Here is a 230,686-nt window from a genome sequence, read left to right as displayed (position 1 = left end):
ATCACAGCGCGTCCGCCGTCGGCATCGTGATGGCGCTGCAATTCGGGCCACAACTATTATTGATGCCGTGGACCGGCTTTGCCGCCGATCACTTCAACCAGCGCAAACTGCTGATGGCGACCCAGGCGACGATGGGCGCGCTCGCACTCATCCTCGGCATCCTCACCGTCACCGGGCTGGTGCAGCTCTGGCACGTCTACACCTTCGCGTTCCTGTTCGGCTGCGCGGCGGCGCTCGATGCCCCGGTGCGACAGACCTTCGTCGCCGAACTGGTCAGCGATACCAATCTGTCGAATGCGATCGCGCTGAACTCGACCTCGTTCAACGCCGCCCGCATGATCGGCCCGGCCGTCGCCGGCCTCATCATTGCCTCCGTCGGCACCGGCTGGGCGTTCCTGTTCAACGGCGCATCGTTCCTGGCGGTGCTGACCTCGCTGACCCTGCTGCGCACCTCCGAGCGGCGCCCGAACGCGCGCGCCCATCGCACCAAGGGCAGCGTGATGCAGGGCTTCCACTATGTCTGGTCGCGGCCCGATCTCAGGGCGACGCTGATCATGCTGTTCCTGATCGGGACCTTCGGACTGAACTTTCCGATCTTCATTTCCACCATGGCGGTTGGCGTGTTCCACACCGACGCGCGCGGCTTCGGCCTGCTGTCGTCGATAATGGCGCTCGGAACGATGTCGGGCGCGCTGCTGGCCGCGAGCCGCGAGGAGCCGCGCTTCGGCTCGCTGATGCTGGGCGCCGCGATCTTCGGACTGGGCTGCACGCTCGCCGCATTGGCGCCGAGCTATTGGCTGTTCGCCGCGGCGCTGGTCGTGATCGGCGTCGCCGCGCTGACCGTCACCAACACCTCGAACGCGCTGATGCAGCTCTCGACCGAGCCGGCGATGCGCGGACGGGTGATGGCGCTGCGGCTCGGCGTTGCGCTCGGCGGCACGCCGATCGGCGCGCCGATCGTCGGCTGGGTCGCCGATCACCTCGGCCCGCGCTGGGCACTCGGCGTCGGCGCCGCGGCCGGCTTTGCCGCAGCGATCGTGGCGATCGGCATGCTGTCCCGATCGGACGGCGAAGCCGAGCGCCGCAGCCAGGAGGCGCGAAGGAGCGAGGTCAACCTGCCGCAGCAGCGTTGAGCATGGCGCCACCGACCGGCGCTGCTACCCTGTGTTTGAGCACGTGTCCTTCACGCGAACCGAAAACGCTAGTAGGCGTAGGACGTCTTGCCCGGCTGCACGGTCAGCCGAAAGGCGACGTCGGTCGAACCATCCATCAGCTCGATGATGTGGTCGCACACCAGGCAGCGAAACTCACCCGCGGCGCCGCCTTTCGACGTCAGTTCGATCCGGCGATAGCCGGCCTGGCAATGGGGGCACGTCACGTCAGATTTTCGCATCGAATCAGCAAGCCGTTGCGCTCTTGAGCTTCCCACACGCCCATCATCGGAATGTGACGCCCGTCTAACCGGCGTGCTGGTCGACCAGACTACCTGGAATTTGTGCTGTGCTTTCAGCGCGCAAAGTTCCCGACGATGGCCGGAACGACGACGCGCCCAAGCCGGGCAACACGGCTGCGGACCAAAAAACGAGCGAGCGCTCTCTCAGAAAATTTCATCATCCCCCTTTTCCGGGCGCCATTTCGTGGGCTAGGAATTACGCAAGGGCATAAAGCCCCAGCCCGGACCAGCAACAAAATGAAATGGTCCGGGAGCATAGCTAGGGAGGCAACGTGGGTCTCGCGCGTCAGCGACCGGGGACGGCGAATGCGTTCGCGATGGACGTGCTTTGCGCGCGCATCCTCGAACGTCATCGGGATTCCATCCGGGTCCAGAAAACCCATCTTGCCGTTCCGAATCTCACGCGCATCATCGGCGCCACGCTCATGCTTTCCAACAAGCACGGCTTTCACGCCACCACGCTGCGCCAGCTCGCGGAAGCCTCGGGCCTCAGCATGGGCGGCCTTTATACGTATTTCGATAGCAAGCCGACGCTGCTGTCGATGATCCTCGGCGAGGTCGCCGAAACGGTGGCGGAGGTCCTCAACTCGCCGCCCGCCGACGTGAAGCAGGATGCGCGCAAGCATCTGCACTGGATTATCGCGACCCATGTCCGCATGAGCGAGGCGATGCAGCCCTGGTTCGTGTTCTGCTTCATGGAAGCGAAGTCGTTTCCGCCGGCGGAGCGCCAGCGCGCCATCGAGATGGAGGTGATGACCGAGAAGATCATCGCCGGCGTCCTCAAGCAGGGCGTCGCCAGCGGCGTCTTCACGATCGATCAGGTCACGCTGACGGCATCGCTGATCAAGCCGCTGCTGCAGGACTGGTACGTCAAGCGCGCCAAGTACCGCAGACGTGGCACCTCGATCGAGGCCTACATCAACACCGTCGGCGCATTCGTCGACGCTGCGGTCGCAGCCAGGACGCGGCCCGGCCGTGTCGCGACCGGCTCCCGCACCAGATCCAGGCAGACGGCGCACCTATAGACGCAAGGAAGGACGAGGCAATGAAGCGATTGCGGTTCAATCAACAGGAGATCGTCTTCGCCGTCTTTGCCGTGCTGTTCCTGGCGTTCTCGATCTTCCTGCGCGGCTTCCTGACGCCGGAGAACATGCTGACGCTGCTGCAGAACGTCGCGGTGCTCGGCATCCTCGGGCTTGCGATGGCGATCGTCGTGATCGGGCGCGGCATCGACATCTCGCTGATCGCAGCGCTCGCGGTGCCGCCGGGGCTCGTGCTGCAGATGGTGCAGAACGGCCACTCGCTGCCGACCGCGCTGGTGACGGCCGTGCTGCTCACGATCGCGTTCGGCCTGGTCAATGGCTGGCTGATCGCCTATGCCGAGGTCCCTTCGCTGTTTGCGACGCTGGCGACCGGCCTGCTGCTCGCCGGCCTCGGGCAGGCCGCGCTGTTTCAGCTCGACGTCGTGCAGTGGAGCGACGGCATGAAGGGCTTCGAGCGGCTCGGACAAGGCACCATCCTCGGCATTCCCACCTCGATCGTGATGTTCGCGATCGCCTGCGTCGTGGTCGCGTTCCTGCTGCGCCAGACGCGCTGGGGCGCCTATATCTACGCGATCGGCGATAATCCCTACGCCGCCCGCGTCACCGGCATCCCCTCGCGCCCGATCATCGTGCTGCAATACGTCGTCGCGGCGCTGATCGGCTGCTTCGCGGGCCTCGTGATGGCGGCATCGGTCAACTCGATGCCGACCCGCATCTTCAATTCGACCCTGATCTACGACGTCATCCTCGTCGTCGTGCTCGGCGGCATCGGCCTGTCGGGCGGCCGCGGCGGCGTGCTCAACGTCATCATCGGCACGCTGCTGATCGGCACCATGCTGAACGGCATGACCATCATGGACATTTCCTACGCCGGACAAAATCTCGTCAAGGGTGTCGTCCTGCTGCTCGCCGTCATCACGGATTCATTCCTGAATCCGCGCAACGAAGAAACGGCACAGCAGGGCGACATCTGAACCAAGCCACAAGAACATTCAATCACGACCAAGGAGGAAGCAATGAAATACGCTGTCAGCACTGCAAAGGTGATCGCCGCGGCGCTTGGGCTTGCCGCCATCGCCGCCCCGGCTCTGGCCCAGCAGGGCCTGGACGAGCCGTTCCAGAAGCCGTTCAGGGAAGCTCTCGCCGGCAAGACGGTGGCCTACGTTCCGGTCGCCATGAACTTCGACCTCACCGAAGGCTGGTACGCCGGCATGAAGAAGGAGCTCGAGCCCTTCGGCGTGAAGTTCGAGATCCGCGATCCCAACTGGAACACCAATGCCGGCGCGCAGGCAGTGACCTCGCTGATCTCGGAGAAGCCCGCCGTGATGGTGATCCACAATCCGGACGTGCAGACCTACGCCAAGTTGCTGCAGCGCGCCGAGAACGAAGGCATCTACGTCATCCAGATCAACATGGGATCGGCCTATCGCTCGTCGGCCTTTGTCGGCGCCAACTGGATCGAGATCGGCGAGCGCGACACCGAAGCCGTGGTGAAGGCCTGCCAGGGCAAGTCGAACAAGATCGCCATCGTGCAGGGCGCGCTCTCGGCGGCCGCCAGCGCCTACACGCTCAAGGGCGTCGAGAACGTGCTTGCCAAGCATCCGGAGATCAAGGTGGTCTCGAGCCAGGCGGCCGACTGGGATGCCGCGAAGGCCAAGGCGATCACCCAGACGGTGCTGAAGCAGAATCCTGATCTTTGCGGCATCGTCGGCTTCTGGGACGGCATGGACATCGGCACCGCCGCTGCGGTGAAGGAAGCCGGCCTGACCGGCAAGGTGTTCGTCGCGACCTCTGGCGGCGGCGAGCGCAAGGGCGCCTGCGAGCTGGTGAAGTCCGGCGCGTTCGATCTCAACATGAGCTACGACGTGCCCACCCAGGCCGCGCAGATGGCCGGCACGATCAAATGGCTGCTGTCGTCGGGCGCCAAGGCCGGCTCGATCAAGGGGTCGGAATACACGACGCTGATTCCGATCACCAAAGAGAACGCGGACAGCCAGACCGCGTGCTGGAATCTCAGTGACCTGAAAAAATAGTCGAACCATTCCCGCTCGACGTCCCGGGCGATCTCACCCGGGACGTCGATCTTCCCAAATCGAACGCCTTGCTGGAATGCCGATGCGCGACACCCTGACGAGCCTGCGTTACCGCTACTGGCCGGATCATCTCCTCGGCGAGATCCTGTCGAAGCGTTGGACCGAGACCGCAATACCGGTGATCCTGCTTTTGATCGTCGGCTTCGCGCTCAGCCGCTCCATCGATCACTTCCTGTCGCCGTCGAGCCTTGCCGACACCGCCCGGCAGGCCGGCGAAATCGGCTTCATCGGCCTCGGCATGGCGCTGGTCGTCATCGTCGGCGGCATCGATCTGTCGGTCGGCTCGATCTTCGCGCTGACGGATTTCTGCGCGCTCTATCTGCTCGACGTGCTGAACTGGCCGGTGCCCGCGGCGGTCGTCGCCACCCTCGTCTGCGGTGCACTGCTCGGCGCCGTCAATGGCGTCCTGATCGGCTACTTAAGGCTGCGCGCCTTCATCACCACGCTGATCACCCTGATCATCTACCGCTCGGCGTTCGATCTGCTGATCCAACGCTACTCCAATTCGATCGCCGCGGCCTTCCCCGACATCCCGTCCTGGAATTTCATCGGCGGTGGCGACGTGTTCGGCATTCCGAGCGTCGCAATCGTCTACATCGCGATCGCCATCTTCGGCCATATCTTCATGACCCGGCTGCGCCCGGGCTGGCACATCACCGCGATCGGCGGCTCGCGCCGTTCCGCCTACAATTCCGGCATTCCGGTCCGCCGCACCATCGCGCTCTGCTATGTCGCAAGCGGCGTGCTGACAAGCATCGCCGCGCTGTTCTTCGCGGCCCGGCTCGGCACCGTCGGCGGCGATATCGGCGTCGGCCTCGAGGTGATCGTGCTGACCGCGACCGTGCTCGGCGGCATCACGCTCGGCGGCGGCAAGGGCTCGGTCGCAAAATCGCTGGTCGGCGTGCTGATCGTGCTCCTGATCACCAACGGCCTGACCACGCTCAATGCGCGCGGCGGCATCAACCGCATGGCGCTGGCGGGCATTCTGCTGGTTGCGGCGATGGTCGACATCCGCTGGCAGAAGAACCGCACCCGCATCATCAGCAAGGTCTATGTCGCGCCGACCTATCATGCGCTGCCGCCGCCGCCGGCCACCGAGATCGGCCAGGGCGGCCCGTTCGAGCAGAACGACAAGCTGCGCGACGTCGAACTGATCGGTCTCGGCCGCATCGAGGCGCCGGAGGACGTGATCCTCGATCGCAACAACAATCTCTATGCCGGCTCGCGCCATGGCGACATCATCCGCTTCTTTGCACCCGACTATCAGCGGATGGAGGTGTTCGCCCATATCGGCGGCCAGCCGCTCGGCATGGCATTCGACCGGCAGGACAATCTCTATGTCTGCATCGGCGGCATGGGCCTTTACCGCATCACGCCCGACGGCACCGTGGAGAAGGCGACCGACGAGACCAACCGCAGCATGCATTCGGTCAACGACGACAGCCGCCTGCGGCTGGCCGACGACCTCGACATCACCGATGACGGTCTGATCTTCTTCTCCGAAGCGACCGTGCGCTACGAGATGGACGAATGGCCGATCGACGGCCTCGAGGCGCGCGGCAACGGCCGCATCATCTGCTACGACACCAAGACCGGCGCCACGCATACGGCACTGCGCGGCCTCAAATTCCCCAACGGCATCTGCGTCGCCAGCGACGGCCAGTCGATCCTGTTCGCCGAGACCTTCGGCTGCTCGATCAAGCGGCTGTGGTTCGCGGGGCCGAAGAAGGGCCAGGTCGAGGTAGTGATGGACAATCTGCCGGGCTATCCCGACAACATCAATCTCGCCTCCGACGGCAATTACTGGCTGGCGCTGGTCGGCATGCGCAGCCCCTCGCTCGACCTTGCCTGGAAGATGCCGGGCTTCCGCCGCCGCATGGCCAAGCGCGTCCCGGTCGACGAATGGCTGTTCCCGAACATCAACACCGGCTGCGTCGTCAAGTTCAACGAGCAGGGCAGGATCCTCGAATCGTTCTGGGACCTGCGCGGCGAGAACCACCCGATGATCACCTCGATGCGTGAGCATCGCGGTTATCTCTATCTCGGCGGCATCATGAACAACCGGATCGGCCGCTACAAGCTGGAGAACGCGGACCCGAACTTCGTGCAGTATGACAAGCGCTGGGGGAAGCTGTCGTGATCGCGGCCGTCAGGGAATTCGCCAACCGCTTTCTCGGCCGTGGCGAGGCCACCATCACCGTGCCGTCGTTCGACGGCGCGCTCAAGCCGAATCAAAAACTGGAGGCGGCGACGACCTTGCTGGAATGCGAGGCGCTAGAGGATCTCGCAACCGACGGCCGCAACCTCTATGTCGCCGACGGCCGGCGCCTGCTGCGCCTCGACGGCGGCGGAGCGGCCGAGCTCCGCAGCTTCGAGCAGCCGATCTCGGCGCTCTGCGCGCTCACCGGCGGCGGCATCGCGGTCGCACTCGGCGGCCGCGAGGTGCGGCTCTATACCGATCCCTCGTCGGGCGAGCCGAGCGTGACGTTCAGCGACGCCGTCTTCAACTCGATCAACGCGCTGACGCAGGCCGGCGACGGGACCCTGATCGCAACCGACGGCTCGGTGACCTGCGGCATCGATGATTGGGCGCGCGACCTGATGGAGCTCAACCGGAGCGGCCGCGTGTTCCGGCTCGACCCCAGGACCAGATCGGCGCAGCCGCTGGCCTCGAAGCTCGGCTACGCCTTCGGCGCCTGCGCACGCGGCGACGGCGTGCTGGTCAGCGAGAGCTGGCGGCATCGCCTCGTCCTCGTCTCGAACGGACGGCCGCTGCAGGTCGTGCTCGGCCATTTGCCCGTCTATCCGTCGCGGCTGTCGAAGGCCGCGGGCGGCGGCTATTGGCTCACCGCATTCACCGCACGCACCCAGCTGATCGAGTTCGTGCTGCGCGAGCCGGCCTACCGGCGCCGCATGATGGCCGAGATCGACCCGGCCTATTGGGTGACGCCGCGGCTGCGCTCGGGGTTCTCGTTCAAGGAACCGATGCAGGGCGCCCACATCAAGACGATGGGCGTCATCAAGCCGTGGGCGCCGCCGCGCTCCTATGGCCTCGTCATCCGGCTGAGCGAGGACGGCAAGCCGCTGTATTCGCTGCACAGCCGGGTCGACGGCGTCAATCACGGCGTCGTCGCCGCGCTCGAGCTGGGCGGCGATCTTGTGCTGATCGCCAAGGGACCGGGCCGCGTGCTGAAACTGCCCCTCGCCGGGCTCGCCGAGGAGACAGGCTCATGAGCGACACCGTGTTGTCCCTGCGCAAGGCCACCAAGCTCTACGCCGGCGTGCCCGCCATCGAGGGCGTCGATTTCGATCTGCGCCGCGGCGAGATTCACGCGCTGGTCGGCGAGAACGGCGCCGGCAAGTCGACGCTGACCAAGGTGATGGCCGGCGTCGTGACATTGACCTCGGGCGGCATGAGTGTCGATGGCGCGGAGGTCGCGCCGCGGACGCCGCTGGAGGCGCGCAATCTCGGCATCGCCATGGTGTTCCAGGAGAACAGCCTGGTGCCGACCATGACCGTCGCGCAAAACCTGTTCCTCGGGCAGGAGAAATTCTACAACCGGCTGCGCGGCATCTACATCGCCGCCCAGCAGTTCCTGCAATCGCTGAATTTCGACGTGACGCCGACCGCCACCGTGAGCGGGCTCGGCGCCGCCAAGAAGCAGATGGTGGAGATCGCGCGCGCGGTTCTGCACAAGGCCAAGGTCATCATCTTCGACGAGCCGACCGCGTCGCTGACGCCGGAAGAGAAGAAATATTTCTTCGACCTGGTCCGTGACCTCAAGAAGCGCGGCGTCTCGATCATCTTCATCTCGCACGCGCTGGAAGAGGCGCTACTGCTCGCCGACCGCATCACCGTGCTGCGCGACGGCAAGCATGTCATCACCGACGACACGGCGAAATTCGATCGCGCGGCGATCGTGCAGGCGATGGTCGGCCGCGATCTCTCCAACACGCTGTATGGCGCGCGGAAGACCAGCGTCCGGCCGGCCGGTGCGCGCGTGCTCACGGTGCAGAACCTCAAGATGGCGCCGATGGTGAAGAACAATTCGCTGTCGGTGTTTGGCGGGCAGATCACCGGCGTGTTCGGCCTGGTCGGCGCGGGCCGCACCGAGACCTTCAAGATCGTCTCCGGCGTGTTGAAGCGCGACTTCTTCCACGGCGGCGAAATCATGCTGCACGACAAGCCGGTGCGCTACCGGGTTCCGGCGCCGGCGGTCAAGGCCGGCATCGCCTATGTGACCGAGGATCGCAAGGTCGAGGGCTTCTTCGAAACCGCCTCGATCGCCCGCAACATCTATCTCGGCCTGCTTTCGAAGTTTCCCGGGGGCCGCATGATGTTGTCGCGGCGCGAGACCAATTCGGTCGGCAAGACCTGGACTCAGCGCCTCAAGGTTCGCGCCATCGGCGACGAGGCCAAGGTGGTCGAGCTGTCAGGCGGCAACCAGCAGAAGGTGGTGATCGCCAAATCGCTGGTGCAGGAGCCCGAGCTGATCATCTTCGACGAACCGACCCGCGGCGTCGACGTCGGCGCCATCGTCGAGATCCACGAGCTGATCAACCAGCTCGCCGACGAAGGCAAGGCGGTGGTGGTGATCTCGTCCTATCTGCCCGAGATCATGGCGCTATCCGACCGCATCCTGGTCTCGCGCCAGGGCAAGGTGGTCGAGGAATTCTCCGCGCTCGAAGCCACCGAGGAGAAGATCATGTACGCGGCGATTCATTGATGCCCTGAAACGCGATGCGATTTTGGTTGAAGCGTCAGGTGCGGCGCGGGAAGCCGCCTGCTGCGATCCTGGTCGAACGCTACTTCGGTCCGACGGTTCCGGTCACCTTCAGTCTCGCCGATCTCACCCAACCCGAGACGTCGTTGCCCGTCCCCGGATTGAGATACATCACCGACGACCAGCCATCCCTGGTTTGCGCATACGCGATCAGTGCGTCATTCGGAATGACGAACACGCCGCGGATCGGACAGTGCAGATTCGGTGCGGAGTAGAATTGCAGCCGTCCCGTGCCCGTCACCACATTGGCCAGCGGCGGCGACAGCATCGGGACGCGGCTGGTGCCGGTCTGCGGCTCCTTGCAGTTCGACGGCGTCATCGCGTGCACGGTCGCTCCCGGAGCCCCCAGGATCAGCGCACAGCAGACCATGCAGACGACAACGAACCTGTCCGACATCACTGACCCTCCTGACGTCGCCGGTTGCGGCAACCGGCGAAGGGATTGATTCAGTTCGTGCCCGCGATGATGACGAGATTGTTCAGGACAGGCGTGGAGCAGAACGCGACGACGAGAGCGATGTTGTAAACGTTGTTGCTCCGCCAAAGCAGCCACGTGACCACGAACGTCAAGCCAAGCTTGGGCACCAGCCACCAGACACCGAACCATGTCTGCGCCAGATGCATGAACGGGTTCAACTCACCCAATCCGAGAGTCAGGATCACATTCGTCGACTCAAGGTCGGCGTAACCCAGCAGCAGCGCGAGGAGCACCAAAAGACCCTTAACCCAATTCATTCCGAGACTCCCGATGCCAGTAATGCCGAAGATGCCGGATTGGCCAGATCACACTATTGATGATGTCCACGCGCTCGGCAGGCACGAGGCCCGTTGCAGGATATTCGTCCGGCTTCGGTATCCAGGCCGTGCCGAACAGAATGTCGAGAAATGGAAAGCAGGCAGCGAAATTTTTGTCCCTGTGCTCGGGAAGGACCGAATGATGGATCCGGTGCCATTGCGGATTGTTGATCCATGTCACATACCGACCGAGCGGAATGCGGACGTTGAGATGGGCACACGCATCGGGCATGAAGAAGATAAATCCCACCGCGATCACCATGTCCGGCGGGATGCGGAACAGGATCGCCATGATCGGAAGAAAGGCGTCGGACAACACCCGCTCCAGCCAGAAATGCCGGCCGCCGGTAATGAACGTGACGCCGTTCGCGCTGTGATGGAACGAGTGCATCGCCCATAGAAAGGGGATCGCATGTTGGAGGCGATGATACGTGTACTTGTAGAGATCGAATGCGACCACGATGATCGCGAGTGACACGTACCACCAGTAACCGTCGGTCGGCAGCTTGATCCAACCGAGACCGGTATAGCTCGCAATCTTGCCCGCGGTGATCGCCGCGATCGGAGCGAGCATGGACGACAACCCGAGGCTCACGATCACCGCGAGCCAATCATCACGAAACTCGGCGTAGGGAACGTCCGCAATCGGCCATCTTTTTTCCAGGATGCGGCTGGTGTAGACGATGCCCAGAAACACGGCCGCATAAAATACGGCGTTTGCGATGTCACTCTGCATGAGGGATGACTCGCCGGTTCAAAAGGACAGACAATAAGAATAAAAACATTTCTGTGCCTATAGGCTAAAAAAGCTTATTTTTTCTCAACGCTCCGGCGGGGGCAAGCAGGGTTTTTACGGGGCGGCCCTCGTCTTCGGCTCGATTCTGGCCCGCGCGGGCGCATTTTTCCGGGCCGGTCTCCGATCCGGTGCGGCGATAGCCCGCTGAAGCGAACCCCGCGCCCGCCCGCAGGACATTGTGCGCACCGTGAAGGCGCGTGGTGCATCCCTGAGGGGCTATACAGAGCAACCCATCGACACCAGCACAGCAGCGGGCAAGCGCTTCCTGGACATGCTCGGTGTGTTCACCGAGTTCGAGACCAACCTCCGCAAAGAGCGGCAGCTTGAGAGTATCGCGGAGGCCAAGGCACGCGGGGTCTACCAAGACCACAAAGCGTCCATCGACACCGCCAAAGTGAAGGCGCTTAAGGCTGAAGGCATGGGAGCGTCCGCTATCGCGAAGGCGCTCAAGATTGGCCGCGCGTCGGTTTACCGGGCTCTTGAGGATTGAGGAGGGAAGCCAATGACACCCACAGCGCCCTCCAACTGTGACCACGGGCTGTGTGAGTGCAGTGGAACGCAATCGATCCAGAAGTGTCTGGGGATGCTCTACTGAAGACGAGCACGCATCAGCTGCCCGAACCAATGGGAGCTTGCGTGAATGGCGCGCCGTGGCCGATGAAGATGGGCACTACGTGTTCGCCGTGGCGCTATGATGCAACGGTTCAATTTTGCCGACCGCCTTGCGACAGGACGGAAAGGAGGTGCCCATGCCGAAAACGATCGCGGTATTGGGCTCTGCCCTCTTCTTTGCGGTTGCGCCCAGCTCGGCGGCGGGGCTCGTTCCCTGGTGGATTACGCGTTGGGAGTTTCGGCCGCCCTTCTTCGATCTCGACGCGACGCGCGCCGTCGGGATCCTGTTGATCGCCGCCGGTCTACCCAGGCTTGTCGACTCGTTTGCACGCTTTGCGCTGCAAGGATTGGGCACACCGGCGCCGGTCGCACTGACGCAGAACCTCGTGGTGACGGGTCTCTATCGCTATGTGCGCAATCCTATTTACGTTGCCCTTGTCGCCGTCATTCTGGGCCAAGCGGTCTTGTTCGGCGACCAGCGCCTTGGGTACGGTGTTGGTGTGGCTCGCCTTCCACGCGTTTGTCGTGGGGTACGAGGAGCCGGCGCTCGTTCGTATGTTCGGAACGGAGTACGAGGATTTCCGGGCCAATGTCCCGCGCTGGATTCCGCGGCTCACGGCCTGGCGAGCCGCACGACGCCGGAATCATTCGTGACGCGGGCGCCACCGCGGGAAGGGCGTGGTACCGCGCCCTGTCGTAAAATGGCGCGCCCGGAACGATTCGAACGTCCGACCCTCAGATTCGTAGTCTGATGCTCTATCCAGCTGAGCTACGGGCGCATTTTCGCGGGTGGGCTTGAGCCCGCATGGTCCCGGGAGGCCCGGAACGTCGCGAAAGAGCGCTCTAGCTACAGGCTCCGGGTCCGGTTGGCAAGGTCTGGAAACGCCAATTTCGGCCGCAGTTTTGGCCGCCCCGGAATACCGGAACGGCCTCAGGCCCTCGCCCGCTCGCTGCGGACCGACAGCAGTTCCACCGGACGATCCGGGATCGAAATCCGGAAGGTGGCGCCGATCGTGCCCTCGACCAGGTGGATGTGGCCGCCGTGGGCCCGGATCAGCTCGGCGGCAATGGCAAGGCCGAGTCCGCTGCCGCCGGGGCGGCCGGAGGTCTGGAATGCCTCGAACAGATGCTCGCGCGCCTTGGTCGGGACGCCCGGACCGGTGTCGGAGACCTCGATGATCGCAACCGTCCCCTCGCGGCGGCCGGTGATGCGGATCTGCTGCGCGCCGCCGTCACCTGCGGGCCGGGTTTCCAGCGCCTGCGCCGCGTTGCGCACCAGATTGAGCAGCACGCGGAACAGCTGGTCCGGGTCGGCGTCGATGGTCAGGCCGCGCTCGATCGCGCTGATCCAGGTGATCGAGACATCGGTGGCAAGCCCGGCCGACTCCCGCACCTCGGCAACCGCGGGCTCCACCATGATCACGCGGCGATCAGGCGCCGCCTCCTGCGCGCGGCCATAAGACAGTGTCGACTGGCAGAAGGCGATGGCGCGCTCCAGCGAACGCAACAATTTCGGCGCAAAGCGTTGCACCCGCGGATCGGGCACGCTGGCGAGCTGGTCCGACAGCAATTGCGAGGACGCCAGCAGATTGCGCAAATCATGGTTGATCTTGGAGACGGCGAGCCCGAGCGCGGCAAGCCGGCTCTTCTGATGCAGCATCGAGACGAGGTCGCGCTGCATGTCGGACAGCTCGCGCTCGGCAACGCCGATCTCGTCGCCGCGCTGGCTCGGCACGATGATTCGCGCCGAACTCTCCGGATTCTCATGGAAGCCGACCAGGCTCGCGGTCAGCCGCCGCATCGGGCGCACGAACAAATAATGCAACGCCAGATAGACCAGACCGGCGGTCAGGCCGGCGATCAACAATGCAACGACCAAAACGTTGCGCGAGAAGCGGTACATCGCCTGCCGCAGCGGCTTCTCGTCGATCACGACCTCGATGAATTGCGCCTGGCCCGGCGCGGGTCCGACCACGCGGATGGTCTGGTCACCGTGCTCCAGCATGATCTCGAAGGCATCGACGATCGCCGACCATACCGTCATGGTCCGCATGTCGACGTCATGGTCGATCGCCGCCGGCAAATCGGCGCTGGCGAGCAGCCGGCGCTGCTGTCCCAATTTGATGGCGACGGCACGGGCGCCGATGCTGGTCAGGATCTGTCGCGCCAGCGAATCCGGCACCAGGCCGGACGGGGCGGCATCGAGCACCAGCGCCGCGGTATTGGCGGCGGCCAGGCGGTCATTGAGCCGGTTCATCCGGAAGTTGGCGATGGCCGGGACGTAGATCAGGAGCCCGGCGATCATCACCAGGGGAATCGTCAGCAGCAAAAGCTTGCCCGACAGCCCGAGCCGGGGGGACGGCTTGGGCCGCTGCTTCTGCGCGGTCGCCTGATCGTCAGTTAGAGCCACAAGATAAGGCCTTGTTTGGCTTAGGGGTCGGAAGATGGGGCCCGGCCCCCAAGCCGGTCAAATTACGGATCGCTAATGTGGGCGGTTCCCCGAACGCCCCAAAGCGTCTCCATACCGTCAAATACCCCGCGAAATCAGATATATTCGCCCCAATTACGACGTTTCGAAGAACCCTTTTTGCGACGGCCTGTGACATTGACGAAAACAGGGCGCTCCCTTATAAGCCGCGCCAACTGTCCGCGATGGCCCGGTTCTTGACCCGGGGGCGGCTCTTTGGGGCCGTCAACGGCTCGTTTGGGCCCGCCAGCATCACCGGACTCCATCTCAATACAACGGCAAATTGCCCGGTCAGCGGAGAATTACCCGTGAAGCGGACTTATCAACCCAGCAAACTGGTGCGCAAGCGCCGTCACGGCTTCCGCGCCCGTCTCGCCACGGCCGGCGGCCGCAAGGTCCTCGCTGCGCGCCGCGCGCGTGGCCGCAAGCGCCTGAGCGCCTGAGCCCGGACGTCTCCTCTCCGGAGATACCCATTATGGATCGGCTGAGGCAGCGGGCGGATTTCCTCGCCGTTGCCAATGGCGCACGGGCGAACACCACAGCTTTTGTGCTGCAGGGCCGCCGCCGCGACGATCAGGGCCCGATCCGCGTCGGCTATACCGTCACCAAGAAGAACGGCACCGCGACCGAGCGCAACCGCATCCGCCGCCGGCTTCGCGAAGTGATGAGACAGGTCGACGCCGTATTCATGCGGCCGCACCATGATTATGTGCTAGTGGGCCGTCGTGACGCGCTGACCCGCGACTTTGCGACCATGCTTGACGACCTGCGGTCGGCGCTGCGCCGCCTCGACCGGCCTGCGCCCAACACGGGTAATAACAAGACGGGTACCAACAAGGCGGGTAACAAGAGCGCGCCCAATCCGAATGGAATGACGAGACCCTAAGAGATGTCCGACAACCGCAACACGATCCTTGCCGTCATTCTGTCCGGCCTCGTCCTGATCGCCTGGCAATATTTCTACAATGTGCCGCAGATGGAGAAGCAGCGCGAGGCGCAGCGCCAGGCGGAGTTGCAGAAGCCGGCGCCGCAGGCGACTCCGGGTGCTGCTCCCGGCACCGCTCCGGGTACCTCGGCGACTCCCTCTCCGGCTCCCGGCGCGCCTGCTGCTGACGCTCCGGTCGCGAGCCGCGAGACGGTGCTTGCCTCCGGCCCGCGCATCAAGATCGAGACCCCGCGCGTCACCGGCAGCATCGCGCTGAAGGGCGCCCGGATCGACGACCTGGCGCTGGTTCAGTTCCGCGAGACGGTCGATCCCAAATCGCCGGCTGTCGTGCTGCTTTCCCCGTCGGGCACGGCCGAGCCTTATTACGCCGAGTTCCTGTGGCTGACCGCCAACGGCTCATCGGTGAAGACGCCGAACGCCGAAACCGTCTGGCAGCAGGAGGGATCGAACACCCTGTCGCCGGGCACCCCGGTGATTCTGAAATACGAGAACGGCCAGGGCCTGACCTTCCGCCGCACCATCTCGATCGACGATCGCTACCTCTTCAGCATCAAGGACGAGGTCATCAATCAAGGCAGCGCGCCGGTGACGCTGTATCCGTTCGGTCTGATCTCGCGCGGCGGCAAGCCGCCGGTCTCCGGCTACGCGATTCTGCATGAAGGCCCGATCGGCTATCTCGGCGAACACGGCCTGCAGGAATTCAGCTACAAGAACATCGACGAGGCCAAGACCTCAACCGGCGGAAATTCGCGCGGCATCGTGTTCACGAAGGTCACCGACGGCTGGCTCGGCATCACCGACAAATACTGGGCCACGGCACTGCTGCCGGAGACCACCGCAACGCTCGAAAGCGCCCGCTTCACCACCGGCGACAAGCGCTACCAGACCGACTACATGCTCGGCGCGCAGACCATTCCGATCGGCGGCACCGGCGTTGCCAACGGGCGGCTGTTCGCCGGCGCGAAGGAGGCCGCCACGGTCGGCCTCAACTTCCCGCTGGTCGGCTTCGGCGGCTACAACAAGCAGCTCGGCCTCAACCATTTCGATCTCCTGATCGACTGGGGCCATTTCTACTTCATCACCAAGCCGATGTTCCTGGCGCTCGACTGGTTCTATCGCCTGGTCGGCAATTTCGGCATCGCGATCCTCTTGGTGACCGTGATCGTGAAGCTGTTGTTCTTCCCGCTCGCCAACAAGTCCTACGCCTCGATGGCGAAGATGAAGTCGGTGCAGCCGCAGCTGCAGGCGCTGAAGGAACGTTATCCTGATGACCGCGTGAAGCAGCAGCAGGAGATGATGGAGATCTACAAGAAGGAGAAGATCAACCCGATCGCGGGCTGTCTTCCCGTCGCCTTGCAGATCCCGGTGTTCTTCTCGCTCTACAAGGTGCTGTTCATCACCATCGAAATGCGGCACGCGCCGTTCTTCGGCTGGATCAAGGACCTCTCGGCGCCTGATCCGACCAATCTGTTCACGCTGTTCGGCCTCATTCCGTTCGATCCGATCGCGCTGCTCGGACCGCATTTCGGCGCCTATCTGGTGATGGGTATCTGGCCGATCATCATGGGCATCACGATGTGGGTCCAGATGAAGCTCAATCCGGCGCCGCCGGATCCGACCCAGAAGATGATCTTCGACTGGATGCCGCTGATCTTCACCTTCATGCTGGCCGGCTTCCCGGCGGGTCTCGTGATCTACTGGGCCTGGAACAACCTGCTGTCGGTGCTGCAGCAGAGCTACATCATGCGGCGCAACGGCGTGAAGGTGGAGCTGTTCGACAATCTGAAGTCGACGTTTCAAAAAAAAAGCGTGACGACTGAGACAAAGAAGGCGACGTAGCTTCCAGCAACGGCGCTTCGTCACCACGTCATGCCCGGCCTTGTGCCGGGCATCGACATATTGGAGGACGGCCAGAACCGAGGCTCTGGACGTTGACCTGGATGGCCGGGTCGTCCTACGCCAAGGACCCGCCTTGGGCCTTTGTCTGGCCGCGACGAGATGGAATCCTTCGCATGAGCACCGAACCCGATGCGGCGCTAATTGAGCAAGGCCGGAAACTGTTCGCCGGCGACTGGCGCTTCATCTGGGCCTCGCCCTCGATCGAGACGCTGCCGCCGATGGCCGGCCTCGAGGTCGCCTTTGCCGGCCGCTCCAATGTCGGCAAGTCGAGCCTGATCAACGCGCTGACCGGCCGCAGCAACCTGGCTCGCACCTCGCACACGCCCGGGCGCACCCAGGAGCTGATCTTCTTCGAGGGGCCGGAGAAGGCGGGCTTCCGCCTGGTCGACATGCCCGGCTACGGCTACGCCTCGGCACCCAAGACCAAAGTGGCGTCGTGGACGGCGCTGATCCACAAATTCCTGCTCGGGCGCGCGACACTGGCGCGGGTCTACGTGCTGATCGACGCGCGCCACGGCATCAAGGACGTCGATCTCGACGTGCTGAAGACGCTGGACAAGTCCGCGGTGAGCTATCAGGTCGTGCTGACCAAGGCCGATCAGGTGAAGGCCGGCGAACTCAAGACCGTCATCGCCGACACGTCAGCAACGCTCGCAAAACATCCCGCCGCCTTCCCCGAAGTGCTGGTGACCTCGTCGCGCACCGGCGACGGCATGCCGGAGCTGCGTGCCGCCATGGTGCGCCTGATCGAGGAACGGCGCCGATGAGCGGCGCATCCCGCTTCCTGATCGGCCTTGCCGCCATCATGGGCGCTTGCGGCGTGGTGCTGGCGGCGGCCGCAGCCCATCTGCCTGACGCCACGCGGCTGGCGGCGGCATCCTCGATGCTGCTGTTCCATGCACCCGCCGTAGTCGCGACCATCGCGGTCGCGGATCGCGCGATCATCCATGCGAAGCTCGCAGTCGTGGCGGCGGCCGGCTTCGTCATCGCGGCGTCATTGTTCGCGGGCGACCTCGTGCTGCGCCAATATGCCGGCCATGGATTGTTTCCGATGGCTGCGCCGACCGGCGGAACGCTCTTGATCCTGAGCTGGCTGGTACTGGCGGTCGCGGCGGTGTGGCCGAAGCGGTGATGACCGCCATACTTCCTTCTCCCCTTGTGGGAGAAGGTGGCGCGGATGCAATCCGCGCCGGATGAGGGGTCTCTATCCGCGGAGACAGACCCTCACCCGGCTTCGATGCCGTCGCATCGAAGCCACCCTCTCCCACAAGGGGAGAGGGTCAAGACCGCTTTGCGCCCTGCCCGCCAATCAGATAGAACCGCGCCACCCCTCCGCTGACGACGAGACCAGCCCCATGACCGACCAGCACATCAGCCCGCTCGATCAGGCCCGCATCCTGTCCGAGGCGCTGCCGCACATGCAGGAATATGACGAGGAAACCATCGTCATCAAATATGGCGGCCATGCCATGGGCGCCGAGGACACCGCGAAGGCGTTCGCGCGCGACATCGTGCTGCTCGAGCAGACCGCGATCAATCCGGTGGTCGTGCATGGCGGTGGGCCGCAGATCGCGACCATGCTGAAGCGCCTCGGCATCCAGTCGGAATTCGCCGCGGGCCTGCGCATCACCGACGCCGCGACCATCGAGATCGTCGAGATGGTACTGGCGGGCTCGGTCAACAAGCAGATCGTCGGCTACATCAACGAGGCGGGCGGCAAGGCCGTAGGCCTCTCCGGCAAGGACGGCAATATGGTGAAGGCGTCGAAGACGACGCGCACCATGGTCGATCCGGATTCCAACATCGAGAAGGCCATCGATCTCGGCTTCGTCGGCGATCCCGAAAAGGTCGACCTCACGCTGCTCAATCAGCTGATCGGCTATGAGCTGATCCCGGTGCTGGCGCCGCTCGCGACCTCGCAGGACGGCCAGACCCTGAACATCAACGCCGACACCTTCGCCGGCGCGATCGCGGGCGCGCTGAAGGCCAAGCGCCTGCTGCTGCTGACCGACGTGCCGGGCGTGCTCGACAAGTCCAAGAAGCTGATTCCGGACCTGTCGATCAAGGAAGCCCGCAAGCTGATCGCCGACGGCACGATTTCCGGCGGCATGATCCCGAAGGTCGAGACCTGCATCTACGCGCTCGAACAGGGCGTGCAGGGCGTCGTGATCATCGACGGCAAGACGCAGCACGCGGTGCTGCTCGAGCTCTTCACCAACCAGGGCACCGGCACGCTGATCCACAAGTAATGGCAGACGCGGGACACACGGCGAGGATCCCTCGCCGGTCGCCGGCGGCGCGGCTCGCGATGGCGATGCCGGCCGCGCTGGTGTCGTTCCTGTTCTCGTCGGCGCCGGCGCATGCCGACCTCAAGCTCTGCAACCGCATGAGCTATGTGATCGAGGCCGCGATCGGCATCGACGACAAGGCCGCGACCGCGACACGCGGCTGGTTCCTCATCGATCCCGCGACCTGCCGGGTCGTGGTGCAGGGCGCGCTCACCGCCGACCGCGTGCTGCTCAATGCGCGGGCGCTCGGCGTCTACGGCGCCTCGCCGATCCCGCAGAACGGCACCGACACGCTCTGCGTGGCGCAGGACAATTTCGTGATCGCCGCCGCGCGACAATGCCGTTCCGGCCAGATGCCCGCGCAATTCACCCAGATCACGCCGACCAAGACCGACGACGGCCATCTGGTCGCCTATCTCGCCGAAGACAGCGAATATGACGACGAGCAGGCGCGCCTCGCCGGCATCCAGCGCCTCTTGGTGATCGCGGGCTACGATGCCGCGCCGATCGACGGCGTCGACGGGCCGAAGACCCAGAGTGCGCTGGCGGCATTCCTCAGGAGTCGCGGGCTCGCCAGCGACATCGTGCAGTCGCCGAATTTCTTCGCCACCATGATCGATGCCGTGCAGAAGCCGTCGCCATCGGGGCTGACCTGGTGCAACGACACGCCGCACAAGGTGATGGCCGCGGTTGCAACCGACGACGGCAAGGTGGTGACCAGCCGCGGCTGGTATCGCATCGACCCCGGCAAGTGCCTGCATCCGGACGTGTCAGGCACGCCGAAGCAGATCTATTCGTTTGCTGAAGCGGTCGACAACGACAACCGGGCCATCCGCATCAGGGACAAGCCGCTGAACTGGGGCGGCGGGGTCCAGCTCTGCACCCGCGAAAGCAAGTTCGAGATCAACGAACAGGGCGACTGCAGCACCCGCGGCCTCGCCGCACTCGGCTTCACCACCGTCGACATGACCAGCGGCGGCAAGACGCTGCGCTTTGCGATGCCGTGATGAAGATAATGAGGCCGCAAACATCGATGTCGTCCTGGCGAAGGCCAGGACCCATTACCACAAGACTGCGTTTGGCGAAGAACGACGAGCACCGTGCCACATTGATAGATTCCGCAGTATGGGTCCTGGCTTTCGCCAGGACGACGGCGGAGGGCGGAACGACGTTCACGCTGACAAGTGGAGAGCCACAATGAATACTCCCCGCAGCTTCAGCCATGTCGAGACCTGGGTGTTCGACCTCGACAACACGCTGTACCCGCATCACGTCAACCTGTGGCAGCAGGTCGATGCGCGGATCGGCGAGTTCGTCAGCAACTGGCTGAAGATCTCTCCCGAGGAAGCACGGCGGCTGCAGAAGGACTACTACCTGCGCTACGGCACCACGATGCGCGGTATGATGACCGAGCACGGCGTGCAGGCCGACGACTATCTCGCTTATGTGCACAAGATCGACCACTCGCCGCTGCAGCCGAATCCGGCGATGGGAGCCGCGATCGCAAAACTGCCGGGGCGCAAGCTGATCCTGACCAACGGCTCGGTCGACCATGTCGATGCGGTGCTGGGCCGGCTCGGCATCGGCAACCATTTCGACGGCGTGTTCGACATCATCGCCGCCGATCTCGAGCCGAAGCCGGCACCGCAGACCTACCAGAAGTTCCTCAGGCTCCACGACGTCGATCCGGCGAGGGCTGCGATGTTCGAGGACCTCGCGCGCAACCTCGTGGTGCCGCATGAGCTCGGCATGACCACCGTGCTGGTCGTGCCCGACGGCAGCCAGGAGGTGGTGCGCGAGACCTGGGAGCTCGAAGGCCGCGACGCCGACCATGTCGACCAAGTCACGGACGATCTCACCGGCTTCCTGCAGCAGCTGAAGCCGTAGCCTCTCAACAGGTGTCGTCCCGGCGAAGGCCGGGACGACGGAGACGACGGAGACGACGGAAGAGAGACCACTCGGCGACGGAGGAGTTTGCCTTGACTCCGCGGCCCCAAATTCCGAAAAAGCCCCGCAAAATCCCGTCATAATCCCCGATACGCCAAGGATTGTCCCGATGTCGCTGTCCGCCCTCGAAACCACCGTCAACACCGCGTTCGACGCCCGCGAAGGCATTTCGACCTCGACCAAGGGCGAGGTCCGCGAGGCGGTCGACCACGCGCTGGAGCTGCTCGACAAGGGCGAGGCCCGTGTCGCCGAGCGCGAGACGAGCGGCAAGTGGAAGGTCAATCAGTGGCTGAAGAAGGCCGTGCTGCTGTCGTTCCGCCTCAACGACATGGGTCAGATCGCGGGTGGCCCGGGCAAGGCATCGTGGTGGGACAAGGTGCCGTCGAAGTTCGAGGGCTGGGGCGAGAACCGTTTCCGCGACGCCGGCTTCCGCGCCGTGCCGGGCGCGATTGTGCGCCGCTCGGCCTTCATCGCCCGCAACGTCGTGCTGATGCCCTCCTTCGTCAATCTCGGCGCCTATGTCGATGAAGCCACCATGATCGACACCTGGTCGACGGTCGGCTCCTGCGCCCAGATCGGCAAGCGCGTGCACATCTCCGGCGGCGTCGGCATCGGCGGTGTGCTCGAGCCGCTGCAGGCCGAGCCCGTGATCGTCGAGGACGACTGCTTCATCGGCGCGCGCTCGGAGGTCGCCGAGGGCGTGATCGTGCGCAAGGGCGCGGTGCTGTCGATGGGCGTGTTCCTCGGCGCCTCGACCAAGATCGTCGACCGCGAGACCGGCGAAATCTTCGTCGGCGAGGTCCCGGAATATGCCGTCGTGGTGCCCGGCACCCTGCCGGCCAAGCCGCTGAAGAACGGCCAGCCGGGACCTGCCACCGCCTGCGCCGTGATCGTCAAGCGCGTCGACGAGCGCACCCGCGCCAAGACCAGCATCAACGAGCTGCTGCGGGATTGATCGCTTTTCCGCCGCGAGATCAGTCCATCACCGTCACCCTGAGGAGCCTGCGAAGCAGGCGTCTCGAAGGGTCGACGGCCACCAGCGGGGCCGTGCATCCTTCGAGGCTCGCCCAGCGGCGCAATTGCGCCGCAAGGCTCGCACCTCAGGACGACGGGTCTGGACTGATCGAACCAATTTCGATCCGACGCCGACATATCTCCGGGCTGCGAAGAATTGCCGCAGCCCGGAGCTTATTTTCATGGACTGGGCCAACTACCTGTTCGGCTTCAAGGGCCGCGTCAACCGGGCCAAATTCTGGCTCGCAGGGCTGATCATCGTCTGCTGGATGATGTTCCTAGCTTTACTCGCGGTCTCGGCCGGCCTCGGCGGCAAGAACGGGTTCAGCTTCAATGTCGACGACATCTTCCGGGCCTTCGACCCCGACAGCTACAAATCGCTGAGCTGGGCCGGATTGCCGGCATTGCTGGTCAAGGCCTGCGGAACGTTCTTGTTCGTTTGGGTCTATGTCGCTGTCTCGATCAAGCGACTGCACGACCGCGACAAGAGCGGCTGGTGGATGGTCCCGTTCTTCGCGATCCCGGGTCTCATGAGCCAGTTCTCGGACCGGCTCTCCGATGAATCCTATTGGGTGACGGCCGCGGGCCTGATCGTCTTCGTGCTTTATGTCTGGGGCTTCGTCGAGCTCGCCTTTCTGCGCGGCACCAGCTACCCCAATCGCTACGGCCCCAATCCGCTTGGGAAAACCCATGTGCGGCAAGGCCGCGACAGCGGGTCGCGCTCCGCGCGCGGCTGGGATCAGCAGAGCGAGCTCGATATCGTGCCGCACAAAGCTGGTCCACCCGCCGTGTGACGTGTTAAGCGAGGCGCATGAGTGATGCCGTCTCGATTACCCGCGATCTCGTTCGCTGCCCCTCCGTCACCCCGGCCGACGCCGGCGCGCTTGGCGTTCTCGAAAACCTGCTGAAAGCCGCAGGCTTCGAAGTCCACCGCGTGACCTTCTCCGAGCCCGGCACCGCCGATATCGACAACCTCTATGCGCGCATCGGCACCTCGGCGCCGCATATCACCTTCGCTGGCCACACCGACGTGGTGCCGCCCGGCGATGAAGCCGCGTGGACGCTCGGCGCGTTCTCCGGCGAGGTCAAGGACGGTTATCTCTATGGCCGCGGCGCCGTCGACATGAAGGGCGGTATCGCCTGCAGCGTCGCCGCAGTGCTGCAATATCTGCAGGACCACGGCGGCAAGCCACAAGAGAATGGCAACGGCTCGATCTCCTTCCTGATCACCGGCGATGAGGAAGACGTCTCGATCAACGGCACCGTCAAGCTGCTAAAATGGTGCGCCGAGCGCGGCGAGAAATTCGATCATTGCGTGCTCGGCGAGCCTTCGAATGTCGAAGTGCTCGGCGACATGATCAAGATCGGCCGGCGCGGCTCGCAGTCCGGCATGCTGGTCGTCGACGGCGTGCAGGGCCACGTCGCCTATCCGCACCGTGCCTCCAACCCGGTGCCGGATATCTCGCGGCTGATCGTGGCGCTGAGCGACGAGCCGCTCGATCACGGCAGCGCGCAGTTCCAGGCCAGCAACCTCGAATTCACCACCGTCGATGTCGGCAACACCGCGAGCAACGTGATCCCCGGCCAGGCACGGGCGAAGTTCAACATCCGCTACAACGACAACCACACCCAGGAGAGCCTGCGGCAGATCGTCGATGAGCGGCTGGCGAAAGCCTGCGGCAATCGGATCCGCGCCCATATCGATTGGCAACCGTCGAACTCGAACGTGTTCGTCACCCAGCCCGGCCCGTTCACCGACCTTGCGGTCGCCGCAATCGAGGAGGTCACCGGCCGCAGGCCAGAGCTGTCGACCTCCGGCGGCACCTCGGACGCCCGCTTCATCTCGAGCTATTGCCCGGTGATCGAGTTCGGCCTGGTCGGTCAGACCATGCACCAGGTCGACGAGCGCACGCCGGTGGCTGATCTGGAGAAGCTGACGCGGATCTATCGGGGCGTGTTGGAGCGGTATTTCGGGTAGGCCAGCCGCGCGGCTGGACAAAAACATCGAAAACGACCCCATGCACAGTAGGGATTGGGGCCACTAGTATCCACTCGCACCAGATACAGTCTGTAGGATGGGTAGAGCGCAGCGAAACCCATTACCTCGAATCGCGGCGGACATGATGGGTTTCGCCTCGCTCTACCCATCCTACAAGATCATTCACACCGCCTAGTAATCCACCCGCATCAGGTAGAGCCCGTCCGGCGGCGCCACGGGGCCGCAGGCGGCGCGGTTGCGGGCAGCGAGCGCACCGGCAAGATCGTCGGCGCTCCAGCGACCCTCGCCGACCCAGACCAGCGAGCCCACCATCGAACGCACCTGGCTGTGCAGGAACGAGCGCGCCGACGTCACGATGTTGACGGCGGCGCCGTCACGGGTGACATCGAGCTGATCGAGCGTCTTCTCCGGCGATTTGGCCTGGCACTCGGTGTCGCGGAAGGTGGTGAAGTCGTGCTTGCCGAGCAGGCGCTGCGCGGCGGCGTGCATCGCGTCAGCATCGAGCGCGCGCGGCACGCGCCATACGCGGCCGATGTCGAGCGCGAGATTCGCGCGCGTGTTGGTGATGCGATAGAGATAGTGCCGCCTGGTCGCGGAGAACCGCGCCTCGAAATCGTCGGGCACGATGTCAGCCGCGAGCACGCCGATCGGATTGGGCCGCAGATGCGCATTCAGCCCGTCGCGAAAGCGGCCGGGCGGAAAATGCTTGGCGATGTCGCAATGCGCGACCTGGCCGCGCGCATGCACTCCGGCATCGGTACGCCCTGCGCCATGGACGCGCACGTCCTCGCCGCAGATCGCCTTGACCGCCGCCTCCAGCGCGCCCTGCACGGTCGGCGCGGTGTCCTGGATCTGCCAGCCGGAGAACGGCGTGCCGTCATATTCGATGGTGAGCTTGTAGCGGGGCATCAGCCGAGCCGCGCAGGCGGCTTCAACGGCGTGCCGCGCAAGAAATCCGCTGCCTTCATCGGCGCCCTGCCGGCGCGCTGCAGTTCGAGGATCCGGATCGCGCCGTCGCCGCAGGCGATCGCGAAATTGTCGTCGAGCACATCGCCCGGTGCGCCCGAGCCTTTCGCCAGCTCGCAGCGCAGGATCTTCAGCCGCACCGGCTCGCCTTCGCCGGCAAGCTCGCACCAGGCGCCGGGAAACGGCGAGAGCCCGTGAATGTGCCGCAGCACCATATGCGCCGGCTGTGTCCAGTCGATCCGCGCCTCGGCCTTCTCGATCTTGGCCGCATAGGTGACGCCGTCCTCGCTCTGCTTCGTCAGTTGCAAGCCGCCGCGCCCGAGCGCCGCCATCGCGCGCACCATCAGGTCGGCACCGAGCGGCGCCAGCGCGTCGTGCAGATCGGATGCCGTCATGCTGTCCGATATCGGCAACCGCTCGGCCATCGCGACGTCCCCGGTGTCGAGGCCGACATCCATCTTCATCACCATCACGCCGCTCGCGGCATCGCCAGCCATGATGGCGCGGTTGATCGGCGCGGCGCCGCGCCAGCGCGGCAGCAGCGAGGCATGCAGGTTGAAGCAGCCGAGCTTCGGCGCGTCGAGAATGGCTTGCGGCAGGATCATGCCATAGGCGACGACGACGGCGGCATCCGCGTCATGCGCGCGAAACTCCTCGAGCGCTTCCGAGGTCTTGAGGGTCTTCGGCGTCAGCACGGGAATGCCGAGGCGGCGCGCCTCCTGCTCGACCGGCGTCGGCTGCAATTGCAGGCCGCGCCGCCCGCCCGGCTTCGGCCCGCGGGTGTAGACCGCCACGACCTCATGGCCATGGGCTACGAGCTCCAGCAGCGTCGGCACCGCGAAATCGGGCGTGCCCATGAAGATCAGGCGGAGAGGCATTAGACAGGCTCGGTAGCAGTTGGAGTGCTTAAGCGCGAAGCGCGTCTTCGCACAAGAAGCCCCGGGCATCCACGTTTTCGGCGACAGCGAAGCAAGACGTGGATGGCCGGGTCAAGCCCGGCCATGACGCGTCCGGGAAAGCGACCGCGCCTACTCCGCCGCGCGCTTGGCGGCCTTCTCGAATTTCTTGAACACGCGGTCGCGCTTCAGTTTCGACAGATAATCCACGAACAGCACGCCGTTGAGATGATCGATTTCGTGCTGGATGCAGGTGGCGTAGAGCCCTTCCGCATCCTCCTCATGCACCGTGCCGTCGAGATCGGTGAATCGCACGCGCACCCGCGCCGGCCGCTCGACCTCCTCGTAATATTCGGGGATCGACAGGCAGCCCTCTTCGTACACCGACAGTTCTTCCGAACGCGCAATGATCTCCGGATTGATGAAGACGCGCGGCTTCGCCGTGGTCTCGCCGTTCTCGTCGCGCTTGGCGAGATCCATGGTGATCAGCCGCAGCGGCTGCGCGACCTGAATCGCCGCGAGCCCAATGCCGGGCGCGTCATACATGGTCTCGAGCATGTCGTCGGCCAGCTTGCGGATCTCCGGCGTCACCTTCTCGATCGGTTTCGACACCAGCCGCAACTGCTTGTCCGGCAGGATGATAATTTCTCTTAATGCCATGGCGGCGATTTAAGCTGCTGACTTCATGGGGTCAATGCGCTCAGGAACCCGTTAGGACAACCTTAACCACGTTTCTTCACCCCGCATTAACCCGGAAAATCAGGAATGCATTTGCCTTAAACGTTCCCTCTTCGTTCGCACCTGGCCGCGAATCGGCTACAACTGCCGGCATGAACGAGATTCTCCTCACGATTGGCGACCTTCCCGTCCGTGTCTCCGACGCCTTGATCGGCCTTGGGGCGCTGGCGCTGATCCTGCTGTTCGCCATTGCGGTGGTGATCGCACGCGCCAGCCGGCGCGGCGCGGAACTCGCAATGGCCCAGGCCATCCGCGCCGACGAACTGGAGGAGCGCCTCGCCGACATGCTGCGGGCCCAGAGCGAATCCTCCGGGCGGGTCGATGCCAAGGTTGATACTATGGCGCAGGCGCTGGCCGGCCGCCAGGCCGAGATGGCCCGCGCCGTCAACGAGCGGCTCGATTCGGTGACCCACCGGGTCGGCCAGTCGATGGAGCAATCGACCCGCAACACGATGGATTCGCTGCGCGTGCTGCACGAGCGGCTCGGCATCATCGACCACGCCCACAAGAACCTCAACGAGCTCACCACCCAGGTGACGACGCTGCGCGACGTGCTCGCCAACAAGCAATCGCGCGGCGCCTTCGGCCAGGCGCGGATGGAGGCGATCGTCCAGGACGGCATGCCGAAGGGCTCGTTCGAGTTCCAGTACACGCTGACGTCGGGCAAGCGGCCGGACTGCGTGGTGTTTCTGCCCGACCAGCGCCCGCTCTGCATCGACGCGAAATTCCCGCTCGAGGCCATGACCGCGCTGCACGATGCGCGCAGCGACGAGGAGCGCAAATTCGCCAGCCAGCGGCTGCGCGCCGACGTGCTGAAGCATGTCAGCGACATCGCGGAGAAGTACCTGATCCCTGGCGAGACCCAGGACACCGCGCTGATGTTCGTGCCGTCGGAATCGGTCTATGCCGAGATCCATGACGGCTTCGACGACGTGATCCAGAAGGCCTATCGCGCGCGCGTCGTGCTGGTATCGCCCTCGCTCTTGATGCTGGCGATCCAGGTGATGCAGCAGATCCTGAAGGACGCCCGCATCCGCGACGCCGCCGACCAGATCCGCAACGAGGTGATGCATCTCGGCGACGACCTCGGCCGCCTGCGCGATCGCGTGCTCAAGCTGCAGACCCATTTCGGCCAGGTGAACGAGGACGTCAGGCAGATCCTGATCTCCGCCGACAAGATCGAGAAACGCGCCGGCCGGATCGAGGAACTCGACTTCAGCAAGTCCGAGACCCCGATCGAGGTCCCCCGCTTCGTCAAGCCCGCCCCCGACCTGTTCCCCGCCCCCCGCAAGCTGCAGGCAGGGGAGTAGCCACCTCGCCCCGCTTGCGGGGAGAGGTCGAAATTCGCGCATCGCGCGAATTTCGGGTGAGGGGGAGCTTCCGCACATTGCACCCGTCATAATTCGCTGAGAAAGCCCCTCACCCCAACCCTCTCCCCGCGAAAGAGCGGGGAGAGGGAGCCAAGGCAGCTGCGGTCGAATCTGCTAACAGAGGGACATGACCGCGCCCGAAGTGACCGCGACCCAATCGGAAAAGAATCCCCCCGCCGCCACCTCCTGGCGCGACAGTTTTGCGGTGTATCTGCAGCCGCGGGTGCTGATCGTGCTGCTGCTGGGCTTCTCCTCGGGGCTGCCGCTGGCACTGTCGGGCTCGACGCTGCAGGTCTGGATGAAGGAGGCCGGGGTCGATCTCGGCACCATCGGGCTGCTGGCGCTGATCGGCACGCCCTACACGCTGAAATTCCTCTGGGCGCCGCTGGTCGACGCGCTGCATGTTCCGCTGTTCACGCAGATGTTCGGCCGCCGCCGCGGCTGGTTGCTGTTCTCGCAGCTGCTGCTGATCGCGGCGATCCTGGTGCTGGCGATGGCCGATCCGGCGCGATCGCCGTGGTTCGCGGCCTTCGCCGCGCTGCTGGTCGCAACCGCATCGTCGACGCAGGACATCGTGGTCGATGCCTTCCGCGTCGAAAGCCTGCCTGAAAGCGAGCAGGCCGCCGGCATGGCGTCCTATGTCGCGGCGTACCGCGTCGGCATGCTGGTCTCGACCGCAGGCGCGCTGTTCATCGTCAGCGGCTTCGAGTCCGCTGGCCTCGTGCGCCTGTCGGCCTGGATGTGGGGCTACGTGGTGATGGCCGCGCTGGTCGTGATCGGCATCGTCACCGCGCTTGCGGCGACCGAGCCGACGCAATCGAAGGGCGCGGAGGCGGCGACGCATGCGCAGAACCCGGCCGAACGCGTGCTACATGCCGCGCTCGGCGCGTTCTCCGAGTTCCTCAGCCGCAAGGACGCCTTCGCGGCGCTCGCCTTTGTGGTGCTGTTCAAGTTCACCGACGCGTTTTCAGGCACCATGACCGCGCCGTTCGTGATCGACATCGGCTTTTCCAAGGTCGATTACGCGGCGATCGTGAAAGGTGTCGGCCTTGCCGCGACCCTGATCGGCGGCTTTGCCGGCGGCTTCGTGGCGCGGCGCTATTCGCTCGCGACCAGCCTCTGGATCGGCGGCGTGCTGCAGGCGGTCGCCAATCTCTCATTCTCCTGGCTCGCCCATGTCGGCGTCGATCAATGGGCGCTCGCGCTTGCGATCACCGCGGAGAATTTCACCAGCGCGATCGGCACCGTGATCTTCGTCGCCTATTTGTCGGCGCTGTGCCGCAATCCGCTGCACACCGCGACCCAGTACGCGCTGCTCACGGCGCTCGCCGCGGTCGGCCGCACCTATCTGTCGTCAGGCGCCGGTTATGTCGCCAAGGCCGTCGGCTGGCAGATGTTCTTCGTGATCTGCGTGCTGGTCGCGATCCCGAGCCTGATCCTGCTCGCCTGGCTGCAGAGGCGCGGGCATTTCGACGAGCTGGGGCCGGTCAGGGTCTAGCTCCCCTGTCATCACCCGTCAGTGATCTGTCCGGGCTAAACACTTGACCGGGTGATCCAGTATTCCAGAGGCGTTCGTGATTCGGTGGAGAAGCTGCGGCGTACTGGATCGCCCGGTCGAGCCGGGCGATGACACCGAAATTGGGGTGGCTACTTCGCCACTACGCTCCACTTGGTGACGATGGCTTCGCTCATCTCGCCGGCATCCTTGGCGCAGGCGACTTCGTCGACCTTCACCGAGATTTCCTTGCCGGAGAGGCTTTTGAGCTGCGCGGCCTGGGCGTCGTTGGTCGGAATCAGCTGGAAGGTTTCCGGCCCGGTCTCGAGATTGCACAGACCGTTCGGCGGCGGCAGCCGGCGCGGCTCGCTGGTGATCTGGTAGGTCGCGACGCGCTTGCCGCGGTTCTTGGCGTCACGCACCTTCATGACGCCGAGCTCTCCCGACAGCACGTCGCCGGCGTGGATCATCTTGCCGGGCTTCTGCGGGGCGTCGGCCTGCTGCGCGAGCGCGCAAGGCGCGGCGAACGTTGCCGTCAGAAGCGCAAAGCCCAAACGTACGCCGAACAAGCGTACGCCGAATCGGTGTGCCGTCATTGTCAGTGGTTCCGTATCTTGATTCGTCAGAGCGTGAATGACCGTCCCCGAATCGGCATCCACCTTACCATTTTGTTTCGGTGCGATCTTTTCGGATTGTGACCGATCGCTTGGCGCCTGACGCGCGCTCGGCGCCAGCATCGCGCGCTAGAACAGCGTCCGCTGCCGCATCGCTGCAGATAGCGTACCTTCATCGAGGTAATCAAGCTCTCCGCCGACCGGCACGCCATGCGCCAGCCGCGTCACCCGCACATTGGCCTCCGACAACAGGTCGGTGATGTAGTGCGCGGTGGTCTGGCCATCGACGGTCGCATTGAGCGCCAAAATGATCTCGCTGACCTCGGGCGCATGCGCACGCGCCACCAGCTGATCGATGGTGAGATCCTGTGGACCGACGCCGTCGAGCGGCGACAGCGTCGCGCCGAGCACGTGATAGCGGCCATTGGTCGCATTGGCGCGTTCCAGCGCCCAGAGGTCGGCGACGTCCGCGACCACGACGATGATCGAGGGATCGCGGCGCGGATCCGTGCACACGGTGCAGGGGTTTTGTGTATCGATGTTTCCGCAGGTCTTGCAGACCTGGATCTTGTCGATCGCGACCTGCAGCGCCGCGGTCAGCGGCGTCATCAGGGCTTCGCGCTTCTTGATCAGATGCAGCGCCGCGCGCCGCGCCGAACGGGGCCCGAGCCCGGGCAGCCGCGCCAGCAACTGGATCAGGCGTTCAATCTCGGGGCCGGCAACGCTTGCAGCCATTTAAGTCGGACCAAATCCCGGCGGCAGGCCGAGCCCGCCGGTGAGCGCCATCATCTTCTCCTGCATCGCGGTCTCGGCCTTGCGGCGTGCATCGCCATGCGCGGTGACCAGGAGATCCTCGAGCACCTCGCGTTCCTCCGGCTTCATCAGCGACGGATCGATCTTGATGCCCTTCACTTCCATCTTGGCGGTCATGCGCACCGTGACCAGGCCGCCGCCGGAGATGCCTTCGACCTCGACATTGCCGAGCTGTTCCTGCATCTCCTGCATCTTGGATTGCAGCTGCGCTGCCTGCTTCATCATGCCGAGAAAATCAGCCATGCGTGCGTCCCTATAGCCAAATATCAATCGTCGTCGCTGTCGGAAGTTTCAATCGGGTCTTCGCCTGACGCATCCGAAACCGGAACCTCGGCGGCAAGGCGGCGAACCTCGACCACCTTGGTGCCGGGGAAGCGCGCCAGCACCTCCTGCACGCGCGGATCGGCCTCGGCGGCGCGCTGGTGCTCGCTGCGCGCCAGTTCGTTCTGCGAGCGCACCGTGGGCTGGCCGGCCTCGTTGGAGATGATCACGGTCCAGCGCCGCCCGGTCCATAGTTCGAGCTTGCGCGACAGATCGGTGACCAGCGCGCGCTGCGCCTTCGGCTCGAGGGCGATCTCGAGTTGGCCGTCCTCGATGCGCACCAGCCGCACATCGGCTTCCAGCGCACTCTTCATCATGATGTCGCGCTTCTCGCCGGCGAGCGCGATCAGTTGCGGAAAGCTTGATATCCGCAGCGCCGGCGCGGCATCGGCGACCGGCGCTGCCATCTGCGGACGCGCGGCGAGATCGCCGCGCGGCGCGGCCTGCGGCGTGCGCACCGGCGCCGACGGCATGGCCGACATCGCCGAGCTCGGTGCGCCGCGTGACGGTGACGACGCGGCGGAACCCGACGTCGCGGGCGCCGCGCCGCCGCCATTCTGCTCGATCATCCGGATCACCTCGTCCGGCGTCGGCAGATCGGCGACATAGGCGATCCGCACCAGCACCATCTCGGCCGCGGCGGCCGGGCGCGTCGCGGTCTGCACCTCGGCGATGCCCTTGAGCAGCATCTGCCACATCCGCGACAGCACCCGCATCGACAGCTTGGCGGCGAACTCGCGCGCCCGCACCCGCTCGGTCTCGCCGAACGCAACATTGTCGGCCGTCCCCGGCACGAACTTCACGCGGGTGACGAAATTGACGAACTCGGCAAGGTCAGACAGCACCACGACCGGATCGGCGCCGACGTCATATTGCGCGCGGAATTCGGCGAAGGCGGCGGCGATATCGCCGCGCGCCAGCTGTTCGAACAGATCGATCACGCGGGTGCGGTCGGCGAGGCCGAGCATCTGCCTGACCGCGTCGGCCTTCACGTCGCCCGCGGCATGCGCGATCGCCTGGTCGAACAGCGACAGCGAATCGCGCACCGATCCCTCGGCCGCCCGCGCGATGATGCCGAGCGCCTCGGGCTCGACCTCGACACCTTCCTTGGCCGCGATGTTGCCGAGATGCTTCATCAGCACGTCGGCTTCGACGCGGCGCAGGTCGAAGCGCTGGCAGCGCGACAGCACCGTGATCGGAACCTTGCGGATTTCGGTGGTGGCGAACACGAACTTGGCGTGCTCCGGCGGCTCCTCCAGCGTCTTCAGGAAGGCGTTGAAGGCCGCCGTCGACAGCATGTGGACTTCGTCGATGATGTAGACCTTGTAGCGTGCGCTGGCCGGCGCGTAGCGCACGCTGTCATTGATCTGGCGGACATCGTCGACGCCGGTGTGGGAGGCGGCGTCCATCTCCAGCACGTCCATGTGCCGGCTTTCCATGATCGCCTGGCAGTGCATGCCGAGGTCCGGCATGTGGATGGTCGGCCCCTGCACCGAGCCGTCCGGCTTGGCGTAGTTCAAGGCGCGGGCGAGGATGCGCGCGGTGGTGGTCTTGCCGACCCCGCGGACGCCGGTGAGGATCCAGGCCTGCGGAATTCGCCCGGTCTCGAACGCGTTCGAGACGGTGCGCACCATGGCCTCCTGGCCGATCAAATCCTCGAAGCTGGAGGGGCGGTATTTGCGGGCAAGAACGCGGTAGGGTTTTGCGGCGTCCGGCGCGCCGCCGAGATCGAAACCGCCGTCAAGGGTGCCTTTGCCTGCGCCGTCGGACGGATGGGAGGGGTCGCCAGCGTCATTCATGCATCGATCCGCAACTTGGGAATTGTCTCTTCAGCCGGCGTGCGGATAGGAGCCAAAATCGAGCGCCGGGCGCGGAGACCGCCATTCCAGCGCGATTCGCTCGGAAAAACAGGTAGGAGACTGACGAGCGACCCGATCCGGACCTCGTTAGGGCTGCTTCCTTCCGGACCTGACCCGGTTGGCGAGTGGCTCGTCCACCGCCAATCTCCCGATCCCTATTTGGGGCCAAAACCGCCGGAAAGCAAGCGGCCTGACCCGGCTTTGTAAGGCTGGCTTTGCGGGGCTTGTCTGGGAACACGGAAAGGCATTATTTGCCCCCCATGCCCGCCTCCAATTGGTCGCTGCATTCGCAGCTCAAGAAAGACACCATCGACATCGGCGACCTGCCGCTGTGCAAGGTGCTCGTCATCAAGGATGCGCATTATCCGTGGCTGCTGCTGGTGCCGCGGCGCGACGGCGCGGTCGAGATCATCGACCTCGACGAGGTCGCGCAAGCGCAGCTGATGACGGAAATCACCCGCGTCTCGCGGGCCCTGAAAGAGGTCACCAAGTGCGACAAGCTGAATGTCGCCGCGCTCGGCAACCTCGTCCCGCAGCTGCACGTCCACATCATCGCGCGCCGCACCAGCGACGCTGCATGGCCGCGTCCCGTTTGGGGCGTGATGCCGCCGCTGGCGCATGACGCCGAGGAAGTGCAGAATTTCATCAGCGCGCTTCGCCGCAAGATCTGGTTGGGTTGAACATTCAATGTCTGCATTCGATTCATTTCCGCTCGGCCAGCCGGCCTTCGTCACCCACGTGCTGGACCGCGCCGCGCATCTGCGCACCAACGACGAGAAGCTGTTCGCGCTGGAAGGCCACCGCGAGGCTAGAGCCTATGTGATCTATCGCGACTCGCTGGTCGTGAAGCAGGAGGACGGCGGCGCCCGCGCGCTGCTGTCGCTGGAGGAAGCCCGCAGCTACGGCGCCAATCCCGGCACGATCTTCCTGGGGCTGCGCAACGCCGCGCCGATCTTCGGCATGGGGATCGCGCCGCAGGCGGCCGAGAAGCTGGTCGGACGCGCCGACGTCGCGATCACCGAATTGCGCGGCATGGCGATGCAGGGCGTGGTGCCGCCCGAGCAGCTCTCGGCCATCGCGATGGCGAAATCGATGGTGACCTGGCATCAGCGCCACGGCTTCTGTCCGAACTGCGGCACCCGCACGGCGATGAAGGACGGCGGCTGGAAGCGCGAATGCCCGAGCTGCAAGGCCGAGCACTTTCCGCGCACCGACCCGGTGGTGATCATGCTGGTCACGTATGGCGATAAGGTGCTGTTGGGACGGCAGAAGCAGTTCATGCCCGGCATGTATTCCTGCCTCGCCGGGTTCGTGGAAGCCGCGGAGACCATCGAGGACGCCGTGCGGCGCGAGATTTTCGAGGAGTCCGGCATCCGCTGCACCGACGTCAATTACTACATGACGCAGCCCTGGCCCTATCCGTCATCGCTGATGATCGGCTGCACCGCGCGCGCGACCAACGAGGACATCGTGGTCGACCGCACCGAGCTGGAAGATGCGCGCTGGTTCGACCATGCCGAGGCGTCGCTGATGCTGAAGCGCCAGCATCCCGAAGGGCTCGCCGGCCCGCATCCGTTCGCGATTGCCCATCATCTGCTCGGCCGCTGGGTGCATCACCAGAACCCGTTGGACAAATAGCGGGAACCGGACATCGTTCTGCCGATTAAAGCTGGACACAGTTCTGGCAGTAACGGAACCATTGCGACGGATCCCCGCATGAATTTTCAGAACGGCGCCCCGAAAGTCCCGCCCCGCATCCTCTGCATCGGCCTGCCGGTGCGCGACCTGACCTTTCGCGTCAGCGTTCCGGCGCGCGGCTCCAAGGAGAACGCGACGCATTTCGACGAGATCTGCGGCGGCAATGCGCTGAACGCCGCCATCGGCATCGTCCGCTTGGGCGGGCGCGCTTCGATCTGCGGACCGATGGGCGATTCGCAGGAGACCTCGAGCCGCTACATCTTCGACAAGCTCGCCCAGGAAGGCATCGAGACCAATCATCTGATCCACATGCCGAACCTCGTCACCCCGATCTCGGCGATCATGATCGACGACAGCGGCGAACGCACCATCGTCACCTTCCGCGATCCGGAGCTCTGGAAGGTCAAGCTGCCACCGACCGAACTCTTGCTGGAGGATTGCGCGGCGATCCTGACCGAGAGCCGCTGCGCGCCGTTCTGCACCGAGCTTTGCGCCGAGGCGGTCAAGCGCGGTATCCCCGTGGTGGTCGACGTCGACCGCGCGATGTCGATGCGGGAGGGGCTGCTCACCGCCTCCTCCCACCTGGTGTTCTCCAGCGAGCCGCTGCAGGAGACCGCCGACGTCACCGACGACGGCCAGGCGCTGCACAAGCTCGCCAAGCTCACCCCCTCCTTCCTGGCCGGCACCCGCGGGCCGATGGGCACGATCTGGCTCAACGAGAACGGCGAGTTCGAGGAAACCCCGGCCTTCCCGGTCCATACCGTCGACACGCTCGGGGCCGGCGACGTCTTCCACGGGGCCTTCGCCCTCGCCATCACCGAGAAACAGCCGCTACGGGACGCGCTCCGCTTCGCCTCGGCCGCTGCAGCGCTGAAATGCACCCGCTTCGGGGGTGCTTATGCCGCACCGCAACGTACTGAAGTTGAAGAGTTTTTGGGTCAGCACGCCGACGCCAAGCCGGCCTGAGCCGCCACGAATCGCTTGATTTGGAAGATTCTTCTCTATATGAGGGATATTGAACCTCCATATGGAACTTTCTTCTATGACCGATGTCGCCATTCAGCTTCATGACAACAGCCGCCGCCTCGATGCGATCGATCGCAAGATTCTAACCGTGCTGCAGGAGGATGCGTCGCTCTCCGTCGCCGAGATCGGCGACCGGGTCGGCCTGTCGTCGACGCCGTGCTGGAAGCGCATCCAGCGGCTGGAGGCCGACGGCGTGATCCTGCGCCGCGTGGCGCTGGTCGACCAGAACAAGATCGGCCTCGGGATTTCGGTGTTCGTCTCGGTCGAGAGCGCCGACCATTCGGAAGCCTGGCTACGCAAATTCGCCGACGCCGTCAGCGCCATGCCCGAGGTGATGGAGTTCTACCGGATGGCCGGCGACGTCGACTACATGCTGCGCGTCGTGGTCGCGGACATGCAGGCCTACGACGTCTTCTACAAGAAGCTGATCAGTGCCGTGCCGCTGAAGAACGTCACCTCGCGCTTCGCGATGGAGAAGATCAAGTCGGTGACGGCGCTGCCGGTGCCCGCGGCGTAAGCGCCGCCGCACAACCCCACACGAGACGTCGATACGCTCCCAGGTAGTTCGCCTGTTCGGCATTTACCTGAAGTTAGCGCCGGCAGCGGTATCCTGCTGCGATGGAGCCGGGGGAGATCATCCCAGCGAGACGACGGCCTGCCTGGCTGGGCGCGGCCGCATTGCTGATCGCGAGCTGGATCGCGGTCGCAAAGGTGCGTGCGGGCAGCGACGTGGTGGCCGTGGCCTTTCCGCCATGGTGGCGCGCCGAGCGCGCGCTGCTGGCCGCCGCAGCCGCCAATGCGTCGATCGTTCGGATGACCGCGATCCCGGCCCTGCTGGTGGTGCGGCCTGACCGCAATGGCGGGCTGGGCCGGCTGTACGAGGCCGGCGCCTTGCTGACCATGGATCCGCAGGCGATCGCCGGCTGCTTCGGGGCGGATGACGATCTGGGGGTTGGGGATGACCTTCGAAGGCGATGAAATGGCCGCCCTGCGCGAGACGGCGAGCAAGATCCTGCTCGTTGTGCTGTGGCTGCACGTTCCGATCGCGATCATCGTCGGCATCACGCTGCACACTGACTGGCTGATGCCGGCCGGCTTCATGGTCGCGATGGCGCTGGCCGCGACGGTGGCGTGGCGCGTCTCGGGGAACGGCGTTTCAACCCGCCTGATCGTTGCCGTGGCCCTGATGGCCGGCGTGTCGATGCTGGTCTACCAGTTTGCCGGCCACCGCTGGCAGGTCGACATGCACATGTATTTCTTCGCCGCGCTGGCGTGCCTCGTCGCCTATTGCGACTATCGGCCGATCGTCGCCGGCACTTTGGCGGTTGCCCTGCACCACCTGACGCTGAATTTCATCCTGCCGGCCGCGATCTATCCCGGCGGCGCCGATTTCGGTCGCGTCGTTCTCCACGCCGTGATCCTGCTGATCGAGGCCGGCGTGCTGATCTGGCTCGCGCACACGCTTGCCGAATTGTTCAGGACGTCGGCGCTGAAGGCGGCGGAGGCCGAGGCCGCCGGTGCCGCCGAGGCGCGCGCCAACGCCGAGCGCATCGAGGCCGAACGCGCCAAGCACGATCGCGATGCCGCGCGGCGCGAGCTCGCCGCCGGCTTCGAGCGCAAGATCGGCGAGGTCGTCGAGGCCGTCGCGGTGGCGGCCGGCGCGATGCAGGACCTGTCGGCAACGATGAACGGCAGCAACGCGGAAACCATCCGCCAGGCCACCGCCGCCGCCTCCGCATCGACGCTGGCCTCGAGCAATGTGGAAACCGTCGCGTCCGCGACCGAGGAGCTGACGGCCTCGATCAACAACATCGCCGAGCAGGTGACGCGCTCGGCGCGGATCGCCGCCAAGGCCGCCGACGAGGCACGCCGCACCAACAGCGTCGTCGAAGGCCTTGCCGCCGGCACACAGAAGATCGGCGAGGTGGTGACGTTGATCCAGAGCATCGCCAGCCAGACCAATCTGCTCGCCCTGAACGCAACCATCGAAGCGGCGCGCGCCGGCGAGCATGGCCGCGGTTTCGCCGTGGTCGCAAGCGAGGTCAAGGCACTGGCCAACCAGACCGCCAGGGCGACCGAGGAGATCTCGGCCCAGATCCAGGATATCCAGAGCGCGACCGGCGCGGCCGTCAGCGCGATCGGGACCATCGGGTCCACGATCGCGGAGATCGACCACGTCTCCGGCGAGATCGCGGCCGCCGTCGATCAGCAGGGCGCGGCGACCCGCGAGATTTCCAGCAATTTGCAGCAGGCCGCCGATCGCACACGGGACGTCAACAAGGGCATCCTCAACGTCAACCGCGCCTCCGAACAGGCCGGCAGCGCGACCGCACAACTGCTCGATGCGGCCAACGGCCTGTCGTCTCAATCGGAGTGGCTGAAGACCGAGCTGGACCGCTTCCTGGCCTCGCTGCGGGCGGCGTGAAGCTGCGGACACCGACCATCGCACGCGGGCTTGACCCGCGTGCCCATCGATTTTCAAGAAAGCTTTTTCGAGATGGATTGCCGGGTCAAGCCCGGCAATGACGACCCAGGAGCACCCAGCTCAAATCTTCTGATTATACTCGCCGACCTCGGGATGCGTGCGCAGCACGGCATCCATCGCCTCGAACATGTCGTGCATGCGCCGCTCGCTGACCGGGCTTTCCACCACGACCACGAGCTCCGGCTTGTTCGAGGACGCGCGCACCAGGCCCCAACTGCCGTCCTCGACCGTGACGCGCACGCCATTGACGGTGACGAGGTCGCGGATGTTCTGGCCCGCGACCTTCCCGCCGTGCTGCTGCAACGCCTCGAAGTGCTTCACGACAGCGTCGACGACGCCGTACTTCGCCTCGTCGGCGCAATGCGGCGACATGGTCGGCGACGACCAGGTCTTCGGCAGCGCGTTCTTCAGGTCGGCCATCGACTTGCCGGGGGCGCGGTCGAGCATCTCGCAGATCGCGATCGCCGACACCAGGCCGTCGTCATAGCCGCGGCCGAACGGCTTGTTGAAGAAGAAGTGGCCCGACTTCTCGAAGCCGGCGAGCGCGCCCAGCTCATTGGTGCGCCGCTTCATGTAGGAATGGCCGGTCTTCCAGTAGACCGTCTTCGCGCCCTGCTTCCGCAAGACGGGATCGGTCACGAACAGCCCGGTCGACTTCACGTCGACGACGAACTGCGCGTTGGCGTTGATCGCCGACATGTCGCGCGCCAGCATGACGCCGACCTTGTCGGCAAAGATCTCCTCGCCGGTGTTGTCGACCACGCCGCAGCGGTCGCCGTCGCCGTCGAAGCCGAGGCCGACATCGGCCTTGTGCGCCAGCACCGCATCGCGGATCGCGTGCAGCATCTCCATGTCTTCGGGGTTCGGATTGTATTTCGGGAAGGTGTGATCGAGCTCGGTGTCGAGCGGGATCACATCGCAACCGATCGCCTCCAGCACCTGCGGCGCGAACGCGCCCGCGGTGCCGTTGCCGCAGGCCGCGACGACCTTCAGCCTGCGCTTCAGCTTCGGCCGGCTGGTGAGGTCGGCGATGTAGCGCGCCGGATAATTCTCGTGGAATTGATAGGAGCCGCCGGCCGTGTTGTTGAATTCGGCGTTGAGCACGATTGCCTTCAGCCGCGACATCTCGTCAGGACCGAAGGTGAGCGGACGGTTGGCGCCCATCTTGACGCCGGTCCAGCCATTGTCGTTGTGCGAGGCGGTGACCATGGCGACGCAGGGCACGTCGAGATCGAACTGCGCGAAATAGGCCATCGGCGTCACCGCGAGCCCGATGTCATGCACCTTGCACCCCGCCGCCATCAGCCCCGAGATCAGCGCGTATTTGATCGAGGCGGAATAGCCGCGGAAATCGTGACCGGTGACGATCTCCTGGCGGACGCCGAGCTCCGCGATCAGCGCGCCGAGCCCCATGCCCAGCGCCTGCACGCCCATCAGGTTGATTTCCTTGTTGAACAGCCAGCGCGCGTCGTACTCGCGAAACCCGGTCGGCTTCACCATCGGCTCGGATTCGAAGGCATAGGTGTTCGGAACCAGCGCGGATTTCGACTTGGGAAACATGGTTCGGCCTTATGGTCGTATGCAGAAAAACATCGTCGCAGCCTTTAGCGAATGCGCGGGCCGGGCGAAAGCAGAGACTGGGGCTGGTGGCTAATAATTGCGCCAGATTTGGCGTCGGCCAATACTTGCACGCCGGCGCAATACGCCGCGCTGTTGCGCCCTACGCGCTGCTTGACCGCTAATCGCTCCGACCCAGCAGCGCGCCGAAATCGGCCACCGCAGCGAGCCGAACTGGCTGACGGCCAAGGCCGCCCCCGCCGACAGGCGGGCGTCCGGCGAAGACGATTTGCAAGCCGAACCGGAAGCGACGCTTCCGCGCCATTGCGCAAGCCATCCTTCAAGCACTTGGCTTCAAACATCTAAAGCCAACCCAGCACTCTCCGCGAGGCGCGCCGCACGCGCTCGCCCGCAGATGCCCGCAATATCCGTAGGTGATGATCAATGCCTGATTACTTTCTGGTGCCGGTGGACCATCAGCCGGATTTCGATGACTACTCGCTCGTTCCCGTTGACCACGACCCGTTCGCCGCGGATGGCGTAACTCAACAGGCGCAGATTCAGCAGCCGCCGACACCGACTCAACCAGCGCAACCCCAGCCGCAGCAGCCCGCGACAGCAGCCGGTCAGCCCGGCGTCAACGGGCCGGCGACTGGCAACAGCCCCAGCGGATCGGGTGGCGTCGCTGGCATCAAGCGCTTTGGCGGCGCCGAAGGTGGCGACTTTCCGAGCCGCAATGCGGGGATCGGTTTCGAGAGCGCGGAGCGCGCATGGGACGCTGCCCGTAAGGAAATGATAGACCTTGGTGCCCAATATTACCCGGAAGAGACCAAGAGCAGGGGTTTTATCCCGGAACTGGGCGTGGAAATTCATAAGCGCGGCGGACTATATTACTACGATCAGATAGCGCGCGGATTCCAAGACGGAGCGCTGGGCGGTGGTGTGGGGTTTGGCGACAGCGGTGCGGTGGCACGTCGGCACATGCACTGGGATGATCAGCACGAGATTGATGGAGATCTAGACAATGCGAAGGCTTATTCGCAGAAAACTCCGGATTATCGAGCGTGGGTTGGATCTTGGGATGGGAGCTATCTGTATTGGCTTCACGGCAAGCCAACGGGGTCGAGAATGCCTGATTGGAATCGATACAAATATTGAGTCATGCCGATGAAAATGTTCGTGCTCGCCGGAGCCTTATGCCTTCTGCTCGCCAATTCAACGGTATGCAAGGCAAACTCGGGCCCCTGGTGTAAGCCGGTGTCGTGACTTTGACTTTCAAAAATCAACAAGGCGGGGATCTTGCGAAGATCGAACTTCGCACCCTCAAGGCAGTTTGCGACCGAAACCTGGAAAAGAAGGGGTTTGGGGTAGGCTTGGAACGGTCGATGCGCATTGAACACAATGGGCAATGGATTGATGTGCCGAAAGAGTGTCTATCCGTTTTTCCTTTTGGGGAAGATGAGGTGTCGCTATCGGGTGACGATGCCGGCCTAGGCATAGCTATTACCGGGAAACCGACGGAGAGAGGCGAGCGTTGAAAAGTCTCGATATTCAGACACGGTGATGAAGTCTTTTGCGTTCAGGTCGTGCGCTGCCCGAATGTCGACGACCCGCCCGGCTATATCAGAGAGTGCAGTAGGGATTTACAGTGAGCACGGCGGGAGATCGGCGCGACGCTCTGCGAAAGCGCCTCAGGTCTGACGTTGCCCGCGAACGTCTGGCGCAAATGCCGCGCCGTCGCGAAGATCGACTCGACTACGCTCTCATTCCCAAAATGTGAACAAGCAGCGCACTGAATTCCCTCGCGGCGACTTGTGTGTCCGCCTTCCTCAGTTTCGGCGGAATTTCTGCCGTTCTGAGGAGACGATGCGCATCACGGAGGAAGACATCCAGCGGAAGACTTGGATTTGATGCCAATCGGCCTTACTGCTCCAGCAACAATTTGCCGTTGGCATATTCGAAGCGCTTCAGCTTCGACAGGAAGGACAGGCCGAGCAGGTTTTCCGACAGCGCCTCGTCGGGCAGCACCAGGGCATCGACGTCGCGCACGGTGAGGCCGCCGATCTCGATCATGGCGATGCGGGCGCGCGCGGCCTTGATGGTGCCGTTGGCAGTGGTGACGCGCGAGGTGTAATCGCCCGGCACCGGACGCAGGCCGAAGCGTGCCGCGGACGTTTCGTTCAGGGCGACCACCGAGGCGCCGGTGTCGACCATGAAGTTGATGCGCTGGCCGTCGATCCGGCCGTCGGTCGCGAAGTGACCGCGAGGATCGGGCGCAATACTGAGCGTGCGGGCGCTGGCCTGCGCCACCGTGACGGCTGGGGCCATGGTCTGCTTTGTGGTGGTCGCGGCGGCGGGCGACATCTTGCTGGCCATCTGAGCCATGAAGGTGCCCAGCCCGATCAGGATGGCCGCGAAAATCATCAGGTTACGCATGACACCATACTCGGAAAACCGAACACGCAATTTCACCACGCCGCCCGCCCCGCCGCGAGCGAGGGCGGCGGCACGAGCCTGCCATTTTGGCGAAAAGGATGAGCGAAGGGTTAATGCGAGCCCCAAGGGGCGGCCGAATGACGTCGGTCGCCCGCGAGGGCCGCAATTTCCGGCCCTCAGGCCGTCTCTCAGGCCGTCCTGGCGACCGGGCTCGGCATCGCAACGCGCAGCGCGTAATAGACCGCGCCCGCGATCCCGACACCGAAGAACCAGCCATAGACCGCCCACCACGCCGGCAGGATCGAGGTGAAGTTCGGCAGCACCGACGAGAACAGCGCGCCGATGCCGGCGGCGATCAGCGCGCTGACGTTCCAGCCGTTCTGGAAGCGATATTCGCCGTTCTCCTGATACAGCGCCGGCACGTTCACACGGCCTTTGGCGATCAGGTAATAGTCGACCATCATGACGCCGAAGATCGGTCCCATCGTCGCGCCGATCAGCCCGACGAACGAGGCGGCGCTGCCCTCCCAGGGCGCGAACGGATACAGCGCCAGCGCGATCAGCGCCGCGATGTAGCCGCCCTTTTTGAAGTCGATATGCCGCGGAAACACGTTCGAGAAATCGAACGCCGGCGAGACGAAATTGGCGACGACGTTGATGCCGAGCGTCGCCACCGCGAAGGTGGCCGCCGCGAGCAGCGCCAGGAACCAGCTGTCGAACTTCGCCGAAATCTGGTCGGGATGCAGCAGCACCTCGTGATAGACGTTGAACGCCGCGATCGTGGTGACGCCGGCGACCAGCGAGAACAGGATCAGATTGACGGGCAGGCCCCAGATATTGCCCTTGCGCAGCGCGGCTGCATCCGGCGCATAGCGCGAGAAGTCGCAGAAGTTGAGATAAAGCGCGGCGAAATAGGTGATCCAGGTCGCGGCGACGGCGCACAGCGCCGGGAACGAGCCGGGCACGCCGGGTACGCCAGCCTCCTTGGTCTTCTCCAGCAGCACGTCCTGCGGGATCGGCGCGGTGAGCGAGATGCCGCCGGCCGCGATGCACAGATAGATCGCAAGGATCAGCATCATCAACCACACCGCAGGTCCCGCCCAGTCCTGGAAGCGCCGCACCGTTTCCATGCCGCGCTGGATGATCAGGAGCTGCAAAGCCCAGATCACGACGAAGCAGATCACCTCGAGCGTGGAATGGCCGAGCATATGGCTGGACTGGTGGAACGCCTTGAAGCTGTCGATGCGCGTCAGCAGCGCGACGATCGCGCCCGAGGCCGCCGCGGTCTGCGCCCCGTACCAGAAGCAGGCGACGACGGCGCGGACCAGCGCCGGAATGTTGGCGCCCCAGACCCCGAACGAGGCGCGCGCCAGCACCGGATAGGGCACGCCGGTCCTCACGCCGGCATTGCCGATCAGGCTCATCAGCACGAAGATCACCAGCGACCCGACGCCGATCGCGAGGATGAAATTGACGAAGCTGCCGCAGAGCAGGAACAGGCTGGCGGCGAGATAATAGCCCCACAGGCTATGCACGTCCGAGGTCCAGACGTTGAAGATGCTGAAGGCGCCCCAGTTGCGTTCCTTGGCCGGCGCCAGGTCTTCGTTGTACAGCGACGGCGATGCGTTCTTGATCTCCACGGTGACCTCCCCAAACTGCGAGCCCGTGATCCCATCCCAGCGTGCAAATCTAACCACCGTTTGCGGACGCTCGCCAGCGTTACGTCCCGGATGGTGCGGGTCTATGCCCGTCATTGCGAGCGAAGCGAAGCAATCCATCGTGCGGCATGCGCGGAACGATGGATTGCTTCGTCGCTATCGCTCCTCGCAATGACGGCGATGCATGAGATTCGCGACCCGTCACGTGCCGCGCGGTTTCACGCGCCTGGTCGGCATCGCGCTGGCGGGATCTTCCGGCCAGGGATGGCGCGGATAGCGGCCGCGCAGGTCGGAACGCACCGCAGCGTAACTGCCGCGCCAGAAGCCGGGCAGATCGCGCGTCACCTGCACCGGCCGCTGTGCCGGCGACAGCAGTTCCAGCACCAGCGGCACCGCGCCCTTGGCGATCGAGGGATGGGTGTTGAGCCCGAACAGCTCCTGCAGCCGCACCGCGATGGTCGGGCCCTGCTCGGCCTCGTAATCGATCGCGAGCTGCGTTCCGGTCGGCGCCTCGAAATGCGTCGGCGCCTCGCGATCGAGCCGCGCGCGCAATTCCCACGGCAGCAACGCCATCAGCGCGTCCGACAGGTCGCCGGCGGACAGGTCCTTCAGCGCGGTCTTGTCGTAGAGCGCCGGCACCAGCCAGTCGTCGGCACGCGCGGCGAGCGCGGTGTCGGACAGATCGGGCCAGCTCTCGTCCTCGGCCTTGCGCAGGAACATGACACGGTCGCGCCATTGCTTGGAGTGCTTCGACCACGGCAACCGGTCGAGCCCGGCCGCGATGAGCCCGTCGGCGAAGACGCGCGCGGTCTCGGCCGAGGGCGACAGCGACATCGGTGCTTCCGACAGCGTGATCGCGTGCAGCGAACGCCGGCGCCGCGCGCGCAGCGCCATCGCGCCGCGGTCGAACGTCACCTCTTCCACGTTCTCGATCTGGTCGGCGAAACGCTGCTCGATCTCCTCCTGGGTGATCGGCGCCGCCAGCAGGATGCGGCCGCTCGCGGCCGTGCCGGTCAGTTCGGCGACCGCGATATAAGGCAGCCGCGCCAGCGCCGCGGTCTGCTCGACGGCGGCGCCGCGGCCGTTGGCCAGCACGAAGCTGCCATTGCCGCGGTTCCGGGCGACCCGATCCGGGAATGCGAAGGCCAGCATGACGCCGGTGGAGAGATCCTTCGCTTCGCCGACAGCCGACTTCACCTGCGCGGCCCAGCGCGCCGCCATGCTGCGAGCGCTCGATGCGCGCTGCGAACGGTCGCGGCGGAACTGGTCGAGCCTGACGTCGAGATCGACACTGTCGCCGCCGAGCCCGCGCTCGGTCAGAACCGCGGCGATCTCGGCCGCCTCCTCGCCCATACCGAAGCGGGCGGAATCCACGATCATGCGCGCCAGCCGCGGCGGCAGCGCCAGCGCGCGCAGGCTCTGCCCTTCCTCTGTAATGCGGCCATCACCGTCGAGCGCCCCGAGCTCCGACAGCAGCGATCTGGCTTCCTTCAGCGCCGGTCCCGGCGGTGGATCGAGGAAGGCAAGGCCCGCGGGATCGCTGACGCCCCATTGCGCGAGGTCGAGCACCAGCGAGGACAGATCGGCGGAGAGGATTTCGGGCGCGGTGTAGGCCGGCAGCGACGCGGTCTGCGGCTCGTCCCAGAGCCGGTAGCAGACGCCGGGCTCGATGCGGCCGGCGCGGCCGCGCCGCTGATCGACCGCGGCGCGCGACGCCCGCACGGTCTCGAGCCGCGTCAATGCAATGTCTGGCTCGTAGCGCGGCACCCGCGCAAGGCCAGAGTCCACCACAATGCGGACGCCCTCGATGGTCAGCGAGGTCTCGGCGATCGAGGTCGCCAGCACCACCTTGCGGGTGCCCTTCGGCGCCGGCGCGATGGCGCGATCCTGCACGCTGGCATCGAGCGCGCCGAACAGCGGCACGATCTCGACAGAGGCGTCGTGCACACGCTCAGTGAGGAAGGTCTGGGTGCGGCGGATCTCGGCGGCGCCCGGCAGGAAGGCGAGCACCGAGCCGGCATCGGCGCGCAGCGCGGTCGCGATCGTCTCGGCCATCTGCCGCTCCAGCGGCGCGTCGACCTTGCGGCCGACGTAACGGGTCTCGACCGGAAAGGCGCGCCCCTCGCTTTCGACCACCGGCGCGTCGCCGAGCAGTTTTCCGACGCGTGCACCGTCGAGCGTTGCCGACATCACGAGGATCCGCAGGTCCTCGCGCAGGCCGGTCTGCGCGTCGCGCGCCAGCGCCAGCCCGAGATCGGCATCGAGCGAGCGCTCGTGGAATTCGTCGAACAGCACCGCGGCGACGCCGTTGAGCTCGGGATCGTCGAGGATCTGGCGCGAGAAGATGCCTTCGGTGACGACCTCGATCCGCGTCGCGCGCGACACCTTCGAGCCGAAGCGCACGCGATAGCCGACGGTCTCGCCGGCACGCTCGCCGAGCGTCTTCGCCATCCGCTCCGCGCTGGCGCGCGCGGCGATGCGGCGCGGCTCCAGCACGATGATCTTCTTGCCCCTCGCCCAGGGTGCATCGAGCAACGCCAACGGCACGCGCGTGGTCTTGCCGGCACCCGGCGGCGCCACCAGCACCGCGGCGTTGTGGCCCTCGAGCGTGCGATCGAGCTCATCGAGCACGGCGTCGATCGGCAGCGGACTATCGAATTGGCGCGGCAAGGACTTTTCATCATCGCAGCGGCGCTCGGGCCGGTGCGTCCCATGGTTAACAAACGGTCTCTTCTCTTGGATTCCTCGGCCTCTTAGACCATTCGCCGGCTACGGGAAACCCGCGGAAAGGTCCGGTTTGGTGGCACACCATTTGTATCAATAAAGGAGAAAGCAACCGATCGGGCCGATGATAGGCCCGATCACGCCGGAACGAGACAAAGATGACCACGAACGGCACAGCCGCTGCGACAGATCGTTCCGGCCCGCGCGCGAGCGGACGCGTCGACTGGGTCGACTATGCCAAGGGCATCTGCATCATCATGGTCGTGATGATGCATTCGGTGCTGGGGGTCGAGAAGGCCGCCGACCAGACCGGCTTCATGCACTACGTCGTGATGTTCGCGAAGCCGTTCCGGATGCCGGACTTCTTCCTGATCTCGGGCCTGTTCCTGTCGGTCGTGATCGATCGCGACTGGCGCACCTATCTCGACCGCAAGGTGATGCACTTCGCCTATTTCTACGTGCTCTGGGTGACGATCCAGTTCGGCTTCAAGGCGCCGTCGCTGGCCGCCGAGACCGGTTGGCCCCAGGTTGGATTGCAATACCTCGAATCCTTCATCGAGCCGTTCGGCACGCTGTGGTTCATCTATCTGCTGCCGATCTTCTTCGTCGTCACCAAGCTCGCGCGCAACGTCCACCCGCTCGTGATCTGGCTGATCGCAGCAGCGCTGGAGACCGCGCATGTCGCGACCGGCTGGACCGTGATCGACGAGTTCTGCTCCCGCTTCGTCTACTTCTACACCGGCTATGTCCTCGCCGATTACGTGTTCGCGCTCTCGGACCGCGCGCGGGCACGGCCTGCGCTTGCCCTGCTCGGGCTTGGGCTCTGGGCGCTGATCAATGGCGGCCTGGTTGCGCTCGTGGTGAGCGAATGGCCGGTCGTCTCGCTGGCACTCGGCTTTGCCGGCGCCTGCGCGATCATCGTGACCGGCACGCTGCTGGCGCGCGCGCACTGGCTTGGCTTCCTGCGCTTCTGCGGCGAGCATTCGATCGTGATCTATCTCGCCTTCTTCCTGCCGATGGCGGCGTCACGCACCCTTCTGCTGCGCTTCGGCGTCATCCACGACATCGGCCTGATCTCGCTGATCGTGACCTCGGTCGGCGTCGCCGGCTCGCTCGTGATCTGGCGGCTAGCGCTGGCGGCGCGGGCCAATTTCCTGTTCGAACGGCCCGATGCGTTCTGGATTGCCCCGAAAAAGGCGGCGCCCTCGCTGCAGGCGGCCGAATAAGCCCCGACAGTGCCAGAAGTCATAACAGCCGGATTCGTTCCGACGGCGGGAATCCGGCCGTTCGAATTTTCCTCGCATTGAAATTATTGGCTTTTTGGTCCCGAATGTTTCGTCGTCGGGCCGGCGACGAAACAATTCTCCCGTTCACGAAACCATTTTCCGCTTTTCGCGCAGACATCCGGAAACGGGCCGTAACTAACAATTCTCCCAACGAACCGCCGCCCAACGGCGAACTGGGAGCCTGTCATGCCGAACGTCATCGCCATCAACTCTGCAGCCACGAAGCATATCGACGCTGCTCGCGCGACCTCGGATGAAACGCTGCTCGCGCGTATCGCCAAGAATAACCGCACCTCGATGCACACGCTCTATTCCCGTCATAACGTCCGGGTTTACCGCTTCGTGCTCCGCATGGTGCGCGACACCACGATGGCCGAGGACCTGGTGAGCCAGGTGTTCCTGGACGTCTGGCGCACCGCGGCCCAATTCGAGGGCCGCTCGCAGGTCTCGACCTGGCTGCTCTCGATCGCCCGCTTCAAGGCGCTGACCGCGCTACGCCAGCGCAAGCATGAGGACATCGACCAGGACGACGTGCTGGAGATCGCCGACGGCGCCGACACGCCGGAAACCTCGCTCGATCGCGCCACCACCAGCGAGATCCTCCGCGCCTGCGTGGCCAAGCTGTCGCCGGCTCACCGCGAGATCATCAATCTGGTCTACTACCATGAGAAGTCGGTCGAGGAGGCCGGGCAGATCATCGGGATCCCGCAGAGCACGGTGAAGACCCGCATGTTCTATGCCCGCAAGCAGCTCGCCGACCTCCTGCGGGGTGCCGGCGTGGATAGCGTCGCCGCATAAAAGACTGCAAATTCAATACCTTAAATGGAAATCACGCGACCCGGGCAATTGTCCACGAAGCCGAAAAATTCAGGCGACGAAACAATTGAAACAATCGACGACATCACCCGGAAAAACGCGACCTCTATACCTATATCCAACGACGCAACCCCAACCCCAATCCACTGAACCGATTTCGATACCTCTTCGTTCTAACCTCCCAAGTAGCCTCCAACGACCCGGCCGGGATGCCCCCCAGCCGGGTCGCTCTGTATTTGACGCGACGTCGTGAAGCCGAGTGCACCTCGCCTCACACAGACGTGACGCGGCCCGCGACCGGCCCGCCGTAACGGCCAAACCGTCCTCGCGAAGAACATCAGGCGTACCCGGCACGGCCCTCTGGCGCGCCGGGACTCTGATGGACGGATGACGATGCTCAGCCTTGCCCTTGCCCTGCTTGCCGGTGTCGCCACCGTCGCCGCCCCTTGCACCCTGCCGATGCTGCCGATCCTGCTTGGGATATCGATAGGCCAGACCGGCAAGGCGCGGCCCGCGATGATCGCGCTCGGCTTCGTGATGTCATTCTCTGCGGTGGCATTGCTGCTGAGCGCGATCACGCGCGCCTTCGATTTCGATCCGAACGTGCTGCGGACCGGCGCGCCGTGCTGCTCGCGGGCTTCGGCCTCCTGATGATCTGGCCGGCGCCGTTCGAATGGCTGTCGATCCGGCTCACCGGCGCTACCAAAGCGTTTTCGAGCGAAGTGGATACCGGTTCGCGTCAAGAAAGCGCGTCTAAACAACGGGGCAGCCTCGGTCATGCCGCGCCGTCGCAAAGCCTGTTCGGCGGCTTCGTGCTCGGCTCTACGCTCGGCCTGGTGTGGACGCCGTGCGCCGGCCCCGTGCTCGGCTCGATCCTGACCATCGTCGCGACCTCGAAGGACACCGCGTGGGCGAGCCTGCAGCTCGTCACCTACGCGATCGGCGCCGCGATCCCGATGCTTGCGATTGCCTATGGCGGACAGGCCGTCACCACGCGCGTGCGCAGCATGGCGCGGATCGCGCCGCGCCTGCAGCAGGGCTTCGGCGTCGTGATCGTCGCATTCGCCGCGCTGTCCTACCTGCAATACGACACGCTGATCGTGGCGTGGCTGACCCAGTTCTATCCCAACGGCCAGATCGGCCTGTAAGCCCAAAGGAGATATCGATGTCCCTGCGCTTGATTGCCGTATCCGCTCTGGTTACGGGCCTTGGCCTCGGCGGCGCCGTCATTCCCGGCCTCTGCACCGAGTCAGACGCGCCGGCACAGCCGGTGCCGCGGGCGATCGCCATGACAACCGGACAGAGCCAGACCGCGCCCGAATTCGTCGGCATCAGCAACTGGTTCAATTCGCAGCCGCTCAGGCTCGCCGACCTGCGCGGCAAGGTCGTGCTGGTGGATTTCTGGACCTATGGCTGCGTCAACTGCGTCAACACGCTGCCGCACGTCACCCAGCTCTATTCGAAGTACCGGGATCGCGGCCTCGTCGTGATCGGTGTCCACACGCCGGAATTCCCGTTCGAGCATTCGGCCTCCAACGTGCAGGCGGCGCTGAAGCGGCACGGCATCCTCTATCCGGTGGCGCAGGACAACAATTCGCAGACCTGGAACGCCTACCGCAACCAGTATTGGCCGGCGCAATACGTGATCGACCAGAACGGCAAGATCGTGTTCCAGCACGCCGGCGAGGGACAGTACGACGAGATCGACCGCACCGTCGCGCGGCTGCTCAACGCCAACAGCTAAAGCCTGATGAAATCAGGTTGAGCTGGAACGGCGTCGAAAGCTCACCTCTCCCCGACGGGGAGAGGTGAACCGGGACCGCACCAAGCCGATCAAGCCAAAACTCAACCCGCTCCAGTCGGACAATCCGCCCTCTTTGTCGTCACAGCCGACGTGGTAAGGTCCACGCCAGGTCGACGACGGATGGTGCGTAATGTTCGAAGGCTGGGATGCGGTCGTACTCGCCCGCGCGCAATTCGCTTTCACGATGTCGTTCCACATCGTGTTTCCCGCATTCTCGATCGGGCTTGCGAGCTATCTCGCGGTGCTGGAAGCGCTGTGGCTTGCCACCAGGCGCGAGGTCTACATCAACCTGTTCAATTACTGGCTGAAGATCTTCGCGGTCGCGTTCGGCATGGGCGTGGTCTCGGGCATCGTGATGTCCTACCAGTTCGGCACCAACTGGTCGTCCTTTGCCGACAAGACCGGGCCGGTGATCGGCCCGATGATGGCCTATGAGGTGCTGACCGCATTCTTCCTGGAAGCCGGCTTCCTCGGCGTGATGCTGTTCGGGCTCGAACGCGTCGGCCCCAGGCTGCACTTCGTGGCGACGCTGATGGTCGCGATCGGCACGCTGATCTCGGCATTCTGGATTCTGTCGGCCAATTCCTGGATGCAGACACCGACCGGCCACGCCGTCAACGCCGATGGCCAGTTCGTCGCCGCCGACTGGCTCAAGGTGATCTTCAATCCGTCGTTCCCCTATCGCCTCGTGCACATGGTGCTGGCGGCGTACCTCACCACCTCGCTCGTGGTCGGCGCGGTCGGTGCCTGGCATCTGCTCCGCGACCAGCATCTGGCGGGAGCGCGCGTGATGTTCTCGATGGCGATGTGGATGGCGACGCTGGTGGCGCCGATCCAGATCCTCGCCGGCGACCAGCACGGCCTCAACACGCTGGAGCACCAGCCCGCCAAGGTGATGGCGATGGAAGGCCATTACCAGAGCCACAAGGACGGCGCGCCGCTGATCCTGTTCGGCTGGCCCGACCAGCGTGATGCGAAGGTGAAGTATGCGATCGAGGTGCCGAAACTGTCGTCGCTGATCCTGAAGCATTCGCTCGACGCGCCGCTGGCCGGCCTCGACACCGTGCCGCGCGAGAACTGGCCGCCGGTGCCAATCACCTTCTGGTCGTTCCGCATCATGGTCGGCCTCGGCTTCCTGATCATGGGGCTCGGCCTGCTCAGCCTTTTGATGCGCTGGCGGGGGATGATGTACCAGTCGTCGCTGCTGCATCGCTTCGCCGTGCTGATGGGCCCCGCCGGCTTCATCGCGGTGCTCGCGGGCTGGATCACCACGGAGACCGGGCGGCAACCGTTCACGGTCTACGGGCTGCTGCGGACCGCCGATTCGGCGTCGCCGCTGGCGGCGCCCGCGGTGGGCTCGTCGCTGATCGCCTTCATCATCGTCTATTTCGCCGTGTTCACCGCGGGCGTGATCTACATCCTGCGGCTGATGGCGCAGCCGCCGCATCCCGGCGAGCAAGGCCCGACGAAGGATCTTCCGGCCCGCGCGGCCGGCATCACGCCGGCGGCGGGCGCAGCCGTGGAGGGCGCGCGATGATCGATCTCGCCACGATCTGGGCCTTCATCATCGCCTTTGCCGTGTTCGTCTATGTCGTGATGGACGGCTTCGATCTCGGCCTCGGCATCCTGTTCCCACTGTTTCCGCAAAAGACCGACCGCGACGTCATCATGAACACGGTGGCGCCGGTGTGGGACGGCAACGAGACCTGGCTGGTGCTCGGCGGCGGCGGCATGATGGCGGCGTTTCCGCTGGCCTATGCGGTGCTGATGCCGGCGCTCTACACGCCGATGATCGCGATGCTGCTCGGCCTCGTGTTCCGCGGCGTCGCCTTCGAATTCCGCTGGCGGACCCAGAAGGCGCGCAACAAATGGGATATCGCTTTCGCCGGCGGCTCGCTGCTTGCGACACTGGCGCAGGGGATCGCGCTCGGCGCCATCCTGCAGGGCATCCATGTCGAGGGCCGCCAATACGCCGGCGGCTGGTGGGATTGGCTGACGCCGTTCAGCGTCCTGACCGGCGTCGCGCTGGTGATCGGCTACGCGCTGCTCGGCGCGACCTGGCTGGTGATGAAGACCGAGGGCGAGTTGCGCGACCGCGCCTATCATCTGAGCTGGATGTTGTTGGTCGCGATGCTGGGCGCAATCGGCGCCGTCAGCATCGCGACGCCGTTCCTCAGCGTGCAGTACACCCAGCGCTGGTTCGCCTGGCCCAACATCATCCTCACCGCGCCGGTGCCGATCGCGGTCGCCGCCGTCACCGCGCTGCTGCTGCGCGCGCTGAGCAACAAGAACGACCACCAGCCGTTCTTCCTGACGCTCGGGCTGTTCGCGCTGTCCTATGCCGGACTCGGCATCAGCATGTATCCGTACATCGTGCCGCAGAGCATCACGATCTGGCAGGCGGCGGCACCGACCAACAGCCAGGTCTTCATGCTGGTCGGCGTCTCGATCCTGGTGCCGCTGATCCTCGGCTACACCGCCTGGGCCTATTGGGTGTTCCGCGGCAAGGTGCGCCCCGGCCACGGATACCACTGATGCCCGAGAGCCCGAATCAGCGGCCGCTCGGCCAGCGCCTGCTGTGGTTCGCAGCGCTCTGGCTCGGCGGCGTCGGCACCGTGGCGCTGATCTCGTTCGCCTTGCGACTCTGGATCGCGCCGAAATGAGGCGGCCCGCGCAACGTGCCGCGACAATCAATGACAAAAAACAGAAGCATTACAGGGATATACCTGTGGTGCGGCCCTAAGCTTGCCATCAAGCTGCCGCTGAGATTTGATGCTGCCTGATTTGCGGGTGGAGCAACCATTTGGCCGCGTGCCAACGAGGAGAGCTTTCAATGACGAAGTTTCGTCACCTGGTCTGGATGTTGATCGCGACGGGCGCGCTCGTGCTGTCGACGTCGCAGGGTTTCGCCCAAAACCGCCCGGACGCCGACGAGCCCGGCCTTGTTGCTGACGACGGCTACGAGCTCGACCCGGAATGGCAGAAGCAGGTCGTATATTACCGGACCAGTGAGGCGCCGGGCACCATCATCGTCGCGACCGCCGAGCGCCATCTTTATTTGGTGCAGGGTAATGGCCGCGCGCTCCGCTACGGTATCGGCGTCGGCCGCGAAGGCTTTCAATGGCAGGGCCTGGTGAGCATCACCCGCAAGGCCGAGTGGCCGGACTGGGTGCCGCCGCCGGAAATGATCGCGCGCCAGCCCTATCTGCCGCGCTTCATGGCGGGCGGCCCGGGCAATCCGCTCGGCGCACGCGCGATGTATCTCGGCACCACGGTCTACCGCATCCACGGCACCAACCGGCCCGACACCATCGGCACCGCCGTTTCCTCCGGCTGCTTCCGCCTGGTCAACAACGACGTCGCCGATCTCTACAACCGCGTTCCGGTCGGCACCAAGGTGATCATCCGGCAGAAGCCCGAACTCTGATCTCTACCCGCCTTCGATATCCGCCCCGCTTTTCCCCCCGATCCTTCGCGAGAGAGAACCCATGCGTACATTTCGAGGCGGCCTGACGATCGGGCTCGCGATCGCCGCACTGGTTGCGGCCGCCGCCATCACCTATGAGCGTTACGACACCCGCACGCTGAAGCGCACCGTCCGTCGCGGCGACGTGCTGTGCGGCGTCAACAAGGGCCTGCCGGGCTTCTCGATTCCGGACGACAAGGGTAACTGGACCGGCTTCGACGTCGACTTCTGCCGCGCGGTCGCGTCGGCGATCTTCGACGACCCGTCGAAGGCGAAGTTCGTTCCGCTCGACGCCAGCGAGCGTTTCAAGGAGCTGCAGAACCGCAAGGTCGACATCCTCTCGCGCAACTCCACCTGGAGCATGTCGCGCGAGACCAATTACGACCTCTATTTCCCCGCGGTCGCCTATTATGACGGCCAGGGCTTCATGCTGCCACGCTCGCGCAACATCGATTCCGCGCTCGACCTGAACGGCAGCAAGGTCTGCGTGCAGGCCAACACCACGACGCAGCTCAATCTCGCCGACTATTTCCGTGCCAACAACATGAAGTACACGGAGATGAAGTTCGACAAGCTGGACGACGTCGTGAACGCCTACAACTCCGGCCAGTGCGATACGCTAACATCGGACGCCTCGCAGCTCTATGCGCTGCGGCTCAACCTCGCCAAGCCGAGCGACCACACGATCCTCGCCGACATCATCTCCAAGGAGCCGCTGGCGCCGGTGGTGCGCTTGCGCGACGACGACTGGATGATGATCGTGAAGTGGACGCTGTACGCCATGATCAACGCCGAAGAGCTCGGCATCACCTCGAAGAACATCGACGAGGCGCTGAAGTCGAAGAAGCCGGAGGTGATGCGGCTGGTCGGCACCGAGGGCAGCTATGGCGAGGATCTCGGTCTGACCAAGGACTGGGCGGTGCGCATCATCCGCCATGTCGGCAATTACGGCGAGGTCTACGACCGCAACGTCGGCGCAGACTCCAAGCTGAAGATCCCGCGCGGCATGAACCAGCTCTGGAACGCCGGCGGCGTCCAGTACGCGCCGCCGATCCGGTAGACTCTCCATCGTCATTGCGAGGAGGTCGCGACAAAATTGCAAAGCAATTTTGCGCTGAAGCGACGAAGCAATCCATTTCGCCACAAGTGGAGAGATGGATTGCTTCGCTTCGCTCGCAATGACGAGCCTATGCCAAGCCGCCCTCACCGCTGTCATCACCCGCGCGAAAGCGTGTGATCCAGTACGCCGCGGCTTCTCGGCTCAAGCGCCGACGTCTCTGGAATACTGGAACGCCCGGTCCCGTCTACGCCAAGGCTTCGACGAGGCTTTCGCTTTCAGGCGCGCCGAAGCTTGAGCGAAGGCGGCGAGCCGGGCGATGACAGCGTGTTGCGTAGCGACAATGACGCGGCGAAGATCAATACCCCTTGCCGCTCGCCAGCTGGTCGGTGTGGAAGTTGCTGTCGCCGAACAGCTCCTGGCAGACGCGGGCGCGCTTCATGAAGAAGCCGATGTCGAACTGGTCGGTCATGCCCATGCCGCCATGCATCTGCACGCCCTCCTGCACGGCCAGCGTCGCAGTGGTGCCGGCGCGGGCCTTTGCCACCGCGACCGCGGTGGCCGCCTTGTCGATGTCCGTGTCGAGCGCCTGCAGCGCCTTCAACACAGCGGCGCGCGTAATCTCGATATCGATGTAGAGCTGCGCGGCACGGTGCTGCAGCGCCTGGAATTCGCCGATCGCCTTGCCGAACTGCTTGCGCTCCTTCAGATAGGCCACGGTGCGGCCGAACACCTCGTCGGAGAGGCCGACCATTTCGGACGCCACCGCGCCGCGGCCGATATTGAGCACGCCCTCGAGCAGCCCAAAGCCCTGATCGACTTCGCCGAGCACGCTGTCGGCGTTGACCTCGACATTGTCGAACACGATGCGCGCCGCGTTGTGCGAATCGACCATCGCGGTGCGCTCGACCGCGAGCCCCTTCGCCTTCGGATCGACCAGGAACAGCGTCAGCCCGTTCCTGTCGCCAGCGCTGCCCGCGCTGCGCGCGGCGACAATCAGGAGGTCGGCGGTGTGGCCGTCGAGCACGAAGGCCTTGTCGCCCGACAGCTTGAAGCCGTTGCCGGAGCGCGTGGCCTGCAACTTGGTCTGCAGCGGGCGATGCTTGGCGCCCTCATCGATCGCGAGCGCCGCCAGCAGCGAGCCGTCGGCGATCTTCGGCAGATGCTGCGCCTTCTGCGCCTCGCTGCCGCCGCGCGACAGCGCCGAGGCGGCGAGCACCGAGGTCGCGAGGAACGGCGACGGCATCAAGGTGCGGCCGATCTCCTCCATGACGATGCCGGCCTCGACGCAACCGAGCCCGCTGCCGCCGAACTGGTCCGGCACCAGCAGGCCGGAGAAGCCCATCTCCGCAAATGTCTTCCAGAGATCGCGCGAGAAGCCGGTGGCATCCTTGGCATCGCGCAGGCCGCGCAGATGCGCCACCGGCGCCTTGTCGCTGATGAGACCGCGCGCACTGTCGCGCAGCATGGATTGTTCTTCGGTGAGGACGAGGGCCATAGGAAATCCGATCTAACGTTCTAAGCAACGGTCTGAGTTCGTCATTCCGGGGCGATGCGACAGCATCGAACCCGGAATCTCGAGGTTCCACAATGCGCAACTGCGCATTAGGGTTCGCCGCTTCGCGACGCCCGGAACGACGGTGCAGCGATCACGCGCCCGGCAAATCGAGGATGCGCTTGGCGACGATGCCGAGCATCACCTCCGAGGTGCCGCCCTCGATCGAATTGGCCTTGGTGCGCAGCCAGGCGCGCGGGCGGGCGCCGCCTTTGGAGCGGTCGCTCTCCCATTCCAGCGCGTCGATGCCGCCGGCCGACATCAGGATCTCATAGCGGCGCTTGTTGAGCTCGGTGCCGTAATATTTCATCGCCGAGGAGAACGCCGGATGCGATTGCCCGGCCTTGGCGAGATCGACCGCTCGCTCGGCGGCGGCAGCGAGCGCGGCCTCGTCGACCTCGAAGCTCGCGATCTGGCTGCGCAGCTGCGCGTCATCGAGCTTGCCCCGCGCGTCCGCACCGACCGAGTCGGCGGCGATCTGGCCGAGCGGACGACCGACGCCGCGCTCGCCCATGCCGGAGATCATCGCGCGCTCGTGCTGCAGCAGATATTTCGCGACATCCCAGCCGCGATTGACTGATCCGACGACATGCGACTTCGGCACGCGAACATTGTCAAAGAAGGTTTCGCAGAACGGCGAATAGCCCGAGATCAGGAGGATCGGCTTGGTCGACACGCCCTTCGAGGTCATGTCGAACAGGATGAAGCTGATGCCGTCATGCTTCTTCGCCGCCGGATCGGTGCGCACCAGGCAGAAGATCCAGTCGGCGTAGTTGGCGTAGGACGTCCAGATCTTCTGGCCGTTGATGATGTAATCGTCGCCGTCGCCGACCGCGCGGGTCTGCAGCGAGGCGAGGTCGGAGCCGGCATTCGGCTCGGAATAGCCCTGGCACCAGCGGATCAGGCCCGCGGTGATCTTCGGCAGATGCTCCTTCTTCTGCTCCTCGGTGCCGTATTTCAGCAGCGCCGGTCCCAGCATGGAGATGCCGAACGAGGTTAGCGGCTGACGCGCGCCGATCGCAGCCATCTCCTGGCGCACGATCTTGGCCTCCTCGCCGTCGAGGCCTCCGCCGCCATATTCCTTCGGCCAATGCGGCACGGTCCAGCCCTTGTCGCGCATCCGCTCGAACCAGACGCGCTGCGCCTCGGACGAGAATTTCGTGTTGCGGCCACCCCAGAAGGTGTCGCCATCCGAGGTCATCGGTTTGCGCATCTCCGGCGGGCAATTCTGCTCCAGCCAGGCGCGGGTCTCCGCGCGGAATTTCTCGAGGTCAGCCATGGTGCGTTTCCAGTCAAATTCGACGAATTGGATTCGACCTTAGACCTACGCAGCCGCCGAATTCAATATGCCTCGCGGCCGCGCCATGCTCTGGCGTCGCTACTCACCTCGCGCGATCGGGTGTATCGCCGAGATGGGGTAACGCTTGAAAAACAAAAGGAAACGGACATGCGGCTGAAGCTGCTTTCGCCTAGCGAAATGAACGCCGCCCAGAAAGAAACCTACGACGAGTCGATCGCCGGCAAGCGCGGCGCGCCACCCGCGCCGATGATGGCCTGGCTGAACAGCCCGGAGATGGCACGGCATGCGACGCGGCTCGGCGAGGTGCTGCGCTTCGACACGATCTTTCCCCCAAAGCTGTCGGAGATCGCGATCCTCGTCACCGCGCGGCACTGGACCGCGCATTACGAGTGGTATGCCCACAAGCGCCTGGCGCTGAAGGGCGGCCTCGATCCGAAGATCATCGAGGACATTCGCGTGCGCCGGACGCCAAGCTTCGACGATCCCAAGGCCAGGGTGATCTACGACGTCGCCAAGGCGCTGCACGAAGGTCACGGCCTGCCGAAGGCACTGTATGACGAGGCGGTCGAGGTGCTGAGCCAGCGCGGCCTGGTCGAGGTGATCGGCCTCTGCGGCTACTACACCATGGTGTCGATGACGCTGAACACGTTCGAGTTCCAGCTGCCCGGCGGCGAGCTGTCGGAGCTCTGCTAGACGCCGGCGGACCGTGGCGCCTTTCGAAAACCTTGCGTTTCCGGATCGAACGCTCCGGCGTCGGCAAATCCGGACTATATCAGGTGGCGAAACCTCGCCCCTGATGGCAGGGGCATTGACGTCAACGGAGTCCGCTCATGCCAGAGAATCCCCCCATCATCGCGGGCACCCGGATCGGGCATGTCCATCTCAAGGTGGCCGATCTCGAGCGCGCGCTCGGCTTCTATTGCGGCGTGCTCGGCTTCGAGTTGCAGCAGCGCATGGGCACGGACGCGGCCTTCATCTCGGCCGGGGGTTATCACCACCACATCGGCCTCAACACCTGGGAGAGCAAGGGCGGCCATCCGCCGCCGCCGGGCACCACGGGCCTGTTCCACACCGCCATCCTCTATCCCACCCGCCCGGCGCTCGCCGATGCGCTGCACCGGGTGCTGTCGGCCGGCATCCAGCTCGACGGCGCCAGCGACCACGGCGTCAGCCAGGCGCTGTACCTGCGCGATCCCGACGAGAACGGCGTCGAGCTCTATTGGGACCGCCCCGAGACCGAATGGCCGCGCAGCGCGGACGGCAAGCTCGCGATGTTCACACGACGGCTGGACCTGGACGACCTGCTGAAGCAGCGTGCGACGTAATTCCGCAAGGCGATAATTTCGTAGCCCGGATGTAGCGCAGCGAAATCCGGGGTTGGCACCGTGGGGTGATACTGTTCCCGGATTGCGCTTCGCTCATCCGGGCTTCTGTAACGGGCCTTGGTTAGTCAATCCCTTTTCGCGTCATCCACTCGCCGGGCACTTGCTTCTGTACGGGATCGGCGCGAAGGCCGTCGCCTGATGGGGTGCATTGAGGAGCCGGCCGGCCAATCTACGGATTGCGTGGTCGTGAGCCACTTCCCGGATGGCGGCCTGACCGGATCCATCGTCCCAGCGGAGGGACTTCGCTCGGGGAGAGCCTGGTGTCGTGGCCCGCCCGGAACCGATTGCTGCTCCTGGCTAGATGGCCTTGGTCATCGGGTTGAACGGTTTGGTGTCGGCGAGCATGCGATGCAGGATCACGGCGAGCTTGCGAGCCAGCGCTACCTTGGCCTTGCGCATGCCTGCGCGCCGGGCGATCCGCATCGCCCAGCTCTTCAATGCCGAGCAATTCTTGACCGGCTTGGTCAGCATGACGTGAGCTGCCTGGTAGAGTGCCTCGCGCACGGAGGCATCCCCGATCTTGCTGATGCGGCCGGTGTAGTCGGTCTCACCGGACTGGTACTTCTTCGGGGTGAGCCCAAAGTGGGCTCCCGTGGCCTTCGAGGAGCGGAAGCGCTTCGGGTCGTCGATCGCCGCGGCATAGGTGAGCGCCACGATCGGACCAACGGACGGCGTTGTCATCAGGAGCTTGGCGGATGGATGCGTCCTGGCGAGCTTCTGGGTGTGCTTGTCCAGGCTCTTGAACTCCCGCAGCAGCACCGCATGGGCTTGGAGCAGCGCCGCCGCGACCAACTCCAGTCCGGGATGGCCGGTCACGAGCTCGCGGATGCGTCCGGCGAACGTGCGCTCGGTGGCGCACCGACCTTCAGGCCAAAACCGCGAAGTATGCCGCGCAGGCTGTTCTCGACATCGCGAAGCTTGGATTGCAGCAGCTTGCGCGCCGTCAGGATGGCGCGGGTCTCCTGCGCCGCGACCGACTTGCAGTGCACCGGCCGGAACCAGCCGAGCCGCATCAACTGCGCGATCCGGCGGGCATCGTTGCGGTCCGTCTTCACCGGCATCGACTTGAAGGCTTCGCGAACGTGCCGCGTTTCCAGCAGCTCGACCGCAAGCCCTGCGTCTCGCAGACCCGCATACAGCCATTGCGACAAGGGGCCTGCCTCCAGCCCGATCCGTTCCAGTACCAGACCCAGCGACCGGAACCAGGCGATCAGCGCCGCCGGCTCGCTCGCAACCTTCGTCTCGCGCAAAATCTTGCCTGTCCCATCGACAAGGCAAACGCTCGAGCATTCCAAAGACACGTCAATTCCTGCATAGTGGTACATGGTCGTCCCTTAATGATGCTTGGAGCGGGCTTGCCCGACTCCGTTGAACACCATCAGTTTGAGGGACGACCGCCTTCCAACCAACAGGCCGCTCGCGAGCGCGCTTCCAAATTGCGCCGTAGCGAGCGGGCGGCCGGCCCGTTACCCCATCTACGAGTTCAGGAACGGGTGCGCGAGCCAGCCGGCCGCATAAAGCGCCCAATCCCAAACACCGTGTGCGTCACGAGGCTCTGCAGCCGCGCCGCCCATGGATGGGGCGTACGGCTCGCGGCAATGCCGGCGCCCATCGCGGGCTGCATCACCAGGAACGGCGCGGCCACGCTGCCGATCCCGACCATCAGAGCCGGAGCGATGGTGGGCTGCCGCGCCCAATCGAGGCCGAAGATCGCAAGCAGCACGCCGGCAAAGCCGATCCCGATCAGATAATGCGCGGTCCATCCGATGACCCGTTCGCCCACGACCTGTGGTGACGCGGCGATGCGGTCGTGGCGCAGGCGAGCGGATACGAGATGGCCGAGCCAGCGACCGACCAGGGCATAGTCCAGCGACGGGATGCCAAGCAGGCGCTTTCGAACCATCCCCCAGATGTCCCATCACGACGGTCGCACCGATCCCGGTCAGCACCGCGCTCGCCACAAATTCCGCGGCTTCAACCATGCGCGGCCTCCGCCGGCGCTCGTGCCGCGACCATCCAGCACGCCGCGGTGAAGCGAATCTCGGTCCCGTGGATGTAGCGATCGAACGCACCGCGCACGGTCTCGATCACTCGCGTGCGGCGCGGCTCCTCCATCGCCTGCAGCAGCGTCCCGACCGGGCCGAGCCAGCTCACATAGCAGGCCAGCTGTGATGCCGGAAAGCCGAGGGCGACATCGACCGGTTCGATCGCGATCGCGTCCCAGCCGCTATCCTCCAGGATAGTTTCGACCCGCTTCCGGTCGGCAAAGCCGAACTGCCCCGGCGCATCGGGACGCCGCGGCGGAAGATCCGGCAGCAACGGCTTCGCTGCCTGTTCCGCCGTCGTCATGAACGGGTTCTCGGCGGCGCCGCGCCAGGCGATGAAGCGGAGCGCAGCATCCGGCCGGGCCGCGCGGCGCAGATTGGCGAAAGCCTGCACCGGATCGGCAAAGAACATCACGCCGAGGCGCGAGATGATCATGTCGAAGCTCGCGGGCGCGAACGGATAGGTCTGCGCGTCGGCGCAGATGAAGCTGACCGGCCGCCCTTCCCGCTCCGCGCGGGCGCGCGCCGCCGCGATCATCGGCTCGGAGATATCGATGCCGGTGCAATGCACTTGCCGGCCGAGCACACCGGCAACAGCGAAGGTCGCGGCGCCCGTGCCGCAACCGATATCGAGCACGCGGCCGGCCGCGGCATCGGACACTGCTCGGACGAGCAGCTCTTCAAGCGGCCTGAACATCCCTTCGAGCACGTCGCGCGTCTCGACCCAGGCGCGGCCGGCGGCGCCGTTCCAGAGTTTGACCTGCTCGTCGTCGACTTGCGCTGCGACACCCATGATTCTCGTCCTTGTTGATGCTTGCCTTACGCAAGCGATAGGCTGGATACTGCCAGTTCAAGTGAACTTGAGGTCAAGGGCCATGCGGGACATCGATATCGCGGAGGTGGCGGAGCTATCGGGCGTGCGCGCCTCGACCTTGCGCTTCTACGAGGAGAAAGGTCTGATCGCCTCGCATGGCCGGCGCGGGCTGCGCCGCCTGTTCGATCCGGCGGTGCTGGACCGGCTGGCGCTGATCGCGCTCGGGCGCGCCTCCGGCTTCTCGCTCGACGAGATCGCAAGGATGTTCGCGCCCGATGGAAGACCGCGCATCGACCGGAAAATGCTTTCTGCCAAGGCCGACGAGCTCGACCGCACCATCCGCAGGCTCAACGCGATGCGCGACGGCCTGCGCCACGCCGCCGTCTGCCCGGCGCCGAGCCACATGGAATGCCCGACCTTCCGCCGCCTGCTGCGGGTCGCGGCGGCCGGCAAGATCGACGAGAAGAAGGCGCGGAAGTCACGCCGCAAGTCGTAGAACGTAGCCCGGATGAGGGAAGCGATATCCGGGGACAGGTCTTTATTCCCCTTCCCCCTGAAAGCAGGGGTGTCCGGGGAAATTCAGGCATAGCGGAGCTCCATCTGGTCAGGTGAGATGGTTGATTTCCGACGGCTGGGGTTGATGGGCGGAGGTTTGTCGATGGCAGCGAGGGATCGACGCGTGAGCAGGAGCTGGCCGACGAGTTCGGCGAACCTGAGCGGGAGCATTTTGATGCAGTTGGTGTGAGCGGCGATGCGCAGCAGCAGGTAGGCAATCATCGCAGCGAGCACCTGAAGGCGGATCGCGTTGTCGTTGGCGCCGAGGAACTTGCGAATATCGAGATGCTGCTTGATCCAGCGGAACAGCAGCTCGATTTGCCATCGGCTCTTGTAGAGGGCGGCGATCTCGACGGCGCTACGGGCAAGGTCGTTGGTCAGGAGTGTGATCTTGCCGCCTTTCTCGCGTCTGATCTTGATGCGGCGGAGCGGGATTGGAAGGCGCGAATCGCCCTTGCTGGTGAGCTTCACCTCGTCATCGGCAAGGATTTCGAAGCCATCCCCGTTACGCTTGCGGATGGCGCGATGCCTGAGCGAGCGAAGACGGATGCTCGTCTTCGCCCGGGTAACGAAGAAAGCCTTGCTATCATTGATCTTCTGCCACCAGTCGAAACGGCAATAGCCCTTGTCAAACACATAGGTGGTGGCGGGCTGGATTGGGGTCTGTCGGCCGATCTCGATGTCATTGACGTTCGCGGCCGTCATCTCGACGCAGGTCGGGACATCGCTCCTTGGGTCGTAGACGACATGCAGCTTCATGCCGCGGATGCGGCCGTTCCACGTCGCCCAACTGCAGACCTTGCCGAGCGGGATCGGACTGGCGTCGATCAGACGCACCATCTCCATGCCTTCACTCCGCAGCTGGCGACGCGCCATCGCCGACAGCGCCGCAAAGGTTTGCGCGAAAATGCCGATCGGACGGCGGGCATTGGCATCGGACAACGTCGAGCGCGACAGCTTGCCGGTTCCCAAGTGATAGTGATGCTGCGAATTGGCGTTGAAGCCAGTCACCACCCCGCGCAGACTGCTGTTGCCGCTAAGCTGGGCATAGATCAGCGCCACCAGATGATCCCAGCTCCTGAACGACTTGTCGTAGGCATCCCCGTCCAGACGATCCACAACCGTCTGAAACTGCCGTCGATTGATCGGTTCAAGCAGCCTTCCAAAAATGCTACCGCGATATCGCATGCTCGGCCCTCTGTGTCTCGACAACCAGAAAAGACCGATTTGCCTCGGTCCTGCCGAGCATGCACCGCGACACAGTGAATCATTCCCCGGACACCCCTGCCCTGAAAGGGGGAAGGTCGGGATGGGGGTCAGCCGCAGGCGATGTTGCAAGCGGAGAGAGCAGATCCCCACCCGCTTTGCTCTGTGAGCAAAGCGACCTCCCCTTTTCAAGGGGAGGTGGAAAGCTACTTCCCTTTCGCCATGATCGTCGCCGCCGCGATCAGCTCCAGGCCAATGCAGCCGTAGAACGGCAGCGAATAGCTGCCCGAGAGATCGCGCAGCAGCCCGACCACGCCGGGGCCGAAGGCGTAGGTGATCTGGTTGATCGCGGTGATCAGGCTGACCAGCACGCCGAACGCACGCGGATCGAACTCGCGCTGCACGATCAGCGCCGGCAGCGTGATCAGATTGCCGACCGAGAAGCCGAACAGCGCGCAGGCGGCGATCTGCGCCACGTCATTGTGCACATTGATGATGACGGCGAGCGCGACCGCCTGGCTGATAAAAGACAGCGCCGATGCCAGCCGCTGGTTGAGCCGGTCGATCACGAAGGAGAACGAGACGCGCCCGACCACGGCCATCGCGGTCAAGAGCGCCATCGCCACCGTCGCGCGCTCGCGGCCGATTACCTGATCGAGATAGGCGATCAGATGCACGATGAAGCCGACCTGGGCGAACAGCACCAGCGCGAAGGCAATCGAGACCGAGAGGAAGCGGATGTCGCGCAGCGCCCGGCTGCGCACCTGGGTCGCTGACGGCGCGTCGGCAGCGGCGGCCGTGACCGCGTGCAGATGCGCCGGCGGCCGCCCGACAAAGATCAGGATGACAGGCACCATCACCACGATCAGCAGCGCCGCGGCCGCGATCATCGCGCCGGAGAAGCCGAACGTGCCGATCCCCGCCACCAGCAGCGGCACGCCGACGATGCCGCCGAAGCTCGCGCCGTTCAGCGCCAGGCTGATCGCCATGCCGCGCTTCTTGTCGAACCACAGGCCGAGCGTGTTGGTGATGATGCCGAGGCTGGTGCCGGCCCAGCCGAACGCCAGCAGCGCATCGGCAAGATAGAGTTGCCAGGGCTCGCGCACCTCGCCGATCGCAACCGCCGCGATCGCCATCGCAAAGGTGCCGGCGATCAGGCAGCTGCGCGCGCCGAACGCCTTGATCGCCTCGCTGACGAAGGCGACCAGCGCGGCGCCGAACAGATAGAAGAAGGTCGTGCCCGACGAAATCAGCGACGCCGGCCAACCGTGCAGCCGCTGCAGCTCGGCAACATAGACGCTCTGGCCGTAGAAGCCCAATCCCCAGCCGAAGGTCGCAAGCAGGAAGCAGACGACGACGATGCGCCAACCTTCGTAGCCAAGCGAGGATTCATCAGGCAGCGTGGCTGAGGATGCGTCCATTTCTTGCTCTTGCTTCTCACATCGTCATGGCCGGACCAACCCGATCCCATGATGTGAACAGCGTTGCAAGCGGATCATTTCGAAGCTGATCGAAGTGTCAGCAATTGGCAGCAGCATGGTCCGGAAAAGTGCGAAGCGGTTTTCCGAACAGACCATGGTCAAACGACAAGCTTTAGATGCTGGGATCCGGGATTTCTTCCACCGCGCGCAATTTCGCGTGTCGCTTGGCGAATGAAGCGAACGAAAGCACGGCAAGGCCGAGCAGCACAGGCGGGAACACCACCCAGTTGACGGCATTCCAGCCGTAATGCGCGAGCAGCTGGCCCGACGAGAACGAGCCGATCGCCATCATGCCGAACACGAGGAAATCGTTGAACGCCTGCACCTTGTTGCGCTCCTGCGGCCGGTGCGTTTCCAGCACCAGCGCGGAAGCGCCAACGAACGCAAAATTCCAGCCGATCCCGAGCACGAACAGCGTCGCCCAGAAGTGCGGCGCAGTGACGCCTGACAGTCCGATCATCGCGGCGACCGCCTCGAGCGCCAGCCCGAGCGCGACGATCACGGGCGCGCCGAACCGCGCGATCAAGGAGCCCGTGAAGAAGCTCGGGCCGTACATCGCGACGATGTGCCACTGGATGCCGAAATTGGAATCGCTGACCGACAGCCCGCACATCTTCATGGCGAGCGGCGCCGAGGTCATCACCAGATTCATCATCGGATAGGCGATCACGCCGCACAGCGCCGCGGCGATGAAGCGCGGCTGCTTTGCGATCTCGAGCAGCGGGCGGCCGCCATGCAGGTCCGCCGCCGCAGGCTTCGGCGCGTCGACGCCCGAGAGCACCGCCATCGCCACCAGCGCGACCAGCGCCTGCATCACGAAGGAGAACGCGAACAGATAGGGCGGCCAGATGTCCATGGTCCATTGCACGAGCTGCGGCCCGAGCACGCCGGCGAACACGCCGCCGGCCATCACCCAGGACACCGCCTTGGGCCGGAACGCGACACTGGCGCCATCGGCCGCAGCAAATCGGTAGGACTGCGCGACGGCGCCGTAGAGCCCGCCGAGGAAGGTCGCGCCGCAGAACAGCCAGAACGATGAATGCAGGATCGCCCAGGCGCCGAGCGCGCCGGTGAGCGTGCCGCAGAAGGTGCCGATGATGAAGGCGACGCGCCTGCCATAGGCGCGCGAGATCGCGCCGGTCGGCAGCGTGCCGGCGGCAAGCCCGAGCACATACATCGAGAGCGGCACCGTCGCGAGCGAGACGTCGGGTGCCAGCGTCGCGCCGACGATCGAGCCGGTGGCGAAGATCACCGCCGAATTGGCGCCGGTCAGCGCCTGCGCCGCCGCAAGCCGCCACACATTGCTGCGCGCCCGCGCGTCGTCGCTCGCCTCATCCGCAGCCGTCACGTCAATCATCGGTGGTCCCGCCCCGAAGCCCCGGCGGGAGCCCCCAATCGGGCGCACTATGGAGAGCGGGTCGAGGCCGATCAACCGGCGCAAACGGACGTACGCCATGCAGGAGGCGCACGAGGGGATCGCTTGCTCTCACAGAGTGACGTCACAGCAGCCCGGCACTTCTATCAGTACCGTCATCCTGAGAGTCTGACTCATAAATCACCCAACCTTAGCTGCAGCCGCGAGTCTGCGGGTCAGGAGCCTGATGTGTGCAATCAGCAGCCAGGCAGCTTCGGTTGCCGCCGTCGCCTCGAAGTCCTTGGCGAGGCGGCGGCATCTGCCGAACCAAGCGAATGTGCGTTCAACCACCCACCGCCTCGGCAGAAGCTGGAAGCCTTTGACGCCTTGAGGCCGCTCGACGATCTCGACAGTCCATGGACCGCAGTCTGAGAGCGCGTCGAGGAGTTGATTTCCGCGGTAGATCCGGTCGGCAAAGACGTGGCGCAGCCGGGGGAAGTTCATCCGCACGTTCTTCAGCAGCGGTACGGCGCCATGGCAGTCCTGAACGTTGGCCGGATGAACATGAACCCCAAGGAGGAGGCCATTGGTATCCGTCACGATATGCCGCTTGCGGCCGTAGATGCGCTTGCCTGCATCGTAGCCGCGCGGTCCGCCAGCTTGCGTGGTTGGCGCACTTTGACTGTCGATCACGGCTGCCGTCGGCTTCGGTGTCCGTCCAAGCTTTTTTCGCGCCCGTCGGACAAGCACGCTGACAATCCTCTGCCACCGGCCTGTATCCCGCCATCTATAAAAATAGCCCTGCACCGTCGAATAGGGCGGGAACTCCTGCGGCAACGCCCGCCACTGGCAGCCGGTCGAAACGATATAGAGGATCGCTTCGATCACACGACGCAGCTCCGTCTTACGCGGCCGGCCGCGCCGGTTCGCTCGCGGCAACAGGCGTCTGATCACCGCCCACTCCGCATCGGTCATATCGCTTGCATAACGCAGATCGTCCCGCCGATATTGCTCCCGAGTGATCTTGGTCCAGGGCATCGTGCTCTCCCTCGAATCTTTGCAAATCCGATGGAATCACACCCCACTGAGATCACTCACCCATTTTTCAGTCAGGCTCTGAGGAGCGCGTAGCGCGTCTCGAAGGATGCACGGCCAACAGCCGGACCGTCGACCCTTCGAGACGGCCGCTCTGCGGCCTCCTCAGGGTGACGGTGAGAGAGCTGTCGCTCGATGATCGATCGCCTACCGCGCCGGCTTCTTGCCCATCCGCTTCTCGGCGCGCAGCGCGCCGGTCTTGTGCACCTTGGAGCGCGGCCCGACGAGGTGCGGCTTGTGAACGTGCCATTCAAGCGCAAGCGTCGCGGCGAAACCGAAAAAGCTCGAACGGCTCATGCCGAGTCCGGCGGCATGCTTGTCGATCCGTGTGATCAGGCTCTTCGGCAAATAGACGTTGACGCGCTCGGACGGGTCGGGCGGATCGACGCCGACCATGAAGAAGGCGGCGACGTCGGAGCCCTTCGGCGGCACGATGCGCTCGATCGGGGTCGGCTCCGGCAATGGCTTGCCCTGCTCGACCCAGCCGTCGACGGTTTGCGCCAGCGTCTGCTCGGCGCGCTCGATCGCGTCTTCCTGCGATCGTCCCGCGGCGACGCAGCCGGGAAAGTCCGGAAACCACGCCCCGAACGCGCCGCGCGGACCGCGCTCCAGCACGGCCGGATAAAGCCGTCTCTTCATTCTGGCCTCCGTCGTCGCAGTATGCTATTTCACACACCTCGGTGTGTCAAATCACACAACACGCGACATCGTGGGAGCGCGCGGCAATGGACCCGCAAGCCGAACTCCGCATCGTCCGCGCGGCCTATGCCAAGCAGATCCTGGCCGCCGCCAACACCATCAATCCGCGGCTGACGGAGGCCTTCGCCGCCATTCCCCGCGAGCACTTCGTCGGCCCGGGACCGTGGATGATGCTGCGCTGGTGGAGCCGCGACTATGCGCCGACGCCCGATGCCGACCCGGTCTATCTCTACACCAACGATCTCGTCGCCTTGCGCCCCAAGCGGCGTCTCAACAACGGCCAGCCCTCGCTGCATGCCCATCTCATGCACCAGGCCGCGGCCGCCGCCGGCGAGCACGTGGTGCATATCGGCACGGGCACAGGGTACTACACCGCGATCCTCGCGCATCTGGTCGGACCGTCCGGCCGCGTGACCGGCATCGAATACGATCCGGACCTTGCGGCAGACGCTCGCGCCAATCTCGCCGCTTACGCAAATGTCGAGATCATCCAGGGCGACGGCACACAGGTTGCGTTCGAGTCCGCCGACGTGATCTATGTCAACGCCGGCTGCACCCGGCCTGCCACGCGATGGCTCGACGGGCTCGCCGCCGGCGGCCGCCTGATCCTGCCGCTGACTTCGGATGAGGGATTCAAGGGCGGCGCGCCGGATCAGGTGGCGCGATCCGGCGCCGTGTTCCGGATCCGGCGCGAGGAGGCAGCGTACCAGGCGGACTGGATATCACCGGTCGCGATCATTCCCTGCGACGGCGGCCGGGACGAGACGTCCGAAAAAACGCTCGCCGAAGCCTTCGCCCGCGGCGGCTGGCAGAAGGTGACGCAGCTCTATCGCGACGCCGGGATCCCCGATGAACGTTGCTGGCTGCGTGGGCCAGGCTGGTGCCTGGCTTACGATTGAGCGCGGCTACTTGCGGGCAAAGACCAAAATCATGTTGTTGGCCGGCATCTCGAAGCTGCCGGCGAGCTTGAGCCCGACGCGCTCCGCAAGCGTCTCGAGATCGGCGATATCGCGCACCCCCCACTCGGCGTCGCGCTCGCGCAGCGACGTGTCGAACACGGCATTGCTGAGCGCGGTGTGCTTGCCGCCGCGCTTGAACGGGCCGTAGAGCAACAGCCGGCCGTCGGCGCGCAGGTGCCGCGCGGCGCCGGCGAACAGGCCCTCGGCCACGCGCCACGGCGCGATGTGGATCACATTGGCGCAGAAGATCGCGAGCAGTTTGTCCGGACCTTTGCCGTCCGGCGGCGCCGGCGACCAAGCCGGGTCGGACAGATCGATCGGCTGCGGCGGCCGGATGTTCGGAAGGGCGGCATGCGCGCGCCAGGCCTCGATGCTGCGCAGGTGCGCCGCATGGAGGTCGCTCGGCCACCAAGTGATGTCGGGCGTCTGACCGGCGAAATAGACGACATGCTGGCCGGTGCCGCTGCCGGCTTCCAGCACGTCGCCGGATTGGCCGGCGAGATGATCTTTCAGAACTGCCCAGATCGGCTGATGGTTGCGATGGAACGCGGGCGCATCGAGCCGCCCGTCCGCCTCGACCGGCCGGCCGTCCTTGCCAAACTCCGCCACGAATTCCGCCACCGCGCTTCTCCCTACGCCTCAGCCACATCTCAACCGCACAAACATGACAGGCGGAAGGCGCAGGACATGCGCTCCAGTGCCGGACTGCCCCTGTGGCATTAACCCCGTCGCAACGCGCCTATTCTCCGTGTTGCCAGCCGATGGCCTTTGTGCTTTCCACGCTTTATATTGCGATGGGATCATCGAGATTGAAGCCCGGGAAACGTCCTTGATCGCCACTTTCTCCAAGCCAGCCTTCGTCCTGGCGCTGCTGGCGGGCACCGCCATGGCCGCGCCCGCCAAGGCCCAATCCGCCGCCGAGGGACAAAAGCTCGCCTTCGACCGCGGCAAGGGCAATTGCCTGACCTGCCACGTCATCAAGGGCGGCGACCTGCCCGGCACGATCGGCCCCGAGCTGAGCGGCCTGAAGGCCAAATACAGCCGTGACGAGCTGATCGCGATCGTGACCGACGAAACCAGGCGCAATCCGCAGACGGTGATGCCGCCGTTCGGCCGAAACCGGATTTTGAGCGAGAAGGAAATCGACGCGGTGGTGGACTTCCTGCAGACGCTGTGACGCCGCGACCGTCGCTTGAGGAGATTTTTTTCGATGAACATCACGACCAGCGAATTTTTCAAAGCGCGCCGCATGGTGCTGAAGGGCGCCGGCGTCGCCGCGCTGATCGGCCTCGGGGTCATTCCGTTCGACGTGCCGCAGGCGCTCGCCGCCGCCAACGACAAATATCCCGAAGACGCATTCAAGCAGAAGAACGAGGCCGACGCGATCAAGGCGCTCTATGGCAAGACCGCCGAGCCGTCAGACAAGATCAAGATGGATGCGCCGGAGATCGCCGAGAACGGCGCGGTGGTGCCGATCTCCGCCACCACGACGCTGGCCGACGTCACCTCGATCTCGTTTCTGGTGAGCGAGAATCCGATCTCGCTGGTCGCCTCATACAGGATTCCGGCCGGCACGCTGCCGACCGTCTCCAACCGCATCAAGATGGCGAAGACCAGCAACGTCACCGCGATCGTCGAGGCCGGCGGCAAGCTCTACAGCGCCAAAAAGGAAATCAAGGTCACCGTCGGCGGCTGCGGCGGCTGAGTACGCATGATCCGGAAAAGTGGGAACCGGTTTTCCGACAAGATCATGCGCAAACAATAGGGATAATCAGATGGCATCGAGCATTCGCGTGCGCGCCACGTCAAACGGCGACACCACCGAGGTGCAGGCTCTGATCCAGCATCCGATGGATTCCGGCTTCGTCAAGGACGCCAAGGGCGAGATCATTCCGCCGCATTTCATCCAGCAGCTCACCTTCGAATATGACGGCAAGCCGGTGTTCGTCGCCGACTGGGGCGGCGGCGTCTCCAAGGACCCCTATGTCAAGTTCGCCTTCAAGGGCGGCAAGAAGGGCGACGATCTGAAGGTCAGCTGGGTCGACAACAAGGGCGCGACCGACACCGCCACGGCGAAGATTCAATGACGCGGCGCCTCGCAATCCGTGCAGCACTCGCGACGTTCGCGCTCGGCGTGCTGGCGCTCGCGCCGGCCGCGCGGGCGGCCGACACCGTCGATCCCGCCGCCGACAAGGCCGCGTTCCAGAAATTCTTCACCAGCAAATTCCCCAAGCTGAAGCTCGAGGATTTCGTCAACGGTCCCTATTCGATGAATGAGGACCTGCACAGGCAGTGGGAGGAGAAGGAGCAGTTTCCGCCCTACGAGTTCTCGCTCGAAGCCGGCAAGGAGATGTTCGCGACGCCGTTCAAGAACGGCAAGACCTACGCCGACTGCTTCCCGAACAAGGGCATCGGTATCCGCCAGAACTATCCCTATTTCGACGAGAGGGAAGGCAAGGTCGTCACGCTCGAGCTCGCGCTCAACCGCTGCCGCGAAGCTAATGGCGAGGCGCCGTTCTCCTATGTGAAGGACGACATGGCGGCGCTCACCGCCTACATGGCCTTCACCTCGCGCGGCAAGCCGATGGACATCAAGATCCCGAACGATCCGCGCGCGCTCGAGGCCTATCAGAAGGGCAAGGAGTATTTCTACACCCGCCGCGGCCAGCTCAATTTCTCCTGCGCCACCTGCCACATCCAGAGCCCGGGCGAGCGGATCCGCGCCGAAGTGCTGGCGCCGGCGCTCGGCATCCTGAACGCGATGCCGATCTACCGCTCGGAATGGAGCGGCATGGGCACGACCAGCCGCCGCTTCACCACCTGCAACAGCCAGATCCGCGGCGTGCCGCTCAATCCGCAGGACGACGAGTACCGCAACCTCGAATACTATCTGTCCTATGTCAGCAACGGGCTGCCGATTTCGGGTCCGGGAGCACGGCCATGAGCGCGGCCATCAAAGCTGTCCTCGCAGCATCAGCCCTGCTGATCGCATCGGCGACCGGCGCCCTCGCCGCCTCCGAGGCCGACTACAAGGCCGCCTACGCCGCCGCCGAAGCCGCCAACAAGGAGGCAGGCAGCCTGCGCAACCAGTGGACCACCACCGCCTCGACACTATCTGCCGCAAAAAAGGCCGGTGAGGCTGGTGATTTCGACACCGCCGTCGCCAAGGCCAAGGAGGCCGAGGCACTGGCAAAGGCCTCGATCTTCCAGGCCACCAGCGAAAAGGAACGCTGGAAGGACATGGAAGTTCGTTAAGAGCGCGCAGGCCAGGGGCCGCGCGGAGAGAATGATGATCATCCGCCGCCGGGAATTCCTGAAAGCTGCGGCCGCCGCAACGCTGACGGCCGGCCTGCCGCGCCTTGCGCGTAGCGCCGATACCGCCAGCGTCTACGACCTCGAGCGGTTCGGCAACGCCCGCATCCTGCACATGACCGATACGCATGCGCAGCTGAAGCCGGTGTTCTTCCGCGAGCCCGGCGTCAATCTCGGCGTCGGCGCGATGGCCGGCCAGCCGCCGCACCTCGTCGGCAAGGCCTTCCTCGACCGCTTCGGCATCCGGCCCGACAGCGCCGACGCCTATGCCTTCACCTGCGTCGAATTCGAGAAGGCCGCCGGCCGCTTCGGCCGGCTCGGCGGCTTCGCCCACCTGAAGACACTAGTCGACAAGCTGCGCGCCGATGTCGGCGAAAAGCGTTCGATCCTGCTCGACGGCGGCGACCTCTGGCAGGGCTCGGCGCTCGCCAACGCCATGAACGGCGCCGACATGGTGGAGGCCGCCAATCTGCTCGGCATCGAGGCGATGACCGGGCACTGGGAATTCACCTATGGCGAGCAGGTGCTGCGCGACAACCTCTCCCGCTTCAAGGGCGAGTTCCTGGCGCAGAACGTGTTCCTGACCGAGGAAGCCGCGTTCAACGACGCCAAGGCGTTCGACCCGGCTTCGGGACGGGTGTTCAAGCCGTCCTTCATCAAGGAGATCGGCGGCCATCGCGTTGCGATCATCGGCCAGGCCTTCCCCTACGTGCCGATCGCGCATCCGAAGCGCTTCACGCCGGACTGGAAGTTCGGCATCCGCGACGAGGAGCTGCAGAAGCTCGTCGACGGCCATCGCAACAACGACAAGGTCGAGGCGGTGATCCTGCTGTCGCATAACGGCATGGATGTCGACCTCAAGCTCGCCAGCCGCGTCACCGGCATCGACGTCATCCTCGGCGGGCACACCCACGACGCGATCCCGATCCCGATCACGGTGACCAATGCCGGCGGCGTCACGCTGGTGACCAATGCCGGCTCCAACGGCAAATTCATCGGCGTGCTCGATCTCGACCTTGCCAAGGGCAAGGTCGCCAATGTCCGCTACCGGCTGCTGCCGGTGTTCGCCGAACTGCTGAAGCCCGATCCTGCGATGCAGACGCTGATCGACAAGATGCGCGATCCGCATGCCGACGAATGGAACAACAAGCTGGCCTCGGCCGACCGGCTGCTCTACCGCCGCGGCAATTTCTCCGGCACCGTCGACCAGTTGATCTGCGATGCGCTGCTGAACGAGCTCGACGCCGAGATCGCGCTGTCGCCGGGCTTCCGCTGGGGCATCACCACGCTCGCCGGCCAGCCGCTGACCATGGAAGACGTGCTGTCGGAAACCGCGATCACCTATCCGGAGACCTACGTCGCCAAGATGACGGGCAGCCAGATCAAGGATGTGCTGGAAGACGTCTGCGACAATCTGTTCAACGTCGATCCCTATTATCAGCAGGGCGGCGACATGGTTCGCGTCGGCGGCCTCGCCTACACCTGCACGCCGGCCGAGACTGTCGGCAAGCGCATTTCCGAGCTGAAGTTGGGCAACGGCAAGCGTCTCGAAGCCGGCAAGCACTACAAGGTCGCAGGCTGGGCCTCGGTCAACCAGCAGAGCGGCGCGCCGATCTGGGATGTCGTCGCCAGGCACCTGCGCTCCGGCCGGCCGCCGAACCGCGACGAACCCGGCGTGACGCTGAAAGGCGTCGAGGACAACCCGGGCATCGCGAGGCACGGATGACGCGCCGCGCGCTGATCGCCGCATTCGGCCTTGCTGCGCTCGCGCTGGCGACGCCGCTCGCGCGTGCCCAGCAGGCGCCGTTGCAGGACAAGCCGTTCGCCGAGCACAAGGTCGTGCTGCAGCTCTCCGATAACGATCCGAGGAAGCAAGGCCTCGTCATCAGCGTCGCCAACAATCTGATGAAGCACTACGACCCCGACAAGGTCGCGGTCGAGATCGTCGCCTTCGGCCCGGGCATCGACCTGCTCAAACCCGACAACCCGAACCGCAAGCTGGTCGAGAGCCTAGTCGCGCAGGGCGCGCGGATCGACATCTGCCTCAACACCGTCGACACGATCGAACGCGACAGCGGCAAGCGGCCGGACTACATCGCCGCCGCCACCCCCGTGCAGGTCGGCGTCGCGCAGATCTTGCTGCTCACCGAGAACGGATACACGCTGGTCCGGCCGTAACGGCCCCGTCGTCATTGCGAGCCAACGGGTCGCGCGAACGCGCGCCCGCAGGAGCAGGCTGGAGTTACGTGCGGCCGTAACTTCGTCTCTTCCACGACCTCGATGCATATCCCGTCATCCTGAGGCGCGAGCGGAGCGAGCCTCGAAGGATGCACGGCCCAGATGCCTTGTCCCATTCGCGGAAAGACCCGGGCCGTCCACCCTTCGAGACGCGCGCAAGAGCGCGCTCCTCAGGGTGACGGGATCCGGCTGGGGTGGGCATGGATTTGCTTTGAACGGACCCTATCTATGGAATAATATCCTCCATGTGACTCGGCCCGGAGAATAGGTAAGCCGTCATGATCTTTCGCCAGCTCTTCGACAGCGTATCCGGAACCTACAGCTATCTGCTCGCGAGCCGCGCCGGCGGCGAGGCACTGATCCTCGATCCGGTGCTGGAGAAGGCCGATCGCTACTGCAAGCTGCTGCAGGAACTTGACCTCAGGCTGGTCAAGGCCGTCGATACGCACCTGCACGCCGATCACGTCACCGGCCTCGGCGAGCTGCGCGACCGCACCCAGTGCATCACCATCATGGGCGAGCAGAGCAAGGCCGACGTGGTGTCGATGCGCGTCTCCGACGGCGACAAGGTGACGATCGAGGGCCTTTGCCTCGAGGCGCTGTACACGCCCGGTCACACCGACGATTCCTACAGCTACCTGATGGGCGACCGCGTCTTCACCGGCGACACGCTGCTGATCCGCGGCACCGGCCGCACCGACTTCCAGAACGGCAGCGCGCGGGCGCAGTACGATTCGATCTTCAACCGCCTGCTGAAGCTGCCGGAGGAAACCATGGTGTTCCCCGCGCATGACTACAAGGGCGACACCGTCTCCACCATCGGCGAGGAGAAGCGCTACAATCCGCGGCTGCAGGTCAAATCGATCGACGACTATGTCGAGCTGATGAACAACCTCAATTTACCGAACCCGAAGCTGATGGACGTCGTGGTGCCCGCCAACATGCATGTCGGCCTGCACCAGGACGAGCTCGCCAAGGAAGGCCTCTCCCTCAGCGCGCGCGACGCCATCGCGAGCCTCGGCCGCCCCGATATCCTTCTGGTCGATTTGCGCGAGAGCGGCGAGCGGGCCAAGCACGGCACGCTCGCGGGCGCGCTGCACGCGCCCTATCCGGGGATTTGCGCCACCCTGCAGCCCGGCGGCATGCTGCGCGAGGTCGCCGCCGCAACCGGCCGCCGCGTCGTGTTCTTCTGCGCCTTCGGCGAGCGCTCGGCGATGGCGGTGGCCGCCGCGAAGAAGGCGGGACTGGCCAACACCGCGCATATCGATGGCGGCATCGACGCCTGGAAGAAGGCCGGCGGGCCGGTGGTGATGGGATAGTCTCATAACCCTTTAGCCCGCTCGCAAATATCTCACCGTCTGAGGTGCGAGCGAAGCGAGCCTCGAAGGGCGACGGCCACACTCCTTCCGCGAACTCCTGGAAGTATCCGGGCCGTGCATCCTTCGAGACGCGGCTTCGCCGCTCCTCAGGATGACGGGTTTGGAAGGTCACTGCGTCACTCGCTGCAACTCTTCCGTCAGGCGATCCAGCGCATCCGCCAGCATCACGCCGCCGCACACCGTGAGCCGCTCCGGCAGCACGATGCGCTTGCTTTGCGGATAGAAGCGCTCCAGCGCCGGATGCAGCAGGAAGGCGCGACCGTCATCCTCGGCGCGGTCGCCGGCTTCCGACACCAGGATGAAATCCGGCCGGAGTTTTACGATCGCCTCCAGCGAAGCAAACCCGCCTGCGCCGACGCCAAGTTCGCCGGCGGCGTTGGCGAGGCCGGCTGCCGCCAGCAGCGAGCTGACCAGGCTATGGTCGCCCGAGACAAAGCCGCGCCGCTCCAGTGGCAGCACGCGGTAATGATGCGCGCTTGCCGCCGCCCGCGCATGCGCGATCGTCGCATCGAGGCGCGCGATCTCGGCCTCCGCGCGATCGGGGTGCTGCACCACATCGCCCATCGCGCGGATCTGGTCCTTCACCTCGTCCAGCGTGCGCGGCACCGTGAATTCGACGAGGTGCAGCCCGTGGGCCTTCAACAGATCACGGGTCGCGCGCTTGTCGAACAGGCTGACCACGACGAGGTCGGGCTTGAGCAGCAGCACGTCCTCGGCCTCGCCGGACAGGCGCGGAAAGTTTCGCGCCTTCTCCGCGGCCCAGGATTGCCAGGCATCGCGCGAGAAGCGGCTGAGGCCGATGATCTGATCCGGGTCGGCCAGCGACAGCACGAGCTGGTCGCTGCAGACATTCATCGAGACGATGCGCGGTCCGGCGGCGAACGCGGCACCGGCGGAAATAAGCCACAGCACTATGGCGACCACCGCTCCAAGATGAAGCGAAGCGAGATGGCTGCCACGCTGAAGGTGCGCCCCCTCTCCCGCTTGCGGGGGAGGGTTGGGGTGGGGGTTTCGCCGCGAGCCATATCGTGGAGAGAGCCCCCACCCGCTGCGCTCGTCGAGCGCAGCGACCTCCCCCGTAAGCGGGAGAGGTGAACTGAGCTTGTGGTGAGGCCGTGGCCACATCAGACGTCCGCCCACGGCACGATGACGGCTTCGCGCTGAAATTCGGCGCGATAGGCGCTGACCCGGAACACGCTGGCGAGGACGCTCTCCGACAGTGCCTCGACAGGCGCGCCTTGCGCTGCCAGCCGCCCCTCCGCGAGCACCAGCACATGATCGGCGAAGCGCGCGGCGAGTCCCAGGTCATGCGTCACCACGATCACCAGCACACCGGCATCGGCGACGTTGCGCAGCTTCTGCATCACGTCGATCTGGTGGCGTGGATCGAGCGAGGCGGTCGGCTCGTCGGCGAGGATCACCGGCGCCTCCACCGCGAGCACCCGGGCCAGCGCGACGCGGCTGCGCTCGCCGCCGGAGAGTTCGGTGACGCGGCGATCGCTGAACTCAGTGACGTCGACCGCTTGCATCGCGCGCAGCACCGCCTCCATATCCGTCTGCGACAGCCGCGCCGGATCGGTCGCGCCGTGCGGATAGCGGCCGAGCGCGACGATGTCGCGCGCCGGCAGCGGCCAGTGCACCATGTGCCCCTGCGGCAGATAGGCGAAACGCTTCGCGCGCTCGCGCAGCGGCAGCGACGCCAGCGGATCGCCGCCGATCCGGATCTCGCCGCCCGACGAAATCAGCCCGGCCAGTGCACGCAGCAGCGTGGTCTTGCCGGCGCCGTTCGGGCCGACCAGCGCGACCAGATGGCCCGACGGCAGCGACAGCGAGACATCGTGCAGCACCTTGCGGCTGCCGAGCGAGGCATTGAGCGCCGCGGCGGAGAGCAGCGTCATGCCACGCCTCCGCCGAGCGCGCGGCGCTCGCGCATGATCAGATAGAGGAAGAACGGCACGCCGATGATCGAGGTCAGCACGCCGACCTTGATGTCCGAGGTTGAAGGAATGATGCGCACCGCGATGTCGGCGGCGAGCAGCAGCGCCGAGCCGGTGAGCGCGCTCGGCACCAAGAGCCGCGCCGGATCGTGACCGATCACGGGACGCATCAGATGCGGCGCGACGAGGCCGATGAAACCGATCGTGCCGGTGACTGCGACCGCGCCGCCGACGCCGAGCGCCACGCCCGTGATCACGAAGAGCCGCAACCGCCCGACGTCGACGCCGAGGCTCTGCGCCGCCTCCTCGCCAAGCGTCAGCGCGCGGAAGGCGCTCGCCTGGCTGAGCAGGATGGCGGCGCCCGCGACGATGAAGGGCAGCGCCAGCGCCACGTGCTGGAAGCTGCGGTCCTCCAGCGAGCCGAGCAGCCAGAACGCGATCTCCAGCACCACAAACGGATTGCTCGAGAGATTCATCACCAGTGCGGTCGCGGCTCCCGCAAAGCTCGAGATCGCGAGCCCAGCGAGGATCAGGATCAACAGCCCGGCATTGCGGCCGGCGATCGCAAGCAGCGCGAACACCGAGCCGAACGCGGCGATGATCGCCACCACCGGCAGCGCGTAGGAGCGCACATCGGCGAGGCCCAGCGCGATCACCAGCACCGCGCCGAACGCCGCCGATTGCGGCGCGCCGAATAGCGACGGCGAGGCCAGCGGATTGCGCAGCAGCCCTTGCAGCGCCGCACCGGACAGCCCGAGAATGCCGCCGATCGCAAATGCCAGGATGGTGCGCGGCAGGCGGATCTCGCGCACGATCACCTGCGCCACATCGCTGCTGCCGCCGAACAGCGCCTCGACCACCGCGAGCGGCGACAGCCGCACCGGCCCGATGCCGAGCGAGAGCACGCACAACAGGACCACGAGCGCGAGCAGCGCCGCCGTGGCGCCCCACCGGCGCCGCGCCGCGACCTCGGCCGCCAAGGCAAAATCCTGCACGCTCATCGGATCCATGCTCTTACAGCGATCGCCGTGGCAGACAAGCGACACTCGACAAAAACCGTGGCCGCGCGGCCGCCGCCCGACTTCCGCCGGATTGACTTTGCTACCCGGCCGAACCCTAGATGAACATGACGGTTCTTTCATGAGATGAAAAGGGAATGCGGTACGGGGAAACTTCCCCAACGCCGCGGCTGCCCCCGCAACTGTATGCGGTGAATCCTTCGTCACAGGCCACTGGGAATCTCGGTCCTGGGAAGGCGACGAAGGGTAACGACCCGCGAGCCAGGAGACCTGCCGTCAGCCGTGGTCACACGCGATGCTGCCGGTCGGGGAGTACAGGCATGAGCTTCACCTGATGCTGTGAGCACGATGGTGAGACTGGTTCGCGGTGACGTGCCACTGACGTTGCCGAGGCCTTGCTTATGTTCTCCTTCCCTTTCCATCGGCGGCGCCGCGCGCTTCTGCTCGCGTCGACGATGATCGCGCCGGCGACGATGCTCGCGCCGGCATTCCTTGTCTCCGCAGCGCGGGCGCAGGAGGCACCCGCTCCCGATCAGCTGCCGGCGATCGAAGTCACCAAGCCGGGCGACCAGAACGTCACGCGCGCCAGGCCGGCCGCTGACGAAGCGCCGGCGCCGCGACGCCCGGCGCCGGGCACCTCGCAAGGCAACAATACAGGCAGCGGAGCCGGATCGGGCACGATAGGGACCGGTGTGGCCACCGGAACGGGCGGCACCGGCGGCCGCCAGTTCGCCGGCATTGTCGGCACCTCCTCGGCCGTGATCACCGCCGACGACATCGCGCATTCGCCGGTGCAGTCGTTACCCGAGATCCTCGCGCAGGTGCCGGGCGTGCAGCTGCAAACGCCCTATGGCGGACCGAACGGCGCCAAGACGTCGGTCGACCTGCGCGGCTTCGGCGCATTCGCGACCGACAATACGCTGTTCCTGCTCAACGGCCGCCGCCTCAACGACGTCGACAAGGCCGGCTTCGACCTCACCACGATTCCGCTCGATTCGATCGAGCGCATCGAGATCACGCGCGGCAACAGCGGCGCGGTGCTTTACGGCGACAATGCGGTGGGCGGCGTCGTCAACATCATCACCAAGACCGGCGTCGGCGGCCCGCCGACGACGATGCGGGCCGAGGCCGGAGCTGGCTCGTTCAACACCCGCATGGCCGCGGTCTCCGCAGCGCTCAATTCCGGACCGTGGTCCACCTCGTTCTACGGCAATGGCATCAAGTCCGACGGCTACCGCGTCAACAATGCGCTCGACCAGCGCAACGCCGTCGGCAACATCAACTACACGACGCCTGATCTCACCGCCTTCCTGACCGTCACCGGCAGCGACCAGAAGCTCGGCCTACCCGGCGGACGGCTGGTCGATCCGTCGATCGGCGTGAACGAGCTGCTCACCGATCGCCGCGGCGCCGCGACGCCCTTCGACTATGCCAACCAGCAGACCGCCAGCGTCACCGCCGGCTTCACCAAGACGCTGATGAACGGCGTCGACCTCATCGTCGACGGCGGCTGGCGGCAGCGCGAGACGCAGAGCGGCTTCTTCGGCACGATGCCGACCATCAGCTTCGCTTCGACCTACAATGATGCCGCGCTGCAGACCTGGTCGCTGACGCCGCGGCTCAGCGTCAAGAATGTGATGCTGGGCGTGCCGTCGACGATCCTGACCGGCATCGACTATTACGATTCGAGCTTCCGCGAGGCGCGCGGCGCCTATCAGGGCGTCGACCCGTTCCACATCTACAATATCGAGCAGCAGAGCGTGGCCGGCTATTGGCAACATACGCTGGGCCTGTTGCCAACGACCGACATCTCCTACGGCGCGCGCGTCCAGAATACCAGCATCTCGGCGCGCGATCGCTACGACCCGAATGCGCCATTCGCGTTCGACACGCAGGCGGCACCGCTCGACAGCAACGAGACGCAATACGCCCTGCATGTCGGCGCCGAGCATCGCCTGACCGACACCTTCTCGGTGTTCGGCCGCGCGGCGCGCGCGTTCCGCACGCCCGATGTCGACGAGCGCGTCGCATCCGGACCGTCGTTCGATCCGCTGACCTTCGCCCCGATCCCGCAGAATTTCCAGCTCAAGACCCAGACCTCGCAGGATGTCGAGGGCGGCTTCCGGGTCAAGACCAACCTGTTTCAGGTCCAGACCAGCGTCTATCTGATGGATCTCGAGAACGAGATCCATTTCAACCCGGTGCTGTTCTTCAACACCAACCTCGACCCCACCCGCCGCTATGGCTCGGAAACCAGTGCCTCGCTCAAGTTCAGCGATACGGTGACCCTGCGCGGCGGCATGGCGATCACCCGCGCGGTGTTCCGCGAAGGCATCTGGACCGGCAACGACGTGCCGCTGGTGTCGCGCTACACCGGCAATCTCGGCGTCACCTGGAATATCTGGCAGAACTATCTGGTGCTCGACGCCACGGTGCGGGCCTGGAGCTCGCGCATCATGGACAACGATCAGGCCAACACCCAGAGCCGGATTCCCGGCAACGCCACCGCCGATATCAAGCTGAGCGGGCAAGTTGACCGCTTCTTCTGGTCACTGAGCGTGAACAACCTGTTCAACGCGCTCTATTACGACTACGCCATCGCGAGCACGTTCACCGAAGGCCGCTTCTCGGCCTATCCGCTGCCCGGCCGCACCTACATGGTAAAGGCCGGCGCGACGTTTTAGAGCGTGAACCGGTGGGGCGGGTCTGCCCCGCGCACCGTCTCCGAACATTACAAACGCACCGAAACTGGGGTAGAGTTCCGGCAGCTGATTTGACCCGCGCAGGGGAAACGCATGGCCAAGGCCGGGAAGCAGACCAAGGGCGGCACGAAGATCAAGGACAAGACCGACGACAAGTCGAAGAAGCCTCCGCCACCCGCAGCGTTGCAGGACGACGAGTACTATGAGGACGGCGACATCGCCACGCCGAAGCTCGACCGCTACGGCAATGATGACGAGCCGTTGTGAGGCCCGGCGAATATCGATCCACAGATCCTGCGCGCAGTCGCGCGCGGCGGCCTCGTAGCTCGCGAGCTACCGAGCCCGGCTCGTCGTCGCCAAGCAGACATTAGGTCGCAGCGAGGTCATCGGCCGGACCACCCTTCCGGATTGGTTGCCCACCCCCTGGATGCTAGGCTTCGCATGGACGCTGGGTCCTTGCCGGGGGCGGTGCCATGAGGTTTGCGAAGGCGGTGCTCACGGTCTTCTGCATGATCGCGTCGATGTGCGACCCGTCCGATGCGCAACAGGCCCCCAGGAAAGTAGGAATCCTCGTCAACGGCAGCCCGTCGCCGCTGTTCGACTCCATCAAGAAGAACCTTCTGAGCGACTTCGCCGAGCGCGGCTATCTCGAAGGACGCGACATCGTCATCGAACCGCGATTTGCCGAATCGAAGCTCGAGCGCCTTCCGGGCCTCGCCTCGGAGCTGGTCGACGCGAATGTGGATGTCATCCTCGCACTCGGCGGCCCGGCGTCGGTCGCGTCGCAGAAAGCCACGTCGACGATCCCGGTGATCTTTGCGATCGTGACCGATCCGGTCGCGTTGAAGCTTGTCGCCTCGATGGAAAAACCGGGAGGCAACGTCACGGGCCTCACCAACCTCGATCCGCAGCAGGCCAGCGACCAGTTCAAGCTTCTGAAGGAGGCATTCCCCGGGATCAAGCGCGTTGCGATTCTCAGTGATCAAACGATCCCCGGCGCGGATGAACGCGGGCTCGCCCCGATTGATCGTGCCAACGAGGCCGCAGCCAAGGCCCAGGGGGTGGAGCCGCAAATCGTGAAGGTCAAGGGTGCAGACGATCTGGAGGCCGCGATTGCCGGGATGGCAAAGGAGCGCGCGCAGGCGCTGCTGGTCCTTGAAGTGCCGGTGCCCTGGAGCAATCGAAAACGAGTCGGTGAACTGGCCATCAAGAACCGCTTGCCGGCAATGTTTCCCGGCGGCCAGGCGGACGCCGGCGGGGTGATTACTTATGGGGCCAACGTCGCCGATACATGGCGCGAGTTTGCGACATTCGCCGACAAGATTTTCAAGGGCGCGAAGCCGGGCGACCTGCCAGTCGGCGTCGTCACCAAGCGAGAGCTGATATTCAATCTCCAGGCGGCCCAGGCCGTGGGCGTCGAGATTCCACCGGAGCTCTTGAAGCGCGCAGACAAGATCGTGCGGTGAATTCGCGCTGGAGGGATCCTAGCGGAAATCGCCATTCTCGATCGCCTTGATGCTGCCGCGATCGAGCAGATGCGCGCCAAAGCCGCCGCGCGCCAGCGATGAGGCGATCTGCGGTGATGCCAGCAGCAGCACTGTCGTCATCGCAAGCGGCACGGCGCTGAGCCAGTCGAGCCGCACCGGCGTCAGCTCTTCGCTGCTTCCCCGATAGTGCCCTTCGCCCGCGGCGATGCGGCCGCATTCCCGGATCAGGTCACGCCGCGTACCATCGCGCGACGCACTGCCGAGCAGCGCCTGCATCGCCAGATGCGTCCGCACCCCGGCGCGCCCCTCGGCCAGCGGCGCCGGCGTTTCGCCGCGCGAGACGCGCAGCAGCAGGTCGACCAGATCGACGCCCGACTGAAAGGCGTTCATCGGCTCGACCAGCCGTGGGTTGCAGTCGATCAGCAGCGGCGTCGCGCTGTCGAGCGGCATGATGACGTCGACCGAGAGCGCACCGTGCCAACCAAGATGCGCGCCGATGGTCTCGAGGCCGGCGCGGATCGCCGGCCGGCTCACGCTCTCCTTGATCGCCTCGCCGCCGCCGACACCGGCCGCAATCTGGCGGTAGGCATGGAAGCCGACGAGCGTGCCGTGGCAGAACACCGACTGCGCCTTCTCGACCGTGCCGGTGACCAGATCCTGCGCCAGCACCTCGCCGGCAAAATCGCCTGAGGATTCGAGGTCGTAGAGCGCGCGATTGAGATCACCAGCGTCGCGCACGAACCAGACACCGCGGCTGGCGGTGCCGACCGACGTTTTGACAACGGAGGGAAACCGCACCGCCTCGCGCAGCTCCTCGGCCGAGTTCACGATCCGGGTCGGCGGCTGCGGCAGGCCGAGCCGGTCGAGCAGGCGGCTGAACCCGGCCTTGCTGTGCACGGCGCGATAGCTGGCGAAATCCGGCAGCGCGAGGCCGGTACGTGAGGCCAGCCCCGCCGCGGCGCGGGCGAACAGAAATCCCTGTTCATGGGTCGGCAGCAGCACATCGAAATGCCGCGAGGCCAACAGGCGCTCGACGAAGCGCAGGAAGCCGGCCGGATCCGACCGCAGCGGCGGACAATGGTGGTATTTGCGGACAAAGCGCGAGTAGCGCGCCAGGCACCAGCGCGAGGGGTCGCAAACCTCGACGTGATGGCCGGCCAGTCCGAGGATCGTGATCGCCTCGCGGCCGGAGGTGCTGGAGCCCTCCGACACCAGCACGCGGAGCTGCTTTTTGGCGTCGATCATGGCCGATCATCGCCGTGCCGCCGTGCTTTGTCGCCGCATTTAATGCCGCATGTGTCGATCCGGCACGCCCGCGCCGGGGGCAGCCATGCGCCCGCGTTCATAGACAATTAGCGGCCAATCTCTATTTTCGGCCGGCCCTGCCGGGCATTTTGTTTGACGCGTTTTCTTCACGCGAACCGGTACCCACTTCGCTTGAAAACGCTATGGAACTGGGGTTTTCGACGACATGGTCGACGTTCTGGCCGCACCGCAGCAAGCGAAAGCCGACAGTGCGCTGCGCACGCTGACGGGGATTTCGGTCGCCCATTGGGTCAGCCATTTCCATATCTTCGTGCTGCCGATGCTGTTCCCGTTCCTGAAGCAGCAGCTCGGCGTCGGCTATGTCGAGCTCGGCCTCGCGCTGACGGTGTTCGCAGTGGTCTCCGGGCTGACCCAGGCGCCGATCGGCTACCTCGCCGACCACATCGGCGCGCGCAAGATCCTCCTCATCGGGCTGACGGTCGGCGGTTGCGCGCTGATCGGGCTCGGCCTGCATCTCAGCTATACCTCGCTGATCGTCTGCGCGGTGCTGCTGGGCCTCGCCAATAGCGTCTATCATCCGGCTGACTACGCAATCCTCTCGGCGCATATGGACGAGGCGCGGATGGGCCGCGCCTTCTCGATCCACACCTTCGCCGGATTCCTCGGCGGCGCGGTGGCGCCCGCGATCATGGCGGCGCTCGTGGCCTCGATCGGCGGCCTCGGCGCGCTGATCGTCGCCGGCGCGGTCGGGCCGCTGGTGGCGCTGTTCCTGATCGTGCTCGGCATTCCCGATGCCGGCGCCAACAAGAACAAGGCAAAGGAGGGCGCCGCGCCGAAGGCGAGCGTGATCACGCCGGCGCTGATGGTGCTGACGGCCTTCTTCACGCTGCTCAGCCTGTCGACCTCGGGCATCAACAATTTCGGCGTGGTCGCACTGATGGGCGGCTACGGCGCGTCGTTCTCGACGGCCAATATCGCGCTGACCGCATTCCTCGGCGCCAGCGCGGCCGGCGTGCTCGCCGGCGGCTACCTCGCCGACTGGACCCACCGCCACGGCCAGGTCGCCGCGGGCTGCTTCGCGGTCAACGCCGCCCTCGTGCTGCTGATTGCGCTGCTCAACCTGCCGCCGGTGGCGCTCACGCTGGCGATGGGGCTTGCCGGATTCCTCGGCGGCGTGATCGCGCCGTCCCGCGACATGATGGTGCGCAACGCCGCGCCGCCCGGCGCCGCCGGCCGCGCCTTCGGCATCGTCTCCACCGGTTTCAACTTCGGCGGCATCGTCAGCCCGCTGCTGTTCGGCTGGATCATGGACCAGCACATGCCGCACTGGGTGTTCGGCGCCTCCGTGGTGTTCATGGTGCTGACCGTGCTGCTTGCCCTCGTCACCGAGCGCAAGCCGCAGGCTTCGGGATACGAGGCCGAGACCGCCAGCCCGCGCGCCTGAAACGCGAAACGTTGCGCACGCAGCGCGCTCACTCCGACCGTCGCGACAGCACCTGCTTCAGGAGCGGCTCGATGCGCGACAGCTCATCGAGATGGACCGCCGACAATTCGGCGAGATGATCGGCCGCAAGGCCGGTTAATTTCAGCAGCACCCGCCGCTGGTCGGCGGGATCGAGCACGCGCTCGACCAGTCCGGCCTCGGACAGCCGGTCGACCAGTTCGACCGTGGTGTGGTGACGAAGCCGCAGCCGTTCGGCCAGATCACCGACCGCAACCGGCCCGCCGCCCGGATACCCCCGGATCGCCAGCAATGCCTGATGCTGCCGCGGTGTCAGGCCTGCGGCCTTCGCGGCGTCCTGGCTGAACTCCAGAAACCGGCGGATCAGATAGCGAAATTTTCGTAATCGCCCTGGCTGGGAACCCGCTTCTGGTCCTGCCTCGGCGATTTCGACGGTGCTTTCAACGCTGCCATTCGATGTCTCCCGCTTGTAATTATATCGCAATGCGATATGACGCCGCGTCCACTTCACCCGAGCCTTACGCCACCAATGAGCGCCATTTCCACCAAATCGAGCGTCTCCGCCACGAGCACCGCCCCAAACACCGCCAAAATCGGCGAGAAGGCCAGCCACCTCCTGAGCGACTTCACGACCGATCCGCGCGTCGTGGTGATCTCGGCGATCGCCGTGTTTGTCTCCGCCGCAGGCGTGCTAGCCGGGGCAGGACTGCTGCAGCTGATCAAGCTTGCCACCAACATCGCCTATTTCGGCCAGTTCAGCTTCGCCGACCTGAAATTGCAGGATTCGCCGCTCGGGCTCTGGACCGTGCTGGTGCCGGTCGCGGGCTCGCTGATCATCGGGCTGATGGCGCGTTTCGGCAGCGAGAAGATCCGCGGCCACGGCATTCCGGAAGCCATCGAGGCGATCTTGCTCGGCCGTTCCCGGCTCGACCCCAAGGTGGCGATCCTGAAGCCGTTGTCGTCGGCGGTGTCGATCGGCACCGGCGGCCCGTTCGGCGCCGAGGGCCCGATCATCATGACCGGCGGCGCGATCGGCTCGCTGATCGCGCAGATGCTCCCGGTCAGCGACAACGAGCGCAAGACCCTGCTGGTGGCGGGCGCCGCCGCCGGCATGACCACCGTGTTCGGAACGCCGATCGCCGCGATCATGCTCGCGGTCGAACTGTTGCTGTTCGAATGGACGCCGCGCAGCTTCATTCCCGTCACCGTCGCCGCCGTGGTGGCAGCGGTCGGGCGCACCTTCCTGCACATGCCCGCGCCGCTGTTTCCGTTCACCGGCGGCGTCGACATCTCGGTGCTGCAGCTCGGCGCCTGGATCCTGATCGGGATCCTCTCCGGCCTGCTGTCGGGCGTGCTCACCCAGCTGGTTTATGGCTGCGAGGACATCTTCCTCAAGCTGCCGATGCACTGGATGTGGTGGCCGCTGATCGGCGGCCTGGTGGTCGGCCTCGGCGGCTTGATCGAGCCGCAGGCGCTCGGCGTCGGCTACGACAACCTCGCGTCGATGTTGCAAGGCGATGTGGTGCTGAAGGCCGCGCTGCTGCTGCTCGTGGTGAAGGCCGTGATCTGGTCGGTCGCGCTCGGCTCGGGCACCTCGGGCGGCGTGCTGGCGCCGCTGCTCATCATGGGCGGCGCGATGGGAACGGCGCTGAGCGGCTATCTGCCGCCGGCGAGCCCCGGCTTCTGGGCGTTGCTGGCGATGGCGGCGACAATGGGCGGCACGATGCGCTCGCCGCTGACCGCGACCTTCTTCGCCGTCGAACTCACCGGCAACACCCATGTGCTGCTGCCGCTGATCGCAGCCTGCGGCACCGCGCACGGCGTCACGGTGCTTTTGATGCGGCGCTCGATCCTGACCGAGAAGGTGGCTCGGCGCGGCCATCATCTGGTGCGCGAGTACCGTGTCGATCCGTTCGCGCTGACCCGCGTGCGCGACGTCATGACCAAGGCGGTCGAGACCGTCGCCGACACCATGACGCTGCATGGCGCGGCCGCCTTCCTGACCAACCCGAAGACAGCTCACCCCAGCTTTCCCGTCGTCGACGCCAACCACCACGTGCTCGGCGTGATCGACCCGCCGTCCGTGCTGCGCTGGCGCCGCGCCGGCAAGCATCGCACCGCGACGCTCAAGCAGTTGCTGGCCGGCAGCAAGATCACCGTCGCCTATCCCGACGAATATCTCGACCGGCTCGCCGACCGCCTGATGCAGGTCAACGTCTCGCATCTGCCTGTGATCTCGCGCGAGGATCAGCGCCTCGTCGGCTATATCGGCTGGAAGGACCTGATGCGCGTCCGCGCCAGGCTGCAGGCCGAAGAGACCCAGAAGACGGCGTTCTTCGGCGCGCGATAGCGCAATACGAGTTCATTTCGAATCGAGCCGCGGACTCCGTTTCACCTCGCCCCGCGTGCGGCAGGGGTGTCCGGGGAATGATTCACTGTGTCGCGGTGCATGCTCGGCAGGACCGAGGCAAATCGGTCTTTTCTGGTTGTCGAGACACAGAGGGCCGAGCATGCGATATCGCGGTAGCATTTTTGGAAGGCTGCTTGAACCGATCAATCGACGGCAGTTTCAGACGGTTGTGGATCGTCTGGACGGGGATGCCTACGACAAGTCGTTCAGGAGCTGGGATCATCTGGTGGCGCTGATCTATGCCCAGCTTAGCGGCAACAGCAGTCTGCGCGGGGTGGTGACTGGCTTCAACGCCAATTCGCAGCATCACTATCACTTGGGAACCGGCAAGCTGTCGCGCTCGACGTTGTCCGATGCCAATGCCCGCCGTCCGATCGGCATTTTCGCGCAAACCTTTGCGGCGCTGTCGGCGATGGCGCGTCGCCAGCTGCGGAGTGAAGGCATGGAGATGGTGCGTCTGATCGACGCCAGTCCGATCCCGCTCGGCAAGGTCTGCAGTTGGGCGACGTGGAACGGCCGCATCCGCGGCATGAAGCTGCATGTCGTCTACGACCCAAGGAGCGATGTCCCGACCTGCGTCGAGATGACGGCCGCGAACGTCAATGACATCGAGATCGGCCGACAGACCCCAATCCAGCCCGCCACCACCTATGTGTTTGACAAGGGCTATTGCCGTTTCGACTGGTGGCAGAAGATCAATGATAGCAAGGCTTTGTTCGTTACCCGGGCGAAGACGAGCATCCGTCTTCGCTCGCTCAGGCATCGCGCCATCCGCAAGCGTAACGGGGATGGCTTCGAAATCCTTGCCGATGACGAGGTGAAGCTCACCAGCAAGGGCGATTCGCGCCTTCCAATCCCGCTCCGCCGCATCAAGATCAGACGCGAGAAAGGCGGCAAGATCACACTCCTGACCAACGACCTTGCCCGTAGCGCCGTCGAGATCGCCGCCCTCTACAAGAGCCGATGGCAAATCGAGCTGCTGTTCCGCTGGATCAAGCAGCATCTCGATATTCGCAAGTTCCTCGGCGCCAACGACAACGCGATCCGCCTTCAGGTGCTCGCTGCGATGATTGCCTACCTGCTGCTGCGCATCGCCGCTCACACCAACTGCATCAAAATGCTCCCGCTCAGGTTCGCCGAACTCGTCGGCCAGCTCCTGCTCACGCGTCGATCCCTCGCTGCCATCGACAAACCTCCGCCCATCAACCCCGGCCGTCGGAAATCAACCATCTCACCTGACCAGATGGAGCTCCGCTATGCCTGAATTTCCCCGGACACCCCTGCCGCACGCGGGGAGAGGTCGGAACGCATCGTTAGATGGGTTCCGGGTGAGGGGGAGCCTCCGCAAACGCAGCTATCACCGCTTATGCGGAGACAGCCCCTCACCCCACCCCTCTCCCCGTAAGTACGGGGAGAGGGAGCGCAGCGCCGCCTGCCGTCGAGGAACAAATTTCCGCCGGGCGGCTACGTTCGATCCCAGCTGGCAAATCAGCATCAGCGCATCCCAGAGCTTCATCGGCGCTGGTTGACAGCATCAGGGGCTGACCCATGATGCCGTCAACCAAAAACAGCCTCGGGATGAAATGCCATGACCTCGACCCCAGACCTCGTGATCCGCGGCGGCACCATCGCCGACGGCAAGGGCGGCGATCTCTATGAAGCCGATGTCGCGATCACAGGCGGCAAGATCACCGAAGTCGGCAAGGTCTCGGCAAAGGGCAAGGAAGAGATCGACGCCCGCGGCAAGCTGGTGGCGCCCGGCTTCGTCGACGTCCACACCCATTACGACGGCCAGGTGACCTGGAGCCAGGACATCACGCCGTCGTCGCAGAACGGCGTCACCACGGCGATCATGGGCAATTGCGGCGTCGGCTTCGCGCCGTGCCGGCCGAGCGACCACACCAGGCTGATCCAGCTGATGGAAGGCGTCGAGGACATTCCGGAGCCGGTACTCTCCGCCGGCATTCCCTGGGCGTGGGAGAGCTTCCCCGACTACATGGAGTGGCTGTCGAAGCGCAATTTCGACATGGACATCGGCGCACAGCTGCCGCATGCCGCGCTGCGGGTCTATGTGATGGGCGAGCGCGGCGCGCGCCGCGATCCGGCAACGGCCGAGGACAACAAGGCGATGGCGGCGCTCGCCGGCGACGCAGTGCGGGCGGGCGCGCTGGGTTTCTCGACCTCGCGCACGCTCAATCACCGCACCTCGACCGGCGACTACACGCCGACGCTGAAAGCCGGCGAGGATGAACTGACCGCGATCGCCGGCGCGATGCACGGCGTCGGCCGCAGCGTGCTGCAATTCGTGCTCGACCAGAGCACCGTGCACGAGGACCTGCCGATGATGCTGCGGGTCGCCGAGAACACAAGGTGTCCGATCTCGTTCTCGGTCGCCCAGGCCGACAAGGCGCCGCGGCGTTGGCGGCAGACCATGGACACCATCAACGAAGCCGCCGCCCGCGGCCTGTCGATCACGACCCAGATCGCGGCGCGGCCGGTCGGGCTGCTGCTCGGGCTCGAATTGTCGCGCAACCCGTTCCAGACCCATCCGAGCTATCGCGAGATCGCCAAATTGCCGCTGGCCGAGCGGCTCGCGCATCTGCGCCGACCCGAGGTGCGCGCGACGATCCTGAGCGAGAGCGCGACGGCGACCGACGATCCGCTGTTCTTCCGGCCGAACTACGACAAGATGTATCTCTTGGGTAATCCGCCGAACTATGAGCAGCCGCCGGAAAACGCTCTCGGGCCGCAGGCGCGGCGCCAGGGCCGTCAGCCGGAAGAGCTTGCCTATGACGCGATGCTGACCGACGAGGGTCGCGGCATGCTCTATGTGCCGTTCCTGAATTACGCCGACGGCAATCTCGACGCCGTGCATGAGATGCTGCGCGAGCCCAGTGCCGTGCCCGGCCTGTCCGACGGCGGCGCGCATTGCGGCATCATCTGCGATGCCAGCTTCCCGACCTATCTCTTGACGCACTGGACGCGCGACCGCAGCCGCGGCGAGAAGCTCTCGATCCCGTTCGTGGTCGCGGCGCAGTCACGCAAGACCGCGCTGTCGGTCGGTCTGTGTGATCGCGGGGTGATCGCTCCTGGCTTCAAGGCCGACGTCAACGTGATCGATTACGACCGGCTGCATTTGCACCCTCCGAAGGTGCATTACGACCTGCCGGTCGGCGGCCGCCGCCTCCTGCAGCAGGTCGACGGCTATGACGCCACCATCGTGTCGGGCATCGTGACCCAGCGCGAGGGCAAGGCCACCGGCGCACGCCCGGGCAAGCTCGTCCGCGGCGCGCAGGGGATGAATTGAGAGACGCAGCGATCCGGGCTACAGGACTCCCGCCTCTCCCCTTGTGGGAGAGGCCGGATCGCATGCAGCGGAGCGCAATGCGATCCGGGTGAGGGGTTGCGGTCTCTCGAGGGACGGAGCTCGCGGAGGCAGACCCCTCACCCGGATTTCCCGCTGACGCGCGAAATCCGGCCTCTCCCACAAGGGGAGAGGCGAAGTGGAGCGAGTTGCCAGAGGTGCGCCCCTTACGTCGGCGACATCGCGCCTTTGATCGTGCCTGCCGGCTGCGACGTGCCGGTCAGCCGCGCCCGCTCGCTGTTCGGCCACAGCAGCAGCAATCCGAGCAGGCCGGAGCCGGCCATGATCGCCGCGTTGATGGTGAAGCCGGACATGTAACCGGCCATCGGCGTTGCCGCGTGCTGGATCACATTGCCCATCACCATCGGCGCCAGGATGCCCGAGATCGTGTAGAGCGCGCCGTAGATCGCGATGATCGCGCCGCGCTGCGACACCGGCGTGAACTCGCCGAGCATCGGCGGGCACACCACGTAGATCGAGCCGCACAGGCCGGAGCCGATCACCAGCAGCGCGATCATGATCCCGCCGGGCGGCGCATAGGGCAGCATCGCAAGGATGGCGCCGCCGAAGATCAGCGGCACCGAGCCGAGCACGCCGCGCGCACCGCGGGTGGTGAAGCCGCGCGTCAGCATCAGCTGCGAGATCCAGCCGGTCAGCAGCACGATCGTCGCGCCGAAGATCCAGGGCAGGATCGAGACGAAGCCGGCCTGGTGCTGCGAGAAGCCGAGCCCCTCGATGATGAAGGACGTGAACCAGGTGAGCCCGAGCGACAGCGCCCAATAGGCGCCGAAGGTTGCCACCACGCAGCCGATGAAGGTGCGCGAGGTCAACAGCTTCCAATACGGAATCCGCGGCTCGTCGGCCGTCACGGCAGACGTCGACACCAGCGGCCCTTCCTTGCCGAGCGCGAACCAGGCGACCGCCCAGATCAGGCCGACGATGCCGAGCGCGCCGAAGGCGTGATGCCAGCTGTGATTGACGATGATCCAGTTCAGCGCGGGCACCGCGAGGATCACGCCGAACGCGGAGCCCTGCGACAGGATCGCGGTCGGCAGCGTGCGTTTCTCGTCCGGAAACCATTTGTAGATCGCGTGCGCCGCGACCGAGAACGCCGGCCCCTCGCCGGCGCCGAGGATGATGCGGCAGATCACCAGCGTCGTGAAGCTGACGGTGCCGACCATCGGAAACTGCGCCAGCGACCAGATCACCGCCAGGATCAGCAGCACCCAGCGAGTGGCGACGCGGTTGACGATGAAGCCGACCACGATCGCCGAGATCGAGAACAAGAGGAAGAATGACGAGCCGAGATCGCCGAACTGCTCCTGGGTGAGGCCCATTTCCTTCTTGATCGGCACGCCGGCGAGCCCGACCACGATCTTGTCGGCAAAGTTCACCACCATGAACAGGAATAGAAGGAAGGTGATTTGCCAGGCGCCCTTCGGCGTCCCCTTTGACAGCCCCTCTGACGTCCTCTTGGACGTCGCTTGCGTCGTCATGTCCGGCTCCCCGTCGTTTCGTTTTGGCTTCGTAAATCGGCCCCGTCCGGCGATGCTAGCCACGCCTCGCCGTGCAACGCAACACCGCATTTCCTCGGGGTTGTGCGCCCCGGAGCGCTTCTAACGGCCCGATCACGATCGCGTCGGTCGCGCCAGTGGAGCGGTGAACTGTCATGTCCCGACTGCTATGTTCAGGGCCAACGAAAAGCCCGGGGTTATTTCATGAACAGATTGATCCTACGTGCCACCGCTTGCGCTGCACTTATGTCCGCCGCGCTGCTTGCCGCGCCTCAAGTCCGCGCGGAAGACGCCGCCAATCCCGACTACGCCGCGATCGTCGCCGCACCCGATCGCAGCGATGCGGATCGCCAGGTCGACCAGCGCCGGCAGCCGGCCAAGATGCTCACCTTTGCCGGCGTCAAGCCGGGTATGACGATCCTCGACATGGCGGCGAGCGCCGGCTACAGCACCGAACTGTTGGCGCGCACCGTCGCCCCGTCGGGCAAGGTCTACGCACAGGATTCCGCGACCGTGCTCGAGCGCTTCGTCAAGGACAAGTTCGACACCCGCGCCAAGGCGCCGGCGATGAAGAACGTGGTCCATGTGGTGCGGGACTATGACGACCCGATCCCGCCCGAGGTCAAGGACCTCGACATGATCACCTTCTTCTTTTTCTATCACGACATCACCTATCTGCCTGTCGACCGCGCCGCGATGAACAAGAAGATGTTCGCCGCGCTCAAGCCGGGCGGCTTGCTCGTGATCGCGGATCACTCGGCCAAGACGGGCGCAGGCACCGGTGTCGCCAAGACGCTGCACCGGATCGAGGAGAGCACCTTGAAGCAGGAGATCGAGGCGGCGGGCTTCAAGCTGGTGGCCGAGGGCGATTTCCTGCATCATGCGGAGGACCCCAAGGACATTCCCGTCTTCAAGGCACCGGTGCCGATCGACGAGTTCGTCCTGAAATACCAGAAGCCGCAATGAGGCCCAGCCATCGCTTCATCTGACCAGACCGCCGCGGTGCTTCGCGTCACCGGCCTGACCAAGAGTTACCGTTCTGCCGGCGAAGACGTCGCTGTGCTGCGCGGCGTCGACCTTGCCGTTGCGACCGGCGAGAGCGTGGCGCTATCAGGCGAATCCGGCAGCGGCAAGAGCACGCTGCTGCATCTGATCGCGGGGCTCGATGCCGCCGATAGCGGCGAGATCGCTCTCGCCGACACCGTCGTCTCCCACCTCAGCGACGCCGGTCGTGCCGAATTGCGCCGCAACCGGCTCGGCCTCGTGTTCCAGCAGTTCAATTTGATCCCGAGCCTGACGGTCGCGGACAATCTCGTGTTTCAGTCGCGCATCGCCGGACGGCATGACGCCGTCTGGCACGACGAACTGGTCGAGCGCCTTGGGCTGAAGCAGCTGCTGAAGCGCTATCCCGAGCAACTGTCCGGCGGCCAGCAGCAGCGCGTCGCGATCGGCCGCGCGCTGGCGCCAAAGCCGCTGTTGCTGCTCGCCGACGAGCCGACCGGCAATCTCGACGAGGACACCGCCGACGAGGTGCTGGCGTTGGCACGCGATCTGGTGACCCGCACCGGCTGCGGCTTCCTGATGGTCACGCACAGCGCGCGGCTCGCCGCGACGCTCGACCGCCAGGTCACCCTGCATGCCGGGATCGTCGCATGAGGCGCGCGCTGTGGATCCTCGCGGTGCTGCTCAGCCACTGGCGGCGGCATCCGATGCAGCTCGCAACGCTCTTGATCGGACTGATCTCGGCCACCGCGCTGTGGAGCGGCGTGCAGGCGCTGAACCAGCAGGCGCGCATCGCTTATGACCGCGCCGCCGCGACCTTCGGCGGGTCGCGGACTGCAATGCTGGTCGCCAGGGACAGCGCGACCTTCCCGCAAGCATTGTTCGTCGATCTGCGCCGTGCCGGCTGGCCGGTGTCGCCGATGCTGGAGGGCCGGGTCCAGATCGACGGGCGCAGCTTCCGCCTGCTCGGTATCGAGCCGGTGACGCTGCCGTCCGAGGTCGGCAACGCGCCGACGGTCGGACGCGGCAGCCTGCAATCCTTCGTCACGCCGCCGGGCGAAATGCTGGTGGCGGGCGAAACACTGCGCGATCTCGGCCTCAAGGAAGGCGAGCGGCCAGAGGCCAACGGCACGAGCTTGCCGCCGCTGCGCGTGCAGGCCGAGCTCGCGCCCGGCGCGCTGATCGTCGATATCGGCATCGCGCAGGACATCTTGAAGATGCCCGGCCAGATCTCCCGCCTGCTGGTCGGCACGTCCAAAGCGCCGCACACAGCGTTCGAAAACGTGGCGGGTGACAAGCTCCGCCTGGTCGAGCCGAGCGCGGAGAGCGACCTCGAACGCCTCACCGACAGCTTTCATCTCAACCTCACCGCGTTCGGCCTGCTGTCGTTCTTCGTCGGCCTGTTCATCGTCAACTCCGCGATCGGCCTCGCCTTCGAGCAGCGGCTGCCGATGCTGCGCACGCTGCGCGCCTGCGGCGTCTCGGCGCGAATGCTCAACACCGTGCTGGTGATCGAGCTGGTGTCACTGGCGCTGGTCGCCGGCCTCATCGGCCTCGTCTGCGGCTACTTCATCGCGGCTGCCTTGCTGCCGGATGTCGCGGCCTCGCTGCGCGGGCTCTATGGCGCGCAGATTCCCGGACAGCTTTCGCTCAAACCCGTCTGGTGGTTCGCCGGCATCGCCATCAGCATTCTGGGCGCGCTCGCCGCGGCGGCCGCGAGCCTTGCCAAGGCGATCCGGATGCCGGTGCTGGCGACGGCGCAGCCGCAGGCCTGGCAGCAGGCGCAGCGGCGCTGGCTGCTGCTCCAGAGCGCGGCGGCACTCGCGGTGTTCGCGGTCGCCGCGGGCCTGATCTGGTTCGGCGATTCCCTGATCGCGGGCTTTGCCGTGCTCGCCGCGCTGATGCTCGGCGCGGCGCTGATCCTGCCGATGGTCCTGCAGATTGCGCTGGCCTTCGGGCAGCGCAGCGCGCGGGCGCCGGTCGGCATCTGGTTCTGGGCCGACAGCCGCCAGCAATTGTCGGGACTGTCGCTGGCGCTGATGGCGCTGCTGCTTGCGCTCGCGGTCAATGTCGGCGTCGGCACCATGGTGGAAAGTTTCAACCGCACCTTCCTGGTCTGGCTCGACGGAAGGCTCGCCGCCGACGTTTACATCAGCGCCGCCAGCGATCAGCAGGCAAAGGAGATCAAGGCCTGGCTGCGCGATCGGCCCGAGGTTCAGGCCATCCTGCCCGGCGGCCGCGCCGACACCCAGCTCGACGGCGCGCCGATCGAGGTGCTCGGCCTGCCCGACCACGCCACCTATCACGACAGCTGGCCGTTGCTCGAAAGCGTCGCAAATGCGTGGGTTCGGCTGCGGCCCGGCGACACCTGCCTCGTCAGCGAGCAGCTGTCGCGGCGGATGAAGCTGGCGATCGGCGATCATATCGAGGTACCCGCCCCCGGCGGCAACTGGCCGCTCGAGATCGTCGGCATCTATGCCGATTACGGCAACCCCAAGGGCCAGATCGCGGTCAACTTCGCCGCGCTGACCCGGCGCTTCCCGCAGACACCAATGACACGGATGGGCCTCCGCGTGGCACCGGATAAGATCGCACCGCTGATCACCGCGCTACAGGAGAAATTCGGTCTCGATGATCGCAACATCGCCGACCAGGCCAGGATGAAAACGGAATCGAAGCGGGTCTTCAACCGCACCTTCTCGGTGACCGCCGCGCTCAACGCCTTCACGCTCGGCGTCGCCGGCATTGCGCTTTTGACCAGCCTGCTCACGCTGGCCAATTCGCGGCTGCCGCAGCTGGCGCCGCTGTGGGCGATCGGCCTGACCCGGCGGCGGCTCGCCGCGCTCGAACTGTTGAAGACCATGGCGGTCGCGCTGATCACCGCGCTGTTTGCGCTGCCGCTCGGCCTGCTGGTGGCGTGGTGCCTGCTTGCGATCGTCAACGTCAAGGCGTTCGGCTGGCGGCTGCCGTTCCACATTTTCCCGCTGCAGCTGATCGAGCTGCTCGCGGTGGCGCTGGCCGCCGCATTCTGTGCCGCGGCGCTTCCGGTCGCGAGGCTGGCGCGCATGCAGCCCGCCAGCCTGATCAGGATCTTTGTCAATGAGCGCTAGCGGCACCATCACTCGTCGCGCCTTTGCCGGCGGTGCGCTGGGGCTGGCGCTCGGCGGCAAGACGTTCGCGCAGGGCTTCGCCGGGCTCGGCGAGACCGCGGAAGGATTTGCCGCCGTCACGCCGGGCAAGCCATTCACGTTCCCCGCGGACCACGGCCCGCATCCGGAATTCCGGATCGAATGGTGGTACGTGACCGCCAACCTGTCCGACACGAGCGGCGCGGCCTATGGCGCGCAATGGACGCTGTTCCGCCAGGCGATGAAAGCGGGCGGACCGGCCGAGGGCTGGGCCAATCAGCAGCTCTGGATGGGCCACGCCGCCGTGACCAGCGCCGGCACGCACCGCTTCAGCGAAACCTTTGCCCGCGGCGGCGTCGGGCAGGCCGCGGTCGAAGCCACGCCGTTCCGCGCCTGGATCGACGCCTGGGAGCTGCGCGGGCGCGACGCGTTCGATGCTCAGCGCGTCGCACCGCTCGAGCTCAAGGCCTCCGCCGCCGACTTCAGCACCGCGCTGCGGCTCGAGGCCGACCGCGCGCTGGTGCTGCAGGGCGACCGCGGCTACAGCCGCAAGTCGGATCGCGGGCAAGCCTCCTATTACTACAGCCAGCCGTTCTACAAGGCGTCCGGCCGCATCGTAATCGACGACAGACCGGTCGACGTCACGGGCTCGGCGTGGATGGATCGCGAATGGAGCAGCCAGCCATTGGCGGCCGATCAGACCGGCTGGGACTGGTTCTCGCTGCATCTGCCCGGCGACGAGAAGCTGATGCTGTACCGGCTGCGCCAGAAGGACGGCCGCGAAAACCTGTTCGGCAACTGGATCACGCCGGACGGCCGCTCGGCCGAGATCGCCGCCGGCGGCAACAGCATCGTGCCTGTCACAATCACCGAGATCGACGGCCGCAAGCTGCCGACGTCATGGCGCGTCAGCCTGCCCGCACGCGGCCTCGCCATCGAGACCACGCCGCTCAATGCACGGAGCTGGATGGGAACCAGCTTCCCCTATTGGGAAGGCCCGATCCGCTTCTCAGGCAGCCACGCCGGAATCGGCTATCTTGAGATGACGGGGTACTAGGACGTGACGGAATTGGTCCGAATGGGGCCGCGGCATAACTGTGCTCCCTCGCCCCGTTCTTACGGGGAGAGGGTTGGGGTGAGGGGCCGTCTCCGCGTACTCGGTGACAGTTGGTCTCGCCGAGGTCCCCCCTCACCCGGAACGCATCTGACGATGCGTTCCGACCTCTCCCCGCGCGCGAGGAGAGGTAAAGCAAGGCCGCATGTCACACCGGGCTTCGCTGTCCCGTCATGACATCGGGGCCAATGGAAAGAGGACACGCCTGACATGTACCACTACACCGCCATCGTCACCTGCCTTGCGGTCGCGCTGCACTTCTTCTTCGCGCTGCAGGTCGCCCGCGCCCGCGCGGTCTACGGGGTCAAGCTGCCGGCGATCACGGGAAATCCGGATTTCGAGCGCATCTACCGCATCCAGATGAACACGCTGGAATGGATGCCGATCTTCCTGCCGTCGCTCTGGCTGTTCGCGGTCTATGTCGGCGATGCCGCCGCGGCGGCGGTCGGCACGATCTGGGTGATCGGCCGCATCGTCTATTTCATCGGCTATCGCGAAGCGGTGGCGAAACGCAGCCCCGGCTTCGCCATCCAGGCGCTCGCCTGCGTCATCCTCTGGGTTGGCGCGATCGGCGGCGCGGTGTGGCGGCTGGCGCATTGAAGGCGCGGTCGCGCCATAACCACTACCGTCGTCCTGGCGAAAGCCAGGACCCATAACCACAGAGCGTGGTTATGGGCAATCTGATGGCCACAGCGTGGTGCAACAACATCCAATCTGGGTAATGGGTCCTGGCTTTCGCCAGGACGACACCACCCGTGGATATTCGCCTCACTTGGTCAGCGGGCAGCCGCTTTCCTTGGCGGTGAAGAAGGCCTTGTCGCCGGGCACCACGGCGATCTGCTTGTAATAGTCCCACGGCTTCTTCGACTCCGAGGGCTTCTTGACCTCGAACAGATAGAGGTCGTGCACCATGCGGCCGTTCGCGAGCACCTTGCCCTTGGCGAAGGCGTCATCGACCGGCAGCTCCTTCAGCTTGGCGGCGACCGCCTCGCTGTCCTTGGTGCCGGCGGCCTTCACAGCCTTCAAATAGCTCAGCGTCGCCGAATAGGTGCCGGCATGGATCATGCTCGGCATCCGGCTGGTGCGCTTGAAGAAGCGCTCGCTAAAGGCGCGCGAGGCGTCGTCGTGGTCCCAGTAGAAGCCCTCGGTGAGCACGAGACCCTGCGCCGCCTCGAGCCCGAGACCGTGCACCTCCGACAGCGTCATCAACAGGCCGGCAAGCTTCTGGCCGCCGCGCACGATGCCGAACTCGGCCGCCTGCTTGATCGAGTTGGTGGTGTCGAGTCCGGCGTTGGCGAGCCCGATGATCTTGGCCTTCGAGCTCTGCGCCTGCAGCAGGAAGGACGAGAAGTCCGACGAATTGAGCGGCACGCGGACCGAGCCGACCACCTTGCCGCCCTTCGAGGTGACGATGTCGCTGGTGTCCTTCTCCAGCGCGTAGCCGAAGGCGTAGTCGGCGGTCAGGAAGAACCAGGTGTTGCCGCCAGCTTCCGTCAGCGCACCGCCGGTTCCGACGGCGAGCGCGCGGGTGTCATAGGCCCAGTGGAAGCTGTAGGGCGTGCAGGCATCGCCGGTGATACGGGAGGTCGCCGCGCCGACCACGATGTCGATCTTCTTCTTTTCCTTCGACAGCTCCTGCACCGCGAGCGCGACCGACGACGTCGTGAGCTCGGTGATCATGTCGACGTTCTCGACCTCGTACCAGCGCCGCGCGATCGCGGTCGCAAGATCCGGCTTGTTCTGATGGTCGGCGGTAACGATCTCGATCTTCTGTCCCAGCACCTCGCCGCCGAAATCCTCGACCGCCATCCGCGCGGCTTCGAGCGAATATTTGCCGCCGTAGTCGGCATAGACGCCGGACTGATCGTTCAGGATGCCGATCTTGACGCCCTGGGCCATCGCCGGCGCCGCAAGCATCAGGCTGCAGGCCGCGACTGCGGCCAAAAATCCGGACTTCATTCTATGCTCTCCCAGCAGTTTCTATCAGGAAAATCGGCGCGACATTATTTTATAACCCCACGCCTGCCCATCTCTTTCCGCTCAGCCAAAAGTATGGGCTGCGTCGACAGCACTTGCTAGCTTCCCGTCACCCTGAGGAGCGCGGAACGCGCGTCTCGAAGGGTCGACGGCCCGGCCGGTGGCCGTGCATCCTTCGAGACGCCTGCTTCGCAGGCTCCTCAGGATGACGGGGAAGGACTTGCTGCTGCGGAACGTTGGGTGCCGCCCTCAACCCGCCACGGTTGCCTTGGGCTCGGCCGGCTTGCCCTCGTTCTTTCCTTCCGCGAGGTTGCGCACCACCATGTAGAAGATCGGCGTGAAGATCAGGCCGAACAGGGTGACGCCGAGCATGCCGAAGAACACGGCAACGCCGACCGCCTGCCGCATCTCCGAGCCCGAACCGGTCGATACCACCAGCGGCAGCACGCCGAGGATGAAGGCGAACGAGGTCATCAGGATCGGCCGCAGACGGAGCCGGCAGGCCTCGATCACCGCGTTCAGCCGCGACCTCCCCTCGAGCTCGATGTCGCGTGCAAATTCGACGATCAGGATCGCGTTCTTGGCGGCCAGCCCCACCAGCACCACGAAGCCGATCTGGGTCAGGATGTTGACGTCCTGGCCCATCAGGCGCACGCCGATCGTGGCCGCGAACAGGCACATCGGCACGATCAGGATCACCGCGAACGGCAAGGTCCAGCTGCCATATTGCGCGGCCAGCACCAGATAGACGAACAGCACGCAGATCGGGAACACGTAGAGGCCGGCATTGGCGCCGGTGACCTGCTGGTAGGACAGGTCGGTCCACTCGAAGGAAAAGCCGCTCGGCAATGTCTGGTCGGCGAGCTGCTTGATGGTGTTGAGCGCCGTCGTCGAGCTCACGCCCGGTGCCGGCTCACCCTGCAGTTCGGACGCCGAGTAAAGATTGTAGCGCGCGACGCGGTCGGGCCCCGAGACGTCCTTGAAGTCCACGATGCTGCCGAGCATCACCATGTCGCCGGCGACGTTGCGGGTGCGCAGCCTTGCGAGATCGGGGCTGTCTTTCCGGAACGGCAGATCGGCTTGCGCGGTAACGTGATAGGTGCGGCCGAACAGGTTGAAGTCGTTGACATAGGTCGAACCAAAATAGGTCTGGATCGTGTCATTAATGTTGGCGATCGGCACCCCGAGCTTCTGCGCCTTGACGCGATCAATGTCGACGAACAGCTGCGGCGTGTTCGCGGTGAACGGCGAGAACACCGACGTGAGAGACGGTGATTTGCGCGCGGCTGTCACCAGTTCATCGGTCGCGGAAGCCAGCAGTTCGGGTCCGCGCCCCTGCCGGTCCTGGACGCGGATGGTGAAGCCACCACCGGTGCCGATGCCGGGCACGGCCGGCGGCGGAATGACGATGATGAAGGCGCCCTGGATCACCGACAGACGCTTGCGCAATTCGGCCGTGATCGCGTTCGCCGTCAGCCCCTTCTTCAGGCGCGCCTCCGGCTCGTCGAATACCGGGAACAGCGCCGCGGCGTTACCCTGCTGCGTGCGCGTCGCACCGGAGAAGCCGGCGAAAGCCGCGACGCGAACGATGCCCGGCGTATCCAGCGCAATCCGCTCGATCTCGCGCACAACAGCGGTGGTCCGCGCCAGCGACGCGGCGCCCGGCAGCTGCGCCGAGATGATGACGTAGCCGCGGTCCTGCGCCGGAATGAAGCCCTGCGAGGTGGTCGCGAGGAGCCAGCCGGCGCTGCCGATAAGTACGAGGTAGAGCGCAAGCATCACCACCGTATGCCGGATCACGAAGTCGGCCACCGATGCATAGCCGTGCGCGAGCCGGTCAAACACGCGGTTGAACAGCGCGGTGAAGCTGTCCCAGCCGCGCGCGATGATGTTCCAGCGCGCCGGCGGGCGTTTCGCCTCATGCGGCACCAGGATCTGCGAGGCCAGCGCCGGCGACAGCGTCAGCGAGCAGAAGCAGGAGATCGCGGTCGCGACCGCGATCGTCACCGCAAATTGCTGGAAGAACTGCCCGGAAATGCCGCCGAGGAAGGCGGTCGGCACGAACACCGCGCACAGCACGAGCGCGATCGAGACCAGCGCGCCGCCGACCTCCTCCATGGTCTTGAGCGCAGCGTCGCGCCTGCTCATGCCGTGCTCGAGATGCCGCTCGACATTTTCGACCACCACGATGGCGTCGTCGACCACGATGCCGACCGCCAGCACGAGGCCGAACAGCGTCAGATTGTTGATCGAGAAGCCGAGCGCCGCCATCACCGCGAAGGTGCCGACCAGCGACACCGGGATCGCGATGATCGGGATGATCGCAGGCCGCCATCCCTGCAGGAACACCAGCACCACGATGACGACGAGCGCCATGGCCTCGTAGATCGTCTTGATCAGCTCGTGGACCGATTGGGCGATGAATTCGGTCGGGTTGTAGCCGATATTGTAGTCGAGCCCCTTCGGGAAACTCGCCTTCATCCGCTCCATCGTGTCGGAGATGCTCTTGGCGGTGGCGAGCGCGTTCGATCCGGGCCGTTGCGTCACCAGCAGGGCGACCGCGGATTTGCGCAGCAGGAAGCTGTTGGTGGCGTAGGACAGCGCGCCGAGCTCGACGCGGGCGACGTCGCGCAGACGTACCGTGCGGCCGTCGGAGCCGGCCTTCACCACGATGTCCTCGAACTGCCTGATGTCCTTGAGGCGGCCGGTGAAGACGAGGTTCGGCTGGAATGCGCGATCGGCGATCGGCGGCTCGGCGATCTGGCCGCCGGCGATTTGCAGGTTCTGCGCCCGGATCGCCGCCAGCACCTCGGTCGAGGTCAGACCGAGATTGGCGATCCGGTCGGGATCGAGCCACAGCCGCATCGAGTAATCGCGCGCGCCGAACATCTGGATGTCGCCGACGCCATCGAGCCGCAACAGCTGGTCGCGGACCTGCAGCAGCGCGTAGTTGGAGATGTAGAGCTGGTCGAACGTGTCATCGGGCGACAGCATGAACACGACCATCAGGATGTCGGGCGAGTTCTTGCGCGTGGTCACGCCGTTGCGCTGCACCTCTTCGGGCAGCCGCGGCTGCGCGATCGCGACGCGGTTCTGCACCAGCACCTGGGCCTTGTCGAGGTCGGTGCCGAGCTTGAAGGTCGCTGTGATGGTGAGCTGGCCGTTCGACGTCGCCTGGCTGTAGAGATACAGCATGTCCTCGACGCCGTTGATCTCCTGCTCGATCGGCGCGGCGACGGTGTCGGACACGGTCTGCGCCGAGGCGCCCGGATATTGCGTGGTGACGACGACGGTCGGCGGCACCACTTGCGGATATTCCGAGACCGGCAGCGTCGGATAGGCGATCGCGCCGACGATCAGCAGCACGATCGACAGCACCATCGCGAGGATGGGCTGGTTGATGGAGAGCCTGCCGAGATTCATGGTTTGGCACCTGAGGCGGGCTTGTCAGCGGCCGCGGGCTTGTCGCCTGCGGCGGGCTTGGAATCCGCCGGAGCCTGCGCCATCTTCGGCGTCACCTTGGCGCCGACGCGGGCGCGCTGCAGGCCGTCGACGATCACGTGATCCTCCGCCTTGAGGCCTTCGCGGACGACGCGCAAGCCATCGTCGAGCGGCCCGAGCGTGACCGCTCTTGCTTCCACCGTGTTGTCGTCCTTGACCACGAACACGATCTTGCGCGACTGGTCGGTGGCAACAGCGCTGTCCGGGATCAACAGCGCCTCATAGGGCGAGGAGCCGATGATACGGACGCGGCCGAACTGGCCGGGCAGGACCGACAGATCCTTGTTCGGAATGATCGCGCGGCTGCGCAGCGTCGCGGTCGAGACGTCGAGCCGGTTGTCGAGGAAGTCCATCTTGCCTTCATGCGAGGGCTTGGTCTCGCCGGTCAGCGTCACCTGCACCGGGTTCGCGGTGTCGCGCGAGCTCGGCCGCCTGCCTTCGAACCACAGCTTGCTGTTGCGCTGATAGGTCGCCTCGTCGACGTCGAAATAGATGTAGATCGGATCGAGCGACACGATCGAGGTCAGCAGCGTCGCGCCGCCCTCGCTGCCCTGCACGAGATTGCCCGGAGTGACCAGATGCCGGCTGACGCGGCCGGTGATCGGCGCCAGCACATGGGTGAATTCGACATTGAGCTGCGCGGCCTTCAGCGTGCCTTCGGCCTGGGTCTCGGCGGCGCGTGCCGCCTGCAACGCCTGACGGCGCTGATCGACGACTTGCTCCGAGACCGCGCTGGTCTGCACGAGGTTCAGCCCGCGCTCGAGATCGCGCTTGGCAAGCTCCCCCTTGGCGCGCGCGTCGGCCAGCTGGCCTTCGGCCTGCAGCACGACCGCCTCGAACGGCCGCGGGTCGATAATGTAGAGCAGATCGCCGGCGTGGACGATCGCACCATCCTTGAACTCGACGCTGTTGACGAAGCCGCCGACACGGGCGCGGACCTGAACCTCCTCGATCGCCTCGAAGCGGCCGGTGAACTCGTCCCAGTCGGTGACGGTGCGCTTGACCGGCTGCGCGACGGTCACAGGTGGCGGCGGAGGCGCGGCCTGCGATTGCGCGCTCTTGTTGTCGCAGCCGCCGAGCGCCAGCGCCGCCAGCAGCCCGATCGGCGCAAGGCCAAGCCAAGGCCTGAGCGACAGGCCGCGTGAGGCATGGCGGCGGAGCGAATGACGCTCGACGCCGGTCACCGGAGCCACACGCCCCGTTCTGTCAATCGAACTCAATTCCCTCTCCCCAAGGATCAGTGCAGGGCTACGAAAGTCGCAATTAAACTTGCGGTGATTCAACGCGGATGGACCACCGCAATGTCGCGGCAGCGGACGTCACAGATGTAGCCGCTCCCCAGTCTGTTCAAGATGGCCGCCGGATCAAGCGAATAGTTGCGCAATCTGAAAGCCTTACGACGTGATCGCGAAGCCGTGACGACAGGAAGGGACAGATTCACTGGCCTTTCGGGTGAGGAGAGATCACAGACGGCTTGCCGGGAATCAATCCCAAGGCGAATCACCGACACATGTTCGTCACACAACGACAATTCCGCCTGCGGCGCAGAAACCACCGGGGGTCGCACAAGATTAAAAATGGTCGAGTTCCAGCACTCTACCTCCCGCTGCATGGCCGAATCGTGGTTAACGGCGCGGTGTCACGTGGACACACATTGACACTCGGAAGCATCGACAATACGGTCGTGGTTGCCAACCGGTAAATTTTCTTGGCCGCCGCGCTTTTCTCGAACATTCATTGGGCTTTTCTCGCGGCGTGAGTGAGTGGAAGCGATTACGTAATGGCAAGCGCATTTGAACTTGCTGATGTCGGGACTCCGCAACCGTCGCGGTGTCCGCATATTGCGAGCAGACCGGTGCGATCCCGGATCGCAAGTAGTCAACCTCAACGTGTGAACTGCTTCACACCTCGTCGTCCCCAAAAATTGTAGTTAGTTGATCGGCTTTCACGCCGATCGCGGGAGTGCTCATGACGACCATACCTGCCTATACAATCGGTGGTTTAACCCGCCCCGAGCTTCATCTCGATCCGAGCGGCAATATCATTCTGGATCCGGCCGCGCAGGCGTTCGTCAATACGTATGGTCTGCAATATCTTTACCTGGGTTGTCCTCCCGGCACGCCGTGGCCGCCCGTGCCCGGCTTCCTGTCGCCTCCGACCGACGCCAATGCCGGCGCCAACACGGTTGTTGAGGGCGCCGCAGCCAATACATCGGTCGGCATCACCGCGCAATCCACCAGCCTGATCGGTCTTCCGGTCACCTATTCGCTGGCGTCCGATTCCTCGCATGGCGGCTTCAAGGTCGATCCGAATACCGGCGTCGTGTCGATTGCCGATCCCTCCAAGGTCGATTTCGAGAGCTCCGGCGGCAGCTACGTTGTCAATGTGCAGGCGACCGACGGTATCTTCGTCTCGTCGCAGAGCTTCACGATCGCGGTCAGCAATGCGCCGCCCTCGACACCGACCGACGGCAACGCCACCGCCAACGCCGTCAACGAGGGCGCCGCGGTCAACACCTCGGTCGGCATCACCGCGTCGTCGGCCGACGTCAACGGCCCCGGCGTCACCTACTCACTGACATCGGATTCCTCCAATGGCGGCTTCAAGATCGATCCCACCACCGGCATCGTCACCGTCGCCAATTCCGCCAAGATCGACTTCGAGACCGCGCCGGGCCACGCCTACACCATCACGGTCCAGGCCAGCGACGGCCATGGCGGCGTCAGCTCGCAGAGCTTCACGATCAACGTCAACGACGTGGCGGTCAGCACCCCGGTCGACATTAATGCCGCCGCCAATAGCGTCGTCGAAGGCGCTGCCGTCAATACGCTGGTCGGCATCACCGCCTCCGCGGTCGATCCGAACGGCCCCGCAACCACCTATTCGCTGACCGGCGACACCTCCGGCGGCGGCTTCACCATCAATGCCACGACGGGTGTCGTCACCGTCGCCGATCCGAACAAGCTCGATTACGAGAGCGCGCCGGGCCACGCCTACACCATCACGGTGCAGGCGACGAGTGGCGCGACCACGACGACGCAAACCTTCACGATCGGCGTGACCGACGCCCCGCCGTCGGCTCCCACCGACTCTGACGCCGCGACCAACACAGTGGTCGAAGGCGCCGCCATCGGCACCGCCGTCGGCATCACCGCGCACGCCACCGACATCAATGGCGGCACCGTGACCTATTCGCTGGTCGGCGATGCCCACGGCCTCACCATCAACGCCGCGACCGGCGTCGTCACCGTCGCCGATCCCACCAAGGTCGATTTCGAAACCGCGCCCGGCCACGCCTACACGATCACCGCGCAGGCCAGCGACGGCACGCAGACCAGCACGCAGACCTTTACCGTCAACGTCACCGACGTTGCGCCGGCGGCCCCGGTCGACAGCAATGCTGCCGCGAATACCGTCGTCGAAGGCGCGGCCGTCGGCACCACGGTCGGCGTCACCGCATCCTCGACCGACATCAACGGCCCGGCGGTAACCTATTCGCTGACCGGCGACACTTCCGGCGGCGGCTTCACCATCAACGCGACAACGGGCGTCATCACCGTCGCCGACCCGAGCAAGCTCGATTACGAAAGCGCGCCCGGCCACGCCTATACCGTCACCGCGCAGGCCAGCGACGGCACCCTTGCGACCTCGCAGACCTTCACCATCGCCGTCACCGAAGCCCCGCCGTCGACCCCGGTCGACAGCGACGCCAGCGCCAATGCGATCGCCGAAGGCGCGGCCAACGGCTCGACCGTCGGTGTCACGGCGTCGTCGATCGACGTCAACGGCCCGCCCGTGACCTATTCGCTGATCGGCGACACCTCCGGCGGCGGCTTCACCATCGACGCGACAACCGGCGTCATCACCGTCGCGGATGGCACCAAGCTCGATTACGAGAGCAGCGGTCCGACCCATTCCTACACCGTCACCGCGCAGGCCAGCGACGGCACGACGGCGAGCTCGCAAACCTTTACGATCGCCGTCACCGACGTCGCGCCGTCGACCCCGGTCGACTCCGACGCCGGCGCCAACACCGTCATTGAAGGCGCAGCCAACGGCTCGACCGTCGGCATCACCGCGTCGGCGACCGACATCAACGGTCCGGCCGTGACCTATTCGCTGATCGGCGACAGCTCCGGCGGCGGCTTCACCATCAATGCCGCAACCGGCGTCGTCACGGTCGCCGATTCGAGCAAGCTCGATTTCGAAAGCTCGGGCGGCAGCTACACCGTCACCACGCAAGCCAGCGACGGCACGCTGGCGAGCTCGCAGACCTTCACCATCAACATTGCGGATGTTGCGCCGTCGACGCCGGTCGACGGCGACGCCGCCGCCAACATCGTTGTCGAAGGCGCGGCTGCCGGCACTGCGGTCGGCATCACCGCGCACGCGACCGACGTCAACGGCCCGGCCGTGACCTGGTCGTTGATCGGCGACACCTCCGGCGGCGGCTTCACCATCGACCCGACGACCGGCGTCATCACCGTCGCCGACCCGACCAAGATCGATTATGAGGGCAGCGGCCCGACCCATTCCTACACGGTGACCGCGCAGGCCAGCGACGGCACGCTGGCGAGCTCGCAGAGCTTCACCATCGCCGTCAACGACGCCGCACCGTCGACCCCGGTCGATGCCGACGCCGGCACCAACACGATCGCCGAAGACGCTGCCAACGGCTCGACCGTCGGCATCACCGCGGCGGCAACCGACGTCAACGGCCCGGCCGTGACCTGGTCGCTGATCGGCGACACCTCCGGCGGCGGCTTCACCATCAATGCGACGACGGGCGTCATCACCGTCGCGGACAGCTCCAAGATCGATTACGAAAGCCCGGCCGGACACGCCTACACCGTCACCGCGCAGGCCAGCGACGGTTTGCTCACGAGTTCGCAGACCTTCACCATCGCCGTCACCGACGTCGCGCCGTCGACCCCGGTCGATGCCAACGCCGGCGCCAACCGCGTTGCGGTCAACGCACCGGTCGGCGCGGGAACCAGCGTCACGGCATCCTCGACGGACGTCAACGGCCCCGCCGTGACCTATTCGCTGGTCGGCGACACTTCCGGCGGCGGCTTCACCATCGATGCGACCACCGGCAAGATCACGGTCGCCGATCCCAGCAAGATCAACATTGCCGACCCGTCCTATGACGTCACGGTCGATGCGAGCGACGGTACGCTGCACAGCCAGCAGACCTTCACCATCGCCGTCGTGGTCGACCAGGCGCCGGTCGTCACCGCCGGCCACACGCTGAACTACACCGAGAACCAGGCCGCGACCGTGATCGATTCGGCGATCACCGTCACCGACGGCGATGACGCCAATCTGGTGTCCGCGACGGTGCAGATCACCGGCAACTATGCCAGCGGCCAGGATGTCCTCGGCTTCACCAACCAGAACGGCATCACCGGCTCGTTCAATGCCGCGACCGGAACGCTGACGCTGACCGGCTCCTCCAGCGTCGCGAACTACCAGGCCGCGCTGGCGTCGGTGACTTACATCAACAGCAGCGACAATCCGTCCGGGCTGGCGCGCACCGTCACCATCACGACCAATGACGGCACGCTCGACAGCTCGCCGGTCACCGACACCATCAACGTCACCCCGGTCAACGACCCGCCCGTCGTCACCGCCGGTCACACCCTCAATTACACCGAGAACCAGGCCGCGACCGCGTTCGACCCGGCGATCATCGTGTCCGACGTCGACAACACCACGCTGACCGGCGCGACGGTGCAGATCACCGGCAACTACGCGAACGGTCAGGACGTCCTCGCCTTTACGTCCCAGAACGGCATCACCGGCTCGTTCAATGCGGGAACCGGCATGCTGACGCTGACAGGCACCGCCAGCGTCGCCGATTATCAGGCGGCGCTCGCCTCGGTGACCTATCAGAACACCAGCGACAACCCGTCGGGCCTGGCGCGCACCGTCACGATCATCGCAAACGACGGCACGGCGACCTCCACGCCGGTCACCGGCACCATCAACGTCACGCCGGTCAACGATCCGCCGGTCACGACCGCCGGCGGCACGCTGAACTACACCGAAAACCAGGCCGCGACCGTGATCGATGCGTCGGTCAACGTGACCGACGTCGACAGCGCCAATCTGACCGGCGCGACGGTGCAGATCACCGGCGGCTTCGCCGCCGGCCAGGACGTGCTGGGCTTCGTCAACCAGAACGGCATCACCGGCTCGTACAATTCCGGGACCGGCGTGCTGACGCTGACCGGCTCCGCCAGCGTCGCCAACTACAAGGCCGCGCTCGATTCCATCACCTATTTCAACTCGAGCGACAACCCATCCGGGGCGGATCGCACCGTCAGCTTTACGGTCACCGACGGCACCGACAGCAGCAACACCTCGACCTCGACCATCCACGTCGCGCCGGTCAACGATGCGCCGGTCGTGAGCTTCGGTGCCATCACCGGCTTCTCCGAGCCGCCGAACGGCACGCCGGCAGCGAACTCGACGCCGGTCACGATCACGCCGAACCTGACGATCACGGACGCCGAAGGCAATAACCTGACCGATGCGACCTTCGTTCTGAACAATCTGAAGCCGTCGGATGCGCTGTCGATCGCAGGCCACGCCGGCAACAGCGGCGATATCGGCGGCATCCACTTCGAGATCACCAGCACCGCCGGTACCGAAACGATCAGCTTCACCGGTACCGACACGCTTGCGCACTACAATGCGGCGCTGGACCTGATCCAGTTCAACAACACCAGCGAAAACCCCGACACCGCCGCGCGCTCCTACAGCCTGACTGTGCACGATGACGGCGGTACCGCGAATGGCGGCAGCAACACCGGGACGGGATCGACGACGGGAAGCGTCACCGCGGTGGACGACGGACCCACCGCGTCGGTGCCGGCGGACAATTCGATCGGCACGGCATTCTCGCACACCGACTTCGCGATTTCAGGACTTTCGGTCGCCGACATCGATGCCGCCAGCGGCAACGTCACGGCGACGATTGCCTCAAGCCATGCGAACCTGACCTTCAATACCGCCGGGCTCGCCAGCTCCACCAACAACAGCAGCCACACGGTGACGCTGACCGGCACCGTCGCACAGGTCAACACCGCGCTGGCGACCTTGACATACAACAGCGACGACGGCTTCACCGGCTCGGATACCGTCACGCTGAACATCAACGACAACGGCAACACCGGCACCGGCGGGCCGCTCACGTCGGGCGCCCAGACCTTCCACGTCGGCGTCGTCCCGCAGGTGTTCTATATCGACAACTCGCCCACGGCGCTGGCCAACAGCGCCAATCTCGGCACCGCGGCCGATCCATACACCTCGATCGCCGCCTACAACGCGGCGAATCCGGCCGGCTCTGGCGACTATGTCGTGCTGAGGTCCGGCACCTATACCGAGGCCAACGGCATCAACCTCGCCAATGGCGTCAACCTGGTCGGCGGCAGTCACTCCCTGACGTTCACCAATCCGGTGACCGGCGCCGTGGTGACCGCCAACACTGCGACCGGCACCGATCCGGTGATCAAGGTGACCGGCGCCGACAACGGCATCGACCTGCTCGGCACCTCGGGCCACAGCATCAGCGGCGTCAGCATCGACACCTCGGCCTCGACCGGCATGGGCATCAGCGACGACAACAACAATGTCGGCACCGTCACGATGTCCGACATCACGGTCAAGACTGCCAGCGGCACCGGCATGAGCTTCACCCATGGCGGCACCATCACGCTGACCGGCACCAACAACTCCATCACGTCAGGCACCGGCACCGCGCTCGATGTCGAGAACACCCAGATCGGCTCGTCCAACCTCATCCTCAAGAGCATCACCTCGAGCGGTGGGTCCAACAACGGCATCATCCTGTCGAATACCGGCACGGCCGCCGGCAATGGCGGCCTGCACATCACCGGCGACGGTTCGACGGCGGGCAGCGGCGGCACCATCGCCAACAAGACCGGCGCCGACGGCAGCACCACGCAGGGCAGCGGCGTCTATCTGAACAACACCAAGGACGTTCAGCTCTCCTACCTGGCGATGCACGACTTCCAGAACTACGGCATCGTCGGCACCAGCGTCACCGGCTTTGCCCTCGGCAACACCACGGTGACCGGCACCAACGGCACCAACGTCGGCGGCATCGGCGAGGGCGACGTCTACTTCACCGGCCTGTCCGGCACGGCGTCGGTAACGAATTCGACCTTCACGGGCGCAGCGCTCGATGCGTTCCACGTCTTCAACAACAGCGGTCAGACACTCAACCGCATCACCATTACCGGCTCGACCTTCGCGACCAATTCGGCGACCGGAAACAGCTCGGGCGATGCCCTGGTGTTCCAGGCCACCGACGGAACATTCAACGCGACCGTGCAGAATTCGACATTCACGTCGGCGCGCGGCGACCTGTTCCAGCTCGATCTGCACGGCGGCGTCAACTCGGACCTCGTGCTGAACGGAAACAGTTTCTCGAACAACAACCAGAATATCGTCTCGGGCGGCGGCGGCATCACCATCAGCTCCGGCGGGACCGGCGACCACGCCAACCTGACCTTCAACATCGCCAACAATACCATGCGTGATGCCCTCGGCACCGCGCTCGGCATCAGCACGGGATCAGGAGCAAGCTCGTTCAACGGCACGATCGATTCCAACACGATCGGCGTCGCCGGCGTCGCCAACAGCGGCTCCGCCCAGGGCAGTGACATCGGCTTCGTCACGATGGGCGGGGCCAATTCCAGCGTCACGATCACCAACAATCATCTGTATCAGTACAACAACGACGGAATCGAACTGCAGACCGGTGACGCTGCGAACGGCGGCAACGCCCTATTGACCGCGATCGTCATGGGCAACACGGTGTCCAACCCGGGTGCGTTCGGCGCTCATGGCTTCGAACTTAATGCCGGCACGGTCGCGGGCGATGCGCAGAGCGTCTCGTTGACGCTGGGCGGCACCGGCGCCCAGGAAAATCAGTTCCTCGGTTCGGGCGCGACCGGCACCGACATCCGGCTGCGCGATCGGTTTGCCACCACCGTCGGCCTGCACGCGGGCGACGGCTCGTCCTATGGCGGCGGCGCGACCGATACCGCCGCAATCTCGAGCTACGTCCTGGCGCACAATACGGTCACCACGGCGCCGACCATCAGCGTCACGGCGGGCAGCACCAACGGCTTCGGCTCGTCGCCGCTGCTCGCCGCGGATGGCGGCGTGCAGGCCGCCGTCGCGACCCCGGGTGAAACCCACCTGACGCAAAGCCAGCTCGACTCGGTCGTCTCGGCGGCCATTACCCAATGGGCAAAGGCTGGCGTGGACGCGGATCAACTGGCCGCGCTGCATGCCGTCACCTTCAGCGTCGCTGATCTCGCCGGCCAGGTGGTCGGCCTGGAAAGCGCCGGCCACATTACGATCGATGCCGATGCCGCCGGCCATGGCTGGTTCGTCGATTCGACACCGTTTGACAATTTTGAGTTCCCCCACGCGCTCAATGCTTCCGGCTCCGATCTGCAGACCGATTCGTCGACGGCCGCAGCCGGTCATTTCGATCTATTGACCGCCGTGGTCCATGAGTTGGGACACGTGCTCGGCCTCCCCGACCTGACGTCGTCATCCGATGTCAACGACCTGATGTATATCAGTCTCGCCGACGGCGAGCGGCGGCTCCCAACCGCCGCGGATGTCACGCAGGCCAACGTGGGATCGGCGAAGGCGATGCCCATGCAGAGCAACACATCCTCGACTCTGAACCGCGACGGCTTCGACTTCTCGTCGTTCACCCAGACGCCGTCGCAGGCCAGCACGAGCCACGCGGACCCGGCCGCGAACACCCAGACCTGGTCCGATCTGTTCAGCGGGCACGCCAATGCCGGCACCCCATGGTGGGTCGGCCATGAGGCGACGTTTGCCGCCATGGGCGGCACGCCGACCGACAACCACGCCCAGCTGCACCATGACCTGATCGTCTGACCGGGCACCGTATCGACTACACAACGCCTGCCGAAGCGTTCCGGCAGGCTTGCCTCAGATGGATGGGATCCGCGCTTCCGTCGCAAACTTCAATCGCCTCATGATGTCCGCTTGGACATGTCCGATTCGTGACAACGGTCCCGTCAGCAGCGATACCGTCTCGTCGCGAACTGCGAATGGCTCGCGCGGCCGCGGAATCGAAAAAATCGCGGAAACCAGACAATCGTTGAGGTTGCACTAGCCGCAAAACACGCTATCGTGCAGACGTTGCACACGCAGCATCATTGCTTCGAATTTTTCACAAATCGTACGACGTATTCGCGGAGGACCGATGGCCGATCCGTTTCTTTCCGAAGTCCGCATGATGTCGTTCGGCTTTGCGCCCAAGGGTTGGGCATTTTGCAACGGCCAACTGCTTCCCATCGCTCAGAATCAGGCACTGTTCTCGTTGCTAGGTACGACCTATGGCGGGGACGGGCGCGTCACTTTTGGCCTGCCCGACCTTCGAGGCCGGGTGCCGATAAGTATGGGCCCCGGCTATACGCTCGGCCAACGCGGCGGCGAGGAGAGCCACACGCTCACGATCAACGAGATGGCGCAGCACAATCATTTGGCCAACGCCACCAACAGCAACGGTAGCCAGCCGCTCGATTCGGGGGCCTATCTCGGTGCCTTCAACAACGGCTACAGCACGTCGACGACCGACATCACCCCGCTCAATCCATTGACCGTGGGCAATGCCGGCGGCAGCCAGGCCCATCAGAACATGCAACCGTTCCTGACGATCAATTTCAGCATTGCCCTCCAGGGCATTTTCCCCTCGCAGAATTGACGAGAAGCGCCGATGTCAGAATCCTATTTAGGCGAAATCCGTATGTTCGGCGGCAGCTTTGCCCCGGTCGGATGGAATTTCTGTGACGGCAGCCTGTTGGCGATCTCCCAGTACGACGCGCTGTTCAATCTGATCGGCACCACCTATGGCGGCGATGGCCAATCCACCTTCGCGGTCCCCGATCTGCGCGGCCGTGTGCCAATCCACACGGGCACCGCCAGCAGCGGCACGACCTATGCCATGGGGCAGACTGGCGGCGTCGAAAACGTAACACTCACGACGCAGACGATCCCACAGCATTCGCACGCCTTCATCGCCGCGAAGCAGACCGGCACCGCGTCGAACCCGCAGGGAAATATTCTCGATCAGACGACCGGCACAATCGCGATGTATATCGACGGCCAGCCGCCCGACGGGCCCATGGCAGGCGGAATGCTGACGAATACCGGCGGAAACCTGCCGCACAGCAATTTGCAGCCGCTGCTTTGCGTCACCTTCATCATTTCGCTGTCCGGCATTTTCCCGAGCCAGGGCTAGGAGCGCGACACCATGGCCGACCCCTTCGTCGCCGAAATCCGCATCTTTCCGTTCAACTTCGCTCCCAAGGGCTGGGCCTTCTGCAGCGGCCAGATCCTGCCGATCTCGCAGAACACGGCGCTGTTTTCGCTGCTCGGCGTCACCTATGGCGGCAACGGCACCTCGAATTTCGCGCTTCCCAACATGCAGGGCAACGCGCCGCTGGCGCCCGGACAGGGCCCGGGGCTGTCGCCGTATGACCTCGGCGAGACCATCGGCTCCCCCAATGTGACGCTGCTGCAAAACCAGATACCGCAGCACAACCACCCCGTGAACGTCGGTACGCAGGACACGGCCGACGTTCAAGTCCCGAGCCCGACCCGCATCCTCGGCAAATCGGCCAACGCGTTCGCCTACGTGCCCGGGAGCCCGGCGCCAACACTGACGCAGATGAACGCCACCATGATCGGCATGACGGGCGGCAACCTTCCGCACAACAACATGCAACCTTACCTCACGCTGAACTTCTGCATCGCACTGCAGGGCATCTTCCCGGCGCGAGGCTGAGCTCGTTTTGGCTCTCGACGCGCCAGGCACCATCACGTCCGCCTTCGGCTGGGCGCGCGCGGCCGAAGTCGGTTGCGGCTTTCGCCGCCTGTCGGAGGCGGACCTGCCGTTCCTCGGCCGCCTCTATGCCTCGACGCGCGCCGAGGAACTTGCGCCGGTGCCGTGGAGCGAGGCCGACAAGGCTGCCTTTCTCGAGCAGCAATTCCGCGCCCAGCACGCGCACTACCAGCAGCACTATCCGAACGCCGATTGGCTGGTGATCGCGCGCCAGGGTGAAGACGTCGGCCGGTTCTATCTCGAACGCTGGCCGAGCCAGCACCGCATCATCGACATCGCCTTCCTGCCCGAGCATCGCGGCAGGGGCTACGGCGAAGCGTTGCTGCGCGACGCGATCGAGGAGGCGAAGGCCGCAGGCAAGGACGTCTCGATCCACGTCGAGAAGCTCAACCCGGCGATGCGGCTCTACCGGCGGCTCGGCTTCATCACCGAGGAAGACAAGGGCGTTTACGACCTGATGCGCTGGCGGGCGGCAGAGCGTCAGGTGAAGATCGCCTGATAACCATTGCCCTCCGCGACCGGACCGATCGGCACCAGGAACATCTCGATCACGCCCAATGCCGGATGCCGCACCGGATAGATCGCCTGCGGCAGCCACGCGCCCTTCGGGCCCGCGAACAGCAGCGAGAACGCGCCGCCCGGCCGGCCGCTGTTGCCCGCGGGCTCGACCTTGGCGAGCTTCAGCGGCACGACGCAATCCCTCTCCGCCTGCATCGCGAACTCCGCATCCTGATGCGGCGTGAAGTCGTCAATATGCAGTTTCGCGAGATCGACGGTCGATGTCATGCGCACGTCCCTGTTGCTTTCGAGGTGTAACACACGCGGCGATGTTGCCGTCAAGATTTCTGCCGGTCATCCGATTTCGACCTGAAGCTTTCACCGTCATTCCGGGGCGCCCTCTGCTTCCAGGGGGAGGCAAGTAAACGCAAGACTCGGATGCAGCGCGCCGCGAGGATGCGGATGTATGACGCACGCGAGCGCCACATATTCGATGTCGTCCCGGGCAAGCCAACGGGTCGGCGCGAAGCGCCGCCCGATGACAGGCTCCGCGCGACCCGGGACCCATAACCACCGATGCCAATTGTTTAGCCAGCGCTCGGGCCACAGCTCACTTCAACAACGCAACCCTGTGGTTATGGGTCCCTGCTTTCGCAGGGACGACCGCGGAATGGGCGGCGCGACCGTATCAAGCCACCGGCCCAGAGCCCTGATGACGGCCCCGATTTCCTCCGCTAACCTCGCCGCAAAGGTCCGCCAGCAAGGCGGACCGTGTTGAGGGAGGACAGGCGCTTGCATCAAGGCCGTGTCGTATTCGGTGCCATGGACGAGGTCGTGTTCGGGCGGCCCGCGCGTGAGGCCATCGTCGAGCAGCTGGACCGGATTGGCGCCGAGCGCGCCTTTCTGATGGTGTCGGGCACGCTGAACCGCGAGACCGACGAGATCGAGAAGGTTCGCGCGGCGCTTGGGCGCCGCTGCGTCGGCACCTTCGACAAGATGCCGGCGCATACGCCGCGCGCCGCGGTGATCGCGGCGGCGGAGCAGGCGCGCGGCGCGAAAGCGGATTTGATCGTCACGATCGGCGGCGGCTCGATCACCGACGGCGCCAAGGCGGTGCAGCTTTGCCTCGCCAACAACGTCACGACGTCCGACGGCATCGAGACGATCCGCACCCATGGCGGCGTCTCGCCCGCGATGAACCCACCGACCGTGCGCCAGATCAGCGTGCCGACCACCATCGCCGGCGGCGAGTTCTCGTCGATCGCCGGCGTCACCAACGAGGCCAAGCGGCAGAAGGAGATGCTGCGCCATCCGCTGGTGATGCCGCGTGCCACCATCCTCGATCCGGAACTGTCGGTGCACACGCCGGAATGGCTGTTCCTGTCGACCGGCATCCGTGCCGTCGACCATTGCGTCGAGGGCATCTGCTCGCGCGAGGCGCATCCTTACGGCGACGCGCAGGCGCTGAAGGGACTCGAGATGCTGGCAGCCGGCCTGCCGCGGGTGAAAGCCGACCCGAAGGATATTTCGGCGCGAATGGATTGCCAGATCGGCACCTGGCTCTCCACCGGCCCGCTCGCCTCGGGCGTGCCGATGGGCGCGAGCCACGGCATCGGCTACGTGCTCGGCGCCGAATTCGACGTGCCGCACGGCTATACCTCGTGCGTGATGCTGCCCGCGGTGATGCGCTGGAACAAGCGCGACAATGCCGACCGGCACGCGCTGGTCGCGGCCGCAATGGGACATGCGGGCGCGGACGCCGGCGACGTGCTCGACCTCTTCATCCGCGACCTCGGCATGCCGCGCAGCCTGCAGGAGGTCCACGTCGGCCCCGAGCATTTCGACCGCATCGCAAAGCAAGCGATGCGAACGCCCTGGGTGCCGCGCAATCCGCGCAAGATCGACGATCCATCCCAAGTTCGCGAGATTCTGGAGATGGCTGCATAGAGCGCTTTCGAGCGAAGTGGGTACCGGTTCGCGTGAAGAAAACGCGTCAAACAAGAACAAGCACGATCAAGGGGGATCTGGAGTTCGATGTATACCGGCAAGCATGCTTACCTGCGCCCGCTGCAACCCGCCTTCATCATGGCCGGGACCGGCGAGACCGTCACCTATCGTGAGCTCGAGGCGCGCTCCAACCGGCTCGCGCATCTGTTCCGCAAGCAGGGGCTGCGTCGGCTCGATCATTATTCGATCATCATGGAGAACAACAACCGCTACCTCGAGGCCTGCGGCGCCGGCGAGCGCGCCGGGCTCTACTTCACCTGCGTCAACTCCTACCTCACCGCGGGCGAACTAGCCTACATCCTGACGAACAGCCAGTCGCGGATCCTGATCACCTCGAAGCTGAAGCTCGACATCGCGCGCGAGGCGCTGAAGCAGTGTCCGCAGGTCGAGCTCTGCATCGTGGTCGACGGCGAAAGCGAGAGCGATCGCATTGTCGGACTGCGAGAGGCCACCGCAAGCCTGCCGTCAACGCCGATCGCGGACGAGTTTGCCGGCACCGCGATGCTGTATTCCTCCGGCACGACCGGCCGGCCCAAGGGCATCGTGCGGCCGCTGCCGGAGCAGCCGCCGTCGCAGAACCTGCCGCTGTTCGATTTCCTGACCAAGCTTTGGCACTACCGCGAGGGCATGGTCTACCTCTCGCCGGCGCCGCTCTACCACTCGGCGCCGCAGGCCGCGGTCAATCTCACCATCCGGATGGGCGGCACGGTCGTCATCATGGAGAGCTTCGACCCGGAGCGCTATCTGCAGCTGGTCGAGCAATGGGGCATCACCCACAGCCAGCTGGTGCCGACCATGTTCTCGCGCCTGCTGAAACTGCCCGAGGAGGTTCGCGCCCGCTACGATCTGTCGACCCTCGAGATCGCGATCCATGCCGCCGCGCCCTGCCCGGCGCTGGTCAAGGACGACATGATCAAATGGTGGGGCCCCATCATCCACGAATATTACGGCGCGACCGAGGGGCTCGGCTTCACCGCCTGCAACAGCGAGGAGTGGCTCGCGCATCGCGGCACCGTCGGCAGGGTCCTGCTCGGCGATCTGTATATCCTCGACGAGAACATGCAGCCTTGCCCCAAGGGAACGCCGGGCACCGTGTGGTTCAAGACCGCCACGCCATTCGAATATTTCAACGACCCCGCCAAGACCGGCGAGGCGCGCTCGGCCGACGGCAGCATGAGCACGGTCGGCGACGTCGGCTATGTCGACGACGACAACTTCCTCTATCTCACCGACCGCGCCACCTTCATGATCATCTCCGGCGGCGTGAACATCTATCCGCAGGAATGCGAGAACCTCCTGATCACCCATCCCAAGGTCGCCGACGCCGCGGTGTTCGGCGTGCCCAATGTCGATCTCGGCGAGGAAGTGAAGGCGGTGGTGCAGCCGGTCGACGGCATCGCGCCGGGGCCGGAGCTTGCCGAGGAACTGATCGCGTTCTGCGCCGGCTCGCTGTCGCGCCAGAAGGTGCCGCGCTCGGTGGATTTCGAAGCCGAGCTGCCGCGGCTGCCGACCGGCAAACTCTACAAGCGCCTGCTGCGTGACCGCTATTGGGGCAACAAGACCTCGCGGATCGTGTGAGCGGCGGTGCGGCATCCGGACTGATGCTGCCAACCAAGCCGACGGACGCAACGGACTCGCCGGTCGCGCGGATTTCGCGCTATGCTCCGGGATCGTAAGCCAGCTTCGCCGGAGGCCGCCATGCCATTGCCCCAGCCGCGCGAGCCGGAGCCGGTGCAGGCCGGAAGGCTCGAATTCACTGCCGCCGAGATCGGTGCACTCGCCCATCTCTATCGTGGCGAGGTCTATCGCAGCACGGTCTGGCGCACCCGTCTCGACAGTTCGACCAACTGGGCGGTGGTAACGACCGGGATCGCGCTGTCGGCGACCTACAGCAGTGCGGAAGCCTCGCCCTTGCCGATGGTCCTGGTCGGACTGCTGGTGACCGTATTCCTGCTATTCGAGGCGCGGCGCTATCGCTATTTCAACGTCTGGCGCGCCCGGGCGCGGTTGCTCGAAACCGATTTCTACGCACCGATGATCCGCGGCGAGGGCCCCACACCGAACGCAGCCTGGACCGACCTGCTCGCCAACGACTACCGCCGCCCCAGCTATCACATCAGCTATGTCAGAGCGATCGGCCGGCGCCTGCGACGGACTTATGGCTGGATCTTCGCGATCCAGGCCATCGCCTATTACGGCAAGCTGGCGATCCACCCGCTACCGCTGACCACGATGAGCGCGATCTTGGACCGCGCTTCGATCGGTCCGATTCCCGGAACCATCGTGATTCTGGCCGGTGTCGCCTTCCATTCCAGCTGGGCGCTGTTCGCCTTCGTCACACATCGCATCGAGGTCGCGGACCGGCGCACGCGGCACAATCTGATCGCAATGGGCTGAGGCGCCGCGGGCCGCGTTGCCGATCGCGGGCTTTTCCCCTAACCTCGCCGCAACAACAAAGAAAAGGGAGGACTTGCGATGGAAGTGATCCCACTGCGTCCGGGATTCGGTGCCGAGCTGCGCGGCGTCGCGCTGTCAGACGTTGCCGCCAGCGATGCCGCCTATGCGGCGGTGCGCGCGGCGTTCGAGGAACATTCGGTGCTGGTGTTCCGCGGCCAGGAGGTCAGCAACGACACCCAGCTCGCCTTCTCGCGCCGGTTCGGTCCGCCCGAGGTGACCAAGGTCGGTTCGATGGGCACCGGTTCGCATTTCGTGATCCTCTCGACCTTCGGGCCCGACGGCAAGGTAGTTCCATCCGATCACCGGCAGCAGCTGCGCGCCAGGGCCAACCAGCTCTGGCACACCGACTCTTCCTTCAAGCAGGTGCCGGCGCTGACCTCGATCCTGTCGGCGCGCATCATTCCTGAACATGGCGGCGAGACCGAATTCGTCTCGATGCGGCTTGCCTTCGAGCGGCTCGACAAGGACGCGGCAAGTCGGCTGGAGAACGCGTTCGCCTGGCACTCCTACGCGCATTCGCGCAGCAAGGTGGCCGCCGGCCTCGCAACGACTGAAGAAGTCGACGCGCTGCCGCCGGTATGCTGGCGGATGGTCTGGCGCAATCCCGTCAACGGCCGCGGCGCGCTGTATCTTGCCTCCCATGCCTATGGCGTCGAGGGCATGGATACCGAGGCCGGCAGGGCGCTGATCGAGCAATTGACCGAAGCCGCGACCGCGCCCGGCGTCAGCTATCTGCATCAATGGAAGCAGGGCGACGTCGTGATGTGGGACAACCGCGCCACCATGCATCGCGGCCGCCCCTGGCCGGCGCATGAGGGCCGCCTGATGATTCGCACCACGATCTCGGCGACCGAGGCCGATGGCGTCGCCAACATGCACCTGCCTTCGCCGCAGGCGGCGGAGTGAGGTGAATGCGAATGTTTCCCCGTCATCCTGAGGTGCGAGCGGAGCGAGCCTCGAAGGATGCACGGCCACCAGCTGGGCCGTCGATCCTTGGAGACGCGCTTCGCGCTCCTCAGGATGACGGAGAGCGTGTGCAGTGCGCGGCTTACATCGGCGACATACTGTCGCTGATTGCAGCCCGCTTCATGCCGCACACATCGGCCAAACGGAGTTTCGCCGCTGCATAGCAAAACGACCCAGGTTCCCCGCAATCACAGCCATTATTCCCGATCCGTGGAAATTTTAATGTTGTGGGGTCATCCGAATTGCCAATCCCCGCGCGATCCTCGCTGGTTGCCCGACAGCCTCACCGTGGTATCGTCGATGCCAATCGGCCATTGAGACCGAAATGTGGGAGGGGACCATGCGGAGCGTGCAAGCGCTGGCCGTCGCGGTGTTGTCTGTGCTGATCATCAGCGACGTTTCAGGCGCAGCCGAGCCGAAACCGGGCGGCATCTTCAGGATCTATCACCGCGACAGCCCCGGCAGCGCCTCGATCCACGAGGGCGCGACCTATTCGCTGAACGTTCCGTTCATGCCGATCTTCAACAATCTCGTCATCTTCGACCAGCACATCGCCCAGAACAGCACCAGCACGATCCGGCCCGAGCTTGCGGAAAGCTGGGCCTGGAGCGGCGACAACAAGACGCTGACCTTCAAGCTGCGCAAGGACGTGAAATGGCACGACGGCAAGCCGTTCACCGCCGCCGACGTCAAATGCACCTTCGACATGCTGATGGGCAAGTCGCAGCAGAAGTTCCGGCAGAACCCGCGCAAGTCCTGGTACGAGCAAGTTGAAGAGGTCACGACCAACGGCGACCATGAGGCGTCGTTCAAGCTGAAGCGGCCGCAGCCGGCGCTGCTGTCGCTGCTCGCCTCGGGCTACTCGCCGGTCTATCCCTGCCATGTGTCGCCGGCCGAGATGCGCACCAAGCCGGTCGGCACCGGCCCGTTCAAGTTCGTCGAGTTCAAGGCCAACGAATCGATCAAGCTCACCAAGAACCCGGATTACTTCAAGAAGGGCCTACCTTATCTTGACGGTATCGAGTTCACCATCATCCCGAACCGCTCGACCGCAATCCTCGGCTTCGTCTCCGGCAAGTTCGACATGACGTTCCCGACCGAGGTCTCGATCCCGCTGCTCAAGGACGTCAAGTCGCAGGCGGCCAATGCGGTCTGCATGGTGGAACCGAACAACGTCTCCACCAACATCATCATCAATTCGACCGCGCCGCCGTTCGACAATCTCGACATCCGCCGCGCGCTGGCGCTGGCGCTCGACCGCAAGGCGTTCATCCAGATCATGTTCGAAGGCCAGGGCGACATCGGCGGTACCATGGAGCCGGCGCCGGACGGGCTGTGGGCGATGCCGAAGGACATGCTGGAGCAGATCCCCGGCTACGGTCCCGACATCGAGAAGAACCGCGAGGAGGCCCGCAAGCTGATGCAGAAGGCGGGCTATGGCCCGGACAAGCACCTGCAGATCAAGGTCTCGACCCGCAACATCGCGGTCTATCGCGATCCCGCGATCATCCTGATCGACCAGATCAAGAGCATCTACATCGACGCCGAGCTCGACGTCGTCGACACCGCGCAATGGTTCCCGAAGATCGCCCGCAAGGACTATTCGCTCGGCCTCAACCTCACCGGCAATGCCGTCGACGAGCCCGACCAGTCGTTCTACGAGAACTATGCCTGCGGCTCGGAGCGGAACTATACCAACTATTGCAACAAGGAGATCGAGAAGCTGTTCGACCAGCAGTCGGAAGAGACCAACGTCGACAAGCGCAAGAAGCTGGTCTGGGAGATCGACAAGAAGCTGCAGGAAGACGTCGCGCGTCCGATCATCTTCCATGCCCGCACCGGCACTTGCTGGCAGCCTTACGTGAAGAATGTCACGATCATGTCCAACAGCTCCTATAACGGCTATCGTTACGAAGACGTCTGGCTGGATAAGTAGGCCTAGCGTTTTCGGGCGAAGTGGATACCGGTTCGCGCAAAAGAAACAGCGCGCCGGAAGACAAGACACAGGCGGGATCAAGGAGAGAGCCAGGGTGTTTGCCTATATCGTGCGGCGGCTGTTCCTGATGCTGGTGACCCTGTTCGGGATCTCGGTCATCATCTTCGTGCTGCTGCGCGTCGTTCCCGGCAACATCGTCGACATCCTGTTCGACGCCGCAGGCTTCGTCGATCCCGCCGACAAGGCCAATCTCGAGCGCGAGCTTGGCCTCAGCCAGCCGATCGTGATCCAGTATCTGCACTGGATCGGCGGCCTGCTGCACGGCGATCTCGGCTATTCCTACGTCTCGGAAAAGCCGGCGCTGGAGGAAATCCTGCCGCGGATTCCGATCACGGCGCGGCTCGCCGGGTTGGCGCTATTGTTCTCCGCCTCGATCGGTATTCCGCTCGGTGTCATCAGCGCCGTCCACCAGGGCTCACGGCTCGATTATGCGCTGCGCGTCGTCAGCCTCAGCGGCCTGTCGCTGCCGTCTTTCTGGCTCGGCCTCTTGGTCTTGATGGCCTCGGTCTCGCTGTTCGGCACCATGCCGATCTTCAATCCGAACCCGAAAACCTGGCTCGAGGCGCTGACCATCTATGCGGTGCCGGCGATGGCGGTGGGCTTCCGCAGCGCGGCACTCACCATGCGCATCACCCGCTCCTCGATGCTGGAGATCCTGCGCCAGGACTATATCCGCACCGCGCGTGCCAAGGGCGCCTCCGAGGCCTCCGTGAACTATCACCACGCGCTGAAGAACGCGGTGCTGCCGGTCATCACCGTGATCGGCATCGAGGCCGCGTTCCTGATCGGCGGCCTGATTGTCACCGAGACCGTGTTCAACATCCCTGGCATCGCCCGCTTCCTGGTCGAGGCGCTGCGCTGGCGCGACTACCCGATCGTGCAGAACCTCGTGATGTTCATCGCCGTCGTCGTGGTGGTGGTGAACTTCATCGTCGACATGCTTTATGCGGCAATCGACCCACGTATCCGGTTTGGAGAGTGACATGACAGGATTGGTCGAAGGCCGAGTCCAACTCTTACCTCGCCCCGCTTGCGGGGAGAGGTCGGATCGCATCGCAGATGCGATCCGGGTGAGGGGGGCTCACCGCGAATCCAACGCCCACCGCGCTTGCGGAGAGCCCCCCTCACCCCAACCCTCTCCCCGCAAGCGGGGAGAGGGAGAAGACCGTTCTGCAATCATCAGGCGAAGAAGCTGACACGTGGCGACGATCAATTTCGACAGCGAATTGCGACGTGCCGGGGCCAACGCCACCGGTGGCTGGGGACGGTTTGCGTTCCTCGCGCAGCGCCACGTGCTCGGCACGGTCGGCCTCGTCATCATGCTGCTGTTCGTGCTGACCGCGATCTTCGCTAACGTCATCAGCCGCTACGATCCGCTCAGCGTCGATTCCGCGCACCGGCTGGCTGCGCCGTCCGCGCTGCACTGGTTCGGCACCGACTCCTTCGGCCGTGACGTCTGGAGCCGCATCATCCATGGTGCGCGGATCTCGCTTGCGGTCGGCATCGGCTCGACGACGCTCGGCGCCACGCTCGGCGTGATCGTCGGCCTCGCCTCTGGCTATCTCTCCGGCTGGGTCGACCTCGTGTTCCAGCGGGTGACCGACATCCTGCAGTCGCTGCCGCTCTTGGTACTCGCACTCGTCATGACCGCGGCGCTCGGTCCCTCGCTGCCGAACGTGATCCTGGCGATCGCAATTCCCCTGATCCCGACGGTCGCGCGCGTGATCCGCGCCAACACGCTGGCGCTGCGCGAGCAGCCGTTCGTCGAGGCCGCCAAATCGATCGGCATGAGCGAGATGCGGATTGCGCTGCGCCACGTGCTGCCCAACACCATCGCGCCGCTGATCGTGCTCGCCACCGCGCAGCTCGGCTCAACCATCCTGACCGAAGCGTCGCTGTCGTTCCTTGGCCTCGGCATCCCCGAGCCTTATCCGTCCTGGGGTCGCATGCTGTCCGAATCCGCCGCCGAATATGTCCGCACCGCGCCATGGCTGGTGATCTTCCCCGGCATTGCGATCAGCCTTGCGGTGTTCGGCACCAATCTGTTCGGCGACGCGTTGCGCGACATTCTCGATCCGAGGCAGCGCGGCTGATGAGCGAGGCCAAGACGCTCGATACGATTCTCGACGTGAAGAACCTGCAAACGGTGTTCTTCACCAACTCCGGCCTGTTCCGCGCGGTAGACGACGTCTCGTTCTCGGTCCGCCGCGGCGAGACGCTGGCGATCGTCGGCGAGTCCGGCTGCGGCAAGAGCGTCAGCGCGCTGTCGATCATGCGGCTGGTGCCCGATCCGCCCGGCCGCATCGTCGGCGGCTCGGTGACGCTCGAGGGCACCGATCTGCTGAAGCTCGACGATGCCGCGATGCGCGACATCAGGGGCAACCGCATCTCGATGATCTTCCAGGAGCCGATGACCTCGCTCAATCCGGTGATGCGGATCGGCGACCAGATCATTGAGGCGGTGCGGCTGCACCAGAAGGTCAGCAGCAAGGAGGCCTGGAAGCAGGCGGTCGACATGCTGCGGCTGGTGCGGATTCCGGAGCCGGAGCGCCGCGCGCAGGAATATCCGCATCAGCTGTCCGGCGGCATGCGCCAGCGCGCGATGATTGCGATGGCGCTGGCGTGCCGGCCGGCGCTCCTGATCGCGGACGAACCGACCACGGCGCTCGACGTCACCATCCAGGCGCAGATCCTGGCGCTGATCGTCGATCTGCAAAAGCGGCTCGGCACCGGGCTGATCCTGATCACCCACGACCTCGGCGTCGTCGCGCAAACCGCGCAGCGCGTGATCGTGATGTATGCCGGCAAGAAGGTCGAGGAGGCGACGGTCGAAGCTTTGTTCGAGACGCCGCTGCACCCCTACACCCGCGGACTGATGGCCTCGATGCCGGCGGTGATCGCGCTCGGCGCGAAGACCGATGCGCGGCTGACCGAAATCCCCGGCATGGTGCCGTCGCTGACCAAGCTGCCGCCCGGCTGCGCCTTCGCGCCGCGCTGCAAGCTGGCGGTCGACCGCTGCCGTCAGGAATATCCGCCGCTCGACGAGATCAAGAGCAATCACTGGGCCGCGTGCTGGCGCGCCGGCGAGATGGCGGAGGCGTCATGACCGAACAGCGCCCGCTCCTCGAGGTGACCGACCTCGTCAAGCACTACGCGGTGCGCGGCGGTGTGCTGCGCCGGCAGGTCGGCACCGTGCATGCGGTCGACGGCGTCAGCTTCGCGCTCGGCGCCGGCGAAACGCTCGGCCTGGTCGGCGAATCCGGCTGCGGCAAGTCGACGGTGGCGCGCACCGTGCTGCGGCTGGTCGAGCCGACCAGCGGCGCCATCAAGCTGGATGGCGAGGACATCGCGCCGCTCAGCAAGACGGCGCTGCGGCCGTACCGGCGCTCGATGCAGATCGTGTTCCAGGATCCGTTCGCCTCGCTCAACCCGCGCATGACGGCCGGCGACATCGTCGGCGAGCCCCTCATTGTGCATGGCCTCGCGACCGGCGCGAAGAAGCAGGAGCGCGTCGCGGAACTGTTCCAGCAGGTCGGCCTGCGGCCCGACCAGATGAAGAATTTTCCGCACCAGTTCTCCGGCGGCCAGCGCCAGCGCATCTGCATCGCGCGTGCGCTGTCGCTCGGGCCGCGGCTGATCGTCTGCGACGAGCCGGTCTCCGCGCTCGACGTCTCGATCCAGGCGCAGGTGATCAATCTGTTGATCGACCTGCAGCGCAAGCAGAACTTCTCATATCTGTTCATCGCGCACGATCTGGCGGTCGTCGCCCATATCAGCCACCGCGTCGCGGTGATGTATCTCGGTCGCATTGTCGAGATCGCCGACAAGCACGAGCTGTTCGCCAATCCGCGCCATCCCTACACCCAGGCGCTGCTCGCCTCGGTGCCGATTGCCGATCCCAAGGCCAAGCGAACCGCACCGCTGATCGACGGCGACGTGCCGAGCCCGATCAACCCGCCCTCAGGCTGCGCCTTCCACACCCGCTGCCGTTACGCGATGGATCGCTGCAAAAGCGAACGCCCGGCGCTGCAGGCGGCCGGCCCGGCGCATCAGATCGCCTGCTGGCTGAATGACGGGACCGGGCAAGCGGCCTCATAAATGTCGTCCCGGCGAAGGCCGGGACCCATTACCCCGAATGCCCGTTGATTTGCCAAACTGGGGCCACAGCTTGCTCCAACAACATACAGCGGTGGTTATGGGTCCCGGCCTGCGCCGGGACGACGGCGGTTATGTGGCGGCCTCGATCTCCACCACGATCTTCCCCGTCGTCACCTGCTCGCCCTCGGCGACATCGATCGACGATACCGTGCCCGCGACGCCGGCGGTGTGGACGTGCTCCATCTTCATCGCTTCCAGCGTCATCACCGGCTGGCCGGCCGCGACCTTGTCGCCCGGCTTCACCAGCACCGCGACGACCCGGCCGTTCATGGCGGCGCGGACCTTGCCGTCACCGCCGGCCGCCGTCGCGCTCTCCGGCGGCGCGAGGGCGAGATCGCGCACCGACAGCGTGACGCCGCGATGCAGGATATAGAGCCGGTCGCCATCGCGCAGGAATTGGGCATGCTCCATCACCCCATCGTGGTGGAAGCGGATGCTGTCCCGGCTGAGCTCGTCGATCACGAAGCTGAAGCGATCGCCGTTGCGGGTCGCGATGTAGCTGCCGTCGCGCTCGCGGACAATCTCGATCTCCTGCACGCCGCGGCCGAGATCGATCCGCAGGCCGAGCGGGAATGTCGCTGCGAGCGACCGCCCGCGCTGCCATGGCGGTGCGTGCGGATTGGTGACGTAGAGCAGCAGCGCCGCAAGCGCGAGATCGCTGCCGCGATCGGGCCGCGGCGCCAGCAGCGCATCGCGGTTGTCGCCGATGAAGGCCGTGGTCGCCTCGCCCCTGGCAAAGACAGGGTAGCGCAGGCAGTCGATCAGGAAGCCCTGGTTGGTCGTGACGCCGAAGGCCGTGACCTGCTCCAGGGCACAGATCAGCTTGCCGCGCGCCTCCTCGCGGGTCGTGCCATGGCTGATAACCTTGGCGATCATCGAATCATAGAACGGCGGAATCTCCGAGCCGGACTGCAGCGCGTGCTCGACGCGGATACCGTCGGGCATCTGCCACCGCGCCATCGTGCCGGATTGCGGCATGAAATCGTGCGCAGCATCCTCCGAGCAGAGCCGCACCTCGATGGCATGGCCGGAGAACTTGACGTCCTCCTGGGTCAAGCCGAGCGGCGCGCCACTGGCGACGCGCAGCTGCAATTCGACCAGATCGAGCCCGGTGATCGCCTCAGTGACGGGATGCTCGACCTGCAGCCGCGTGTTCATCTCCATGAAGTAGAAATTGCCGGCGCGATCGAGCAAAAATTCCAGCGTGCCGGCGCCCTCGTAGCCGATCGCCTTGACCGCCTGCACCGCGACCGCGCCCATCCGCGCGCGCAGCTCCGACGTCACCGCCGGCGACGGCGCCTCCTCGACCAGCTTCTGGTGTCGCCGCTGCACCGAGCAATCGCGCTCGCCGAGATGGATGGCGTTACCATGGCGGTCGCCGAACACCTGGATCTCGATGTGGCGGGGATTGACGATCGCGCGCTCCAGAATGACGGTCGGATCGCCGAACGCACCCTGCGCCTCCGATCGCGCGCTGCGCAGCGCGTCGGGAAATGCCGCCGCATCGGCGACAAGCCGCATGCCGCGGCCGCCGCCGCCGGCGACCGCCTTGATCATGACCGGAAAACCAATGGCCCTGGCTTCCGCCAGCATCACGGCATCGCTCTGGTCGGCGCCCTGATAGCCGGGCACGCAGGGCACGCCGGCCCGCTGCATGATCTCCTTGGCGCCGGCCTTGTTGCCCATCGCAAGGATCGCTTCCGGCGACGGACCGATGAACACCAGACCCGCATCGCGGCAGGCATGCGCAAAATCCTCGTTCTCGGCGAGGAAGCCATAACCGGGATGCACCGCGCCGGCGCCGCTCGCCTTGGCCGCGGCGATGATCGCGTCGATCTTCAGATAGGATTGCGCCGGCAGCGCCTCGCCGATCCGCACCGCCTGGTCGGCCTCGCGCACATGCAGCGCGTCACGGTCGGCGTCCGAATAGACCGCGACGACGCCATGGCCGAGCCGCCGTGCCGATCGCATGATGCGCAGCGCGATCTCGCCGCGGTTGGCGATCAGGATCTTGAAGAACGGCGTCCGCTTCACGATTGCCCCGCTCATGGCCGCGCCACCGAGAACTGCATGCGCTGCGGGCTGCGGGCCTCGGCCTCGCGGCAGATCGTAAGCACCTCGGCAAGCACCGTCCGCGTGTCGCGCGGATCGATCACTCCGTCGTCGAGCACCCGGGCGCTGGTCGAGAACACGTCCATCTGGCTGTCGAACACCCCGGTGATCTGCGCCTTCATCGCGTCCAGCTTCTCCTTCTCGATCGGCTTGCCGCGCCGCGCGGCGGCGGCCTCAGTCACGATCGCCATGGTTTCGGCGGCCTGCTCGCCGCCCATCACGGCGGTCTTGGCGTTGGGCCAGGAGAAGCAGAAGCGCGGATGGAAGCCGCGGCCGCACATGCCGTAATTGCCGGCGCCGAACGAGGCGCCGCAATACAGCGTGATCTGCGGCACCGTCGCCGAGGTCACCGCCTGGATCATCTTGGAGCCGTGCTTGATCATGCCGGCCTCTTCATAGGCCCGGCCCACCATGTAGCCGGTGGTGTTGTTCATGTAGAGGATCGGTGTGCGCGACTGGCAGCAGGCCTGGATGAAATGCGTCGCCTTGTTGGCGCCGGGCACGTCGAGCGGGCCATTATTGGTGATGATGCCGATCGCCTGCCCCTCGATGCGCGCGTGGCCGCAGACCGTCGCCGGGCCGTAATTGGCGCCGAACTCGGTGAAGTCGGAATCGTCGATGAAGCGCGCAATCGCCTGGCGCATGTCGACGGGGCGCTTGTGATCCATCGGCATGATGCCGAGCAGTTCCTCGGCGTCATAACGTGGCGGCTTGAACGCGGCCGGTTCGGCGGCCGGCCGATCCCAAGAACGATCCCAAGGCAGCTTGGCCATGAGCTCGCGCGCGATGCGGAGCGCATCGCGGTCGTCCTCGGCGAGATAATCGCCGAGACCGGAGATCTGGGTGTGCATCTCGGCGCCGCCGAGCTCCTCCTCGGTCGCGATCTCGCCGGTGGCCGCCTTGAGCAGAGGCGGCCCGGCAAGGAACGCGCGGGTGCGGCCGCGCACCATCACGATGTAGTCGGAGAGACCGGTCTGGTAGGCGCCGCCCGCGGTCGAGGAGCCGTGGGTGACGGTAACGACGGGAAGCCCTGCCGCCGACAGCCGCGCCAGGTTGCGGAAGATGTTGCCGCCACGGACGAAGTCCTCGACACGGTAGCGCAGCAGGTTGGCGCCGGCGCTCTCGACCAGCTGCACATAGGGCAGCTTGTTCTCCAGCGCGAGCTCCTGCACCCGCAGCGTCTTGTCGAGGCCGTAAGGCTGCAATGCGCCCGCGTCGATGCCGGCATCATTGGCGCTGACCATGCAGCGGATGCCGGAGACGAAGCCGATGCCCGCGACCAGTCCGCCGCCGGGCACGCTCTTGTCCGCATCCGCTACGTCGAACATGTAACCGGCGAGCGTCGACAGTTCGAGGAAGGGCGAACCGGGATCGAGCACCAGCGCGACGCGCTCGCGTGGCAATAGCTGGCCGCGCTTGTGGAAGCGGTCCTTTGCCGCGGCGGAGGCTGCGCGCGTCCGCTCCTCCAGGGCGCGCATCCGGGCGATCAGCGCCAGCATGCCGTCGCGATTGCCCTGGAAGGCGGCGCTGCCGGTGGAAATCGTGTTCTCGATGATGGCCACTAGGCGCGCTCCACAAAATGCCCACTGTATTGCTGCCGCAGCTCGACCTTGCGTAGCTTGCCGGTCGCGGTCATCGGCATCTCCTCGAGGATACGCACCAGCTTCGGCACCTGGAAGCCACCGAGATGCTTTCTGCAATGCGCCTCGATGCCGGCCTCGTCGGCCACCGCGCCGGGCTTCAGCTTGACGAAGGCGGAGACCGCCTCGCCCCATTGCGGATGCGGCAGGCCGACCACGGCGGCGTTCTGCACGGCGGGATGCGCCAGCAACGTCTCCTCAATCTTGACGGAGGCAACGTTCTCGCCGCCCGACTTGATCATATCCTTCTTGCGGTCGAGGAACAGCACCTCGCCGTTGCCGTCGATCAAAGCAAGATCGCCGGTATGGTGCCAGCCGAACTTGCGCGCCTCCTCGGTCGATTTGGGGTCCTTGTAGTAGCCCATCATCACATTGGGTCCGCGATGCACCAGCTCGCCGATCTCGCCGCGCGGCAGCAGATTGCCGTTGTCGTCCATGATCGCGGTCTCATTGACGATCAGCGATTCGCCCCAGTAATTGCCGAAACGGTCGAGCTGCACCTCCGGGCGGGACATCGTCGTCGCCGGATACATCTCGGTCTGGCCGCTGGATAGCACGAAGTTCGGACAGAGATCGGCCATGGCGCGCTCGAGCAGCGGCTTGCCCATCGGCGCCATGGTGTAGATGCAGCAGCGCAGGCCTGACAGGTCGTAGTCGCGCCGGCGCGGATGGTCGAGGATCGCCTGATACATCAACGACAGGCCGACGAACACGGTGAGCTTGTCGCGCACGATCGCCTCCATGCACGCGACCGGATCGAAGCCGCGCATCAGCGCCATGCGGCCGCCGACCGAGAGATAGCTGAGCAGCAACACGTGGCCGGCGCAGTGGAACAGCGGAAACTGTCCGGTGATCCCGTCATCGCGCGAGAGCTGCATCTCGATACAATTGCTCATCACGGCCATGACAACGGCGAGGTGACAATGCATCGCGCCCTTCGGCCGCGAGGTCGTACCTGACGTATAGATGATCATCGCGAGGTCGCGGTCGTTGATCTCGATGTCAGGCTCGATATCGGACTGTCCCTCCAACAGACCGTTGAACTCCTGCAATCCGGTCTTGCCGGCATTGCCGGTCAGATCGATCGCGATCATCTCCATGCCGCGCGCTTCCAGCGCGGCGCGGCGGTCGGCCTGGGCATGAAGGGCGTCATCGATGATGGCGAAACGCACCTCGGCATGGCCGAGGATGTAGTCCATATCAGCCGGTCCGAGCATGGTGTTGATGGGCACCCAGACCAGCCCGGCGCGGTGAATGCCAAACAGCGCTTTGACGAATTCGACAGAGTTGTTGCAGATGGTCGAAATCTTCTCGCCCGGCTTCAGCCCGCGCTGCACCAGATGATTGGCGAAGCGATTGGCGTCGCGCTCGAGTTCGGTGAAGGTGACCTGCCTGCTGCCGTCGGTCAGCGCGATGCGATCCGGAAACCGCCGCGCGGCGCGCTTCAACAGGTCGCCGATCGCGACCCGGCCGATACGACCCGGCCCGGTGACGCCGCCGGTTGCTGCGAGATTGTGCATGCGTTTCTCCTCCCGGGCTCCGTCATTCCGGGATGCGCGAAGCGCGGACCCGGAATCCAGAGGTGTGGCGCGAGATTCCGGGTTCACGCTTCGCGTGCCCCGGAATGACGGTCAGTGTCGCGTTCCAAAAATCTGCCGCGCCTCGGCCGGGCTCGCGATCTCGCGGCCGGCGCGGCGCGCGCAGGCGGCGAGACCTTCGACGAGCTGCCCGTTCGACGTCACCTTGGTGCCGTCGCCGAGATAGAACGTATCCTCGAGCCCGCTGCGCAGATGGCCGCCGAGGTCGGCGGCGCGCTGGTGCAGCGGCCAGATCTCGGCACGGCCGATCGCGGTGACCTGCCAATGCGCCTCCGGCGCCTTCAGCTTCAGGAGGATCGGCAACAGCTCCGGATCGGCCGGCATGCCCGAGGCGACGCCCATCACGAAATTGTATTCGAGCGGACCGGAATACATCCCGGTCTGCCGGTACATGCCAACGCAACGCACGATGCCGACATCGAAGCACTCGAATTCGGGAATGGTGCCGGCCGCCTTCATCACGTCGAGATAGTCCTGCACCTTCTCGACCGCGTTATCGAACATCATCGGCGGCCAGGCCCAGGTGTTGTCGGCCTTCACCTTCAGATAATTCAGCGAGCCGGCATTGCAGGCGGCGATCTCGGGCCGCGTCTCGCGCACGCAATCGAGCGCGCCCTGGTAGTTCGGGCCAGAGGTGCCGGTGGTGTGGTTGATGATCACGCCGGGGCAGGCCTCGCGGATCGCCTGCTGGATCTCCTTGCTGACGCCGACATCCCACGACGGCAGGTGGCCCTTGTTCGGCTCCTGCTGCCGCAGATGGATGTGCATGATGCTGGCGCCGGCGTTGAACGCGGCCTTGGCCTCGCGCGCCATCTGTTTGGGCGTCACCGGAACGTTGTGCTGCTTCGGGTCGGTAAGCACGCCGTTCAGCGCGCAGGTGATGACGGCCTTGTCGCTCATGGGTCTCTTGTCCGCTTTGCAGCGCACATGCGCTGCTGATTTCGCCATGATGAGAACTTTGCCTTCGCGCCATCTTGCGTTGACTGGCTAAGTGGATGCGGCGACGACACGATCTGCCGCCAGCCGGTTAACACAAGACGCGGCGCCCGTATCACGCCTAACCTTGCTGCCAAGCAGAAGCGGCGCAACAAGCCGGCATCACGGGGAGAACGTCATGGTCTCGATCAACCGGCGCACATGGCTCACCGGCGCGGCAGGCGCGGGACTTGCCGCGGTCGCGGGTCTTAAGCCTTCGCTGGCCGACGACACGCCAGGCGTCACCGCGACCGAGATCAGGATCGGCAGCACCACCTCCCTGAGCGGCCCGGTATCCGCGCTCGGCGTGCAGGCGCGCTGCCAGGAAGCCTATTTCAAGATGCTGAACGAGCAGGGCGGCATCGCCGGCCGGCAGATCAAATACATCTACTACGACGATGCGTTCAACCCGGCGAAGACGGTCGAGCAGGTGCGCCGCCTGATCGAAAGCGACAATGTCGCCTTCCTGTTCAACATGCTCGGTACCGCGCCGAACTCGTCGGTCGTCAAATACATCAACGCCGCCAAGGTGCCGCACTTGTTCCTGTCGGTGAATGGCGACAAATGGGGCGACTACAAGACCTATCCCTGGACCATGGGCTTTGCGCCGAGCGCGCGGACCGAGGCGCAGGTGTTCGTCAAGTATGCACTGAGCCAGAACAAGAACGCGAAATTCGCGGTGCTCTACCAGAACGACGACCTCGGCAAGGATTTCGTCGCCGGAGCCAAGGACGTGCTCGGCGAGCGGTTCGCGACCGCGGCCGTGGTGGCCTCGCACGAGGTTACCGATCCCACGATCGATTCCCAGATCGTTGCGCTGCGCGGCGGCAACCCAGATGTGCTGATCTCCGGCACCACGGCAAAGTTCTGCGCGCAGTCGATCCGCAAGATCTATGAGCTCGGCTGGAAGCCGATGCACTTCATCGCCAGCGGCGCCGCCTCGATCTCCTCGACCATCGCGCCTGTCGGCCTCGACAAGTCGCAGGGCACGATCTCGTCGGCCTATGTCAAGGACGTCGCCGACCCCGCCTGGGCCAATGATCCCGGCGTGAAGAACTTCCTCGCCTTCATGGAGAAGTACTTCCCCGACGGCAATCCGAAGGAAGGCTACAACCTCTACGCCTACACCGTGGCGCAGGTGCTGAAGATCGTGCTCGAGCAGTGCAAGGGCAATTTCACGCGCGACAACATCATGGCGCAGGCCAACAACCTGAAGGACATCGAGGTGCCGACGCTGTTGCCCGGCATCCGCGTCAACACCAGCCCGACCAATCATCACCCGCTGCAGCAGCTTCAGCTGCAACGGATCGAAGGTCCGGGCTGGCTGCGGTTCGGGGAGGTGATCCAGGGCGCGAATTTGTAGCGGAGAACAACCCCAATGTCGTCCCGGCGAAGGCCGGGACCCATAACCACCGCTGCTCATTATTTAACAGCGCGTCTGCCATCCCGCATCACGGATAGATCACGCGGTATGGGTCCCGGCGTTCGCCGGGACGACAGCGGAGGTTACGTCAGCGCGCGCTCGCTCGCGGTTTGCCCGGTGCGGTAGATCGCAAGGTCCCGCGAGCCGGAGAAGATCGCGCGCGGCTTCAAGCCATAGAAGCGGCGGATCGAGTGGCTGAAATGCGTGCTATCGGGATAGCCGATATCCTGCGCGAGATGCGCGAGGTTGATGTCCTGGTTGGCGAAGTGCAGCAGATGCCGCGCGCGCTTCCAGGCGCGGAAGGAGCGGAACGAAATCCCGGTCTCCTCCTTGAACAGATGCAGGAAGCGCGAGGGCGATAGCCCGGCCTCGGCGGCGCAGCCCGCCGCAGTTACCGGCTCGCCGGAGAACTGCCCGATGCGGCCGATCGCGCGCACGACACGCGGATCGAGCACGCGCTGCGGCAGCGCGTCGCCGAAGCACATGGTGTCGAACTCGGCATTCGCGATCGCATCGCGATGCTGCATCTCGGCGAGCGTCGCATAGGCGTTGCGAATGCGATTGGCGAACAGATGGGAGTCCGATCCTTGCAGACGGCGGGCGACGGCTTCGAGCGTGCCGTCGGGCACGCTTTCCGGCTCGATCGCGACGCAGATCGCCGAGCGATATTCGCTGGTGATGGTGTGGCGCAGGTTCGGCATCGTCACCGCGAGCTCGCCATGCGACTCGCGGCCTTCGCTGGTCGACAGATGCAAGCCGTCGCGGATCGCGACATAGACATGGAATGCACCGGGACAGCGCTCGCGCGGGCGGCCGAGCAGCCCGGCATAGAACACCCGTTCCGGCGTGATCAGCATCCGGTGACCGGATTGCTGGCTGGAGCTCTGGCACTTCGCGTCCACGATCGCGTCCATGGCGGTTCCTCCTCGCGCGGCTCTTTGGGCCGCTGCGGCGGAGCTACCATAACGCAAATTCGCACGCTGTCACTGCAACGAAACGTCGTCATTCCGGGGCGATGCGACAGCATCGAACCCGGAATCTCGAGATTCCGGGTCTGGTGCTAACGCACCATCCCGGAATGACGAGCGCTAAAGCCGCGCCCGCGGCGCAACGTTCTGTTCCTGACCGGCTTTTTGCTCCGCCGCGACCGCGCGCTGGTAACCGTCGCGCTGCTGCAGCCGCGCCCAATAGGCCGCGACATTCGGCCCGAAATCCTTGGCGAGGCCGATATTGCTGGCGAGACGGAGCGCATAACCGTTGGCGATGTCGGCTGCGGTGAAGCGTTCCGCGCAGAGGAATTCCGACTTCGCGGCGGCGGCCTCGACCGCGCGCAGGCGGCCCAGGAACCATTTTGCATAATCGCCCGAGACCTGCGGGTTGCGCCGCTCCTCCGGCTCAAGCTGGCTGTAGCGGAGCACCAGCGTCTGCGGGAAGGTCAGCGTCGCGTCGGAAAAATACATCCAGTTCAGGAACGCGCCATAGGCCGGCTCGTCGACGCCGACGATCAGCGGCGTCGGGCCGTATTTGGTGCCGAGATAATGGCAGATGCCGGAGGACTCCGTCATCCTGGTCTCGCCATCGATCATGAACGGGATGGTGCCGAGCGGATTGATGCCGAGATATTCCTTGGCGAACACGCGCGGCGGGAACGGCAGCATCTTCAGCTCATAGGCAAGCCCGAGCTCCTCCAGCATCCACAGCGGACGGAACGAGCGCGCGGCGTCGCAGTGATAGAGCGTGATCATCAGGCGTTTCCCTTTTGCTTCAGGCCAGGCAGCGTGCCCATCATCTTGCACAATACCATGAGCATGACCTCGTCGGCGCCGCCGCCGATCGAGGTCAGGCGGCTGTCGCGATAGGCGCGGCTGACCGGCGTCTCGTTGGTGAAACCCATGCCGCCCCAATATTGCAGGCAGGCATCGGTAAGCTCGCGGCCGAGCCGGCCGGCCTTCAGCTTGGCCATGGTCGCGAGCCGCGTCACGTCCTCGCCGGCCACCAGCGCCTCGCCGGCACGATAGATCAGCGAGCGCAGCAGCTCGACCTCGGTCTGCATTTCCGCGAGCTTGAAGTGAACCACCTGATTGTCGAGGATCGAGCCGCCGAACGCCTTGCGGTTGCGAGTGTAGTCGATGGTCTCGTTGATGATGAATTCATGCGCCTTCAGGCAGGCGGCCGCACCCCACAGCCGCTCCTCCTGGAACTGGATCATCTGGTAGGTGAAGCCCTGGCCCTCCTCGCCGATCCGGTTGCGCTTCGGCACCCGGACATTGTCGAAGAAGATCTGCGCCGTATCCGACGAACGCATGCCGAGCTTGTCGAGCTTGCGCGCGATCTGCACGCCCTTTGTCTTCATGGGCACGCAAATCAGCGACTTGTTGCGATGGACCGGGCCGTCGCTGGTGTTGGCGAGCAGGCAGATCCAGTCGGCCTGGGTGCCGTTGGTGATCCACATCTTGCCGCCATTGATGACGTAGTCGTCGCCGTCGGCGCGCGCACTGGTCTTGATCGAGGCGACGTCGGAGCCGGCGCCGGGCTCGGAGACGCCGATGCAGGCGACGTGATCGCCGGCAATCGCCGGGTTGAGGAATTCGCGCCGCACCTCGTCGGAGCCGAACCGCGCCAGCGCCGGCGTCGCCATGTCGGTCTGCACCCCGATCGCCATCGGCACGCCGCCGCAGGTGATGGCGCCTAGCTCCTCGGCCATCATCAGCGCGTAGGAATAATCCAGTCCCTGGCCGCCGAACTCGACCGGCTTGTTGAGGCCGAGGAAGCCAAGATCGCCGAGCTTCTTGAACAGCTCATGCGCCGGGAAGATGTCGGCCTTCTCCCATTCGTCGACATGGGGATTGATCTCGGCCGCGATGAACTTCTGTAGAGCGCGGCGCGGTTCGTCGTGGTCGGCGGTGAAGAGCATGTTCTCGAACTATCCTTTGTCATTCCGGGGCGATGCGAAGCATCGAACCCGGAATCTCGATCCATTAACTCTGGATTCCGGGTTCGCGCTGGCGCGCGCCCCGGAATGACCTTGCCTTCTCACCTCCCCCTGAAAGGGGGGAGGTCGGCACGTTCGGCTATGCCGAGCGGGCCGGGTGGGGGTCAAACTAGCAGTCCGACTCGCGGCTTGACCCCCACCCTGGCCTCCCCCTTTCAGGGGGAGGGTTCACAATCCGCCTTTTCGCCGCGACCACATCATCACCTGACGCGATCACAACCCCATCTGCCGGCTCGCGAGGTCCTTCATGATCTCCTCGGTGCCGCCGCCGATGGCGTTGACCTTGACCTCGCGGTAGATACGCTCGACCTTGACACCGCGCATGAAGCCGGCGCCGCCGAAGATCTGCACCGCCTCGGAGGCGCAATGCGCCATGGTCTGGGTCGCCTGATTCTTCATCATGCAGATCTCGGCGACCGGGCTTTCGCCCTGGCCGAGCCGCCATGCCAGCATTTCCAGCATCGCCTGCGAGACCGCGACCTTCTGTGCCATGTCGACGATCTTGTGCCTGATCACCTGGTGCTGCGCGATCGGCTTGCCGAACGTCTTGCGCTCCTTGGCATAGGCGACCGCCTCGTCGAGGCAGACGCGCGCATAGGCGGTGCAGCTCGCCGCCATGCCCATGCGCTCGCTGTTGAAGTTCTGCATGATGATCTTGAAGCCCTGCCCTTCCTCGCCGATCAGGTTCTCGACCGGCACGCGGCATTCGTCGAAGTGAAGCGTCGCGGTATCCGACGCCCACCAGCCCATCTTCTTCAGCTTGGTGCGGGACAGACCGGGCGTATTGCCTTCGATCAACAGCAGGCTGACGCCGCCGGGACCTTCGCCGCCGGTGCGCACCGCGACCGTCAGATAGTCGGCGCGCATGCCCGAGGTGATGAAGGTCTTCTCGCCGGAGACGACGTAGTGATCGCCGTCGCGCCGCGCCCTGGTGCGCAGGTTCGCGACATCGGAGCCGCCGCTCGGCTCGGTGATCGCGAGCGCGGAGATCTTCTTGCCGGCGAGCACCTCCGGCAGCACCCGCGCCTTGACCTCGGGTCGCGCGGCACGGGCGATCGGCGGCGAACCGATGGTGTGGCTCATCAGGCTCGAGGAGACGCCGCCGGCGCCGGCACGCGCCAGCTCCTGCGAGGCCACGATTCTCATGAACTGGTCGGCGGCGATGCCGCCATATTCTTCCGGGAAGCCGAGGCCGAGTAGCCCGATCGCGGACGCCTTGGCATAGAGCTCGCGCGGAAACTCGCCGTCCTCGTCCCATTGATGGGCATAAGGCTCGATTTCCCTGGCAACAAAGCGCCGCATCACCTCGCGAAAGGCCTCATGCTCGCCGGTGTAGAACGGGTTTGCCATCCGCGTGCTCCGTTGATTCTTCCCTCCGACGATGTCCGGATTTCTCCCGGTTCACTTGCGTCGAGTGGCTGCCATCGGTGCCGACGCCCGGTCCGGCGATTTGCCAGCCACTAAACGCAAGACAGTATCCTTATACGCCCCCTCCACTGCCAATTCATGGCATCAATTGAGCCAGGAACAGGCGGCGCAAGACTGCCGTTCCGGAGGAGGGAAATTTGCCGGTTCGTTACTACGACTGGATCGCGCATCATCGCCGGCGCACGCCGGACAAGATGGCGCTTGTCGATCTCGCCAGCGGACGCCGCTTCAGCTATGCGGAGCTCGACGCCCGCGTGTCGCGGCTCGCGGCCTGGCTGCGCGATGGGCTCAAGGTTGCCAGCGGCGACCGCGTCGCGGTGCTGGCGCTGAACACGACGGATACGCTGGAGGTGCAGTTCGCCTGCTTCCGGATCGGCGCGATCTTTCTGCCGCTCAACACCCGCCTCACCGTTCCCGAGCTGCGCTACATCACCGGCGACGCCGCGCCGAAGGTGATGATCCATGACGACGACCTCGCCGAGACCGCGCTTGCGGTGGCAAAGCTCTGCAATGTCGCTGCGACCGTGAGGCTCGGCCCGGGCGGCGCCTATGAGACCGGCATTGCGGCAGCCGCGCCGCTCGAACGGTTCGAGGAGGTCATGCTCGATGACATCTCGACCATCATGTACACCTCGGGGACGACGGGCCAGCCGAAGGGCGCGATCATCACGCATGGGATGACGTTCTGGAATTGCGTCAATCTCGGCGGCCCCGCCTACATCTCGCCGGCCTCGGTGCTGCTGACGGTGCTGCCGCTGTTCCACACCGGCGGGCTGAATTGCTACACCAACCCGGTGCTGCATGCCGGCGGCACCGTGCTGATCATGCGCGCGTTCGATCCCGGCGAGGCGCTGAAGCTGATCGGCGATCCCTTGCAGGGCATCAACGTGTTCTTCGGCGTGCCCGCGATCTACCAGTTCATGGCGCAGCATCCTTCCTTCGCCACAGCGGATTTCAGCCGCCTCGTGATTGGCGGCGTCGGCGGCGCGCCGATGCCGGTGCCGCTGCTCAAGACCTGGGAGGCGCGCGGCGTCGCGCTGCAGCAGGGCTACGGCATGACCGAGACCTCGCCGGCGGTGATGGTGCTCGACCGCGAGGATGCCGCGCGCAAGGCCGGCTCCTCCGGCAAGCCGGTGCTGCACACCGAGGTCCGCATCGTGCGGCCCGACGGCAGCGACGCCGCGGTCGGCGAGCTCGGCGAACTCTGGGTCAAGGGCCCGAACATCACGCCGGGCTACTGGAACAGGCCGGACGCCAATGCCTCCTCCTTCACCGACGGCTGGCTGCACACCGGCGACGCCACGCGGATCGACGAGGAAGGCTTCTACTACATCGTCGACCGCTGGAAGGACATGTACATCTCGGGCGGCGAGAACGTCTATCCGGCCGAGGTCGAGAGCGTGCTGCATCAATTGGCGGCCGTCGCCGAAGCCGCCGTGATCGGCATCCCCGACGAGCAATGGGGCGAAGTCGGCATGGCGATCATTGCCGTGAAATCCGGCCATTCGCTGACCCCGGCCGAGGTCCACGCGCATTGCCAGGCCAATCTGGCGCGGTTCAAATGCCCGCGCCTGATCGAATTCATCGAGGTCCTGCCGCGAAACGCGACAGGCAAAATTCATAAGCCGACGCTCCGGCAACAATTCAGCCGGCCGAAGCCAACCGATACCGCGGGGTGAGCCAGACGCGCGCCGCGCGTTCCGGAATTCGCCGCGACAAGGATTGCCCCGCTGCCGTCTGCCGGGACCGGCTGCGGGTTCGTTGCGTAAGTCCCCAACCAAGATCAATCGAGGAAATTTCCTTTATGAGAACAACAACACTGTCGCTGCTGGCAACCGCCACGGCGCTCTGCCTGCTCTCCACCCAGGCCGCCTTTGCACAAAAGAAGTATGATACCGGCGCCTCCGACACCGAGATCAAGATCGGCAATGTCGAGGCCTATAGCGGTCCCGCCTCCGCCTACGGCGTCATCGGCAAGACCGAAGAAGCCTATTTCAAGATGATCAACGACCAGGGCGGCATCAACGGCCGCAAGATCAACTGGATCTCCTATGACGACGGCTACTCGCCGCCGAAGACCGTGGAGCAGATCCGCAAGCTGATCGAGAGCGACGAAGTGTTCCTGGTGTTCAACGCGCTGGGCACGCCGACCCAGACCGCGGTGCAGAAGTATCACAACGCCAAGAAGGTGCCGCAGCTGTTCCTCGCCACCGGCGCCAGCAAGTGGAACGATCCGAAGGATTTCCCGTGGACCATGGGTTTCCAGCCGAGCTATCGCGTCGAGGCGCGGATCTTCGGCAAGTACATCCTGAAGGCCAAGCCGGATGCCAAGGTCGCGATCTTCTATGCTAATGACGATTTCGGCAAGGATTACCTGGTCGGCCTGAAGGAGATCCTCGACAAGTCGAGCGTCAAGATCGTCGCCGAAGAGAGCTACGAGACCACCGAACCGTCGATCGACTCCCACATCGTCAAGCTGAAGGACACCGGCGCCGACGTGTTCGTCAACATCTCGACGCCGAAATTCGCGGCGCAGGCGATCAAGAAGATCGCCGAGCTCAACTGGAAGCCGATGCAGGTAATGACCGACGTCTCGATCTCGATCGGCGCGGTGATGAAGCCCGCCGGGCTTGAAGCTTCCGAAGGCGTGCTGTCGGCCGGCTATCTGAAGGACGCGTCCGATCCGCAATGGAAGAATGACGAGGGCATGAAGAAGTTCATGGCCTTCGCCGAGAAGTACATGCCGGGCGCCAACCTCGCCGACGCCAATCTGGTCTATGGCTACGCCGCGGCGCAGACCATGGTGCAGGTGCTGAAGCAGGCCGGCGACAACCTGACACGTGAGAACGTGATGAAGCAGGCCGCGAGCCTGAAGGATTTTGCGCCCGACACGCTGATCCCCGGCATCAGGATCAACACCAGCGCGACCGACTTCGCGCCGGTCGAGCAGCTCAAGATGATGCAGTTCAAGAACGGGCAGTGGGAGCTGTTCGGCGACATCATCAGCGCCGAGACCGGCGGCTAGCGTGACGCGCACCGCCACCAAACATCAGCCATCGCGAAGCCGCCCATCCGGGCGGCTTCGTTTGTTTTGCGAATCGCGGGTGAAGCCAAGCCGAGCGACGCGCAAGCTATCTCACCGTCACCCTGAGGAGCTGCGAAGCGGCGTCTCGAAGGGTCGACGGCCGGGCTCTCTCCCGAGTCGATGCATACGGGCCGTGCATCCTTCGAGGCTCGCCCAGCGGCGCAATCGCGCCGCAAGGATGACGGAGCTAACCCTGCCGTTGCTAGCCCGGCAAAAAGATCGCGAACGGCTCATCGATCGTCCGGCGCAGATGCTCGCGATAGGTGGCGTAGTTCGCATCATCCGCCGACACCCGGCCGAGGCTGGGCTTGGGCACGTTCTTCACCGGCAGGAACGCGATCGGCGCGGCGACCGGCGTCAGCAGCGAGCCGCGGCCGGCGAGCAGCGTCGTGATGATGCCGTACATCTCGCCGGAATTGCGCGGGCGCGACACCGTGATCACGCGATGCTGGCCGTGCCTGTTGGTCACGAGGTAGACGAAGCCGGATTCGTTGGGCACCGCGACTTCGCCGTACTGCGTATAGTCGGCGTCCTGCCGCTCGCCTTCGCGGAAGCCGAGCGACGACGACGCCTCGTCCCAGGTGATCTCCGTCCGATAGGCATAGAGCGCGCCCTGCTCGCCGAACGACGGCCGCACCGTGATATAGGTCCCTTCGATCCGCGCCACCGCGCGGCGCGAATAGGACCCGAGGCTGTCGGGTGCGATCCCGCCATTGGCGGGTGCGGCCACCGTGATCGTCTCCGGCAGCTTGCGTAAGGACACACCCAGCGCCTGCTCCAGCCGCACGGTGGTCGCCAGCGTGAACGGGCGGCGGCCGCCGAGCACCTTCTCCAGCGTCGAGAGGCTCAGCTTCGCCTGCTCGGCCAACGCCTGCCGCGAGATGCGACGGCGCGCGATTTCCTCGCGAATGGTCTCCGCGACCTGCCGGCTCTGCTCGGCGGACAGCTGCTTGTCAGGCGTCGGCATCCAGATTCCTGCCCGGTTCCCCTTGATTCCGCGCAGTCTAGCAGACCGCACAACCCATCACCAAACCGCACAAACCCGCCTCAGCCGGCGGCGGGCCGCGCCGGACGGCGGCCAATCATTGCCGATCATTCTGCTCGCGCCAAAACCGCCGTTCTCCATGATCGCGAGGCAGCGAAAGCCTCGCTCGGGAGTGACGAAAATGACGATTTACGATGCATGTGAGAGCAGCCCGCAAATCCGCCTGTCGCGCAGGATGCGCATTGCGCTGTTCTTTCTGGTGGAAGGTGTGGCCGCGCTGGCGATCGGCTTTGCAGCCTTGTTCGTGAGCTTCGATCCGGTGTGGTCGGCCGAGCTGCCGCGACAGGCGGTGCTGCGGCCGAGCGATGCACGTTCCGGCTCGCTGCTGTTCAAGACCGACGACGGCTATGCCGACGCGACCAGGCTCGGCATCGACGTCGACCTCACGGTGTCGGGTCCGACGGTCCGCGCCCGCGTCACGCAGATCTTCCGCAACCCGACCAAGGACTGGGTGGAGGCGACCTATGTCTACCCGCTGCCGGCGGGCGGCGCGGTCGACACGCTGAAGATGGTGGTCGGCGACCGCGTCGTGGTCGGCGACATCAAGGAGCGGCAGCAGGCTCGCGCCATCTATGAGCAGGCCAAGCAGAATGGCCAAAAGGCCGCGCTCACCGAACAGGAGCGGCCCAACATCTTCACCAATTCCGTTGCCAATATCAGCCCCGGCGAAACCGTGCTGGTGCAGATCGAATATCAGGAGCCGGTGCAGCAGAACGGCAGCGAGTTCTCGCTGCGGGTGCCGCTGGTGGTCGGCCCGCGCTACAATCCGCGCCCGGTGGTGCAAAGCGTCGATCTCCGCGCCGACGGCAACGGCTGGGGCGCCACGTCAACCGATCCCGTGCCGGACCGCGACCGCATCTCCCCCGAAGTGCTCGACCCTGCCACAAATGCGCCGGTCAATCCGACCAACATCACGGTGCATCTGAACGCCGGCTTCGCGCTCGGCGAGGTGACGAGCCATTTCCACCAGGTCAGGATCGAGAGCCCCGACAGCACCACGCGGCTCGTCAAGCTCGCCGAAGGCCCGGTGCCGGCCGATCGTGATTTCGAGCTCACCTGGAAGCCGGCCGCCGAGAAGGCGCCGTCGGTCGGGCTGTTCCGCGAGCATGTCGGCAATTCCGACTATCTGCTCGCTTTCGTCACCCCGCCGTCGGTCGAGCAGGCGCAACAGAAGCCGTTGCCGCGCGAAGTGATCTTCGTGATCGACAATTCCGGTTCGATGGGTGGCACCTCGATCATCCAGGCCAAAGCGAGCCTGACTTACGCGCTCGGTCGCTTGCAGCCGACCGATCGCTTCAACGTGATCCGGTTCGACGACACCACGGACACGCTGTATCCGGCACCGGTCGCGGCAAACAACGCCAATGTCGGCAACGCGACGGCGTTCGTCAGCGCGCTGCAGGCCCGCGGCGGCACCGAGATGGTGCCGGCGATGCGCGCAGCGCTGTCCGACACCAACCATGACGACGCCACCTACGTCCGTCAGGTCGTGTTCCTGACCGACGGCGCCATCGGCAACGAGCAGCAATTGTTCGAGACCATCAGCGCGCTGCGCGGCCGCTCGCGCGTCTTCATGGTCGGCATCGGCTCGGCGCCGAACACCTATCTGATGACGCGCGCCGCCGAACTCGGCCGCGGCACCTTCACCCATATCGGCTCGGTCGAGCAGGTCGACGAGCGCATGCGCGGCCTGTTCGCCAAGCTGGAAAATCCCGCGGTGACTAGCCTCTCCGCGAAATTCTCCGAGGCGGCGGCCGACCTGACGCCGTCGGCACTGCCTGACGTCTATCGCGACGAGCCGCTGGTGCTGGCCGCCAAGCTCGACAAGCTGGCCGGCTCGGTCGAGATCAAGGGCCGTATCGGCGATCGCCCGTGGAGCGTGACGCTGCCGCTCGCGAATGCCGCTGAAGGCAAGGGCCTGTCGAAACTGTGGGCCCGGCGCAAGATCGCCGATGCCGAAGTGGCGCGCACCACGCGGCAGCAGAACCCCGAGGACGCCGACAAGACCATCCTCGCGCTGGCGCTGGAGCATCAGCTCGTCACGCGGCTGACCAGCCTTGTCGCGGTCGACAAGACGCCGAGCCGCCCGGAAGGCGAGCCGCTGAAGTTGAGCGAACTCCCGCTCAACCTGCCCGCCGGCTGGGATTTCGCGAAGCTGTTCGGCGAGCGTCCGAGTCTGCCGGCCGTCCCGGGCGAGCGGCGCGCCGGCGACGGCAAGCTGCAGCTCGCTGCGCTGAAGCGGTCACCGGTCGCCACGCAAGGTCCCGGCACGATCCAGCTGCCGAAGACCGCGACCGATGCGGAGCTGAAGATGATCGCGGGCGTGATCCTGCTCACGGTGAGCATTCTCCTCCTGGTGTTCAACCGGCGTCAGACGTCGCCCCAATGACGTCGGATGAAAGGAGGAGGTGCCCCCCAACCTCCTCCTTCAAGAGCGCGCGCGGCGTTCCCATCCGTCCCCCAGGGGCCGCGCGCGCAACTTTTTTCCAACCCGCAATGTCATTCCGGGGCGATGCGCAGCATCGAACTATGGTGCGCGCTTGCGCGCCTGAGAATCTCGAGATTCCGGGTCTGGTCCTTCAGACCATCCCGGAATGACAGCAACAGGCGCAACAATGCCCCGCTTCATCCCACTCCTCGCCTTCGCCCTCATCGGCCTGATCCTGTTCGGCCAGGGCGCCTATATCCACGCCAAGGCGCTGCTCGCACAGGTGCTGCTGGAGCGCGCCTTCACACAAAGCATCGCGACCGGCCAGCCGGTGAGGCCGTGGAGCTGGGCCGATACCTGGCCAGTGGCGCGGATCGAGGTGAAGCGTCTGCACGCCTCCGCGATCGTGCTTGCCGGCAGCAGCGGCCAGGCGCTGGCGTTCGGCCCCGGCCATGTCGAACAGACAGTCGATGCCGGCGAGCGGGGCGTCGCGGTCTATTCCGCTCACCGCGATACGCATTTTCACTTTCTCAGGGATGTCACAATCGGTGACGAGATCGACGTCACGCGCAGCGACGGCAAGATGTTTCGCTATCGGGCCGATCGCAGTTCGGTGGTCCGCTTCGATCAATCGGGGATCGATCCGCTCACCGACCGTCGTGAACTGGTGCTATCGACCTGCTGGCCGTTCGATGCGCTGAGATCGGGGCCCGAGCGTTATCTGTTGCACGCGACTTTGGTCGAAACGGATTCGCGCCCGCGCGGATCGGGTTCCTGATACGCAATCAATTTTGCGCCTGCCGGGATATTGCGCGCGGTGCCCTGACCTGCGCCGGCATGAGTTGCTACCCCCTTTCCCTCGCCATAAAAACAATGAAAAATCGCGCGCCTCACGGTGATCCGCCGTGGCCAGAGGAAACAAAGACAACAAGGATAAGGGCAGGCTCCATGGAAGCTTTCGCAAGCACCGCGTCTCATGTGTCCCACGAATGGGCGCCGCCCGCTGACGCCAGTGATATCGTCAAGAGCATCCACGCGATGCTGCATCCGCGCAACATCGTGCTGGTCGGTGCCACCGACAAGCCCGGCAACTACGCCGAACGGATCTGGAACAATCTGGTCAAATACGGATATGCTGGCGGCCTCTATCCGATCAACGCCAAGCGCGAAGCGATCTGGGGCGTCACCTGCTACAAGGACTTCGCTAGCCTTCCCGAAAAACCCGACCATGTGCTCGTGCTGGTGCCGGCCCGGTTTGCCGTGCAGGTGATCCGCGATGCGGCCGCGGCCGGCGCACGCTCGGCGACCATCGTCACCTCGGGCTTCAGCGAGCTGCAGGATGAAGAGAGCCAGCGGCTCGCGGTCGAGCTGAAGCAGGCGATCAAGGAGACCGGGCTTGCGGTCACCGGTCCGAATTGCCTCGGCAATCTCAGCGCCGGCGAGAACCTGTTCACCAATATCGACGACCGCATCGTCACCATGGAGCGGGGCGCGGTGGCGATCGCCGGCCAATCCGGCGCGATCGTGATGGCGATCCGCCAGGCGCTGGAGGATCGCGGCGTCGGCGTCGGCTACATGGTCACCACCGGCAATGAATCCGGCCTCGAGACCCCGGACCTGATGAGCTATTTCGCCGCCGATCCGAGCATCCGCGTCATCGTGGTCTATCTCGAAGGCGTCAGGAACACGAAGGTATTCCGCGATGCCTGCAAGGCCGCGCGCGCCGCCGGCAAGCCGGTGATCGCGCTCAAGCTCGGCGCCTCCGAAGGCGGCCGCGCGGCGGCGATGGCGCATACCGGCGCGCTCGCCGGCTCGATCGAGACCTTCGATGCGATCTCGACCCGCGAAGGCGTGATCCGGGTGCGCGGGCTGGATGAACTGATCGAGACCACCGAGTGCTTCGTCCATGCCGATCCGCCGAAGGGCAATCGCCTCGCGGCGGTGTCGCTGTCGGGCGGCAAGCGCGGCCTCCTGATCGACGCGTTCTATTCCGCCGGGCTGAACTTCGCGCCGCTGAGCCCGAACGCATCGGAGCAGCTGGCGAAGATGCTCGGCCCCGGCAGCATTGTCGGCAATCCGCTCGACGCCGGCTTCGCGGCGGTGGTCGATCCCTCCGTCTACATGAAGTCGATCAAGATCATGATCGACGATCCCGACACCGATATCGTCATCATCGATGCCGAGCTGCCGAAGGCGCCACACGAGCTGCGCGAGCGAAATCTGCGCATCGTCAACGAGATGGCGGGCCAGGCCAACAAGCCGGTGATCTATATCAGCGCGATGTCGATCGGCTTCACCGAATTCACCAAGGGACTGCGCAAGTCGCTGCCCGATATCGCGGTCATGCAGGGCCTCGACCGCGCGGTCGGCGCGATCAAGTCGCTGATCGAATATGCCGGCCTGCGCAAGGAGGTGCCCGATATCGCGTCGAGCTCGAAGGCATCGGCGCGCGCGGTGCTGGAGAAGACGCTGAAGGCCGCCAACGGCGCCGCCGCGCTCGACGAGGTCGCCTCGAAGAAGCTGCTCAAGGCCTACGGCATCCCGATCTCAAAGGAAGAGGTTGCGCAGACCGCGGCCGAGGCCGTGAAGATCGCCAAGCAAATCGGCTTCCCGGTGGTCGCCAAGGTGGTCAGCCCCGACATCCTGCACAAATCCGATATCGGCGGCGTGGTGCTGAACCTTGCCAATGCGGCCGAGGTGAAGAAGGCGTTCAACGACATCACCGCGCGGGTGAAGAAGCTGAAGGGCAAGCCGAAGCTCGAAGGCATCCTGATCGCGCAACAGGTCAAGGCCGACCTCGAGCTCGTGGTGGGCGCCTCGCTCGACGCCGAGATGGGCCCCGTCGTGCTGTTCGGCACCGGCGGCGTCGATATCGAGCTGATGAAGGACGTCGCGCTCGCCGGCGCGCCGCTCGACGCCGCCGAGGCGAAGGAGCTGATCGCCAGGACCAAGGCCGGCGTCAAGATGAAGGGCTATCGCGGCAAGCCCGCGCTGCACGAGCCGTCGGCAGTGAAGGCGCTGGTCGGGCTCTCCAACCTGATGGCCGACGCCAATGGCCGCATTGCCTCGATCGACGTCAACCCGTTCCTGATCAACAGCAAGCTCGGCGTCGCCGTCGACGGCCTGATCGTGCTGAACAACGCCGCCGCGAACAAGGCCGCGGGGCATTAGGGTTCGATACTCGCTTTTTCCTTCCCCGTCATCCTGAGGTGCGAGCGGAGCGAGCCTCGAAGGATGCACGGCCCGGCTGGTGGCCGTGCATCCTTCGAGACGCCGCTTCGCGGCTCCTCCAGCGACAAAGGCGAAGCCTTTGCGCGGGGATGACGGAACTCTGAGCCCGTCAGCGCTTCGACCGCCACCGCGCGCTAGAGCTTTTCCCGTTCCGATGGAATCGGAACGGGGCTCTAGATTCTTGTTTTGACGCGTTTTCTTCACGCGAACCGGTATCCACTTCGCTTGAAAACGCTCTAAAAGCTCGCACCCCACTGCCGCGCGGTCTGCATCACCCAGTCGCGATAGAGTGTCAGCGGCGTCACGCCGGTGATGCCGCCGCAGCCGGCGGCGCCGTTCGGTCCCGTCGACCAACTCACCACGCCGACGATTGCGGGGCCGCCCTGCTTGTCCTCGAACACCGGCGCGCCGGAATCGCCGGTGCAGGCCCCGAGCCCGTCGCGCACGCCCTGCCCGACCGGATCGACGAGACGGATCTGCAACGTGCCGGGCTTGCCGCTCGCGATCAGGCCGGCGACGCGGGTGGCGCCGCCGCTCTTGCCGTCACCACGCACGGTGACGCCGACGCCCGCGATGGTGAAGCGGCCGCCGACCTGGATCGGAATGTTTGGCATGCCGAGCGCGGCCGGCGCCTTGCCTGCGGCCGGCGCCGCGAGCTGCAGCAGCGCGACATCGGCGGTCGCGACATGATTGGTCATCGCCTGCATCCGAAAGCCGGGATGGATCGCAACCGTCCTGACGTCCTGCAGCTTCGGCTGCCTGTCCGCGCCATATTCGACAATCTTGTAATCGGCACCGGGCTGCACGCAATGCGCCGCGGTCAGCACGACCTTCGGCGCGATCAGCGCACCGGTGCAGAAATTGCCGCGCGAGCCGACGATCGTGACGACGGAGCGCGCAACGCCATCCGTCGACGGCGCGCCGCCGCCGACGATGGCGAAAGCCGGAGGGCAGACCAGCGACACGAGAACGGCGAGGATCAGGCGGGATGTCTTCATCGGCGAAGCAATAGCCCGCTCCGCGCGGGTCGCCAAGCGCCGAACGAGCACCGAACAAGCGCCGGATCGGGCTGGTCCCGGTCTGCGATCCGTGTTAGCCGCTCCTCAAGCAACGCATCATTGGGCAGGAAAGCATGATCGAGGCAGTGATCTGGGATTTCGGTGGCGTGTTGACCACCTCGCCGTTCGAGGCGTTCGCGCGCTATGAGACCGAGCGCGGCCTGCCGATCGACATCATCCGCCGCACCAACGCCGCCAATCATCTCGAGAACGCCTGGGCCAAGTTCGAGCGCGCCGAGATCGATATCGAGGCGTTCGACGCGCTGTTCGCCACGGAATCGACGGCGCTCGGCGCCGAGGTGCGCGGCAAGGACGTGCTGCCGCTGCTCTCCGGCGACCTGCGCCCCGAGATGGTCGAGGCGCTGAAGCGCATCAAGGCGAAATTCAAGACCGGCTGCATCACCAACAACCTGCCGGCGAACGCGATCGGCAGCCGCAGCGGACGCGCGCTCTATGTCGCCGAGGTGATGGCGCTGTTCGATCACGTCATCGAGTCCGCGAAGATCGGCCTGCGCAAGCCCGACCCACGGATCTACCAGATGATGGTGGAGACGCTGCAGGTGAACCCGAAGAACTGCGTTTATCTCGACGATCTCGGCGTCAATTTGAAGCCGGCGCGCGAGATGGGCATGACCACGATCAAGGTCGCGAATGCCGCGCAGGCGATCGGCGAGCTTGAAGCCGCGACCGGCCTCACGCTGAGGTGAAGCGGGCTACGCGCCTGTTCATGCCGCATTCACGCGGCGGCTTCTAATTGTCGGCCTCCCCCCGGGTCACGGCGCGATCGCATCGTGACCCCTTTCCTGGTCTGAGCATGACGTTCCGGAAAACCGACGTCCACTTCTCCGGATCATGCCTCGCGGAGGCACTTCCCATGAAACGTCTTGTCGTCGCCCTTGTCTCCGCTGGTTCGCTGCTGATCCCGGTCGCAGCGCTCGCGCAGACAACATCAGCCCCCACAACAGCGCCGGTGGCAGCTCCCGCGCAACAGAGCGCGTCGACAGCGGCGCCCGTGCCCGGCGCGAAGCGCGCGGCCTGCCAGAGCGCGGCGAAGGCGCTGAAGGGTCAGGAGCGGCACGACCAGATGCAGCTCTGCATGGCGCAGGCGCGGCTCGACTGCCTGAAGCAGGCCATCGACCAAAAGATCACGGGCCCGCAGCGCAAGGATTTCGTGAAGAGCTGCGCGGGTTGACGGTAGCCGGGCTACGAGATTCTTCTCCTTCCCCCTGAAAGGGGGAAGGTCGGGATGGGGGTCAGCCGCAGACGCCGGCGTTGATGGAGAGAGTAGATCCCCACCCGCTTTGCTCTGGCGAGCAAAGCGACCTCCCCTTTTCAAGGGGAGGTTCGAACTACACGCTAACAAGCGTAGCCCGTATTGCGCTTGGCGGAATACCCCGGAACCATGCGCTATGCGGGCCAAACGAGCCTTGTGCTTTGTCCGCAACGGGCGCAGAACAGGTCCGAGTTCAAGGCAAATTCGGAGCTGATCCTCGTGGCTGACACCAGGCCCACCGCCTCGATCGAGGCCGTGGAAAGCGGCCTCGCCGCGCAAGGCTATATTGCGAGCCGGCAGATCGCGACCGCGGTCTATCTGTCGCAGCAGATCGAGAAGCCGATCCTGGTCGAGGGCCCTGCCGGCGTCGGCAAGACCGAGCTGGCGAAGGCGATCGCCGCATGGCGCGGCATGAAGATGATCCGCCTGCAATGCTATGAGGGCCTCGACGAGGCCAAGGCGCTGTATGAGTGGAAATACGCCAAGCAGCTGCTCTACACCCAGATCCTGAAGGACAAGCTCGGCGAGGTGCTCGGCGGCGCACAGTCGCTGGCGGCTGCGCTCGACCAGCTCCACACCTTCGGCGATGTGTTCTTCTCCAAGGAATTCGTCGAGCCGCGGCCGCTGTTGCAGGCGCTGGAGCAGCCGGCCGGCTGCGTGCTCCTGATTGACGAAATCGACAAGTCGGATGCCGAATTCGAATCGCTGCTGCTGGAAATCCTCTCGGACTTCCAGGTCACGATCCCCGAGCTCGGGACCGTCTCCGCGGTGGCGCCGCCGACCGTGATCCTGACCTCGAACAGCGAGCGCGATCTTGGCGATGCCTTGAAGCGGCGTTGTCTGCATCTGCACATCGGCTTCCCCGAACAGAAGCTGGAGGAGCGCATCGTCGAGAGCCGGGTGCCCGGCATCTCGCAGACGCTGCGCAAGCAGATGGTCGGCTTCATCCACGAGATCCGCTCGCTCGACCTGAAGAAGCTGCCCTCGGTCAGCGAGGCGATCGACTGGGCGCGCGTGCTGGTGCTGCTGCAGGCCAGCGAGCTCGACCACGAGATCGTCAAGGACACGCTCAACGTGCTCCTGAAATACGAGGCCGATATCGAGGCCGCGACACCGCAGATTTCGTCCTTCATCGCCAAGGCGTCGCGCCAGGGCGTGTTCAGCTAAACCAAGATGCGCGAGAACCTGCATCGCTTCTTTCGTGCGGCGCGGGGAGCCGGGGTCCGGGTCTCGCCCGCCGAAAGCATCGATGCGATGCGGGCGGTCGCCCAGGTCGGCTTTGCCGATCGCGACATCCTGCGCGACACCTTCCTGCTGACGCTGGCCAAGACCCAGGACGAGAAGCGCGCGCTCGGCGAATGCTTCGACCTGTTCTTCAGCCAGCCCGAGCCGCAGCAGGAGAACGCCGAGCAGAGCAAGACCGACGACGGCAGCGAATCCGGTGCCAACCCATCGGCCGACGAGCATGGCGATGCGTCGGGCGGCGCCGCCAGCGAGAACGTCGGGCCGCTGGCGCAGATGCTGCTGTCGCAGGATCGCTCCGCGATATCGAGCGCGATCGCCAACGCCTCCGGCGCCGCCTCGCTGCCGGATATCCGCTACTTCACCCAGCGCGGCATCTTCCAGACCCGCATCCTCGATGCGATGGGGATCCAGCGCCTGCGCGACGACATCGACGACCAGACCACGCGCAATCCCGCGCTCGCCGAACGGCTGCAGGAGGCGCTCAACGGCCTGCGCGGCACCGTTCGCGACGCGGTCTCGCAGGCCCTGCTGCTCTACGGGCGCGAGGAAGCGGAGAATCTGCGCAACGAGATCCTGCGCAACGCGCCGCTGGCGCGGATCGAGCCGCGGCAGGTCGAGCAGATGCGCGCGCTGATCCGCCAGATCGCGCGCCGGTTGCGCGAGCGCTACTCCAAGCCGCGCAAGCGCCAGCGCCGCGGTCATCTCGACGTCCGCCGCACGCTGCGCCGCAACGCGGCTTGGGGCGGCGTCCCCTTCCTCACCGCCTGGAAGCGCAAGCATCGCGACCGGCCGAAGATCGTCGCGCTGTGCGACGTTTCCGGCTCGGTCGCCCGCGTCTCGGACTTCTTCCTGCTCCTGATCCACAGCCTGCACGAGGTGGTGGACGACGTCCGCTCATTCGCCTTCTCGGGCCACCTGATCGAGGTCAGCGACATCCTGGAATCGAAATCGCCGGAAGAGGCGATGAAGGAGATCATGTCCAAGGTCGGCTTCGGCTCGTCCGACTACGGCAATTCCTTCGCCGATTTCGAGGCCAATTGGATGAGCGCGATCACGCCGCAGACCACGGTGATCGTGCTCGGCGACGCCCGCAGCAACAATCTCGATCCGCGCGCCGACATCCTGCGCCGTATCGGCGAGCGCTCCAAGCGGCTGGTCTGGCTCAACCCCGAAGGCCGCATGGTCTGGGGCTTTGGCGATTCCGAGATGCCGCGCTACGCGACCTTCTGCAGCGTGGTGCGGCAATGCGCGACCGCGCGGCAGCTCGAGCGCGCCGTGTCGGATATCGTCGCGACGTATCAATAGGCCGCCGGCCGCACTTAGATGGCAAGCGACTCGCCGTGGAACAGCCACCCGACGAACGCAGCCAATGTCAGCGCGATCGAGGCGAAGATGCCGACCAGCTTGATCGTCGTGATCGCCTTCAGGATCGAGACAGACCGCGCCGCCGCATGCGGGTCGCCGTGCAGCAGCAGCCATGCCAGGAGACAGTCCTCGATCAAATCGCTGAGCAGGTACACCGCCGGCACGACCAGGCCGAGCCACGCCGCGGACGGGTAGATCCGGCTGAGCCAGTGCGATGACGCCGCGCCCATCGCGCCCGCCAGCGCCAGCATCACGATCAGGTCGAGCGGAAACAGGATCGGAAAGACATACTTCATCCGCAGATCGGACTGCACCAACTCGCCGAGCTGGTCGCCGGTGTAGCTGAGCGTCTTCTCCGGAAAGCGGGTTCGGAACCTGTTTGTGAACACGCGATCGGAATAGCTGCCGACCCACCAGAACAGTCCGAACGCCACCACCACAAGTGCCGAGAGAATGGCCGTCACGAGAGCTTGAGGGCTCATGCCGACCCGTTCCTGTTGTTGTCGAGGAAACTGCGGGAGGCCGCAGGAAAGATGATCGCGTGCACCGCGGAGTCCCTGAAAGGGAGAAAATGTCGACGCATATAGCAATGATCGACGAGCAGATTTCCATCTTTTCCGAAGTGTTGCAATTGAATTTTGAGAGCGCCATTGGCGGCTGGCCCAAAGCATCGCGAACGCAATTGGGTCTCTCACGGACACTCCGTCACGGCCGGGCATCGGCGAGCTGAAGCGACGCCGTCCTTGGCGCAGCCTTGGCCGGGGCGAGATTCAATTCGAGAGCCAACGGCAGGCAGCGTCGACGCGCATCGCGCTTCGGCTACCCGGCACCACCGGCGGTCACGCCGCCGCCACAGAACCGTCTTCAATTGGAGATTGAATTTTCACCACGTTCTGCCGTACATAGAGGCCACGAATTTTCACGGCGGCCGCGAGGGCAACGGATGCCGAAGGATATTGTGATTTGCTGCGACGGCACCGGCAACGAGATCGGTGACAATATTTCCAACGTGCTGAAGCTGTTCCGCGTCGCCGACAAGAATGACCGGCAGCGGATCTATTATCACCCCGGCCTCGGCACCATCGGCCTGCAAAACGCCTGGGGCCGCTTCAAGCAGCAGATGCGCGGCCTGTTCGGGCTGGCCTTCGGCGCCGGTCTCGACCAGGACACGCTCGGCGCCTACCTGTTCCTGTGCCGAACGTGGGAGCCAGGTGACCGGGTCTGGATGTTCGGCTTCAGCCGCGGTGCCTACACGGTGCGCGTGCTCGCGGCCTTCGTCCATGTGATGGGCCTGCTGCCCGTCGACCAGCTCGACCTCGCGAGCTACGCCTTCGGCACCTACAAAATAGCCAGCTCCGACGCGCAGAAATCCGACGGCACGTTCGACTATGCTCCGTTGAAGGAGGCTTGGCATTTCAGCCAGATTGCCGGCGGCCGCAATATCGACATCGAGTTCGTCGGGGTCTGGGACACCGTGGCCTCGATCATCGTGCCGCGACAGGACAATTTCCTGTTCGACTTGCAGACGCTGCTGTTCACCCGCACCAATTCCAGCGTCAAACACTTCCGCCAGGCGATCTCGATCGACGAGCGCAGGCGCATGTTCCGACTCAATCGCTGGATCGAGCCGCAGAAATTTCGCTCGGATCCATTCGATCCGGCAACGGAGGTGGAGCAGGACATCCGCCAGGTCTGGTTTGCCGGCGTGCACTCCGACGTCGGGGGCGGCTATCCGGAAGACCAGAGCGGGCCGTCGAAGTTTCCGCTGATCTGGATGCTCGAGCAGGCCAAGGCAGCCGGGCTGCACATGGATCAGGCGCTGATCGATCATCTCGCCTGGGGGATGCCGTTGCCGCCGCACAAGCACGACTATGTGCCGCCGAGCGCGACCGCTCCGCTGCACAATTCGCTGACCGCCGCCTGGGAAATCCTTGAATGGATTCCGAAGAGCGACAAATGGAAGGAATGGTCGGAGCGGAAATCCTTCCTCGGCTTCTATCTGCCGCGCGGCGAGCCGCGGCCGATTGCGGACGGCGCGACCATCCATGCCTCGGTGTTGGAGCGCATGGAGAAGGATCCGGCCTACAAGCCGATCAATATGCCGATGACCTACAACGTCGAGCCGATGACGCCGCCCCCGGCTCCCCCTGCTGCAACGGCTTGACCGCATTACGCGTCGATCGCGTCCTTGATCCGTTTGCGGCTGAGCGGCAGCTCGCGCAGCCGCTTGCCGGTTGCATGCGCGATGGCATTGGCGAGCGAGGCGGCGGCCGGGCCCTGCCCGGTCTCGCCGCTGCCGAGGAACGGCTGGCCGGGGCGGTTGATGATGTGGACGGCGATACTGTCGGGCACCGCATTGAAGCGCAGGATCGGGTAGGTCTGCCAGTCGATGCTGGTGATCCTTGTCTCGTCGAAGGTGACGCTTTCATAGAGCGTCCAGCTGGTCGACTGCACGATCGCGCCCTCGATCTGGTTGGTGATGCCGTCCGGATTGACGACCTGGCCGGCGTCGACGGCGGCGACCGCGCGCACCAGCCGGGCCCGCCCGGTTTCGCGATCGACCTCGACCTCGGATGCAATGGCGCAATAGGCGGCGAGATTCTTGTAGCGCGCGAAAGCGAAGCCGTAGCCGCGATTTCGCGGCGGCTGCTGTCCGCGCGTCCAGCCGAATTCCTCCGCGGCCTTCTCGACCACCGCGCGGCCCCGCTGATCGTCGAGATGCCTGAGCCGAAACTCGACCGGATCGGCGCCGGCGAGAGCGGCCAGTTCATCCATGAAGCTCTCGGTCGAGAACACGTTGTGATAGGCGCCGAGCGCGCGCATCGCGGAGATCCGCAGCGGCATCGCGGGGATGAAGTGATGCATCACATGCGCGTTCGGAAAATTGTAGATCGGAATCGCGTTGCGATCGCCGCCACCTTCCGGCAACGGCAACGGCTTTGGTGCGGGCACCGCGAATGATCGCGCCATGTGCTGGGCCGCAAGCAGCGCGCCGGCGCCGCCCGGCCGCATCGAATGGGTGTTGCTCCACACCGCGAAATTCCAGTCGGCGATCTTGCCGTCGGCCGTGAGTGACGCGCTCAATTTTGTCACCATCGCCGGACCATACGGCTCCCAGCCGTGCTCCTGCTCGCGCATCCACTGCACCCGAATTGGGCGCCCTGGCAGCACCCGGGCGATCAGCGCGGCGTCGGCCGCGGCATCGTCGGCGCCATTGTGGCCGTAACAGCCGGAGCCTTCGACATGGATCAGGCGGACGCTGGCGGGCGTCATGCCGAGCATCTCGGCGATCGCCTGCCGGTCGGGATAGACGCCCTGCGTGTGCGTCCACACCGTTATCGCGCCGTCGACGAATTGCGCGACCGCGCAGGACGGCCCGATCGAGCCGTGCGACTGGTAAGGCCGCGCATAGGTCGCTTCGAGCGACCGCGCGCCGCTCACCGTGGGATCGCTACGCTGCAAGATCGCGAAATCCTGAGAGGGCAGCGTGGTCAGCACGTTGGCCAGATCGTGCTGGTTCGGCAGTTTCGCGCTCTCCCGCCACTTCGCCGCGGCGGCCAGCGCGTGCATGGCCTTGACCGCCGAAAATTCCTTCTCCGCCACCACGGCCAGGAAGTTGCCGTCGCGCACGATTTGAATCACGCCGGGCATTTTCTCGATCGCGGCCGTGTCGCATTCCACGAGCTGCGCGCCGTAGCTCGGCGGGCGCACCACGCGCGCATGCACCATGCCGGGAAGCCGCATGTCCTGCACATAGGCGGCGCCGCCCGTGACCTTGGCCGGAATATCGACGCGTGGCACCGGCTGGCCCATCACCTTGAAGCTCGCCGGATCCTTCAGGCTCGATGTCGGTTGCGCCTGGACGTGCAACATGTCCGCGGCGACAAGCTCGCCATAGCCCAGACGCCGGCCATCGGGAGCGATGACGGCCGCATTCTCGGTTCGCAAGCCGTCGGGCGGCAAGCCGAAACGCTTTGCCGCCTCGGCCACCAGCAACATGCGCGCCTGCGCCGCGGCATGCAGGATCGCCGTGCCGCTGTCCTGCATCGAATGACTGCCGGACGTGTAGCCCTCGTTCGCCGTGAGTTTGGTGTCGGCGGTGATCACCTTCAGCGCATCGAAGGGAATATCGAGCTGCTCGGCCGCAATCTGCTGGAACGCGGTGCGGAATCCCTGGCCGAGTTCGGCCTTGCCCGTGAAGGCCGTGACCTGGCCATTGGCATCGATACGGATCCAGGAATCCAGATTGGGCGTTTTGGCCAGGCTGCCCGGCAACGCCGGGCCCTGCGCAGCCTTCTGCTCCTGCGCCACCGCATGGCGCAGCGAGAAGCTGACAATCAGCGCACCGCCGCCGGCCAGCACGCTGCGGCGATCGAGAATTACCGGCGCGGTCATCGGACGCTCCTGTCGCTTGCGGCGTCGGCCGTATCCATCAACCTGGCGGCGCGGTGCACCGCGCGCAGGATGCGCATATGGGTGCCGCAGCGGCAGAGATTGGGCTCCAGCTCGGCGCGGATCTGCGCATCCGATGGCTTCGGGTTGCGCATCAGCAGCGCCTGCGCGCGCATCATCATCCCGGCGATGCAGTAGCCACACTGCGCCGCCTGCTCCTCCATGAAGGCGCGCTGGATCGGCGCCGGCGCGGCCACGGTGCCGAGCCCTTCGAGCGTCGTCACCTGCTTGCCCTCGACCAGGACCAGCGGCGTGACGCAGGACAGCACCGCCTTGCCGTCGACGATCACCGTGCAGGAGCCACATTGCCCGAGCCCGCAGCCGAACTTGGCGGCATTGAGCGCCAGATCATTGCGCAGCACATAGAGCAACGGCGTATCCGGCTCCGCATCGACCTGATGATCCCTGCCATTGACCTTCAATGTCATCATGGCTTGCCTCGCTGTCTGGATTCCGCTGGCGTGTCGCGCGCCGCAAGCGACGTGGCCTGCACCGCCCGCGCATCGCGCACCGCCTTGTCGAGATTGGCCCACGCCGGCCGCTTGCCGAACCGCTCGCGCAGATAGGCCGTGAGCGCGACCATCTGCGTATCATCGATGCTGCTGGCGAAGCCCGGCATGATCGGGCTGCGCTCGCCTTCGACGGCGCCGACGCCCGACAGCACGATATTGAGGAGATTGCGCGGGTCGGGGCTTGCGATCGCCGTGCTGAGCGCGAGATTGACGCCGCCATAGGGCAGCGTCCGGCTACCCTCATGGCAGGAGCCGCACGCCGCGGCATAGATCGCCGCGCCGGCCGCATGGGTCTGTGCCGCATCATCGGAAGACGATTGTGCGACGACGTCGGCCGGCCGCTTGCGATCCGGCGCCGGCGTGCCCGAGATATCGGCCATGTACACGGCGATGGCCCGCACGTCGCTGTCGGGCACCGTCGCCAGATTGCCGACCACTTCAGCCATCGGCCCGCGCGCGGTGCCATGATCGGCCTGCCAGCCGTGGCGCAAATAGGCGTAGAGCGCGTCGGCGGTCCACCGCACCGGGGCGTGCGAGGTGTCGTTCAGCGCGTAGGCGTGCCAATTGTCGACCTCGCCGCCGGCGAACTGCGCATTCAGCCGCTCGGCGCCGAGCGCGTTGCGCGGCGTGTGGCAGGCGCCGCAATGCGCGAGCCCCTCCACCAGATAGGCGCCGCGGTTCCATTCCGCGCCCTTCGCCGAGTCCTGAGGGGCATCGCCGCTGCGCAGATACAGCAGCTTCCACCCTGCAATCAGCGGTCGATAGTTGAGCGGGAACGAAAGCTGATTCGCCGGCGGCGACGCGTGGACCGGCTGCCGCGTCATCAGGAACGCATACAGTGCCCGGTCGTCCGCATCCGAGACGTTGGTGAAATGGTCATAAGGAAAGGTCGGGTAGAGATGCTGGCCATCGCGCGCCACGCCCGAGCGCATCGCGCGGACGAACGCCTCCTCCGGCCAGCGCCCGATGCCGGTTTCGGCATCCGGCGTGATGTTGGATGAGAAGACGATGCCGAACGGCGTTGGAACCGGGAGCCCGCCGGCATAAGTCGCGCCGCCCTGCACGGTATGGCAGGTGTTGCAATTGCCGATCGCGGCGAGTTCGCGGCCGCGTTTGACCACATCAGGGTCGAAGGTATCGGCCCGCGGCGGCGCAATCGCGGCAATCTGCGGCCGCCAGGCGACGGCAAAGGCCGCCGCCGCGCCCGCGACCAGCACGATCGCGGCAATGCCTGTGATGATCCGCAGCTGACCAGTCATGCTGAATTGAGTTTGTTGTTGGGACGTGTATTAACACCTTTCATTCCGGTATCGTTCGGCCAGAAGACCTCGATCACCGCCTGTTGACCTCAAGGAATCCTGGAAAATCCCAAAGGGATCGCGCAAGGGATCATGACCGCCCAGCCCGCCCTCGATCGCGCCTCCGCCCCGTCTCGCGATGCGCTGTCCGTGCTCAGTTCCGTGTTCGGCCTGTCGGGCTTCCGCGGCGCGCAGGAAAACATCATCCGTCACGTCACCGATGGCGGCAATTGCCTGGTGCTGATGCCGACCGGCGGCGGCAAGTCGCTGTGCTACCAATTGCCGTCGCTGCTGCGCGACGGCTGCGGCATCGTGGTATCACCTTTGATTGCGCTGATGCGCGACCAGGTCGCGGGCCTCACTGAAGCCGGCGTCAACGCCGCGGTGCTGAACTCGACGCTGTCCTATGAGGAAGCCTCCGAGGTCGAGCGGCGGCTGCTCGCCGGCGATCTCGACCTGCTCTATGTGGCGCCGGAGCGGCTGCTCACGCCGCGCTGCCTCAATCTGCTCGGCCAGGCGCAGATCGCGCTGTTTGCGATCGACGAGGCGCATTGCGTCTCGCAATGGGGCCATGACTTCCGCCCGGAATATATCGGCCTGTCCGCACTCGCCGAGCGCTTCCCCAAGGTGCCGCGCATCGCGCTGACCGCGACTGCGGACGCGCTGACGCGAAGGGAGATCGCCGAGCGGCTGCAGCTTACCGACGCACCGCAATTCGTCGCGAGCTTCGACCGGCCCAATATCCGCTACGAGATCGTCGACAAGCAGAATGCGACCACGCAGCTGAAGAACTTCATCAAGGAGCGGCATGCCGGCGACGCCGGCGTGGTCTATTGCCTGTCCCGCGCCAAGGTCGAGGACGTCGCGGCGGCGCTCAGCGAGGCCGGCATTCCGGCACTGCCCTATCATGCCGGGCTCGATGCCGGCGTGCGCGCCCGGCACCAGGACCGCTTCCTCAACGAGGACGGGCTCGTGATCGTCGCCACGATCGCCTTCGGCATGGGGATCGACAAGCCCGATGTGCGCTTCGTCGCGCATCTCGATCTGCCGAAGAGCATCGAAGCCTACTACCAGGAGACCGGGCGTGCCGGCCGCGACGGCAAGCCGTCGGCGGCATGGATGGCCTACGGCCTGTCCGACATCGTGCAGCAGCGCCGCATGATCGATGAATCGACCGGCTCCGATGCCTTCAAGCGCGTCTCGGTCGGCAAGCTCGACGCGCTGGTTGCGCTGGCTGAAACGGTGCATTGCCGCCGGCAGCGCCTGCTCGGCTATTTCGGCGAGACCCGCGCAGAAGAAAGCTGCGGCAATTGCGACAACTGCCTGACGCCGCCGCGCGTCCGCGACGGCAAGGTGCTCGCACAAAAGCTGCTGTCCTGCGCCTACCGCACCGGGCAACGTTTCGGCGCCATGCACCTGATCGACGTGCTGGTCGGGCGGCTCACCGAACGGGTCAAGCAGTTCAACCACGACCAGCTGTCGGTGTTCGGCATCGGCCGCGAGCTCAACGAGAAGCAATGGCGCGCGGTGCTGCGCCAGCTGGTGGCGATGGGCCATCTGCGCGCCGACAGCGATGCCTTCGGCGCGCTTGTTCTGACCGACAGCGCCCGCGGCGTGCTGAAGGGCGAGACCGCGGTGATGCTGCGTGAGCAGCCGGAGGGCGCGCGCAACCGCGCGGTCCGCGGCAAGTCGCGCCGCGGCGAGCTTGTGCCCGCGGCCGACAGCCCGGGTGGCGCCGCAAATCCCGCGTTGCATGCGGCGTTGCGCGCCTGGCGCTCGGATGTCGCGCGCCAGCGCGGCGTGCCGGCCTATGTCGTGCTGCACGATTCCACCATCGACGGCATCGCCGCGATGCGGCCGGACACGCTCAGCGAGCTGCGCAACATCGCAGGGATCGGCGACAAGAAGCTCGAGCACTACGGCGACGAGCTGATCCGGATCGTGAAGACGACAGGAGCGTGACCGGTCCTCTCTACGCCGAAGCGACGACAGTCGCTTTGGCCGGCGCTGAGACCGAGGGAGTCGCAGCTCAACGCTGGTCAGCGAGACAGCATTTCTTGTATTTCTTGCCGCTGCCGCACGGGCATGGGTCGTTGCGCCCGACATGGCGCAAGGGATTCCTCACGGGTTCGGTGTGGCTCCACAATGTATCGAGATCGTCCCCAAAGGGGGCATCCAGATCGTCGAAGGTCTCGTTGTAGCCGTAGTCGGTCCCTTCCATTTCCTGGACCGCATCCTTGATATAGCCGAGGCCAACTTCCTCGAATCGTGCGATTTCCTCGGGTCGCTGCTCGGCATCGACGAGCATTTCGTCGAACTCGCGGCGTTCCGTCATCCAATCGGGTATACGCCCGTCATCGAAAGCGCGATACGCCAAGGGCGCCAGCTCGCGCAACCCCAGGAGGGCAATTGCCTGCTGCCACGCGTACCAGGCATGGTTCTCGTCATCCGCCAGATTTTGCTCGTGGAATGCTTTGAGCAGGCGCTGCATGCGCTCCCGCCCGATCATCCCATTCCATGTGAGGAAGGTGGCCGCGCCGAGAACCTGCTCGCGCGCAAATTGATCGACGGACTGATCCACGACCAGACTCAACAAGGCGTCGACGTCCCCGTCAAAGACACCCGCGACAATGCGCGCCATGCTTTCGGTCAGGCAGTCACCCAACAGGTCATCAAGTTCGCTTTCGGGTCTGCGCAGCAGTCGCAGCAGGTCGCGGCAAACATCCGTGTCACGAGCTCCACCGAGGATATAGACACCTCGGAACAGCAGCCTGGCCTCATCGTCGGACAGTTCCTCGCCGTTCCCTGCCCGGGCGACGATGGCGCGCAGCGCGGGGGCCGCTTCTTCCATTCTGATCAGGCACATTCCGACTGCGGCCGCAGGCAATTGTTTCTCGGTCGCGACGGCCTCAAGATAGTCTTCGATCGGCCCCAAATCGCCCCGCTCGAAGATAGCTTCTACTTCTTCCTTCTTCATGGGACCTCGATCTTTGCCGGCAGATGAACGGTCACGACAGAACAACTACCCGATCACCGCTTACCCTCATCCTCTCCCAGAGACAGCATAGGAGCTATTCGCTGGACGGCAATACGCTTGCTTGCGGGCCGCGCCGCCCTCGCCCTAATCTTTGCCCATCGCGTCCAACGAGACGCGGGCAAGACATAACGATATAGGGAAGAGACGGCCCATGGCTCAGGAGAGCACCGCGCGCAAAACTGTGCGCCCTGCCGAGACCGGAACGTTCGATGCCGTGGTGATCGGCGCCGGGTTCGCCGGCATGTACATGCTGCATCGGCTGCGCGGACTCGGCTTCACCGCGCGGGTCTATGAGGCCGGCGGCGGCGTCGGCGGCACCTGGTACTGGAATCGCTATCCCGGCGCGCGTTGCGACGTCGAGAGCCTGCAATATTCGTTCTCGTTCTCCGAGGAACTCGATCAGGACTGGAGCTGGTCGGAGAAATATTCTCCGCAGCCCGAAATTCTCGCTTACGCCAATCACGTCGCCGATCGCTTCGACCTGCGCAGCCAGATCGTGTTCGACACCCGCGTCACCGCGGCGACCTTCGACGAACAGGCAGGCACATGGCTTATCGAGACCGACCGCGGCGACAGGGTTACCGCAAAGTTCTGCATCATGGCGGTCGGCTGCCTGTCGGCGCCGAACCGGCCGGCTTTCCCGGGCATGGCGGATTTCCGCGGGCCGATCTATCACACCGGCGAATGGCCGCATGAGGGTGTCGACTTCAGCGGCCTGCGCGTCGGCGTGATCGGCACCGGCTCGTCGGCGATCCAGTCGATCCCGATCATCGCGCAGCAGGCCTCCGAGCTCACGGTGTTTCAGCGCACCGCGACCTGGTCGGTGCCGGCGTGGAACGAGCGGCTGTCGGCGGAATATCTCAAGGAAGCGAAGGCGCATTATCCGGAGCTGCGCGCCAAGGCCCGTGCGCGCCCGACCGGCTTCTATTTCCAGTTCAACGCCCAGCCCGCCTTGCAGGCGAGCGAGCGGGAGCGCGAGCAGCAATACGAAGAAGCGTGGCAGCGCGGCGGCCTGCCCTTCCTCGGCGCGTTCGGCGATCTCCTGTTCGAGAAGGCCGCCAACGACACCATCGCCGATTTCGCGCGCGAGAAGATCCGCGGCATCGTCAAGGATCCCGCCACCGCCGAATTGCTGTGCCCGCGAAACGTGTTCGGCTGCAAGCGGCTCTGCGTCGATACCAATTATTTCGAGACCTACAATCTGCCGCATGTGAAGCTGGTCGACGTGTCGACGACGCCGATCGATCGCTTCACGACGGAAGGCATTGTCGTCGACGGCACCGAATACAAGTTCGACGCGATCGTCTCCGCCACCGGCTTTGCCGCCATGACCGGCTCGTTCGACAAGATCGCGATCACCGGCCGCGGCGGGCAGACGCTGGCCGAGAAATGGCGGGCGGGCCCGCGTGCCTATCTCGGCCTTGCCTCCGAGGGCTTTCCGAACCTGTTCATGATCACCGGGCCCGGCAGCCCGTCGGTGCTCGCCAGCATGATCCAGGCGATCGAGCAGCATGTCGATTGGCTGGCGGATTGCATCAGTCATATGCGCGACATCGGCGCCGGCACGATCGAGGCGGTCCGCGACGACGAGGACGCCTGGGTCACCCATGTCAACGACGTATCAACGGTTTCGCTGCGCTCGACCTGCAGTTCCTGGTATGTCGGCGCCAACATCCCGGGCCGTCCCCGCGTGTTCATGCCCTATATCGGCGGCTTCCCGATCTATGTGCAGAAGTGCAATGAGGTGATGAACTCGGGTTACGACGGCTTCGTGCTGCAGGGTGGGCGCAACGGCAATGCACCGCCGCAGGTGCGCTTCACCGAGCGCTGGCAGGTACCGCTCGACATCGAGGTGATCTCGCCGGCCGCGGTCGCCGCGAAGCGGGTTCCCGTGGTCTGAGTGCCGGCGGTATCCCCGCCGGGATTGCGCATGATAGTGTCGCGCCGGTCCGCGCTTGGCATCGCGGAGCGCACGGGGGACGATGGCCGACACGGCATTGCAGGGACTGGTCGAGCGGATCGGCGCGGATCACGTCGTGCGCCGGCTTGGGATCGAGGCCGCGCATGAGAAGCAGGTGTTCGGCCAGGGCACGCTGCTGTTCAACGTCGAGAACTGGAAACTGGCGCCGCGGATCATCGAGACCGCGCTCAAGGTGACCGGCCTGCACGGCCGCGCGCGGCGTAATGCCGATAGGGTCGAAGTGCGACGCAACCTGGTGACGTCGGCGCGCCTGCCGGCGGCCTTCGACGGCTTCGCCATGCTGCAGCTCAGCGATCTCCATGCCGACATCAGCCAACGCGCGATGCGGCATCTGATGGACATCGTGAGCGATATCGCCTGCGATATCTGCGTTCTCACGGGCGACTACCGCGGCAAGACGTATGGGCCGTTTGAAACGAGCCTCGCGTTGATGCGGGATCTGTGCGCGCGGATCAAGCTGCCGCTCTACGGCATCCTCGGCAATCATGACAGCATCCGCATGACGCCGGCGCTGGAGGCGATGGGCATCAGGATGCTGTTCAATGAGCAGGAGTCGATCACGCGCGATAGCGCGACGATCCACCTCGCCGGGATCGACGACGCGCACTTCTACCGCACCGACGACATTGCAAGGGCTGCCACAGCGATCCCGCGCGATGCATTCTCGATCCTGCTGGCACATACGCCGGAATCCTACCGCGCGGCGGCGGCAGCCGGCTTCGACCTGATGCTGAGCGGCCATACCCATGGCGGCCAGCTCTGCCTGCCCGGCGGCATCGCGATCAAGCTGGAGGCGCGGCTGCCGCGCCGGATGGGCAGCGGCGCCTGGCGGTTCGGTGAACTTGCCGGCTACACCTCGGCCGGCGCCGGCACCAGCCTCGCGCCGGTGCGGCTGAATTGCCCGGCCGAGATCACCGTGCATACTCTGCGGCGGCTCGGTTGAGCTCCGCCCGTACCTGGCAGGCGCCCATTGCCAAAATATCGAAAACAACCCCATGCAAAGGAGTCGGCGGCTGCCCGGACGTCGCAAGGAAAGACGTGTGGCCGGTAGCCAGATGCAGTCGCCCTGCCGCAAGGACGGGAAGAGGGCGTAGCGGAGGTCTCAATTGCCCTTCTTCGCACTCGCGCTCTGCTCGTTCACCGTGCAGGTGATCAGCAGCGTGTAGCCGCGCGCATTCTTGGCAATCTCGGCGGTTTCCTTCTTCATCTCCTCGCGCCACTCGGCGGTCCGGTACGCCACCGCGCTGTTGTCGAGAAAGTCGCGCAGCGCGCCGGTCTTGATCGCGAAATTGATGTTCTCCGGGATGGTCCCCGTCGCCCGCGCCATCCTGACCGCGTCGAGCTTGGCAGCCACCACGCCGACCACCGCGCCGGTAAGGTCGAACAGCGGACCGCCGCTGTTGCCCGGCTGCACGGCGGCGCTGATCTGCAGATGACGGGTATCGTTGAGGATGCCACTCAGCGAAGAGACAATGCCCGTGGTGACCGTGAAATCGGATGTCAGCAATCCGTGATAGGGATAACCGATCGCCACTACGCCGTTGCCGACCAGGATGGGGTTTTGCCTGAGGCTGACGACATCCTTGAAAGGGGTCGGCGCCTGCAGCAACGCGAGATCATTGGTCTCGTCATCGGACACCAGGCGCAGCTTGACCGGCGCCTCGCCGCTCAGGTTGCCCGTGATCTCGCTGCAGCCGCCGACGACATGGTGATTGGTGACGACGTGGCCGCTGCTGCTGACCACAAAGCCGGTGCCGGTCCCCGATCTCGCCTGCTTCGCCGGCGGCGCGCTGGGTGCTGCAGCCTGCTGCGGCGGCGCCGCAGGCTTTGTCGCGACCGCGAACTCGCCGGCATTGGAGACGCCGTTCTTCTTCACCGAGACGACGCAGTTGAGCAGAGCCGGCAACAGCTGCGCGGTCTGATTGAGGTTGAACTGAAACAATTGTCCCTGCGCGAATGCCGTCATCTGGCGCGCCTTGCGGAACTGGTTGATCAGGCTGGAATTCACCGGCATCTCGACATTCACGAGCTGGGTGCCGAGCGGCATGCCGTAGACGTTGAACGCCGGCTGGCCGTCAAAGGTCAGCGCCAGCGGAAAGGCCTCGCCCGGCGTCAGACGCCAGCTGTCATGGGCAAAGCCGAGCCGCCAGCTGCCATTCTCGGCGATCGACACCATGAAGAAGATGCCGCTTTGATACGTGGTGCTCGCCGAGCAATGGGTGAAGGCGCCATTCTTGTCGTTGGTGAAAGCGCCGCCCTTCCAGTTGCCGACCGTGATCGAGCCGTAGGGACCGCGGGCGCTCGACGGAGTTGCAGACGCAAACAGCCACGCGGCCGCAACGGCCGCCCAGATCGCAACTCTCATGACGCGCACTCCCCCAGCCACAACCCATCATAGGAGGCGTCGAAATTCATCCGCAAGTGGTGCGCGGCTTGGTCTTTGGTCCTGCGGCCACGCAAGTCCGCCGCGGATGAGGCGGTCGCCACACCCTCAGGTTACAGAACCTATGTTCCTATTATGTTCCTATGTCAACCGAGGTACTGGCCGTATTTAAGCCCCGTGTCCCAAGTTGAATCTTGGAGTGTCTTAATTCCGATTAAGCGAACGAAAACCGTAACTTGGCCGATGTTCTCGGCAAGACTACTGAGTCGCACGCCAGATGTTCTGGCTTTTGCAATCCGCCAAGTGTTCTCGCTCCACAGGGCAGAAGTGTTACCGGGGTTCTCCGTGGGTGAACGGAGTTCCAGCCTCCGCTACCGTCCCCCTTAGCATTCCGATGGAATAAGCCCGCCATCGCAGGGGTTGGAAGCTGAGGGAGGTCGACCAAGCCATGGAAAGCGAAAGTGCGCCTTCAGGGCCGGGTGAAGCCGCGTGGGAAGCGTTGACATTCGATGAGCCCGTCATCGTCGCGCTAGCTATTTGGGCCGCGCTATTGGTGGCCCACGTCATCGCGGCGTCGGTGTATTGGCGGGAGCAGCGCAGCCCGGAATGGTTGGCCGTTCTTGCGATCTTGGCCTACTGGCCAATCCTGGTGTCGATCATAGGTCTCGGCCTTGTTCTAAAATATCTGATCCGACCGCTGATCGGACAAATAAAACTGTTCCGGCGAAGGTCCGATATCAAAGGCGTCGTTGAGTAAGGCCGCCTCAGTTGGCGGCCTCTCCGTTTATGATCTCGATCCATCGGCGCAAGCTCGATTCAAATCGCTCGCGCACTTCTGCTTCCGAGTTAGCCGTCACGCCAAATGAGAGCGGCGCGTCCCTTCCTGTAGTTGCGATCCATTCTCCGCAAGCTCGCGGCTGAATCTCCGGCACAATCCCCGGCTTGGGGCTGAAACATAGGCAAATGCAGCCCCGGTCGAAGCGCCCTCTAATACGACACCATGACGTCGGAAGAGATGCGAGCGATGGCAGCGCAGTGTGATGATGTGGCCTTGAAGCTACTCGCTCCCGAGCGCGCCATTGTCCGGAACGTCGCAGCCCAATCGCGTATGCTGGCACACCAATCCGAGATGCTACTGTAGAGAGTGGCGATCAATCAGGCCTTCCAGCGAGACTGTTCCCCGTGACGCCCTCAAGGAAACGGCCCCAGCGCGTTGGAACGAACGCTGAGGCCGCCTTACCGCGCCGCTGAGAATAAGGCGGCCCCGGCACGTAGCTAGCGCCGGGGGGCCAGAGGGATTGTCATTCCCATGAGAACTCGACCCTGCGCCCAATAGGTCTGTTCCCGCATTTGCATAGGAAAGTCAGCTTGCATTTCATCGCAGATGCGATGCGGCACTCAAGCAAACGGCCCCAGCACTCGGGCAAGGAGGCTGAGGCCGAGGAGCGCCCGTGGGGTAGGGAAAGATTATGGACACCCCCGCGTGAGCTAGAACCTCGATGGTACGGAAGGGCATTTGCATATGTGAATGAGTGTCCTGATTTCCCCAAGCGAATGTCCTAACTGGGACAGCATCTCAACCGGGGTGCTGTCCGCATTTAGGCCCCGTGTCCCAAGTTGATTTTGGAGGTGTCCTGATTAGAAAGCGGCCCCAGCGCCGGGAGAGCGCTAAGGCCAAGTTGACGTTTCCAATGAGCTACGGCAGTTCAGCCGATCAGAAGCCAGCCTAAGCTGATGATGAACGCGACGAGCGATATCCCCGCCAAGCCTATGAGGCTGAACTCGACGCCATCTAAATCGGTCCTGAACATAATGTTCAAAGCATTACACGTCGGATCGGCGGGCGCTTTAGCGTATGTCAGTCAGCGGCTGTGTCCAATTTCCAGATTCCACCGGGCATCAGATGTCCTAATTCCCCTGTACGAGTGCCCTAACCAGGACAGCACCTCAACCGGAGCATTGCCGCCAAGGCGGACGCTACTGCGGCTCCCCGACCGAGGAGCGCGCCGGCGGATTTGGATCGCTGAACCAGTACCAGGATGCGAGGGCATGGACGCCGACGCCGATCAGGAAGATGCCGGCGTAGAGCTCGACCGCATGATTCATCGCCAGCAGGCGGGGATGCGGCGCGGCACCCTGGCCCTGGTAGGTCCAGACCCAGTGCCCCACGGCGACGATGCCAACGCCGAGCGCGGCGATGGCTCGGCCGGCCGCATTCATCATCCTCACGCGATGGTCTCCCAACTCGCCCGGTCAGGCAAAAATACCGGGCGAAGCTGACGCGGACCTGACGTGGGACATCGAACGTAGCCCGGATGGAGCCAACGGGTCGCGCGAACGCGCGCCCGATGACAGGCTCCGCCAAATCCGGGGATCTCGCGCCGCCGAGAGACCTACCCGGATTGCGCTTCGCTTCATCCGGGCTACGAAGCCACGAAATCAGAGGCCCGCCCGCCTCAGCCGTTCCTGAACGCGTAGGCGTAGCCGTTGAGCGCCGGTGCGCCGCCGAGATGGGCGTAGAGCACCTTCGATCCGGCCGGGAAATAGCCCTTCTGCACCAGATCGATCATGCCCTGCATCGACTTGCCCTCGTAGACGGGGTCGGTGATCATGCCTTCCAGCCGCGCGCTGAGCCGGATCGCCTCCTTGGTCTCCTCCGACGGCACGCCGTAGGCGGGATAGGCGTAGTCCTCGATCAGCACGACATCATCCTCGACGATGTCGCGGCCGAGCTCGACGAGCTTTGCGGTGTTCTGCGCGATCGACAGCACCTGCGCCTTGGTCTGCGCGGGCGTGAACGAACCGTCGATGCCGATCACGTTGCGCGCGCGCCCATCGGCGGCGAAGCCGACCAGCATGCCGGCATGGGTCGAGCCGGTCACCGTGCAGACGATGATGTAGTCGAACTTGACGCCGAGCTGGCGCTCCTGCGCGCGCACCTCCTCGGCGAAGCCGACATAGCCGAGCCCGCCAAATTTGTGCACGGAGGCGCCGGCCGGAATCGCGTAGGGCTTGCCGCCCGCCGCCTTCACTTCCTCGATCGCCTGCTCCCAGCTCTTGCGGATGCCGATGTCGAAGCCTTCGTCGACCAGCCGCACATCGGCGCCCATGACGCGCGAAAGCAGGATGTTGCCGACGCGATCATAGACCGCGTCCTCATGCGGCACCCAGCTTTCCTGCACCAGCCGGCACTTCATGCCGATCTTGGCCGCGACGGCCGCGACCATGCGGGTGTGATTCGACTGCACGCCGCCGATCGAGACCAGCGTGTCGGCATTGGAGGCGATCGCATCGGGGATGATGTATTCGAGCTTGCGCAGCTTGTTGCCGCCATAGGCGAGCCCGGAATTACAATCCTCGCGCTTGGCATAGAGCTCGACCTTGCCGCCGAGATGCTTTGACAGCCGATCGAGCTTCTCGATGGCAGTCGGCCCGAATGTGAGTGGATAGCGCGCGAACTTCTCCAGCATGCTGGCATCCTCTTTGGTGGTCTGAAACGGCGGCCACAGCTATCACCCCTGGCGCGAAAGGTGCTCTCTTACTCAGCCCGCACAATTGCCGAAGATTGCCGGATCTGGCCCTGATGGTATATTTTCTCTCATGAAATCGACCAATAGTGAGAGATTCTTCCATGTCCGCCCGACTCGACCGCATCGACCTCAAGATGTTGAGATTGCTGCAAAAGAACGGCCGGCTCAGCAATGCCGAGCTGGCCGATCAGGTCGGCGTCAGCCCCGCCACCTGCCATCGCCGGACGCAAGCGCTGTTCGACGAGGGTTATCTCAGCGGCGTCCGCGCCATGGTGGCGCCGCGCAAGCTCGGCAAGGGCACGTTGGTGATGGTCGGCGTCGTGCTCGACCGCTCGACGCCGGAAAGCTTTGCGAGCTTCGAGCAGGCGGTGGCGAAGCTCAAATGCGTGCTCGACTGCCACCTCGTCGCCGGTGACTTCGATTACTTCCTCAAGATCCGCGCCGGCGACGTCGACGACTTCAAGCGCATCCATGGCGACCAGCTGATCGCGCTGCCCGGCGTGCGGCAGACCCGCACCTTCTTCGTCATGAAGGAGGTGGTGGACAATGCGGCGCTGGAGTTTTGAACCTGACGTCATCCCGGCACGGGCCGGGCGCCGCGAGCCGCCAGATCGGCCGGCCTGCCCGAGAGAAGTAATCCCTTCATCCGACTTGATGGCCGGCGCAAACCGGCGCAGTCTCTCACTAAATCCCCGCGGGGGGCGGGGGTCGCGCGCGGATGCGCGGGGGACATCATCCGCGGATGACAATCATGAACGCCACGGCGATCCGACTGGTCATTCCGTTGCTGGCACTTGCCGCCGGCGGCACGGCGGCGCTCGTCTTCGGCATCCGCCAAACCCAGCAAATCCTGGGCGGGAGCACGCCTTTGACGGCGACAGCACCATCCGCGCCAGCGGCTCCGGCGCGAGACCAAAACAAGACCGCACTGGCAAAGGCGCAAACCGAGACCGCGGCCTTGGCCGACGTGCTGGCGGGACCGGCGCCGGCACCAGGCGGCGACGCGGTGCCTGAGTTCGACGTCGTCAACATCGAGCCGACCGGCGAGACCGTTGTTGCCGGCCGGGCGCTACCGGGCACGACGGTGGAACTGCTGCGCAATGGCGAGGTGCACGATCGCGTCGTGGCGGACAAGTCCGGCCAGTTCGTCATGGTCCCGCGCCCGCTTCCGCCGGGAAACTATGACCTCACCCTGCGCATGACGCGCGACGGCAAGCAGGTGACCTCCAAGCAAAGCGTGGCGGTGGCGCTCGAGGCTGCGACGCGGGAGCGGCCGATGGTGGCGCTGATGACACCGGACAAACCGGTCCGCGTGCTGTCACGACCTGCGGCCACGGCGCCGGCGGCTGGGAAAGTGGCCATCGAGGCCGTCGAGACCGAACCGGACGGCAAGCTCCATGTGAGCGGTCAGGCAGCTCCCGGCGCGACCGTCAGGCTCTATCTCAACGGGAGCTTGATCACGTCCGCGACGGCCGACGAGGCGGGGCACCTCTCGGTCACGATCAACAAGGGCGTGACCGCCGGCAACTATCAGGTGCGGCTTGACGACGTCGATCCCAGCTCCGGCAAGGTCCGCGCGCGGGCCGAGGTGCCGTTCAACGTTCCGGACACGATGACGACCGCATCGATCCCGGCATCGCCAACCTCGTCCGGCCGCGCGGATGTGGTCAAACCGCAACTCGCCGCGGCGGCAACCGCCACCGCATCCGATGTGAAGTCCCCCTCCGCCGTGATCGTGCCGAAGATCACGACGACCACCGTCGCCCGCGGCGACAGCCTGTGGCGGATCAGCCAGCGCGCATTCGGCGCCGGACAGCGCTACGCCGTGATTTATCGGGCCAACTCGCAGCAGATCCGCAATCCCAATTTGATCTATCCCGGCCAGGTCTTCGTCGTGCCGGCAAAGTGAGACCGGCCTACCGCCAACGGTCACTTGCCGGGGGATTTCAGGAACGCCACGATCCTGGCGCGATCCTCCGCCGAGCGCACGCCGGTATACGGCTTCATGCCGTTGCCCGACACCACGGCATCGGGATCCTCGATGAAGCGCAGCAGCGTGCTCTCATCCCAGACGATGTCGGATGATTTCATCGCCTCCGAATAAGGAAAGTTCGCAACCGATCCGGCTTTGCGGCCGACGACATCGTGCAGGTTTGGGCCAACGCGGTTATCACCGTCCTTGACCGTATGGCAGGTGCGGCAGGAATTGTTGAACGCCTGCTCGCCGGACACGCCCGCATCCTGACCATGGGACGGCGACAGCGCCAGCGACATCAGCCCGCAAACGACGACGATGAATCCCGGCCGCATCGATCACTCCGTAGGCAATTGCGCCAGGCAGACAGGCGCGCGCAGCACCACGTCTCGGGTGCCATGCCGTCAACGCAGAGGCCGCGTGAAAGGTCCGCTCGCGGCAGGCCCCACATCTGGCGCAGATGCGTGCCCCGCACTAGATGTGCTGCCATGCCACACCCCGCCCTCGAGGATTTCGTCGCCGGCCACCAGCGCCTGTTTGTCCTGACCGGAGCCGGCTGCAGCACCAATTCCGGCATTCCTGATTATCGCGACAGCGACGGCAACTGGAAGCGGACGCGCCCGGTCACCATCCAGGCGTTCTTGGGCGAGGCGGCGACGCGGCAGCGCTACTGGGCGCGCAGCATGGTGGGCTGGCGGCGGTTCGGCCGCGCCGCGCCGAACGGCGCGCATCGCGCACTGGCCAAGCTCGAACAGCAAGGGCGCTGCGAGCTGCTGCTGACCCAGAATGTCGACCGCCTGCACCAGGCCGCCGGCAGCCGGCGGGTGATCGACCTGCACGGCCGGCTCGACGTGGTGCGCTGCCTCGGCTGCGGCGCGACGATGCCGCGCGAACAATTCCAGGACGAGCTCGCGCAACGAAACCCCGCCTGGCTCACGCTCGATGCCGCCGACGCACCCGACGGCGACGCCGATCTCGATCTGGATTTCTCGTCGTTCGTGGTGCCGGCCTGCGAGGCCTGCGGCGGCGTGCTGAAACCCGACGTGGTGTTCTTCGGCGAGAACGTGCCGCGCGATACGGTCGCGTCGGCGCAGGCGCATCTCGAGCAGGCCGACGCCGTGCTGGTGGTCGGCTCCTCGCTGATGGTCTATTCCGGCTTTCGCTTCGTCCGGATGGCAGAGCAGCGCGGCCTGCCGATTGCCGCCGTCAATCTCGGCCGCACCCGCGCCGACGAACTGCTCGCCCTCAAAGTCGAGGATAGTTGCGAGAGCGCGCTGGCGTTCTTGCTGTAGGTCGCCTGTCTCTTCCCGTCATTGCGAGGAGCGATAGCGACGAAGCAATCCATCGAGCCGCCTATGCGGAAAAATGGATTGCTTCGCGGAGCCTGTCATCCGGCGGCGCCTTGCGCCGACCGGGTGGCTCGCAATGACGATGGGAGAATCATCGCACTACGCGCGGTGGCGCGGCGCCTTGGCCATCGGCATGTTGGCGTTCCAGTGCGTCCAGCTGACGCTGGCGAGGCTGCCGAGGTCCGTCGCCAGTGGGCGACGGGTCCGGCGCTCGTACTCCGCGATGCAGCGGCCCGACTCGCCGATCTTGCGCTGCAATTCGTCGATCGTCATCTGCGTCGCACGGCCGCAATTGGCCTTGCCGAGCTGATCGGCCTCGATCGCCCTCAACGCCGCCCGCAGCTTCTTGAGCTGCGCGCGCTGCCAGGCAATGTGACTGTCGCTGTCTGCCGTCATGTGGCCGCCACCATCTTCGATCGTTGCACGCCATTGGGAACCTCGATGTCGACCTCGAGCATCGAGACGAACTTGCCACGGTCCATCCGGACCACGACCTTGTCGGGGTCGACGTCGATATGCTTGGAAACCACGCTCAGGATTTCCGAGCGAAGTGTCTCCAGGAGATCTGGCGCGCCGGTCCGGCCACGCTCATGCGAAAGCAGGATCTGCAACCGCTCCCGCGCGACGGGCGCCGATGCGGCGCGGCCGCCGAACAGCCGCATTACGTTCATCATGCCGCCCTCCGTCGCAGTAGCCGATCCATCAACCCCTTGCGTTGAACCGGCACGGTCATCTCCACCGCCTCGCCCATCAGGCGGCGTACCGCGTCGGTATAGGCCCGCGCCGGCGCGCTGCTTGCTGCGTTCAGCGTGACCGGACAGCCGACATTGGAGGCGCGCAGCACGTCCTGGCTTTCCGGGACGATGCCGAGCAAGGGGGTCGCAAGGATTTCCAGGATATCGTCGATCGACAGCATCTCGCCGCGCGCCGCGCGGCCGGCATCATAGCGGGTGACCAGAAGATGCTTCTCGACGCGCTCGCCGCGCTCGGCGCGGACCGTCTTGGAATCGAGCATGCCGATGATGCGGTCGGAGTCGCGAACCGACGATACTTCCGGATTGGTGACGATAACGGCCTCGTCGGCGTAGCGCATCGCGAGCGTCGCGCCGCGCTCGATGCCGGCCGGGCTGTCGCACAGGATCCAGTCGAACTTGGTCTTGAGGTCGGCGATCACGTGCTTAACGCCCTCTTCGCTCAGCGCGTCCTTGTCGCGGGTCTGCGACGCCGGCAGCAGCCAGAGATTCTCCAGCCGCTTGTCGCGGATCAGCGCCTGCGGCAGCTTGGCGACGCCCTGCACCACGTTGATGAGGTCGAACACCACCCGACGCTCCGCGCCCATCACCAGATCGAGGTTGCGCAGGCCGACGTCGAAATCGATGACGACGACGTTCTGACCCATTTGCGCGAGCGCCGCGCCGAGCGCGGCGGTTGAGGTCGTTTTGCCGACCCCGCCCTTCCCAGACGTCACGACCAATACCTTGGCCATTCTCTCTCTCCTTGTGGTCGGTCAGTTCAATGGTGTAATGCGCAGCATTTCGCCCTCGAGCCACGCCTGGGCGGGCCGGTTGCGCAAGCTGTCGGCGATTTCTTCCGCAGTCTGGTAGTAGCCATCGATGGCGAGCAGCTCGGCCTCGATCCTCTGGCAGAAGATGCGGGCCGCCGAATTGCCGTTGATGCCGGCCATCGCCCGGCCGCGCAGCGTGCCGTAGACATGGATCGAGCCGCCGGCGACGATCTCGGCGCCGGAGCCGACCGAGCCGAGCACGGTGACGTCGCCCTCGGCAAACACGATCGACTGGCCGGAACGGACCGGGCTCTCCAGCAGCAGCGACGGCAGCTTGGTCTTGTCCTTGTCCTTGTTTTTTTCCTGCACCTGCGGCTTCTGCGGCTCGACATGGGTGATCGCGCAGGCCCGGCCGCCGGTCAGAAGCGGCGGCATGTTGGCGCCGAGCTTCGATTCGTCGACGCCCTCGATGCCGAGGATGCGGATGTTGCGCTCACCGAGGCTGCCGATCAGATGCGCGATCGCGGTCTGGCTGAGATCGACCGCCGAGAGGTCGAGCACGATGGGCTTGCCGGTGAAGAAGCCCGGCGACTTCGCCAGCGTCGCGTCGATCTCGGCCAGCCAGGACACGACAGGCACGACCGGCGAGAAAACGAACGCAACGTAGGAACGGCCGCGCATGCGGACCTGCTGACGTGCGACCTGTTGAGTTGCGTCCATCGCCCCTGACTCGGTTGTCTTGTCGAATGGTTAACAATCGGACCGCATGGTTAATCAAAGGTTAACGCGGTCAGGGTTTTCACCGATTTGAGCAGCGCTCGCCCCGGGGGCTCGAAACGCGCTTTGGCGTTTGAACAGGTGCGGAATTGGAGGAGATGCGGCCGCGTTTTTGAGCTGGATCAATTTTCTTCGCGCCAGACGGGGTTATCATTGCGCGAGCGTTTGCAGACGACGTCATGACCCAAACCTACTGGATTGAGATCCTGCGGTGCCCGAAATGCCGACGCACGGGCCACGCTGAGCTTTCCGAGGTCGCCCCGCTTCGCAACCGAATTGTTCGGGTTTCGGAGGAATTCGAAGTTCGCGCCGACGAGCGCGGCGACGATTTCCAGTGCCGAGCCTGCAAGCTGCCAGCCCTGCCATGACAGCGGATGCCTTAACGCGCATCTGCCGATCACGCCGAAAATCATCGTTGTAGCTATTCCGCCTTGATATTCGCCGACTTGACGATCGGCCACCATTTCTCGACCTCGGCGACTGCCTCAGGTCGATCACCCGGACGAGGTCGACGCCGCAATCAAACTCCACCTGCGGGAGTTCGCGCCAACGGCGTGAGGCGCCACTTGGCGGCGGCGAGCGGCGCGAGCTTGCGTCGGACGCAGCTGAGCGCGCGATGCATTTGCTCTACGCCCGCCGAAGACCCGCGACGTCGTCGCGGGCCTTCCGGGAACGGCTATGCCGATCAGTGGACCGAGCGGTCGGTGCGGGCAGCGGCCCGCGCGGTCGTCATCTTGTTGCGGGGCGTCAGAACGCTGAGCTGATGCGGCGTCGCCGATGTGGTCGCAACAGGCGCCTGCTCGCGGGCGTTGGCGGCGCCAATCACGCCGGCCTGCACCGCCGAGATCGGCAGGCCCGCAGCCTCATAGGTCGGAAGCTCCGCAGCGGACGCGGCGGTTGCGATCGCGAGAGCGGCGGCAAGGGTGGAGAGGGAAATCTTGATCACGGAAGGCTCCTCAGTGGCACGTGAGAAGCAGAGTTAGTCAGCTATTATTGCAATGCAATATCAATGTTGCCGCACCGCACAAATAATTGATCGCCGGCGTCGCTGGCGAGCACCACGGGCCGTCGTGAAAATGCTGCTCGTTAGCTTCGGGTGCTAGGCATTGCCGCACGCTTCCCTGACCATCCGAGAGATCTCGGCGCGTCCGGTGGTCCGCAGCCGTTTCCCGCTGGTCGGCCGCCTGCCTCAGCTTCTGTAACGGCGTGATTTTATTCGCGGTGACGAGCGGCGCTCTCTGCTTCCCGCCGGCCGCTTGCCATTGTCTCGAAATCACGATGACCGAATCGCTGGCTCATTGCCGACAAGCCAACACGAATTCGGCTGGTCTCCTCTGTCGACCCGATGCGTCGCTCGACCTTCCGAACCGATGATGGTGCAGGTCCACGTCGGGGTACCCAACAATGATGATCCGCCCTCCTAGAATAGCGGCTTGCCGTCCGCCTCACCGTGGTGCGATGACACCACTTTGATGCGTCGAGCTCGTCGCAGTCGTCGGAATGTTCGCCTCATCCGGAGACACCAATGCCGCGGTATTTTTTTCATATCCACGGCGGCCATTCAGTGCTCGATGATGTCGGCCTGGATCTTCCCGACATTTTCGCCGCACGGACGACGGCGATTGAACTGAGCGGCGAGATACTCAAGCACGACGTGACGGAGCCATTCTTGCGTCATCTTCGCTGGCATGTCGAAATCAGCGACAGCCCCGAGCCGGGCGGCCAGTCACTGTTCGTCCTTCAGTTTTCCATTGCGGCATGAATAGCAGCGAACGCAGCGCTCGCTTGCGGCGCCTCGTGGCCATCTTCAAACTTCGCGATGGAACGAAGCATGCAAGCTTGATGTCCAGGAGGAGTACTCTGAAAGCCCCGGCGACACGCTGAGCGAAAGCTGCAATTCCCGTCCATTGCGGACGGACCAATCGCCGGCTTGCTTTGGCTCGCAGAAACCAATCACGACTACACAATGGAGAAGAAGCTTTCTGCCGATCAGCTTTCAGATATCACCGCCTGGTGTCTCGAATTTGTATTCGCGCCTAGACCTGACCTCGGAGGTCCCGCATGACAGCAAGGCACATCTGGTACGTCTCCTTCATTGATCAACGCGATGCTCCGCCCGACAGGCACGCACGAAGGACTGCGACATTCGTATCCGAACAGGATGCGAAGCAGTTCACAAGGAAACTGGCGGAGGACCAGCGCATCGAGAGACTTTCAGCTGGAACGATCAACCCGTACCGGCCCAAACGGGTCATCGGATCCAGAGACATTGGCCAGTGGCTTGGCAAAACCTAGCCCGCCATGGTGATCCGCAGTTGAGCTTGCCCCCATCGTGCAACGACGATCCATCTCTTTAAAACGGCCGCGCCTGAAGAGTAGTTGCGAATGCGAATGATGAAACCAGGTTACTGCGCTCTTGCTGAACCACAAGGGATGACGCAAACCGTATTCCGATGCTTGGCTTGGGGTTTGATCCTAGGCCTCTTCATCGTCACCGATACACCGCTGGCATTCCGTCCGCACACGTTGATATCGGCGAACATCGATCGTTTTGCAGCTCTGTTCATTATCGGGGTCGCCTTTTCGCTCGCCTATCCGAAGCACGTGCTGTCAATCCTGCTCGTCCTTCTCGCTATAGTCGTCGGCTTCGAACTGATTCAAAGACTGCTCCCCGACAGACATGGATACGTAAAGGACATGTTCGTCAAAGGCGCCGGCTGCTGTGCAGGCGTTTTCATCGCAACTGCCTTGCGACGCTCGTTTTCCGCAATCTCCAGGCGTACAGACAGCCCGTTGGCCTAGCGGGGATGATCATCGCGCATGAAGCTCGATGAAAAACGCCGGTCCGTCGCCGCTATTCGACGGATGGAGACCCGGTCGGCCCGGAATATGAGACGGCAAGCGTAGCAAGGACGGTCCTGTTGCTGATCTCGAGCTTGCGGAAGATGTGGTGCAGATGAACCTTGATGGTACCGTCGGCCACCTTCAGACGGCGGCCAATCTCCTTGTTCGACAAGCCCTCCGACACCAAACGCATGATCTGACGCTCGCGGTCCGTCAGCACCGCAAGATATTTCTCCGGGATCGTCGTTTGCGCATAAGGGATGGCTTCTTCGTACGAGGGCGGAGGCAACGTCTTCTGGCCGTCGGCGACTTGCCGCAACGTCTGCAAGAGCGTTTCGGGCTCCTCCTCGCTCAGAAGAACACCGCAAGCTCCCGCTGCTGCGAGCATGGCGAGATCGCGATCCTCAACCGAGGCGGCAAGAAACACGAGCCGCACACCAAGCGCCCCGGAGTTTGCGACCTCGAGCATGGCCTGCCCAGAAATGTCAGGCATCGACATGTCCAAAATGGCGATGTCGGGCGCGAGGCTCTGTATTGCCTTGAAGCAGCTCGCAATATCATTGCAGCGAGCAACAACTTTGAAATCACGCTCTGCTTCGAGCAGGCAGTTCAGACCCAATAAAACGACTGGATATCTACTGGCAATGACTACACGACTGAAATGCATTTCCGATCAACCCTCAATCCCCCTCAGTTCAGATCGGCGCCCATGTCATTAATAAGCTACTCCAATATGAGATATTTCAGTAAGGTTTTGTTGTCGTTTGGTCCCGTGAATCTACCGCCTGGAGCGCGCCGATAACCAGATTCCACAACGCGTAATCGCAGCGACGATCCGAGGCACCCTCAGCGAGTGCCTGTCGACCGGGACCGAGAGACCACCCTCGTCAGTTTGGCGGCCCCAAATGCCTATAACCAACGGTATATAGGGATATTGGGGATTAGCATCTAACATTCTTAAATATTTTCGGAGTGAGTTAAGCGCTTTTCGTCCCAGGTTTGTTCTATCGACCGAATCTGAGGAAGCTTGTTTTTACGTCGTTCTTTTCAGCTGGGCGGGCCACCAAAAATGAATCGGGTTCAACCCTTCAACCGCTTGTATCATTGTAGCGTCCGGGAGAGTTTCCATGAGACGACGATATCCTTTTGCCATTGCACTGGTTGGTGAAAATAGTCTTCGCAAAGAAGGCCTTGCAAGAATTCTAAATTCGGAGAATTTCGTCCTAACCTCGATATACGACGCCGATAATTGGCCCAGCGATGAGGCGCTTCAGAAAGCCCCCGCGAGTCCGTCATTGTTCCTCATCGTTCATAGTGGCGATGATTTTCGCCCGACAGTCGAGCAAATCGACTCGTTCAAGCGCCGTCACGCGGATGCACGTGTCGCAGTTGTCGCGGATCACTTTCATCTGAATGATCTGGTTGCCGCATTCCGAGCCGGCGCCACCGGATATTTCATCGACGTGATGAACTGCGACGCGTTCATCAAGTCCATCGAACTCGTCATGATGGGTGGGACGGTATTCCCGCCGGCATTCTTGGAGTCCGCTCTCGAGACCGAGAGACGCGAGGTGGACGATGCTCCTGTACCCAACGATGACGATCATGCCGTCGCAACGGCAGATGACACGCTGGCTCAGCAACTTTCGCCGCGGGAAGTTTCAATTGTGCAGTGCCTGATTGAAGGCGATTCCAACAAGTGCATTGCGCGCAAGATCAAGATTGCCGAAGCCACGGTGAAGGTTCACATCAAGGCGATCCTTCGCAAGATTCGGGTTCAAAACAGAACGCAGGCAGCAATCTGGGGATTGAACCATCGATCTGCGGCTTGGTCGAGAAACAGCAGTTCGGCGCATCAGATCGTTGACGTAACCGAGCGGCTCCTCCCACCTGGCCGGGAAATTCCCAAGATTGCGAGAGCGGGCCGGCCGGCGCCACTTGGCGCGATCGACCATGCGGAGAACTACTTCGAAGTCTCCCTCGCCAACGGCCATACCCGCAAGGACATGAGCTCAAAAGCCGACGGGGCGATCCGACTGCGGAAATAGCTGAGGCTCGTCCGGTCTGGCGCATCGGCATCACCGCGCGGGATGATTTCCCGCGCGCGGCGAGCATTGACCACGCAGACGCGAAACGGAAGCGGAAATGATCTTGTTGACCGGCGGTGCCGGCTATATCGGATCCCACATCGCTGTCGCCCTACTCGACGCCGGGCTCGATGTCGTCGCGGTCGACAATCTTTCCAACAGCAACAGCGCCTCTCTCGAACGGATACGAGCCATCTGCGGGCGATCGGTCATTTTCCGGCATGCCGATATTCGCAATGAAGAGGCGATCTACCAGATCCTGCGCGCCCACGACGTGACTGCGGTCATTCATCTCGCCGGCCTCAAGGCGGTGGGCGAGTCCAGCGCTCAACCCATCACCTATTACGACAACAACGTCGTGGGAACGATGCGGCTCGTGTCGGCCATGACGCGAGCATCCGTCAAGACGCTGGTCTTCAGTTCATCCGCAACCGTTTACGGGACACCCGCGTACCTGCCGCTGGACGAGAAGCATCCGGTCGCACCGATCAATCCGTACGGCCGCACAAAATACTTCATCGAAGAAATACTGAAGGACCTTCATGAGTCCGACAAGGATTGGCGGATTGCCATCTTGCGCTACTTCAATCCGGTTGGCGCCCACGAAAGCGGACTGATCGGAGAAGATCCCCTGGATGTGCCGAACAATCTGTTGCCTATTGTGGCACAAGTGGCGATCGGACGACGTCCGACGGTGCATGTTTGGGGAAACGACTATGATACTCCGGACGGCACCGGGATCCGCGACTTCATTCACGTTGTCGATCTTGCATCCGGACATCTGAGCGCCCTTAGCCAACTGAGACAGCCCGGCCTTCTGACGGTCAATCTCGGAACAGGAAGCGGCAGTAGCGTCATGGACGTGATCCGGACATTCAAGGAAGTGAGTGGCCGGCCCGTGCCGTATGTGATCGACCAACGCAGGGTCGGTGACGTCGCAATCTGCTATGCCGATCCAACTCTCGCGAAGAACCTGTTGGGCTGGACATCAGCGCGATCGCTGACACAGATGTGTGCCGACCATTGGCATTTCCAGATGAAGAACCCGAATGGCTATCGCGGCACGTAGTCGGCGAGAGCCATCTGCGTCTTCGAGAATTTCTGTCTTGTTCGAGGCCTGCTCAATCCCGCGCAAGCCAGACGACTGCTCTCATCGGCAAGCTCAAGTCGCGCCGCTGCCTGGTTACGCCACGACTCACCAATGGTCGCGATCGGCAGGATGGCAGGATGACGCACCGAATATTGGCTAATCCTTAATTGTTAGCTTCACTTGCTGTACGGCAAGGCATCTTCGGGAGCGGCGGGCTATGGTCCTGCCAACCGACTTACGTTGTTCAAGGTAGGACGGAATGCTTCTGGACAACGAGACGCCTGGCGCCACCATGTGTTCCGAGAGCTTCCACGCTCGCGACCATGGGGAGTCGGAAGCCCGGCTCACAATAAGCCAGGTCATAGGTCGAACTGCCAGTCGGTTTCCGAACCAGCCGGCGATCGTCTCGAGCGCTTTCGAGCCTCTGACATACAACGGTCTTGAACGCCAGTTGAACGCGATCCGCCGGCGGCTGCGCTTGGCGGGCTTCGATTGCAATACCCGGATCGGGGTCTTGATGCCGAACGGCCCGGAGGCGGTTCTCGCCATCGTGGCAGTCGCCTGCTGTAGCGTCGCGGTTCCTCTCGACCCACGCCTCTCCCTGCCTGAAATCGAGCAGCGTCTCGACATGCTCAACTTGAGCGCCCTCGTTGTGCTGCAGGGCAGTGCCCCTGAAGCTCGCCAGGCCGCAGCCCGCAGAACGCTTGCCATTATAGAAGCCGCTCCGGTCGGACAGGGCCAGCTTGGACTCGAGATCGCCGTGCAAGTTGCCGGCTCCCCTGCCATCGACGCCGAGCCGGATCCGCGCTCCCCCGCCTTCATTTTGCAGACGTCGGGCACGACCGCGCAGCCGAAGCTCATTCCGTTCAGCCATGACAATATGCTGGCGGCGGCCGAACGCCTTCAGGCCTGGTTCGGCCTCACGTCCCGGGACCGATGCCTGAGCGTGTCGCCCTCCTACTATTCCCATGGGCTCAAAGTGACGGTCTTCACGCCGTTGCTGACGGGAGGCAGCATTGCCATCCCGGCGAACAGTGCCGTCGTCGCACTCGATGAGTGGTTCGATGTCTTGCGGCCGACCTGGTACTCGGCAGGCCCGACGCTTCACACCACGGTGCTGGACAAGGCACAAAGCCTCGAGAATGCACAGCCGGCGCACACTTTGCGGTTCGCGATGTCGGGCGGCGCGCCGCTCCCGAGAGCCGTGCAGGACGGCCTGCAACACGCTCTCGGCGTGCCGGTGCTCGAGCATTACGGCTCCAGCGAGGCGGCCCAGATCGCCGCCAACCAACTGCCGCCCGGTCCGAACAGGCCGGGCACCTGCGGAAGACCCTGGCCCGATACCGTGGCCATCGTTGGTGAGGATGGACATCCCCTGGCAGCCGGCGAGCGCGGAGAGATCTGGATTCGTGGACCGACCGTGACGTCGGGCTATCTCGATGCGCCGGAACTCAATCAAGCCGCTTTCACGAAGGGTTGGTTTCGCACCGGCGATATCGGCAGCCTCGACGAAGACGGCTTCCTTTCGCTGCACGGCCGCCTGAGCGAGCTGATCAATCGCGGTGGTGAGAAGATTTCTCCCGCCGAGATCGAGGCCGCGCTATTGCGACATTCGGCCATCGCCGAAGCTGCGGCCTTCGCGATCTCGCATCCGCGCCTGGGCGAGGACGTCGCAGTCGCCATCGTCCCTCATCGCGGCGCGCAGGCGAGCGCTGCGGAGCTTCGCCTGTTCCTGCAACGCGAGCTGGCCTCGTTCAAGATTCCGAGACGCATTCTGACGCTCGACCATCTGCCGAAGGGGGTGACGGGAAAGGTTCAGCGGCGACGTCTGCGCGAGCTGGTCGACCGGCCACGGGGGCACCAGGCGACGACGCCGGCGCCCGTCGCGAACGGGCCGTTGAATTTGGAAGCCGAGTTGCTGCCCCTCTGGCGCAGGCTGCTCAAGAACGAGGCCGTGACTGTTGACGATGATTTTTTTGCCAGCGGTGGAGACTCCCTTCTCGCGATGGAGATGCTGATCGAGGTCGAGCGGCTCGTCGGCTATCCCGTGCCGGAAACCATCATGTTCGGGGCAGAAACCGTCCGGCAATTTGCCGCAAGGGTTTCCGCACCAACGGACACGTGGACGACGCCGTTCTTCCAGCCCCATGCGCCTGGCACGCGGTCTCCGCTGTACTTCTTCAACGGCGATCTTGTCAGCGGCCACGCGAGCGTGCGGCGGGTGGTAGAGCTTCTGGGGCCGGATTATCCGATCATCTCGATCAATCCCCACGGTCTTCATGGCGAGCCGATTCCGGGCTCGATCGAGGCGATGGCCGCCGACCGCCTGCCGTTCATCCTGGCAAGGCAAGCGAGCGGTCCCTTTCTTCTGGGCGGCAAGTGCAATGGCGCCATGGTGGCGTTCGAAGTGGCCCGCCAGCTGATGGCTGCCGGCCACACGGTTGATTTGGTTACGATGGTAGACCCGCCGACCGTCAGTGCCCGTCCAATGCCGCGGGCGATCCTGGGGCTGCTGAAGCCGCTGGTTTCGCCTTATCTCCTGCGTTGGACCTTCGAGCAAATGGTGAGACTGGAGCGATACCTGAAGCTTCCGGCGAACGAACAGCCTGCGACCGCGAAGGTCGAAATTCCAACGGCGTTGTGGGACGCTCATTCAATCGCTATGGCGCGGTATTGTCCGGCGCCGCTCGAGATCCCGGTGGCCTTTTACGCGGCCGACCACGATGGCCGAGCGTGGCGGCATCTCAGCTCTCAACTGGAATTGATACAGGTGCCTGGCGGACATCCGGGCTGCCTGTTGATCGGTGCGGAACTGCTCGTTGATCACCTGCGGCGGAGATTTGAAAAACTCGCCTCGGGATCGAGCGCCACGTGAGAAATCGGACCTCAGCCATGACACGCCCCGATGAGCGGGCGGAGCATCGAGGCCGTCGGACGCCGAAGGCCGGAGCGCGCTGCACCCGCCTCGAACCCGGTCGATCACAGCTTCACCTCGGCACAGTTGCTGCGCTGGCACAAGCAGCTACCGTGGGTAATCAGAAAGGGTCCGCACCTCGATCGAATTCCGGATATAGTTGCCGTTATCGGCCTTCGCCGAGACAACGGTCAGAGACGCCCCACCAGGACGTGTCTGCCAGAGGGATATCCGCGCGTGACGAGCCATCCATCATCGGATCTTGCGCGAACATTGCAGCTCGATCCTTCGGTATTCCCGTCACATCGCGCATTCAGCCCTCCGGCGTTGGAACGGGAAAGCATGCCTGAGACGGTTACCGATGTCAGCCTGGATGCCCTGGAGAGCATCGCCTGGCTTGAAACCTCATGGAAGGAGCTCGAAGCGCGAGTGACTCACTCGTTCTTCCTGTCCTGGCTCTGGATCGGCACTTGGCTGCGGCATATCCCGGATGGCGCGCGACCACACGTCCTCGTGGCCCGGTCATCAGGCAAGATCGTTGGCCTGGCGATTATTTGCCGGCGGAGGGCGTGGAGTCTCGGGCCGCATGCGCGGACGCGCTGGCTGCTCAATGAAACGGGAGATACTCGCTTCGACCGATTGTTCATCGAGTACAACGGTATTCTTGCAGAGCAATCCGATGCCATCATATCCGCAGGCCTCAATGCGTTGACGTCCCGCTTGCACCGCTCGGATCAGCTGGTGCTCTCCGGAATTGATCCGGACCTTGAGGCGACTGCCAGTCGCGCCGCAGGCCGGGCCGGGCTCGTGACCGAGGTGAAAAAGGCTGATGCGGCATTGTGGGTTGATTTTGCCCCGGTCCGCCAGCGCGGGGGGGATTATCGCGCCACATTGGGCCGCAGCACACGCCAGGCCGTGAACCGTGCCATGCGGTTGTATGCCGAACGCGGCCCCGTTGAACTCCGGATCATGGAAACGACGACGGAGGCCCTCGCCGCATTCGAATTGCTGGGCGACTTTCATCGGTCGCGATGGGGACGCAGGGGAGCCTTCGCCAATCCCGGCTTCCGTCCGTTTCACGAGGAGCTGATTGCGCGCGGAGTCCCGACGGGGGCCGTTCGCATCTCACGGACGCTGGTTGGGAACGAGACAATCGGGGTCGTGTACAATTTCGTGCATGACGGCCGTGTCCTCAACTACCAGAGCGGCTTTCTCTATGAGAGCGATAGCCGGCTCAAGCCCGGGCTCGTCAGCCATGTGCTGGCTATTGAGGACAGCATTGCACGCGGGGAAAGTGGCTACGACTTCCTGGCCGGTGGCGGCGGGCACAAGTCCCATCTGGCCAACAGGGAGCAGGCCATGACGTGGATCGCTGTCGGCAGAGACAGTCCAGAGCGCCACATCGAGGCCAAGCTCCGTAGTGCGAAGCGGATGCTACGAACCATTGCTACGAATCTTCCAAAAAAGACCGCGGCTCTGTATTCCGTATTCGGGGCTGGCTCCTAGTCGATCGGTTTGGGCTCTTTGGCGAGAACCAACGTCCAGGTCGGCGATGTGGCCATGTCGGTGCTGCTCCCCTTTTTGACTGCCGGCCGGGGCAGGCGCTTACGCCTGGACTGCATCCATTGACAGCCCAGCGGTCCAATTCCCCTAGGAATATTCCCCCGCTTGCGCTTTTGGCGGAAGGACGCGGGGCTTGGCCGCCGCGTCACTCAACTCAAGCCGTCCAATCCGGGTCACTGGAGGGGAACTGGCAAAAAATGGGTAATTACGATGGTCCATTGAGCCATGGCGGTGCGCGATTAAAATTTCAATCAGCAGTCCGCTCGAATGCCCATCGCAATACCGTTCGCAACCTACCGGCGGCAATCCGGATCGAGGCTAATAGAAAGCAAGTTGTGATGGCTTTTCGCACGGGTGCCTGTGAACAGAGCGAGTGGGAAAATAGTCGTTCCTTTGACGGGCCAGGCTATCGCAGACTTGAACGCGGGGCTCGCGGAGCCGGCACTGCCCCTTTGAGCCTTTTGGACAAAGCAGTTGAGCTGAGACCCGGGGTCATCACGCCGGTTCTCGAGCATGATGGTCTGGAGGTCCTGGCATTCATGCTCCATGTGGAGCAGGACGTCATCCGGGAGCTAAGCGCTTGCCTCAACGAGGAAGAACATCGGCGCGCCGCGGGATTGAGATTGGAGCGCGACCGCCGCCGCTTCATTGTTAACCGCGGGCAGCTGCGCCAGGTCCTCGCTTCCAGACTGGGAATTTCGCCTTCAGAGATCGAGCTGGAATATGGACGGCTGGGCAAACCCCACCTCTCCCGCCGCATGCCCGCCCGCGACTTGCGCTTCAGCGTCTCGCGATCTGGAGAAGTAGCGGTCATCGCCCTCTCGATCAGGCAAGAGGTCGGCGTGGACATCGAGGCAATCCTCCCTATGCCCGAAGCGGACGAGATCGCAGCGCTCTGCCTTTCCACCTCCGAATACGAGTCCTACGCCGCCCTCGATCCGGAAGACCGGCTGGAAGGCTTCCTCCAGCGTTGGACCCGGCTGGAGGCTGTCTCCAAGGCGCTGGGGTGTGGCTTGGGACAGCCGATTTCCTGGGATGAAAGGGATTGGGCTGTCCGAAGCTTCGTACCGCAACCTGGATACGTTGGGAGCGTGGTCGTCCGGAAATGAACTGTCATCCGGAGTCGAAGTCACCGCGATGGCGCACGGAACAGGAAATGTCAGCTTCATCGATGAAAAGCCCGATGTCAGCGCACGTGATGCAGTTCTCGGAGCTGCTCGCAGACCTCGCGGTCAAGGACATCAAGGTCTGGGTGGATGGCGACCGGCTGCGCTGCAACGCCCCGGCCGGCGCGCTGACGGCGGAGCTTCGCGATCAGTTGCAGGGGCGGAAGGGCGAGATCATCGCGTTTCTGAACATGGCCACGGCCGCGGCCAAGCAACCGTCTGCAATCGTTCCGTTGCAGTCTCGCGGCACACGCATACCCATTTACGCAGTCCCCGGTCATGTCGGGGCACCGTCCTCATTCCTGGACCTCTCGAAGCACCTGGGCGTCGATCAACCGTTCTACGCCCTCCAACCGCCTGGCTTCGATGGGCAGAGCGAGCCGATGGATCGCGTCGAAGATATCGCCGAGTACTTCGCCCGCCAGATCGTCGAATATCAGCCGACCGGTCCGTACATCATCGTCGGCTATTGCTCGGGCGCTCCAACAGCTTTTGAACTGGCGAAAATCCTGGGACAGCGCGAATCCGAGGTCTCATGCGTTGCGCTGTTTGGCCCGCTTCACCCCACCACCTATGGGGAATGGCCGCGCCGGCTGTATTTTATTGCCAGGGGCAAGGCGGAATCGTTCCTGCATGAGACAGCGAAGCTGCCGACATTCGGCGCCCGTCTCCGATATTTCGGCAGTCGCCTGCGCGAGCACGTCCGCGCCCTCGTACCCCTCGTTGGCAAGAGCAATGAGCCTGTCGCGACAGACCCGGTATTGGCGAGCAGGGCTCTGCTCAAATCCACGGCGATCGCGGCCTTTCAGCGGTACACTCCCACTCCGTATTCGGGTCGGGTTTGCATCATCCTTCCCAACAAAGCCTGGCTGCGATCGGGTGCCGCGCCACACCGATGGCTGCGGGTAGTGCCGCATGCCGAATTTTACTTCGGGCCCGATGACTGCAACGAAGCCTCGATGCTGATGGAACCTGACGCACCTGCCATTGCGAACCTGTATCGCGAGGCAACCCAAAAGCAGAACGATTGACGTGATTTTCGTTTTTAGTTTTCCCGACGGGAGCGTATTTCATGAACGAAGTCCTACCTATCGCGCCGGAGGGCGTAGCGCTTCCCCTGCTGAAGGATTCCGATCATCAGGCGCTGGTTGTCGATTACAACGCCACGGCGGCACGCTATCCGTCGGACAGGACGATCATCGATCTCTTCCGCGACCAGGCGACGCGTAGTCCCGACGCTGAAGCGATCCGCTTTGGCGATGCAACGCTGACCTACCGGCAGCTCGACGAACGCTCCAACCAGATGGCCGCGTATTTGAGCTCGACCGGCGTGGGCCCGGGTCGGATTGCCGTTGTCTTCATGGAGCATTCCATTGAAGTCGTCGTTGCGATCCTGGGCGTGCTGAAGTCCGGCGCAGCCTATGTGCCGGTGGATGCGGCAACGCCGAAGGGGCGTATCGCAACAATCCTGCAGGACATTTCCAACGGGACCGACGGGCGGGCGCCCGTGGCGATCACCCAGTCGCGCCTGCGTTCCGGCATTGCCCCGAACCTTGCCGACATTCTCGTACTCGACGCCGATCTCGCGTCGATCTCGAATCAGCCGGCCTCGGCTCGACCGTCCGCTGCCACGCCGGACGGCGCCGCCTATATCATCTTCACCTCCGGCTCGACCGGCACTCCCAAGGGCGTCGAGATCGAGCACCGAAGCCTGGTGAACTACATCTGGTGGGCCGCCCGGGTGTACAGTTCCGGCGAAAGTCTCGCATGGCCCCTTTTCTCATCTCTCGCATTTGACCTGACCGTCACAACGCTCTTTACGCCACTCATCACCGGCGGCCGCATCGCGGTCTATCTTGGCGATCCCGGAGTGCAGAGCATGGTCGTGCTGAAGGTGATCGACGACAATGCAGTGGATATCATCAAGCTGACGCCGGCTCATCTCGCGATGATCCGCGACCGCAATCTTGAGACCACAAGACTGCGCAAGTTCATCGTGGGCGGTGAGGACTTCAAGGCCGCGCTGGCTCGCGATATCACCAGCGCTATTCCCCATCCTATCGAGATCTACAACGAGTATGGACCAACCGAAGCCACGGTGGGCTGCATGATTCACCGTTTCGACACCGACCGCGATCAATCCGCATCGGTGCCGATCGGCATTCCGGCCGCGAATGCGGGAATCTATGTCCTCAGCAAGGAATATCAGCCCACCGGGCCCGGAATCATCGGTGAGATGTTCATTGCCGGCGACGGTCTCGCGAGAGGCTATTTCAATCGCCCCGATCTGACCGACGAGCGTTTCCGCACGGTCACCGATCCCCGAGATGGGCGCTCGAAGCTGCGGCTCTATAAGACGGGCGATCTCGCCCGCTGGAACTCGGAAGGACGCCTGGAATTTCTCGGCCGCGCCGATCATCAGGTGAAGGTCGGTGGCACCCGTATCGAGCTCGGCGAGATCGAAGCACGGCTTCTCAAGCACCCGGACGTTCAGGAATGCGCCGTCGCCACCTCGATGACGAAAGCAGCGAAACAAGAAACGGCCCAAATCGGCCATGGCGAACCGTCGACGCCCGAAGACGGCATCGCACGACTTGTGGCCTACTATGTTGCGTCGAAACCCCTGACCGTGGCGGACCTGCGCGCGCACCTCGCCGAAGAACTGCTGGAGTCCATGATTCCGACGCACTACGTTCGCCTCGAGCGGATGCCGCTCACGCCCAACGGCAAGATCGACCGCTCATCGCTTCCCGAGCCGACGGCGGAAAACATCCAGCCGGCGCAGGTCTTCGCCGCCCCCTCGACAGAGACCGAGAAGGCGCTGGCCGCTCTATGGTGTCAACTCCTGAAGCTCGAGTCGATCGGACGCCACGACAACTTCTTCGAGCTGGGCGGGGAGTCGCTCCTGGTGGTGCGGGCGGTGTCGCGCATGCGAAAGATCTTCGGCGTCGACGTGCAGCTTCGCAACCTCTTTGAGCGGCCGACACTGGCCGAACTGGCGGAAGTCATCGACGGAATGCGCTGGGTGGCCGATTCCAATGCCCCTTCCCTCTCGGAGGGACCGAGAGAGGAGGTCGAACTCTAGCCGAAAGGTCTCCGCCTGGTCTTGGGCGGGACAGGAGCCTTTGAGTCAGGCTCGCAGCAGATCGGATGAAGATGATGGACAAAGCTTGGAACGCGGCACGAGAGCCGGAGCTGCCCTGGATGGCGGCGGAGTATGAGCTCTTGCGGGACCAGGTCCGCCGGTTCGTCAAGGAGGAAATCAAGCCCTGCGCGGATCACTGGGAAGAGAACGGGTTCATTCCCCGTTCGATCCTGCGCCGCATGGGCGAACTCGGCTTCTTCGGCATCCGCTACCCGGCTGAGTATGGTGGCGCCGAAATGGACTCTGTCGCGTCAACGGTCTTCGCCGAGGAGCTCGGGCGCTCGACCTATGGCGGCGCCGCCGACGCGATGCTCGTCCATGCCGACATGGCTTCCTCGTACGTCTTTCACGACGGGACCAAAGCCCAGCGGGCGCGCTGGATGCCGGGCATTATCAGCGGCGAGGTGATCACCGCGATCGCGATCACGGAGCCAGATGCAGGCTCGGACGTGAAAGCCATCCGCACGCGCGCGGTCCGGGACGGCGACTCCTACGTGCTCGACGGCACCAAGCTCTATATCACAAACGGCGTCCACGCGGATCTCTACTGCGTCGCGGCCAAGACTGATCCCTCGGCCGGAAGCAACGGGATCACGATGTTCCTCGTCGAGAAGGGAACGCCAGGCTTCAGCGTCGCGCGCGAGCTGGACAAGCTCGGCTGGCGCTCCTCCGACACGGCGGAACTTGTCTTCGACGGCTGCCGCATCCCCGCCGACAACGTGCTCGGCGCGGAGGGACAAGGCTTCTACTCAATCATGCGCAACTTGCAGAACGAACGCCTTGTCCTCGCCGCCATGGCGATAGGGATGGCCGAGGCAGCGATCGACATGACCCTCACCTACGTGAAAACCCGCCGGGCATTCGGTGGCGTCCTTTGGGACATGCAGGCGATCCGTCAGCGGCTCGCGATGCTTTCTGCGAAAGTGGAGGCAAGCCGCGGGTTTCTCTATGCCACCGCTTGGCGCATGGCGGCCGATGACGATTGCCTGCGCGAGATCTCGATGTTGAAGGCCATCTGCGGCGAGCTCGTCAACGAGGTCGCGTATGATTGCGTGCAGTTCCACGGCGCCATGGGCGTCATGCGCGAGAGCGCGATCGAGCGCGTCGCGCGTGACGCCCGCGTCCTCTCGATCGCCGGCGGCGCGACCGAAGTGATGCTTGAGGTGGTCGCCTCGATGTCATGATCCTGACGCGACGTTGAGGACGTCGCTCTGGCGTTGCTTGCAGAAAGGCCAAGTGCCGGCGCTTCGCGCGGCGGGCCGGGCTTTGAATGGTCTCGGCATCCGGGCCGGGTCGCGGCGACCGACGCAGCATACGGCGCGCCGGATTCACCCACGAAATCCGGCAGGCGTCATTGCCGCCGAACACCGGGCGACGCTATGTGGGAATCCGAAATTCACTTGAAGGACGATTTCACTCCGCCGCTGCAACCCGTTCGCCCGATGGGACCTTCGAACTGTTGAGGTTTTCAACTGACCCAACATGATCAATAGCCTGAACGTGGATCCCTTTCACTGCCCTTCCGGATGGGTCATTCATGCTCGCAAATTGCTGAGACCAAAGAAACGCGGTCGGCGTGGAGCATGCGATCGAAGGACCGACGGGCACAGTCAGGCAGGCTGTCGGGTTGTTGAAAATGCCATCAAAGATGGTCCTGTAGAAATATCCCTCTTTGGACGTCGGCGTTTGCCGCGGAAAGCGCTTGCTCGCCTCTGCGAGCATCTGATCCGAGACTTTATTCTCGGCTTGATGCTTCAAGCTTTCAATCCAGCTGTACCCTACCCCGTCGGAAAACTGCTCCTTTTGACGCCACAAGATCGCTTGCGGCAACAGATCGGTAAATGCTTCCCGCAATATGCCCTTCTCGATTTTCTCGCCAGGGCACATCTTCTCGGCGGGGTTTATCGACATTGCGTAGTCCAGGAATTCCTTGTCCAGGAAGGGCACACGGGCTTCGACTCCCCAAGCCGCCATTGCCTTGTTCGCGCGACAGCAATCATACTTGCTGAGTGCAAAGATCTTTCGGACAGTCTCGTCGTGGAATTCTTCTGCTGACGGCGCCATGTGGAAGTAGAGATAGCCGCCGAATACCTCGTCAGCGCCTTCTCCGGACAACACCATTTTGATGCCCATTGATTTGATTTTGCGCGCCATGAGATACATCGGCGTGCCGGCACGAATGGTGGTGACGTCAAAGGTCTCCAGGTGCCGGATCACGTCCGGCAATGCGTCCAATCCTTCCTGCACGGTAAAAACAATCTCGTGATGGACCGTGCCGATGTGAGCTGCCACGTCTCGCGCATGCTTCATGTCAGGTGAGTTTTCGAGGCCGACCGAGAACGAGTGCAGCCTCGGCCACCATGCCTCTTCGGTTTCTCCCGACTCGATCCGCTTGAAGCGGTGGCGCGCCGCGAGCGCCGCGATAAGCGACGAGTCGAGCCCGCCGGAAATAAGCACCCCGTAAGGCACATCGCACATCATCTGCTGCTTGACCGCAGCTTCGAGCGAAGATCGGAGCTCCTGCAGCGACACCTTCCTGCTTGGAAGAGTATGTGCCCACTGTGGATCATACCACTTGACGAACTTTCCGGCCTTGGCGCTGTAATGATGTCCCGGAGGAAACTCCCGGATCGTCTCGCATACGCCATCGAGGGCTTTCATTTCGCTCGCGACGTAAGTCGTGCCGTCGCTGCCCCATCCGATGTAAAGCGGAACAATGCCGATGTGGTCTCGGGCGACGAAGAAATCGCCACTGCGCTCATCGAAGAGGGCAAATGCAAAGATTCCACTCAGCATGTTGCACACGGCAGGGCCGTACTCGTCGTAGAGATACAGGATGATTTCGCAGTCGGACTTCGTTTTCCATGCGTGCGGCAGCTTCAGCGCCGCGCGCAAACCGACATGATTGTAGATCTCTCCGTTCACGGCCAAAGCGCGACCCGCGGTCACGTCGAGAAGGGGTTGAGCGCCGTGCTCCACGTCGACGATGGAAAGGCGCTCGTGCGCGAGCACTGCGCCGTCGCTGGAATAAATGCCGCTCCAGTCTGGCCCGCGGTGCCTGACCGTTTTGGCCATCTCGAGCGCCCGGCCGCGCGCCGTCTCGAGCGATTCTTTAAATCCAAAGATGCCAACGAAGCCGCACAAGGAGGTTGCCCCTTCTGTAAGTTCAGATCGCAGCGAAGCGGAACAGCGGATCGAGAACGGCAAAAGTCACAAAATATTCAAGGTTCAGATCAAGCGGAATTACCCTATGCCTATGCCCAAGCGGCGACACCGTCGCATAGGCTAAAAATATACGGACAAGCGGCATCAAACTCCGTGGCTGCTCGTGTCTTCTCGACGTGCCAATCCCGATCACTCTGCCGCTTCCGGCTTTGTCACCTGCTGTCACGCCGCGAGTCTGCCGCGGTCACGTCGGTCCGGCCTATCACGACCGGAACGTTTGAACTGCTCAGCTTTCGGGGTGCCGCGTCGGGACCATCCTGATATCGCAGCGAGACCTCGATGGTGTCACCGGGCTGCAACTCGGCATCCTCGTTCACGACAATCCGTTCCGGTCCTTTCTCGCTCTTTCTAATAATAGCAATATCGGGCTTACTGCCGGCTCCCCGTGCGAGCTGCGATCGAACCATCGAAGTGTATTGAAGCTTCTCACCGACGCTCTGCAGTTTCTCGCGAATCTGATTGAGCTTTAAGCTGGTCTCTTGCAGCTCACGGAACAGATCAAGCTTCCGCTGATCGTCGAGCTTTGCCAACCGTCTGGCGTACTCGTCCTGCAATTTCTTGACCTGGAGCAATTGCGCTGAGGTTTGCAGCCTCCGGGTCGCCGACAGCAGAACCGCGCGACGCGCATCCGTCACGCGAGGGCTGATCAACGATCCCTTGCCGAACAGGTCGGTCGCTTTCTGAAGGTCCTCGACGTCGGACTGAAGTCCCTCTTCATCTTTCTTTTGCTGCTCCGACAGCACGCGGACCTCGTCGTCTCCCTGCCGAACGCTGCGCTGCAAGTACGCCTTTTCCTGCTGATAGTCGCTCTGCTTCGTCTTCAGGTATTCGGCTTCCGCATTGACGATTTCCGAAACCGCCGACCGGGCTATCGGCAGGTCGGCAAGAGAAGCGCTTGGATTGATCTGCGTCCCTTCCCCGAGCTCGCTCTTGATGCGCCACATCCGCGCCTGTTCCTTGGCGAGTTCTGTCCAAAGCGAACCATACTCGCTTCTCAGGTCGGCCGACTCGAGATACGGGTTGTTCATCCTGATATGCATGATGTCGTAGCCACCCGCCATGGCGATGAGCTGGCGCGCGGTGCTCGCCGGACGATAAGGGTACTCTCCCGGCTTCGACACGTCCCCGTTGACGTAAACAGGCCTGTACTCCGCAACGATCGCCGTGACCTGATCTGCATCTATCACGACCACGACCTCGCGGCCGTCCACGGTCCTCTGTCGAAAGACCTTGCTCGTCATTGCGGCCCCGACCTTGGCCCGAATCTCTTGCAACGGCAGGCCGGCGACCGGGACCATTCCGACCAGCGGCAAAGAGATATTGCCATCGACCTGGACGGGCGCGCGCTGCCGCAGCTCCGGCACGCCGGCTACCGCGACCTCCAGAACATCTCCGACGCTCACTCGATATTCGGCTTTCGCCTGCGCGGAAATCGTCAGGCCAACAGCCACCAGGCCCCACCTGACGCAACGGCCTGGTTGACCGCGACGGTTGTCAAGACGGAGGAAATTACGCAGCTTGGCGTGCGGCATGGCGTGCTCGATGGCTCGGTCTCACGGATTGATCGACAATCTAAACCCGCAGCGCCTCGGCTCAACTGACCATCGTAGTTACTCCCGGCTACCCATTTATTGCCAATCCGCCTCCTGACCCGAATGCTATGTTTTTGTCAGGGGGACGGACTGCGTGACGGACTGCTTGGGAGTAACCGGTGAGTTATGCGTTTTTCACCAATTCGCCGGCCCCTACCGAGCGTTCGGCGCATTCGGTCACTGGCCGCAAGGCAATTGCGGCTGACCTTGGCAAGAACAGATTGGCCGCCTTGCTGGTACTGGCGGCAGGCGCCGAGTTCCTCCTCGTAGCCGTCGGGGCTTTTGCCGCTGCCGTCCTCTATTATCGGCTGGTCCTTGCGCTCGACTATCCGGACACTCCCAAATACATCCTGGAATCTCTTCTGATTGCCACGTTGCAACTGCTCGTATCCGTTGGGCTCCGGCAGTATTCGCGGATCCAGACGCAGCCCCGCCACATCTTCCTATGGAGCGGCGTCAGCGCCGTCTTCTTCGTATTCTCCTTCTTCATCTCAACGATATTTCTTCTCAAGATCTCGGACGGCTACTCGCGCGCGACCGTGATGGCCCAGGCGGCAAGCGTTATCGTCATGGTGCTCTTCGCGCGGGCAATATGCTTCTCGTTGCTGCAGCCTGCCATCGCATCCGGACTGATCGACGCCAGGCGCGTCATCCTCATAGGTGAACCGAGCCACTGCCTGGATTTTTCCGCACGAGTAAGCGCCACCGGAATCCGGACCATTCGCTCGTTCGAGTTGCCGACCTTTCGCAAGGGCTCTTCGGCATCGGAGCATTTCGGGGCGGTCGAAGTGCTATCCCATGTCCGCGAACTGATCGCAGAGTGCCGGCCCCTGCGAGCGGATGACATTGTCATTCTGACTTCGGAGTCGGATGTTCGGGCGGCCCTCGCGCTCGCCGGCGCCCTGTCAGAGCTCCCGGTCGACGTTCACGTCGTCCCGGTCGGTGCAATCGACCTCATGGCCGTGTCGCGCATCACGCAATTCGGCAACATGGTGACGATGCGCATCTTCCAGTCTCCCCTGACGCCGTTCCACCGGGCGATCAAACGAGCCTTCGACATCGCGGCCGCAATTGCCGGACTTGTCATCATCAGTCCCCTCTTCGTCATCATTCCAATCGCAATCAAGCTCGATTCCCCCGGGCCGGTGCTATTTCGTCAGACGCGGCACGGCTACAACAACGAGACTATTCGCGTGTTGAAATTCAGATCGATGACCGTGACGGAGGATGGCGACAGTTTCAAGCAGGTGACCAGACACGATCCACGTGTGACCCGGTTGGGACGCTTCATGCGCCACACCAATATCGATGAGCTTCCACAGCTCTTCAACGTGCTGGTCGGCGATATGTCACTCGTCGGGCCTCGTCCGCACGCGACCTCGCAGAACGAGAGCTTCGCCCGGATGATTTCGTCATTCTCCCGCCGCCACAACGTCAAGCCCGGCATTACCGGCTGGGCACAGGTCAACGGCTATCGTGGCGAAACCGACACCCTGGAGAAGATGCAACGTCGTGTCGAGCATGACCTCTATTACATCGACAATTGGTCATTCCTTCTCGATCTCAAGATCATCGTCATGACCCTCTTCTCCAGAAAGGTCTATTGGAATGCCTTCTAGCGCGATGACGATTGCTGCATGCAGTCCGTACAGCAAGATCGCAAGGGCATTGCAGTCGATCCCGTTCCCGTTTGATCGGCGGAGGCTTCGGTAGGCCACCAGTAACTGCAGGTTCGAGACAATGCTGCAAACTCACAGAACTGACAATTCGGCACCTCAGGACACGATGCCGCCTGAATTTGGTTCGCCGGCCGAATTCGTGGCGGAGGGTCTCGCCTTCTTGCGCCGCCGCCTCTCGATCATACTGCTGACGTGTTTCGTGATGTTTGGCGCCGGCTTGCTCTATCTCGTTGTCGCAGTTCCGACGTTTACGGCAACCGCGCAACTCATCGTCGACGCCAAGACGACTTCTTCCAACGACACGGCCTCGGCAACGACAGCCGTCGAAAGTCAGGTCGCAATCTTGAAGTCGGAGAGCGTCGCTCGCGCAGCGATCGCGAAGCTCGGTTTGGCGGGAGACCGGGAATTCTCCGGCGGCGCCCTGCACCACCTCAGTCGGTCGACATCCCGGTTGCTCGGCTGGAGCAGGCAGGACACGGACGTCGTCACGCGTGATGCGATGGAAGCATTCGCGCGCAAGCTCTCGGTGAAGCGTGCCGGTCTCACCTACATAGTCGATCTCGCCTTCAGCTCCGCCGATCCCGATCGGGCCGCGCAGGTCCTGGACACCGTTGTAGAGACCTACATCACGACGCAAATGGACGCGAAATACAAATGGGGTCTGCAAAACGAGAAATGGGTCAAGGAACGTGTCAACGAATTGAGCAACCAGGCGTCGACTGCCAAAAAGGCCGTAGCGGATTACAACAGGGCCAGGAATGGCATTGCGGTTCCCGCGAACAGCGCCGAGGCAGGTCCACCCTCGTCGCAGTCGACCGGAACGGCGCAAGACGAACTCCGCGAACTGGAAGCCACAGCGGACGCCGCCACCCGAACGTATGACAATTTCCTCCGGATGTTGCGTTACATGGACGCCATGCAGCAGCAATCCGCGCCGGTGTTCGAGGCTCGTCTGCTCACCGGAGTGTCTCATCCCTACACGGCCAGTTCGCCAAACGCCCGTTTGATACTTGGATCAGCGATCCTCGGCGGCATGCTTCTGGGGATCGGAATAGGATTGCTGCGCGACAGGTCAGACCGGGAACGCGCGCCCGCGCGCAGGTCTGCAGCCACCGCATCCGGAGGAACTGCAGTCGTCCAGGGGCTCAAGGCGAATGGCGTCAAGCCTCATTTCGATGGTTCGTTCAAGGTCGAGAAACAACACACCTACAAGGAGGCCAATCCTGACTTATAGTCGCATGAATTGGCTCCCGATCGCGATACCGCAAGCTCGATTGAAACGCCCCGGACATCACCCGTCGAACAATGCTCGTCGGCGAACCGCTTTCATCGCGACGAAGGCAGCATGTTTCTCGTTACGGCCACCGGAGTGGGTAATCCAGAAGGGCCGGACGCTCTCCGCAGCCGCGGGGTTATATTCGACCCTGCGACAATGTGCCGATTTGACAATGTGTAACATTTGAACGCTCAGCCTCCGCGCAGTCCGCTCCTCCGCCCACGAGGTGCGCCGAACCGGGAATTCCGGGCAAGAGCTCGATCACAATTACTGGGCGCCGCGTGGCGTCCACCAACGTTGGCTTGAGCAATGACGAGCTTTACTCGACCGTCCGGCGGACCGGCGACCATGTTCAGCAATGTCTTCCGGCAGTCATGGCTGGCCTTGGCATACCGATGCTCGGGCGCCGTCGTCTCCCTCCTCTTCGGCGTAAGTTTTGCGCGGATGATGAACATAGAGGAATACGGTGCGCTCATGTCGTTGATGACGTTCGCGCTCGTCGCCTCCACGGTCGGCCTCATCGGTCAGCAATTTCGCGTGTTGCGGGAAATACCAAGCATCGCCGCCCGGAAGAACTACCCGGAGATCGGCTCGATCGTCGCGAAGCGGGTTCGCGTGGCGTGTCTGGGCAGCGTTGCCGTGGCCGCACTCGCCCTCCTTCCGTTCGTCGCCGCTCACGGCCGCGACGGAATATTCGGAGGCTGGCAATATGCCACGAGCGTGCTCCTGATATTGCCGTTGTCCTTGATCGAAATGCAGAGCTCGCTGGGGCGCGCGCTCGGCTCCGTCAATCTCGCACTCGTGTCGAAGGATGTGCTGTGGAGATTTCTCATCATATTGTTGGGCGCCGTTCTCTTCGCGACGTCTGGCAATCCGCTGCCGGCTGAAGACGTTCTGCTGATTGCGACTGTAATCCTGATCGTGTTGATCGCCGCCCAGAACATCTACCTGCGGCATCTCGCGGAGGGGTGTAAGGTATTCACCATGGCGGTGGGGCGATCGAATGACCGGCTTCGCGACATCGTGTCCACTTCGGGACCGTTCTGGGTAACCAGCGTCACGAGCATCATGGGCGGCACAGTCGACCTCGTCGTCATCTCGGTCATGGTCGGCCCGGAAGCCGGAGGATATTACTACGCTGCCAGCCGGATCGCGCTCCTTCTTGATTTCTTCCTGGCGACCTTTTGTATTCCCGCGGCGCCCCTCATTGCACGTCTGTTCGATGAGAATCGTCATGCGGAAATCACGCGCGTCACGTCGGGAGCGTCATTGGCTGCGTTTGTCGCTGTGCTCGGCTGCGTTGCGACGTTGGCGCTTGGTGGCGACCTCGCGTTGATGGCGTTCGGAGCGACTTTCACCCGCGCCTACGGCGTCCTGATGGTCCTGGCAACCGGCATGCTGGTGTCGACATATTTCGGGATCGGCCCCATCGCCCTGAATATGACAGGCCATCAGCGCGCCGCGATGCACATCGTGGTGATCACTTGGGTGTCGGGAATCCTGGCCATGGTCGGCGCGACTTGGGCCTTCGGGACGATAGGAGCAGCGGTTGCCGGCTCCTGCGCGGGCATCGCGACCAGGGTGTGGACTGCGGCCTACATTTATTCGGCGGAAGGGATCGATATCACCGCCACCACGGCGCTCCGCGCGTTGGTTAGGCGCGCAACGAGCCGAGGAGTATCCGAACCGCGTAGCGAGGCAATACGGCCAGAAGCCAGCGGCACCATTCTTGACCTGCAGCCTGCTCGCGGCAGTCGGGACACACGTACATGAATTGGGGAGATAGTTGAATGCGTTCGCTGTCATCCGAGGACGCGACTGCTGCAATTGGATTTACGCGCGGGAGGCGGTACCTGATGGGCCGGTCTACATTCGATTACGAGGTGTCAGGAAGCCGGCTTTCCATGGGGCTGGTGAGGCTTCTGCACACCGTTGTTGCGCGGAGTACCGGGCGCGGCATGGGACTTGCCATGCGGGCGGTCAAGCCGCTTCTGCATTCCCAGCTGTCTTGCGTCCATTTCGCCGACGGTAGCCGCTTGTACTTCGAGCTGAACGACGTCTATTGGAATGCGTTCTTCATCGGCCAGCCCGGCATGACCTACGAGCCGGACATAGCGACGCTTCTGATGCGGCTGAAGGATACCGACTATACGTTCTTCGATTGCGGTGCAAACATCGGATACTGGTCCGTTCTCGTCACGTCGGAAATGCTGGGTCGCAAGCGCGCGATTGCCGTCGAGGCTTCACGGGAGACGCTTGCAATTCTCGAGCAGAACCGTGACGCGAATGATCAACGCTTCGAGATCTGCCGAAGGGCATTGTTCGAGTACGACGGGCGCAGCCTGTTCTTCTCCGACGACGGACCTCATTCGGCCCGGCACATCGTAACGTCGCAGAGCAGCCGTCCGTCACACACCGAACCCGTCATGTCGATAACGATCGATGCGTTGGCAAGGGACCAGCAGCTGACCGACAGCGATCGGCTCGTCATCAAGCTCGACGTCGAGGGCCAGGAGGTTGCGGCCCTGAAGGGCGCTCGGCAGGCTCTGAAGCGCGACACGCTGATCATCTACGAAGATCATGGTCAAGATCGCAGCCACGCGACCACGAGGTATGTGTTCGAGGCACTTGGACTTCCGGTGTTTTCTCTTGCTGCAGACGGGTCAATCACGAAGGTCAGTGACCTCGGCACACTGGATCGCCTGAAGGTGAACCCCAAAATCGGCTACAATTTCGCGACCTGCCCACCCGGATCCGGCTTCCACCGCTGGATATCAGGAATCGCCAGTCAGGCCTGATCGTGTCGGGCGCCGATCCTGGCGCACGAGATCGCCGGCGGCTCAACCTACTTCGCGTGCCCGAGCCAGAATTCGCGTGCCCTCGACTCTTCGACGCGATCGGAATGCACGATATCAGTCGCCGCGACCGAACAGCATCTGGACCGCCGACTGGACGCCATTCATTCGCCCCTCGAACGGAATTCTCCCGTCGGAAGGACCTCCGACCGCGATGCGGGGGAGCCCAAAAGGATTCAGCTTCCGATCAGATATCTGTCCATGCCGGGTTGTGACTGCGGTCGAAAAACCGACCTCCACCGCGAGATGTTGTTCTCGATCACCGCATGCCCTGGAGTTGCCGTAGGGAAAAGCGACGTGCCGAACCGGGCGCTGAAGCAGTCTCTCCAGATAGGTGCGATTACCCGCCATTTCGGCGCGCGCTGAAGCTGCATTCAGGTACGCGAGCGCTGGATGCGATTCCGTATGCCCGCCAATCGTAGCCAGGGGGTGTCGTGCCAGGAGCTGAAGCTCCCGCTCGTTGATGAAATAGGCGTCGTTCAAGGCCTCCAGCGACAGATCGGCCTTGCTGAACGTAGGGGCGAGCATCTCGACTCGTTGGTAATCTTCATGGACCCAGTTGCTCACCTTCTCCAGGGCCGATGCTTTCTCGTCAAAATCGCGACAGCTGAATCGCATGTTCATTGCGTCGATCGCAAGACTGTCTCTCGAGCGAAACAGGTCGCGCAAGCCCAGCCACCACGGTTGCAGCGTTCGCTTCACCGCACCCGTTGGAACATATACGGTGAAGGGCGCGTTATTTCGCTCAAGGATCGGCAATGCCGTCGTGACGTTGTCCTTGTAGCCGTCGTCGAAGGTAAGCACCGCATAGCGGCGGGGTTCAGGATCCACCGCCAGCCGCTCGAGACATGCATCGAGACTGACAATCTCCCATCCCTGCTGGCGCAGCCACTTCAGGGTGTATTCAAAGAAATCAGGCGATGCACCGGTCTTCAGCTCCGAGCGCCAATCCGGCTGAATCTCGTGGAACATCAGGATAGTGGCCCTGCCGGCAAATGCCATGCGCAAAGCAGGCGCAAGTCCCGCCCAACTTGCCGCATGGAATATCGTTCGGCTGAGTAGTCGCTTCACGCGAAATCACCACCGGACAGGTTGATTGCGCGCAAGCCGACCAAGCGTCGTCGATGCTCATGTGATTGCGTGCGCGATCTGCCCATGCTCATCTCAAATAGCCCTCGTGAACACAGCAGTGTTTCCGATGGGAAACACCCCTCCATTTATCGACAAACCGCGCCGCTCTGGCAACCACGGCGCTGGTACTCACTACTGGGTACCCCAGATTTCATCGCCTCCACTCTGAATGCGCCGCCTGCATCGAACTGCTTTCACGGTAGCTTTTCGTCAGACACAGAGTGCACCGGCCACTGGTGATGCCGGCCTTCGTGATGCGCGTGTCGAGGGCCTCAATGAAAGTACTGCTCGCCAATAAGTTTCTGTTCAACAACGGTGGCGCAGAGGCAGTGCTGCTTCAGGAGAGAATGTTCCTGACGAGCAGCGGGGCGGACGTCATTGACTTCGCGATGCAGCACGAGCGGAACATCGAATCCCGCTATGCAAATCACTTCGTGTCTCGCCAGGAATACCGGACCGGCGGCCATCTCGCCAAGATCAAGAGCGCGCTGTCATTGATTCACTCACGCGAAGCCGTGAGCAAACTCGCATCCCTGATCGAGGAGACTCGGCCAGACCTGATGCATTGCCACAACATCTATCATCAGCTGACCCCGTCGATTGTCGGCGTCGCCAAGTCGCGCGGGATTCCGGTCGTGCTCACACTGCACGATTCGAAGCCCGTGTGTCCGGTGCACACCCGCATGCGAGAGGACCAGTTGTGTTCATCGTGTCTCTCAGGCGATTTCCATCACGTGCTGATGCACCGTTGCGCTGACGGCTCGATCGCACAGAGCGCCACGCTTTACATGGAAGCGGTCATTCAGCGCTGGTTTGGCAGCTACGAGAAGGTGGATCGCTTCCTCGCGCCGAGCCAGTTCATGCGGGAGTCGGTGTTGCCTCGGTTCGCCGCGGACCGGGTACAGGTGCTCTACAACGGCGTGGATGTCAGCGGCATTTCGGCGAGCGATCGGGACAAGGGATACGTGCTTTATTGCGGCCGGCTCGCGCCGGGAAAAGGTGCGGAGACGCTGTTGCGCGCCCACGAAGCAGCGGACTGCCGGTGGCCTCTCGTCATCGCAGGCTCCGGCCCGCTGGCGGATAGTTTGAAGACGCAATTCACCCGGAATGTGCGTTTCGCGGGCCAGCTATCCGGCGAGACTTTAAACGAGACGATCGCCGAGGCTTCCGTGGTGGTTGTGCCTTCGGAGTGGTGCGAGAACTGTCCGATGTCGGTGCTGGAGGCGATGGCCTATGGCAAGGCGGTCATAGCGACCCGCGTCGGCGGCATTCCGGAGCTCGTGGACGATCAAGTGACGGGGCTTTTGTTTGAGCCCGGCAATACGGACGAGCTTCGTCAGCACGTCGACTGCCTGATGAACGACGCCGCACGCCGTGCAGGCATGGGAGCAGCAGGAAGAAGTCGCGTCGAAGCGGACTTCTCCCTCGAGAAGCATAACACCGAGCTGATGGCCGTCTACCGATCACTGGTGAGCGAGCGGCATTCATCGCATTGAGGATTGCAAATGGACCTCACCGTAATCTCCACGTTTCGTTGCAACTCGAGATGCCAGATGTGTTACATCTGGAAGAATCCGACCGATCCAAAGGAAGAGGTCACGCTCGAGACCCTGGCGAAACTTCCTGCGGGGTTCGATAATCTCAATATCTCCGGCGGAGAGCCGACCCTGCGGAAGGATCTGGCCGAGATGGTGGACCTGCTCCACCCAAAGGCCCGGATCATAGAGATCAGCTCGAACGGCCTGCATCCCGAGCGTCTCCTGCCCATCGTCAAGAAGCACCCGAAGATCAAGGTTCGTTTCAGCCTCGAGGGTGACGCGACCACCAGCGACTGCATCCGCGGCGAGAAGGACGGCTACGCCACGAAGGTCGCCGGACTTCGCATGCTGCAGGAGGCAGGTGGGCAAGACCTGGGATTCGCCTTCGTCATCCAGGATGAGAATGTGGCGCAGCTCGTTCGAACCTATGAACTGGCGCGTTCGATGGGGTTCGAACTTGCGACATCGACGCTGCACAACGCGTGGCAATTCTACAAGAACGACAATTATTTCTATGAACGCGTCGCGGTGGCCCGGCAAGTCGAAGGGCTTATCACTGCGATGCTCAAGAGCAACAAGCCGAAGAACTGGTTTCGCGCCTACCTGAATCTGGGCTTGATCGAAAAGATCCTCGGCCACCCACGGTTGATCCGCTGCAGCGCGGGGACGGATTTCGCATTCATCGACCCATGGTCCGATGTGTGGGCCTGCAACGTGCGGTCGGACCTGCCGCTCGGTAATTTGGCGCGCCAGTCCTGGAGCGAGATCATGGCCAGTGACACGGCCAAGAACTCCGTCGCCAAGGTTCACGCTTGCCAACAGAACTGCTGGATGGTGACGACCGCGCGCACGGCAATGCGCTCAACGCTGATTCCGCAGGCACCGAAGATGGGGCCGCTCATCTGGGTGCTGAAGAACAAGCTGAAGGTCGAGCTCGGCCGACCGATCTGTTTCGATCAATACATTGATTATTCCAATGTCGCGCCTACTCCGCGCGTCCAGCGAACGTCATTCCTCAACGAAAAGCAAAAGGCACGGTTGGTGCGCGGGAGAGACACGGCCGACGCCCGATATCCACTCAAGGAATTTATCAATAACTAATTCGACAGGAGGGTGCAGTGAGTGCGGATCATCTGGTACTGCGGGTGATCATGCTTGGCTTGCGTGGATTTCCCAATGTGCAGGGAGGAGTGGAAGTTCACGCGGAGCACCTGTGCCCCCATCTCAAGGAACTGGGCTGCGATGTCGAGGTAATCGTTCGCTCCTCCTATATGCCGCCTGATCGCGGCGACGAGTGGCACGGCGTACGCTACCAGCGGGTATGGTGTCCGAAGACCTCGGGTCTTGAGACAATCGTCCATTCGTTCCTCGGGGTGCTTGTCGCTGCATGGCAGCGGCCGGACGTGCTGCACATCCAGGCCATCGGACCGGCCCTGATGGCGCCACTCGCGCGATTGCTGGGACTGCATGTTGTGGTGACGCACCACGGCCCGGATTACGAACGGGAGAAATGGGGCCGATTGGCCAGGATGGCCCTGCGCGCCGGCGAGGCCTGGGGCATGCGATTTTCCGATGGCCGCATCGTCATCTCCCAGACCATCCGAAAGCTGGTGCGGGAAAAGTACGGCCTGAATTCGGACCTCATTCCAAACGGCGTCACCTTGCCCGACGTGCCGAAAAGCACTTCGGTGCTGGACAAGCTTGGGCTTACGCCGGGACGATATGTGTTGATGGTGGGCCGGCTGGTGCCGGAGAAGCGGCACACCGACCTGATTCAGGCCTTTGCCGATGCCAGGCTCACCGGATGGAAGCTCGTGTTCGTCGGCGCCTCCGAGCATCCAGACGCCTATACCGAGATGCTTGCGGCACGCGCTGGGGCGACTGCTGGGGTCATCATGGCGGGCTTCCAGTGCGGCCTCGCACTGCGGGAGCTATACGCCCACGCAGGCATTTTCGTTCTGCCATCCTCGCACGAAGGCTTGCCGATCGCGCTGCTGGAAGCTCTGAGCTTCGGATTGCCCGTGGTGGCCAGTGACATTCCTGCTCACCTGGAGATCGGATTGAATGACGCGCACTATTTTCATGTGGGAGATGTATCAGCGCTCGCGGATCGCCTGGCATCGTTTGCACATAGTCCGTGGCCGTTGGAGTTGCGGGAGAAGACGCGCAACTGGTTGGCCGAACGGGAAGACTGGCGCTCTATCGCAGAGCGCACTCTCGGATGCTATCGCAGGGCGATTGAACCTCGTCGAGGCGGTCCTCATGCGCGGTCCCGGACGGCGCCGCCCAGCACCGCCTAGCGAGCTGCGCACGCGGCGCATCGGCCAACGCGCGATTCCCGTCCCGCAATTGAGGTATCGCCTCAAACCGATCGAACCAAAGCGACGTTCAAGATGAATATGCTTCTGCTGTATTTCCTCATCTATACGTTCTTTCGATCGATCTCCAACGGCCTCGACCGTCTGTCCGGGACGAGCTTTTCCATGATCCTGTCGCTCACCGTCATCGGGATCGGTGTTGTGGCCGCCTGGCACGCGCGACATGTCAGGATACATAAAAGACTGTTCGTGCTCTTGATAGCCATGTCCGTCTTTGTTGCTGCTTGCATCCTGTCTTTTGTCACCAATGGCTTCGGAGCCGGCAAGATCGTCAACCAGTATGCCGCCTTGTACGAGATGTTCAGGTACGTGCACCTGATCATGTTCGTCACACTACTTGCTGCCCTTTATCGTCATCCGGATTTTTGCCCGCGCCTCCATCGTGTTTATATGTGGCTGTTGTTCATCATTTCCGCGGTGGGGCTCGGTCAATACCTGACCGGTCATGCAGAGCTCGTCACGCAATACGACAAGTTTGAACGGGTGGCGGGTCTTTCTTCGCACCCCGTACCCTACAGCCTGGAGATCGTGCTGACCTTTTTCGTTTGCGAGCTGTCGCGACGGAAAATGCGCCTTCCCATTCAGCACTTTCACCTCGCGGTGTACTTGCTGTTTGTTGTTGCCCTGGTCCTTTCTGCTTCAAGGACCGGCGTCGCGCTGCTCGGGGTGGCCCTCAGCGTATACCTCTTCATCCAGAGGCCTCGCCTCCTTCCCGCGTTCGCGGCAGCATTCGCGATCCTCCTATGGCTGTCTCCATTTGGAGAGTTGTTTTCGGACCTGAAGACCGTTCCGGACTACATCATGAACGGCGAATATGTGGTGTGGGACTGGCAAACCGCGGTGACCTCGGTCCATTGGCGCATTCACCACTGGTACTATCTGTCCACGCTTGGGTTGGAACGAGCATGGATCGGATATGGCCCCGGTCAAACCCCGATCTACAGTCCGTTCCTTCTGCAGGCACACAATCAGTTCGTGGAGATATTCTTCGATACGGGCATGGTAGGCCTGATCTCCTTTGCCGCGTTTTGGTTCAGCCTTCCGCTGGCTGCAATGTCCGACCGGCGACGGATCATCAACACATTCGGAAAGAAATCAGCGGAAGCCGGAATTCTGCACTTCTGGGTTGCGATCTTTGTCGGCGTGACGCTGGTTGCATTACTCGATCAAAGCTTTAACCGGGAAACAGTGGCGTTCTCGCATTTGATCGTCACCGTTTTCATCGTCCTGTCTCAGCCGGAAGCGGTCACCGCGCGAAACCCCGGATGGTCCTTCCGCCAGCTTTTGATGACCGCCGGTTCGCCGGCCAGCGCAGCATTTGGAGAACGTAACCTTGCAGTCGCGGAAGAACGGCGTTCCACCTAGATCTCGACCTGGATTGAGCCGGCGTCACGCACTTCGGGCCGCCGCCTGCGCGGCTGCGTACGGCGTGACGCGATCGCCGGTCTTCGGACAGCCAACCGCCGCGCCGTCCCTTGATCGCCAGTCGGACGTCGCGTTCACGTCGTCGCACGACCGCCTGCGCGGCATAAACATCCAGCAGCCTTTCGCGCATTGGCAGAAAGGTGAGCCCTGGAACATCCGCAGGGGCTGGGACAGCTGGATGCCGAAACAGCGGCTCGAAAGAATCGCTGCCAGCGGAGTCGACTTCCTGCGCATCTGTGTCGATCCAGCGCCGCTACTCGCTGTCGAGACCAAGGCCGATTTGACCTCAGGCATCGAAACTGTCCTTCGATCGGTCGACGCCGTCCTTCAGGCCGGCATGAAGGTGTTATTCGACGTTCACGTCAGTACGGAGGACGAGGACTGGAACATTCAGACGTTGACCGATGGACTCGCAGGCCCGCATTTCCTGCGTCTTGTCGAAGTAGAGACGAGCATCGCAGCGGCATTGCAGACGAGATATGCCCCCCAGTCGGTCGCGTTGGAGCTGTTCAATGAACCGCCGCCGCCGTCGGATTTCAGCTCCAAGACGGCTTGGGCGGAACAGCTCAAACATCTTTACGACGCAGTACGATCAGCCGCTCCGAAACACACGCTGCTACTTTCAGGAATGAATTACGCGAGCATCGATGGTCTGCTCTCGATCGACGTAAAGGCCTTCGACGCGAATACGATATTCGTTTTTCACTACTACGAGCCGTTCATATTCACTCTTCAGGGCGTCAATCTATCCTATAGCAAATATTTGCATCGCCTCCAGTTTCCCCCGCAACCCGGCGACCGCGCTCGGGCGATCGAGCGAGCGATAGGTCTGTTGAAATCGGATGAGCAAACCTCCGTGTTGCGAAAGGAGTACCTTGTCCAGCAGCTGATGAGCGGCGCCGATCAATATTTCAATGTCCCTCAGGATATCGAGTTCATCCGTCGCAGAGTGGGCGAGGTCGCCGCTTGGTCCGACCAGAACAAGGTCGATCGCAAGCGCATCATGTGCGGTGAGTTCGGATGTTTTGGCGACTTCGCCGGTCGCACCGGTGCCGCGTTATCGGATCGGGCGATGTGGTTGCAGTCGGTGCGTCAAGCCGTCGAGGACAACGGATTTGGCTGGTGCGTTCACGACCTTGATGAGTCGTTTCGCATCACCAGCGACAACGGCGCATTTATCCCAGAGCTCTTGGCAGCGCTCGGTCTGCGCAAGCCATGAGACCGTAGGCTGAGCCAGGCGAAGCCGACGCGACGTTGCAGAAATCAAATATGGCGTGAAACCGACCACCGCGGCAAATGTCAGCGGAAAATCGCCCATGTGGAGCAAATGCCGGTCAGGTATACGTGTGTATAAATCACACTTTGAAAGTTTTTTTGCCATTTTTGATTATTAACCAACCGGCTCAGCAGTCGGGGGGGCCAACTTCCAAAAAACCCACTGCTTGAAATCTCCTCGCGGTTCGAGGCTGCAAGTCATTGGAATCTGTTCGCGACTGAAGTCGCGAGCATGCAATCTGTCGCACATCCCTGATGCGCGGCAGCGGAATTCCTCGTCCTTAAATCTGGTCTGCAATGGAGAACTAAAGTGGCGCTGACCGATGTCACCTATCAAAATACGCCTGGCAACAGCGAAGGGTTTCCGCTTGGCGTTCCCACAAGCTATTCCTGGTACGGCGGGAGCACCGGCCATACAGGTAGCACCCCGCCCTCCAATTTCACCGCCGTCACAGGGTGGGGACAGGTCTATCCCCAATCCGGGGCAAGCAACGATTCTAATCCGGCCAACGTCCAGATCGCGAACTTCCAGACGTGGGTGCATCTGAAAACTGGCGGCTGGTCTCTCGTGCAAGATCAGGCGACGGACCCGATCGCCGGATCTCAGTTTCTCGCTGACTTTTCCGGAAACACGAACTCTGCCTGGAGCGTGACAAGGCAGGCGGACGGCAGCGCGATGGGCGCTGCGCCCCTCAGCGGATACAACGACCATTTCTGGCCGGGCTCGCGCGGCACCTATTCTGCCGGAACGGTCGATGGCGTCTATGTCCAGGCCGATATGAGGACCACTGATCCGAACGAGCATCTCGTTGCCGATCTGGGAGCTGATTGGTGGTCGAACTCGACGGCCGCATACGTCGATGGCTTCTCCAACAATCCCGGTGCCGGGATGAGCGATTGGGTCGCACTGACGACGAACTACAAGACCCTTTACTTCACCTCGATGACTTCTGCGCAGTTGCAGGCCGATCTGCCGCCTCCGCTGAAGGGCACCTCTTCGCCGACGACGCCCACGACACCGACGACGCCGACGACGCCGACCGATCCCACGATACCGGCGCAGCCGACGACGCCGACCGACCCCACGACGCCGACAACCCCCACGACTCCAAGCGTGACCGCACCGGTGCTCGACGTCGCGGACAAGTCGCTCTGGGTGGCCGGCAGAGGCGGTCAGGTCGACCTGGGGACGACCATTACGACGACCGACCCCAACGATAACCTCACCCTCAGTATCATGGGATTGCCGCGATACGAGACGATCACGACCGGCGACGGCACGACGCTCAGGGGCAACAACATCACCCTGACGTCCGCGCAGGTCGACAGCGGACTGACGCTGACATCGTACTACAGGGGCAATGCTCATCCGGTCGCGAACCTCACGCTGACCGCGAGCGCTATGGATCCGACCACCGGCGCTGTGATGTCGTCGGACCCGCAGACGATCCGCGTGACGGATCCCCGGCCGTCCAGCTGGACTGGCGGAAACGCAGGGAGCTGGGCAAACCACGGCTTTGCGCAGTTGCAGCAGCAGATGGGCGACACCAGCACCCTGGCGAACACAGCATCGCAGACGACCGGTTGGGCCGATCAAGGCGCGCGAGCGTCCCAGGCAAGCCAGGGCTTTGCGCTGCTGAACCAGTATCTGGCCGGCAGCTCCGGTCGGGTCGACGCTGGTCAGATCGCGGCGGCCATGTCGAATGCGAACAGCTGGACGCACAACTCGTTCCTGAGCAAACCTCAGGGTTGATCCGGCTACTGCACCCGGGGGCTCTGCGCCCGGGTGCAGTACCATCAACGTGTTGGGAGTCGGAAACGGGCGGTCGATCGCGGACGGTAACGGCGAAGGGACTGCCACGCGCGGGTCTTGGTCTCGGTTGGCTTCATCGCTCGCATCTGTTTCCAAGCGATCAAAATGCGTGCTGGCGCAACAGCTTCGGGTATGCGGCAAATTTGCGCGCAACATAACGGTGCAAAAATCAAGATTTGAAACTTTTTTCGCCATTTTTGCGCATTAACGAACCGGTTCAGCAGTCGGGGGGCAGGTCTAAAATCCCACTGCTTTGAAATCCCCTCGCGGTTCGAGGCCCTAGTGCTTTGATGTTGCTTGCGCCTTTTTGGCTGCGAGCGAGCGGTATGTCGCATGCTCTGTCGATGCGCGGCATTGGAATTCCCAGTCTTTGGAAATGCATGAGAAGGAACACTAACGCGGCCGGGTAGCCGCGAAGGGTTGAGTAAGAATGGCGATCCAGAACGGAAATGCCCCCGCCGCAGATCTAGGGCTTCGCGCGCTAGCTCTGTTCCTGCGCCTCCATGGCGTGAATACCGTGCCGGACCAGCTCCGCGATCGTTGCGGGAGCGACGAGATCGGCGTCCGCGCGATGCTTCGCTGCGCGCGCGAATTCGGGGTCAAGGTCCGCTCGCGGACAATGGATTGGACCCGCCTAGCGGGTACCCAGCTGCCCGGAATCGCCTCGCTACGTGACGGCGGATTTCTGCTGCTGGGCAAGATCGACGACCAGGTGGCGCTTGTGCTGCACCCGACCTCGCCGCATCCGAGCCGGATGACGCGCGCAGAATTCGAAGCGATCTGGGATGGCGGTTTGATCTGTGCTGGATCACAGAGCTTCGCGCAGCGCGCACGTCATGCATTTGCCGGCATCCGCACGCGCTCGTTTGACCTGGGCGCCGGCCTGATGCACCGCGCCGGCGAGGGCCTGATGCGTGCCCGTGACGGCCTCACGAAGAGCTTCTTGGCGATGAGACCTGGCATCCTGATGCGCGGGACTCGCGACGATGCCGCAATCCATGCGGCGAACACAAACACCGAATCCCCGGCCGCCGGCGTCGAATCCGAACATGACGATGAATCCGGGCTCATTGCGCTGGCGATCTTGCTGCGTTGCCATGGCATCGCTGCCGACCCCGGCCAAATTCGTCACCGGATCGGCGCGGCGCGCCTCGGCGTTACTGAAATCCTGCGCTGCGCCAAGGATTTCGGACTCAAGGCAAAGGTGCAGAGGACGAGCTGGAACAGGCTTGCCGTCACCCCGCTGCCGGGAATTGCGGTGCTGCGCGACGGCAGCTTCCTGATCCTCGGCAAGGTTATCGACGACAAGCTTCTCGTTCAGCGCCCGCTGTCTCCGCGGCCCGAAGCAATCACCCAGGCCCAACTCGAGGCGATCTGGGACGGCGGCATCATCCTGATGGCCCGGCGCGCCAGCCTGACCGACCTCGCGCGGCGCTTCGATATCTCCTGGTTCGTCGGCGCCATGCAAAAGTATCGTCGCCTGCTCGGCGAGGTGCTGGCGGCGTCGTTCTTCCTTCAGATCTTCGCCGTTGTCTCGCCGCTGTTCTTCCAGGTGGTGATCGACAAGGTGCTCGTGCATCGAAGCATGAGCACGCTCGACGTGCTGGTCGTCGGGCTTGTCGTACTGACCGTGTTCGAGGCCGTTCTCGAGACGCTGCGCGTCTATCAGTTCGCGCATACGACAAACCGTATCGACGTCGAGCTCGGCGCCAGGCTGTTCCGTCACCTGCTGGCGCTGCCGATCGCCTATTTCCAGACCCGCCGCGTCGGCGATTCGGTGGCGCGCGTCCGCGAGCTCGAGAACATCCGCCAGTTCCTGACCAGCTCGGCGCTCACGCTGGTGATCGATCTGCTGTTCACCGTCGTCTTCCTTGCGGTGATGTTCTATTACTCGACGACGTTGACGTGGATCGTGCTGGCGTCCTTCCCGCTCTACATCGGCATCTCCGCGGGAGCCGCGCCGCTGTTCCGTCGACGCCTCGACGAGAAATTCAATCGCGGCTCCGAGAACCAGGCCTTCCTGGTCGAGAGCGTCACCGGTATCGAGACGCTGAAGGCCATGGCGGTCGAGCCGCAGATGCAACGCCGCTGGGAGGAGCAGCTCGCCGGCTATGTGTCCGCAAGCTTCCGCGTGCTCAGCCTGAACAACACGGCGAGCCAGGCGGTCCAGATGATCAACAAGCTGGTCATCGCCGCGACCCTTTACTTCGGCGCCCGCCTGGTGGTCAGCGGGGACCTGACTGTCGGTGAGCTCGTCGCGTTCAACATGCTGGCCGCGCGTGTCAGCGCGCCGGTTCTGCGACTCGCGCAGATCTGGCAGGACTTCCATCAGGCCCGCCTGTCGATCGATCGTCTCGGCGACATCCTCAACACCATTCCCGAGCCGAGCTTCACGCCGGCCCGCGCGGCGCTGCCACCGATCCGCGGTCAGGTCAAATTCGAGCACGCGACTTTCCGCTACCGCATCGACGGCCCCGAGGTGCTGCACGACGTGTCCTTCAGCGTCGAGCCAGGCCAGGTCATCGGCATCGTGGGTTCGTCGGGCTCGGGCAAGAGCACCATCACCAAGCTGATCCAGCGTCTCTATGTCCCGGAAAGCGGGCGCGTGCTCGTCGACGGCGTCGACCTCGCGATGGTCGATCTGAGCTGGCTGCGGCGCCAGATCGGCGTCGTGTTGCAGGAGAACGTACTGTTCAACTGCACGGTTCGCGACAACATCGCGCTGGCCGATCCGGCGATGCCGATGGAGCGCGTCATCGAAGCGGCGGAGCTAGCCGGCGCCCACGACTTCATCCTCGAACTGCCGGAGGGTTACGACACCGTCGTGGGTGAGCGCGGCAGCAGCCTGTCCGGCGGGCAGCGCCAGCGAATCGCAATCGCGCGTGCACTCATCACCGATCCACGCATCCTGATCCTGGACGAGGCGACCAGCGCGCTGGACTACGAAAGCGAGCGCGCGATCCAGCAGAACATGAGGCGGATTTCCGCCGGCCGGACCGTGTTCGTCATCGCCCACCGGCTGTCGACGGTGCGCAATGCAAGCCGGATCATCACCCTCGAGCATGGCCGCATCGTCGAGGACGGCAGCCATGACGAGCTGATCCGCACCAACGGCCGCTACGCCAACCTCCATTATCTGCAGGCCGGTATCCATGACGTCCGCTAGCCGCAATGTCGTCGCGTTCCCGAGACGCGAACCTCGCCGCCGCGAGCACGAAATCGCCTTTCTGCCGGCGGCGCTCGAGATCGCCGAATCGCCGCCGTCGCCGATCGGGCGCGCGATCGGGGCCTGCATCATCGCCGCGTTCTGCATCGCGCTGTTGTGGGCGACGCTCGGCAGCGTCGATATCGTCGCCAGCGCGACCGGCAAGATCGTGCCGGGCGGGCGCACCAAGCTGATCCAGCCGTTCGAGACCGGTGTGGTCCGCGCCATCCGCGTCCGCGACGGCCAGAGCGTCAAGGCCGGCGACGTCCTGATCGAGCTGGACCCGACAATGACGGAAGCCGACCAGGAACGCCAGAAGAGCGATCTGCTTGCAGCCGAGCTGGACGTCGCGCGGCTGCGCGCCGCGCTGGCCGCAGACCCGCTCGCGGCCTTCCGGCCGCCGCAAAACGCAAGTGCGGCCGAAATCGAGATGCATCGCCAGTTCCTGATCAGCCAGCGCGCCGAACAGAGCGCAAAGCTTTCTGAAATCGAGCGTCAGCAGGGGCAGAAGGAGGCGGAACGGGCGACCACATCGGCGAGCGTCGACAAGCTGGAGGCGACGATCCCGGTACTGAAGGAGCGCGTCGACATCCGCAAGGGTCTCGTCGAGAAGGCATTGGCGTCGAAGGTCGTCTATCTCTCCGAATATCAGGAACTGGTCGCCATGCAGCAGGACCTCGTCCTGCAGCAGAGCCGGCTGCGCGAAGCCGATGCGGCGATCGCGCTGCTGAAGGAGACCAAGGACAAGACTGCCGCGGAGTATCGCCGCGCGACCTATGATGCTCTTGCGAAGGCCGAGCAGAAAGCTGCGAGCGCCGCGCAGGAGGTGGTCAAGGCGGATCGGCGAACGAAACTGCAGAGCCTGACCGCACCGGTCGACGGCGTCGTGCAGCAGCTTGCCGTTCATACGGTGGGCGGCGTGGTGACGCCCGCTCAGGCGCTGGCCGTCGTGGTCCCGAGCGAGAGCCAGCTCGAGATCGAGGCCATGCTGTCGAACCGCGACATCGGCTTCGTGCATCCCGGCCAGAAGGCGGAGATCAAGGTCGATACGTTCAACTTCACCCGGTACGGGCTGCTTCATGGCGATGTGCTCAGCGTGTCGACGGATGCCATCACGCGCGACAAGCAACAGGGCAACCCCAATGACCGGACATTGGGCGCGGCGCAGAGCAGCAGCGAGCCTAAAGGTCAGGAGCTGGAATACGCCGCGCGCGTTTCGCTCGACCGGACGCACATGCAAATCGAGGACAAGCTCGTCAAGCTCGGGCCGGGCATGGCGGTGACGGTCGAAATCAAGACCGGCACGCGCAGGATCATCAGCTACCTGCTGTCGCCGCTGGCACGCTACCGGCAGGAAGCCCTGCGCGAACGCTAAAGCGAAGCCCGTCGCCGGACGTTGCGGCCGGGCGGGGCGCCACGCGCGTGAGAGCGAAGCTCGTCGCGGTGGCGCCCGTCGTTAGGACGATTGCGGTGAAATTGCCGGTGGATTGGCACGTGCGCTATCGGCGCAGCGCTTCCAGACGCGATTTCGCCTCATGGACTCCCGCGGCGTTGGCCTTGGCGTAGAGGTCTTGCGCCCTGCGCTCGTCGCCGCGCGTGCCGTAAGTCCCCCACTTCGCAAGAATCAGGGGATCGTAGGTTTCTGCCAGCGCGAAGCTCGCCTGGGCGCTGCCCATTTCCACGGCGCGCTCGAGTACAAGCCGCGCCGCGCCTATGTCGCCCTGACGCAACAAGGAGCTCGCCCGCGCAACCAACCCTCCGGCTTCCGCAGCCTGCTCGGGAGCAGGCTGGGCAACCGCGCGAGCAGGCGCCGCTCGCGTCTGTTCGGCGGTTGGATTGGTGGCCACTTCGATGGACTTGTCCCGCGCGGTCGCACCGGTCGTCAACGCCGCGCCGTGCGCCTTGCGATCCTCGGCCTCATACGCATGGATTGCGCTCCGCGACAAAGGGAGGTGCTGGGGCTGCACGTCGATCCTGGCGCGCAATTGTCTCAACTCGGCAGCGCTGGCTTCCGCCGCCTGCTTCTGCAGCAAGATTTCCTCGCCTGCCTTTGCCGCCCGCGCCGTCTGGGTCTCGCTGTCGCGATGCGCTGCCGCCAGATCTTGCTCCAGCCGCGCCGACCGCTCACGCTCCTTTTGCAGGTCCGCCGCAGCGCTCTTTCCCACAGCTTGCAGCCGGGACGTTTCCTTGCCCGCTTCGGTCACCAGCACGGCCTTGCTCTCGACGTCACGTCGCGCCGCCGCGAGATCCTGCTCCAGCCGGGCGGACCGCTCACGCTCCTTTTGCAGCTCGGCCGCACCGCTCTTCTCCACCGCCTTCAGCCGGGACGTTTCCTTGCCCGCCTCGGTCACCAGCACGGCCTTGCTCTCGATATCACGGCGCGCCGCCGCAAGATCCTGCTCCAGCCGGGCGGACCGCTCATGCTCCTTTTGCAGCTCGGCCGCACCGCTCTTCTCCACCGCCTTCAGCCGGGACGTTTCCTCGTCTGCTTTCGTCGCCAGCGCCGTCTTGGTCGCGACATCGCGCCGCGCTGCCGCGAGATCCTGCTCCAGCCGGTCGGCCCGCGCCGCTTGCAGTGAGTTCTGCAACTCCGCCGCACCGCTTTCCCTTTCCCGCTTCAGTCGGGCGGTTTCCTCGCCTGCTTTCGTCGCCAGCGCGGTTTGCGTCTCGACATCGCGGCGCGCAGCCGCGAGATCCTGCTCCAGCCGCACCAGTCGCTCACGTTCGTCCGGTGTGGATTTGTGAACCGAAGCCGCGCCGCTCTCGGCCGCCTGCCTGAGCTCCGCTGCTTCTTCACCGGCTTTGCGGGCCTGCGCCTCGAAGGCGTAGATCGTGCTTCGCGTCTGGGAAAGCTCCTGTGTCAGCGCGTCGGCCTTGGCACGCGAGTCCCGCAGCTCGGCGGCCCCGGCCTCCACCGTCCGCTTCTGCCGCAGGGCTTCATCGGCCGCCTTTGCCGCCAGCGCGGTCTGGGTCTCGGCATCACGCCGCGCGACCGCAAGGTCCTGCTCCAGCCTTTCGGACCGCTCTCGCTCCTTTTGCAGGGAGCCCTGCGACTCGGCCGCTCCGCTTTCGCTTTGCTGTTTCAGTCGGGAAACCTCCTCGCCGGCTTTGGTCGCCAGCGCGGCCTGGGTCTCGACGTTGCTGCGGGCAGCCGCAAGGTCCCGCTCCAGCCGTGCGAACCGCTCACCTTCGTCGGGTGTGAATTTGCTGACCGAAGCCGTGCAGCTTGCAACCGCCTGCCTGAGCTCCGTCGCTTCATCTCCGGATTTGCGGACTTGGGCTTCGTATGCGTAGATCGAGCTCCGCGACAGCGAGAGGTCTTGTGCCAGCGCCTCGGCTCGTTCGCGCAATTGCCTGAGCTCGGCAGCTCCGACGTCCGCTGCCTGCTTCTGCCGCAGGGCTTCTTCCTTCGTCGTTGTCGCCAACGCCATCTGGGTCTCGACATCGCGCCGCGCTGCCGCCAGATCCTGCTCCAGCTGCGCGCTCCGCTCGTGCTCCCTTTGCAGGGCCGACTGCAGCTCCGTAGCGCCGCTTTCACGCATCCCCTTCAGCTGGGAAACCTCCTCGCCTGCCTTTGCCGCCAGCGCCGTCTGAGTCTCGACGTTGCGGCGCAATGCCTCGAGATCCTGCTCGAGCCGCGCGGACCGCTCGCGCTCCCGCTGCAGATCCGCCGCGCCACCTTCCGCCGCTGCTTTCAGCCGAGACGCTTCCTCACCCGTTTTTGTCGCCAGCACGGTCTGGGTTTCGACATCACGCCGCGCTGCCGCCAGATCCCGCTCCAGGCGCTCCGCCCGCTCACGCGTCTCTTGCAGGGAGTTCAGCAACTCCGCGCCGCCCTGCGCGGCCTGCTTCTCTTCGGCCGCCTTGTCCGTCAACGCGGCCTGGGCCTCGATATCGCGGCGCGCCGCCGCGAGACTCTGCTCCATCGACTCGGCCCGATAGCGCTCTTGCTCGAGACGTTGCAGCAACTCGATGTCACGTCTTGCATTCGTCAGTTCGCAGGAGAGCGACTCCGCCCAGTTGTATTCCCGTTTCGAGGCCTGCCCCGTGTCGCCGACGCTCGCTTGGGCGACCTGCACCGGTCTGTCATTGCCGCCTCGACCCGGCGGCAAGGCTTCGGGAGCGCCGTTCCTTGCCGCTTCGATGAAAGCGGGACTACCGGCAGCCGCCGAATGCTGCGGTTGCGTCGAAGGGCGCGCCGGATCTGGGGAAGCCCGTGTTTCCGGCGCGCACACCATTGCGAGCATGGCAGCAGTCGTCCACGACAGCGCGGACCGTCCCGCCTTGGGCAGCAGGCGGCGCGACGAATCTGCGATGTCGCAGCCGGCAACTGCCTTGTCCTTGAGGATCACCGGGCCCATCCGCAATCACCTGTCGCGTGGCGACACGATCTGTTGAGGTACGGCATTATGCGCCGTACCGCAGCGCGAAGCCTACAGCCCGCATGGAGGACCCCACCCACCCCTTTCGGGTTAGGCCACAGGTCACGGCTTCACATAGGACCAGCCCTTCTCCTGCAGTTCCATCACGCGCACGACGCCTGACTTCACCACCTCCGCCTGGCGAACAATCGGGATATCCTTGTTCTCGGCCTTGTGCATTTTTTCCTGGGTATTGCCACAGGCCTTGAACGAGACCTCCGGCGTGCTCAGCGCCATTTCCTCGAGACGGGCTTTCACCGGCGAGGTGTCGTCGCGCAGCATGTGCAGGCCGGGTCCGAAGGTGACCACCTCGATCTTTACCTTCTCGCCGAGATCCTTGTAGTATTGCGCAACGTTGACTGCGTTGTTGAGCGCGAGATTCATGGCTGCGGGATCGTTCGTGTTCACCTGCAGGATCAGGTTGTGCGACTTGGCGTTGGATGGAAGCCGGGCGTTGGCGTCGAGAGGAGATCGTTCCCTCTTGTGGGTGGTCGCCTTGCGCGAGATATGAACCCTTTGGACCTTTTCTGAAACGTGCTGATAGTCCGCAGTGCGGTTCGTTGTTGTCGGTGTCCAGTACCGTCCGCCGCCTTGCTCCGCCGCAGCGTATGAAGCGGCCAGGAGCGCCGTTGCGGCTCCGATGATGGTTACCTTCGCAATATGCTGAAACACGCGCATGGATACCTCCTGTTAAAGACACGTTATTGAAATCTCTAGCCGTTGGGTTTTGCGGTCGGTTGTGGCCACCTGCAGGCAGCGGTGATCTTCGCGCGCACCACATCCATCCCGCCCAACGGAAACACCGCATCCAGCGCCGGTCCGGTACGGGGTGCGAGGTGAATATTGAGACCTCCGCCGTCCGGAAGGGACTGCAGCAAGCGAACCACGTCACCGCCGAACGCAACGCCGGTCCCGGACGCAGGCACAGCTGCCGCGACTTGCTGCGGCGGACCGTCGTTGATGCGGTAGGAAATCGCATATCCATCGCCGCGACCGGACACGCGGGAGCCCGCGACGATCAGTTCGCTCCGCCCGCCATGGCAGCGAATCGAAAGCGTCATTGCGCTTTCGCCAGCACCGTCGCGCGATGACGTCGTGGCGGTGGCGACCGGTGAATAGTCGAGCGGTGAAGTCGTCAGGCTGACGACCCAGCTGTTACCCAGGTTCGCCTGGGGCAGCGCCGACGCCCGCGGTGTCTTCTCGGAGCACTCCGGCCGTTCGGAGCGTTCCTTGGCGGAGCAATCGCGGAGCTGAGCGATCTGGCGATATCCTGCCGCCTGCGCCGAAGCAATGCCGCTTGCGAGCAAGACTCCAGCCACCGCGCAGGTCGCCGCGCGTCTCATTGCGATGTATTTGCGGCGGCGCGCGGCTCGCGATCGAGCCACGCTTGCGCTGCGGGGAAGCGCGTCAGGCCGGGAACGGTCGCGGCGAGATTGATCGTCTTCCACTTTTGGTCGAAGCCCGGCTGCTGCAGCTTGTCGATCCGCGAGAACAGATACTCCACGAAGCGCGCAAGGCGCTCATAGCGGTTCGATTTGGCCGGAAAGTTGAAAGCCACCAGGGCGGTCGGCACGGCGATTGTCGTGACGCGCTCGCCCTGCTTGATGAGATTGGGATACTCCGTGGCCTCGAGCGAGGCGGGAAGATAAAAGTCTTCGAACCTCCTGTCATAGGGAACAGGCAGGAACTTGAACCCCGGGTCCCAGCGGCCGCGCACGAAGGCATCCACCGGCTTCGAGGTGATGAAGACGACCGCGGCCATCTCGCCCTTGCGCATCTGCTCGAGCGCGACCTGATGGGGAATGAAGGTTTTTTCCACATCGAGGCCAAGGCGGCTGAAGATCAGCGGCCCCGAATAGGCCGCCGCGGTACCCAGATTATTGAAGTTCACCTTCTTGCCGGCGAGATCGCTCAGGCTTTGGATCTCGGGACGAACGAAGATATGCAGTTCGGACGGAAACAGGTTCAGCACGAAAGCCAGCCGTTGCTGGATATCCGGCACCTGGCTCCTGTATTCCTCGAGCACGTCGGAATTGATGATGGCGGCATCGATGCCGCGCAAATACAGCAGCGAGTTCACATTCTCCGTCGGCCCGCGCGTCACGACCGGCAACACATGCAGCTTGTCGCCATCGTCTACCACGCGGGCGATTTCGGCCGCGAGACGAATGGGCGCGCCCTCGAGCAGGCCCCCGGCGAGGCCGATCGTCCAGGCATTCATCGTCACCTGCGGCTTTTGCGGCGGCGGCTCACGGCGCAATTGACGCGGTGCAGCAGGTTGCGCCTGTGCATCCACATTTGACAGCGGAACGGTCGTGAGCAGCGGAATCAGCAGCGCCAGCATGCGCAACGGGTGCAATTCCCTTTTTGCGGTCTGTCCCATGGGATCTCCGCCCTCGCCGATCGGTGATTTTGTCGTAGTTTCATGCAGTTCATCGGCGCGCGCTATTTCTCCCCATGGGGGAGCCCACTACTCCTTCCGGATTATCCATTGTGCGTGTCCCCACGCCGCGGCAGCGAGGGACCGGTCACCGGCACCAGACATCCGGGATTTCCCTCACTCCAGCCCCGCGCACGGCAGACGTATCGCCACTCGAAGTCCCCCGAGTGGAGACCGGTCCAGGCTAAGGGATCCGGCGTAAAGCTCGGTGAGTTCCCGCGTGATCGACAGCCCGAAGCCGAATCCTGGAGAGCTTTCGTCGAGCCGTTGCCCGGCCTGCACCGCCTGCGACATCTGCTCCGGCGAAAGCCCCGGTCCATCGTCCTCGACGACGAGGACGACACTTCGCGTCTCCTCGCGAGATTCGACGACAACCTTGCTGCCGCACCAGGAGAAGGCGTTCTCCAGCACGTTTCCCAGCATCTCGTCAACGTCCTGCTGTTCGCAGGCTACCGCCAGGCCGGCTGGTATATGATTGACGAAATCGATCGTCTTGTCGGCGTTCACTTTGCCGAGGACGAGACCGAGATCCGCGACGCGTGGCGCGATTACTGTTCTTGTCCGAACCGGACCGCCAAGTGCGGCCGATCGGGCGCGGCCCAGATGATGCCGGATGCGCCGGTCCATTAGGACGACGAGACCGTGAAGATCCTCTGAGCCTGACGATTGCTTCTGCAGCGCGACCGCCAGCGTCGCAAGCGGCGTCTTCAGTCCGTGCGCCAGATTCGAGACGTGTTTGCGCGCCCGCTGCAGGTTGGTGGCGTTCTGAACCAGCAGCGCATTCAGTTCGGTGGCCAATGGCTGCACCTCGCCCGGCTGCGCGTCGGGCACGTTGTCGCGAAGTCCAGCTCTTACATCGGCGACCGCCTGACGAAGTCGTTCGAGGGGACGCAACCCCAGACGAACCTGGATCAGCATCGCTAAGATCAATGCGATGCCGAGCACCGCGAGCGACAAGGCCAACGTGCGCATCGCTTCCCACAACGGCCCGCGCACCGCGTCTCTCGGCGCGGAGGCCACGATCGTGACAGGAGTGCCGGACACCGCGACGTTCAAAATGCGAAAGTGGAGTACGTTGTCGTATGGACCCTTGCCGTCGGCAGGCAGCGGGCGTTCTCGCGGAGGCGGATCTTCGCCGATCGGGGGAGGCGGCGGCGGGGGCGGCAGGGGTCTGTTGCTGATATCGGGAGGAGCCAGATCCGCTCCGTCGAGCGACCGCGACCGCAAGGCGTTCTTTGGCCCCAAAATCTGCCAGTACCAGCCGCGTCGGCGTCGATCGAATGGCGGCCCGTCGGCGGATCCCGCCAGACGAATGTTGCCGGCGCCGTCGGCTTCAAGCATGGACGCGAGGAAGAGGATCTGCGCGTCGAGCCTCTGATCGATCTGCCCCTGCACGAATCGATGCAGCACGAACGATATCAGGATCGCGGCGACGATCAGGGCCGCGGTGATGAACACGCCGGCTCCGATCATGAGGCGCCGGCCGAGCGATGCATTCCGGCTCATCATGGGGATCCCGAGTTGAGCTTGTAGCCGCGGCCCCTTTCGGTCTCGATCAGCGCCTTGCCGACCTTGCGCCGGAGCCGCGCGACGATCACTTCGATGGAATTCGAATCCGTCCCGACGTCGCCCTCATAGACCTTTTCCGACAGCAGGCCCCGCTCGACCACGGTGTCCTTGCGCAGGATCAGGCATTCGAGAACACGCCACTCCAACCCGGTCAGCTTCAACGGCAATCCATCGAGCTCAAACACGCCGGTCTGCGTTTCGAAGCTCAGGGGTCCGCAGGAAATTCGCGGCACAGCATGCCCCGAGGCGCGACGGACCAGCGCGCGAAGGCGCATGACAAGTTCCTCGATCCGGAATGGCTTGGTGAGATAGTCATCGGCCCCGGCCTTGAAGCCTTCCACCTTGTCGGTCCAGCCGTCGCGCGCAGTCAGGATCAGCACCGGCAGGTGCCGGCCCTGCTTCCGCCAACCGCGCAGCACCTCGACGCCGGGCACTTTGGGCAGCCCGAGATCGAGCACCGCGGCATCGTAGGATTCGGTTTCGCCGAGGTGCTGTCCGTCCTCGCCGTTGGCGGCGATGTCGACCGCGAAATTCTCCTCACGCAGGGCTCGGGCAATCTCTTGCGCGAGCAGGCGATCGTCTTCGACCAGAAGGATTTTCATTCGGCTCACACCTCGGACCGGAACTAGGCGCCCAAGCTTAACTCAAGCTGAACGGAACGGTTCAGGCTGGATTGGGGACAGTGTCCTAGGCTTCAGGCATCGCAATCATGAAAGGAGCGTCCAATGACCGAAAGCGATGCACAGAGGGATACGAGCCCGTCGCTGCCTGGGCGCCGGCAGGTCCGGCATCGTGGCCTGTTGGCAGGGGCCGCGCTTGCCGTGCTTGTCGCCGGCGCAGCGGCCGGTGCCGGTGGCGTTCGCGTCGCCCAGAATTGGCCGCCGCGCAACGTCATGCTGCTGCAGCCGACCGCGATCGACAGGCTGCAACCCGGCGGTCCGTCCGCCGTGCGCGGCAACGTCGCTGAGATCTTCGGCCACATGTTCTTGATGGAGGACGGCGGCGGCCGCGCCCTGATCGATCTCGGACCGCGTGGGGATAATGCCGATGCCGTCACCAGGGGAGAGATCGTGACGGTCCAGGGAATGTTCGATCAGGGGATCTTCCGCGCTCAAATCGTCTCGCATGCCGACGGCCGAACCGAAGCCTTCGGTCCTCCGCCGCATCCGCCTCGCGGCGCGCCACCGCCGCCTCCGCGGGCCGACGGGCCGCCTCCGCCGCCGCCCCCAGGGGCACCACCCCCACCACCGCGGGCTGACGCCCCGCCACCACCGCCCGGAGCACCGCCACCGCCCCCTGGGCCCAAAGCGCTTTGAGCAAATCACGAACAGTAGAAAATCAGGAGATCAGGATGTCCGAAGACCAGATCAAATTGTCCGGCAGGATCGTGCACGTTTTTGCGCACCGCTTTGTGGTTCAGACCCCGAAAGGCATGGTGCTTGCCGATCTCACGCCGCATGGAGCAGACCTCGTCAAGCTCCGGATCGGAGCCGATGTCGAACTGGAAGGCGAGCAGAAGCCTTCTGAGCTCAAGGTGACGCATTTCGCGTGCGATGGCGCGGGCGTGACGATCCAGCACAAGAAGAAGCCCGAGCACGCCCACCACGAACCCGCAGACCCCGCCGCAGCGATCGAGGCCGCTCGCTCGGCCGGGTTCGAACCGATGGGTACGCCCCGTCGCAAGCCCAAGCATTTCGAAATAGACGGCCGGCGCAACGGCGAGACCTACGAACTGCACGTCGAATTGGGCGGACGAATCCGGAAAGCCAAGCTCGTCGGCAACGGACACGAAGCTGCTTGACGCTTAGGGGACGACTGACGCCGCTCTGAGCAGCCGTAACAGGAAACCGGACCCGAACCGGACTCAACCGGCTCGGGTGCGTCGAGGATCTCATCGGACAGGCAGTTTGTTTAATCAAGCATCGGGATGCAACGTGTCGATAGCACCGACGGCCTCATACAGCGCAAGTCCAGAGAAGGCGCTCCGTCCGCTGCTCGCGCTGAACTTCTTCATCGCCGACATGCAGGCCGGCATCGGGCCGTTCCTCGGCGTATTTCTGCTCGCGCAGGGCTGGCAGGCCGGCTGGATCGGGACGGTGATGACGGCGGGCGGCGTTGCTGGGATGTTGATGACGACGCCGGCCGGAGCCCTGATCGACGCCACGCGCAGCAAGAAGCTGTTCGTCATCATCCCCGGCATCTGCAGTGTCGTCGCCTCCGGCATCGTGCTGCTGTCACAGGAGTTCTGGCTCGTGGCAGCCTCGCAGGTCGCGACGGCGATTGCCGGCGCCGCGATCGGTCCGGCCGTCGCCGGCATCACGCTGGGTATCGTCCGCCAGGCAGGCTTCAATCGACAGAACGGCCGTAACCAGGCCTTCAACCACGCCGGCAACATGGTCGGCGCCGGGCTGTCCGGATTCGTCGGCTGGGTGTACGGCTTCACCGCGGTGTTCTGGCTCGCGGCGGTCTTCGGTGTTCTCTCGATCGCTTCCGTTATGATGATCCCGAGCGCGTCCATCGACGACGACGCAGCCCGCGGGCTCGAACGCGAGAGCACGGACGACAAGCGCGCGAGCGGGTTGCAAGTGCTGATCGAATCGAAGCCATTGCTGATCCTCGCCGCAACTCTGCTGTTCTTCCACCTCGGCAATGCGGCGATGCTCCCGCTGTACGGCCTGGCGGTCGTGGCCGACAAGCAGGCCGACCCCGCGAGCTTCGTCGCGATGACCATCGTCATCGCCCAGGGCACCATGATCCTGACCTCGCTGGTTGCGATGCGGATGGCCGAAAGGGAGGGCTACTGGCTGGTCATGCTGGTGTCGTTCATCGCCTTGCCGGTCCGGGGCATCATCGCGGCGTGGCTCCTGAACAGCTGGGGCGTTTATCCGGTACAGATTCTTGACGGCGTCGGCGCGGGATTGCAGAGCGTGGCAGTGCCCGGCCTCGTCGCGCGGATTCTCGACGGGACCGGGCGGATCAATGCCGGCCATGGCGCGGTCATGACGGTCCAAAACATCGGTGCCTCGCTCAGCCCTGCGATCGGTGGCTGGATCGCGCAGGAGTTCGGGTACGGGCCGATGTTTCTCATTCTCGGTGGCTGCGCCACGGTCTCAGTCGCGCTGTGGAGCGTCTTCGCGCCGTTGTTGAAGCCTGCTTGTGCGACAAAGCCCGGGCACGCATCGGATGCAATGGTTTCAAGCGCCGCGAGTGTCGCCTGATGTTCACTCACAACGCCGCGACCTGGGGAATCGCCGGTCTTGCGACCTTGGGCGTCATTGCGCGCCCCTGGAATCTGCCGGAATACATCTGGGCAGTGACCGGCGCCGTCCTGCTGATCGCCTTCGACCTGTTGCCGTGGCGAGACGCCGTCGCGGCGGCAGGCAAGGGAACGGACGTCTACTTCTTTTTGATCGGCATGATGCTGCTGGCCGAGGTCGCTCGGAAAGAGGGCTTGTTCGATTGGTTCGCCGAACTCGCCGTCAAGCATTCGCGCAACTCAGCGTCGCGGTTGTTTTCGATCGTCTATGCGGTCGGTACGCTGGTCACCATTTTCCTGTCGAACGACGCCACCGCCGTCGTGCTGACGCCCGCGGTCTACGCCGCGACCCGTGCCGCGAAGGTCGAGCCGCTGCCGTATCTTTTCGTCTGTGCGTTCATCGCCAACGCCGCCAGCTTCGTGCTGCCGATCTCTAATCCGGCCAACCTCGTGTTGTTCGGCGCGCGGATGCCGACGCTGCCGCAGTGGCTGCACTACTTCCTGCTGCCCTCGATCGTGGCGATTGCAGCGACCTTCATCATGCTCCGGCTCAGCCTGCGGAACAGGCTGTCGGGTAGTGTCGATGTGCGCGACGGAGAGCCGGCCGTGCTTGCCAGAAGTGCCGCGATCGTCGCCGCCGGCATCGGCGCGACGGCGGCGGTCCTGCTCGCCACATCGGCGTTGGGTCTGGATCTTGGAATCCCGACATTTGCCTGCGGGGCGATGGTGACCGTGATCGTGCTCCTGCTCGGCCGCACATCGCCGCTATCGATCGCGCGCGATATCTCATGGTCGGTCCTTCCTCTCGTCGCCGGACTGTTCATCCTGGTCGAGGGCCTCAATCGCACCGGCGTGCTGCCGGCACTCGCGGAAGAGCTCGAGCGAACCGCCGCGCGATCGCCGCACGCAACCTCATGGGGCGCCGGCGTCATCACGGCGATCGCCTCGAACCTCATCAACAATCTGCCGATGGGTCTGATCGCGGCGACGACCACGCAAGCCGCGCAGGCGTCCCATCACGTCACCGGCGCAATCCTGATCGGCGTCGACCTCGGACCCAACCTTTCAGTCACCGGTTCACTCGCCACGATCCTGTGGCTGATCGCGCTGCGGCGCGAGGGTGAGCATGTTGGCGCGCTTCGCTTTCTGCAACTCGGCATTGTGGTCATGCCGCCGGCATTGGTACTTTCGCTGCTTGCGCTCTCGCTGTCTGCCTCATAAGAGCGGTTGCGGCTTCGATTGCCAGAAACGGGGGGAGCTCCAAGAGGGCTCAACTTCTCTTGGCGGGGCCGCGCATGTTGTGTAGGCGCTGCATACGCGCCGCCGGTCGCACAAAATCGTAGAAGATCGCGGCTTGGCGCACTAAATCGTGGAAATGGCGGAGAGAGTGGGATTCGAACCCACGGTACGGTTTCCCGCACACACGCTTTCCAAGCGTGCGCCTTAAGCCACTCGGCCATCTCTCCGGGAGGCCCTCTCTTGAAGGGCTGAGGCGGATTTTGCAAGGGAGCGCAGGCCGGGAGCGCGAAATTTCCACAACAGATTGAAAACATTGGGTAAATTGATAACGATGGCGGTCGCGCGCCGCGGCCTTGCGCGCGGCCGCGCGCGATTTTGGCCGGCGGTCGGTCAGGGACCGGCGCAAATCAATGAGTGCATGCGATCAACCCGCCTCTTCGTCCGGAGGCTCGCCGCAGGCGCGAGCCCGGAATCTATTGGACCGCATCGCTCCTGGAAGAACGGATGCCGGATTCCCGCTTTCGCGAGCCCCGTCGCGAGAACGCGAAGTTATGACCACTGGCCGCGCAACACATTCAGTGTCGTTCCCTGCCTAGTGCGCAATTACGCGTTAGCAGGGACGACAGAACCGCGGATGGGCGAACTAACGCACCCACCCTGCATCGTCATGCTCGCTCAGTGATAGCGCGCGGCAAAATCCGCCGTGCGGCGCGGCCACAGGGTTGGTGGCTCTGGCAGCGCCGCGTTTCCCGCATTGTGCGTATCCTGCAGCGCCTCGATGAAGTCGGCGAACCATTGCTGGATGGTGCCGCTGTTGAGCTTCTCCATCATGGCTTCCCAGCGCATCCGCCGCTCGGTCAGCGGCATCGCGAGGGCCGTCGCCAAGGTGCGCGCCATGCCGTCGATATCGTGCGGATTGACCAGCAGCGCGGCGTCGAGCTCGTTCGCCGCACCGGCGAATTTCGACAACACCAGCACGCCGGGGTCCGCCGGGTTTTGCGCGGCGACATATTCCTTGGCGACTAGGTTCATGCCGTCCTGCAGCGGCGTCACGACGCCGACCTGCGCGGTGCGGTAAAGGCCTGCGAGCACGCCCTGGCCAAAGCCCTTGTTGAGGTAGCGGATCGGCGTCCAGTCGACCTCGCCATGCACGCCGTTGACGTCGGTAACGAGCTTCGCCACCTCGCTCTGCAGATTGCCGTAGGCTTCGATCGCGCCTCGCGAGGGCGTTGCGATCTGCAGCAGCGACACCGAACGTTTCAGGTTCGGATGCAGCGTCCACATCTTGTCGAACGCCTTGATGCGGTTGACGAGGCCCTTGGAGTAGTCGAGCCGGTCGACGCCGATCGCGAGCTTCTCGCCATTGAGGCTGCGC

Annotated in this window: 190 protein-coding genes, 2 tRNA genes, 1 other RNA gene, 5 pseudogenes and 1 riboswitch (2 of these 199 only partly in view); of the genes and pseudogenes, 120 read left to right on the top strand and 78 right to left on the bottom strand. The window is 64.3% G+C overall.

The genetic code is table 11. From position 1 onward, the window contains the following. On the top strand, window positions 1–1,133 hold the 3' portion of the coding sequence (locus J2R80_RS09275) for an MFS transporter (protein ID WP_253588657.1). Its footprint begins 130 nt before the window's first position; only the last 1,133 of its 1,263 coding nucleotides appear in the window; the start codon falls outside the window, past its left edge; its stop codon occupies window positions 1,131–1,133. Between the two features lie 68 nt (window positions 1,134–1,201). Here J2R80_RS09275 and J2R80_RS09270 read toward each other — a convergent pair whose 3' ends face one another. After that, window positions 1,202–1,378 carry an MJ0042-type zinc finger domain-containing protein gene (locus J2R80_RS09270; RefSeq protein ID WP_253606281.1) on the bottom strand — a complete coding sequence of 59 codons (177 nt, stop codon included), beginning with the start codon at window positions 1,376–1,378 and terminating at the stop codon, window positions 1,202–1,204. A 392-nt stretch (window positions 1,379–1,770) separates the two neighbouring features. Between J2R80_RS09270 and J2R80_RS09265 the strand changes: the two genes are divergently transcribed. The 6 genes from J2R80_RS09265 to J2R80_RS09240 all read left to right on the top strand — a co-directional run bounded on the left by J2R80_RS09265 (window position 1,771) and on the right by J2R80_RS09240 (window position 9,316). After that, complete coding sequence (locus J2R80_RS09265; RefSeq protein ID WP_253590541.1) at window positions 1,771–2,478, top strand: TetR/AcrR family transcriptional regulator; 708 nt, start codon at window positions 1,771–1,773, stop codon at window positions 2,476–2,478. A 20-nt stretch (window positions 2,479–2,498) separates the two neighbouring features. Continuing rightward, a complete protein-coding gene (locus J2R80_RS09260; protein WP_253588656.1) occupies window positions 2,499–3,470 on the top strand; it encodes an ABC transporter permease in 972 nt (323 codons plus the stop codon). 42 nt (window positions 3,471–3,512) lie between these two features. Then, a complete protein-coding gene (locus J2R80_RS09255) occupies window positions 3,513–4,529 on the top strand; it encodes a sugar ABC transporter substrate-binding protein (RefSeq protein ID WP_057018945.1) in 1,017 nt (338 codons plus the stop codon). Window positions 4,530–4,605: 76 nt separating this feature from the next. Next, on the top strand, window positions 4,606–6,729 hold the full coding sequence (locus tag J2R80_RS09250; protein ID WP_253638400.1) for an SMP-30/gluconolactonase/LRE family protein: 2,124 nt from the start codon (window positions 4,606–4,608) through the stop codon (window positions 6,727–6,729). Beyond that, window positions 6,726–7,823, top strand: a complete 1,098-nt coding sequence (locus tag J2R80_RS09245) for a hypothetical protein (protein ID WP_253638399.1) — start codon at window positions 6,726–6,728, stop codon at window positions 7,821–7,823. The genes J2R80_RS09250 and J2R80_RS09245 overlap by 4 nt, the downstream gene beginning before the upstream one ends. Then, window positions 7,820–9,316 (top strand): sugar ABC transporter ATP-binding protein, encoded by a 1,497-nt coding sequence (locus J2R80_RS09240; protein WP_168857311.1) that lies wholly within the window; start codon window positions 7,820–7,822, stop codon window positions 9,314–9,316. The genes J2R80_RS09245 and J2R80_RS09240 overlap by 4 nt, the downstream gene beginning before the upstream one ends. Before the next feature lie 79 nt (window positions 9,317–9,395). Here J2R80_RS09240 and J2R80_RS09235 read toward each other — a convergent pair whose 3' ends face one another. From J2R80_RS09235 to J2R80_RS09225, 3 genes are read right to left on the bottom strand one after another with little or no spacing between them, the layout of a single operon-like run. Then, complete coding sequence (locus tag J2R80_RS09235; RefSeq protein WP_168857312.1) at window positions 9,396–9,770, bottom strand: hypothetical protein; 375 nt, start codon at window positions 9,768–9,770, stop codon at window positions 9,396–9,398. Between the two features lie 50 nt (window positions 9,771–9,820). Further along, window positions 9,821–10,108 carry a DUF5658 family protein gene (locus tag J2R80_RS09230; RefSeq protein ID WP_253588653.1) on the bottom strand — a complete coding sequence of 96 codons (288 nt, stop codon included), beginning with the start codon at window positions 10,106–10,108 and terminating at the stop codon, window positions 9,821–9,823. After that, window positions 10,095–10,904 (bottom strand): sterol desaturase family protein, encoded by an 810-nt coding sequence (locus tag J2R80_RS09225; RefSeq protein WP_057018950.1) that lies wholly within the window; start codon window positions 10,902–10,904, stop codon window positions 10,095–10,097. The genes J2R80_RS09230 and J2R80_RS09225 overlap by 14 nt, the downstream gene beginning before the upstream one ends. 229 nt (window positions 10,905–11,133) lie before the next feature. On the opposite strand from J2R80_RS09225, the pseudogene J2R80_RS09220 reads away from it, so the two are divergent. Together J2R80_RS09220 and J2R80_RS09215 are read left to right on the top strand one after the other, a co-directional pair. Continuing rightward, a pseudogene (locus J2R80_RS09220) lies at window positions 11,134–11,454 on the top strand (recombinase family protein); the annotation flags it as partial. Window positions 11,455–11,713: 259 nt separating this feature from the next. Then, window positions 11,714–12,328, top strand: coding sequence for a methyltransferase (locus tag J2R80_RS09215; RefSeq protein ID WP_309143803.1), 615 nt, complete (start codon window positions 11,714–11,716; stop codon window positions 12,326–12,328). On the opposite strand, the gene J2R80_RS09210 is transcribed toward J2R80_RS09215, so the two are convergent. Together J2R80_RS09210 and J2R80_RS09205 are read right to left on the bottom strand one after the other, a co-directional pair. After that, window positions 12,279–12,355: transfer RNA gene (locus J2R80_RS09210), tRNA-Arg, on the bottom strand. The two genes, J2R80_RS09215 and J2R80_RS09210, sit on opposite strands and share 50 nt — an antisense overlap. Before the next feature lie 152 nt (window positions 12,356–12,507). After that, on the bottom strand, window positions 12,508–13,986 hold the full coding sequence (locus J2R80_RS09205) for a sensor histidine kinase (protein ID WP_057018967.1): 1,479 nt from the start codon (window positions 13,984–13,986) through the stop codon (window positions 12,508–12,510). A gap of 365 nt (window positions 13,987–14,351) precedes the next feature. Here J2R80_RS09205 and rpmH point away from each other — a divergent pair, with 365 nt between their 5' ends. From rpmH to dapE, 11 genes are all read left to right on the top strand, one after another. Continuing rightward, a complete protein-coding gene (rpmH, locus tag J2R80_RS09200) occupies window positions 14,352–14,486 on the top strand; it encodes a 50S ribosomal protein L34 (protein ID WP_008542748.1) in 135 nt (44 codons plus the stop codon). Window positions 14,487–14,518: 32 nt separating this feature from the next. Continuing rightward, complete coding sequence (gene rnpA, locus J2R80_RS09195) at window positions 14,519–14,929, top strand: ribonuclease P protein component (protein ID WP_057018968.1); 411 nt, start codon at window positions 14,519–14,521, stop codon at window positions 14,927–14,929. Between the two features lie 3 nt (window positions 14,930–14,932). Beyond that, a complete protein-coding gene (gene yidC, locus J2R80_RS09190; protein ID WP_253588652.1) occupies window positions 14,933–16,828 on the top strand; it encodes a membrane protein insertase YidC in 1,896 nt (631 codons plus the stop codon). Window positions 16,829–17,001: 173 nt separating this feature from the next. Beyond that, on the top strand, window positions 17,002–17,655 hold the full coding sequence (gene yihA, locus J2R80_RS09185) for a ribosome biogenesis GTP-binding protein YihA/YsxC (protein ID WP_028335928.1): 654 nt from the start codon (window positions 17,002–17,004) through the stop codon (window positions 17,653–17,655). After that, a complete protein-coding gene (locus J2R80_RS09180; protein ID WP_253588651.1) occupies window positions 17,652–18,020 on the top strand; it encodes a DUF423 domain-containing protein in 369 nt (122 codons plus the stop codon). Before yihA ends, J2R80_RS09180 begins: the two co-directional genes overlap by 4 nt. 223 nt (window positions 18,021–18,243) lie before the next feature. Further along, entirely contained in the window at window positions 18,244–19,137 is an 894-nt protein-coding gene (argB, locus tag J2R80_RS09175) for an acetylglutamate kinase (protein WP_016848093.1), read from the top strand. Window positions 19,138–19,196: 59 nt separating this feature from the next. Then, on the top strand, window positions 19,197–20,183 hold the full coding sequence (locus tag J2R80_RS09170) for a DUF1036 domain-containing protein (RefSeq protein WP_253638398.1): 987 nt from the start codon (window positions 19,197–19,199) through the stop codon (window positions 20,181–20,183). A 190-nt stretch (window positions 20,184–20,373) separates the two neighbouring features. Further along, entirely contained in the window at window positions 20,374–21,063 is a 690-nt protein-coding gene (locus tag J2R80_RS09165; protein WP_253588650.1) for a pyrimidine 5'-nucleotidase, read from the top strand. A gap of 169 nt (window positions 21,064–21,232) precedes the next feature. Next, complete coding sequence (gene dapD, locus J2R80_RS09160; RefSeq protein WP_028335932.1) at window positions 21,233–22,078, top strand: 2,3,4,5-tetrahydropyridine-2,6-dicarboxylate N-succinyltransferase; 846 nt, start codon at window positions 21,233–21,235, stop codon at window positions 22,076–22,078. Between the two features lie 241 nt (window positions 22,079–22,319). Beyond that, window positions 22,320–22,931, top strand: coding sequence for a DUF805 domain-containing protein (locus J2R80_RS09155; RefSeq protein ID WP_253588649.1), 612 nt, complete (start codon window positions 22,320–22,322; stop codon window positions 22,929–22,931). Window positions 22,932–22,948: 17 nt separating this feature from the next. Beyond that, entirely contained in the window at window positions 22,949–24,115 is a 1,167-nt protein-coding gene (gene dapE, locus J2R80_RS09150) for a succinyl-diaminopimelate desuccinylase (RefSeq protein ID WP_253588648.1), read from the top strand. A gap of 192 nt (window positions 24,116–24,307) precedes the next feature. Here the strand turns inward: dapE and truA are convergent, their stop codons facing one another. From truA to def, 3 genes are all read right to left on the bottom strand, one after another. Continuing rightward, the gene (truA, locus tag J2R80_RS09145; RefSeq protein ID WP_076834919.1) at window positions 24,308–25,045 is read right to left on the bottom strand and encodes a tRNA pseudouridine(38-40) synthase TruA; all 738 of its coding nucleotides are present in this window, start codon (window positions 25,043–25,045) and stop codon (window positions 24,308–24,310) included. Next, window positions 25,045–25,980: a methionyl-tRNA formyltransferase gene (fmt, locus tag J2R80_RS09140; protein ID WP_253588647.1), complete on the bottom strand. Its 936-nt coding sequence runs from the start codon at window positions 25,978–25,980 to the stop codon at window positions 25,045–25,047. The genes truA and fmt overlap by 1 nt, the downstream gene beginning before the upstream one ends. A gap of 150 nt (window positions 25,981–26,130) precedes the next feature. Then, window positions 26,131–26,658 (bottom strand): peptide deformylase, encoded by a 528-nt coding sequence (gene def / locus J2R80_RS09135; protein WP_038385628.1) that lies wholly within the window; start codon window positions 26,656–26,658, stop codon window positions 26,131–26,133. Between the two features lie 170 nt (window positions 26,659–26,828). On the opposite strand from def, the gene J2R80_RS09130 reads away from it, so the two are divergent. Both J2R80_RS09130 and J2R80_RS09125 read left to right on the top strand, forming a co-directional pair. Next, window positions 26,829–28,046: a DNA recombination protein RmuC gene (locus J2R80_RS09130; RefSeq protein WP_076834917.1), complete on the top strand. Its 1,218-nt coding sequence runs from the start codon at window positions 26,829–26,831 to the stop codon at window positions 28,044–28,046. Between the two features lie 187 nt (window positions 28,047–28,233). Continuing rightward, complete coding sequence (locus tag J2R80_RS09125; RefSeq protein WP_076834916.1) at window positions 28,234–29,604, top strand: AmpG family muropeptide MFS transporter; 1,371 nt, start codon at window positions 28,234–28,236, stop codon at window positions 29,602–29,604. Between the two features lie 149 nt (window positions 29,605–29,753). Here the strand turns inward: J2R80_RS09125 and J2R80_RS09120 are convergent, their stop codons facing one another. From J2R80_RS09120 to ffs, 5 genes are all read right to left on the bottom strand, one after another. After that, a complete protein-coding gene (locus tag J2R80_RS09120) occupies window positions 29,754–30,197 on the bottom strand; it encodes a hypothetical protein (protein WP_371852196.1) in 444 nt (147 codons plus the stop codon). Between the two features lie 147 nt (window positions 30,198–30,344). Beyond that, entirely contained in the window at window positions 30,345–30,950 is a 606-nt protein-coding gene (gene recR, locus J2R80_RS09115) for a recombination mediator RecR (protein WP_028335942.1), read from the bottom strand. Continuing rightward, complete coding sequence (locus J2R80_RS09110; RefSeq protein ID WP_028335943.1) at window positions 30,951–31,271, bottom strand: YbaB/EbfC family nucleoid-associated protein; 321 nt, start codon at window positions 31,269–31,271, stop codon at window positions 30,951–30,953. Window positions 31,272–31,294: 23 nt separating this feature from the next. Further along, window positions 31,295–33,148, bottom strand: a complete 1,854-nt coding sequence (locus J2R80_RS09105) for a DNA polymerase III subunit gamma/tau (protein ID WP_253638397.1) — start codon at window positions 33,146–33,148, stop codon at window positions 31,295–31,297. Between the two features lie 112 nt (window positions 33,149–33,260). After that, window positions 33,261–33,357: signal recognition particle sRNA small type (gene ffs / locus J2R80_RS09100), an RNA gene on the bottom strand. 111 nt (window positions 33,358–33,468) lie between these two features. Here ffs and J2R80_RS09095 point away from each other — a divergent pair. The 6 genes from J2R80_RS09095 (at window position 33,469) to J2R80_RS09070 (ending at window position 38,357) form a co-directional block, all read left to right on the top strand. Continuing rightward, window positions 33,469–33,888, top strand: a complete 420-nt coding sequence (locus tag J2R80_RS09095; RefSeq protein WP_253588645.1) for an HIT domain-containing protein — start codon at window positions 33,469–33,471, stop codon at window positions 33,886–33,888. Window positions 33,889–33,895: 7 nt separating this feature from the next. Continuing rightward, window positions 33,896–34,846, top strand: coding sequence for an NAD(+) diphosphatase (nudC, locus tag J2R80_RS09090; RefSeq protein WP_057018981.1), 951 nt, complete (start codon window positions 33,896–33,898; stop codon window positions 34,844–34,846). Window positions 34,847–34,924: 78 nt separating this feature from the next. Further along, a complete protein-coding gene (locus J2R80_RS09085; RefSeq protein WP_253638396.1) occupies window positions 34,925–35,872 on the top strand; it encodes a sugar kinase in 948 nt (315 codons plus the stop codon). A 76-nt stretch (window positions 35,873–35,948) separates the two neighbouring features. After that, window positions 35,949–36,449 (top strand): Lrp/AsnC family transcriptional regulator, encoded by a 501-nt coding sequence (locus J2R80_RS09080; RefSeq protein WP_016848075.1) that lies wholly within the window; start codon window positions 35,949–35,951, stop codon window positions 36,447–36,449. A 161-nt stretch (window positions 36,450–36,610) separates the two neighbouring features. Further along, window positions 36,611–36,910, top strand: coding sequence for a hypothetical protein (locus J2R80_RS09075; RefSeq protein WP_253638395.1), 300 nt, complete (start codon window positions 36,611–36,613; stop codon window positions 36,908–36,910). Beyond that, window positions 36,891–38,357 carry a methyl-accepting chemotaxis protein gene (locus J2R80_RS09070; RefSeq protein ID WP_253588644.1) on the top strand — a complete coding sequence of 489 codons (1,467 nt, stop codon included), beginning with the start codon at window positions 36,891–36,893 and terminating at the stop codon, window positions 38,355–38,357. The genes J2R80_RS09075 and J2R80_RS09070 overlap by 20 nt, the downstream gene beginning before the upstream one ends. Before the next feature lie 120 nt (window positions 38,358–38,477). On the opposite strand, the gene J2R80_RS09065 is transcribed toward J2R80_RS09070, so the two are convergent. Then, window positions 38,478–39,977: a phosphomannomutase/phosphoglucomutase gene (locus tag J2R80_RS09065; RefSeq protein ID WP_253588643.1), complete on the bottom strand. Its 1,500-nt coding sequence runs from the start codon at window positions 39,975–39,977 to the stop codon at window positions 38,478–38,480. A gap of 441 nt (window positions 39,978–40,418) precedes the next feature. Between J2R80_RS09065 and J2R80_RS09060 the strand changes: the two genes are divergently transcribed. Next, a complete protein-coding gene (locus J2R80_RS09060) occupies window positions 40,419–41,132 on the top strand; it encodes a hypothetical protein (RefSeq protein ID WP_253638394.1) in 714 nt (237 codons plus the stop codon). Between the two features lie 104 nt (window positions 41,133–41,236). Beyond that, entirely contained in the window at window positions 41,237–41,512 is a 276-nt protein-coding gene (locus J2R80_RS09055) for a hypothetical protein (protein ID WP_253588641.1), read from the top strand. Window positions 41,513–41,897: 385 nt separating this feature from the next. Here J2R80_RS09055 and J2R80_RS09050 read toward each other — a convergent pair whose 3' ends face one another. From J2R80_RS09050 to hrpB, 3 genes are all read right to left on the bottom strand, one after another. Further along, window positions 41,898–42,410, bottom strand: a complete 513-nt coding sequence (locus J2R80_RS09050) for a TIGR02281 family clan AA aspartic protease (protein ID WP_092078840.1) — start codon at window positions 42,408–42,410, stop codon at window positions 41,898–41,900. Between the two features lie 188 nt (window positions 42,411–42,598). After that, window positions 42,599–44,050, bottom strand: a complete 1,452-nt coding sequence (locus J2R80_RS09045) for an NCS1 family nucleobase:cation symporter-1 (protein WP_253588640.1) — start codon at window positions 44,048–44,050, stop codon at window positions 42,599–42,601. Between the two features lie 219 nt (window positions 44,051–44,269). Further along, on the bottom strand, window positions 44,270–46,738 hold the full coding sequence (hrpB, locus tag J2R80_RS09040) for an ATP-dependent helicase HrpB (RefSeq protein ID WP_253588639.1): 2,469 nt from the start codon (window positions 46,736–46,738) through the stop codon (window positions 44,270–44,272). Window positions 46,739–46,950: 212 nt separating this feature from the next. Here hrpB and J2R80_RS09035 point away from each other — a divergent pair, with 212 nt between their 5' ends. From J2R80_RS09035 to J2R80_RS08990, 9 genes and pseudogenes are all read left to right on the top strand, one after another. After that, on the top strand, window positions 46,951–48,018 hold the full coding sequence (locus J2R80_RS09035) for an acyltransferase family protein (RefSeq protein WP_253588638.1): 1,068 nt from the start codon (window positions 46,951–46,953) through the stop codon (window positions 48,016–48,018). A gap of 246 nt (window positions 48,019–48,264) precedes the next feature. Further along, window positions 48,265–48,876: a sigma-70 family RNA polymerase sigma factor gene (locus tag J2R80_RS09030; protein WP_057018990.1), complete on the top strand. Its 612-nt coding sequence runs from the start codon at window positions 48,265–48,267 to the stop codon at window positions 48,874–48,876. 411 nt (window positions 48,877–49,287) lie between these two features. Further along, window positions 49,288–50,042 (top strand): annotated as a pseudogene (locus J2R80_RS09020) (cytochrome c biogenesis CcdA family protein). Window positions 50,043–50,059: 17 nt separating this feature from the next. After that, window positions 50,060–50,638: a thioredoxin family protein gene (locus tag J2R80_RS09015; protein ID WP_076834906.1), complete on the top strand. Its 579-nt coding sequence runs from the start codon at window positions 50,060–50,062 to the stop codon at window positions 50,636–50,638. A 190-nt stretch (window positions 50,639–50,828) separates the two neighbouring features. Next, window positions 50,829–52,235, top strand: a complete 1,407-nt coding sequence (locus tag J2R80_RS09010; RefSeq protein ID WP_253588636.1) for a cytochrome ubiquinol oxidase subunit I — start codon at window positions 50,829–50,831, stop codon at window positions 52,233–52,235. Next, window positions 52,232–53,233, top strand: coding sequence for a cytochrome d ubiquinol oxidase subunit II (gene cydB, locus J2R80_RS09005; RefSeq protein WP_057018993.1), 1,002 nt, complete (start codon window positions 52,232–52,234; stop codon window positions 53,231–53,233). Before J2R80_RS09010 ends, cydB begins: the two co-directional genes overlap by 4 nt. Next, entirely contained in the window at window positions 53,233–53,361 is a 129-nt protein-coding gene (locus J2R80_RS09000) for a DUF2474 domain-containing protein (RefSeq protein ID WP_141339964.1), read from the top strand. Before cydB ends, J2R80_RS09000 begins: the two co-directional genes overlap by 1 nt. A 170-nt stretch (window positions 53,362–53,531) precedes the next feature. Further along, the gene (locus J2R80_RS08995; RefSeq protein WP_057018994.1) at window positions 53,532–54,125 is read left to right on the top strand and encodes a L,D-transpeptidase; all 594 of its coding nucleotides are present in this window, start codon (window positions 53,532–53,534) and stop codon (window positions 54,123–54,125) included. 61 nt (window positions 54,126–54,186) lie between these two features. Next, window positions 54,187–55,224: an amino acid ABC transporter substrate-binding protein gene (locus tag J2R80_RS08990; protein WP_141339963.1), complete on the top strand. Its 1,038-nt coding sequence runs from the start codon at window positions 54,187–54,189 to the stop codon at window positions 55,222–55,224. Window positions 55,225–55,579: 355 nt separating this feature from the next. On the opposite strand, the gene J2R80_RS08985 is transcribed toward J2R80_RS08990, so the two are convergent. Then, window positions 55,580–56,719 (bottom strand): acyl-CoA dehydrogenase family protein, encoded by a 1,140-nt coding sequence (locus J2R80_RS08985; RefSeq protein WP_229191735.1) that lies wholly within the window; start codon window positions 56,717–56,719, stop codon window positions 55,580–55,582. Between the two features lie 151 nt (window positions 56,720–56,870). Further along, window positions 56,871–58,055, bottom strand: coding sequence for an acyl-CoA dehydrogenase family protein (locus J2R80_RS08980; RefSeq protein WP_253638391.1), 1,185 nt, complete (start codon window positions 58,053–58,055; stop codon window positions 56,871–56,873). A gap of 168 nt (window positions 58,056–58,223) precedes the next feature. Here J2R80_RS08980 and J2R80_RS08975 point away from each other — a divergent pair, with 168 nt between their 5' ends. Both J2R80_RS08975 and J2R80_RS08970 read left to right on the top strand, forming a co-directional pair. Further along, window positions 58,224–58,769, top strand: coding sequence for a carboxymuconolactone decarboxylase family protein (locus J2R80_RS08975; protein WP_028343517.1), 546 nt, complete (start codon window positions 58,224–58,226; stop codon window positions 58,767–58,769). Between the two features lie 137 nt (window positions 58,770–58,906). Then, window positions 58,907–59,401 (top strand): VOC family protein, encoded by a 495-nt coding sequence (locus J2R80_RS08970; protein ID WP_253638390.1) that lies wholly within the window; start codon window positions 58,907–58,909, stop codon window positions 59,399–59,401. A gap of 357 nt (window positions 59,402–59,758) precedes the next feature. On the opposite strand, the pseudogene J2R80_RS08965 reads toward J2R80_RS08970, so the two are convergent. The 3 genes and pseudogenes from J2R80_RS08965 to J2R80_RS08955 form a co-directional block, all read right to left on the bottom strand. After that, window positions 59,759–60,786, bottom strand: a pseudogene (locus J2R80_RS08965) (IS110 family transposase). 158 nt (window positions 60,787–60,944) lie between these two features. Continuing rightward, complete coding sequence (locus tag J2R80_RS08960) at window positions 60,945–61,364, bottom strand: DUF2938 domain-containing protein (RefSeq protein ID WP_253638389.1); 420 nt, start codon at window positions 61,362–61,364, stop codon at window positions 60,945–60,947. A gap of 71 nt (window positions 61,365–61,435) precedes the next feature. Further along, window positions 61,436–62,299 carry a class I SAM-dependent methyltransferase gene (locus J2R80_RS08955; RefSeq protein ID WP_253638388.1) on the bottom strand — a complete coding sequence of 288 codons (864 nt, stop codon included), beginning with the start codon at window positions 62,297–62,299 and terminating at the stop codon, window positions 61,436–61,438. Window positions 62,300–62,381: 82 nt separating this feature from the next. Between J2R80_RS08955 and J2R80_RS08950 the strand changes: the two genes are divergently transcribed. After that, window positions 62,382–62,816 (top strand): helix-turn-helix domain-containing protein, encoded by a 435-nt coding sequence (locus J2R80_RS08950; RefSeq protein ID WP_253638387.1) that lies wholly within the window; start codon window positions 62,382–62,384, stop codon window positions 62,814–62,816. 83 nt (window positions 62,817–62,899) lie between these two features. Here J2R80_RS08950 and J2R80_RS08945 read toward each other — a convergent pair whose 3' ends face one another. The 5 genes from J2R80_RS08945 to J2R80_RS08925 form a co-directional block, all read right to left on the bottom strand. Beyond that, window positions 62,900–64,063 (bottom strand): IS4 family transposase, encoded by a 1,164-nt coding sequence (locus tag J2R80_RS08945; RefSeq protein ID WP_057015126.1) that lies wholly within the window; start codon window positions 64,061–64,063, stop codon window positions 62,900–62,902. Between the two features lie 224 nt (window positions 64,064–64,287). After that, window positions 64,288–65,502 (bottom strand): MFS transporter, encoded by a 1,215-nt coding sequence (locus tag J2R80_RS08940; protein ID WP_168859285.1) that lies wholly within the window; start codon window positions 65,500–65,502, stop codon window positions 64,288–64,290. 172 nt (window positions 65,503–65,674) lie between these two features. After that, on the bottom strand, window positions 65,675–66,919 hold the full coding sequence (locus tag J2R80_RS08935; protein WP_253638386.1) for an MFS transporter: 1,245 nt from the start codon (window positions 66,917–66,919) through the stop codon (window positions 65,675–65,677). Window positions 66,920–67,117: 198 nt separating this feature from the next. Next, window positions 67,118–67,954 carry an IS5 family transposase gene (locus J2R80_RS08930; protein ID WP_253587672.1) on the bottom strand — a complete coding sequence of 279 codons (837 nt, stop codon included), beginning with the start codon at window positions 67,952–67,954 and terminating at the stop codon, window positions 67,118–67,120. Window positions 67,955–68,158: 204 nt separating this feature from the next. Continuing rightward, a complete protein-coding gene (locus J2R80_RS08925; protein WP_253638385.1) occupies window positions 68,159–68,650 on the bottom strand; it encodes a type II toxin-antitoxin system HicB family antitoxin in 492 nt (163 codons plus the stop codon). An 86-nt stretch (window positions 68,651–68,736) separates the two neighbouring features. On the opposite strand from J2R80_RS08925, the gene J2R80_RS08920 reads away from it, so the two are divergent. Continuing rightward, complete coding sequence (locus J2R80_RS08920; protein ID WP_253638384.1) at window positions 68,737–69,609, top strand: protein-L-isoaspartate O-methyltransferase; 873 nt, start codon at window positions 68,737–68,739, stop codon at window positions 69,607–69,609. Window positions 69,610–69,615: 6 nt separating this feature from the next. Here J2R80_RS08920 and J2R80_RS08915 read toward each other — a convergent pair whose 3' ends face one another. Further along, entirely contained in the window at window positions 69,616–70,290 is a 675-nt protein-coding gene (locus J2R80_RS08915) for a DUF938 domain-containing protein (protein ID WP_253638383.1), read from the bottom strand. 265 nt (window positions 70,291–70,555) lie between these two features. Between J2R80_RS08915 and soxX the strand changes: the two genes are divergently transcribed. The 8 genes from soxX (at window position 70,556) to J2R80_RS08875 (ending at window position 76,538) form a co-directional block, all read left to right on the top strand. Continuing rightward, on the top strand, window positions 70,556–70,846 hold the full coding sequence (soxX, locus tag J2R80_RS08910) for a sulfur oxidation c-type cytochrome SoxX (protein WP_076834955.1): 291 nt from the start codon (window positions 70,556–70,558) through the stop codon (window positions 70,844–70,846). 33 nt (window positions 70,847–70,879) lie between these two features. Continuing rightward, complete coding sequence (gene soxY / locus J2R80_RS08905) at window positions 70,880–71,374, top strand: thiosulfate oxidation carrier protein SoxY (protein ID WP_057021237.1); 495 nt, start codon at window positions 70,880–70,882, stop codon at window positions 71,372–71,374. Between the two features lie 70 nt (window positions 71,375–71,444). Beyond that, window positions 71,445–71,756: a thiosulfate oxidation carrier complex protein SoxZ gene (soxZ, locus tag J2R80_RS08900; RefSeq protein ID WP_057021236.1), complete on the top strand. Its 312-nt coding sequence runs from the start codon at window positions 71,445–71,447 to the stop codon at window positions 71,754–71,756. Then, a complete protein-coding gene (gene soxA / locus J2R80_RS08895) occupies window positions 71,753–72,613 on the top strand; it encodes a sulfur oxidation c-type cytochrome SoxA (protein WP_253638382.1) in 861 nt (286 codons plus the stop codon). The genes soxZ and soxA overlap by 4 nt, the downstream gene beginning before the upstream one ends. Further along, a complete protein-coding gene (locus J2R80_RS08890) occupies window positions 72,610–72,924 on the top strand; it encodes a hypothetical protein (protein WP_245311939.1) in 315 nt (104 codons plus the stop codon). Before soxA ends, J2R80_RS08890 begins: the two co-directional genes overlap by 4 nt. Before the next feature lie 34 nt (window positions 72,925–72,958). Further along, window positions 72,959–74,707 (top strand): thiosulfohydrolase SoxB, encoded by a 1,749-nt coding sequence (soxB, locus tag J2R80_RS08885; protein WP_076834894.1) that lies wholly within the window; start codon window positions 72,959–72,961, stop codon window positions 74,705–74,707. Continuing rightward, window positions 74,704–75,159, top strand: a complete 456-nt coding sequence (locus J2R80_RS08880; RefSeq protein WP_253638381.1) for a hypothetical protein — start codon at window positions 74,704–74,706, stop codon at window positions 75,157–75,159. The genes soxB and J2R80_RS08880 overlap by 4 nt, the downstream gene beginning before the upstream one ends. A gap of 338 nt (window positions 75,160–75,497) precedes the next feature. Continuing rightward, the gene (locus tag J2R80_RS08875) at window positions 75,498–76,538 is read left to right on the top strand and encodes an MBL fold metallo-hydrolase (RefSeq protein ID WP_076834892.1); all 1,041 of its coding nucleotides are present in this window, start codon (window positions 75,498–75,500) and stop codon (window positions 76,536–76,538) included. 168 nt (window positions 76,539–76,706) lie between these two features. On the opposite strand, the gene J2R80_RS08870 is transcribed toward J2R80_RS08875, so the two are convergent. From J2R80_RS08870 to J2R80_RS08860, 3 genes are all read right to left on the bottom strand, one after another. Then, a complete protein-coding gene (locus J2R80_RS08870; RefSeq protein WP_253640950.1) occupies window positions 76,707–77,453 on the bottom strand; it encodes an ABC transporter substrate-binding protein in 747 nt (248 codons plus the stop codon). A gap of 269 nt (window positions 77,454–77,722) precedes the next feature. After that, on the bottom strand, window positions 77,723–78,496 hold the full coding sequence (locus J2R80_RS08865; protein WP_253638380.1) for an ABC transporter ATP-binding protein: 774 nt from the start codon (window positions 78,494–78,496) through the stop codon (window positions 77,723–77,725). Next, the gene (locus J2R80_RS08860; RefSeq protein WP_253638379.1) at window positions 78,493–79,536 is read right to left on the bottom strand and encodes an iron ABC transporter permease; all 1,044 of its coding nucleotides are present in this window, start codon (window positions 79,534–79,536) and stop codon (window positions 78,493–78,495) included. Before J2R80_RS08860 ends, J2R80_RS08865 begins: the two co-directional genes overlap by 4 nt. A 112-nt stretch (window positions 79,537–79,648) precedes the next feature. Further along, window positions 79,649–79,847, top strand: a riboswitch (cobalamin riboswitch). A gap of 108 nt (window positions 79,848–79,955) precedes the next feature. Between J2R80_RS08860 and J2R80_RS08855 the strand changes: the two genes are divergently transcribed. The 3 genes from J2R80_RS08855 to J2R80_RS08845 all read left to right on the top strand — a co-directional run bounded on the left by J2R80_RS08855 (window position 79,956) and on the right by J2R80_RS08845 (window position 83,722). Next, entirely contained in the window at window positions 79,956–82,238 is a 2,283-nt protein-coding gene (locus J2R80_RS08855) for a TonB-dependent receptor (protein ID WP_253638378.1), read from the top strand. A 111-nt stretch (window positions 82,239–82,349) separates the two neighbouring features. Further along, entirely contained in the window at window positions 82,350–82,523 is a 174-nt protein-coding gene (locus tag J2R80_RS08850) for a hypothetical protein (protein ID WP_168858599.1), read from the top strand. Between the two features lie 206 nt (window positions 82,524–82,729). Then, window positions 82,730–83,722, top strand: coding sequence for an ABC transporter substrate-binding protein (locus J2R80_RS08845; protein ID WP_253638377.1), 993 nt, complete (start codon window positions 82,730–82,732; stop codon window positions 83,720–83,722). A gap of 18 nt (window positions 83,723–83,740) precedes the next feature. Here the strand turns inward: J2R80_RS08845 and J2R80_RS08840 are convergent, their stop codons facing one another. Beyond that, the gene (locus tag J2R80_RS08840) at window positions 83,741–84,988 is read right to left on the bottom strand and encodes a hypothetical protein (RefSeq protein WP_229192945.1); all 1,248 of its coding nucleotides are present in this window, start codon (window positions 84,986–84,988) and stop codon (window positions 83,741–83,743) included. A 226-nt stretch (window positions 84,989–85,214) separates the two neighbouring features. Here J2R80_RS08840 and J2R80_RS08835 point away from each other — a divergent pair, with 226 nt between their 5' ends. Next, window positions 85,215–86,453, top strand: coding sequence for an MFS transporter (locus tag J2R80_RS08835; protein ID WP_253588623.1), 1,239 nt, complete (start codon window positions 85,215–85,217; stop codon window positions 86,451–86,453). Window positions 86,454–86,481: 28 nt separating this feature from the next. Here the strand turns inward: J2R80_RS08835 and J2R80_RS08830 are convergent, their stop codons facing one another. Continuing rightward, a complete protein-coding gene (locus tag J2R80_RS08830) occupies window positions 86,482–86,898 on the bottom strand; it encodes a helix-turn-helix domain-containing protein (RefSeq protein ID WP_253590538.1) in 417 nt (138 codons plus the stop codon). 102 nt (window positions 86,899–87,000) lie between these two features. Between J2R80_RS08830 and J2R80_RS08825 the strand changes: the two genes are divergently transcribed. The 3 genes from J2R80_RS08825 (at window position 87,001) to J2R80_RS08815 (ending at window position 92,188) form a co-directional block, all read left to right on the top strand. Continuing rightward, window positions 87,001–88,821, top strand: a complete 1,821-nt coding sequence (locus tag J2R80_RS08825) for a chloride channel protein (protein WP_253588622.1) — start codon at window positions 87,001–87,003, stop codon at window positions 88,819–88,821. Between the two features lie 160 nt (window positions 88,822–88,981). After that, window positions 88,982–90,145: an IS4 family transposase gene (locus J2R80_RS08820; protein WP_253588621.1), complete on the top strand. Its 1,164-nt coding sequence runs from the start codon at window positions 88,982–88,984 to the stop codon at window positions 90,143–90,145. 324 nt (window positions 90,146–90,469) lie between these two features. Continuing rightward, window positions 90,470–92,188 carry an amidohydrolase family protein gene (locus tag J2R80_RS08815; protein ID WP_253638376.1) on the top strand — a complete coding sequence of 573 codons (1,719 nt, stop codon included), beginning with the start codon at window positions 90,470–90,472 and terminating at the stop codon, window positions 92,186–92,188. 224 nt (window positions 92,189–92,412) lie between these two features. Here the strand turns inward: J2R80_RS08815 and J2R80_RS08810 are convergent, their stop codons facing one another. Next, a complete protein-coding gene (locus J2R80_RS08810; RefSeq protein ID WP_253638375.1) occupies window positions 92,413–93,741 on the bottom strand; it encodes an MFS transporter in 1,329 nt (442 codons plus the stop codon). Window positions 93,742–93,963: 222 nt separating this feature from the next. On the opposite strand from J2R80_RS08810, the gene J2R80_RS08805 reads away from it, so the two are divergent. The 5 genes from J2R80_RS08805 to J2R80_RS08785 all read left to right on the top strand — a co-directional run bounded on the left by J2R80_RS08805 (window position 93,964) and on the right by J2R80_RS08785 (window position 99,603). After that, window positions 93,964–94,725 (top strand): class I SAM-dependent methyltransferase, encoded by a 762-nt coding sequence (locus J2R80_RS08805; RefSeq protein WP_057021224.1) that lies wholly within the window; start codon window positions 93,964–93,966, stop codon window positions 94,723–94,725. A gap of 36 nt (window positions 94,726–94,761) precedes the next feature. Beyond that, window positions 94,762–95,415 (top strand): ABC transporter ATP-binding protein, encoded by a 654-nt coding sequence (locus J2R80_RS08800; protein WP_253638374.1) that lies wholly within the window; start codon window positions 94,762–94,764, stop codon window positions 95,413–95,415. Then, window positions 95,412–97,871 carry an ABC transporter permease gene (locus J2R80_RS08795; protein WP_253638373.1) on the top strand — a complete coding sequence of 820 codons (2,460 nt, stop codon included), beginning with the start codon at window positions 95,412–95,414 and terminating at the stop codon, window positions 97,869–97,871. The genes J2R80_RS08800 and J2R80_RS08795 overlap by 4 nt, the downstream gene beginning before the upstream one ends. Continuing rightward, window positions 97,861–98,946 (top strand): lipocalin-like domain-containing protein, encoded by a 1,086-nt coding sequence (locus tag J2R80_RS08790; protein WP_253638372.1) that lies wholly within the window; start codon window positions 97,861–97,863, stop codon window positions 98,944–98,946. The genes J2R80_RS08795 and J2R80_RS08790 overlap by 11 nt, the downstream gene beginning before the upstream one ends. A gap of 267 nt (window positions 98,947–99,213) precedes the next feature. Further along, window positions 99,214–99,603, top strand: coding sequence for an MAPEG family protein (locus J2R80_RS08785; protein ID WP_253638371.1), 390 nt, complete (start codon window positions 99,214–99,216; stop codon window positions 99,601–99,603). Window positions 99,604–99,771: 168 nt separating this feature from the next. On the opposite strand, the gene J2R80_RS08780 is transcribed toward J2R80_RS08785, so the two are convergent. From J2R80_RS08780 to J2R80_RS08770, 3 genes are all read right to left on the bottom strand, one after another. After that, the gene (locus J2R80_RS08780) at window positions 99,772–100,962 is read right to left on the bottom strand and encodes an ABC transporter substrate-binding protein (RefSeq protein ID WP_057021219.1); all 1,191 of its coding nucleotides are present in this window, start codon (window positions 100,960–100,962) and stop codon (window positions 99,772–99,774) included. 267 nt (window positions 100,963–101,229) lie between these two features. Beyond that, window positions 101,230–104,403, bottom strand: coding sequence for an efflux RND transporter permease subunit (locus tag J2R80_RS08775; RefSeq protein ID WP_253638370.1), 3,174 nt, complete (start codon window positions 104,401–104,403; stop codon window positions 101,230–101,232). Continuing rightward, complete coding sequence (locus tag J2R80_RS08770) at window positions 104,400–105,617, bottom strand: efflux RND transporter periplasmic adaptor subunit (RefSeq protein WP_233475753.1); 1,218 nt, start codon at window positions 105,615–105,617, stop codon at window positions 104,400–104,402. The genes J2R80_RS08775 and J2R80_RS08770 overlap by 4 nt, the downstream gene beginning before the upstream one ends. A gap of 832 nt (window positions 105,618–106,449) precedes the next feature. Here J2R80_RS08770 and J2R80_RS08765 point away from each other — a divergent pair. The 5 genes from J2R80_RS08765 to J2R80_RS08745 all read left to right on the top strand — a co-directional run bounded on the left by J2R80_RS08765 (window position 106,450) and on the right by J2R80_RS08745 (window position 116,906). After that, window positions 106,450–114,435, top strand: coding sequence for a cadherin domain-containing protein (locus tag J2R80_RS08765; protein ID WP_253638369.1), 7,986 nt, complete (start codon window positions 106,450–106,452; stop codon window positions 114,433–114,435). Window positions 114,436–114,766: 331 nt separating this feature from the next. Next, window positions 114,767–115,267 (top strand): phage tail protein, encoded by a 501-nt coding sequence (locus tag J2R80_RS08760; RefSeq protein WP_225162022.1) that lies wholly within the window; start codon window positions 114,767–114,769, stop codon window positions 115,265–115,267. A 12-nt stretch (window positions 115,268–115,279) separates the two neighbouring features. Beyond that, a complete protein-coding gene (locus J2R80_RS08755) occupies window positions 115,280–115,804 on the top strand; it encodes a phage tail protein (RefSeq protein ID WP_076834878.1) in 525 nt (174 codons plus the stop codon). Window positions 115,805–115,816: 12 nt separating this feature from the next. Next, window positions 115,817–116,350, top strand: a complete 534-nt coding sequence (locus J2R80_RS08750; RefSeq protein WP_253638368.1) for a phage tail protein — start codon at window positions 115,817–115,819, stop codon at window positions 116,348–116,350. A 7-nt stretch (window positions 116,351–116,357) separates the two neighbouring features. Beyond that, a complete protein-coding gene (locus tag J2R80_RS08745; RefSeq protein ID WP_253588613.1) occupies window positions 116,358–116,906 on the top strand; it encodes a GNAT family N-acetyltransferase in 549 nt (182 codons plus the stop codon). Here J2R80_RS08745 and J2R80_RS08740 read toward each other — a convergent pair. Then, window positions 116,888–117,193, bottom strand: a complete 306-nt coding sequence (locus J2R80_RS08740) for a DUF6916 family protein (RefSeq protein WP_245311923.1) — start codon at window positions 117,191–117,193, stop codon at window positions 116,888–116,890. The two genes, J2R80_RS08745 and J2R80_RS08740, sit on opposite strands and share 19 nt — an antisense overlap. A 504-nt stretch (window positions 117,194–117,697) precedes the next feature. Here J2R80_RS08740 and J2R80_RS08735 point away from each other — a divergent pair. The 9 genes from J2R80_RS08735 to J2R80_RS08695 all read left to right on the top strand — a co-directional run bounded on the left by J2R80_RS08735 (window position 117,698) and on the right by J2R80_RS08695 (window position 128,429). Further along, window positions 117,698–118,852: an iron-containing alcohol dehydrogenase gene (locus tag J2R80_RS08735; RefSeq protein ID WP_076834875.1), complete on the top strand. Its 1,155-nt coding sequence runs from the start codon at window positions 117,698–117,700 to the stop codon at window positions 118,850–118,852. Between the two features lie 87 nt (window positions 118,853–118,939). After that, complete coding sequence (locus J2R80_RS08730; protein WP_253638367.1) at window positions 118,940–120,490, top strand: AMP-binding protein; 1,551 nt, start codon at window positions 118,940–118,942, stop codon at window positions 120,488–120,490. A 120-nt stretch (window positions 120,491–120,610) separates the two neighbouring features. After that, entirely contained in the window at window positions 120,611–121,309 is a 699-nt protein-coding gene (locus J2R80_RS08725) for a DUF2270 domain-containing protein (RefSeq protein ID WP_371852193.1), read from the top strand. Window positions 121,310–121,387: 78 nt separating this feature from the next. After that, complete coding sequence (locus tag J2R80_RS08720; protein WP_253588611.1) at window positions 121,388–122,275, top strand: TauD/TfdA family dioxygenase; 888 nt, start codon at window positions 121,388–121,390, stop codon at window positions 122,273–122,275. Between the two features lie 400 nt (window positions 122,276–122,675). Next, window positions 122,676–124,271: an ABC transporter substrate-binding protein gene (locus tag J2R80_RS08715; protein WP_253588610.1), complete on the top strand. Its 1,596-nt coding sequence runs from the start codon at window positions 122,676–122,678 to the stop codon at window positions 124,269–124,271. A 94-nt stretch (window positions 124,272–124,365) separates the two neighbouring features. Continuing rightward, complete coding sequence (locus J2R80_RS08710) at window positions 124,366–125,313, top strand: ABC transporter permease (RefSeq protein ID WP_057021208.1); 948 nt, start codon at window positions 124,366–124,368, stop codon at window positions 125,311–125,313. A gap of 217 nt (window positions 125,314–125,530) precedes the next feature. Then, on the top strand, window positions 125,531–126,424 hold the full coding sequence (locus tag J2R80_RS08705) for an ABC transporter permease (RefSeq protein ID WP_016848340.1): 894 nt from the start codon (window positions 125,531–125,533) through the stop codon (window positions 126,422–126,424). Continuing rightward, complete coding sequence (locus J2R80_RS08700; RefSeq protein ID WP_076834870.1) at window positions 126,424–127,437, top strand: ABC transporter ATP-binding protein; 1,014 nt, start codon at window positions 126,424–126,426, stop codon at window positions 127,435–127,437. The genes J2R80_RS08705 and J2R80_RS08700 overlap by 1 nt, the downstream gene beginning before the upstream one ends. After that, window positions 127,434–128,429, top strand: a complete 996-nt coding sequence (locus tag J2R80_RS08695; RefSeq protein ID WP_253588609.1) for an ABC transporter ATP-binding protein — start codon at window positions 127,434–127,436, stop codon at window positions 128,427–128,429. The genes J2R80_RS08700 and J2R80_RS08695 overlap by 4 nt, the downstream gene beginning before the upstream one ends. Before the next feature lie 129 nt (window positions 128,430–128,558). Here the strand turns inward: J2R80_RS08695 and J2R80_RS08690 are convergent, their stop codons facing one another. From J2R80_RS08690 to J2R80_RS08675, 4 genes are all read right to left on the bottom strand, one after another. After that, entirely contained in the window at window positions 128,559–130,538 is a 1,980-nt protein-coding gene (locus J2R80_RS08690) for an acetyl-CoA carboxylase biotin carboxylase subunit (RefSeq protein ID WP_253588608.1), read from the bottom strand. Continuing rightward, window positions 130,535–132,163 (bottom strand): acyl-CoA carboxylase subunit beta, encoded by a 1,629-nt coding sequence (locus J2R80_RS08685; protein ID WP_229191119.1) that lies wholly within the window; start codon window positions 132,161–132,163, stop codon window positions 130,535–130,537. Before J2R80_RS08685 ends, J2R80_RS08690 begins: the two co-directional genes overlap by 4 nt. After that, complete coding sequence (locus J2R80_RS08680) at window positions 132,163–133,761, bottom strand: AMP-binding protein (protein WP_253588607.1); 1,599 nt, start codon at window positions 133,759–133,761, stop codon at window positions 132,163–132,165. The genes J2R80_RS08685 and J2R80_RS08680 overlap by 1 nt, the downstream gene beginning before the upstream one ends. 111 nt (window positions 133,762–133,872) lie before the next feature. Beyond that, window positions 133,873–134,739 carry a 3-keto-5-aminohexanoate cleavage protein gene (locus J2R80_RS08675; RefSeq protein WP_253588606.1) on the bottom strand — a complete coding sequence of 289 codons (867 nt, stop codon included), beginning with the start codon at window positions 134,737–134,739 and terminating at the stop codon, window positions 133,873–133,875. A 214-nt stretch (window positions 134,740–134,953) separates the two neighbouring features. Here J2R80_RS08675 and J2R80_RS08670 point away from each other — a divergent pair, with 214 nt between their 5' ends. Next, window positions 134,954–136,177, top strand: coding sequence for an ABC transporter substrate-binding protein (locus J2R80_RS08670; protein ID WP_076834865.1), 1,224 nt, complete (start codon window positions 134,954–134,956; stop codon window positions 136,175–136,177). Window positions 136,178–136,320: 143 nt separating this feature from the next. Here the strand turns inward: J2R80_RS08670 and J2R80_RS08665 are convergent, their stop codons facing one another. From J2R80_RS08665 to J2R80_RS08650, 4 genes are all read right to left on the bottom strand, one after another. Beyond that, window positions 136,321–137,151 carry a helix-turn-helix domain-containing protein gene (locus J2R80_RS08665; protein ID WP_057021202.1) on the bottom strand — a complete coding sequence of 277 codons (831 nt, stop codon included), beginning with the start codon at window positions 137,149–137,151 and terminating at the stop codon, window positions 136,321–136,323. A 174-nt stretch (window positions 137,152–137,325) separates the two neighbouring features. Further along, on the bottom strand, window positions 137,326–137,982 hold the full coding sequence (locus J2R80_RS08660) for a glutathione S-transferase family protein (protein ID WP_057021201.1): 657 nt from the start codon (window positions 137,980–137,982) through the stop codon (window positions 137,326–137,328). After that, window positions 137,982–139,151 (bottom strand): acyl-CoA dehydrogenase family protein, encoded by a 1,170-nt coding sequence (locus tag J2R80_RS08655; protein WP_253588605.1) that lies wholly within the window; start codon window positions 139,149–139,151, stop codon window positions 137,982–137,984. The genes J2R80_RS08660 and J2R80_RS08655 overlap by 1 nt, the downstream gene beginning before the upstream one ends. A gap of 291 nt (window positions 139,152–139,442) precedes the next feature. Continuing rightward, window positions 139,443–140,579, bottom strand: a complete 1,137-nt coding sequence (locus tag J2R80_RS08650; protein ID WP_057021199.1) for an acyl-CoA dehydrogenase family protein — start codon at window positions 140,577–140,579, stop codon at window positions 139,443–139,445. A gap of 215 nt (window positions 140,580–140,794) precedes the next feature. Between J2R80_RS08650 and J2R80_RS08645 the strand changes: the two genes are divergently transcribed. Next, on the top strand, window positions 140,795–142,336 hold the full coding sequence (locus J2R80_RS08645) for a long-chain fatty acid--CoA ligase (protein WP_057021198.1): 1,542 nt from the start codon (window positions 140,795–140,797) through the stop codon (window positions 142,334–142,336). A gap of 125 nt (window positions 142,337–142,461) precedes the next feature. Next, window positions 142,462–143,682, top strand: a complete 1,221-nt coding sequence (locus tag J2R80_RS08640; RefSeq protein WP_057021197.1) for an ABC transporter substrate-binding protein — start codon at window positions 142,462–142,464, stop codon at window positions 143,680–143,682. 262 nt (window positions 143,683–143,944) lie between these two features. Here J2R80_RS08640 and J2R80_RS08635 read toward each other — a convergent pair whose 3' ends face one another. Beyond that, window positions 143,945–144,709, bottom strand: a complete 765-nt coding sequence (locus J2R80_RS08635) for a helix-turn-helix transcriptional regulator (protein ID WP_229191111.1) — start codon at window positions 144,707–144,709, stop codon at window positions 143,945–143,947. Window positions 144,710–144,962: 253 nt separating this feature from the next. On the opposite strand from J2R80_RS08635, the gene J2R80_RS08630 reads away from it, so the two are divergent. The 3 genes from J2R80_RS08630 to J2R80_RS08620 all read left to right on the top strand — a co-directional run bounded on the left by J2R80_RS08630 (window position 144,963) and on the right by J2R80_RS08620 (window position 150,386). Beyond that, window positions 144,963–147,176: a marine proteobacterial sortase target protein gene (locus tag J2R80_RS08630; RefSeq protein ID WP_375162645.1), complete on the top strand. Its 2,214-nt coding sequence runs from the start codon at window positions 144,963–144,965 to the stop codon at window positions 147,174–147,176. Between the two features lie 226 nt (window positions 147,177–147,402). After that, on the top strand, window positions 147,403–147,993 hold the full coding sequence (locus tag J2R80_RS08625; protein WP_253638366.1) for a class GN sortase: 591 nt from the start codon (window positions 147,403–147,405) through the stop codon (window positions 147,991–147,993). 170 nt (window positions 147,994–148,163) lie between these two features. Next, a complete protein-coding gene (locus J2R80_RS08620) occupies window positions 148,164–150,386 on the top strand; it encodes an acetate--CoA ligase family protein (protein ID WP_253588603.1) in 2,223 nt (740 codons plus the stop codon). A gap of 296 nt (window positions 150,387–150,682) precedes the next feature. Here J2R80_RS08620 and J2R80_RS08615 read toward each other — a convergent pair whose 3' ends face one another. Further along, entirely contained in the window at window positions 150,683–151,444 is a 762-nt protein-coding gene (locus J2R80_RS08615; RefSeq protein ID WP_057021193.1) for a trypsin-like serine protease, read from the bottom strand. 134 nt (window positions 151,445–151,578) lie between these two features. Here J2R80_RS08615 and J2R80_RS08610 point away from each other — a divergent pair, with 134 nt between their 5' ends. The 4 genes from J2R80_RS08610 (at window position 151,579) to J2R80_RS08595 (ending at window position 155,327) form a co-directional block, all read left to right on the top strand. Further along, window positions 151,579–152,211, top strand: a complete 633-nt coding sequence (locus J2R80_RS08610) for an HAD-IA family hydrolase (RefSeq protein ID WP_253588602.1) — start codon at window positions 151,579–151,581, stop codon at window positions 152,209–152,211. Window positions 152,212–152,378: 167 nt separating this feature from the next. After that, entirely contained in the window at window positions 152,379–152,696 is a 318-nt protein-coding gene (locus J2R80_RS08605; protein WP_063790201.1) for a hypothetical protein, read from the top strand. A 237-nt stretch (window positions 152,697–152,933) separates the two neighbouring features. After that, window positions 152,934–153,944, top strand: coding sequence for an AAA family ATPase (locus J2R80_RS08600; RefSeq protein ID WP_371852197.1), 1,011 nt, complete (start codon window positions 152,934–152,936; stop codon window positions 153,942–153,944). 6 nt (window positions 153,945–153,950) lie between these two features. Then, on the top strand, window positions 153,951–155,327 hold the full coding sequence (locus J2R80_RS08595; RefSeq protein WP_253588601.1) for a VWA domain-containing protein: 1,377 nt from the start codon (window positions 153,951–153,953) through the stop codon (window positions 155,325–155,327). 14 nt (window positions 155,328–155,341) lie between these two features. On the opposite strand, the gene J2R80_RS08590 is transcribed toward J2R80_RS08595, so the two are convergent. Further along, window positions 155,342–155,869, bottom strand: coding sequence for a hypothetical protein (locus J2R80_RS08590; RefSeq protein ID WP_229193034.1), 528 nt, complete (start codon window positions 155,867–155,869; stop codon window positions 155,342–155,344). A 461-nt stretch (window positions 155,870–156,330) separates the two neighbouring features. Between J2R80_RS08590 and J2R80_RS08585 the strand changes: the two genes are divergently transcribed. Beyond that, complete coding sequence (locus J2R80_RS08585; protein ID WP_253638365.1) at window positions 156,331–157,551, top strand: DUF2235 domain-containing protein; 1,221 nt, start codon at window positions 156,331–156,333, stop codon at window positions 157,549–157,551. A gap of 5 nt (window positions 157,552–157,556) precedes the next feature. Here the strand turns inward: J2R80_RS08585 and J2R80_RS08580 are convergent, their stop codons facing one another. The 3 genes from J2R80_RS08580 to J2R80_RS08570 are packed head-to-tail and all read right to left on the bottom strand — an operon-like array spanning window position 157,557 to window position 161,610. Then, window positions 157,557–159,782 carry a molybdopterin cofactor-binding domain-containing protein gene (locus J2R80_RS08580; protein WP_076834855.1) on the bottom strand — a complete coding sequence of 742 codons (2,226 nt, stop codon included), beginning with the start codon at window positions 159,780–159,782 and terminating at the stop codon, window positions 157,557–157,559. Continuing rightward, a complete protein-coding gene (locus J2R80_RS08575; protein ID WP_076834854.1) occupies window positions 159,779–160,270 on the bottom strand; it encodes a (2Fe-2S)-binding protein in 492 nt (163 codons plus the stop codon). The genes J2R80_RS08580 and J2R80_RS08575 overlap by 4 nt, the downstream gene beginning before the upstream one ends. Beyond that, complete coding sequence (locus J2R80_RS08570) at window positions 160,267–161,610, bottom strand: cytochrome c (RefSeq protein WP_076834853.1); 1,344 nt, start codon at window positions 161,608–161,610, stop codon at window positions 160,267–160,269. The genes J2R80_RS08575 and J2R80_RS08570 overlap by 4 nt, the downstream gene beginning before the upstream one ends. A 132-nt stretch (window positions 161,611–161,742) precedes the next feature. On the opposite strand from J2R80_RS08570, the gene recQ reads away from it, so the two are divergent. Next, complete coding sequence (recQ, locus tag J2R80_RS08565) at window positions 161,743–163,611, top strand: DNA helicase RecQ (protein WP_253588599.1); 1,869 nt, start codon at window positions 161,743–161,745, stop codon at window positions 163,609–163,611. 67 nt (window positions 163,612–163,678) lie between these two features. Here recQ and J2R80_RS43655 read toward each other — a convergent pair. Continuing rightward, window positions 163,679–163,780 (bottom strand): annotated as a pseudogene (locus tag J2R80_RS43655) (SEC-C metal-binding domain-containing protein); the annotation flags it as partial. 96 nt (window positions 163,781–163,876) lie between these two features. Beyond that, window positions 163,877–164,626, bottom strand: a pseudogene (locus J2R80_RS08560) (DUF1186 domain-containing protein); the annotation flags it as partial. Window positions 164,627–164,837: 211 nt separating this feature from the next. On the opposite strand from J2R80_RS08560, the gene J2R80_RS08555 reads away from it, so the two are divergent. Then, window positions 164,838–166,586 carry an NAD(P)/FAD-dependent oxidoreductase gene (locus J2R80_RS08555; protein WP_253588598.1) on the top strand — a complete coding sequence of 583 codons (1,749 nt, stop codon included), beginning with the start codon at window positions 164,838–164,840 and terminating at the stop codon, window positions 166,584–166,586. 82 nt (window positions 166,587–166,668) lie between these two features. Beyond that, entirely contained in the window at window positions 166,669–167,610 is a 942-nt protein-coding gene (locus J2R80_RS08550; protein WP_253588597.1) for a metallophosphoesterase, read from the top strand. Window positions 167,611–167,769: 159 nt separating this feature from the next. Here the strand turns inward: J2R80_RS08550 and J2R80_RS08545 are convergent, their stop codons facing one another. Next, window positions 167,770–169,032 (bottom strand): S1C family serine protease, encoded by a 1,263-nt coding sequence (locus J2R80_RS08545; RefSeq protein WP_253638364.1) that lies wholly within the window; start codon window positions 169,030–169,032, stop codon window positions 167,770–167,772. 466 nt (window positions 169,033–169,498) lie between these two features. Here J2R80_RS08545 and J2R80_RS08540 point away from each other — a divergent pair, with 466 nt between their 5' ends. Then, window positions 169,499–169,807, top strand: a complete 309-nt coding sequence (locus J2R80_RS08540; protein ID WP_229193518.1) for a hypothetical protein — start codon at window positions 169,499–169,501, stop codon at window positions 169,805–169,807. Window positions 169,808–171,027: 1,220 nt separating this feature from the next. Here J2R80_RS08540 and J2R80_RS08535 read toward each other — a convergent pair. Together J2R80_RS08535 and J2R80_RS08530 are read right to left on the bottom strand one after the other, a co-directional pair. Continuing rightward, on the bottom strand, window positions 171,028–171,273 hold the full coding sequence (locus J2R80_RS08535) for a hypothetical protein (RefSeq protein WP_233475642.1): 246 nt from the start codon (window positions 171,271–171,273) through the stop codon (window positions 171,028–171,030). 233 nt (window positions 171,274–171,506) lie between these two features. After that, the gene (locus J2R80_RS08530) at window positions 171,507–172,520 is read right to left on the bottom strand and encodes a 1-aminocyclopropane-1-carboxylate deaminase (RefSeq protein WP_057021182.1); all 1,014 of its coding nucleotides are present in this window, start codon (window positions 172,518–172,520) and stop codon (window positions 171,507–171,509) included. A 161-nt stretch (window positions 172,521–172,681) separates the two neighbouring features. Between J2R80_RS08530 and J2R80_RS08525 the strand changes: the two genes are divergently transcribed. Together J2R80_RS08525 and J2R80_RS08520 are read left to right on the top strand one after the other, a co-directional pair. After that, complete coding sequence (locus J2R80_RS08525; protein WP_057021181.1) at window positions 172,682–173,146, top strand: Lrp/AsnC family transcriptional regulator; 465 nt, start codon at window positions 172,682–172,684, stop codon at window positions 173,144–173,146. 185 nt (window positions 173,147–173,331) lie between these two features. Then, complete coding sequence (locus J2R80_RS08520; protein WP_245311913.1) at window positions 173,332–174,489, top strand: Ig-like domain-containing protein; 1,158 nt, start codon at window positions 173,332–173,334, stop codon at window positions 174,487–174,489. A gap of 20 nt (window positions 174,490–174,509) precedes the next feature. Here J2R80_RS08520 and J2R80_RS08515 read toward each other — a convergent pair whose 3' ends face one another. Continuing rightward, window positions 174,510–174,890 carry a cytochrome c family protein gene (locus J2R80_RS08515; RefSeq protein ID WP_063790198.1) on the bottom strand — a complete coding sequence of 127 codons (381 nt, stop codon included), beginning with the start codon at window positions 174,888–174,890 and terminating at the stop codon, window positions 174,510–174,512. 153 nt (window positions 174,891–175,043) lie between these two features. Here J2R80_RS08515 and J2R80_RS08510 point away from each other — a divergent pair, with 153 nt between their 5' ends. Then, window positions 175,044–175,847 carry an NAD-dependent protein deacetylase gene (locus tag J2R80_RS08510; protein ID WP_057021180.1) on the top strand — a complete coding sequence of 268 codons (804 nt, stop codon included), beginning with the start codon at window positions 175,044–175,046 and terminating at the stop codon, window positions 175,845–175,847. Window positions 175,848–176,003: 156 nt separating this feature from the next. On the opposite strand, the gene J2R80_RS08505 is transcribed toward J2R80_RS08510, so the two are convergent. The 6 genes from J2R80_RS08505 to J2R80_RS08480 form a co-directional block, all read right to left on the bottom strand. Further along, entirely contained in the window at window positions 176,004–176,300 is a 297-nt protein-coding gene (locus J2R80_RS08505; RefSeq protein WP_057021179.1) for a hypothetical protein, read from the bottom strand. Next, on the bottom strand, window positions 176,297–176,575 hold the full coding sequence (gene minE, locus J2R80_RS08500; protein WP_026192121.1) for a cell division topological specificity factor MinE: 279 nt from the start codon (window positions 176,573–176,575) through the stop codon (window positions 176,297–176,299). The genes J2R80_RS08505 and minE overlap by 4 nt, the downstream gene beginning before the upstream one ends. Next, complete coding sequence (gene minD, locus J2R80_RS08495) at window positions 176,575–177,390, bottom strand: septum site-determining protein MinD (protein ID WP_057021178.1); 816 nt, start codon at window positions 177,388–177,390, stop codon at window positions 176,575–176,577. The genes minE and minD overlap by 1 nt, the downstream gene beginning before the upstream one ends. A 21-nt stretch (window positions 177,391–177,411) precedes the next feature. Next, window positions 177,412–178,128 (bottom strand): septum site-determining protein MinC, encoded by a 717-nt coding sequence (gene minC, locus J2R80_RS08490; protein WP_028335249.1) that lies wholly within the window; start codon window positions 178,126–178,128, stop codon window positions 177,412–177,414. 179 nt (window positions 178,129–178,307) lie between these two features. Further along, a complete protein-coding gene (locus J2R80_RS08485; RefSeq protein ID WP_168857653.1) occupies window positions 178,308–178,649 on the bottom strand; it encodes a hypothetical protein in 342 nt (113 codons plus the stop codon). 221 nt (window positions 178,650–178,870) lie between these two features. Then, window positions 178,871–179,131: a hypothetical protein gene (locus tag J2R80_RS08480; RefSeq protein WP_076834843.1), complete on the bottom strand. Its 261-nt coding sequence runs from the start codon at window positions 179,129–179,131 to the stop codon at window positions 178,871–178,873. A gap of 579 nt (window positions 179,132–179,710) precedes the next feature. On the opposite strand from J2R80_RS08480, the gene J2R80_RS08475 reads away from it, so the two are divergent. Together J2R80_RS08475 and J2R80_RS08470 are read left to right on the top strand one after the other, a co-directional pair. Then, window positions 179,711–179,947, top strand: a complete 237-nt coding sequence (locus J2R80_RS08475; protein WP_028335246.1) for a DUF6894 family protein — start codon at window positions 179,711–179,713, stop codon at window positions 179,945–179,947. Window positions 179,948–180,570: 623 nt separating this feature from the next. Next, window positions 180,571–180,987 carry a VanZ family protein gene (locus J2R80_RS08470; RefSeq protein ID WP_057021176.1) on the top strand — a complete coding sequence of 139 codons (417 nt, stop codon included), beginning with the start codon at window positions 180,571–180,573 and terminating at the stop codon, window positions 180,985–180,987. Between the two features lie 52 nt (window positions 180,988–181,039). Here J2R80_RS08470 and J2R80_RS08465 read toward each other — a convergent pair whose 3' ends face one another. Next, window positions 181,040–181,696 (bottom strand): response regulator transcription factor, encoded by a 657-nt coding sequence (locus J2R80_RS08465; protein ID WP_225162391.1) that lies wholly within the window; start codon window positions 181,694–181,696, stop codon window positions 181,040–181,042. 460 nt (window positions 181,697–182,156) lie between these two features. Between J2R80_RS08465 and J2R80_RS08460 the strand changes: the two genes are divergently transcribed. The 8 genes from J2R80_RS08460 (at window position 182,157) to J2R80_RS08425 (ending at window position 194,178) form a co-directional block, all read left to right on the top strand. After that, window positions 182,157–183,077 (top strand): response regulator transcription factor, encoded by a 921-nt coding sequence (locus J2R80_RS08460; RefSeq protein WP_253588595.1) that lies wholly within the window; start codon window positions 182,157–182,159, stop codon window positions 183,075–183,077. A gap of 97 nt (window positions 183,078–183,174) precedes the next feature. Further along, a complete protein-coding gene (galE, locus tag J2R80_RS08455) occupies window positions 183,175–184,185 on the top strand; it encodes a UDP-glucose 4-epimerase GalE (protein ID WP_076834838.1) in 1,011 nt (336 codons plus the stop codon). A gap of 280 nt (window positions 184,186–184,465) precedes the next feature. Further along, window positions 184,466–187,081, top strand: a complete 2,616-nt coding sequence (locus tag J2R80_RS08450; protein WP_253588594.1) for an AMP-binding protein — start codon at window positions 184,466–184,468, stop codon at window positions 187,079–187,081. A 276-nt stretch (window positions 187,082–187,357) separates the two neighbouring features. Beyond that, a complete protein-coding gene (locus tag J2R80_RS43425) occupies window positions 187,358–188,626 on the top strand; it encodes a GNAT family N-acetyltransferase (protein WP_253588593.1) in 1,269 nt (422 codons plus the stop codon). A gap of 254 nt (window positions 188,627–188,880) precedes the next feature. After that, on the top strand, window positions 188,881–189,792 hold the full coding sequence (locus J2R80_RS08440; RefSeq protein ID WP_253588592.1) for a 4'-phosphopantetheinyl transferase superfamily protein: 912 nt from the start codon (window positions 188,881–188,883) through the stop codon (window positions 189,790–189,792). A gap of 47 nt (window positions 189,793–189,839) precedes the next feature. Further along, on the top strand, window positions 189,840–190,880 hold the full coding sequence (locus J2R80_RS08435; protein ID WP_253588591.1) for an alpha/beta fold hydrolase: 1,041 nt from the start codon (window positions 189,840–189,842) through the stop codon (window positions 190,878–190,880). Window positions 190,881–190,921: 41 nt separating this feature from the next. Then, complete coding sequence (locus J2R80_RS08430) at window positions 190,922–192,934, top strand: amino acid adenylation domain-containing protein (protein ID WP_253588590.1); 2,013 nt, start codon at window positions 190,922–190,924, stop codon at window positions 192,932–192,934. A gap of 65 nt (window positions 192,935–192,999) precedes the next feature. After that, window positions 193,000–194,178 carry an acyl-CoA dehydrogenase family protein gene (locus J2R80_RS08425; protein WP_253588589.1) on the top strand — a complete coding sequence of 393 codons (1,179 nt, stop codon included), beginning with the start codon at window positions 193,000–193,002 and terminating at the stop codon, window positions 194,176–194,178. A 229-nt stretch (window positions 194,179–194,407) separates the two neighbouring features. Here the strand turns inward: J2R80_RS08425 and asnB are convergent, their stop codons facing one another. Beyond that, on the bottom strand, window positions 194,408–196,138 hold the full coding sequence (asnB, locus tag J2R80_RS08420) for an asparagine synthase B (protein ID WP_253588588.1): 1,731 nt from the start codon (window positions 196,136–196,138) through the stop codon (window positions 194,408–194,410). Window positions 196,139–196,371: 233 nt separating this feature from the next. After that, a complete protein-coding gene (locus tag J2R80_RS08415) occupies window positions 196,372–197,751 on the bottom strand; it encodes a polysaccharide biosynthesis/export family protein (protein WP_253588587.1) in 1,380 nt (459 codons plus the stop codon). A gap of 179 nt (window positions 197,752–197,930) precedes the next feature. Between J2R80_RS08415 and J2R80_RS08410 the strand changes: the two genes are divergently transcribed. The 4 genes from J2R80_RS08410 to J2R80_RS08395 all read left to right on the top strand — a co-directional run bounded on the left by J2R80_RS08410 (window position 197,931) and on the right by J2R80_RS08395 (window position 203,564). Beyond that, entirely contained in the window at window positions 197,931–199,430 is a 1,500-nt protein-coding gene (locus J2R80_RS08410; protein ID WP_253588586.1) for an undecaprenyl-phosphate glucose phosphotransferase, read from the top strand. A 166-nt stretch (window positions 199,431–199,596) separates the two neighbouring features. Next, a complete protein-coding gene (locus tag J2R80_RS08405; protein WP_253638363.1) occupies window positions 199,597–200,724 on the top strand; it encodes a Wzz/FepE/Etk N-terminal domain-containing protein in 1,128 nt (375 codons plus the stop codon). 390 nt (window positions 200,725–201,114) lie between these two features. Further along, window positions 201,115–202,539, top strand: coding sequence for an oligosaccharide flippase family protein (locus J2R80_RS08400; protein WP_253588584.1), 1,425 nt, complete (start codon window positions 201,115–201,117; stop codon window positions 202,537–202,539). A 17-nt stretch (window positions 202,540–202,556) separates the two neighbouring features. Beyond that, complete coding sequence (locus J2R80_RS08395) at window positions 202,557–203,564, top strand: FkbM family methyltransferase (RefSeq protein ID WP_253588583.1); 1,008 nt, start codon at window positions 202,557–202,559, stop codon at window positions 203,562–203,564. Window positions 203,565–203,678: 114 nt separating this feature from the next. Here J2R80_RS08395 and J2R80_RS08390 read toward each other — a convergent pair whose 3' ends face one another. Next, a complete protein-coding gene (locus J2R80_RS08390) occupies window positions 203,679–204,692 on the bottom strand; it encodes a polysaccharide deacetylase family protein (protein ID WP_229157725.1) in 1,014 nt (337 codons plus the stop codon). 335 nt (window positions 204,693–205,027) lie between these two features. Between J2R80_RS08390 and J2R80_RS08385 the strand changes: the two genes are divergently transcribed. The 8 genes from J2R80_RS08385 (at window position 205,028) to J2R80_RS08350 (ending at window position 217,761) form a co-directional block, all read left to right on the top strand. Then, window positions 205,028–206,248 carry a glycosyltransferase family 4 protein gene (locus J2R80_RS08385; protein ID WP_168857663.1) on the top strand — a complete coding sequence of 407 codons (1,221 nt, stop codon included), beginning with the start codon at window positions 205,028–205,030 and terminating at the stop codon, window positions 206,246–206,248. Between the two features lie 9 nt (window positions 206,249–206,257). Beyond that, window positions 206,258–207,391: a radical SAM protein gene (locus tag J2R80_RS08380; RefSeq protein ID WP_225162373.1), complete on the top strand. Its 1,134-nt coding sequence runs from the start codon at window positions 206,258–206,260 to the stop codon at window positions 207,389–207,391. A gap of 17 nt (window positions 207,392–207,408) precedes the next feature. Further along, complete coding sequence (locus tag J2R80_RS08375) at window positions 207,409–208,590, top strand: glycosyltransferase family 4 protein (protein ID WP_253588582.1); 1,182 nt, start codon at window positions 207,409–207,411, stop codon at window positions 208,588–208,590. Between the two features lie 93 nt (window positions 208,591–208,683). After that, the gene (locus J2R80_RS08370) at window positions 208,684–210,033 is read left to right on the top strand and encodes an O-antigen ligase (RefSeq protein WP_253588581.1); all 1,350 of its coding nucleotides are present in this window, start codon (window positions 208,684–208,686) and stop codon (window positions 210,031–210,033) included. Between the two features lie 64 nt (window positions 210,034–210,097). Beyond that, on the top strand, window positions 210,098–211,312 hold the full coding sequence (locus tag J2R80_RS08365) for a glycoside hydrolase family 5 protein (protein ID WP_253638362.1): 1,215 nt from the start codon (window positions 210,098–210,100) through the stop codon (window positions 211,310–211,312). 366 nt (window positions 211,313–211,678) lie between these two features. Next, entirely contained in the window at window positions 211,679–213,121 is a 1,443-nt protein-coding gene (locus tag J2R80_RS08360; RefSeq protein WP_253588579.1) for a hypothetical protein, read from the top strand. A gap of 577 nt (window positions 213,122–213,698) precedes the next feature. Next, window positions 213,699–216,347 (top strand): type I secretion system permease/ATPase, encoded by a 2,649-nt coding sequence (locus tag J2R80_RS08355; protein WP_253638361.1) that lies wholly within the window; start codon window positions 213,699–213,701, stop codon window positions 216,345–216,347. Continuing rightward, complete coding sequence (locus J2R80_RS08350) at window positions 216,334–217,761, top strand: HlyD family type I secretion periplasmic adaptor subunit (RefSeq protein WP_057021159.1); 1,428 nt, start codon at window positions 216,334–216,336, stop codon at window positions 217,759–217,761. Before J2R80_RS08355 ends, J2R80_RS08350 begins: the two co-directional genes overlap by 14 nt. A 124-nt stretch (window positions 217,762–217,885) precedes the next feature. On the opposite strand, the gene J2R80_RS08345 is transcribed toward J2R80_RS08350, so the two are convergent. The 7 genes from J2R80_RS08345 to J2R80_RS08315 all read right to left on the bottom strand — a co-directional run bounded on the left by J2R80_RS08345 (window position 217,886) and on the right by J2R80_RS08315 (window position 225,982). After that, window positions 217,886–220,747, bottom strand: a complete 2,862-nt coding sequence (locus J2R80_RS08345) for a hypothetical protein (protein WP_253638360.1) — start codon at window positions 220,745–220,747, stop codon at window positions 217,886–217,888. Window positions 220,748–220,870: 123 nt separating this feature from the next. Further along, entirely contained in the window at window positions 220,871–221,485 is a 615-nt protein-coding gene (locus J2R80_RS08340) for a DsrE family protein (protein WP_057021157.1), read from the bottom strand. A gap of 35 nt (window positions 221,486–221,520) precedes the next feature. Further along, window positions 221,521–222,114: a hypothetical protein gene (locus J2R80_RS08335; protein WP_225643109.1), complete on the bottom strand. Its 594-nt coding sequence runs from the start codon at window positions 222,112–222,114 to the stop codon at window positions 221,521–221,523. 32 nt (window positions 222,115–222,146) lie between these two features. Then, complete coding sequence (locus tag J2R80_RS08330; protein ID WP_057021156.1) at window positions 222,147–223,151, bottom strand: TAXI family TRAP transporter solute-binding subunit; 1,005 nt, start codon at window positions 223,149–223,151, stop codon at window positions 222,147–222,149. A 213-nt stretch (window positions 223,152–223,364) separates the two neighbouring features. Beyond that, window positions 223,365–224,753: a sensor histidine kinase gene (locus tag J2R80_RS08325; RefSeq protein WP_253638359.1), complete on the bottom strand. Its 1,389-nt coding sequence runs from the start codon at window positions 224,751–224,753 to the stop codon at window positions 223,365–223,367. Then, entirely contained in the window at window positions 224,753–225,418 is a 666-nt protein-coding gene (locus J2R80_RS08320) for a response regulator transcription factor (RefSeq protein ID WP_076834811.1), read from the bottom strand. The genes J2R80_RS08325 and J2R80_RS08320 overlap by 1 nt, the downstream gene beginning before the upstream one ends. Before the next feature lie 105 nt (window positions 225,419–225,523). Next, window positions 225,524–225,982, bottom strand: a complete 459-nt coding sequence (locus J2R80_RS08315; protein ID WP_253638358.1) for a hypothetical protein — start codon at window positions 225,980–225,982, stop codon at window positions 225,524–225,526. A gap of 185 nt (window positions 225,983–226,167) precedes the next feature. Between J2R80_RS08315 and J2R80_RS08310 the strand changes: the two genes are divergently transcribed. The 3 genes from J2R80_RS08310 (at window position 226,168) to J2R80_RS08300 (ending at window position 229,293) form a co-directional block, all read left to right on the top strand. Then, complete coding sequence (locus J2R80_RS08310) at window positions 226,168–226,617, top strand: hypothetical protein (protein WP_057021152.1); 450 nt, start codon at window positions 226,168–226,170, stop codon at window positions 226,615–226,617. Between the two features lie 133 nt (window positions 226,618–226,750). Further along, complete coding sequence (locus tag J2R80_RS08305; RefSeq protein ID WP_309143748.1) at window positions 226,751–228,034, top strand: MFS transporter; 1,284 nt, start codon at window positions 226,751–226,753, stop codon at window positions 228,032–228,034. Then, complete coding sequence (locus tag J2R80_RS08300; protein ID WP_253638357.1) at window positions 228,034–229,293, top strand: arsenic transporter; 1,260 nt, start codon at window positions 228,034–228,036, stop codon at window positions 229,291–229,293. Before J2R80_RS08305 ends, J2R80_RS08300 begins: the two co-directional genes overlap by 1 nt. A gap of 155 nt (window positions 229,294–229,448) precedes the next feature. On the opposite strand, the gene J2R80_RS08295 is transcribed toward J2R80_RS08300, so the two are convergent. Together J2R80_RS08295 and J2R80_RS08290 are read right to left on the bottom strand one after the other, a co-directional pair. Next, window positions 229,449–229,538, bottom strand: a tRNA-Ser gene (locus J2R80_RS08295). Between the two features lie 448 nt (window positions 229,539–229,986). Then, a protein-coding gene (locus J2R80_RS08290; protein WP_057021128.1) for a trehalose-6-phosphate synthase crosses the window boundary here: on the bottom strand, window positions 229,987–230,686 show its 3' end. It continues 752 nt past the right edge of the window; the window shows 700 of its 1,452 coding nt (coding positions 753–1,452); the start codon falls outside the window, past its right edge — the gene reads right to left on this strand; it ends in the stop codon at window positions 229,987–229,989.

Origin of the sequence: Bradyrhizobium sp. USDA 4541, assembly GCF_024171085.1 — a bacterium.
Lineage (GTDB): Bacteria > Pseudomonadota > Alphaproteobacteria > Rhizobiales > Xanthobacteraceae > Bradyrhizobium > Bradyrhizobium australafricanum.
The sequence above is the reverse complement of the archived record's forward strand: the minus strand, read 5'-3'. Positions and strand labels throughout refer to the sequence as shown.

Coding starts and splice junctions, on each gene's coding strand:
- J2R80_RS09265 (WP_253590541.1), top strand. CDS start 1,771: ATGGACGTGCTTTGCGCGCGCATCCTCGAACGTCATCGGGATTCCATC.
- J2R80_RS09260 (WP_253588656.1), top strand. CDS start 2,499: ATGAAGCGATTGCGGTTCAATCAACAGGAGATCGTCTTCGCCGTCTTT.
- J2R80_RS09255 (WP_057018945.1), top strand. CDS start 3,513: ATGAAATACGCTGTCAGCACTGCAAAGGTGATCGCCGCGGCGCTTGGG.
- J2R80_RS09250 (WP_253638400.1), top strand. CDS start 4,606: ATGCCGATGCGCGACACCCTGACGAGCCTGCGTTACCGCTACTGGCCG.
- J2R80_RS09240 (WP_168857311.1), top strand. CDS start 7,820: ATGAGCGACACCGTGTTGTCCCTGCGCAAGGCCACCAAGCTCTACGCC.
- J2R80_RS09235 (WP_168857312.1), bottom strand. CDS start 9,770: ATGTCGGACAGGTTCGTTGTCGTCTGCATGGTCTGCTGTGCGCTGATC.
- J2R80_RS09230 (WP_253588653.1), bottom strand. CDS start 10,108: ATGAATTGGGTTAAGGGTCTTTTGGTGCTCCTCGCGCTGCTGCTGGGT.
- J2R80_RS09225 (WP_057018950.1), bottom strand. CDS start 10,904: ATGCAGAGTGACATCGCAAACGCCGTATTTTATGCGGCCGTGTTTCTG.
- J2R80_RS09215 (WP_309143803.1), top strand. CDS start 11,714: ATGCCGAAAACGATCGCGGTATTGGGCTCTGCCCTCTTCTTTGCGGTT.
- rnpA (WP_057018968.1), top strand. CDS start 14,519: ATGGATCGGCTGAGGCAGCGGGCGGATTTCCTCGCCGTTGCCAATGGC.
- yidC (WP_253588652.1), top strand. CDS start 14,933: ATGTCCGACAACCGCAACACGATCCTTGCCGTCATTCTGTCCGGCCTC.
- yihA (WP_028335928.1), top strand. CDS start 17,002: ATGAGCACCGAACCCGATGCGGCGCTAATTGAGCAAGGCCGGAAACTG.
- J2R80_RS09180 (WP_253588651.1), top strand. CDS start 17,652: ATGAGCGGCGCATCCCGCTTCCTGATCGGCCTTGCCGCCATCATGGGC.
- argB (WP_016848093.1), top strand. CDS start 18,244: ATGACCGACCAGCACATCAGCCCGCTCGATCAGGCCCGCATCCTGTCC.
- J2R80_RS09170 (WP_253638398.1), top strand. CDS start 19,197: ATGGCGATGCCGGCCGCGCTGGTGTCGTTCCTGTTCTCGTCGGCGCCG.
- J2R80_RS09165 (WP_253588650.1), top strand. CDS start 20,374: ATGAATACTCCCCGCAGCTTCAGCCATGTCGAGACCTGGGTGTTCGAC.
- dapD (WP_028335932.1), top strand. CDS start 21,233: ATGTCGCTGTCCGCCCTCGAAACCACCGTCAACACCGCGTTCGACGCC.
- J2R80_RS09155 (WP_253588649.1), top strand. CDS start 22,320: ATGGACTGGGCCAACTACCTGTTCGGCTTCAAGGGCCGCGTCAACCGG.
- dapE (WP_253588648.1), top strand. CDS start 22,949: ATGAGTGATGCCGTCTCGATTACCCGCGATCTCGTTCGCTGCCCCTCC.
- truA (WP_076834919.1), bottom strand. CDS start 25,045: ATGCCCCGCTACAAGCTCACCATCGAATATGACGGCACGCCGTTCTCC.
- fmt (WP_253588647.1), bottom strand. CDS start 25,980: ATGCCTCTCCGCCTGATCTTCATGGGCACGCCCGATTTCGCGGTGCCG.
- def (WP_038385628.1), bottom strand. CDS start 26,658: ATGGCATTAAGAGAAATTATCATCCTGCCGGACAAGCAGTTGCGGCTG.
- J2R80_RS09130 (WP_076834917.1), top strand. CDS start 26,829: ATGAACGAGATTCTCCTCACGATTGGCGACCTTCCCGTCCGTGTCTCC.
- J2R80_RS09125 (WP_076834916.1), top strand. CDS start 28,234: ATGACCGCGCCCGAAGTGACCGCGACCCAATCGGAAAAGAATCCCCCC.
- J2R80_RS09120 (WP_371852196.1), bottom strand. CDS start 30,197: ATGACGGCACACCGATTCGGCGTACGCTTGTTCGGCGTACGTTTGGGC.
- recR (WP_028335942.1), bottom strand. CDS start 30,950: ATGGCTGCAAGCGTTGCCGGCCCCGAGATTGAACGCCTGATCCAGTTG.
- J2R80_RS09110 (WP_028335943.1), bottom strand. CDS start 31,271: ATGGCTGATTTTCTCGGCATGATGAAGCAGGCAGCGCAGCTGCAATCC.
- J2R80_RS09105 (WP_253638397.1), bottom strand. CDS start 33,148: ATGAATGACGCTGGCGACCCCTCCCATCCGTCCGACGGCGCAGGCAAA.
- J2R80_RS09095 (WP_253588645.1), top strand. CDS start 33,469: ATGCCCGCCTCCAATTGGTCGCTGCATTCGCAGCTCAAGAAAGACACC.
- nudC (WP_057018981.1), top strand. CDS start 33,896: ATGTCTGCATTCGATTCATTTCCGCTCGGCCAGCCGGCCTTCGTCACC.
- J2R80_RS09085 (WP_253638396.1), top strand. CDS start 34,925: ATGAATTTTCAGAACGGCGCCCCGAAAGTCCCGCCCCGCATCCTCTGC.
- J2R80_RS09080 (WP_016848075.1), top strand. CDS start 35,949: ATGACCGATGTCGCCATTCAGCTTCATGACAACAGCCGCCGCCTCGAT.
- J2R80_RS09070 (WP_253588644.1), top strand. CDS start 36,891: ATGACCTTCGAAGGCGATGAAATGGCCGCCCTGCGCGAGACGGCGAGC.
- J2R80_RS09065 (WP_253588643.1), bottom strand. CDS start 39,977: ATGTTTCCCAAGTCGAAATCCGCGCTGGTTCCGAACACCTATGCCTTC.
- J2R80_RS09060 (WP_253638394.1), top strand. CDS start 40,419: ATGCCTGATTACTTTCTGGTGCCGGTGGACCATCAGCCGGATTTCGAT.
- J2R80_RS09050 (WP_092078840.1), bottom strand. CDS start 42,410: ATGCGTAACCTGATGATTTTCGCGGCCATCCTGATCGGGCTGGGCACC.
- J2R80_RS09035 (WP_253588638.1), top strand. CDS start 46,951: ATGACCACGAACGGCACAGCCGCTGCGACAGATCGTTCCGGCCCGCGC.
- J2R80_RS09030 (WP_057018990.1), top strand. CDS start 48,265: ATGCCGAACGTCATCGCCATCAACTCTGCAGCCACGAAGCATATCGAC.
- J2R80_RS09015 (WP_076834906.1), top strand. CDS start 50,060: ATGTCCCTGCGCTTGATTGCCGTATCCGCTCTGGTTACGGGCCTTGGC.
- J2R80_RS09010 (WP_253588636.1), top strand. CDS start 50,829: ATGTTCGAAGGCTGGGATGCGGTCGTACTCGCCCGCGCGCAATTCGCT.
- cydB (WP_057018993.1), top strand. CDS start 52,232: ATGATCGATCTCGCCACGATCTGGGCCTTCATCATCGCCTTTGCCGTG.
- J2R80_RS09000 (WP_141339964.1), top strand. CDS start 53,233: ATGCCCGAGAGCCCGAATCAGCGGCCGCTCGGCCAGCGCCTGCTGTGG.
- J2R80_RS08995 (WP_057018994.1), top strand. CDS start 53,532: ATGACGAAGTTTCGTCACCTGGTCTGGATGTTGATCGCGACGGGCGCG.
- J2R80_RS08990 (WP_141339963.1), top strand. CDS start 54,187: ATGCGTACATTTCGAGGCGGCCTGACGATCGGGCTCGCGATCGCCGCA.
- J2R80_RS08985 (WP_229191735.1), bottom strand. CDS start 56,719: ATGGCCCTCGTCCTCACCGAAGAACAATCCATGCTGCGCGACAGTGCG.
- J2R80_RS08980 (WP_253638391.1), bottom strand. CDS start 58,055: ATGGCTGACCTCGAGAAATTCCGCGCGGAGACCCGCGCCTGGCTGGAG.
- J2R80_RS08975 (WP_028343517.1), top strand. CDS start 58,224: ATGCGGCTGAAGCTGCTTTCGCCTAGCGAAATGAACGCCGCCCAGAAA.
- J2R80_RS08970 (WP_253638390.1), top strand. CDS start 58,907: ATGCCAGAGAATCCCCCCATCATCGCGGGCACCCGGATCGGGCATGTC.
- J2R80_RS08960 (WP_253638389.1), bottom strand. CDS start 61,364: ATGGTTCGAAAGCGCCTGCTTGGCATCCCGTCGCTGGACTATGCCCTG.
- J2R80_RS08955 (WP_253638388.1), bottom strand. CDS start 62,299: ATGGGTGTCGCAGCGCAAGTCGACGACGAGCAGGTCAAACTCTGGAAC.
- J2R80_RS08950 (WP_253638387.1), top strand. CDS start 62,382: ATGCGGGACATCGATATCGCGGAGGTGGCGGAGCTATCGGGCGTGCGC.
- J2R80_RS08945 (WP_057015126.1), bottom strand. CDS start 64,063: ATGCGATATCGCGGTAGCATTTTTGGAAGGCTGCTTGAACCGATCAAT.
- J2R80_RS08940 (WP_168859285.1), bottom strand. CDS start 65,502: ATGGACGCATCCTCAGCCACGCTGCCTGATGAATCCTCGCTTGGCTAC.
- J2R80_RS08935 (WP_253638386.1), bottom strand. CDS start 66,919: ATGATTGACGTGACGGCTGCGGATGAGGCGAGCGACGACGCGCGGGCG.
- J2R80_RS08930 (WP_253587672.1), bottom strand. CDS start 67,954: ATGCCCTGGACCAAGATCACTCGGGAGCAATATCGGCGGGACGATCTG.
- J2R80_RS08925 (WP_253638385.1), bottom strand. CDS start 68,650: ATGAAGAGACGGCTTTATCCGGCCGTGCTGGAGCGCGGTCCGCGCGGC.
- J2R80_RS08920 (WP_253638384.1), top strand. CDS start 68,737: ATGGACCCGCAAGCCGAACTCCGCATCGTCCGCGCGGCCTATGCCAAG.
- soxX (WP_076834955.1), top strand. CDS start 70,556: ATGGCCGCGCCCGCCAAGGCCCAATCCGCCGCCGAGGGACAAAAGCTC.
- soxY (WP_057021237.1), top strand. CDS start 70,880: ATGAACATCACGACCAGCGAATTTTTCAAAGCGCGCCGCATGGTGCTG.
- soxZ (WP_057021236.1), top strand. CDS start 71,445: ATGGCATCGAGCATTCGCGTGCGCGCCACGTCAAACGGCGACACCACC.
- soxA (WP_253638382.1), top strand. CDS start 71,753: ATGACGCGGCGCCTCGCAATCCGTGCAGCACTCGCGACGTTCGCGCTC.
- J2R80_RS08890 (WP_245311939.1), top strand. CDS start 72,610: ATGAGCGCGGCCATCAAAGCTGTCCTCGCAGCATCAGCCCTGCTGATC.
- soxB (WP_076834894.1), top strand. CDS start 72,959: ATGATCATCCGCCGCCGGGAATTCCTGAAAGCTGCGGCCGCCGCAACG.
- J2R80_RS08880 (WP_253638381.1), top strand. CDS start 74,704: ATGACGCGCCGCGCGCTGATCGCCGCATTCGGCCTTGCTGCGCTCGCG.
- J2R80_RS08875 (WP_076834892.1), top strand. CDS start 75,498: ATGATCTTTCGCCAGCTCTTCGACAGCGTATCCGGAACCTACAGCTAT.
- J2R80_RS08870 (WP_253640950.1), bottom strand. CDS start 77,453: ATGAATGTCTGCAGCGACCAGCTCGTGCTGTCGCTGGCCGACCCGGAT.
- J2R80_RS08865 (WP_253638380.1), bottom strand. CDS start 78,496: ATGACGCTGCTCTCCGCCGCGGCGCTCAATGCCTCGCTCGGCAGCCGC.
- J2R80_RS08860 (WP_253638379.1), bottom strand. CDS start 79,536: ATGAGCGTGCAGGATTTTGCCTTGGCGGCCGAGGTCGCGGCGCGGCGC.
- J2R80_RS08855 (WP_253638378.1), top strand. CDS start 79,956: ATGTTCTCCTTCCCTTTCCATCGGCGGCGCCGCGCGCTTCTGCTCGCG.
- J2R80_RS08850 (WP_168858599.1), top strand. CDS start 82,350: ATGGCCAAGGCCGGGAAGCAGACCAAGGGCGGCACGAAGATCAAGGAC.
- J2R80_RS08845 (WP_253638377.1), top strand. CDS start 82,730: ATGAGGTTTGCGAAGGCGGTGCTCACGGTCTTCTGCATGATCGCGTCG.
- J2R80_RS08840 (WP_229192945.1), bottom strand. CDS start 84,988: ATGATCGACGCCAAAAAGCAGCTCCGCGTGCTGGTGTCGGAGGGCTCC.
- J2R80_RS08835 (WP_253588623.1), top strand. CDS start 85,215: ATGGTCGACGTTCTGGCCGCACCGCAGCAAGCGAAAGCCGACAGTGCG.
- J2R80_RS08825 (WP_253588622.1), top strand. CDS start 87,001: ATGAGCGCCATTTCCACCAAATCGAGCGTCTCCGCCACGAGCACCGCC.
- J2R80_RS08820 (WP_253588621.1), top strand. CDS start 88,982: ATGCGATATCGCGGTAGCATTTTTGGAAGGCTGCTTGAACCGATCAAT.
- J2R80_RS08815 (WP_253638376.1), top strand. CDS start 90,470: ATGACCTCGACCCCAGACCTCGTGATCCGCGGCGGCACCATCGCCGAC.
- J2R80_RS08810 (WP_253638375.1), bottom strand. CDS start 93,741: ATGACGACGCAAGCGACGTCCAAGAGGACGTCAGAGGGGCTGTCAAAG.
- J2R80_RS08805 (WP_057021224.1), top strand. CDS start 93,964: ATGAACAGATTGATCCTACGTGCCACCGCTTGCGCTGCACTTATGTCC.
- J2R80_RS08795 (WP_253638373.1), top strand. CDS start 95,412: ATGAGGCGCGCGCTGTGGATCCTCGCGGTGCTGCTCAGCCACTGGCGG.
- J2R80_RS08790 (WP_253638372.1), top strand. CDS start 97,861: ATGAGCGCTAGCGGCACCATCACTCGTCGCGCCTTTGCCGGCGGTGCG.
- J2R80_RS08785 (WP_253638371.1), top strand. CDS start 99,214: ATGTACCACTACACCGCCATCGTCACCTGCCTTGCGGTCGCGCTGCAC.
- J2R80_RS08780 (WP_057021219.1), bottom strand. CDS start 100,962: ATGAAGTCCGGATTTTTGGCCGCAGTCGCGGCCTGCAGCCTGATGCTT.
- J2R80_RS08775 (WP_253638370.1), bottom strand. CDS start 104,403: ATGAATCTCGGCAGGCTCTCCATCAACCAGCCCATCCTCGCGATGGTG.
- J2R80_RS08765 (WP_253638369.1), top strand. CDS start 106,450: ATGACGACCATACCTGCCTATACAATCGGTGGTTTAACCCGCCCCGAG.
- J2R80_RS08760 (WP_225162022.1), top strand. CDS start 114,767: ATGGCCGATCCGTTTCTTTCCGAAGTCCGCATGATGTCGTTCGGCTTT.
- J2R80_RS08755 (WP_076834878.1), top strand. CDS start 115,280: ATGTCAGAATCCTATTTAGGCGAAATCCGTATGTTCGGCGGCAGCTTT.
- J2R80_RS08750 (WP_253638368.1), top strand. CDS start 115,817: ATGGCCGACCCCTTCGTCGCCGAAATCCGCATCTTTCCGTTCAACTTC.
- J2R80_RS08740 (WP_245311923.1), bottom strand. CDS start 117,193: ATGACATCGACCGTCGATCTCGCGAAACTGCATATTGACGACTTCACG.
- J2R80_RS08730 (WP_253638367.1), top strand. CDS start 118,940: ATGTATACCGGCAAGCATGCTTACCTGCGCCCGCTGCAACCCGCCTTC.
- J2R80_RS08725 (WP_371852193.1), top strand. CDS start 120,611: ATGCCATTGCCCCAGCCGCGCGAGCCGGAGCCGGTGCAGGCCGGAAGG.
- J2R80_RS08720 (WP_253588611.1), top strand. CDS start 121,388: ATGGAAGTGATCCCACTGCGTCCGGGATTCGGTGCCGAGCTGCGCGGC.
- J2R80_RS08715 (WP_253588610.1), top strand. CDS start 122,676: ATGCGGAGCGTGCAAGCGCTGGCCGTCGCGGTGTTGTCTGTGCTGATC.
- J2R80_RS08700 (WP_076834870.1), top strand. CDS start 126,424: ATGAGCGAGGCCAAGACGCTCGATACGATTCTCGACGTGAAGAACCTG.
- J2R80_RS08695 (WP_253588609.1), top strand. CDS start 127,434: ATGACCGAACAGCGCCCGCTCCTCGAGGTGACCGACCTCGTCAAGCAC.
- J2R80_RS08690 (WP_253588608.1), bottom strand. CDS start 130,538: ATGAGCGGGGCAATCGTGAAGCGGACGCCGTTCTTCAAGATCCTGATC.
- J2R80_RS08680 (WP_253588607.1), bottom strand. CDS start 133,761: ATGCACAATCTCGCAGCAACCGGCGGCGTCACCGGGCCGGGTCGTATC.
- J2R80_RS08675 (WP_253588606.1), bottom strand. CDS start 134,739: ATGAGCGACAAGGCCGTCATCACCTGCGCGCTGAACGGCGTGCTTACC.
- J2R80_RS08670 (WP_076834865.1), top strand. CDS start 134,954: ATGGTCTCGATCAACCGGCGCACATGGCTCACCGGCGCGGCAGGCGCG.
- J2R80_RS08665 (WP_057021202.1), bottom strand. CDS start 137,151: ATGGACGCGATCGTGGACGCGAAGTGCCAGAGCTCCAGCCAGCAATCC.
- J2R80_RS08660 (WP_057021201.1), bottom strand. CDS start 137,982: ATGATCACGCTCTATCACTGCGACGCCGCGCGCTCGTTCCGTCCGCTG.
- J2R80_RS08655 (WP_253588605.1), bottom strand. CDS start 139,151: ATGCTCTTCACCGCCGACCACGACGAACCGCGCCGCGCTCTACAGAAG.
- J2R80_RS08650 (WP_057021199.1), bottom strand. CDS start 140,579: ATGGCAAACCCGTTCTACACCGGCGAGCATGAGGCCTTTCGCGAGGTG.
- J2R80_RS08640 (WP_057021197.1), top strand. CDS start 142,462: ATGAGAACAACAACACTGTCGCTGCTGGCAACCGCCACGGCGCTCTGC.
- J2R80_RS08635 (WP_229191111.1), bottom strand. CDS start 144,709: ATGCCGACGCCTGACAAGCAGCTGTCCGCCGAGCAGAGCCGGCAGGTC.
- J2R80_RS08630 (WP_375162645.1), top strand. CDS start 144,963: ATGCGCATTGCGCTGTTCTTTCTGGTGGAAGGTGTGGCCGCGCTGGCG.
- J2R80_RS08625 (WP_253638366.1), top strand. CDS start 147,403: ATGCCCCGCTTCATCCCACTCCTCGCCTTCGCCCTCATCGGCCTGATC.
- J2R80_RS08620 (WP_253588603.1), top strand. CDS start 148,164: ATGGAAGCTTTCGCAAGCACCGCGTCTCATGTGTCCCACGAATGGGCG.
- J2R80_RS08615 (WP_057021193.1), bottom strand. CDS start 151,444: ATGAAGACATCCCGCCTGATCCTCGCCGTTCTCGTGTCGCTGGTCTGC.
- J2R80_RS08610 (WP_253588602.1), top strand. CDS start 151,579: ATGATCGAGGCAGTGATCTGGGATTTCGGTGGCGTGTTGACCACCTCG.
- J2R80_RS08605 (WP_063790201.1), top strand. CDS start 152,379: ATGAAACGTCTTGTCGTCGCCCTTGTCTCCGCTGGTTCGCTGCTGATC.
- J2R80_RS08595 (WP_253588601.1), top strand. CDS start 153,951: ATGCGCGAGAACCTGCATCGCTTCTTTCGTGCGGCGCGGGGAGCCGGG.
- J2R80_RS08590 (WP_229193034.1), bottom strand. CDS start 155,869: ATGAGCCCTCAAGCTCTCGTGACGGCCATTCTCTCGGCACTTGTGGTG.
- J2R80_RS08585 (WP_253638365.1), top strand. CDS start 156,331: ATGCCGAAGGATATTGTGATTTGCTGCGACGGCACCGGCAACGAGATC.
- J2R80_RS08580 (WP_076834855.1), bottom strand. CDS start 159,782: ATGACCGCGCCGGTAATTCTCGATCGCCGCAGCGTGCTGGCCGGCGGC.
- J2R80_RS08575 (WP_076834854.1), bottom strand. CDS start 160,270: ATGATGACATTGAAGGTCAATGGCAGGGATCATCAGGTCGATGCGGAG.
- J2R80_RS08570 (WP_076834853.1), bottom strand. CDS start 161,610: ATGACTGGTCAGCTGCGGATCATCACAGGCATTGCCGCGATCGTGCTG.
- recQ (WP_253588599.1), top strand. CDS start 161,743: ATGACCGCCCAGCCCGCCCTCGATCGCGCCTCCGCCCCGTCTCGCGAT.
- J2R80_RS08555 (WP_253588598.1), top strand. CDS start 164,838: ATGGCTCAGGAGAGCACCGCGCGCAAAACTGTGCGCCCTGCCGAGACC.
- J2R80_RS08550 (WP_253588597.1), top strand. CDS start 166,669: ATGGCCGACACGGCATTGCAGGGACTGGTCGAGCGGATCGGCGCGGAT.
- J2R80_RS08545 (WP_253638364.1), bottom strand. CDS start 169,032: ATGAGAGTTGCGATCTGGGCGGCCGTTGCGGCCGCGTGGCTGTTTGCG.
- J2R80_RS08540 (WP_229193518.1), top strand. CDS start 169,499: ATGGAAAGCGAAAGTGCGCCTTCAGGGCCGGGTGAAGCCGCGTGGGAA.
- J2R80_RS08535 (WP_233475642.1), bottom strand. CDS start 171,273: ATGATGAATGCGGCCGGCCGAGCCATCGCCGCGCTCGGCGTTGGCATC.
- J2R80_RS08530 (WP_057021182.1), bottom strand. CDS start 172,520: ATGCTGGAGAAGTTCGCGCGCTATCCACTCACATTCGGGCCGACTGCC.
- J2R80_RS08525 (WP_057021181.1), top strand. CDS start 172,682: ATGTCCGCCCGACTCGACCGCATCGACCTCAAGATGTTGAGATTGCTG.
- J2R80_RS08520 (WP_245311913.1), top strand. CDS start 173,332: ATGAACGCCACGGCGATCCGACTGGTCATTCCGTTGCTGGCACTTGCC.
- J2R80_RS08515 (WP_063790198.1), bottom strand. CDS start 174,890: ATGCGGCCGGGATTCATCGTCGTCGTTTGCGGGCTGATGTCGCTGGCG.
- J2R80_RS08510 (WP_057021180.1), top strand. CDS start 175,044: ATGCCACACCCCGCCCTCGAGGATTTCGTCGCCGGCCACCAGCGCCTG.
- J2R80_RS08505 (WP_057021179.1), bottom strand. CDS start 176,300: ATGACGGCAGACAGCGACAGTCACATTGCCTGGCAGCGCGCGCAGCTC.
- minE (WP_026192121.1), bottom strand. CDS start 176,575: ATGAACGTAATGCGGCTGTTCGGCGGCCGCGCCGCATCGGCGCCCGTC.
- minD (WP_057021178.1), bottom strand. CDS start 177,390: ATGGCCAAGGTATTGGTCGTGACGTCTGGGAAGGGCGGGGTCGGCAAA.
- minC (WP_028335249.1), bottom strand. CDS start 178,128: ATGGACGCAACTCAACAGGTCGCACGTCAGCAGGTCCGCATGCGCGGC.
- J2R80_RS08485 (WP_168857653.1), bottom strand. CDS start 178,649: ATGGTGGCCGATCGTCAAGTCGGCGAATATCAAGGCGGAATAGCTACA.
- J2R80_RS08475 (WP_028335246.1), top strand. CDS start 179,711: ATGCCGCGGTATTTTTTTCATATCCACGGCGGCCATTCAGTGCTCGAT.
- J2R80_RS08470 (WP_057021176.1), top strand. CDS start 180,571: ATGCGAATGATGAAACCAGGTTACTGCGCTCTTGCTGAACCACAAGGG.
- J2R80_RS08465 (WP_225162391.1), bottom strand. CDS start 181,696: ATGCATTTCAGTCGTGTAGTCATTGCCAGTAGATATCCAGTCGTTTTA.
- J2R80_RS08460 (WP_253588595.1), top strand. CDS start 182,157: ATGAGACGACGATATCCTTTTGCCATTGCACTGGTTGGTGAAAATAGT.
- galE (WP_076834838.1), top strand. CDS start 183,175: ATGATCTTGTTGACCGGCGGTGCCGGCTATATCGGATCCCACATCGCT.
- J2R80_RS08450 (WP_253588594.1), top strand. CDS start 184,466: ATGCTTCTGGACAACGAGACGCCTGGCGCCACCATGTGTTCCGAGAGC.
- J2R80_RS08440 (WP_253588592.1), top strand. CDS start 188,881: ATGGGTAATTACGATGGTCCATTGAGCCATGGCGGTGCGCGATTAAAA.
- J2R80_RS08435 (WP_253588591.1), top strand. CDS start 189,840: ATGTCAGCTTCATCGATGAAAAGCCCGATGTCAGCGCACGTGATGCAG.
- J2R80_RS08430 (WP_253588590.1), top strand. CDS start 190,922: ATGAACGAAGTCCTACCTATCGCGCCGGAGGGCGTAGCGCTTCCCCTG.
- J2R80_RS08425 (WP_253588589.1), top strand. CDS start 193,000: ATGAAGATGATGGACAAAGCTTGGAACGCGGCACGAGAGCCGGAGCTG.
- J2R80_RS08415 (WP_253588587.1), bottom strand. CDS start 197,751: ATGCCGCACGCCAAGCTGCGTAATTTCCTCCGTCTTGACAACCGTCGC.
- J2R80_RS08405 (WP_253638363.1), top strand. CDS start 199,597: ATGCCGCCTGAATTTGGTTCGCCGGCCGAATTCGTGGCGGAGGGTCTC.
- J2R80_RS08400 (WP_253588584.1), top strand. CDS start 201,115: ATGTTCAGCAATGTCTTCCGGCAGTCATGGCTGGCCTTGGCATACCGA.
- J2R80_RS08395 (WP_253588583.1), top strand. CDS start 202,557: ATGCGTTCGCTGTCATCCGAGGACGCGACTGCTGCAATTGGATTTACG.
- J2R80_RS08385 (WP_168857663.1), top strand. CDS start 205,028: ATGAAAGTACTGCTCGCCAATAAGTTTCTGTTCAACAACGGTGGCGCA.
- J2R80_RS08380 (WP_225162373.1), top strand. CDS start 206,258: ATGGACCTCACCGTAATCTCCACGTTTCGTTGCAACTCGAGATGCCAG.
- J2R80_RS08370 (WP_253588581.1), top strand. CDS start 208,684: ATGAATATGCTTCTGCTGTATTTCCTCATCTATACGTTCTTTCGATCG.
- J2R80_RS08350 (WP_057021159.1), top strand. CDS start 216,334: ATGACGTCCGCTAGCCGCAATGTCGTCGCGTTCCCGAGACGCGAACCT.
- J2R80_RS08345 (WP_253638360.1), bottom strand. CDS start 220,747: ATGGGCCCGGTGATCCTCAAGGACAAGGCAGTTGCCGGCTGCGACATC.
- J2R80_RS08340 (WP_057021157.1), bottom strand. CDS start 221,485: ATGCGCGTGTTTCAGCATATTGCGAAGGTAACCATCATCGGAGCCGCA.
- J2R80_RS08330 (WP_057021156.1), bottom strand. CDS start 223,151: ATGCTGGCGCTGCTGATTCCGCTGCTCACGACCGTTCCGCTGTCAAAT.
- J2R80_RS08325 (WP_253638359.1), bottom strand. CDS start 224,753: ATGAGCCGGAATGCATCGCTCGGCCGGCGCCTCATGATCGGAGCCGGC.
- J2R80_RS08320 (WP_076834811.1), bottom strand. CDS start 225,418: ATGAAAATCCTTCTGGTCGAAGACGATCGCCTGCTCGCGCAAGAGATT.
- J2R80_RS08315 (WP_253638358.1), bottom strand. CDS start 225,982: ATGCGGCGGAGGACCGAAGGCTTCGGTTCGGCCGTCGGCATGCGAGAC.
- J2R80_RS08310 (WP_057021152.1), top strand. CDS start 226,168: ATGTCCGAAGACCAGATCAAATTGTCCGGCAGGATCGTGCACGTTTTT.
- J2R80_RS08300 (WP_253638357.1), top strand. CDS start 228,034: ATGTTCACTCACAACGCCGCGACCTGGGGAATCGCCGGTCTTGCGACC.